We start from the raw sequence: 229,994 nt of genomic DNA on the forward strand, positions 1-229,994 counted from the left end.
TAGAGTTGCTTTGGGTCACGGCGGCTTATGGATTCCCGCTTTCGCGGGAATGACGGGTGAGACGGGTGAGACGGGTGAGACGGGTGAGACGGGTGAGACGGGTGAGACGGGTGAGACGGGTGAGACGGAAATGACGGGTGGGGCAGGGGAAGGAGTGGGGCGGGAATGAGGTAGGAGCGGGGGGCTGGGGGCATAACGGGGCTGAGGGAATGTCATCCTCGACTCCGATCAGGGACGGGGATCCATCGTTCTCGTCGGCGCTGGTGTATACTGCGGCGCTGTTCTCACGCCGCACTGACGACTAAGGCAATCCGCACTCTATGGCGCAGCAGCTCACGGCAACCCTGACCGAAGGCCCCGTCGCCGGCCAATTGCGCTCCATGGCGGTGCCCATGGTTTGGGGCTTGTTGGCGACTATGTCGTTCAACGTGGTGGATACGTTCTACGTTGCCCAGTTGGGCAGTCGGCCCCTGGCGGCGCTCAGTTTTACCTTTCCTGTGGTGATGGTGCTGACCGCCTTGGGTATCGGTCTTGGCGCCGGCACATCATCGGCCGTGGCTCGTGCCATTGGCGAGGGTGACGCACAAAAAGCCCGGCGCCTGGCCACCGATGCCACCAGTCTTACCTTACTGATTTCGGTTGGCGCCTGCCTTTTGGGCTGGCTCACTCTGGAACCCTTATTTCTGGCCCTTGGGGCGACCCCGGACCTTATTCCCCTGATTCGGGAGTATATGGCGCTCTGGTATTTCAGTGCGCCCTGCCTGATGGTGCCCATGGTGAGCTTGGCGGCATTGCGCGCTATGGGCATGAGCCACATCCAGGGTTACCTGATGAGTGCGGCGGCTATCTTCAATGCCATTCTGGATCCCATTCTAATTTTTGGTCTTTTGGGCGCACCGGCCATGGAGTTACGCGGTGCAGCTTTAGCCACCTTGATTACTCGGGGGCTGATGATGTTGGTGGCCCTGTACATTCTTCACTATCGGGTGCATTTGCTGGTGAACCCGCTAGTAGCCTGGAGTCAGATGCGACACTCCTGGCGGATCATTGTGCACGTAGGAGTGCCGGCCATGGCGGCCAACGTGATTGTTCCTTTGGCCAGTGCGGTGATTATTATGATGGTGGCCCGCTATGGGACCGACGCGGTGGCCGGGCTGGGGATCGCCATGCGCATTGAACCGCTGATGTTGATCGTGTTTTACGCCTTATCCGGCGTGATCGGGCCTTTCTTTGGACAGAACTACGGTGCGGGCCAGCACGGTCGTATGGCCGAAGCGCAGCGAGTATTAACGCGTTTTTCCATCGCCTTTGGCCTCTTGGTCGCGGTGTGTCTGTGGATGTTTGGCGGCGCTCTGGCGAGCCTGTTCAGTGACCAGGAAGAAGTCTTAACGGTGGCGGCTTTCTACCTGGCGGTGGTGCCGTTCAGTTACGGCGCCTACGGTGTGGTGATGTCGGTTAGCGCCGCCTTTAACGGGCTGGCGCGACCCTGGCCGGCTATGCTGCTTTCGGCGGCGCGCGTGGTTTTGGTGTTCCTGCCTTTGGCGCTATTAGGCCAGTGGCTCTGGCAACTGGAAGGCATTTTTGTGGCCACCGCCCTGGCCAATATCAGTGTCGGCCTGTGGGCCTGGTTTTGGCTGCGCCGTCATATCGCGCGGGTGTCCCGCGAGGCCTGATTGAGTCGGGACGGGATATGGGCGAGAATAGCGGCCAGATTGAGTCCACTACCCAGCGCGCCATTCTGCGGCGACGCTCTACATCCACACGATAGACCCAGAAGATTGTATTCATGAGCAATAGCATCATCCGTTCGGAAGTTAGCAAGCGGCGGACTTTCGCCATTATTTCTCACCCGGACGCCGGTAAAACCACCATCACTGAAAAGCTGTTGCTGTTCGGGCAAGCCATTCAACAGGCGGGTTCGGTCAAAGGCAAGCGCGGTCCTCACGCCAAGTCTGACTGGATGAGCATGGAGCAGGAGCGAGGCATTTCCGTGACCTCCTCGGTGATGCAGTTTCCTTACAAGGACCGGGTAGTAAACCTTCTGGATACTCCTGGGCATGAAGACTTTTCCGAAGATACCTATCGCACGTTAACCGCCGTCGACTCGGTGCTAATGGTGTTGGACGGCGCCAAGGGTGTGGAGGATCGCACCATCAAACTGATGGACGTGTGCCGTCTGCGAGACACGCCCATTCTGTCGTTCATTAACAAAATGGACCGGGAAGCGCGCGACCCAGTGGAACTGCTGGATGAAATCGAATCGGTACTGAAAATCCAAGCAGTGCCCATCAACTGGCCATTGGGGATGGGGCAAGATTTCAAAGGCGTTTACAACCTCTACACCGATACCGTGCACCTGTACAAAAAAGGGCAGGGCAGTGGTATTCCTGAAGATTTACGCATTCAAGGGCTCGATAGTGACGAAGCGCGGGAGTTGTTGGGTAGCGATGTTGAAAGTGTGCTGGGAGAAATAGACTTCGTACGCGGCGCGACTCCTGAGTTCGATGTGGAAGCCTATTTGGCGGGCCGTATGACGCCGGTGTTTTTTGGCACCGCCTTAGGTAATTTTGGTGTGCGGGAAATGCTTGATGACTTCGTTGAGTGGGCGCCCAAGCCCCTGGGCCGCGAAGCGAAAGAGCGCTTTGTGGCTCCCGATGAAGAAAAATTTTCGGGCTTTGTATTTAAGATTCAAGCCAATATGGATCCACGTCACAGGGACCGGATCGCGTTTATGCGCATCTGCTCCGGCACTTATCACCAAGGCATGAAGGTACACCATACGCGTATTGGGAAAGACGTTAAAATCGCCGATGCAGTAACGTTTATGGCCGGGGATCGCAGCGCTGTGGCGGAAGCGGTGGCGGGCGATATTATCGGCTTACACAACCACGGCACCATTCAGATTGGCGATACCTTTACCGAAGGCGAAGAGCTGAAGTTTACGGGCATTCCTCACTTTGCTCCGGAACTGTTCCGTCGTATACGCCTAAAAGATCCGCTCAAAACCAAGCAGTTGCAAAAAGGCCTTCAGCAGTTGTCCGAAGAAGGCTCCACCCAGGTATTTTTTCCGCTCAACAAGAACGACATTGTGGTGGGCGCTGTGGGTGTTCTGCAGTTTGAAGTGGTGGCCTATCGCCTTAAAGACGAATATAAGGTGGAAGCCATTTATGAGCCGGTTAACGTTGCCACTGCCCGTTGGGTGGAGACGGAAGATCCGAAAGTGCTTGAGCAGTTTAAAAACAAGTGCCAAGACAACCTCGCCCTGGATGGCGGTGGTCACTTGACCTATTTGGCACCGACACGCGTCAACTTGTCTTTGACCGAAGAGCGCTATCCAGACGTGGCGCTACGGGCAACGCGCGAACACTAAACCTTTTGGCCGCGGGGAAGGACTCTGATGCTAGCAACCATTCTTTTATCTGCGCTGGTTTTTGCGCTGCTGCTGGGGGTGTTCGTATGGGTGCGTACGCCCCGCTACCGAATTAATCGGGCTAATGTAATCGCCCTTCTGGAGCTGGTTCTGGACGCGCGCGCCGCCGAGAACGACTGGCGGGTGTTTGTCAGTATCCCCTTGCGCCATGACCCCTATTTGGAGCAAATCCGCCAACGATGCATGGACATTGAAGAGCGCACCTATGTGGGCAAGCGGCGTTCGGGGTTTTTGTTCAGTGACCAGGGCCTGGCTGAGTTGCGAGAGATTCTTGACGAAATACGATCCCACGACCCGTGACTCTTGACTATACTTGAGCAAAGCCCCTACTTGCCGATACCTTGAAGAGCGGCTTTGGTCAGGGGGCGCCCGCTATAAAGGGCATATACGAATTCATTCGGAGGGGGTTGCGGTGGGCTTTGCCGACGACAATAAGGATCTGGTGTGGGATCTAGACGCGTTCAGCCAACGCCGGAAAGCGACGGACTTTGTCATGGGCTTTGAAAACAAGCTCTGTGTGTATTCCGGCGCGGTGGAGCAAATCTACACCAACTACAATATCTTCTTTCCTAAGGAAGAAGAGCGCAAGCTCGTGATTCTCCCTAACCCCTATGCGCCTCATGATACCTTCAACGGCATCCCCCAGGAGGCGGTGAGCGCGACGGGTCTGTACATAGTGCCCGGAAGAGTGGGGGATAAAGATGGACTGCTGCTCAGAATTCCCTTTCGCAGCGGTAACTCCAAATTCCGCACGGTTCCCCTGCAAGTGGGTTTACGAGTGGTTGGTCAGAGCCGCACACCGGATCGGCCATTGTTGCCGGTGTTAATGAAAGGTGATTTGCGGGAATTGAACGCCGATACCCCGTGCTTACATTTGCACACAATTCAGCTGGATCAGTTGGAAAAGCATTCTATGTTGGAGCGAGACAGTCTGCGCAAGGTCATTCAGCACCATTTAGGCAGGCTTTAGCCGCTCAGGGTTGTACTCAGGGAAGGAACAAGCTTAAGGCCGGTCAGGGAGGCGGCCAAGCCGCCTCCCAAAAGGATCAATCCGGCAATATAAAGTTGAAGGGTACTGCGAACTCGTACTGACGCCCACCAATGGCACTGGGTACTTCTGGGAAGGGGGCCGCGGCAGAGACGGCGTCCAGAGCGGCCCGGTTGAGCATCGAGAAGCGGGACTCTTCAAGCACTTCCGTACTGATAATTTGCCCCGCCCGATTGATCACGACAGATACCCGTACTTCACCTTCCTGGTTGCGCTGCATAGCGCGACGTGGATATTCAGTCCGGCTTTGAATTTCGCGCAACAGCGAAGAAAAGTAGACTTGTTGGGCGCGCAGCGACTCCGCCGTTAACATGGGCTCGTCATCTTCCTCTTCTTCCACCACTGGCGCGGGTTCAGGCTGAGGTTGCGGTCTTGGTCTTGGCTGCGGCTCGGGTTCCGGTTCGGGCTCTGGTTCCGAGGCGCGCAAATCCGGGCGCGGGATGTCCAGGGCAACAGCCGGCAAGCCGATACCAATGTCCGGCCTGGGCGCTTCGCGGCTGGGCGTGGGTTCTGAGGCTCGGGCGGTTTGCGCGGGCTGTGCGGGCTCTGGTGGTTGGGTCCAGGCAATCAACTCTTCGCGTCGACTATCAGATGGCTCTATGCTCTCAAAACGCCGACGCAAATCTGAAGATACGTCCCCAGCCTGCAACAGGCTGGCCCGATAGGCGGACGAAAGCGGGACATTACCGATCCAGGTTCTGAGCAAAACATTAAAAAACTCGTCGCTGCCGATGGTGCCGAGGGCAACGTCGTTAATGGCGATGAACACCCCATCCCCCGGCTCCAGACTAAAGGTGATCACATCGTTCTTTTCCAGGCGACCTTTAAACAGATTGGAGAAGGCCACCATATTGTCGGCCTGCTCATTCAGAACGGTGCCACTGTTGTTAATGGCCACACCTTCAATCCACATGCGGCTGAAGCGGCGCGCGGTAATGCCATCATCCGCCGTAATACGCAGTTCCATGCGCTTGCGGCCGTCGGAAGACAATATCTGATTTCGGTCGCTGCTGTAGGATTGGAGGTAGAGGGCGCCAATGAATTGTTCATTGCCCAGCTCGTTATGGACGGCCAAGCCGTTCAATTGAGTTGCCGCCCAGAGGCCACTGGCCCAGAGCGAACACAGGAGGCCGATCAAGGCCACAAAAGCAGTGGATCTACGCATAGTTCTGTTCCCGAAATTATTTTATTGCGCTCGGGCTGAGGGCGCAGCCCAATATTCAGGTTTCAGCCCCAATCACCTGGGTTGCCCCAAAGGTGAACGCCCCGGCGTCTAAAACCTTACTCTCTGCCCTTAATAGTACATCAAAGTCCACATTTTTGGAGAAAAATCGATCTATTTTTGTGCAATTATCATATTTACTGCTGCCCCTTCGCGCCTTTTCGTTAAACCTTTTGCGTTAATTGGGGCCGCGCGGTTGTCAGTGCTGGCGCCGCGACGCTATGATGCTTCCTGCGCACACAGCGAGCTGATCCAGGGGGACGTCCCCGCCCCCTGGAATCAAGAGATCCAATAATAAGGGCTGTTTTTAGCAGTCAGCCGGCCAGGAAGAGCAATGGAAATCAGACCCCTGCAAAAGTTTCCTCGCGATAAGCTGGAGCAATTGTTGCTCACCGTTCCCTTCTACAAATCAATCAAACAACAGGATAATTGGCAGTTTGAAATCTTGCTGCAGCACTCCAGAATCGCCTGTTTTTCTCCTGGTGAAGTGGTTCTGCAGCGTGGTGAGCGTGATCAGTGGTTGTATTTTTTACTCAAAGGCCGGCTGCAGGTGTTCCCCGATGAACTATGTCAGGGTGAACCGGTAAATTTGATTACACCGGGTGAGGTATTCGGTGATCTTGCCATGTTAGTGGGGAGTGAGCGTACCGCAACGCTCATTGCTGACCCCAGTTGTCGAGAGGTCATGGTATTTGCATCGGACTTCCGGGTATTTGGCGATTTGGAAGCCATACAGCCCATCAGCTTGCAGACCAAACTTACCTATTATCGAAACACGGTGCATAACCTTCGCTGGAAATTGGAGGTGTACCGCTCCCAGAATCCGCAGCACAGCTTCGCCAACAAGCATCGGCAGGTGAAACTGTACACGGGCGTCAAAGGTACACTGGAAGAGCTGCGAGCCTTGCACGCGCAAGCCCAGGCTTTGGCGCGCCTGTTGTTGGAGTGGAACGGCGAGTTTGGCAACCGGGTTGCCACCGACGCCACTGCCCAAGCTCCTGACTAGTCCTGCCCGGACGCTTCGAGTCTGCTATGCTTGAAGCGGTTCCTATCACAACTGACCGCTATCGATGAAATTTGAAGAGCTCAAACTCAGTCCTGGTTATCCGCTGCAAATTCAGGTCTCCGACCCTTCGGGGCAGTCCGATCGCTGGCCCTGCCGGTTGATTGGTGCTGTTCCGGGGCGCAGTTTGCTGATATCCGTTCCCCGCTCCGGGGGCCGTCTGGTGCGTTTTCGCCCGGGGCAAAAAATTCTTGCGCGTATGATGGTGGCCAATGGCGTAGGCGCCTTTGCCAGCGTGGTAGAAGCGCAAACGGCTGATCCCTACCCCCTGATTTATTTGAGCCACCCAAAAGATATCAGTTTTAAGGGCGTTCGCGGTGCCACCCGTGTGGGCGTTGAACAGCCAGTAATCGCGACCAATTTAAGTGCGCTGAGTGAGCAGCAAGTCAGCGGTAAGTTGGCCGATATCAGTGTAACGGGTGCGCGCTTGGAACTGGACACGGTTTTGGGGGATATTGGCGATAAAATCCTTTTGCAAACTCGAGTTGAAGTGGCCGGAATCGAGCGCGATTTGACCATTGAAGCTATTCTCCGATCCCGCATAGAGCGCAGCACCCAAGAGAGTACGCAGAACCTGCCGGTGGTTTACGGCATTGAGTTTACTGAAACTGATGAAGAACGCCGCCTATTGCTTTACGCCTACGTCTTTAGTCAGATAGCTCATGACCAGTCCCCGACACCTTAGCGCCGCCCTAGCGCTGTCTCTGGCCGCTGCAAGCAATGCTCAGACGGTGGATCTAGACCAACTGTGGCTTCCACAGAGCTATCTGCGCCATTTACCCAGACTTTATGATGCCGCACAGCTTGTCGACGCTTCGTCCCGCTGCGTAGAGTTTATTACCGGTACGGTGGCGGTGGATCGGAGTAGCCTTGAACACCCGGTGTTTACCTTTACCTGTCGCAATCGCGAACGACAAACCTATAGTTTGTTGGTGGACGGCTTAACTTTAAAGAAAGTCGACAGTACTCGTCCCGAAGGCTTTATCTCCTTCGAGGAGCTGGAAAAAGAGTACCAGCGAGAGCGGGAGCTGGCCTTGGAACGAGAGCGGCAGCGTGAGGAATTAGAGGCGTTGCGGGCACAGAGGCAGCAGGAGAGAGAAGAGCAGCAGCGGCGCGAAGCTTGGCAAAAAGAGGAGCAGGCGCGTGCCGAGCTTCTGTGGGAAACCTGCCAAGCTCAATTGCAAGACCGTGTGGGTAATATGAGCCAACTGGTATGGCTTACCGATACTATGCCGGAGCCAAGCTATGAAACTGAGCCGGAAGTGGGGGAGCAACCACCGTTTGTTTTCGTGATTGATTTCAATGCCCGGGATATCGTTGGGCAAGCGCTGCGCTACCGTGCGCGCTGCATTGTGGCAAGTACCGTCGAGCACCGTCTGGAGATAGGCGCGCGCCGAGAAGCGGATGAAGAGCCACTGAAATGACGAAGTAAAAGCAAGAGGAACGAAAAAGGGCGCCCATGGGGCGCCCTTTTTTGTTACCAGCTCACCCGACTACATGTCGGGGTATGGATCAAGCGGTTTTAGCTTTCGCCCGAGCTTTGCGCGCGCGTTTAGCGGTCGCTTTCTTGGCGGGCCGCTTGGCGGTTGCTTTTTTAGCGGTGCGCTTGGCGCCTGCTTTCTTAGCTACCCGCTTGGCTGGAGCTTTTTTAGCGGTCGCTTTGCGAGTGGTTTTCTTGGCTGAAGGCTTTTTCTTGGTGGTCGCTTTCTTGGCGACGCGCTTGGCCCGAAGTGCAGCCTTCTTCTCAGCGGCTTTTTGCCGTGCGGCAGCCTTTTTGGCGGCTACTTTGGCACGGGCGGCAGCGGCTTTGGCCTTGGCTTTGGCTTTAGCAGCGGCTTTCTTGGCCCGGACCTTGGCTTTGGCGGCAGCTTTCTTAGCGGCGGCCTTGGCTTTGGCGGCTTCTTTGCGAGCAGCCGCTTTTTGCCGCTTGGCGATAGCAGCTTCAGCCTTGGCTACAGACTTCTCATGCTCGGCAGCCATCTTGTTGGCTGCTTTGATTGAGGCCAATTCCTGCTTAGCGCTGGCCAGGTTGGCCTTAACTGCGTCGGAAGCCTTCTTAGCAGCAGCTACGGCTGATTTGGCAGCAGCGGCTTGCTTGGCAGCGGCGGGGGTTTTCTTTTTCTTGGCAGCGGCCAGTTTGGTGCGGGCAGCCTTAAGTTGTGCTGTTGCTTTGGTTGAGTCTTTAGTGGCAGACGTAACCGCTTTTTGAGCGGCCGCTTCCTGCTTGGAGCGAGCCTTAACAAGTTGAGTCTTCAGTTGTGCCAGTTGTTGTTCCAACTGAGCGACATCATCAACCGCTTTTTGTTTGCGTGCAGCCATGGTGAGCATCCTTTATTTTGTTTTTGAAGTATCTTAAAAGAACTAGTAGGTCGAACGGCTACTAAGTTAAAACTTTGTGGCGAAATTTCAAGTTTTTTAACGCTATTTGGGTAAAAAAAATGGTTTTTTTTGCTCTTTTTTTTAAAAACCGAATGAATTCTTAGTTTTTGGGGCAAATCCGAGCCCGCACAGTAAATTTTTATGATTTCGTGAGTGTCTGCATAAAAGCCATTAATGGGTTTAAAAAGGCGCTGAAGTTTAGTGATCACAATGTGTCGCAACCAGGACGATAGCTGTATATAATCCCAGTAAAAGTGGTGCTTTGCACCATGCAGTATTGACTAAAATGAAGGTTTAAATGCGGAAAATTATCCATTGCGATGCGGATTGTTTCTTTGCCGCCATTGAGATGCGCGATGACCCAAGTCTGCGTCACCGGCCGATGGCCGTGGGCGGTTCGGCGGAACGACGCGGGGTAATTTCCACGTGTAATTATGAGGCCCGGCGTTACGGTATTCATTCTGCGATGGCTTCCGCCCACGCACAGCGCCTGTGTCCAGACTTATTGATCGTTCCGCATCGCATGGAAGCCTATCGAGAGGCTTCGCAGGCTTTGCGGCAGATATTCTTCCAATACACCGAGCGGGTAGAGCCCCTGTCCTTGGATGAAGCATTTCTCGATGTGAGCGAAAGTACGCACTGTCAGGGCAGTGCCACGCGCATCGCAGAACACATTCGTGCCCAGGTTAAGGCGAATATTGGCATCAGTGTTTCCGCCGGAGTAGCGGGCAATAAGTTTTTGGCTAAAATTGCCAGCGATTGGCGCAAACCGGATGGTTTGTTTGTGATTCGTCCGGACCAGACGGATGAGTTTGTTCGCCAACTGCCAGTACGATTGATTCCCGGTGTGGGCAAGGCCACGGCCGGGCGACTCGCTCTTTTGGGCGTGGAGTTTTGTAGTGATTTGCAGAAATTCAGTGTTTTTGAACTCAGCGAGCACTTTGGGGTCTTTGGAGAACGTCTGTATAAGCTTTGCCGCGGCCAGGATGAGCGACCGGTAACCATTGGCCGTCGGAGAAAGTCCCTCAGTGTCGAGCACACCTATCCCAGTGACTTGCCCGATTTGCCCAGTTGCCTGAACCAACTACCAGCGCTTTTGCAGGATATGCAGAGACGTCTGCGCCGCTTGCAGGATGATTACCTGGTAGTGAAAGCGTTCGTGAAGTTGAAGTTCGATGATTTCACGCTCACCACCCTGGAGCGGAGCGGCAGTGACTTACGCAGGGACACTTATCAAGAGCTGTGCGCGCAAGCCTATGCCCGTTACAACCGGCCGGTGCGTCTGTTGGGAGTGGGGGTGCGATTTGTGGATTTGCGAGAGGATCAGGCATTCCACCAGCTGGATTTGTTCTCGGAAACCACGGAGCAGCGAGTCGCTGAAACTCCTGGTTCCTATTCGGTAGGAAGACGTTAGGGCGCCAAACTATTGACGCCTGAAGGCCATGTAAGGGCTGATTTGTCCCGCAAGGCTCTTTGCTGGCGACCTGTAGCGTGGCGTAGAAATTGGTGGTCAGGGGGCGGCGAAAACTGATAGTATTCGCGATTAGCTTTATCGCTAGCAAAGCCGGTGGGCCTTCAAGCCCGCTAATAAAGCCCTTTTCAGTTGACAGATAACAAACGGGGAGTAAGCGCGGTGAGACGAAAGAAAGGCCGTAGCCAAGACGAAAGCAATGACATCGACCTGACACCCATGCTCGATGTGGTGTTCATTATGCTGATTTTCTTTATTGTGACGGCATCCTTTGTGCGGGAGATTGGTATTGATACCAATGTGCCCGAAGACACCGATCAGCCGCCACCGACCGATGCGGATCCCAATATCGTTGTGCGTATTACCCGCGATAACCAAATCTGGATGGAAAACCGCCGGGTAGAAGAGCACGCCGTGCGCTCTAATATTGAGCGTATGCGCGCGGAGCTGCCCGAAGCCACGGTAATCGTGCAAACTCATGGCGATGCCCATGCAGGCACCTACGTTGCCGTTGCTGATGCCGCCCGCGAGGCTAGGGCGCCGTCCGTAGTGCTCGTGCCTATGGATGAGCGCGGCGCTGCTCGCTAAGCGTTCATTCAAAAGCCGGATATTAAAAAACCACCGTGGTCACCCCCGGTGGTTTTTTTGTGCCTGCGTTCTGTGGGCCACTTTTCGTGAAAAGCCCGTCCCCCCGCCTATCGTACGTTAATTGAGTGCTCCGTAAGCAGGTCCTCGGGCAAGCGCAGGGTGAGTGTTCAGCAAACGTCGTGGACCCATCCATGGGGACTGCCTCAAAAGGTCCCTCTTTTGAGGCTTGCTGAACACTCACCCTGCGCTTGCCCTCCTAGCCCCGTGCTCTAGCCTTCTTTTTCACCAGTGCTGCAAATTCTCATGCCTGCTCAGGCGTTTACGGCGGGAGGTGGTACTTTTAGGATTGCGCCAATTTAGCCCGTACCGATGCCAACTTCACGCAGATAACAAAGACCTTCATAGCGGAAACTACTTCGGAAACGCTGGGGACCGAAGGTGCAATGCGAATATTGCAGTCCTGAGGATCTTTTCCGTAGGGGAAAGTGGCGCCAGCTGGTGTCAGTTTTACACCCGCTTCCGCCGCCAGCTTTACGGTTTCCCGCGCACAGTTGGGGCGGGTGTCGAAGGACACAAAGTAACCCCCTTCAGGAGCTTCCCAGGCACCCAGGTCTGTGTCCGCAAAAGCTTCCTTCAGTGCACTTAACACCGCTTCAAATCGCGGCTGCAAAAGTTCTGCGTGAGCCTTCATATGGGCGAGTAGGGCGTCGCGATTGGGGAGGAACCGGGCGTGACGAATTTGGTTGACCTTGTCGGGACCTATGGTGCAGGTGCTCAAAAAGGCCTTCAGGCCCTTCAGATTGGCCTGGCTGGCGTTAACAAAGGCCACACCGGCGCCCGCGTGGGTAATTTTTGAGGTGGAAGCAAACTGCAACACGGAATCTTCCGTCCCCAGGCGCTTGCAGGCGCTCATGATGCAGCTCAATGCGGGCGCGTCGTCGGTTAGATCGTGCACGGCGTAGGCATTGTCCCAAAATACGCGGAAATTGGGATTGGCGATTTTGCCCAGCGCCGCAATGCGCTCCACAGTTTCATCGCTGTAGACAACCCCAGTAGGGTTGGAGTACTTGGGCACACACCACATGCCTCTGATAGCCGGGTCTTTTTTGATGAGTGCTTCCACCGCGTCCATGTCTGGACCCTGAGCAGTCATGGGCACCGTAACCATATCGATACCCAGCTGTTCGCACACAGTGTAGTGACGATCGTAACCGGGAACCGGGCAGATAACTTTCACGGCGCCATCGTGCTTCCAGGCGCTGTCCGGGCCGGTCAGTCCAAACTGGTGCGCGGTGAGCATCATTTGAAACATTAAGGTCAGGCTGCTGTTGCCTCCCACCAAAACGTCGGCGGGGTCAACGCCCATGATATCGGCGCCGAGGCGTTTGGCCTCGGGCAGCCCATCCAGCCCACCGTAGTTGCGGCTATCGGTGCCATCCTCGGCGCGGTAGTTACCGTTTAAGATACCGTCCAGTGCATCGGACAGGCTCAATTGTTCCGGTGACGGTTTGCCGCGGGTCAAATCAAGGTTGAGGTTTTGCTCCACGATGGCTTTGTAGTCGGCGGCCAGTTCGCTTTCCCACTGGCGCAGTTGTTCAGGGGTCGCATGATCCAGTTGCAAGGTAGTACCTCAATGGTTGGTGGGCTTATAGGGAAGTGATTATAACTGTTTGCCTGACAATATTTAACCGGGGCGGCGCAGGTCGGCATTGAGGTTGAGAAGAGGAGGAATGCCCTGCGGGTTTCTAGACCCGCAGTAGTGCTCGTTAAGAGTGCTCGCCCGCCAATATCGGGGGGACAGGGCAATCAAGGCTGTCGGCCAATGCTCGGAACAATTCGGCCTCAATGGCAGTGACGCGATCATTGTAGAAAATCGCACGACTCATGGCCTTGAGCAAAGCCGGTTTTTCAAGTGGTTTAAGCCGTTTAAGCCGTTCAATAGCGCGGTCCAACTGCGTCAATTGGATTTGATTGCTCGGAATTAAAGTCAGATCAGCGAAGGGAAGCTCGGCGTTGGCCGCAGCAAACGCGCCCCGTGCTTCATCGGCGTCTCGGGCCCCAGCATGGGCGGTCAACGATAGCACCAATTCGCACTCACGCTGGCAATAGCGGAGCTTAAGTGTATTTCGAGTCGGCGTCTGCGCCTCAAGTTGCTGAAACACAATTCGGGACAGGGCCCATTCCATTAAGCTAATCCGTCCGTCGGCGGCAATCAGGTATTCAACGGTCTTTTTAAACTCCGCATACTGGCCTTTGGACAATTGCTTTAACGCGGGTAGAGCCAGTTCCAGCAAGGGTAAACGCCCCTCGGGGTTTGTGTCTCGAGCGGCCTCAGCGAGCGGCTTTAGATTCTCCCAGTCTCCGTCGGCCGTGACCTCAGCCAAGTGCTGCCATTGGCGTTCGCGCACCGCCTCATCCCGTGAGAGCAGTAAGCCGAATACCAAGGCGCGAGCGGCAAAGGTGTCGTGGGCCGCATCGCGCAGTTGCGTATCCAGGGAGGCGAGCAGTAGCTGGGCGCGCGCCAAGTGCTGCGGCATGGCTTGGCCGATGCTTTCAATACTAGCGTCCACCGCGTTGATGTCGGTGCTGCCGGCCTGAAAATTACTGGCTGGCGCGCTGCTGTCCGGTGAGGCTGTTTTTGCGCTGGGAGCTTGCCCATCCCACTGGGGCGCGATGCGCCGAATACGTTCATCCACGGGTGGGTGGGTGGCCATCATGCGATTAAAAGAACTTCCTACACCCTGACCAAAATACATGTGGCTGAATTCGGCGGCATCAGAGGCTTGCAGTTTTGAACCCACAGAGGAGCCGGCAATTTTTTTCAGGGCGCCGGCTATACCGTCCGGGTTGCGGGTGAACTGCACGGCCGAGGCATCGGCGAGGAACTCTCGTTGCCGGCTCACCGCCGCTTTGATCCAGTTGCCAAAAAATGTACCAATGGAGCCGATAAGTATCAGTAACGCGCCCAGACTGAGAATCGCCATTTGGCTGTTGTCGCGATTGGAACGGCGTGGACCACGGAAGTAGGCGCTGCGTAACATCATATGGCCCAGGAGGCTAATCACCAGTATGCCATTGAGCAAACCGACCAAGCGGATATTCAAACGCATGTCACCGTGCAGTATGTGGCTGAACTCATGGGCAATGACGCCCTGCAGCTCATCGCGGTTGAGTTGTTCGATGGCGCCCCGGGTGATGCCGATAACCGCATCCTGAGGTGTGTGGCCGGCAGCGAAGGCGTTTATGGACTTTTCCTCCAGCAAATACACCGGCGGTACCGGAGTGCCCGAGGCGATGGCCATTTCCTCCACCACATTAAGCAGTTGGCGTTCGTCGGCACCGGCGCTGTTGAGGTTAATCAGCTTGCCCCCCAGGGCTTCGGCGACGGCTCGCCCGCCGCTGCGCAATTGCAGCATTTTGAACAGACCACCCATGCTGACAAAAAGCAACACCAGTGTGGCAATGACCGTTAAGGCCTGCCAGCCCACGACCGAGGTTAGTGCGGCCCAGAGACCCTGATCTTCGTAAGTGACGTAGCCGTTGGTGTTGAGACCAAGCATGACCACGGCGAACACCAAAGTGGTAATGGCGATTAAGGTTAGCGTCGCCAAGCTGAGCAAAAGCACCAGGCGGCGAGTGTTGCGCCTGGCGATGTCCTGGTGCTCGAAAAAGTTCATGATAGCGGTCCGTTAGCTCTCACCAAATTATGAGAAATATTTTTATTAAAAGGAGACTTTGGGCGCTTCCTGGATGGCGGCGCTGTCCGCGAATTCCAACAAAGAAGCGTCTTCACCGTGCCCGACCATGGGGGCTAGCATGACTTGCGGAAAGCTTTGTTTGTAGGTGTTGTATTCCATTACCGAGTCGTTGAACGCTTGTCTGGAAAAGGCGACGCGGTTTTCGGTGCTGGTGAGTTCCTCGGACAGCTGCGCCATGTTTTGTGACGCTTTCAGGTCAGGGTAGGCCTCCATCACCATGTTCAGTCGTCCCAGGGCACCCGTCAAAGAGTTTTCAGCTCCGGAAAGTTGTGCCATGGCGCCTTTGTCTCCGGGTGCGGCTTTGGCCGCGTTCAAACCCGCCAGCGCTTGATTGCGTGCCTGGGTTACCGCTTCCAGGGTTTCGCGCTCGTGCGCCATGTACGATTTGGCCGTTTCGACCAGATTGGGAATCAGGTCATAGCGGCGTTTGAGTTGCACTTCGATTTGCGAAAATGCATTTTGGAAACGGTTTTTCAGTGCTACCAAGCGGTTGTACACGGCAATGGTGAAGAAAAACAGTGCCGCGACAACCGCCACTATGATGATAACTGTGATGTTCATGGTCCATCCTCTCAGTTTATTGTGTTTATACGTTCCGTTTTCCCTGACGTGTCAGGGTTTGTCAGTCTATGTATTCAAATACCCGCACTACTTTACTGGCGCCGCTGGTGTGACGAACAATTTCGGTCACTCGGTCGGCTTCCGCGCGGGAGACCAAGCCCATCAAGTAAACCGCGCTGTCTTCCGTAATCACTCGAATGCGTCGGCCTTCCACATCTCGGCTGGCCAGCAATTTGGTTTTAATTTTTGTGCCCAACCAGGTGTCCTTCGTGCGCGTGAGCATGGGGATGGGAGCTTCCACCTGTAATTCATTGTGCACTTGGCGCACGCTGTGAATATCACTGACGGTTCGCGCCGCCAGCTCACGCATTTCGGTGCTGGGAACCTGGCCAGTTAACAGAACCACGGCGTTGTAGCTGTTGACTTTGATGGGCGCTTCCTTAAGCCGCTCATGCGCCTTGCCAATGTTAACTTTGGCTACGGTTTCGATTTGGTTGTCGTCCAGACGCGCGCCCAAGCTGCGTTTGCCGGGATTGAGTTCAATGGGTTCGCTGGTGGTGGCGCTGACGACTCGGGCACAGCCGTTTAACCCGAAGGCAATGCTGAGCAGGAGCATGATGGGAAGTAAGGCACGGAACATCAGGAGTGGCTCCCAAAAAGTTGTCGATCAATTAAATCACACAGGCAGAACAGCGTCAGCAAATGCACTTCATGAATGCGAATTTTGGATGCCAGGGGAGCGCGCAGTTCGATGTCTTGGTTGTCCAGCAATGCGGCTGCATCGCCTCCGTCACCACCGGTCAGCGCGACTACGCGAATGTCTCGATCGTGTGCGGCGCTGATCGCTTGCAGCAAATTGGCTGAGTTGCCACTGGTGGTAATTAACACCAGAACATCACCGGCTTGTCCAAGTGCTCGAATTTGCTTCGCATAAATGTCGTTATTACTGTAGTCAGAGGCGATGGCGCTCTGGGTTATGTAATCCGCACCTAAGCTGAACGAGGGCAGGCTGGGGCGCTCATGTTCAAACCGATTGAGCAGGCAAGAGGTAAGAATTTGTGCCTGGGCTGCGCACACGCCATTGCCACAGGTCAGTATTTTGCTCTCATTGAGTAAGGCTTCGACCAGCACTTCGCTGGCGTGGGCGATTTGGGGCGCTAGACTCTCCCCGGCCTGCATCTTGGCTTCGATGCTTTCGTGAAAAAGGTTGATGACCCTTTGGTCCATAATGCGTTATCGCTCTTGGTTGGGGTAAATCCACACTAGCCGTCGTGTCGAAGGCACTCGGCAGACATCTTATTCGGTGAGCTTGCCTCAGGCGCCAAACGCGTTTGGTAGCCAGGTAATTCCGTCGGGCTTCAGGCCTCGGTCGAAGGCCACCACATCGAATCGGCACTGGACTTTGTCCGTTAATCGGCGTTGTAGCAAATAGTGTTGTGCCGCCCGGAGCAGTTTGTGCTGTTTGCGGGCATCCACACTTTCAGCCGCGCTGGCAAAACGGGCGTTGCTGCGCAGGCGTACCTCGACGAAGATCAAGGTTTCGCCCTGGCTCATGATTAAGTCAATTTCCCCAGCCTTGCAGCGATAGTTGCGTTCGCGGGGCTGCAAGCCCTGGCGCTGTAGGAAAGTTTCGGCCAGCGCTTCGGCCTGTTGGCCCTGGTTGTTGCTCGATGGCCAGAGGCTCACGGCTATTCCACTTCAATATCGGCAAGTGTGGGTGCCAGGGGCTGCACGGTACCTCGGCTGAACTCAACCCAGACCTGTTCGCGCTCGATACGTCCACCTGGCAACATCTGTAGGGCGCCTGTGGCTCCGTAGAGTCGCGCCTGAGTGACTTGTGCCAGTTGCGGTAGACGCGGGTGGAGGTGGTAGGCGTCCACCCCTAAGGCGTGCATACGGCTGTAAATGGCAGGTGCGCGCACATGCTCGACAATGGCTTGTTTCTCGGGACTGTCCTGGTCGAACAGCCAAGGCATGGTGTTGAAACGTACGCCGTTGAGATCGCCATCGCTGGCACGGTCTTCCTCGCCGGAGTAAATGTGGCTAGTGGAATACACGGGTACTTGCCCGGCGTAGTGGAACGCCAAAGTGGGTTTGATTTGCCGGCCCTGTTCGGGATTGGCAATCAAAAAAATCATGTCCAGGTCCTGACGCCGGCGGGGCTCAAACTCCACTTGGGCACCGAACAAGCGCACCAGCTCTTGCCTTCGGGCTTGGCTTTGGTCAATCAGTAGCGCTTCCTGGATGATGCGCGAATAGCCACTGTTGATAAATTGGCTGATATTTACCACGTGGCCACCCAGGGCCAACCACTCGTCGGTGAACGCTAGAGCGCTGCGTTCACTCCAGTTGCGATCAGGCGTAATCACCAGAGCGTAGCGGTGGCCATCCAGATATGCCCGGCGGGCCACTTGGCGAGCCTCGTCTTCGGCGGCCAGTCCAAACTGGTAAAAGCCTGCGGGACTTTCCAGGCCGGCTAAATACGGGTTGGAGCTCTCTGTGTAGTTGAGTGTGAGTATGGGTACCGGTAACTCTTCCTGCTCGCTCAGCGTTTGCACTTTGTCGCGATCCAGGGGGCCAATAATAAATTCGGCTCCCTCGGCGACGGCTTGTTCGTACAGGGTCAGTATGTCGATGTCGCCGGCGCTGTCGTACTGACGAATTTGCGGGACCCGGCTCTGTTCGCTGAGGGCGTGATAGTACGCGGCCATAAAGCCATCACGCACGGCATCCCCGGCCTGAGCGAGATTGCCCTGTTGTGGCAACAACAATGCGATCTGTGAAGGCGCTTGTTCCACCAGCTGCCGAAGCAGTTGCAGGTCCTGGGGCAAGTTACGGTTGGCCGGGTGTTGGGGCCAGTCACTCTGCCACTCCTCGACCCGTTGCTGCTGGCGTTCCAGGTTGGTCTGATTGTTCTTACTCAGTGCCGCCAAGCTGTACCAGCCACGCAATGTGTAATTGCTCTCTTGCCGCGCGAGACCTTCCAGCTCGTTGCGGGGCAGAGTCATCAGGCTGTGCCAGATGGCCTCCCGGTTGTGCAATTCGTCTTCTTCGGTTGTCAGCAGCGAGCCCAACTGAATCCGCTCATTGATGGCGCTGGGGATTTCTCCGCGCCGTTCGAAGAGCACAGCGCGCATGCCTCGCAATGCCACTTCCTGCTCGGGACTTAAGTCGTACCACTGTTGCTCGAGGCGGGGGTTGGTTAGAATGCTCTCGGCCAACAGGTACGAGCTGTCTTGTAGGGCGACCTGGGCGAGTAATTGCGAATGCTTGATAAACGCGGCATCTTCCAGTTGGCGTGCATCGATGGAAGTGAGCAGGTTTCTGGCCCAGTCGTTTTCCTGCTGCTGAACCAGAAGCTCGGCGGCTCGCAGAAGATAATCATCCCGCTCCGGGCCGCTGCTGGCGCGTGCTGAATCCACCAGTTCCCGAACGCGGGCCTCGATCTGCTCGGCGCTGAGAGTAACGGGATCGTCCGTGAAGGTTGATTGCGTGGGCGTGCTGCCGCAGCTGGCCAGCGCCAGCGCCATAAGTGCTGCAAGCGCACAATAAATTCCCCGGTTCAACATGAATTCTCCTAGGTGCAAACCTTATGTGCCGATTAATGACGAGAGACCACTTATGACTTATAGCAGCGCGACGGGCACGCTCTTCGTGGTGGCCACGCCAATCGGCAATTTGGACGATATGGTACCGCGAGCGATAGAAACTCTACAATCGGTAAACGTCATTGCCGCCGAGGACACTCGCCACAGTGGTCGGCTGCTGGCTCGCTTTGCTATCGAAACCCCTTCACTTGCCTATCATGATCACAGTGATGATCGACGGCTTGAGGATTTGCTCGGGCGCCTGCAAACCGGTGAAAACGTGGCTCTCATCTCCGATGCGGGTACACCCTTGGTGTCCGACCCCGGTTATCGATTGGTTCGTGCAGCGCGCGAACGAGGTTTCACGGTGGTTCCTATCCCCGGCCCCTGTGCTTTGGTGGCGGCGCTCAGCGCTTCGGGCTTGGCATCTGATCGCTTTTCTTTCGAAGGGTTCCTTCCCGCTAAGTCCGGCGCCCGCAGGCATGCGCTGGACGCTTTGGCGCGTGAGCCCCGCACCTTAATTTTTTACGAGGCGCCGCACCGAGTGCTGGAATGCCTGCGTGATATGCAGCAGGTGTTCGGTAGTCAGCGCGAAGCGGTGTTGGCGCGGGAGCTGACGAAAACCTTTGAGACTATTCACAGTGCCCCCTTGGCGGAACTGACCGAGTTTGTGGCGGGCGATTCCAATCAGCAGCGGGGCGAAATTGTTCTGCTGGTACAGGGGGCGCCCAAAAATGCCGGTTCAGAATTGGATTCTGAAGCGGAGCGAATCATGGGTGTACTATTGGAAGAATTACCGCTTAAGCAAGCGGCCAGCTTGGGGGCCAAGCTGACCGGCCTGAAGAAGAACTTCCTTTACCAGTGGGCTCTGGATAAAACTCAGGGCCACTAGGATTTTGCCCCCAGCGTTAAAAACGTAGGGTGCCTTGCAGGGCCACGCTGCGCGGCCGCTCGTAGAACGCGTAGTACGCGGTGCCGGTATTTTGCGTTAGCACCGTGGCGATCGGTAAGCCGTTTGCGTGAGTCACAATCGCTTGGTCGGTGAGGTTCTTGCCAATGAGCGCCAACTCCCAACGATCCCCTTCCCCTTGCAGTGCCACACGGGCGTTGACCTTAACGTAGCTGTCTTGACGCATGCGCGGATCCAGGGTCGGAGCCGTGTAGTAGTCATCGCTGTAGATCAAATCCAAGGTACTGTTTAAACCCATACGGCCCAGGCTGACGTGATGATTCAAGCCCAAGTTGCCTTGCCACTCGGGGGTGAATTCACGCCGTTTGCCGCTGGCGTCACAGCGGGTGACGCCAGGCTGGGCTTGGCCGAAATAACACTGCGCCGTGGGAAAGCGGTCGTATTCAAAATCGAGCCACGCCAAGCCGCCGCTGAGTATTAGGTTATGCGTGAGCAACCATCGGCCATCCACTTCCACGCCCCGTACCGTAGCTTCTGCCGCGTTGGTCACGTTGAAGCTGAAGGCGCCGTCGAATTGGCTGGTTTGTAGATCCGTGAATTCGGATTGGAACAGAGCTACATTCAGCTCCGCGGCGCCGCCGGCCAAACTGAATTTACCGCCCAGTTCGTAGTTAGTGACTTTTTCTTCTTCAAATTGGAATACGCCAGTGATGGGCATGGGCTCCCCGGTTCTGACGTTAAACGCATTGTTGACCGTGGGGTCCGGGTGGGCATTGGAGCGCACGTCAAAACCGCCGGATTTGTAGCCGGTGGTATAGCTGGCATAAACCATATCCGTGGGATTCAAATCGTACTGAACGATCACGGAAGGCGTGAAGCCGCTTTCGTTGCGAGTATCAGTAATGGTGTCGTAGGGCTCAATATTGAACAGGCCAAATAATGTGTTGTGGGGGTCAGAAGGGGAGCCTATGGGTAGCTCTTGCCCGTTGGCTACATGAAACTGACGCCGGCTGGCGGTTTTTTCTTCGTCGGTGTAACGACCGCCAAAGGTGACATTCAATTCATTGGTCACATTCCAGGTGACTTGAGCAAACAGTGCCCAAAGATCACTGTCCTGCTCAAACGCTCGCTGGCTGGAGGTGTTGTTGAGCAGACTCGCACCGGCAATGCCGCCTGCCTCCAAGGCTGGCGGCAGGAAGCTGCCGTCGGGGACGCGGGTGGCGTCGTCGAAGGTCAGGTTGCTGCTCTGGAGGAAGAGTCCACCCAGATAGCTGATGGGTTGGTCCAGAGGCGAGGCCAGGCGCAGTTCCTGGCTCCACTGACTGTAATCCTCGGCCGACGCAATGTTGATCAGGGGCACACCCACAAAATCGCAGTTGCACAGCTCTTCATAGTCGTACTGGGTGTAGCCGCTGATGGATGTCAGCGTGTGATCGCCCAGTAGGGTCTCGATAGTAAGAATGCCGTGGCGGCTGTTGTTCTCGCTGTAGTCCCCCAAAGGGTTGTTGTCCTCGCTGTAGCCCGCCAAAGATTGGCGCCGGAAGTCCTGTTGGGTATCCAAGTGGTAAACGTTTGTACCGCCAGTGAGCTGTGAGGTCAGATTCGCTAAGACGTCGGCATAGGCTACGCCCCCCTCCAGTGTGGTGGGTTCAATGACTTCCAAGTTGCGACCTTCACGATCGAAAGAAGCATCTTCTAGCTTTAGCGATACGTGCCAATCGGGGGATGGATCCCAATTGAAGGTGGCGCGGATCACTCGGTCCTGCTCCTGGGCTTCGTCGCGGCCGAGGGTGGTGTTACGCATGTAGCCGTCCATGGAGCGGTCCAGCATGGCCACACGAGCGCTGAACTGGTCACTCATAGGGCCGGAGACGACCGCTCGAATATCCCGCTCGCCATGGTTGGGCTCGTACAGCCCTGTAATGCTACCCGTGGTTTCGCGAGTGGGTTGAGCGCTGGTGATGCTGACGGCGCCAGCGGTGCTGTTTTTGCCGAACAGAATGCTCTGGGGGCCGCGCAACACCTCCACTCGCTCAACATCCAGAAACGGCGCCCGGGCTTGTTGTGCGCGCCCGAAGTGAACGCCATCCACAAACTGGGCGGTGGATTGTTCAAAACCCTGGTTGACGCCGGAGCTGATGCCGCGGATGGAAATGGTGGTGCCAATGCCGGTTTGGGTTATGTTGAAGCTGGGAATGTAGTCGGCCATGCCCTCCATGTTGGCGATGCCGGTCTCGGCAATTTTTTCGCCGCTCAGGGTATTTACCGAAACCGGCACATCCATCAGGCTTTGCTCCCGTTTTTGGGCGGTGACCAAAATCTCCTCCAGGGCGGGGCCGGTTTGGGCTAGAGCGGTGCTACCGGAAGCCGCCGCAATCATGACTGCCAGGGACTTAATGGTGTTATTTTTCACCGGAGACTCCTTATTATCTTTTCGGGTAAGTACTCAAGTGGTTCGCTCGGGGTGAAGGCGCGAGCGATCGACCGCCTGGGATTAGCCGTCTCATTAAGAAAATAGTAGTTGAGAAAACCCCGAAATGCTGGGATACACACAGCATTTCGGGGATTTTGCCGCCAAAATTTTGTCTTAACCCGGGCTTGCGCTTTCTTGGCCCTGCGGGTAATCTGCTCAGCGGAGTCGGCTCGGCAGTCGCTCTGGTGCGTAGAAAGGCTTCGGCACTTCGAGGCACTGGGGAGGAAAGTCCGGGCTCCATAGGGCAGGGCGCCAGGTAACGCCTGGGGGGCGCGAGCCTACGGAAAGTGCAGCAGAAAGTATACCGCCTAAGTGATTGGCTTCGGTCGATCAACGGTAAGGGTGAAAAGGTGCGGTAAGAGCGCACCGCGCAGCTGGTAACAGTCTGTGGCGATGGTAAACCCCGCTCGGAGCAAGACCAAATAGGAACCCATTGGTGCGGCCCGCATCGGGTTCGGGTAGGTCGCTTGAGGTGTGCGGTGACGCACATCCCAGATGAATGACTGTCCTCGACAGGACCCGGCTTACAGGCCGACTCCATTTTATTCTCCGCTTAGACGCTCTGGTTCTAGTCATCCTCCATTTTTAATGCAAAAAGATTGCTAACTTAATGTAATACATTAAGTTTGTTGCCCATCCCCTTCATTTGCTTCTATTTGCCCTAAAACTCTCTTGCCTGGTTTTCGCATTTCCCTGTTTATCCCTCCAGCTTTCCTGCACGTTCGATGGTATTTCGCCGCAGATACGTCATTGCTTGCTTGACTTTGCTTGCCCCAGATTTATAGTGTGCGCAGTGGTAAAAAGTGGGTAATAGTGGTTTTTTGTGGAAATCCGCCCAACATAAGTGGTGAAAAGTGTTTACAGGCAGTCATTCCATCAATATGGACCCAAAAGGTCGCATGGCGATACCAACCCGCATCCGGGATGCGCTGTTGGCGTCGTGCAATGGCCGTTTGGTGCTGACTGCCCACCCGGAGGAGCGCTGCCTTCTGGTGTATCCCGAACCCCAGTGGCAGGAAATTCTGCCACAACTTCAGGCTCTGCCGGGCATGAGAAAAGCCTCGCGCCGTATTCAGCGCCTGTTGATTGGTTACGCTTGCCCGCTGGAGCTGGACGGCAACGGTCGCATCCTGGTTCCACCGACGCTGCGCAGCTACGCCGGCATGGATAAAAAACTGATGCTGGTCGGGCTGGGCAACAAGCTGGAGTTGTGGAGCGAAGACAGCTGGAGCGCGCTCCTGGATGAGCCCGGCGAGGAAGATTTGCCGGAAGAGCTGCAGTCACTGGTTTTCTAACAGGGCCTGCCCATGAGTGAGTCGCAACATCAAACGGTTCTATTGCAAGAGGCCGTCAACGACCTGATCACGAATCCAGACGGTTTTTATGTCGATGGAACCTTCGGGCGTGGCGGCCACAGCCGCTTGATTCTTGAGCGCCTATCCGCACAAGGGCGACTGTTGGGAATCGACAAGGATGTAGTTGCGGTAGCGGCCGCGCGGGAGCACTTTGGCGGCGATCCGCGCTTTTCGATTTCTCAGGGCTCTTTTGCCGAATTAAAACACTTGGTGGAAGAGCGGGGCATGACCGGCCAGGTCTCCGGAGTGCTGTTGGATTTGGGGGTGTCATCGCCCCAGTTAGATGTCCCCGAGCGGGGCTTCAGCTTTTTACAAGACGGACCTTTGGATATGCGCATGGACCAAACTCGGGGCCAAAGTGCCGCTGAGTGGGTCAACACCGCCAGCGACACAGAGATCGCCAAAGTATTGAAAGAGTACGGTGAAGAGCGCTTTGCCAAGCGCATTGCACGAGCTTTGGTAGAGGAGCGGCAGAGAGAACCCTTTACTCGCACCGCGCGTCTGGCGCAGGTAATTAAGGATGCCAACCCTGCCTGGGAAAAGAATAAGCATCCCGCCACGCGTGCGTTTCAAGCCATTCGCATCCATATCAATAACGAGTTGACGGATTTGGAGTCAGTTCTTGAGCAGGCGTTGGCCGTGTTGGCCCCCGGCGGCCGGATGGTAGTGATCAGTTTTCACTCCCTGGAAGACCGAATAGTGAAGCGTTTTATTCGCCGACAGGAAAAAGGCGAAGCCCTGCCAGCCAACCTGCCGGTACGGGACGATCAGCTTAAGCGCCGTATGCGCAGCATTGGTAAGGCGCAGCGGGCAAGCGAGGCGGAAGTGGCCAGTAATGTCAGAGCCCGGAGCGCCATTATGCGAGTTGCAGAAAAACTATCCCCGACGGTTTCGGGACTCTAGAGGTCAAATGAAAATAGTCGCCAATCGCAAGCAGCGTAACGACATCAACTGGGTTGTGCCGGTGGTCGTGCTGTGGTTGTTGGTTTTGGCGTCTGCCCTGGGGGTTGTGGCTTCCACCCATGAGGTCCGTCAGCGAGTTGATGCACTGGAAACACTCCGCCGTGAAGCGGTCGAGCTGGAAGTGGTCTGGGGGCAGTACTTATTGGAGCAAAGCACTTGGGCCTCCTATGGCCGCATTGAACGACTAGCGGAAGATGAGCTGTCGATGAAAGTGCCCAAGGCTGAGCATATTGTGATGGTGTTGCCATGAGCCGAGCGCAAAAACTGACATTGCCGCGTTGGCGCGTCTACTTAGTGGCGCTGGTGGTGCTCGCCCTGTGTTTGGCTCTACTCTGGCGCGTAACCAGTCTGCAAGTGCTGCCTCATACGGATCGGGGGTTTCAGTTTTTACAAAACCAGGGGCAGGCGCGCACCTTACGCACCGAGCCCATCAGTGCCTACCGCGGTGTCATTACCGATCGCAATGGTGAGCCTCTGGCAGTAAGTACGCCGGTAGAAAGTTTGTGGGCTGATCCCCAGGTGTTGATTCAAGCTCCCCACCGGTGGGCGGAACTGGCCGAAGCATTAGGTTGGGATAAAGCACGTCTGGAATCGCGCCTGGCTCGTTTCGCCAGTCGAGAATTTATGTATCTGCGCCGCCACTTGCCTCCCCATCAGGCAGAACAAGTGTTGGCGCTTAATATTCCCGGGGTTTCCAGCCAAAGGGAATACCGGCGTTTTTACCCCGCCGGCGAAGTGACCGCACATTTGGTGGGGTTTACGGATATTGACGATCGCGGCCAGGAGGGAATGGAGCTGGCCTACGATGCTTGGCTCTCCGGCGAAAGCGGCGCCAAACAAGTACTCAAGGATTTGCGTGGCAACACCGTTAAAGAGTTGCAACTTATTAGAGCCGCGCGGCCGGGTCGTAGTCTGGCGCTGAGCATTGATCTGCGTCTTCAATACTTGGCGCATAGCGAACTGAAAGCCGCGGTACGCAGTCACGGGGCCATAGGTGGCTCTTTGGTGATTATGGATGTGCACACGGGTGAAGTTCTGGCCATGACCAATCAGCCCGCTTACAACCCCAATGACCGCAACCGCGTTAGCGCTACCGGATTGCGAAACCGAGCACTGACCGACTTATTCGAACCGGGTTCTACGGTTAAGCCGCTCGCCGTTATGGCCGCAATGGAAGCGGGAGAATTCCGTTCGGACTCCGTTATCGATACCAGCCCCGGCCATGTGTATGTGGGCGGGCATATGCTTTTGGATCCTGCCAATTACGGCGCCCTGGATCTGCCAATGATTATTGCCAAGTCCAGTCAGGTGGGTATGACCAAACTGGCATTGGCCATGGAGCCCAACATCATACGCAGCATGTACGGGCGTCTGGGTTTGGGCCAGTCCCCCGGCACTGGCTTCCCCGGTGAAGGTGTAGGGCTCTTACCTTCGTACAGCCGCTGGCATCCGATCCAGCAAGCCAACTTTGCCTTCGGTTACGGGTTGAATCTAAGTTCGCTGCAGCTTGCGCAAGCCTATGGTGTGCTGGCCACGCGCGGGCTCAAGCGTCCACCGTCTTTGCTGCGCCTGACGGACGTTCCGGAGCCGGAACGGGTAGTGGATGAAGCGCTGAGTGAGTCGATCGTGGACATGCTGCGTTTGGCTGTTAGCCCGAACGGAACTGGCCATCGGGCGAATCTGCCTTCATACCCCGTGGCCGGAAAAACCGGTACTGTGCGTAAAGTGGGTGCCAACGGCTACATGGACAATAAGCACTTGGCCTCTTTCGCTGGCTTCGCACCGGCGGACAACCCGCGCATCGTGGCGGTGGTCGTTATCGATGAGCCATCGGAAACCTTTTATTTTGGTGGTCAAGTGGCGGCACCGGTGTTCGCCCGGGTGGCGGAGCGGGCGCTTCGCTTGCTTCAGGTTCCGCCTGAAACCGAATCCCTGCAAAATCTGGTCGAGCAACCCCGGAGAGGGAGGCCTTTGTCCTGATGGCGCTGATCACTTCACAATTGACCCTGGGTCAACTCCTGCCTGATCACGATTTGGCCGCAGCCAGCGCCACTGTAGTGACGGGTTTGAGTCTGGACAGCCGAGCGCTCAAAGCTGGTGAAATTTTTGTCGCCCTGAGCGGCGCCCAACACGACGGTCGCGACTTTATAGAGGATGCGGTAGCCAAAGGTGCCTCGGGGGTATTGGTTGAAGCCGGAGAGCGTTGGCAGGATCCGGTGTTCACGCCGGTGCCTATTATCCCGATCGCGCATTTAGGTTCAGAGCTAAGCGCCATCGCCGGCCGTTGTTACGGCGATCCCAGCCATAAAGTGTGGCTTGTGGGTATCACCGGTACCAATGGCAAAACCACCTGCAGCGTACTGTTGGCTCAACTCACGTCTTTGTTGCGTGAGCGTGCTGCTGTAGTGGGTACATTGGGTTATGGCGTCCTGGAAAGTGATGCACCCTTGGGCGCTCGGTTGGATGCGCTGACCAGCACCGGATTGACCACTCCGGATGCCATCGGCGTGCAGCGTATTCTGGCTGACTTGGTGGCGCGCGGCGCTGCGTGCGTGAGTATGGAAGTGTCCTCCCACAGTTTGGTGCAGGGCCGAGTGGCGGCCTTGCAGTTCGACGCCGCGATCTTTACCAATCTCACGCACGATCACCTGGATTACCACGGCGACATGGAAAGCTATGGGCGCGCCAAACAGCGTCTACTGACCATGCCGGGGCTGCGTCACGCGATTGTAAATTTGGATGACCCCTGGGCGGCCGGTTTGTTAACACAGTTGCCTTCGGGAGTGTCCGGGTTGAGTTATTCGGTCGCTAATACCGACGCTGACATCCATCTGGCTGAGCGGGTTGACCAGCGCTCCGGTGTGAGTGCTTTGGTAGTCACACCCTGGGGGCAGGGCGAAGTGCATACCCGATTGCTGGGGCGGTTTAACATGGGCAATTTACTTGCCGCCATAGCCGCCGCTTGCTGCGAGGGGCACTCGTTAGAAGACGTGCTCAACGCCGTGCCACACTTGCAGGCTGCGCCCGGCCGTATGCAGCCGGTGATAGTGGATGACGACCAACAGGACATTCAAGTGATTGTGGACTACGCCCACACGCCTGACGCGTTGAAAAATTCTCTGCAGGCATTGAAGGACCATTTAACCGGCCGCTTGTGGTGTGTGTTTGGCTGTGGTGGCGACCGGGACAAAGCCAAGCGCCCCGCCATGGGTGCTTTGGCTGAGCGTTACAGTGATTTCACTATCGTCACCAATGATAACCCCCGCACAGAAGATCCCGCTCAGATCGCCTCCGATATCGTGCGTGGTATGGACAACCCCAGCAATTGTCTGGTGATCGCCGATCGGGCCCAGGCCATTGACTTGGCGGTTCAACAAGCCCGCGCTGGCGATACTGTCTTGATCGCGGGGAAAGGCCACGAGGACTACCAACTGTTTGCCGATAAAACCCTACCTTTTAGTGATGTCGAGCACGTGGCCCAATCGCTTCAGCGCCGGCTCGACAAACAGCGTGAGGAGGTATCGTCATGATGACTTCTGTTTCGCTTTCTCAGTTGGCTAAGCGTATCCCGGAATCACTCTCTCCGCGCCTGCGTCACGGCGATGCGGAGTTCGAGCACGTAAGCACCGACAGCCGACACATCAGTACCGGTGATTTGTTTATCGCCCTGCGTGGTGATCGCTTCGATGGCCATGACTTTCTGTCACAAGTGGCACAGGCAGGTGCTTGTGCCGTGGTGGTGGAAGAGGAGCGCCCAGATCTAGCGCTACCGCAGTTGATCGTTCACGACACTTTGGCCGCCCTCGGCCATCTGGGTGCTTTGAACCGGGATGCCTTTCCCGGTCCGGTTGTTGCGATTACCGGCAGCAGCGGAAAAACGACGGTGAAGACCATGTTGGCCGCGATTCTCAGCCAGATGGGGGACACCCTCGCCACTCGTGGCAACCTGAATAATCACATCGGAGTGCCTTTAACGCTATTGGAAATAGGGCCTCAACACCGCTACGCCGTGATCGAGATGGGCGCCAGCGCCATGGGCGAAATTGCCTACCTGTGCACTCTGGCCAAGCCTGATGTGACTCTGGTGAATAACGTCATGCAGGCGCATATCGCTGGGTTCGGTTCGCTGGAGAATGTGGCCAAGGCCAAAGGCGAAATCTACAGCGGTCTCGGCCCTAATGGCACAGCGGTGATCAATCTTGATGATGCCTTTGCGCCACGCTGGCGGACTCGGATGGTTGATCGAAAAGTAATAGGGATTTCTCTGTACGAACCTGCAGCGCAGTGTCGCGCCGAAGCCATTGAACAGGGCGCGGAGAACCTGCGCTTCACGCTTATTACACCGCTTGGCCCGGTCGCCATCGAATTGCGCGGCGCTGGAGAGCACACGGTGCGCAACGCCCTCGCGGCTGCCGCTTGTGCCATCGCGGTCGGCGCCTCTTTGCAGCACATTCAAGACGGCTTAAAGGAATTTTCGCCGGTAGCCGGTCGGCAGTCCCAGTCACGAGGGTACGCGGGCGCTTTGATTATTGATGACAGCTACAACGCCAACCCAGGGTCGGTACGCGCCGCCATTGATGTTTTGGCCCACTATGATGACGGGCAAATTTTAGTACTGGGAGATATGGGCGAGCTGGGCGATGAGGCTGAAGAGTTGCACCGGGAGATTGGACGCTACGCAGCCGAAAAAGGCCTGAACGCTTTGTTTGCGCTCGGGCCGCTCAGCGCTCATGCGGCAGAGGCGTTCGGCACAGGTGCTCACCATTACGACACGCACGAAGCATTGGTTACCGCACTGAAGGGCACCGTGGATGCTACCAGTAAAGTACTTATAAAAGGTTCTCGCAGCGCCAAGATGGACTTGGTGGTACGCGGCTTGAGCGAATCCGGAGAAGAAGAATAATGCTATTGTGGCTCGCTGAAATTTTACAGGAATACATTCGCGCCATGGCGGTGTTCCAATACCTTACCCTGCGCGCGCTGTTTGGGGTAATCACTGCCCTGATCATTTCTTTGCTGCTCGGCCCCTGGATGATTCGCAGGCTCAACTACTTGCAAATTGGCCAAGCGGTTCGCAGTGACGGTCCGCAAACACATCTGACCAAATCGGGAACTCCCACCATGGGCGGCACCTTGATTTTGGCGGCAATTTTTATCAGCACACTGTTGTGGACCGACCTTAGCAACCGCTATGTGTGGGTAGTGCTCGTGGTTACCGGTGCATTTGGAGCCGTGGGCTGGGTCGACGATTATCGCAAAGTGGTGCATCGAAACCCGCGTGGTCTGCCGGCACGCTGGAAATATTTGTGGCAGTCCGTGGCCGGATTGGGTGCGGCGGTATTTTTGTATTACACCGCTGCCATACCTGCGGAAACTCAGTTGTTTGTCCCATTCTTTAAAAACATCGCCCTGGATATGGGGCTGTTTTACATCGTATTCAGTTATTTCGTGATCGTGGGTTCGAGCAACGCGGTCAACTTGACCGACGGCTTGGACGGTCTGGCCATCATGCCAACTGTGATGATTGCCGCTGCGCTGGGCATTATTGCTTACCTGTCTGGCCACGTTGAGTTCGCCAACTATCTGCAGATTGCCCACATTCCCGGCGCTGGTGAGCTGGTGGTGTTCTGCGCGACGTTGATGGGCGCAGGGCTGGGCTTTTTGTGGTTCAACACATACCCGGCCCAGGTGTTTATGGGCGATGTTGGCGCGCTGGCGCTCGGCGCTGCCCTAGGCGTGATGGCCGTCATGATTCGCCATGAAATTGTGTTCTTTATTATGGCGGGCATATTCGTCATGGAAACCGTCTCGGTGATCCTGCAGGTAGCCTCTTACAAGTTGACCGGCCGGCGTATTTTCCGCATGGCGCCGCTGCATCATCACTTTGAGTTGAAAGGCTGGCCAGAGCCCCGAGTCATTGTGCGTTTTTGGATTATTACCGTCATGCTCGTGTCATTCGGGCTGGCGACATTGAAACTGCGTTAAGCAAAAGGTAGCTGTTGTGTCTGGACTGATAGCCACAAGCCAAATAACCGCCATCGTCGGCGCCGGTGTGACCGGCCTGTCCGTGGCGCGCTTTTTGGTGCGTCAGGCCCAGCCGTTTGTCATTTTTGACACGCGTGAAGATTTGGCTAATGCGGAACAGATTCGAACAGAGTTTGGTTCAGGTGCACTGGAGCTGGGAGAGCTGAAACTCGAATCTTTGTCGTTGGCTCATGAAGTTGTGGTCAGCCCAGGGGTGCCTTTGAGTTCGCCGGTATTGCTTCAAGCCGCTGAAGCTGGCGTGCCGCTGATAGGCGATATTGAATTGTTTGCTCGCCATGCGAAAGCGCCAGTAGTAGCCATCACGGGTTCCAACGCGAAAAGTACCGTCACTACCTTGGTTGCGGAAATGGCAAAGCGTGATGGTGTAAACGTGGCCGTCGGCGGCAATATCGGTGTCGGCGCCCTGGACTTACTCCATGATAGTGTCGAACTCTATGTGCTGGAGCTGTCCAGCTTTCAGCTCGAAAGCGTTAGTCGTCTTAACGCCAGTGTAGCCTGCATTCTCAACGTCAGTGCCGATCACATGGATCGTTACTCCAGCCTGCAGGCCTACCACGCCGCCAAGCTGCGGATTTACTACGGGGCACAACAAATCGTTGTCAACCGCCGCGATGTACTGACGCAACCACCACTGGGTGTGGGCGTGAAACCCGTCGGCTTTGGCGGTAAAGCTGAATTCAACAGTTTCGGTTTGCTGGAGCGAGACGGCGGTACCTGGTTGGCCTGGCAGTTTGAGCCCCTAATGCCCGCTTCCGCTCTAAAAATTAAAGGCACCCACAATGTGGACAACGCCTTGGCGGCCTTGGCGATTGGCCATGCCGCTGGTTTAAAGCACGAGGCTATGCTGGAGGCGTTGCGCGCGTTTACGGGCCTGCCGCACCGGTGTGAGTGGATTCGGAATCTCGCCGGCGTGGACTATTTCAACGATTCCAAGGGCACCAACGTTGGCGCAACGCTCGCCGCTATCGAGGGGCTGTCGACCGACTATGACAAGCTGGTGTTGATTGCGGGAGGCGAGGGCAAGGGGGCTGATTTCTCACCGTTAAAGCCCGCCTCGCAACGCCATGTACGTGCGGTTGTGCTTATAGGCAAAGACGCCGATCGCTTGGCGCAGGCGTTGGCAAGTGCGGTGCAGATCGTACTTGCCAAGGATATGGCCGATGCGGTGTCCCAGGCGCGGCTATTGGCGCAAAGCGGGGATGCCGTACTGTTGTCACCCGCCTGCGCAAGCTTCGACATGTTCAACGGCTATGAACATCGTGGGCAGGCCTACTGCGCAGCGGTTAAGGAGCTGGTGGCATGACTATGATCCGCTTCCGCGAGCAAACCTTGTTGTCCTTGCCGTCGCGCATAGACCCCACCCTGCTTCTTCTGTGGTTGGCGTTGCTCTCCATTGGCTTGGTGATGATTTCTTCTTCTTCCGTGGCATTCGCTGCGGAACAGTATGGAGATCCCTGGTTTCTGGCCAAGCGGCATGCTGTGTATTTGTTGATGGGATTGGTTTTGGCCTTGGCGGTAATTGTTGTGCCCGTTGAACAGTGGCAGCGTTACAGTGGATGGCTGTTGCTGGTAACGATCTTACTGTTGGTGCTGGTGCTGATTCCGGGGGTTGGCAGAGAAGTGAACGGAGCGCGGCGCTGGATCGATTTAGGCATCATTTCGATACAAGTGTCCGAGGTGGCTAAGTTCAGTGTCGTGGTGTTTTTTGCCAGTTACTTCGCTCGCCGCCACCAGGAGCTCTACACCGGCTGGCGCGGTTTTGCCAAGCCCTGTTTGGTGATCGGGCTGCTCGCCTTTTTGGTGCTATTGGAGCCAGATTTTGGCAGTGCCGTGGTATTAAGTGGCACCGCTTTTGCGATGATGTTTATTGCCGGCGTAAAGTTGCGGCACTTTATGCTGTTGGTGGCGCTGGCTGGCGGGCTCCTGGCTATTGTTGCCATTACCTCTCCCTACCGGTTGCAGCGACTCATTACCTTCCTGGACCCTTGGGCGGATCAATTTAATACCGGCTATCAGCTGACTCAGTCCTTGATTGCGTTCGGGCGCGGAGAATGGTTTGGGCTGGGGCTGGGTAACAGCCTGCAAAAGCTCTTCTATCTGCCCGAGGCGCATACCGATTTTATCTTTTCCATTCTGGCAGAAGAGTTTGGGCTGGTAGGTGTCGTTATCGTGATCGGCTTGTTCGCCGCGATGATTTTCCGCATGTTTGTGGTGGCTCGGGCGTCTTTAGAGGCGGGCTCTGTATTTCCGGCTTTGGCTGTGTTCGGTGTAGCCATCCTGATTACCTTCCAAGTCTTTATTAACGTAGGTGTGGCTGCCGGTCTGCTGCCCACCAAAGGGCTAACTTTGCCGTTTATCAGTTATGGCGGCAGCAGTTTGTTGATTGGTTGTGCCCTGCTGGCATTGGTGCTGCGAGTGGAATCAGAGTTACACGTGAAGGCTGAGCCTCAAGTGCAGAAACGTCCTCGCACAGCCAGAGTTAGGCGAACGGTTATGGCGGAGGCTGCATGATGTCACCTACGTCGTTACACATCATGATTATGGCCGGCGGTACGGGTGGGCACGTATTTCCCGCGCTGGCGGTTGCTCGAGTGTTGCAAGCGCAGGGCGCGCAGGTCTCCTGGTTGGGTAGTCCACGAGGTATAGAAGTGCGCGTAGTCCCCGAGGCCGGGTTCCCGTTGTTTGTTCTGCCTGTGCAAGGAGTGCGCGGGCGCGGAATTCTGGGTTTGCTGAAAGCGCCTGGGTTAATTGCGCTGGCACTGTGGCGCGCCGTGCGGGTAATGCGTGAAACCCGTCCCGATCTTGTTATCGGCTTTGGCGGTTTTGCCAGCGGGCCTGGTGGTGTGGCAGCCCGTTTGTTGCGCAAGCCGTTGGTAATTCACGAGCAGAATGCCGTGGCCGGCACCACCAACCGCTTGTTGGCACGCTTGGCGACACGGGTCCTCACGGCATTTCCAGATGTGCTTAAGAATGCAGAGGTGGTGGGTAACCCTGTGCGGCAGGAGATTGCCAGCCTGCCCGCGCCCACTCAGCGCTTTGAAAACAGATCGGGTCCTTTGCGCTTGCTGGTGTTAGGTGGCAGCTTGGGTGCGCGCTTTATCAACGAACTGCTGCCAGAGGCGCTCGCAAGCCTCGCTGAAGAACAGCGTCCGCAGGTGCGTCATCAAGTGGGCCGTGGTCACGGTGAAAGCACCATGGCGCTGTACAGCCAGAAGGGCGTGCAAGCGGATGTGCATGAGTTTATTGATGATATGGCGGATGCTTACGCGTGGGCCGATTTGGTGATTTGCCGGGCTGGAGCGCTCACCGTCTCTGAGCTAATGAACGTGGGCGTGGCCGCGATTCTTATTCCGTTTCCTCACGCCATTGATGACCACCAGACTCAGAATGCAAGGCATTTGGTGGACGTCGGGGCGGCCCATTCAATCGCTCAGGCGGAACTGACGGTTGAACGGTTGGTGGCGCTGCTGACGGAACAATTTAATACACGAGAAAAATTGCTAAGCATGGCTCAAAAAGGTCGGCAGTTGGCTCAGCCAAATGCTGCTGAACATGTGGTGCAACACTGTCTGGAGTTTGTGCGTGGATAAGACCATCGAATACTACCAAGTGCCTGAGATGCGCCGCATTCGCCGTATTCATTTTATCGGTATTGGCGGTGCGGGTATGAGTGGCATTGCGGAAGTATTACTGAACCAGGGCTATGAAATTTCTGGCTCCGACCTCAAGGAATCCAGCGCGACCCAACGCTTAAGGACCATGGGGGCAACAATATTTATTGGTCACAATGCTGAAAATGTGACAGGTGCGAATGTGGTGGTTAACTCCAGCGCGGTGAACAATCTAAACCCCGAGATGGTCAGCGCTCGTGAGCGACGGATCCCCATCGTAAGACGCGCGGAAATGTTGGGTGAACTGATGCGCTATCGCCACGGCATTGCCGTGGCCGGAACCCACGGCAAAACGACTACCACCAGTTTGATGGCCTCGGTGCTGGCAGCGGCCGGACGCGATCCCACCTTCATCATCGGTGGCCTGGTCAACAGCGCTGGGAGTAATGCTCAGTTGGGGGGTAGCCGTTACCTGTTGGCTGAAGCGGACGAAAGCGATGCATCGTTTCTGCATTTGCAGCCCATGGTGGCCGTGGTTACCAACATCGATGCGGATCACATGGAAACCTATGAAGGTGACTTTTCCCGTTTGAAGAGAACCTTTATCGAGTTTCTGCACAACCTGCCGTTCTACGGTCTTGCCGTTTTGTGCAAGGACGATCCGGTGGTGATGGAAATTATCGAAGATTTAGGTCGCCCGACGGTCACTTACGGACTCTCAGAGGGGTGTGACTACAGAGCAGTGAATGTGCGCAAGAACAAAACCCAAACTCAGTTCGAAGTCCTGCGCCCGGGTAATGCCAAGCCTTTGGCTATTGAATTGAATATTCCCGGAATGCACAACGTGCTCAACGCTACCGCTGTAATTGCGGTAGCGATGGAAGAAGGGATAGCTGATGAGGCTATCCAAAGTGGTTTGAAAAACTTTGCCGGCGTCGGCCGCCGTTTTCAGGTCTATGGCAACTACCCGGTGGGGGACGGAGAAGCCATGCTGGTGGATGATTACGGTCACCACCCTCGAGAAGTCGCGGCGACCATTCAGGCGATTCGCGATGGTTGGCCGGAGCGCCGCCTGGTAATGGTGTATCAGCCACACCGTTACACCCGCACCCGCGACTTGTACGAGGACTTTGTCGATGTGCTGTCGTCGGTGGATGCACTGGTTTTACTGGAAGTGTACAGCGCGGGTGAAGAACCCATTCCCGGCGCTGACGGTCGTCATCTCAGCCGCAGCATTCGAGTCCGCGGCCAAGTGGAGCCGATTTTTGTCGAGGGCATTGAGGCCGTACCTGGGGTAATCAAAGACATCGCCCAGGCCGGCGACATTATTATCACGCAGGGCGCCGGTAACATCGGTGCTTTGGCGATTGAACTTGCCAAGCGCAAGTTACAGTAACTGGAGCAAAACTTTGAGCGAACAGCATTCTACAGCTACCGATTCACTTTCTCAGTCGTTGGGACGGGTTGGCGTGCTCTTTGGTGGCGTCTCCGCCGAGCGGGAGATCTCGCTGCAATCCGGTGCCGCAGTGATGCAGGCATTGAGTGATCTCGGCATCGAGCATGTGGGCATTGATATTGGTGCAACCGCGATTGCGGACATTCAAGCCGCGCAACTGGATCGGGCCTTTGTCGCTTTGCATGGCCCCGGTGGTGAAGACGGTCGTATCCAAGCGGTACTGGAATATCTGCACATCCCCTATACCGGCAGCGATGTACAGTCCTCCGCGCTGGCGATGGACAAGCTGCGCAGCAAGCAATTGTGGAGTGGCGTCGGCTTGCCAACGCCTGAATTCTCGGTGCTGGACAGTCAAAGTGACTTCTCCGCCGTGCTGCAGAGCTTAGGTGGTGAAGCCTTCGTCAAGCCTGCCCACGAAGGCTCCAGTTTGGGAATGGCCCGGGTAGGGAGCGTTGAGGAATTGACTCAAGCTTACGAGGCCGCCGCGAAATTCGATGGCAGCGTACTGGTCGAGCGGCTCGTGACCGGCGCGGAGTACACCGTCGCCATCTTGGGTGACTCAGCACTGCCTCCGATCAAGCTCGAAACGGATCACCGCTTTTACGATTTCGATGCTAAGTACCTTGCGGATGACACACGCTACATCTGTCCGTGTGGGCTTGATGAGAAAAAAGAGCAACAACTAAAAGACTTGGCACTACAGGCATTTTCCAGTCTCGGGTGTCGGGGTTGGGGCCGTGTGGATGTCATGGCTGATCAAGCTGGAGACTTCTATTTGCTGGAAGTGAATACCATCCCCGGCATGACCAGTCACAGCTTAGTGCCCATGGCGGCGCGAGCCGAGGGACTGTCTTTTAGTGCACTGATTCTACGGATTTTGCAGGAGAGTTTACGCCGCTCATGAAGCAGGGTGTAAAGCGCATACCTGGACAACGCGGAGTCTCTCCGCGCGGCGCGACCCAAAAAGCCGGGCCGCGCAAGCTGCCCGAGGGGTTTAAGCGCTGGAGTTTGAGAGCGCTTTGGTGCTCGCTTCTGGTGGCAATGGTGGTACTGGGCTATCGGTTTGGCGCGGAACCCGTGGCACAGGTCTTTGACCGACCTATTGCCAAGGTGCAAGTAGAAGGTGCGTTCCGCTATGCGGATAAAGAAGAACTCGAACAATTGATAGCGGCGGCACTGAACGACAATTTTTTAAAGCTGGACTTGGCCAATGTGCGGGCTGAATTGGAACGGAATCCTTGGGTCGAGCGTGCGGCGGTACAACGGCAGTGGCCGGATACTTTGCGAGTACGCATCTATGAGCAGCATCCCATTGCGCGTTGGGGCAACAAAGGGTTTCTCAACCGAAGAGGGGACATAATTCAAGTCCCGGAACTGGACAAGGTCTCGCACCTGCCCTGGCTGGATGGAGACGATGACGACGCTGTGAAGGTGATGCGTTACTACTTGGAAGTAGGAGAATTGTTGCGGGCACGCGGACTGGCGCTTAGGTCGCTCAAGTGCGACAAGCGTAAATCTTGGGAGATGCGCGTAGGTGATGGAATTAAAGTGACGATCGGGCGCGATGCAATGATGGACAAAGTACAACGATTTCTGACTGTGTACGATCAGACGTTACACGAGCACTGGAAGGAAGTTGCGTCGGTTGATCTTCGCTACCACAGCGGCATCGCCGTGGGTTGGGTGGAAGAGCAGGATTCGAATGAAGGTTGAAAAGGAAGCTAAGCGGGTAAACATGGACACTATATTTAACTTGAGTAGTTCTACAACACGGGGTCTGCGAAATGGCCAATGCTGGTGATAATAAAATGATCGTGGGTCTGGATATAGGCACATCCAAAGTGGTGGCCATAGTCGGTGCTATAACGCCCGAGGGAATCCTCGAAGTGGTGGGTATTGGTTCGCACCGCTCTACTGGGCTGAAAAAAGGCGTAGTGGTCAACATCGAGTCCACCGTGCAGTCGATACAGCGTGCGATTGAAGAAGCTGAGTTGATGGCGGGCTGCCAGATTCATTCGGTATACGCAGGCATTGCCGGTAGCCACATTCGCAGCCTGAACTCCCACGGAATCGTGGCGATAAAAGACCGCGAGGTGTTTGTTCAGGATTTGGATCGGGTCATTGACGCCGCCCAAGCCGTGGCCATCCCCGCGGATCAAAAAATTCTGCATATCTTGCCGCAGGAGTTTTTGATCGACGAACAAGAAGGGGTTAAAGAGCCTTTGGGTATGTCCGGTGTTCGACTGGAAGCCAAAGTGCACTTAGTCACCTGTGCGGTCAACGCTGCGCAAAACATTGAGAAGTGCATCCGCCGCTGTGGCCTGGAAGTGGAAGACATTATTCTTGAGCAGTTGGCCTCCAGTTACGCGGTACTGACCGAAGATGAAAAAGAGCTGGGTGTGTGCGTCGTGGATATAGGTGGTGGCACAACGGATATTGCCATCTTTACCGATGGGGCCATTCGGCACACGGGGGTAATCCCCATCGCGGGCGATCAGGTTACCAACGATATTGCCATGGCTCTGCGAACGCCTACACCCCACGCTGAAGAGATAAAGATCAAATACGCCTGCGCTCTGGCCAAGCTAACCGGCCCGGACGAAACCATTAAGGTTCCCAGTGTGGGTGATCGTCGTCCGCGCGATCTGTCCCGCCAAGCGCTGGCTGAGGTGGTAGAGCCTCGCTATGACGAGCTGTTTACTTTGGTGCAGGCCGAATTGCGCCGCAGCGGGTTTGAAGATCTCGTGGCCGCAGGCATCGTTTTGACCGGCGGCACTTCAAAGATGGAGGGCGTGATCGAGCTGGCTGAAGAGATATTTCATATGCCCGTGCGCTTGGGCGCTCCCCAAAACGTGCGCGGTTTATCAGACATCGTCAACAATCCGATTTATTCCACCGGCGTAGGGCTATTGCTGTACGCCATGAAACAGCAGCAGGAAGGGAGGGTATCCACGCATGTCAAGGAAAACGAAGGCTCCTGGTTCACGCGTCTGAAAAAACTTTTTCAAAACAACTTTTAAATAAATTTTATTTCATTGTAAGAGGGGAAACATCATGTTTGAACTCGTAGACAACATCCCGCAAAACGCCGTTATTAAAGTTATCGGTATCGGTGGTGGTGGCGGCAACGCCGTTAAGCACATGATCGACAGCAAGGTTGAAGGTGTAGAGTTTATCTGCGCCAACACCGATGCGCAGGCGTTGAAAGACGTGGATTCACGCACTGTCCTGCAACTGGGGCACAGCATGACGAAAGGCCTGGGCGCTGGTGCTAATCCGGAAGTTGGCCGCCAGGCGGCAATGGAAGATCGGGAGCGCATTGCGGAAGTGCTGCGTGGTGCCGACATGGTATTCATTGCCGCAGGAATGGGTGGCGGTACCGGTACAGGTGGTGCACCGATTGTCGCCGAAGTCGCACGGGACTTGGGTATCCTTACCGTTGCGGTAGTGACCAAGCCATTCCCCTTTGAAGGCCGTAAGCGCATGGTGGTGGCCGACGCCGGGATTAAGGAATTACAGGAGCGGGTGGATTCTCTGATCACCATTCCCAACGAGAAGCTGCTTTCGGTGCTGGGTAAATCCACCAGCTTATTAGATGCATTCAAAGCGGCCAACAATGTGCTGCTTGGTGCGGTGCAGGGCATTGCGGATCTGATCATCCGTCCGGGTATGATCAACGTCGACTTTGCAGACGTGCGCACCGTTATGTCCGAAATGGGTATGGCGATGATGGGCACCGGTCACGCCACTGGCGAGAACCGCGCCCGTGAAGCTGCCGAGGCGGCCATCCGCAGTCCCTTGTTGGAAGATGTGAACCTGCAAGGCGCGCGCGGCATCCTGGTGAACATTACCGCTGGCATCGATCTGTCCCTGGGGGAATACTCCGAAGTGGGCAACACTATCGAGGAGTTCGCCTCCGGTGATGCGACCGTTGTGGTGGGAACTGTTATCGACCCGGAGATGTCTGACGAGCTGCGAGTAACAGTAGTTGCGACCGGTTTGGGAGTGAGCGCGCGGGAAGAGAAGGCCGCACCCACCAAGGTAGTCGTGGACAACACCCGCCGGAGCAACGGTCAAGTGGATTACAGCGCCTACGATCGTCCTACGGCAATCCGCCAAAAAGCGGCATCTCCCTCCTCCGCTGCAGCAGCAATGCCAGCCACGGATCGGGAGATGGAGTTCCTGGATATTCCGGCATTCTTGCGGCGCCAGGCGGATTAATCTTCCTGGAGTGGAAAGGCAGGTCGCCCGTGAGTTTTGCGGGCGCCGCACTTTCCTAAGGGGAGGAGCGTCACAAAAGAACCAATTTGGTGCAAATAAATGGCACAAAAGTGGTTGTTTTGATCAATTTTTGATAGGATTGGCCGTTTTCTTAACAACAACACCGCCGCGATTGGTCCTCACTTTGCCGTGAGCCCCTCCGCCGCTGAAAAACCAAAGGTAGGCTAAATACAGTAATGATCAGACAGCGCACCCTCAAAAACGCCATCCGGGCCACTGGCGTCGGGCTACACACGGGCCAGAAAGTGTATCTGACCCTTTTGCCTGCGCCGATTGACGCCGGTATCATCTTTCGCCGGGTGGATCTTGATCCTGCCGTGGAAATCGAGGCCAAAGCCGAGAACGTCGGCGATACGACTCTGTCCACCAGCTTGGTTAAAGGGGATGTCAAAGTCTCTACCGTAGAGCATCTTCTATCGGCCATGGCGGGCCTGGGTATCGATAATGCCATTGTCGAGGTCAGCGCTCCAGAAGTGCCCATTATGGACGGCAGTGCCGGTCCCTTTGTGTTTCTGATTCAGTCCGCTGGTATTCAGGAGCAGGCGGCCGCGAAGAAATTTATCCGTATCAAAAAGCCGGTAACCGTGGAAGATGGAGACAAAACCGCCAGCTTTCTGCCATTTGATGGCTTTAAAGTGTCATTCTCCATTGAGTTCGATCACCCGGTGTTCAACGGCCGCACTCTGAGTACCTCAGTGGATTTCTCCAGCACCTCTTTTGTAAAAGAGGTCAGTCGCGCTCGGACCTTCGGTTTCATGCATGAAATCGAATACCTGCGCTCGAAAGGTTTGGCCAAAGGCGGTAGCGTAGATAACGCTATCGTTGTGGATGACTACCGTATTCTCAACGAAGACGGCCTGCGCTACGAAGACGAATTCGTCAAGCATAAGGTACTCGACGCCATTGGTGACCTGTATTTGTTGGGCAATAGCCTGATTGGCGAGTTTAAAGCGCATAAGTCGGGCCACGCCCTGAACAATAAGTCCCTGCGTCAGCTGATCGCTCAGCGCGATGCTTGGGAAGTGGTGACCTTCGACGACGAGAATGCCGCCCCCATTTCTTATATGAAACCGCTCCTGGCGATTTAATTTTCCTGGTTTCTATGCCCCTTTTTAGGGCCGCACTGAGCAGTGCGGCCCTTTTTTCGTTGGCGCATGAGCCCCTATATTGGTAATATTGGCCTTTCTGTGCCATATTTCGGTTGGACGGGACGCCTCGAAAAGCTAAGCATAGGTAAAGTCGAGATGTCATTGAAAACAATAACGTATTGATTTCACTGAAAAAATGACTTTAGCGCCGCATGCTTTAGTGCCAGTTTGAATAACGGCGCCGAAATTAGCTGTATTTAATATAAGAAAAAGCAATAAAATGTAGGTTTGCCCTATGCCTTTCGGCAGCAAAAACAACTAAGATTAATTCATGAAGATCATAATTGTCAGCAAACAGCATGGTCAGACACGGAGCATCACCCTCGGTGGGTGGACTAGAGCTCTATTGTCCGTCTGTTTGCTGGGGATTCCGGTCGCCACAGGCGGGTTATTGGGCTACAACTGGTTGGTAGACCAAAACAGTCAAAACAGTGACGTGTTTACCGCCGAAACCCGCCAAGCTTGGGAAGCCGCCCTGGCCGAGCAACAAGCTCAGGTCAAACAGGTTCGAGAGCAGGCCCAGAGCCAAGTCGCAGCCTTGACCTTGCGTATGGCCGAGCTGCAGGCTCGATTGGTGCGCCTCGACGCTTTGGGCGAACACTTGACCGCCGTAGCCAACCTGGAAGAAGGGGAGTTTGACTTCAGTCAGGCGCCAGCGCTCGGCGGACCAGAAACGGTTCTGTCGGGCGACCCCTACACCCCCCCTGATTTCATCAGCATCATTGATCAACTTTCTCACCAGATTGAAAATCGCGAGCAGCAACTGGCCATGCTTGACGAACTTCTGGTCAAGCGAAAGCTCCAGGAAGACATCTATATCGCTGGTCGGCCCATTAAAAAGGGTTGGATGTCATCGCGCTTTGGTCGGCGCACCGATCCGTTTAGCGGTCGTGTGGCCTACCACAATGGCGTCGACTTTGCGGCCAAAGAGGGCTCCGAAGTTATTGCTGTGGGCGCGGGAGTGGTTACCGCTTCCGCCGACCGTCAAAGCTACGGCTTTTTGGTCGAGATTAACCATGGCGGCGGAATTGTTACCCGCTATGCCCACAACAAGAAAAATCTCGTCAATGTCGGTGACGTGGTCAAAAAAGGCCAAGTTATCGCTTTGGTGGGCTCAACCGGTCGCTCAACCGGCCCCCACGTTCACTTCGAAGTCCACAAAAACGGTCGGGCGGTGGATCCCGCGACATACATTCACCGCGCCAGTCGTTAATTAAATTCCCCTGGCCCGTTTATGCGGGCATCTTCCTGTTCACCCTTTGGCTAGGCCGAAGGGTGTAGTACTCTGTAATCCGCAACTTCTACTAACGGAATAAACCATGATCGGCAAGTTAACCAAAGCAGTGTTCGGTTCTAAAAACGAACGCGAGCTGAAGCGTATGCGCAAGGTCGTCGCCCAGATAAACGCTCTGGAAAGCGAGATGGAAAAGCTCAGCGACGAGCAACTTCGCGCTAAAACTCCTGAATTTCGTCAGCGCCTAAAAGATGGTGTGACGCTGGAACAACTGTTGCCGGAAGCTTTCGCGGCAGTCCGCGAAGCCAGCCGACGCAAGCTGGGACTCCGGCACTTTGATGTGCAGATGATCGGTGGTATGGCCTTGCACGAAGGGCGCATTGCGGAAATGCGCACCGGTGAAGGTAAAACGCTTGTATCCACGCTGCCTTGTTATCTGCATGCCCTGACTGGGGAAGGCGTCCACATCGTCACGGTCAACGATTACTTGGCGAGTCGTGACGCCGCCTGGATGGCGCCCGTGTACGAATGTTTGGGAATGCGGGTCGGGGTAATTCAGTCCATGCAGCCCACAGACGCAAAGCGCGATGCTTATGCGGCCGACATCACCTACGGCACCAACAACGAGTTTGGTTTTGATTACCTGCGGGACAACATGGCGCTCAGTCTTGCCGACAAAGTACAGCGGCCGCTGTACTTTGCGGTAGTGGATGAGGTGGATTCCATTTTGATCGATGAGGCCCGAACTCCACTGGTGATTTCCGGCGCTGTGGAATCCAGTACGGAACTGTACGAGCGTATGCACAAGCTCGTCGCCAAACTGAACCCAGTGACGGAAGAGGACGGCCCAGGTGATTATTCCGTAGACGAAAAATCGCGCCAAGTGGAGATGACCGAAGAGGGGCATCAACACATCGAACAGCTGTTAATGAAGGCCGGGTTGTTACCTGAAAACGAAAGTCTGTACGCAGCGGCAAACCTGAGCTTGCTGCATCACATTAACTCGGCGTTGCGGGCCAAAGCCTTGTTTCATCGCGATGTTGAATACATCGTGCAAGATAACCAAGTGGTGCTGATTGACGAACATACCGGCCGCACCATGGCGGGTCGGCGCTTGTCTGAAGGACTTCACCAGGCGATTGAAGCAAAGGAAGGCTTGCCCATTCAGCGCGAGAGCCAGACCTTGGCTTCAACTACCTTCCAGAACTATTTCCGGCTTTATCCGGTACTGTCGGGTATGACCGGTACCGCGGATACCGAAGCTTTTGAATTTCGTGAAATCTACAAGCTGGATGTGGTGGCGGTTCCCACTAACAAGTCCACTCAGCGTATTGACTTGAATGATCTGGTGTTCATGACCGTGGAAGAGAAGTACGACACGATCATTGAAGACATCAAAAAGTATCAGGAAAAAAATGCTCCTATCCTGGTCGGTACCGCCTCTATTGAAACCTCTGAGGAAATGTCCAAACGTATGAAGGCGGCGGGCCTGAAACACCAAGTGCTCAACGCCAAGTTTCATGAAAAAGAAGCGGAAATTATTGCTCAGGCAGGGCGCCCAGGCGCGGTGACCATCGCAACGAATATGGCCGGTCGGGGTACCGATATTGTACTGGGCGGTAACTGGGAAGCCGAAGTTGCTCAACTGCAAGATCCGACTCCGGAAAAATTCGAAGCCGTTAAGGCGGACTGGCGCAAGCGTCACGAGTTGGTTATCGAAGCGGGTGGTCTACACATTATCGGTACGGAACGACACGAGTCGCGGCGTATCGATAACCAGCTGCGTGGCCGGGCGGGTCGTCAGGGGGACCCGGGTTTAACCCGCTTCTATTTGTCGATGGAAGACAGCTTGATGCGCATTTTCGCCTCAGACCGTATCCGCGGCTTTATGCAGGCCCTGGGGATGGAAAAAGGAGAAGCGATTGAGCATCGCATGGTGAACAATGCCATTGAAAAGGCTCAGCGCAAGGTAGAAGGGCGTAACTTCGATATCCGTAAACAGCTTCTGGAATTCGATGATGTCGCCAACGACCAGCGACAAATCATTTACAATCAACGCAATGATTTGCTGGAGTCTGACTCGATCAGAGACACCGTGACGTCCATTCGTGCCGACGTGGTGGATGGTCTGGTGAGTGAGTTTATTCCACCGCAAAGTCTGGAAGAACAGTGGGATGTAGCTGGCCTGGAAAAACAGCTAGAAACCGATATGGGCCTAAAGTTGCCCCTCTCCAGCTGGTTGGATGAAGACACACACTTGAACGAGGAGCAGCTGCGCGAGCGCATTCTCACGGAAGCTCAAGCCGCCTACGATGCCAAATGTGAGCGCATCGGTGAGATGATGTTTGAAATTGAAAAGCAAGTCATGCTGCAAGTGTTGGATAACGCTTGGAAGGAACAACTGGCCAGTATGGATCATCTCCGCCAGGGTATTAACTTGCGCTCCTATGCCCAGAAAAATCCGAAGCAGGAGTACAAAAAAGAAGCGTTCTTCTTATTCCAGAATATGCTGGAAAAAGTTAAGCGAGAAGTGGTTCAGCTCCTGACTCGAGTAGAGCCAATCACGCGCGAGCAGATGGATGCCATGGAGAAGCGCCGTCGCGAGGAGCGTGAGCGCGAACGGCAAAAAATGCAGTTGAAGCACGAGCAAGTGTCCGCGTTACAAAACCCGGACAGCGCCATGGCTCCAACACCTGAAGCCGGGCCCGGCGCGGCGCCTTTTGTGCGCGAAGGCCGTAAAGTGGGCCGCAATGATCCGTGCCCTTGTGGTTCAGGTAAAAAATACAAGCAGTGTCACGGAAAACTGGACTAAGCGGGTGTCAGCCCGCTTCGTTCCGACTTGAATAACAAGAGGCAGGATCTGAAAAATGGCAGTAGGTGAGTTTCCCTTTCCCGCTATGCCGGCTCTGGCCGGCGTGAAGTTGGCAACCGTGAGTGCGGGTATCAAGCGGGTGGGCCGCAAAGATGTGGTACTGATGGAACTGGCCGAGGGCAGTAGCGCCGCGGGGGTTTTTACTCGCAATGCGTTCTGCGCGGCACCCGTTACCGTATGCAAAGAACACTTGGCGCAAAACGGTATACGTTACCTGCTCACTAACGCAGGCAACGCCAACGCATGCACGGGAGATCAGGGCATGCGTGATGCTATTGCCTGTTGCGTTGCCGTCGGGGAAGAGACCGGTGTCGGTACGGAGACGGTGCTACCGTTTTCTACTGGCGTCATCGGTGAGCCGCTACCCGTGGAAAAAATAAAGGCCGTCATTCCTGAGGCCATCGCGGCGCTCGACGAAAATGGTTGGGAGAGCGCTGCGAAGGGTATTATGACCACTGACACCCGCCCCAAAGGTTTTACCGGCCAGCTGGAGTACGAAGGCAAAACCATTACCGTCAACGGTATTGCCAAAGGCGCCGGTATGATTCGCCCGAATATGGCAACCATGCTCGCTTACATAGCCACTGATGCCAAAGTTGCTCAGCCGGTATTGAAGCAGTTGTGCCGCGAAGCGGCGGACCTGTCGTTTAACCGAATTACCATTGATGGCGATACCTCCACCAACGACTCATGCATCCTAATCGCCAGCGGCCAAGTTGACTTGCCGCCGGTGACCGAGCCTGAAGGCGAACTTTATCAGCAGCTACGGGAGCTCATTATTCAGGCTTTCAAGACGTTGGCCATGAGTGTGGTGAGCGATGGCGAGGGCGCCACCAAGCTCGTTACCCTGAAGGTAAGCGGCGGTAATTCCTCTGATGAATGCCTCAAAGTGGGCTATGCGGTTGCCCACTCCCCCCTAATTAAAACCGCCCTGTTTGCGTCCGATCCCAACTGGGGCCGAATTGTTGCCGCGATTGGCTATGCGGGCATTGAAGACCTGGACGTAGGCCGCGTAATCGTGCATCTCGGAGATACTTTGATAGTGGAGAACGGGGGCCGAGCGGCCAGTTATACCGAAGCTCAAGGCCAGGCGGTGATGCAGCGGGAAGAAATCACCATCGCCATTGATCTCGGTCGCGGTGATTGCTCGGAAACCCTTTGGACCACCGACCTTTCCTATGAGTACGTGCGTATCAATGCCGACTACCGAAGCTAAGGCGGTGGTGCATGTGGCGGTGGGTGTTCTGGAGGACGAGCTTGGGCGGGTGTTAATAGCCCGTCGCCCGGATCACGTGCACCAGGGCGGCCTGTGGGAATTTCCCGGTGGCAAAGTTGATCCGGGTGAAACTCTGGATTTGGCACTACGCCGCGAGCTGTGGGAAGAGCTGGGCATTCAGGTGCAGGCGACTGAGCCCTTGATTCAAATCCGTCATCATTACCCCGATAAGTCGGTGCTGCTAGACGTTCACAAAATCACAAGGTTTGAGGGAGAGCCCCACGGAAACGAGGGGCAACCGGTGCAGTGGGTTAAACCGCACAGGCTTAGGGAGTATCGCTTTCCTGCCGCTAATGTTCCGATTATTTCCGCACTTAACTTGCCCGACCGAATGTTGATAACCGGCGCGGCGGCCACAGCGGATGAGTTTATGCTCAAAGCCGAGCGCGCGCTGGCCAGTGGAATTCGTTTGATTCAATTGCGCTGCCCCGGTGTTTCTGAGACGGAATACGAAGCTTTAGCACGCCCTCTGGCAGCCATGTGTCAGGAGCGTGAGGCCACGCTTATGTGCAATACTCAGGTTGAACATTGGCAACGACTTCGCTTGGGCGGACTGCATCTGAATAGCAGGCAATTGCGTACCTGCACCGCGCGACCCGTTCCAGACTCCGTCCTACTCGGGGCGTCCTGCCACAATCCGCAAGAAATTGAACAAGCCTGTGCTTTGGGCGCAGATTATCTGACGGTTTCTCCCGTCGCGCCGACGGCCACTCACCCGGATGCACCGCCTTTGGGGTGGGATAGGTTTGCCGAATGGGTGGAGCAGGCGCGGGTGCCGGTATACGCGCTGGGAGGAATGACGCCCGCCGAGATTACCCAAGCGCGCCGCTTGGGCGCCCAGGGTATTGCCGGAATTGGTTTTGGGTGGAAAGCGCAGTAAAGGAGTGAGAGAGCGCCCGCTATTGTTCCGGGTCTTCGGTGAAATCGGCGGGAGGGCCTGGAATTTTGTGGTTTTCGCTGGCCCACTCTCCCAGGTCGATCAATTTGCAGCGCTCGCTGCAAAACGGCCGATACGGAAAATCATCGGTCCAGTAAACCACTTTCTGACACGTCGGGCAGCGCAATTCAATGATGGGCTCGTCACTTGGTTTTTTCTCGGTCATTAGCGTGTAGTGTCCGTTGGGCTTGGCGTGGTGTTATAGCATTGGTGCCAGGAGGGTTCAACCGGTACTCACAGGAAGCCTTTTTTATACATTCTGTAGCCACTGCTCGAAATCGCTTTCCTGCCATTGGCTGAGTAGCTGAATTCCGGCTTCCACCACCTGCAGGTAAACATCAATGATATCCGTAGCGACGCTGAACAGTCGGTTGCTGTCGGCGTGAATTTTTTCTCCGGTGAGTACATCAGTCTCCACCATGTTGAGAAGAAACATCAGCTTCAGCTCATAACTTTTCAATTGTCCTAAGGGGCCGAAATGGTTGCCCAGTAGACCGTCCAGGCGTCGCGTTTGGTGGCGCAACTTCTCGTTATTAACGCGTGTGTTCTGGATGACGTAGCGGAGCTTGCCATCGTGATGGCTGTCGCAAAAACCGATGGCCGCCGCATAGCTGGCCAAGGCGCGAATGCGGCCAATTTGCTCAACCACGGACGGGAGCAGGCGCGTGGTGAAATGCAGAAGCTCCAAACGTTGCACGCGGTTGGGTTGTTGGTCAGAGTCCCCTGCTGCGATTGGGGCGTCAACTGACGTGGAAACCGGTTGCTCCAGCCCTCGGGACAGGCCGGTCACCATGGACAGCAGTTGCTCAATCAAATGGCAGTGAAGTTCATAATTATCGATAACACTGTCTTGCTGCCAGTCGTGGCTGATGGTTGCCCAGGCCCCTTGCAGGTTTTCACGCTCCCGGTCGGTTAGCAACTGAGTATCCCTGGCGAACGCCTGCAGAGCCAATAAGCGCCGCTGCAACTGTAACTGCAGGCGATCAAAATCGGCCTTAAAGAGCGTGTTGCCGCCCAGCAAAGCCATGCTCATGCCCCGGTGCCGCTGAGCGGCCTTGATGAGCTGAACCAGTTGTCGGATGAGCTCCAGAGCGTCCCTGCGCTCCCGATACAGCGCACAAAAACGTTCAAATACTCTGGCATCGGTGCTGGAATCTGGTGCAGACGTTGTGTGGTTATGCGCGATCATAGTGCTTCCGAAGTAGAATTTGCTCCAAAGCCTGGACCCTAAGTGACGGGGGCAAAGCTTTCCGGAGGTTGGAGAGGACTCAGCAACACTTGTGCCAGTTGCTCGCTAAGCAGGCAAACTTGGCGCCTCAAAGCCCTGTTTGCGCAGCGGGCGCGAATGGGGCACACTCAAGGATCGCCGCCTTTTTTTGGCGCAGTAATTAACTTCAAGCCACTACTCATCAGGGAAGCCACTATGAAAACGATCAAGTACCTTAGTCTGGGGGTTGGACTTGCGTTTGCATCCGGTCCTTTATTTGCCAACGAATTCCCCAACATTAAACCGGGGCTCTGGGAGCACAAAGTTGAGATGGAAAGTGAAGGTGGAGAGTTGGAGGAGGCCATGGCAGAAGCCAGGCAACAAATGGAACAACAAATGGCCGATATGCCGCCGGCCCAGCGAGAAATGATGGAACAAATGATGGAAGAGCAGGGCATGAGCTTCGATTTAAGTGATCAACGCTTTGAAAGCTGTGTGACAGAAGAGCAAGCTCAAGCCGGTGAATTCGACATTGCCGACGAAGACTGTGATCAGAACATCATCACCCAGAGTGACGAACGCATTGAAATGGAGTTTGCCTGCCCAGACGGTGAACGCGGGCGCGGTGAAATGGTGATGCACAGTGATGAGCACTACACCGGAGACTTCCAGCTGGAAACGGATATGGAGGGTAAGCCAGTGACGCTAAATCTCCGTCAGGAAGGACGCTGGCTACAGGAGGACTGCTGAGGCGTGCGGTGACGTTCGCGGTGCAGACTGCCCCCATGGTTGGCGCGTCCCGCTCTTTTAACCCGGCAACGACGCTTGCCGGGTTAAAAGCTAAGCCAACGCCGTATCCAGAATCATCATCAAGCCAAAGCCTGCCATCAATGAAAATGTGGCGGCGTGCTCGTGGCCGTCCTTGTGAGTTTCGGGAATAATCTCGTTGCTGATAATGAAGATCATGGCGCCCGCCGCGCCGCCAAGAATCCAAGGTAGTATGGGTGTGGCGATGGACACCAGGGTAGCACCAAACAAGCCGCCCACAGGTTCGATAAAACCCGTCCCAGCCGCCACCGCAAATCCGAACAGGCGAGAATAGCCGATGGAATAAAGCGCCACTGCAACGGCCAGCCCCTCGGGAATATTTTGCAGGAAAATACCTACCGCTAATGGAATACCACTAGAAACTTCCCCTCCGGCGAAGCCCACCCCGACGGCCATACCTTCGGGAAAATTATGCAGAGCTATGGCGATCACAAATAACCAAATTCCCCCAATTCGCTTGGAGTCTTTTCCCTCGCGCCCTTTAAAAAAATGCTGGTGGGGCGTGAATGCGTGAATAAGAGCCAACACCGCCGCTCCCAGGAGCATGCCTAGGGAAACCACTGTCGCAGCACCGCCAGCGCCCAAGCCCTGAGCTTCGCCGTGCGCTATGCCGGGCAGCAGCAGTGAGAACACGGACGCCGCCAGCATAACGCCGGCCGCCGAGCTCAAAAGCATGTCCTGTGCGCGCACCGAGAGTGCCTTCACCGTCCAGATGAGTACCGCCCCTACAATGGTGCCCAGACTCGCCAGGAGACTCGCCAAACTTCCGATAAAAATGACGTTGTCCGAATGCTCGATCATAAACCTCCAAAGAATAACCACTCAGCTCAGTCGCGGCTCTATTACTCTAGGCGTTGGGTGTTGCCAAAAATGCATCAGTCGCGCAATATGCAGTCCTGATTGAATCACACTGATGGCCCGTTCGCACATCTTGCCGCGCGCCGTTTTGAAAATGCAAGCGCACACCAGTAAGGATCATACCCATGAGTAAAGACCATCGCCGCCGCTATTCCAGCCAAGTTGTTGACGGCTTAAGCAAAGCACCCGGCCGCGCCATGTTGCGCGCCGTCGGCTTCGACGATGAGGACTTTAAAAAACCGCAGGTGGGTATTGCCTCGACCTGGAGCACCCTCACCCCGTGCAACATGCACATCGATGGCCTGGCGGTGGACGCCGGTCGCGGCGCCGACGAAGCGGGCGGCAAGAGCATGATCTTCAATACCATTACCATCTCTGATGGCATCGCCAATGGTACAGAGGGCATGAAATATTCTCTGGTGTCCCGGGAAGTGATCGCCGACTCCATTGAGACCGTGGCGGGCTGCGAAGGGTTTGACGGCCTGGTGGCCATCGGCGGTTGCGATAAAAATATGCCCGGTTGCATTATGGGGCTGGCGCGCTTGAATCGGCCGTCGGTGTTTGTGTATGGCGGCACCATTCGCCCCGGCGCCAACCACACCGACATTATCTCTGTCTTTGAGGCCGTAGGCGCGCACGCCAAAGGCGATATGTCGCTGATTGAAGTGAAACAGGTTGAAGAGACCGCCATTCCCGGACCAGGCTCGTGCGGCGGCATGTATACCGCCAACACCATGGCCTCGGCCATTGAGGCTATGGGCATGAGTTTGCCCGGCAGCTCCGCGCAGGATGCGATTTCCGACAGCAAATTAGTCGATTGTCGCGCGGCTGGCGCGGCGGTTTTGGAGCTGTTGGAAAAAGACATCAAGCCCAGCGATATCATGACTCGGGAAGCATTCGAAAACGCCATCACCGTGGTGATCGCTTTGGGTGGTTCCACCAACGCTGTTTTGCACTTGCTGGCCATGGCCTACACGATTGACGTGGAGCTGACGTTGGACGACTTCGTGCGCATCGGTAAGCGTGTGCCCGTGGTGGCGGATTTGCGCCCCAGCGGTCAGTACATGATGTCCGAGCTGGTAGCCATCGGCGGCATTCAACCGCTGATGAAGATGCTTTTGGAGGCCGGCTTGCTGCACGGCGACTGTATGACCGTCACCGGCAAGACCCTGGCGGAAAACCTGGCCAGTGTGCAGCCTTACCCCGACGGTCAGGACATCATCCGCGCGCTCAACCAGCCGATCAAAAAAGACAGCCACCTGCGGATTCTGTACGGCAATCTGGCGCCCACGGGCGCAGTAGCAAAAATTACTGGCAAAGAGGGTACCCACTTCACCGGGCGTGCCCGAGTGTTCCACTCGGAAGAAGAGACACTGGACAACATCCTCGACGGCACTGTGCAAGCCGGCGACGTGCTCGTGATCCGCTACGAGGGGCCAAAGGGCGGGCCGGGTATGCGCGAGATGCTCAGCCCCACATCGGCCATTATCGGCAAGGGCTTGGGCAGTTCCGTGGCGTTGATAACCGATGGCCGCTTCTCCGGCGGCAGCCATGGCTTCGTGGTGGGCCACGTTACGCCTGAAGCGGCTGAGGGTGGCCCCATTGCGCTGGTTGAAGATGGCGATACCATCATTATTGACGCCGAAGCCAATCAAATCACACTGGACATCAGTGATGAGGAAATGCAGCAGCGTAAATCCCGCTGGCAGCCGCCTGAGCCTCGGTACACGCGTGGCGTCCTGGCCAAGTTTGCGCGCACCGTGTGTTCAGCATCAGAGGGCGCTGTTACCGATAAGGGCTAGTAAAAGGGCTAGCAGCAGGCGTCGGAGCCGGTCAGCTTTGCTGCACCGGCTCCCGACGACGGGTTTTTTGCTGACTGGCCACGATGGCGTCAACCACTTGGCTTAGCACTTGGTTTGGTCCGGCAAAATACGCGGGCAGGGCGCTGATGTCTTCCGGGCTCTGGACGTAGTGAGAGCCGTCCAGTTCATCCCCGCAATTTTCCAGAATGGCTTGTGCCAGTTGAGGCGTCGTTTCCAGGTGGCACTGAAAGCCAAACACCCGATCATCGAGGCAGAACGCTTGATTTTGACAGGCTTCGCTGCTGAGCAATAGTTGAGCACCCGGCGGCAGTTCAAAGCTGTCCCCGTGCCAATGAAAGGCGTCAAACTGATCAGGCAGGATCGACGTAAGTATTGAGTTGTCCGCCGCGGGCTGTCGCCGTACGGGAAACCAGCCAATTTCCTTATAGCCCATGGGCTCCACTTTGGCACCCAGGGCTCTGGCGATAAGCTGCGCCCCAAGACAGATACCGATAACGACTTTACCCGCATCGATAGCGCCGTGAATGAGAGCTTTTTCGGCTTTCAGCCAGGGATAGGAGGTCTCGTCGTCCACATTCATGGGGCCGCCCATAATCACCAACCAGTCGAAACTGTCCAGCTCGGGGGCGCTTTCGCCTTTATACCAACGGGTAGCTTCTGTGCTCCACCCTCTGCGATGAAAGTCATCCAACATACTTCCCAAGCCCTCGAAGGGCACATGTTGCAGATAGCGAACTCGAGTCGTCACAGTGTTCTCCTATAGGTGGACGGGGGCTCCGTGCTTGATTGGTGATGGGCCATAATAGTACCCCAGGCGGCCGCCCTGACCCAGCCCCGGATTGGGAGATGTTCGCCCGTTTCGTGTATAATCCGCCCACATTTTGTTCAACAGGTAATCATTTTGATTGGCAAACTCCTTAATAGACTAACGGGAAACAACGCTGCCGGGAGCGATTCCGACGCCCCGTCCCAAGGGCGGAGCCAGAAAGAAAAGACTGCAACGCGGCCTCGCAACGCCTCAAACGGCGCCAAGAGCGAGCCGGAAATCGGCGCTCAACCAGACAAGTCTCCGCGCTCGCGCACCCGTTCACGCGGTGGTCGCAACCGCAGGCGCAACAGCGGCGCCAAACAAGCCCCCTGGGATATTTCCCAATTCCCCGTGCCGGAAGTCCCCGGCAAAACGCGCTTTCATGACATGGGGCTGGAAACCAGCTTAATGCACGCCATTGCCGACCTGAAGTTCGAGTACTGCTCGCCCATTCAGGCGCAATCTCTACCCTTGGCCCTGCAGGGGCGCGACGTTGTGGGCAAGGCACAGACGGGTACCGGTAAAACTGCCGCGTTTCTCACCGCCATCATTGATGACTTGCTAAAAAACCCCATTCCGGAACAGCGCTATGCGGGCGAAGCTCGGGCGCTGATCATTGCTCCCACGCGCGAGTTGGTTATGCAAATCGCCGAGGATGCCAAGCTGCTGTGCAAATACACGGATCTGAAAATCCACACACTTGTGGGCGGTATGGATTACAGCAAGCAACAACATCGCTTGCACGACACCTTGGTCGACATTCTGGTAGCCACCCCCGGCCGCTTGCTGGATTTCTGCCGCAAGCAGGATGTGTATCTGGATCAGTTGGAAATACTCGTCATTGACGAAGCCGATCGAATGTTGGATATGGGGTTTATTCCGCAGGTGCGGCAAATCGTTCGGCAAACGCCGAAGCGGGAAGATCGACAAACACTGTTTTTCTCCGCCACGTTTACCGACGAAGTGCAACGGTTGGTGGAGCAGTGGACTCACGAACCCACGACCATTGAAATCGAACCGGAGAGCGTGGCGACGGATACCGTAACCCAGCGGGTGTACTTGGTTTCCACTGAAGAAAAGTACACGCTTTTATACAATCTGATTCGCCATGAGGATGTCGAGAGCTTGATTGTCTTCGCCAATCGACGCGACCAGTGTCGGGATTTGCAAGATAAGCTGGAGCGGCACGACGTGAAGGCCGGATTGTTGTCCGGCGAAATCCCTCAGAACAAACGCGTAGCCACGCTTGAAGCTTTCAAGAACGGTACGTTAAAAGTACTGGTAGCCACCGACGTGGCCGGCAGGGGTATACATATCAGCGGTATCAGCCACGTAGTGAATTTCACCCTGCCTGAAGAGCCCGAAGACTATGTGCACCGTATCGGAAGAACTGGCCGGGCCGGTAAATTGGGAACCTCGGTCAGTTTCGCCTGCGAAGACGACGCCTTCCTGCTGGAGCCCATTGGTAAGTTGCTGGGAGAGCCCATCAAGTGCACACAACCCCCTGAGGAACTGCTCGCGGAAACGCCGCCCCTTAAGCCGTCATCCCGACAGCGTTCCAGTGGTCCCCGCTCTGGAGGCTCGCGTTCAAGTGGGTCGCGCTCGGGTGGCGGTGCCAGGAGAAGTCCTCGCCGACCATCCTGAGGGAAGCTGTTAAATTCCCGCGCTTGTGAGTCCAGCAACTTGTCGTTGTGTGGTTCACGGCTTGTATTTTTGACACCGTGGTTGCTACTATCAGTTAGCTTCGCGGGTCAGTCTCGGATGACTTTGTCTTTAGCTAAACTATTAGGCTACCCCCGTAGCCTTTTCACCCAACGCGACAGAGGATGTGTTTGTGTTTGGACGAACTCACACCGTGCCTTCCACCGGCAAATTTAGCCGCCTATTACGCCGCGCCTTCAGAGGCTCGAATCATTCCCCTCACTTTACCAGCTCACAGGATTATTGGGAGCAGCGCTACGCTTTAGGTGGCCACTCAGGCGCTGGTTCCTATCGAAAGTTTGCGGAGTTCAAAGCCGAGGTGCTTAATCGCTTTGTTTCGAAACAAGCCATTGAAAGTGTTATCGAGTTTGGGTGTGGTGATGGCAATCAGCTCTTGCTGGCCGAGTATCCACGCTATTTGGGCATAGACGTCAGCCCAACCGCGGTTGATTTGTGCCGCGAGCTGTTTCGTTCCGATGACACAAAAGAGTTTTTACCCTTGAGCGACTATGCTCAGGAAAGTGCGGATCTAACGTTGTCATTAGACGTGATCTACCACTTGGTCGAGGATGAGGTGTTTACCGAGTATATGCGGACTCTGTTCGCCGCCGCGCAGCGCTATGTCATTATTTACGCCAGCAACTTTGACGACCCGGAGCGGCAGGTTGGCCCGCATGTGCGTCACCGAAAATTCACCCGTTGGGTGGAGTCAGAGCTGCCGCAGTGGCAACTCCAAGAACACATCCCGAACAAATACCCCTACCGTGGAAACTACAAAAAAGGCTCCTTTGCAGACTTTTACGTCTACGAAAAAGCCTGATGTGTGAGCGGCTAAGGCGCCGGGCGTGGTTCGCTCGGCGAGTTGATATCTTCGATGTCGGGTGCGCGCGGATCCAATTCAGCCAAACCTAAGGTGGCCTCTGGAGTAATGGTAATAAATTGTTCCTGATCGGCGACCGCCACCGTGGGCTTCGCACGGCCAACCGTTAAAAAAGCGATTAACCCGCCCAGGACCACCGCGTTGCTGACAAACAACCCGCGCGGTCCCAGTACATCCATAAACGCAGCACTAAGCAGTGGCCCAACACAGCTACCCACGCCGTAGCTTAAGAGTAAGGCGGTGCTGGCAGCGGTGATTTGGTGGCTTTCCATCAAATCATTGGTGATGGCAACAGCGATGGGGTAAAGGGTCGCGCTAATGCCAATAAAAACACCGACCGAAAAAACCAACAGCGGCATACTGAAGCCTCCAACCAGTGCGGCGGACAAACTAGCGACACCAGCCACACAAGACATGGCGAGCATGATGCGATTGCGATCAAAGTGATCGCACAGCCGGCCCACGGGCCAGGCCAGTAACATGGCGGCAATAATGGCGGCGACCATAAAGTTGGAAATTTCCCCCACGTCCAACCCTATCTGGTTCCCGAATACCGGACCCATGGTGTAGAAGGAAGTAATCAGTATCCCCCCCACCAGAGCACCCAGGGCCCCGGCAGGGGAGACTCTGTACAGTCGCCGCAAGGACATTCGCTCACTGGGCTCAATGGTGGGGGACTCCCGCTTGGTCATAGAGAGCGGCACCACCGCCAGTACCACCAGTATGGCGGCCAGAGAGAACGGTATAAACCCGGCGGGGTCGGCAACTCGAATTAACACTTGTCCACCTGCCGTGGACAGGAAAAAAATCACTTGGTACACCGCGAATAAGCTGGCTCGGTTCTGGTTGTTGGCTTTGCTGCTGAACCAGCTTTCCACCACGATCATCAGGCCGGCCATCACGAAACCCGCCAGTGCTCTAAGCAGAGCCCACAAGGAGATTTCCACTGCCAGCGGATGTACCAAAATCACTGCCGCCAGGACGGCGGCAAACACCGCGAAGGCCCGAATATGACCGACCTTGTTGATAATCCGGTTGGCGTACAAGGAGCCAGCAACAAAGCCGAATGAATAGAACACCAAAATCCAGCCGATCACCCCGGAGCTGAACTCATCAATGCTCAGGCGGAGGCCGAGCACACTGGTCAAAAAGGCATTGCCGCTGACCAGCAAAATTATGCTGACAATAAGTGAAGACATGCCCAGGGCGGTTCTACCCATGAATACTCCTTTCGGCGAGCTTACAGGCTGTTGATAATGATAGATCGCACAAAGATTTGCGATCAAAACTTGGGCGCTGAGCTGACGCGGCCCGCCACGCATAATCGGCAACATACCAAGGTCAAACGGTTTTTCAAAGGCTAGTTGCTTTGGCTTTCAGCAGCCCATTGGTTATGACGATCTGCTATTGAAGGATACGCGAAAACCCCACCGAAATTAAGGTACTCTTACAGACAGAGCTGATTGGGCCGGGCGAGCAGGCCCGAGCTGCTGACCTCACGGGATCGGGCAGGATGATCCGCCATGGCGACTGGAGGAAAGCAAAATGCGTTTATTCGAAAACATCGTGTGTGTTGTAACCCCAGGGCATGAAGAGAGTGCGCCAACGTTGGCGCGTGCCATTACTCTGGCGCAAGAACACCGGGCCAAACTGTCCGTCGTGGATGTGATCCCCAGGGTGATGATCGGAGGCTGGACGCCTGATAGCGGCCCCTCTATGGGTGAAGCACTGCTGGAAGTGACCGACGAGCGACGACGGGCATTGCGAGAATTTGTGGAGCCCTACCAAGAGCAGCTAACCTTTCAATCAGAGGTTCTGGCCGGTACCAGCTTTTTGGAAATTATCCGCGCGGTGATGCGCAATGGTTATGACCTGGTCATTAAGCCGGCGGAAAATCCCGGCATCCTGGAACGCGTATTTGGTAGCGACGATATGCACTTATTGCGTAAATGTCCCTGCCCTGTGTGGCTGACTCATCCTGGAGAAAAGGCCAATTACAGCCGTGTGCTGGCTGCCGTCGACTTTGATCCTGAGAATCCCGACCCTGTCGAGGATCAGCTCAACGGAGCGATATTACGGCTCGCGGCACTGCAAGCCTCGGCGGATGAAGCGGAGTTGCACATTGTGCATGCCTGGAGCGCTCCGGGTGAAATTAACCTGCGTCTGTGGAGTGAAGAGCCGGAACAACCCTCGGTGGTGGAGAACATCGCCGCCACCCATGAGTCGGGGTTGCAAGAGCTCGGAGAACAGGTAAAAACATTTTTAGGTCGGGACGACAGTCAAGCGCTTTCCCCCAAACTTCATCTGGTGCGTGGACGGGCCGATAAGGAAATTCCGGCTATGGCTCGCCAGCAGGCGGCGGATTTGGTGGTAATGGGCACTGTTGCCCGCACAGGTATCGCGGGTTTGTTGATTGGCAATACCGCCGAAGCCATCATTAACCAGTTGCAGTGTTCGCTGCTGGCGGTAAAGCCCGAGGGGTTTGAAACCCCTGTGGGGTTCGGCTGAGAGATGCACTGCGTCAGTACTGGGGGGGAAGTATGAAAGACCCTATGGGAATGATCGCGGAATTATTTAATCACAAGGTGGCGGGCATTTGCCGCACGGATGTGGATGCTGATCATGCTCTGGAGTCATTACGAAAAGGTACCAGCTTGAGTTACGATCAGGTGTTCGTCGTACGGCCTGGCGAGCGCCATCCCGATGCGGACTTGGCGCCCGACTGGTCTCTGATGATACGTTATCAACTCTGGCTGGGCGGAATCGGAGCTCTGCTCGGGCTCGCGGTGTATTTGCTATTTCTGCTGATGGGCGCTGAGTTTGCGTTTCAGCGCTGGTTAGTGAGCATAAGTTTGTTCGTGATTGGAGGGGCGCTCTCGGGGGTTTTGTTGAGCGCGCTGGCGATGCTACGCCCGGACCATGCTCAATATCTGGTGGCCTCCCAAGCGGCGCTGCAAGAAGGCAAGACAGTGGTAGCCGCTCACACGTTAAGTGCCAGCCAGCTCCAGCAAGCGCGACACGTACTGGAGCGGCTAAAAGTTCGGACCATCAGCACTCTGTAATTACAGAACGTTAGTCCTGTTGCTCTTCGGCGGAAATTACCCCGCAGGCAGCGCGTGGGCCGGCATCACCAGCCGGGTTGCTACGCATATCGTCGGTTCCGGAATGGATGACAATAGACGTGCCGCCGCCTTGAAATACCGAAGTCTCTCCGGAAAAGCTGGCTTGAGAAAAGCGTACAGTTCCGCTGAAGCTACCATCGGAGTCAAACTCATAGTTGTACGCATCGCTGTCGCCAACATGAGGGCCATCATCTTCCCCGTGTCCAACATGCAAAGGATTAAAGTGACCGCCTGCAGCGCCTGCTGGAACGGGATCACCACCTTCTTGCGTGGGTGCTATCGCACAGCTTGGGTTTTCATGGATATGAATAGCCCTGGGGCCTGGCGGGATGACATCATTAGAGTCAATATCAAATACAGCCACCAAACCCATCGGAACGTCTTCCATAAGTGTGACTGTGCCGAGGGTTTGTGTCAGATCCTTGGCGTTGCGGATATCCACCACTATCGTCCTAGGTTCCATGTCCTCAGCGTCATTTTCAGCGCAACCCAGGATACTCAGTGCCAGAGTGGCTACACCAACTTGGCAGGCCAAGCGTCGTATCATTGTCATAATTCTCTCCCTTGTCTTAGTATTTACCCGTAGTAAACGCAGCCTAAGAGCTGTCGTCAAGGCCTTTGACGGGTTTTCTATCGTTATAGCGTTGAATGCGTTCGGCATTGAGTTCTGCACCAACCAGAAATATAAATGCGCCGATGAACAACCATATCATGGTTGCCACCACTGCGCCCAATGCACCGTATTCCTGCTCAAATTCACCAAAATTTGAGGCATAAAAGGAAAACGCTGTGGAGGCAATGACAAACAGAAAGGCCGACACAATTGCACCTGGTAGTAGTTCCTTCCAACTCTCACGATTTCGATCCGGTGCCACACTGTAGACGATTAAATACATGCCAACCAGTAAACCTAAATACAGCGTCCAACTTAACAAGGTTGCCAGAAGCTCCACTTGCCGCGTTAAAAACACGCTCACGAACAGCGGCATGGCCACCACTACGGTGATGGCGACAATGAATGCGACGGTAGAGAAGAGCGTAAGCCCTAGGGTCACCAAGTGGAACTTGATAAAACCGCGCCTCTCCTTGGTGTCATAGGCGATGTTCAAGGCTTTGGCTACAGCTTTCATGGCTTTGTTGGCGCTCCATAGCGAGACGAGTATCCCTATGGCGACGCCAAAGGTCAGGGAGCCGCCTCCTGTTTCCGCCAGCGTGGTTAGCCGTTCCGATACAATGCCCATGACTTCCTCTGGCATAAAATTTTCCATGGCGGTGACATGGTTTTCCACCGTTTGTGGGTCGGATATCAAGCCGTAGATTGAAATAACGCTGGCCAGCGCGGGGAAAATTGACAGAAAGATGTAAAAAGCGACGCCTGCCGCCACCAGTGACAGGCTGTCGTCTTTAATGCGATGTTTCACTCCGATCAGTTGACGCTTCAACTCCGTTAGGAACATGTCAGACTCCTTTTAACCGACGGGATGCGGGTAGCCGTGCACGCAGCTATTTTCTAGTAGCCTTCCATAATTGCCCCACGCTGGCCAGCCTGCTGCAGATAAAAACGCTTAAACGTGCAACGGCTTTCGTCTATTCGTCTTCGTTGGTTTTGCCCTGTTTCTGGAGTGCATCGGGAAACTATTTATTAACGGTAGGCTCAGGTGCCAGGGGTTCGGCGTTGTCACCATCCCAAGGCTGGCCATCCAGGGGGCGAGCGCGGGCCAATTCGGCTTCATCTAAGCCGGAGCCGGCTCCGATTTCATCGGCGCTAGCCTCGGCTAACCTTTGATCGGCGGCGCTATCCTCGCCGTCTGGTTCCCTGGGTGAACGGCTGCCATCCTCGCTGATCAGTGTTTCGGGGGAGAGATCGTCTTGGGTGGTTTGATCCGCGGGTATGGCTCCTCCGGTCAGGCCTGCTTCGCGAGCCTGCGTTGGTGGCTGGTCGCGTTCAAGTTTGTTTTTGGGCAACGTTTCGCCAATGCCCTCTGTCGGCTCGTCATCGTCGTCGAAAAAAAGCTCATCGAACTCGGCGGGGTACTCATCATCCGTTTCGTCAATCGGATCGTCGGGGTACTCTTCATATTCACGGTGCGTCATTGGTGGACCTCCTAATACACACTACCCATTTATTTATGCAGTACCCATTTGGTTCCGCATAATCCTGGTGTTGAAGCTGTCTCTATCAATTGTTGACACCGGAGCGATGGAAAATTCCAAAGGGGTATGTAGCTAGAAGCCAAATGAATGCGCGCAGGAGTGGGTGTTCAGTGGGCGCGCAGCTTCAGCTGTCGAAAGATGTGCACTGAGACGCCCCATACAAAGCCAATCACGGCGCCGTACAAATGCGCGTCTACGGCCACAGGCACTGGCAGTAGTGGATGCTCAGGGTCGAAGCTCGCGCCTTGCTCTTGAATCAGTTTAGCGGAGAGGACTACCAAAACAGCGGCAGCGATCCAGGGTGCATCTTTAAAAGACAACAAAACGCCTGCGACTAACAGGCCGTGTAGGGCGCCGGAGAGCCCGGCGTAGTAGTGCAGCTCTGGGCTGAGCCAATAGAGTCCGGCACCTACGCCCAAGAGGCAGGTCAAGGTCAGTAGCGAGTAGTGGCTGAGGGGCAGGTGCCGCAGCAGAATGTAGCCGCAGAGCACAAACGCAAAAGCGTTCATGGCTAAATGGTAAACACCATAGTGCACCCAGTGGCCGGTGAGCAGACGCCACCATTGGCCCTCGGTAATGAGGGTGCGGTTAAATTCCAGCGCGGGTACGCTCCAGAATGGCATCAGGCCCAAAACGAGCATAAGCGCCGCCAGAACGAATGTCGTTGTCAGGCTGGCGCTTAGGCGGCGTTGGCTCATGGGCTTTACTTGGCGCCCGCGTTTTCCAGGGTTTGAATGTAATCGCCCGCGATGCGGTGATCTTTTATGGTTTGCAGGAAGGTCTTTCCGTCGGGTCCGGGGGCGTTGAGGTCATAGCCCGCGTCCAGAAAAAATTGTACGAAGGTGTTGAAGTTTTCCTCGCGCATGCCACGGTAAGCTTTTTCCAGTACGTGGAAGTCCTGGCTAACTCCTTCGGGCGCGGGATAGGTCAGAAAGCTTTTGATGCGTTCGTCGTCAAAGGTTTCGCCGATGACTTTTTCTTTATCTTTACGTTGGCTCATGTTGCATTCTCAATAAATTGGTTTTAGACGCAGCGATGTAGCTAGTTCAGGAAAGGGTACCCTGCGTTGTGAGACACGCTGTATATAACGGCCCCTACGCGCTCCCGGCGCTTCGGGGCACTCCTCGCTTCCCTGCGAGTCGTCCATGTACGCTCCGCGTCGGCTTCCTGCCTCCGAGGGTCTCAAAACGCTGGAGACTCTTTCCTCTACTGTGTTGCCTGAAAGGACGTCACCATTTGGTATCGCAAAGTTGAAGGCAGTCCGCAGGGCTGTGCACATGGATGTTACCTGTACGCTTCCCATCGCGCTTTGCCTCCGGTGGTCTCAAAACCCTGCCTATCCTTTCCTTCGGTTTTTTTAACCTTCCAGTTTCTTTTTCAAAATATCATTCACTGCCTGAGGGTTTGCCTGCCCCTTGCTGGCCTTCATGATCTGGCCGACGAAGAAGCCCAACATTTTAGGCCGCTTCGCCTCGTCGGCACTTCGGTAGTTGTCCACCTGTTTGGTGTTGTTGGCGATAACCTCGTCCACCAGTTTTTCCAGGGCGCCGGTGTCCGATACCTGTTTGAGGCCGCGGGCTTCAATGATGGTGTCGGCGTCACCCTCGCCAAGGGTCATAGCTTCGAAGACTTGTTTGGCAATTTTGCTGGACAGGGTGCCGTCGGTCAGTCGCGTGATCAGCCCGGCCAACTGAATCGGCGTGACCTTGGATTGCGTGATGCTTAGCTCTTCTTTGTTCAGGTAAGCGGACAAGTCAGCCATAATCCAGTTGGCTGCCAATTTCGCTTCACCGCAAGCTTTCACGGTGGCTTCAAAGTAGTCAGCCACGGCACGTTCCGCGGTCAGTTGCGTGGCGTCGTATTCGGTCAAGCCATAGTCAGCCACGAAACGTTCACGGCGCGCTTCCGGAAGCTCGGGCATTTGTTGACGCACTTCGTTGATGTACTGATCGTCGAGGATGACCGGCAGCAGGTCCGGGCAGGGGAAGTACCGATAGTCATCCGAGTCTTCCTTGGTGCGCATGGAACGGGCCACTTTGGTTTCGCCGTTGTAGAGACGAGTCTCCTGGACAATTTTGCCACCGTCTTCCAATACGTCGATCTGCCGTTCCACTTCCAGCGCAATGGCTTCTTCCATAAAACGGAAGGAGTTGAGGTTTTTGGTTTCGGTACGCGTACCCAACGTTTCCTGGCCTTTGGGGCGAACGGAGATGTTGACGTCAAAGCGCATGGAGCCCTGAGACATATCGCCGTCACAGATTTCCAAAGAGGTGGCGATGTTGTGCAGTTTCTTGGCGAAGGCTACCGCTTCTTCGGCGCTGCGCATGTCCGGTTCGGTGACCACTTCTATCAGCGGGGTGCCGGCGCGGTTCAGGTCGATGCCGCTCATGCCGTGGTAGTCTTCGTGCAGGGATTTACCTGCATCTTCTTCCAAGTGCGCGTGGTGAATGCGGACTCGCTTGGTTCGGCCTTCAGAGAGTTCCAAGTCCACATAACCCGGGCCAACAATCGGCTCGGCCAACTGGGTGGTTTGATAGCCTTTGGGAAGATCCGGGTAGAAATAGTTCTTGCGCTCGAACACGGAGCGTTTGCCGATTTCCGCATGCACGGCCAAACCGAACATCACCGCGTAGCGAAACGCGGCTTCGTTGGCCACAGGCAGCGTGCCCGGCATGGCCAGGTCAATGGCGCACGCTTGGGTGTTGGGCGCTGCGCCGTAGGCGGTGCTGGCGCCGGAGAATATTTTGGTTTTGGTGGCCAGTTGTACGTGTACTTCCAGCCCGATTACTGTTTCCCATTCCATCTTTGTCATAAACCTTGAGTAGTGGTTTCAGTGGCCCGGTTCGGGGCTTACTGGCAACGCGTCATTCAATACCTGGCGCGGAGCGCGTGTGGAAATCCGTTGTCTGCTGGAACTGGTGGGCAATGTTCAACAGCCGCCCTTCAGCAAAGTAATTGCCAATCAACTGCAAACCAACGGGTTTGTTTTCCACCAGGCCGCAGGGAATCGACAGCCCGGGCAAGCCCGCCAAGTTGGTGGCGATGGTGTAAATATCTTCCAGGTACATGGCCACCGGGTCTTTGGTTTTGGCACCGAAGGCAAACGCCGGTGAAGGCGAGGTGGGACCCATAATCACATCCACTTGAGTAAAGGCGTCCACAAAGTCTTGTTTAATGAGTCGGCGCACTTTCTGGGCTTTGCTGTAATAGGCATCGTAGTAACCGGCGGAGAGTGCATAGGCGCCCACCAAAATGCGGCGTTTCACTTCATCCCCGAACGCTTCGCTGCGCGAGCGCTGGTACAGGTCCATAAGGTCTTTGGGGGTTTCGCACCGGTAGCCGTAGCGCACACCGTCGAAGCGAGACAGGTTGGCGGAACACTCGGCCGGGGCGATGACGTAATAGGCCGGTACCGCTAAATGGGAGTGGGGCAGGCTGATCTCTTGCACGCTGGCACCCAGGCCCTCGTACACTTTGATCGCCGCTTCCACGGCTGCGCCTGTCTCCGGGTGCAAGCCCTCGCTGAAGTATTCTTTCGGTACACCGATCTTCAAACCCTTCAGAGGCTGATTCAAATTCGCGGTGTAATCTTCCAGCGGCTGGTCAACACAAGTGGAATCCAGTGTATCGAAGCTGGCCATGGCATTGAGCATCAGTGCCGAGTCTTCGGCGGTGCGGGTCAGTGTACCGGCCTGATCCAGACTGGATGCAAAGGCGATCATGCCCCAGCGGGACACGCGTCCGTAGGTGGGCTTCAGACCGGTCAATCCACACAGTGCCGCGGGCTGGCGAATGGAGCCGCCCGTGTCACTGGCAGTAGCACCAGCGGCCAGTTGCGCGGCCACAGCGGCGGCGGAACCACCGGAGGATCCGCCGGGGACACAGTCGATGGCCCAGGGGTTTTTTACCGGCCCGTAGTAGCTGGTTTCATTGGAGGAGCCCATGGCGAACTCGTCCATATTGGTTTTGCCCAGCATGACTGCCCCAGCCGCTTGCAGGTTTTCCACAATGGTAGCGCTGTAAGGGGGCACGAAGTTGTCGAGCATTTTCGAGCCGCAGCTGGTGCGAACGCCATCGGTGCAAAACAAGTCTTTGTGGGCGATGGGTATGCCGCACAAGGTAGGCGCGTCGCCCTGGGCCAGTCGGCGGTCGGCTTCCTCGGCCTGCTGCAATGCCTGTTGTTCAGTTATCGTGATGAAACTGTTGTAGGTGGCATCCAGGCGCTGGATTCGCTCCAGGTAATGTTGAGTCAGTTCGACGCTGGAAAAATCTCGGCGTTTCAACCCTAGTGCGAGTTGGGCCATGGTCTGGTCATGCATGGGAAAAAGTGTCCTTAGATAGGGGCGGGCATGCGGGCCCAGAAATCACAATTGAGGTTATTCTTCGATGACCCTGGGAACCAGGTAAAGGCCATCTTCAACGGCGGGCGCAATGGCCTGAAACGCCTCGCGCCGATTCTGTTCGGTGACTTGATCGGCACGCAGCCGTTGCACCGCATCCAGAGGGTGCGCCATGGGCTCGACGTCGCGGGTGTCGGCGGCTTGCAATTGATCCACCAAATTGAGTACTTCGGTGATGCGACTGGCCACTTCGCCAGATTGTTGCTCGGAAACGGCAATGCGCGCCAATTGGGCCAGTTTGGCGATATCGGAAGGTTCTACAGTGGCCATCAGCGAGGGCTCCAAATTCAAATCGGGGATACTGCTCGGCTTGGGGCCGATGTATGTGGGTTAAACCGCTAAAGTTACCACATTTGTGCCTTGCCCTAAATCCCCGCCGTTGATAGAGTGCCCTCATCTATATGGCGCCTCCCTCCTGGTGGCTGGATAATCCCCGATTTTTCCCAATTTTCAGCTCAGGAAGAGAAATACGTTGCAATATTGAGCGAATTTACTGGGCGATCTCCGGTCCAAGCGTGCACCTCGGGGTCCGCCGAGCGGACTCTGAGAAGGATCAGTCAGCGCTAAAGGAATTTTGCCGCTATACTTTTTATTTATTTAGTGGCTTATTGGGTTGTTTCCAGGCGGCTTGGCGCTGCCAAGCTACATCGATTATCTCTTTTGCAGCACCTATGGCAATTCGGTACGCCTCGCTGTGATCACATTAGAACAATACAGGGCTTCGTCACCACATGTTAAAACACCTCCGTGGAGCTTTTTCCAACGACCTTTCCATCGATTTAGGTACCGCAAACACACTGATTTACGTTCGGGGCCGGGGCATTGTCCTAAATGAACCCTCGGTGGTGGCCATTCGCCATCATCAAGGCCACAAGATTGTGGAGGCGGTAGGCACTGAGGCCAAGCGCATGCTGGGTCGTACTCCGGGCAACATCACGGCGATTCGTCCTTTGAAGGACGGTGTTATTGCCGATTTCCAGGTCACCGAAAAAATGCTTCAGCATTTCATTAAGAAAGTGCATGAAGCCAGTTGGTTTCAGCCCAGTCCACGTGTGCTGATCAGCGTACCCTGTCTTTCTACCGAAGTTGAAAAGCGCGCCATTCGCGAGTCGGCCATGGGCGCCGGCGCACGTGAGGTGCGTTTGATTGAAGAGCCTATGGCCGCGGCCATTGGTGCGGGCTTGAAGGTTTCTGAAGCCAGTGGTTCCATGGTGGTGGATATCGGTGGTGGTACCACTGAGATCGCCGTCATCTCTCTTAATGGGGTAGTCTATTCGGATTCCGTACGCATTGGTGGTGACCGCTTTGACGAGGCAATCGTAAATTATGTGCGCCGTCATTACGGCAGCATTATCGGTGATGCCACCGCCGAACGGATTAAGCAGGAAGTGGGTTGCGCTTACGCGGGCAGCGAAGTGAGAGAGATCGATGTACGTGGTCGCAATTTGGCTGAAGGTGTGCCGCGCAGTTTTACCCTCAACAGCGATGAAATTTTAGAAGCCCTACAAGAGCCACTGGCGGGTATCGTCCAGGCGGTTAAGAGTGCTCTGGAGCAGTCTCCGCCGGAATTGGCGTCGGACATTGCCGAGAGCGGTGTAGTGCTGACGGGCGGTGGCGCCTTGCTGCGCGACATTGATCGACTGCTGTCCAACGAAACCGGCCTGCCGTTTATTGTTGCGGAGGATCCGCTCACGTGCGTCGCCCGAGGCGGTGGCCTGGCCATGGAGATGATGGATAAGCGCAACATCGACTTGTTGTCCTCCTAAAAGCCGTGCAATAACGCTGAGCGTGGGAGCTTGCCATTAAAACGCTGTTCACCAAGGGTCCCGCCGTCGCCTCCCGTGCTCTGATATTTAGCTTGGCGGCGGTTGCCCTCATTCTCGTTAGCATTTACACAGATTGGCTGGCGCCAGTGCGCGCCCAGCTGGGCACTGTGGCGACCCCCTTTTACTGGGTGACCAACATACCGCAACGCTTGGAGGATTGGGGGCAGGACACTTTCAGATCCCGAGCCAATTTGCAGGCGGAAAACGAAGCACTGAGAACCGAGCTGCTGATTCATCAACGCCGGCTGCAACAAATGGCCGCCCTGGCGGCGGAGAATGTGCGTCTGCGGCGATTGCTCAACTCCAGCGATATGCTCCAGGACAAAGTCCTGATTTCCGAGCTTATCGGTATTTCCCCCGACCCGTTAACCCACACCGTTATGATCGACCGTGGCCGCCGTGATGGCGTCTACCGCGGGCAGGCGGTGTTGGATGCGTTTGGCTTGATGGGGCAAGTGGTGGAGGTTCACAGCAACAGCAGCCGGGTATTGCTGATTACCGATAGCAGCCACGCCCTGCCGGTGCAGGTAAACCGCAACGGTGTGCGCGCCATTGCCGAAGGTACCGGTAACCTCAATCAATTGCGCTTGCGCCATGTCTCCAACACCACAGATATTCGGGCCGGTGACGTGTTAGTCAGCTCTGGCCTGGGAGGCCGCTATCCGGTGGGCTACCCAGTAGCGCAGGTGGAAGAGGTGGTGCGCGACCCAGGGCAGTCCTTTGCCACCGTTATTGCCTCGCCCAAAGCTCGTCTGGATCGCAGTCGGCACGTTCTGCTCGTATTCGGAAACGAAGACGGAGACAACTGAGGTGTTCGGCAGCGCGGATCGATGGGTCGTCATTGGCGCTGTCTTGGTGGCGCTGCTGCTGGCGGTATACCCCCTGCCACTGGATTGGCGCTGGGGCCGCCCCGCCTTCCTTCTTTTATTGGTAATCTACTGGAGCTTGATCGTGCCCGGCCGCACCAGCCTTACGCTGGTTTGGTGCCTGGGGCTGGTCCAGGATTTGATTACCGGCACACCTCTGGGACAGCATGCGCTGGGTATGGTAATTGTGACCTATATCTGCCTGCAATCCTATCAACGAGTCTGCAATTACGGCTTATGGCAACAAGCCTGTTGGGTGTTTGTTCTGGTGGGTATTAGTCAACTGACCGCCAACTGGGTGTACACTATGTCCGGTGGGAACGCGCCGGGGTTGTACTTTCTCCTCCCCGCGTTCACCAGTGCGTTATTGTGGCCGTTTTGTTACCGGCTGCTGGAGCACCTACGTCACCGTTTCGCCGTAAGCTAGACGGCGCGAACGGCCAGCGCCGTACTTGAACCAACAGACAGTTTTTAGCCATGTCCGATATGTACCTCGCCTCCCAGTCTCCCCGACGCCGCGAACTGCTCAGGCAAATCGGGGTGCGCTTCACTCCCCTTTCAGTCTCGGTGGAAGAACGCCCCGAGCCTGGTGAAAGCCCTTCTGACTATGTACAGCGCTTGGCTCTTGAAAAGGCGCGCGCCGGCTACGAACGGCTGCAGCGCGACGGATTAGCCAAACTTCCGGTATTGGGCGCCGACACCATAGGGGTCTTTGAGGGCCAGATTCTGGAAAAGCCGCTGGATCCAGAGCATGCGGCGACCATCCTGCGCCGACTGTCCGGGCGCCAGCATCAGGTTCTGTCCGCTGTTGCCATGCGCGACGGAGTGTCCGAACAGGTTCGTCTGTCCGTCAGTGAGGTGAGCTTTCGGCCCCTGACCGATACCGAGATTCGCAGTTACTGGCACAGTGGTGAACCCGCCGACAAAGCGGGTGGTTATGCCATTCAGGGCTTGGGCGCGGTGTTCGTGCGCGAGTTGCGAGGTAGCTACACAGGCGTTGTGGGCTTGCCGTTGGAAGTGACGCTGGATCTGCTGCGGGACTTTCAAGTGCCCTGGTGGCAGACGGGAGCCGGGAGTGAGTGAAGAAATCCTGGTAAACGTCTCCCCGGTCGAAACCCGTGTGGCGGTTGTGGAAAACGGCATAGTGCAGGAGCTGCACATTGAGCGTACCCACAACAAGGGCTACGTGGGCAATATCTACAAGGGTAAAGTGGTCCGTGTCCTGCCGGGCATGCAAGCGGCTTTTGTGGAGATCGGCCTGGCGCGCACCGCCTTTATTCACGCGGCGGATATCGCCGACATGCCCCTGGAGGTCGAAGGGCGCCGCGCTGAGTTGCCGGACATTCGTACCCTTCTCCGAGAGGGGCAAAGCCTTCTCGTACAAGTCAGCAAAGACCCGATCGGCAGTAAAGGGGCTCGTCTGACCGCAAACCTGAGTTTGTCTTCACGTTATTTGGTCTTTCTGCCTCACAGCGCTCACATCGGTGTGTCCATACGGATCGAAGACGAAGAAGAACGAGAGCGGTTGCGCACTTTGGTGGCGACGCTGGTGGCGGAACAGGGCGTCTCGGGCGGCTTTATTTTGCGTACTGTGGCGGAAGGTGTGGACGCCGAAGCGCTGGCCTCGGATATCGCCTTTCTGCAAAAGCTCTGGTCCGACTTCAAGGGCGCCAGCGCCGGGGCCGCAGTGCCGTCAGTCATCCATACGGACATGCCACTGTCTTTGCGCGCCCTGCGTGATTTGGCGCGCGCCTCTTTGGAAAAAATACGCGTGGATTCCCGTCAGAGCTGGCAGCAGATGCGCAGCTTTGCGGAAAGTTACTACCCGCAACTGACCGACTTGATCGAATGCTATCAAGGCGAGCGCCCGCTACTGGACCTGTACGGGGTTGAGGATGAAATCAGCCGGGCACTGGATACCCGCGTGCCCCTGAAATCGAACGGTTATCTCATTATTGAGCAGACCGAGGCGATGACCACCGTAGATGTGAATACCGGAGCTTTTGTTGGGCGGCGCAACCTGGAAGAGACTATCTTTAAAACTAACATGGAGGCGGCGACGGCGATTGTTCGCCAACTGCGTTTGCGCAACCTGGGCGGGATCATCATTCTGGACTTCATCGATATGGAAGATCCAGAGCATGAGCGCCAGGTGCTTCGGACATTAGAAAAGGCACTGGAAAAAGATCACGCCAAAACCAGTATTACCGGCGTCTCTGAGTTGGGCCTGGTAGAGATGACGCGCAAGCGTACGCGCGAATCACTTGGGCAAATGTTGTGTGAACCTTGCCCGTTGTGCAGCGGCAGCGGGCAGATCAAATCCCCGCAAACTGTGTGTTATGAAATTTTTCGGGAAATCCTCCGAGAGGCGCGAGCCTACGAGAATACCAAGTTCCTGGTGTTGGCTTCGCAAGTGGTGGTGGATCGTCTACTGGACGAAGATGCCGCCTATGTGGCGGATCTGGAAGCTTTTATTGGCCGCACGGTCGAGTTCCAGGTCGAGAGTTTGTTTACCCAGGAGCAATACGACGTTGTCTTGGTGTAGTGTGTTTAACCCTGTCCTTAAAGGTCTCTTCACCGCATGGTAAAAGCTCTTCGCTACCTGGTGAAAAAATTCTACATCCTGTGTGCTGTTGTGCTGATAGGGGCGGCGGTAGTGGTTCAGGCTGGGCGCAGTTTGGCGCCCCTGGCGGAGCGCTACCCCGATCAAGTCGCGGAATATCTGTCGGAACAGCTTAATCTGGAAGTCAGTCTGGGGGCTATTCACGCCCATTGGGAGGGCCTGAAACCGCGCCTTTCCCTACGGGATATCCGCATTCGGGATCTGGATGGTTACCGCCTTCTGGTGGCCGAAGGTGCTGAGCTTGAGCTCGACCTGTTGAGCAGTGCCCTACGGCTCAAGCCCGTTTGGGGGGAAATAGAACTGCACTCAGCCCACCTATTGCTCACCCAAAGCGAATCTGGCACTTGGGGTGTACCCGGGCCAGCGACTCAGCAGCAAGGGGCCCAGCTGGACGACGTTTGGAGCTTGGTACAACTGGGAACCCGCGTTGAATTTCATGATACCCGGCTGCGTCTGGCGTTTGCCAACGGCGAGCGGTTGGACTTTATCGCACCCCACATACTGCTGGAAAATCACGAAGACTTTCACCGCTTGTCGGCGCAGGTTGACATCGCTGAGCGCGCCGGCGCTTTGAAACTGGTTATCGAAGGCCAGGGTAACCCTTCAGATTCGCGCCGCTTCCACACCCAGGGTCATCTGGAGTTAAGCCAGATTCCTCTGCGGGAGTCCGTGGTAGCTCTGGAAGAAGCCTTCTTGGGTGAAAGTGAACGGGGCGAATGGGTACGGGACGGGCGAGCCAACGCGCGGCTGTGGTTTGACAGTTTACCCAGGGGCGAAGGTTACAGTCTTCGTGGGCACGCCACCCTGGAAGACTTGACGCTACCCATACAGGGGCGTGATCTGCGTACCGTATCCACGAAAGTGTCCGGGCAGTGGATGCGCGACGGCCGCTGGCAAATGGCGCTGCAGGAGCTGAGTGCGCTGTGGGGCGAGCAAAAGCTTCCAGCGGTGAATATGGGGGCCAGCCTGGACGGACCAAAAGCGCCAGTGCAGATCATGATGGACCGCCTGGAGCTGGGCTATTGGGCCGACTTGGTGGATCAATTTGGCCTGCTGGGGGATGGCTTGTTGCAAGAAGTACTGCAAACTCTCAAGCCGCGCGGGCACTTGCACCACGTGCAACTGACGCTACCCCGGGAGGAACCGCAACGCTGGGAACTGGCCGCTGAACTGAATCAGGTGAGTGTAGATCCCTGGCAAAACGTCCCGGGCTTTACCAATGTTTCGGGCTACCTGGCGGCCAATCAGTCCGGTGGCACCCTGGATCTAGACAGTCGCAACGGCTTCGGCATGTTTTATGAGGGCACGTACGACGCGCCCATGGGCTACCAGCGAGCCCGGGGGCAGGTGGCTTGGCATCTACGGCCGGAAGACAACAGGATTTACGTCAATAGCGGCCCCCTGACGCTGGCGGGTGAGCGGGAATCCGCTCGCGGCAGCTTCTGGCTGGCCATGCCCTGGCAAGCCGGTACCGATGACATCGACCTTTATATTCAGGTGGCTACAGAACAAATGGCGGCGCCCCTGTACGCCAAATATCTGCCCGCCGTATTGCCCCCGGTTTTGACCGATTGGTTACACAGCAGCCTGGCACGCGCCAATCCGGGGCGTGTCACCGCTGGCGATTTTGTGTTTCGCGGCACCCTCAGCGAGCCCAGCGAGATGGCGCGGAGCCACCAACTGTATTTGGCGTTCGAGCGAGCCCGGCTTAAGTACGATTCAGAGTGGCCAGCGCTAACAGGAGGGGAAGGGCAGCTTTGGTTGGATGACAGCCACTTGAACGTGCAACTGACACAAGCCCAGGTGTATAACAGCCGAGTTCATGATGTTGAGATCGGCCTTGCACCCAATGCGGAGGGCGAAGGCCTTTTATTAATTATTGATGGCCAAGTCGACGGTATCGCCAGCGACGGTTTGAGGCTGCTGCGCGAATCCGCCTTGCAGCGCCAAGTGGGCCGAGCAATGGACGGCTGGTACATGCATGGCGATTTGCAGGCGGAATTGTCGCTGGCAATTCCACTGCAGGCAGATCAGCCCGGAGCTCGACAGGTAGTCACTGTAGATCTAGATGTCCCCCGCTGGGCTATGGATCATTATGACCTGGAAATGCGTAACCTGAAGGGTCGTATTCGCTACACCGACCGGGACGGGCTGAGCGCCGACGCCTTGCAAACCACTTTGTTTGGCGAACCTTTGAGTATATCCATTGCCAGCCAACGCTCACGGGATGAAGACCTGCCTCAAACCTTGCTCTCCTTCGCTGGTGCGGTGCACAGTGACCGATTGCTGGAATGGTCTCAACAACCCGCGGCGGCCTTCCTGCGCGGCAACATCAACTATCGAGCGCAAGTGGAACTCACTCACCGCCCAGAAACCGATGAGGGCGATCGCCGCAAGGTAGCCCTGGCCATTACCAGCGATCTCGAAGGTGTTGCGGTCGATTTGCCAGCCCCGTATGGCAAAGGCCCCGCTACAGCGCGGCCAACGCATTTGAACATGGTGTTCGGTACCGAGACGTCGCTGATCGATCTTCACTATGGCGATTTGTTGCAAGCTCTGGTGCAGCTCGACACCGAAGGTTTTCAGTTACGGGCCGCCAATTTGGCGCTGGGTGAGCCAGCTCAGTTGCCCACCGACTCAAGGTTGCACCTGAGCGGAAGTCTGGATCGCTTTGACTGGCCTCGTTGGCAGAGCGTTTGGGATCGCTACAACGCCCATGCGGAAAAACTTGGACATGACCCTGAACAGCAAACCCAGCGTGCCCAAGAGCTACTCGCCGACGACTTGCAGCTCAGTGCCCAAATGCGTTTGGGCCAACATCAACTGGGCGGCGTCTTGCTGGAAGATATAGACCTGGGCGTGTCCTCTGAAGCTGACGGGTGGTCATTGAACTTCGCGAATGACACCTTGCAGGGGAATTTGCAGTGGTTCAACGATCAACGCCCCTTGCAGATCGAACTGGATTATTTGCGCCTGGCTCCGTCCTTGCTCACCGACTTACCCACCGACAGTGACGACGTGTTTGATCCTCGCCAGCTGCCGGCTGCGGAAGTGATGATTGATCAATTCACCGTTGAGGGAGAGGATTACGGTCACTGGTCTTTCCATCTGGTGCCCGGAGAAGAGGGGATACGGTTTGATCAAATTATTGGGGAAGTGCGCGGCTTGCATCTCAGTGGTCTCAACGGAGAGCAGGGGGCAGTGTTGGATTGGTACTTCCGGGATGACGGTTCGCAAGATTCACACTTCGCCGGATTTTTTCACACCCAAAACATGGGTGAAGTGATGCGGCGATGGGGGCAGCCGGACCTGATTGAAAGCCAGCGCGCCAGCTACCGGGCAAATTTGAGTTGGGCCGCGCCGCCCTGGGGAGTGAGCGCGGAAAAACTGGTGGGCGATGTGGTTCTGGAGCTGGACGAAGGCCGCTTTGTTCGCAACCCGGCCGGTGGCAGCGACGGTATCCTGCGCCTGTTCGCCGTCTTGAATTTTGATGCTTTGGCGCGCCGTCTGCGCTTGGACTTTTCCGATCTTTATCAGAGCGGACTGGCTTACGACAGCATTCGCGGGCGAGCGTTTTTTAATGAAGGGCAAGTGGAGTTTCGGGAACCGCTGTTAGTGCGCAGTCCGTCCAGCCGTATGCAGCTGGTGGGCCGAGTCGATTTACTGGAGGAAACTCTGGACGCACGCCTCGTTGCGACCTTGCCCGTAGCCGGTAACCTGACCTTTTTAACGGCACTGGTGGGCGGGCTGCCAGCGGCCGCCGGCGTGTTTATTGTCAGCAAGCTGTTTGAGCGTCAAATGGATCAAGCCACCAGCATTCGTTATCGCATCTCCGGCGACTGGGACGAGCCGAGGGTAAAGTTCGATCGGCTGTTTGAAGGGGATATGACCCTGAGCTCGGCTAAAGAAAAATAATAAATTTTGGACAAAAAAAACCCCCTTGCGGGGGCGAAAAAAGACTGACTTTCGTAAACTCAACCGTTCACTGAACGGAATTCTCTAATTGCCTGGTTGAACTCATCGGCAAAGGCTTTGAGTGCACTTTCCTGGCGGCGCAGCTCGGCGTTGCTCAGCCGTGCACAGTTCAGGTATGCCTCTTTGGCTTGCACATACTCGCGCACCAAGTTATTCGATTTGACCATCTGCGCCGTCACGGCCGTCGAAGGATCGGGTATTTCTGGTTTGTTTTGCGGGGCTTCACAAGCCCAGGCAGAAGCAGAAAATGCAGCGCTAAATGCAGCGACCATCAACAGTTTCTTCATAATTACTCTTTCTCGTCATCGGGCGCCTATGCAAGGCAACCCCGGGGTCGTTAACAATCTCTTCCGCTCTCTGTCCGACTCCTTCTGATGACAGTGAACTCCCTCCAGCTCCAGGGAAGAACGGAAGTGATTCTGCCATTTCTGGCTGTGGCGCGAAATACATTATACGGACCGATTTGTCATTAAATGGCGCTAAAATCGTCCATATGGTTATCAATATCACGAAACGCCCCCAAAAATGTTAGGTTTGTTGACGCTTTGAAAATGGGGCGAAAGGGAAGGGTTGTAACGTCAAATTTTTGAACGCCAGTAAACGCACAAGGCCCGCGTAATAATGACGCGGGCCTTGTGGAGGGGTGCTTCCTCCAACTGATGAAATAGAGCCTTAATCGGACAGATTAATACCCAACTTTTTGAGCACCTCAAGGCCGGGGAAGCCATCGGCTACCATGTCCTGACTGTGCTGAAAGCTTCGCAGAGCGCGTCGAGTGGCGGGCCCTAAAATCCCGTCGACGGTGCCGCTGTCAAAGCCTTTGCCATTAAGCGTTTCCTGCAAAGCGACGACTTGATCCCGGCTTAACCGTGGGGCATCCGCCGGTGGACTTTGAACCAAAGGGCCGGCGCCAGCGATACGATCGGCCAAAAGGCCCACGGAAAGCGCGTAGAACTCAGATTGGTTCCAACCCATAATCACTCTGAAATTGGAGTACACCAAAAATGCCGGCCCCTCATGCCCGGCAGGTATCAAGAGCGAAGCCTGCAAGTCTGCAGCGGGCAGTGGCGCCCCGTCGGCCCGGCGCACGCCCAGCTTGGCCCACTCAGACAGCGGCTTGCGAGTGTCCAGACCGGCTTCCATAAAGGGGAAATTGTTCGGCAGTTTTACTTCCCGACCCCAGCGGGTGTTTTCATCCCAACCCAAGTGTTGGAGAAAATTGGCGGCCGATGCCATGGCATCGGGCAGGCTGTTCCACAAATCCCGGCGGCCGCTCTCATCGTAGTCCACCGCATAGCGCAGAAACACCGACGGCATAAACTGTACGTGCCCCATGGCACCCGCCCAGGAACCTTCCATTCGCTCAGCCGTGATCGCGCCTTCGTCGATAATACGCAAGGCGGAGATCAATTCGCGCGTGAAATAGGTGCTGCGGCGTGGATCACAAGCCAGCGTGGCGAGCGAATCCAATACGGACATGCGGCCAAAGAAACTACCGAAATTGGTTTCCAAGCCCCAAAAGGCCACCAGATAAGGCGCGGGCACACCGTACTGTTTAGAAACGCGCTCCAGTAGGGCACCGTGTTCTTTGAGTAGAGCGCGGCCCTGATTGACTCGCTGCTCATTGACCCGACGACCAAAATAATCCGCAAAGGTTGTGGTGAATTCCGGTTGCCGACGGTCAAGTTCGATCACTCGCTCGGAAAATTTCACGTTAGCCAGGCTTTGCTCGAGGGTGTTGCTTGAAATACCTTCGGTACGCGCCAGGGCGTCGATATTGGCAATACACTGTGCAAATTCTTCGGCGGGCATAGCCTGGGCACTGGGAAATACTGCACTCAGGGACAAACCGAGACCCGCGAGCAGGCTTTTTCTGATGGTCATAATAACTCCGAATGGGGTAGCGCTGGCGCAAAAAGTTGTAGCTTGGAGCGCGAGAGGCTCTAGCAGTTCCCTCCCATCTAAGGGCCTTTGAGCAGGATACCAGTTCCGGCGCCCCGGAAACTACTGGGACGCGTGGACGCAATTCTGTTTTCGGTGTCGTGGTACAGAACTGGCGTATGACACAGTTCTCATTTTAAACCCATACCCCGAGTTGGCGGCGAAAAGTACCCCCAGTGCTCGTGCCGTTGCAGTGGATGCCACCGGGGGGCTCTGGCAAAATGGGCGTTCGAGGCGTCGCGCGCCAGAAGGATGTTTACAATAAAACGAAAGAAGGAGTACCCATGAAGTCTCAGTGGACCATCGGCCTCGTGGCCGCAGTAGCCGTATTGGTGACCGCGACCGTAATCGCCCGTTATTGGCCCGAGGTTCCTGAGCGGACCGAACGGGAAGCCGGCCCGGTAAGCTTTCTCGGGCAAATTCCCGCCGACAGCCCTTTTGTGATTGTGGGTAGAAACACTTCCGAAGGTGTGCCAGAAGATTGGAATCCAGGGCAGTACAATATCGGTTCGCATGAGCTAGAGCCGTTATTGGATCAGATGCGTAATACCGAACATCCGTCCTTACCTTTATTGCTGTGGTTATTGGAAGACTTCTTGGCGGCGGGTGAGGAACGTGGTTATCACGGCATGTTAGAGCATTATGGATTCAACCCCGAGGCTGCCTTTGCACTCTACTGGCACGGCGCCATGCCGGTGTTCCGGCTGGAGCTGAATGACGGCGCCGCCCTGAACGCGGTTTTGGATCGCGCCGAGGCGGAGGCGGATTTCCAGTATCCACAAACCACGGTAGGCGATGTGTCTGTGCGGACTTGGCCGTTGTTGAGTGAAAATACTCACCCGAATGTTCCGGCTCTGCAACTGGGCATAGTGGTCGAGCCGCAGCAACTGACGCTTTCCTTGCTTACCGATCGAGACGCCGACGCCAATCGTTTGCAGCGCTTCGCTCGCCAGTCCATCTCCGAGTCTCTCGCCGATACCGACTTCCAAGAAAACTGGGGGGCAGAGTTTGGGCGCAGCGATCTGTTACTGGGATTTGTGGATTACTATCGTCTGGCGCAAGCGCTGCTGTTGCCCGAGCAAAATCGTACCGGGCGGGAATTGCTGACGCTGTTTCCGGACTACGAAGGAAAACTGAAGGAAAAATTTTCACCCGCTTGCCGGCAAGAATACGTGCAGTTAACCCAAGGAGCGCCGCGTCAGGTATTTGGAAACACCGATTATGCGTTCAGCGAACAACAGATTCGCATGGGCTTGCGTTCGGTTTTACGCATTGAAAATACCGAAGTGCGCGATCAACTCCAGCGCCTGCCCGGCTTTTTGCCGGAGTACAGTCGGCATGTGGACGATAAGCTGTTCACCGCAGCGATGGGTATTACCATGGACGAGCTGGTGCCAACCTTGAGCGCCCTCTGGCGCCAGCTTGTCAACGCGCCGTATGAGTGTGATTCCTTGCAAGCCATGCAGCGGCAACTGAATCGGGCCAACCCCATGATGATGGGCATGTTTACCGCCATGGCCAGTGGGCTCCAGGGTGTTGGCCTGGCGGTTTACGATGTACACGCCGATCCGGACAGCGAAGCCGGGCTTGATGGTGATGCGCTGCTCTCCTTCAGCGCCAAAGATCCCGAAAGCTTAGTTTCTTTATTGACCTCCTACGCCCCCGGTTTGACTGGCCAACGGGTGCCGACGGACGGTACGCCCGTTGCGTTCACGCCGCCGTTTACGAGCGAACAGCTCTACATCGCCATCAAGAGCCAGCACATCGTAATCTACCGCGGTGAACGGGCCACTGAAGCCGCCAACGCCATGGACGGAGAGGCACTGGCAAAACACGGTCTCACAGCTTTCGGTCTTAACCTTGAGCGTGCCGGCGATGTTTTACTCAGTTCACCGGAAACCATGGCCGCTGTTTTCCCGGAAAATTGCGAGCAGAGCTATCTGGGCTTATTGCAAATGAGCGGCTCACTCTCGGACTGGCACTACAGCGAAACAATGAACGAGCTGGGGTGGGACGCGCACTTTAAAATGGGTGTATCTCTCGCCGCCATTGAAGCCGACCAACTGCCCGGCGACTACCAAGTGTCGGCACTCCATGATAATGACTGTAGCTGGGAGGTGCTCGGCTCCGATAGCAAACAAGAAGACGGTAGCGGAAAGTTTACCTTTTCCGACGAGCAAGAGGGCTGTAACCTGTTTGAAACAGAGTATGATTGGCAGTTGCAAGGTAGCCAAGTGGTGCAGGTAACGCGGGCGCTACGCGAGAGAGAAACCTGTAGCGACGACTGGAAAGAACCTGATGCCGATGGATTTGCCTGCAGTATTCTACGCATGGACGATACGGGTTTTTACTGCCTATGGCAGGAAGAAACCGATATGGCGATTTATCGTTACCAGCGGCAGTAGGGGTAACGTGAAACGAAAAAAGAGGTGCACTGCACCTCTTTTCTTAGGTTTAAACTTTATTTAAAAGCGATATCGGTTAGATAATCGCCTTTGCTGGTACCCGCTGCATAGCGGCGAGTCGCTTATTCCGAAAGAAGCTGGCCATCGGAGTGCTTCTTCTCATTAATCGGAGCGGCGGTATCTCCAGCTTCCAGTGGCCTGCCACGATTTCTAGCGTTGGCCTCGCTAACGACAACGCCTTTACTACTGTTTTCGGCGACCCCGTTCTTGCTGGCGATGTTAATTTTGCTTATGGTAGGGGTCTTTTCGTCATCCGCGTTATTTTCCTCATCGGCGTTCGCCGATATCGTTACTGAAGCGAGAAAAACTAAAACGAAAAGTTTCATTGCTATGGCTTTCATAAAACCTCCTCGACATTATTGAAATAAACGTTTATTCGACCTGTCCAATCAAGGAGCGCAGGTCATTAATACTCATGGCGCCCATCCTAAAAATGGCCTTTCCGTTTGATGCATTGTATATAACGGTTGTTGGAGTTCCTTGAATCCCCAGTGAACGGCCCTCTCGTATATCTCTCTCGATTCTCGACGATATCTTCTGTGAATATAGGCATGAGTCGTATGTCGGCTTGTCTACGTTCAGGGACGAAAGAAGATCAGAAACAACGGACTCGTTTAGTGGTGCTTCATCCAAGTAGATCTTGTCGAAAAAGGCGAAAAAGCCCTTACTGTCTTTCTGTTCTGCAATGCACTCAGGTACTTTGGCCCATTGTGCAGAAGGGGACTGATCATTCAGCGGAAAGTGACGTAAACTCCAGCTCACAGAGCCTTCGCTTTCATCAATAGCTCTCTTTGCAACACTGTAGAACTGTCTGCAAAATGAGCACTGTACATCGAAATACGAAATTAGCTTTATGGGGGATTCGCTATTTCCATAAACGCGATCTGTTTGATCGGGTTCTCTCACCTTTTCAATCAGCTCTGCCCCTTCAAGAAAGGTCGGCGGCTGATTAATGGGCGCAGCCGCCGTTTTTACACTAACCGGCTCTGCGCTCCCGTTAGCGCCACTAGAGGTGTTTAGTCGCTCACCCGTATACACTATCGCGAGCCCAATAATCACGGCATGGATTATCGCTCCCCAAAAAAAGCGCCAACTTTCCATATAATCTCCGATAATTGTTAGTAAATTGTATTGCTACAGGGTAAAGGATTTCACTTTTCGAAAATTCCGCATTAGCGCGATAAGTAGCATAAACAAATAGACACTTCCCCCTGCAATGCCGCCACCGGATGAACTGCTTTCGCTACCTCCACCACTAGATGAGCCGCCGCTGCTTCCACCACTAGACGAGCCGCCGCTGCCTCCTGTGCAGGCCGAGCTCGACGAACAATAGCCATCGCAGGCATACGAGTTCGAGCTTTCGCAACAAAGGTTGCTGTTGTTCATGGACTCATAAGGTGCTGCTGACGGACAACTCGAGCAGAACTTACCGGCGGTACAACCATCGCCACTACCACTGCCGCCGCCAGTACTGCCACCACCAGTACTGCCACCGCCACCACCAGTGTTACAGCTGCTGCTGGAAGAGCAGAATCTATTGCCCGAGCTGTCTTCACAGGCGTACGAATTTGAAGACTCGCAACAAAGGGTGCTGTTGTTCATAGATTGATAGGGGGTAGACGACGGGCAACTTGAGCAAAAGCTACCAGCGGAACAGCCATCACTGGCACCGCCTCCGCCACCGCCAGTGCTGCAGGTGCTGCTGGATGAGCAGAATCTGTTGCCATTGCTGTCTTGGCAGGCATAGGAGTTCGATGACTCGCAGCACAAGCTGCTGTTGTTCACGGACTGATAGGGCGTGGATGAGGGGCAGCTCGAGCAGTAGCTTCCAGCCGAGCAGCTGCCGCCGCCACCGCCGCCACCGCCAGTGCTGCAAGTACTGCTGGATGAGCAGAATCTGTTGCCACTGCTGTCTTGGCAGGCATAGGAGTTCGATGACTCGCAGCACAAGCTGCTGTTGTTCACGGACTGATAGGGTGTCGACGAGGGGCAGCTCGAGCAGTAGCTTCCAGCCGAGCAGCTGCCGCCACCACCACCGCCGCCGCCAGTGCTGCAAGTGCTGCTGGATGAGCAGAATCTGTTGCCACTACTGTCCTGACACGCATAGGAGTTCGATGACTCGCAGCACAAGCTGCTGTTGTTCACGGACTGATAGGGTGTGGACGAGGGGCAGCTCGAGCAGTAGCTTCCAGCCGAGCAGCTCCCGCCGCCGCCACCACCGCCGCCGCCGCCAGTGCTGCAAGTGCTGCTGGATGAGCAGAATCTGTTGCCACTGCTGTCCTGACACGCATAGGAGTTCGATGACTCGCAGCACAAGCTGCTATTGTTCATGGACTGATAGGGTGTCGACGAGGGGCAGCTCGAGCAGTAGCTTCCAGCCGAGCAACTGCCGCCACCACCGCCCCCGCCAGTACTGCAGGTACTGCTGCTTGAGCAGAATCGATTGCCGCTACTGTCCTGACAGGCATAGGAGTTCGCTGACTGGCAACATAATCCACTGTTGTTCATTGATTGATAGGGTGTGGAAGACGGACAGCTCGAGCAGTAGCTCCCGCTAGTACAAGAAGCATTGGCCATGTTGGAAAGCAACGCGGCAAGGGCGATGGCAATGTAGACAAGCCACAGCCTTGGATCAGACAAAGTACGTTTATTATTGGGCATGGCACAAGGCTCCTTCAATCTAGACAAACCCGTCGCTGTTATATGAAAAGGGGCTCCACTAGTGCTCTCAGATGGTCGGAACTAGGTGGGAAGCCGGACTTGCCCTCATGCAGGGGGGGAGCCTTGCAGAAGGGCGGGTACAGGGAACCATTCGGACTTTAGCTCACAATCCTTGCGGATAAATCACCCAAATGGGGTATTTTTATGCCAAGCGGTGAAAATAGTTGGTGGGAAATGGGCCAAAATTCTCCTTTTGCGCTCCGGTGGAACGCCTTTGGCCCGTAAACGCTGTGTTACTTTGGGGAGGATGGCCCTAGAAGCTCGGGTGTATCACCGTGTATTCAGTGGAAAACGGGGGGAGTGGGGGCGCTGAGGCGATGGAGGGGGAGGCACTGACCCGCAGCGGAGTCACTACCCTATGACGGGTGCGATGCGCCTCTTTCTTGGCGAGCGATTTCAATCTCGTCAGACCCTACCCAATTACTAAGGCAATTTGTGAGGCTAACACGCGCCGAAAAACTGGAAGCTATTCCGGCCGTTCTCCTTAATAGAGTACATGGCCATATCGGAATTTCGCAGTAAGGTGTCGGCGTCCATGCCGTTCTCCGGATAAATACTGATGCCGACGCTCAAGGTCAGGTGAAATTCGTGTCCGTCAATTATGTGCGGTCCAGCGAACTTGGCTAGCAGCTTTTCAGCAATTTGAGCGGTATCCTCCCGTTCTTCGATTTCGGTCAATAGAATCACAAACTCGTCACCACCATGTCGGCATACGGTGTCTGTGAGTCGAACGCAGGAGACAATCTTTTCCGCCACATCCTGCAGTAGATGGTCGCCGACGGTATGACCGAAGGCGTCATTAATTCCTTTAAAGTAATCGAGGTCGACGAACAGCAATGCGACTTGTTTGCGGTGTCGTTTGGCCATGCCAATAGCGTGGGTTAGCCGCTCCATCAATAGCTGTCGGTTGGGTAAACCCGTGAGCGCATCATGCTGTGCAAGATGACGCATTTTCTTAACTTCAGAACCTGACTGATGGGCATCGTGAAACACAATGACCGCCCCCTCTATTTGCCCGAGGCGGTTGAGGATGGGCGCGGCTGAATCTTCAATCGCCAGGTCAGTTCCGTCGCGGCGAATTAGTACGCTGCCCAGGGCTAGCTCCACCGTTCGTCCTTCCCGGATGGCCTCTTGTGCAGGGTTAATTGCTCGCTGGCGAGTCGCGCCATCGACAATCAAAAAAATGTCCTCAATCGCACGCCCGAGCGCTTCATCCTTGTGCCAGCCTGTCATTTGTTGAGCCACCTTGTTCAGATAGATGACATCGCCTTTTGGATTGACGACCAATACCGCGTCGCCAATGGCATCCAAGGTGATTTGCGCCATGTCTTCAAAGGTACAATTGCTGGAAAGGTGGCGCGCGCCCTTATGTGCGCAGGGCGTACCGCCGGACTGTTTGCTTGGCCGCACCTTCCTGACCGCGCGCGTGGCGGGCGAACCCAGAAAGGGTAGGTTTTTTTGGGGTGTGTTCCGCAACGTAGGCATATCGGCCAGAGTAATCGGAAATTATTTTGGGGTCTGTACGCGAACGAACTTAGGCCTTAGTAGGCGAAACACTAGTCGTTCAAAACGTCACGCTCTGGTCTAGTGGGAATCCGTTGGCGTAGGCGTTCGTTCAGGGTGAACCTGACACTTTGGCTTAAGCAGACGATCGGTTTCTCTTTTTACCACGGAATAGCATTCACAACTCAGTTGTTCCAGCTTAGGACGATTGGTCACTTCGATATGGCCACGCCGGTACTCGATTACGCCGAGCTTCTGTAAGCGTCCCGCTGCCTCGGTCACGCCTTCGCGACGCACGCCAAGCATATTGGCGATTAACTCTTGGGTCATAATCAGATGATTCGTAGGCAGGCGATCCAGGGAAAGCAAAAGCCAGCGGCACAACTGTTGGTCAATGGAGTGGTGGCGATTACACACGGCGGTTTGTGCCATTTGGGTAATCAGTGCCTGAGTGTAACGCAGCACTAACGACATCAGATCGCCGTGGCGGTCGAATTCATCGACGAGCCGTTGTCCGGCCAGTCGGTAACCACTGCCAGCACTTTGCACCACGGCTCGGCTAGACGTGCTTTCACCGCCCATAAACAACGAAATACCCACCAACCCCTCGTGACCCACCACAGAAATTTCTGCCGAGGCGCCGCTCTCCATCACGTAGAGCAACGATACGATGGAATCAGTGGGGAAATACACATGGCGCATTTTGTCGCCGGGCTCGTAGAGCACCTTGCCAAGGGGCAAATGAATTTCTTCAAGATAGGGAAAAATGCGTTGCTTCACTTCAGGCGACAAGGCGGAGAGGATTTGATTTTGATTCATCGTTGTAACGACAGGGGCTCCCTTGCGTCTCCATATTGGCTTTGTGCGAATCTGAGTAAATCATCCGCGTGGGCACGTACGATGTCATACAATGCGTGTTTTAGCCAACGTTTTATTAGTCACGTAGGGGGCAATGGGCTATCAGTTTCCCGGGCGCGTCACAAATACATCCGTATACTCTGTTAATGCGTCCCAGCCATCCTTGTAGACTCGTTCTCGGTCATCCTTGAGAAAACGGCCCGGGAAACTGATAGCCCATCGCTTTCAGGCCCTAACGTTTTTAATCCTATCGTTTCAGTTCGCTATGTTCTGTACGTTATCGAACATTGAAGAAAAATAAATGATCAGAGTGTGCGTTTAGCGGCGAAATGCGCCGGGAAGATGGAGCGCTACTGTTTAGTCAGCCTGCCCATTACTACATACGAATTACATTACTCATCACTGAAAAAACTGTTTTCCAGAGCGCAATAGGGCGCCGTCGTTTATGTCAGCCTTAAAGCGCTAGTGGAACTGGAATCGATACGTTCTCGTTAGGGTTTCGCATCTTTACGCAGGGCTTGTTCCAGCTCTTTGGTCGCGGTGATATCCAAAAGAGTGATTACCACTCCGTCGATAACATCGTCCAATCGGCGATAGGGCATGATCCGTACTGTAAACCACCGGTTGTCGGTGGTGGTGATTTGCTTCTCGGAAAACGCCAGTGTGCTTAGGGTGTTGAGGGCGTCGTCATTCAGTTCCGGATATTGCAAGCTGGTGGTGAGGTCGGACAGAGGGCGGCCAACATCGCTTTCACGGATGCTGATGATCTTTGACGCACGATCGGTAAAGCGACGCAGGTTCAAATCCTGATCGAGAAACAAAATGGCGATATCGATGCTGTTGAGTAAATTCTTCATATCGCTCTGAGCCAGAGCAAGATCATCCAGTTTCGTCTGCATCTCCGAGTTGATGGTTTGCAGCTCCTCGTTCATGGACTGCATCTCTTCCTTTGAGGTGGTCAGCTCTTCGTTGGTTGACTGCAGTTCCTCATTGGTCGATTGCAGTTCTTCGTTGGCGGACTGCAACTCCTCCCGGGACGCGCGGTTTTCTTCTCGCAGCGTCTGGATTTCATCCTGGCATTGTTGGAGCTCGGCGGCATGGGCTTGTTGTGTGAGTGTCTTCGGTTCGTCGTTGTGCTCCCTGGCGTGAGCCGGGGCGATGTCGCGGAACACGATCATTTTCATGCCGCGTAGGGTGGTGGGTTCGCGCAGCGCCTGTACGGTGATATCGACGTTCTGAATCCCCCCGCCAGGCAGTTGCACTTGGAGACCTTGTAAGTGCAGAGGTTCTCCCTGATTCCCAGCTTGGCGCAGGGCGCTGGCAATGGGGGTACGCAGCCCCTCCCGCACCATGGCATGAAAATTCCAGTTGGCTTTGCCGGCGGCGGGTTCCAGATACTTACCCGTGCGGCCGCTGATATAAACCACATCCCCCTCATCATTGACTACCACCGCCGCGGGGGCGTAGACCTGCAATAGCACCTGGTTGGCTGCCGATTGTAGATTATCATTTGATTGGGAACTTGAGTTGCTGGGGGACACGGGATGCTCCTTGGCTATCCTGGAAAGAGGTGGAATCGATTTAACCGGCAGCCGGGTTTCGCCGCTCTTGGCATTATCCTGGCGCGCGTACAGTCGCAGTTTGGATTGCAGGGTTGTAAACAGCGGCGTGTGCCGCCCGACCGTTTCAGAACTCCCCAGTAACAGCACACCTTTGTCGCGCAGGCTGTAGTGAAACAGGGGAATCAGTTTGCGTTGCAGACTTTGATCGAAATAGATCAGTAGGTTGCGGCAGGATATCAGGTCAAGGCGGGTAAAGGGCGGATCAAGCACCACATTGTGCTGGGCGAACAACACCAAATCACGGATTTCAGTATTGATCTGGTATCCGTCATTGTGAGCGCTAAAAAAGCGCTCCAGACGTTCAGCCGACACAGCGGCGCTGATGTCGGCGGGGTAATAGCCGCGACGCGCGGTGGCAATCGCGTCCGGGCTCAGATCGGACGCGAAGATCTGCAGGCTAACCTCATGTTTGTGGGGCAGGTTGTCCAGCGCCTCTTTAAAGATCATGGCCAGGGAGTAGGCTTCTTCGCCAGTAGAGCAACCGACCACCCAGGCGCGTAGGTGGGGTTCCTCACGTCGTCTCGCCAGCAGGTCCGGCAGGGTCTTTTCCGCTAGGTGCTGCCACACCGGAGCGTCACGGAAAAAGCTGGTCACCCCGATAAGCACTTCCTTGAACAGCAGGTCAATCTCCTGGGGGTTGTGCTCCAAATAATCCGCGTACAGGTCCAAGGTGGCGATTTCGTGGATCGCCATGCGCCGCTCCATGCGCCGGTGCAGGGTGCTGGGCTTGTAGTGGGAAAAGTCTTGGCGGGTTCGCTGTTGCAATAGGCGGAGAATGCGCTGTAAGGGCTCTGACTCCTGCCCGGGCTCCACATGAGGTGGTTCCGCCGATTTCCCGCTAGGGGCCTCCCGCTCCGGTGCCTGCTTGAGGCTGGCCAGAATGCGGGCGGGCAAATCTTCGACCGGAGCGATGATGTCGGCACAGTCTGCGGAGATGGCGCTTTGGGGCATGGCATCGAACTGCGCCGTGTCTGGCTGTTGCACCGCCGTGAGGCCGCCTACCGCCTTGATCGCCTGTAAGCCCAGAGTACCGTCAGCGCCCATGCCGGACAGTACAACCCCGATTGCTCGCTCTCCTAGGGCGGTGGCCAAGGAAGAAAACAGCACATTGATTGGTAGTCGCATGCCCCTGGGCTCCATGGGCTTTGCGAGCTTCAGCAAGCCGTCGACTACGCTGAGTTCCGTATTCGGCGGTATTACATACACGGCATCAGGCTCGATGGGCATGCCTTGGGTCGCTTCCCGCACCCGCATTGGGGTTATGCGTTGAAGCAATTCCGTGAGTAACGTCTTGTGGGTGGGATCGAGATGCTGCACAACCACATAGGCCATGTGGCTGTTCGGCGGTATCTGGGCGAGGAATTGCTCCAGCGGTGCTAGGCCACCGGCGGATGCACCAATGCCCAAGATGCGTAAGGTCGCCACAGTTTTTCTTGGCGCATTGGCAGGGGTCAAAGCAGCCATAGCAGGGGACGGCTAACAGGGGTTCTCGGCATTGGCGTACTCGCAGCAAGCCAACAGAATATGCTCGTGCCCTGCAGGAAGTGACGCCATAAACTGTATGTGTCGCGAGCCCCCACTTATCTCGGCTAGGCAGCTTTTCTTAGCGCCGGACTGTGCGACATCCTGAAGTAGAGCAAGCACCCGCGCTCGGCTTTCGGTGGCTAGGAATGTACCGAGCGAGTGACCCTCAATATCCTTAGGTCCAACGCCAAAGAGCTCAGTAGCGGCCAGATTGCTCTGAATGACGTTGCCCTCTAAGTCAACGAGACAATAGCCAAAGGGTGCTGCATCGTACAGCGTCCGGTAAAGGTCCAGATCCTCCACAAGCGCCTGTTCATTGGCGGCGATCTCTTCGTTCTGCAGATCAAGTTCTACTTGGTGAACCTGCAGTTCATGGAGCAACTTGAGGGCATCGTCCGCTCTGTTGGGATCACTGGAGAGGCCGTGGAGTAAGCGCAGGGTGTCAACGTTTATTGACCAGTAACCTGTTGCCGGCGCTGTGCCAGCGAGCAACAGCGCTTCAGCCTTGTCTCGCAGCTTGATGTAGACACTGGATTCATCGATGGTAGCGGGCATACAGCCTCCTCGGGATATGGCCCTCATAGTAGCTTATCGTCGCCGGCATTAGTATCAGGAAGATTGCAAGTGGACACCCGGAGGCGAACACTCCCTTACTGGTCGGACCCTTGGGTAGTGTTGGCAAAATGGCAGCGCTCACCGTCTTTGATAAAAATACGATTTCGCGCCGATAGGGAAGAGGACTTCTCGCGAATGATTACCTTATTTAAAGCAGGGGGGCAAGTTAAGCGGTAAACAAGACGACTACTGCAAGTAGCTCTTGTGCTCGTCATCCAGACTCGTGGTGCTGCGTATCTGTTGGAGTGCCGCGACAGGAATGACAGGGAGCTTTTCCCTGTCATTCCAAGGTAAGAGAGAAATTTGGGCCTTTATTGACGAATCATCATCCATTGTTGGTTTTCACCACCGGTCGGGTGCCACTGAGTGATGTTCGCTTGGTTTTCCGAACTCCAGCCCGACACATCCAACACATGGCCACTTAGATCCGACTGAACTTCAACGTAATTGCCCACCGGATTCAGGCTCCACCTTTGCCCTGCGCCGCCCCAGTAATCCCACTGAGCAATATTGGCGCCGGCTGAAGTGCTGGCCTCCCATACGTCCATGCTTTTTAGACTTCCGGCATTAATCAAACTGTAGTTACCCGTACCCTGATCGATCACGTACCAGTTTTGGTGCAAACCACCAAAGTAATCGTACTGCACAATATTGGCCCCATTATCGGTAGACGCGTAAGCCACTTCTAAGGCTTTGCCGCTGTGGCGCGAGGTAAAGCTATACATGCCCTCGGTCACGCCGCCACACTGCACAATGGTGTCGAAATTGTGAGTCATGGACGGCCAGCCGTTTAGGTAGGTCATCATCTGAATGTCCAGCTTGGCTGTGCCGTTATCACTCAAGTCGTAGTAATGAGTGGAGACGTAATTGCAGCCATCTTGTTTGAGTACACCAATATGGCCCGGTCCTTTGCGGTGTCCGTCCTCGTTCGGCAGTAAATTACGCTCGCCGGTATAAGGGCCGAAGACACTTTGTGAGCGCGCCACCTGCACCCGGTACGTACTGTCTGCCCCTTGGCAGCAGGTCCCGCGGGTAAAAAACAGGTAGTAGTAATCGCCGTTGCGTGTAATGTAAGGCGCTTCGATGGAATCGTGGCCACCACCGTAAATGTGAGTCACAGGGCCGGCCAATTTGCCTGTTGCCTGGTCCACCTCTGCGACACCCAAGCCGCCAAACCAGGACCCGTAGGACATATACACACGCCCATCATGATCGCGGAACACCGCCGGATCGATCGCATTGATCTCGTTCACCCCACCGTAGGACTGAACCACCATCCCCAAATCCTCCCAGGTGGGGTTTTTCAGCGATGGTGTGCGCACCACACCAATGGCCGACTCGGACGTTCCAAAGGTGGAAACGGAGTAATACAGGTAATAATAGTTTCCGATCTGAATCACATCGGGCGCCCAGAACTCACCCTCAAAACCTGGAACCGCATCGTTAATCCAGTTGGGCCATGAGTCTCCGAACACGGTATTGGGGTTCTCCCAGTGGGTCAGGTTGGTCGAGGTGGAATACCAAAGACCCTCACCGGTCGTGAAATGAAAATAGGTATCGTCTTCGCGTATCAGAGTCGAGGGATCGTGGGAATTGGTGATCCCGGTCAACTCGATGGCCGATGCAGTGAGGCCGGACATCGCAAGAGAAAAGAAACACAGCAGTTTGAGAAACCAAGATCGGTTCAGTAGGAGGGGTTGCATAAGTCACCTTTCGTCGTTCATTTCAGTTATTTAAATACTATTATCATATAAAATGACAATGCCGATGCTATCACCCAAAGTCCACCAAAACCATGGACTGGTAAGAAGGATCCCTCATAAGAGGCTGTTCTAGTTATGCAGGTCGGGTAGGGCGGGGGATGGGCGAACAAGCTCTTGCCTCTTTAGGCTAGGCCTTACGATTGGGCACCTCTCTTTCGCCCAAAATATGTTCTACAATGTAGAAACGGCGCGTCGCCACTAGGGACCGCTGGCGAATCTAGCTAGAGGCTTGTAAAGCCCCAATAACAATAGAGCGATACTCTGAGTGAAGTCACTCCTACCCATTCTGATGTGCACCCTACTGCCCCTGAGTGTTCTGGGAACGTCAGGCGCTAGTGCGCAGGCCCAAAGCGCCAGCCAGCCGACGGTAGAGGTCTACAGATACCGGAATGATCGCGGTGTGGTGTCGTTTTCCGACCGAGCCCCGCGGGGCACCCGCTATGAAGTGCTGCGTTACAACTGCTTTGCCTGCGACCTGCAATCCCAGGTGGATTGGCACGAAACCCCGCTGTTTGTGCGTCGGTTTCGGGACATTATTGACCAGGCCGCGTACCAGCATGGGGTCGACCCCGCCTTGGTGCGCGCCGTGATTCACGCGGAATCCGCGTTTCGGCCCAAAGCACTGTCGCCCAAGGGCGCGCAGGGCCTAATGCAGCTAATGCCCGCCACGGCTCAAGACTTGGGTGTTACCGACGCCTTTCTACCCGAGCAGAACATCGACGGTGGCGTGCGCTATCTCGCCGGACTGCTGGCGCAACACCATGGCGATGTTCGCCTGGCAACTGCCGCTTACAATGCCGGCCCCGGCGCCGTCCGCCGCCACCGCGGCGTGCCACCGTTTGAAGAAACCCGCACGTACATCAAGCGTGTCGAAATACTCCACCAGCGGTATCAGGAGGCTTTGAGAGTCGCCAATACCGATGAGATGGCGGCTTCGGCGGTTGCCGGCACTCAATAAAATTCAGCACTGGTTTGATGGGAAGTTTTACTCTTTTACTACCGTAAGCTTCATAATTCCGCCACCGTAGAGGCCGAGATAGATGACGGTAGCATCGTTCTCAGTCGTGGCGAGAATGCTTCGGACTCCACCACGCAGTGTGGTACTCGAGTGTTGGTGCTTTGTCCAAGTCGCACCGCCATCGGTGGATACCTCAAAGATCAGGGGTTGGGGCGCGTCCTCTTGTTTGGTCCAGCCGCCGGTATAGATCGTTTGAGGATCATGCGGATCTAAGGCCAAGCCAAAGTAAAAACGATAGTCCACATCACCGATCAAGGTGCTCCAGTCCTCACCGTTGTTCTCGGTTTTGACGATGCCGCCTTCGCCGCTGACATAAACGCCCGCCTCGTTTTCGGGGTCGAAGACAATTCCGTACACGACGCTCGGGCTGGGCATCAGATCTCTGAAGCTTTGCGCTTCCTGGGTGTCCAGGGAGTAGCGCTCCAGTACCAATTGTTCCATGCCATTTTGTCCGCCGTACCAGATGTCATTGGTGGCGGGGTTGTGTTTGACGACACTTTTGGGTTGCCCAAATCCATCCCAAAAGCCGTTCAATAGTTCCCAGTTACGGCCTTCATCCAATGACACCGCCAGTGCTTCCACGCCTGTGGCATAAAGCGCGTTGTTGGTTTCGTCGTAGTAGAGGCCGTATAGGGTTTCGGGATCTTCGGCGCCAAAGTTGTGCTCGATACTGTGCCAGGTTTCCCCGCCGTCGGTACTCTCAATCAGTTGATCACTGAATATTCCCTCGTCGTCAGTCTCGCGTACCGAGGCAATAAGGTGGTCGACGCTAAGAATGGCGATAGCGAGCACCTTCTTGTCCATCAGACCAGTCGCCGACCAATGGCTGGTTGGAGTTTTTATGTAGAGCCCCTGATCTGTGGCGGCAAACAGTTGGTCGTTGTGTTGATAAAGATGGGTGACCACATGGCCGCTTAGGCCATTGAAAGTGTATTCAATTCGATCACCTTCGAGCTTCGGCATTTTGTCGCCCGAGCACCCAAGCAGCAAACCGACAAAAAGTACGCAGGAAAGGTTTTTGGCAGCGGAAATAAAAAGACGTGTTTGCATGAGTTATTCCCCGTGGAGGTTTGGCTGAGTTTACACAGCCTAAAAGGGGAAAGTCGTAATAAATTGTAACGGGCTGGCTGCTGGGCTCGGTTAGTCTTGATTCAATCCCAGTTCCTTTTGTTTCTTCTTGGTAAGCCCCAGGGAAACGAGGCGATGCGACTCCTGAAGATAGTATTTGAGCTCGTCATCCCGACTGGGTGGCGCGTCGTATTGTTGTATCCACTTCATGCCGCGGGAGGCCAAATAGGGGGCTGGTCTGTATCCGGGTTCTTCCTGCAAGATCTCGTAGTGTAGCTCGGACACTTTGAAAGTGAACGCCGGTTTGCCGGCCTTGGACCAGCCACCAACGGCGAACACCTTTTCGCCCACTTTCCATACGTGGGCACCGCCCCACTGGATGACATGGGACGTGGCGGGTAGGGCGCCACAAAACGCGTTGTACTCATCGTAGGTCATAGTGTGCCTATGTTACCCCTGATTTTCGCTTAAGGGCTAGAAACTAAAGACTGTTTTCTGGCTTTTGAGGGTGGCGGATAGATGCTAAGATCCCAGGCCTTGGCAGCGCCGGCATAGCGCCTGGACGCAAGTATACTAACGATAATGATAAGGAACAGTTATGCTCGATAAGGCGATAACAGACAGCTGGATTTTCTTCAAACGCCACTTTGTTATGTTGGCCGTCCTGATGGTGCCCGTACTGGTGCCCATGCAAATGGTGCTGGCTTTGTATGTGTCGCCCGATGTAGAGCAGGGGGTCAGCCTCGGTAATACCTTCTTAATGACTCTGATCGGGTTTGTATTTTACTCGCTCTATATGCCGGCAGTGATTTTTTATATGGCCTCCGTAGTGACCGGCGAAAGACGCAGCATCGCCGAGTTGTATCAGCTGGCGCTCAGGTGGTGGATCCCGTTCTTTGTACTGCTGATGTTGGTCATGCTGTCAGCCGCTGCGGGCTTTTTAGCGCTTATTGTTCCCGGCATTATTATTGCGCTCAAACTGGTGTTTGCTGAGTTTGACATGCTGCTAAACGGCTCCAAACCCGTAGCGGCGATGAAAGCCAGCTGGCGTTTGACCAAAACGTGCAAGGGTACCTTGTTCGGTGGTTACGTGATTATTACCCTCTGTATTTATGTGCCCTTTGCGATAGTGAGTTTTATCTTGGGTTTGTACCAGGTAACCCACTGGGGCGTAGAGGCCTTCCTTTCAATGCTGGCCAGTGTGTGTAACGTTTTCTACACCATATTTGCCTTTCGGGTGTATGACATGGTGATCACTGACGAGCGTGACACGCAAGCGCAAGAACCTGAGCCGAGCCCGGTGGGCTAACATTTGAAATCGTTTTTCCACTCCCGCCCGTTGTGGGCGCTGTTTTTGTGTGTCGGCTTGCTCAGCAGCATTGTCGGCTTACGCCTGTATTTTGCCCACTCCGGCAGCCTGTCCCTGAATGTCGATCTGTCCCGTGAGCAAGCTGTACAAATTGCCCGAGAATTTCAGGAGCGGCGCTTTCCGGATCTGGTGGTCGAACGTGAAGCGGTGCGCTTTGTTACCGACCAAGGCCTGCAGATCTATGTTGAGTTGGAAGGTGGCGGCGTGGCCGCCTATCAGGATTTAATTGGTAACCCCGATGCCACTAGCCACTTCTGGCAAGTGCGCCTGTTTGCTGAATCCCGCCAGAAGGAGCTGATCGTCGCGCTCAGCCCGGACGGCAAGCCAATTTCGTTTTACCGGGCTACACCGGAGCAGGACCCAGGTGCAGCCCTGGAGCCACCGGCGGCTCGGGACATCGCAGAGCAGGGCGCTCGAGCCTTGTTGAAGGAGCAATTCGAGCATTACGAGCTTTTGGAGAGCACACAGGTTCGTCGGGACAGTGGCCGGGTGGATCACTATTTCACGTATCAGCATCGGGACCTCACCGCCGAGGAGGCGCGCTTTCGCCTGAGCCTTAGCGTGGCTGGTGATGAGCTGATTAACGTCAGCAGTTTCAAGTTTATACCCGAAGGTTTCTGGCAACGCTATCGGGAAAGCCGCGGCGTCAACGATCAAATAAAGCAAGTGTCCGACCTGGCGACGCTTGGACTGCTGGGCCTGCTTTTACTGGGCGGCGCTATCTGGCTGTTTATGCGCAGGGAGCTTCGCTGGCGCCCGGCACTGCTCTGTGCCGGGGTCATCGCTACGGGCCTGGCGGCGGCACAACTGAGTAACTTGCCCTCGGCCTGGATGCATTACAGCACCACCTCGTCGGCTCGGGACTTTCTGTTGCAGCAATTTGGGCACACGAGTTTAGGGCTGGTGCGCAATCTGCTGTTCTTTGCGGTGATTTTTACCATTGCCGAAGGTTTAACCCGACTGGCCAAACCTCGGGACCCCCATCTGTGGCAAAAACCCGGACTGGAACTCATGGGCAGCGGCACAGGAGCGGGGCTCGTTCTTGGCGCCTACGTGTTGACGGGATTGTTTCTCGCCTATGCGTCGCTGTTTTTTATCCTCTCCCGCGATGTTCTGGGCTGGTGGGTCCCGGCCAATGTTCAGTTCGACCCCAACATTCTAGCCAATTGGCGCCCAGCACTATCGCCGATTTTTTCCGCGCTTCAGGCAGCGGCCTGGGAGGAAGCACTGTTCCGCGCGGTCCCGCTGTCCGTGGCGATCATCGTTGGGAGGCGCTGGGGCTACTTACGCACCTTGGTCATCGTCACGCTGATCGCTCAGGCAGTCATTTTCGCCGGCGCCCACGCCAACTATTTGAATCTGCCCGGCTACAGTCGGTTGGTCGAGTTGATATTGCCCGCGCTGGTTTTCGGTCTGTTGTTTCTGCGCTTTGGTCTGCTGATCTGCATACTAATCCACTTTCTGTACAACCTGGCATTGATGAGTAATCCCATCTTCGTCACGCCGGGTTTGGATCTTTGGTTGGACAAGGGACTGGTTATTGCCGCCGCCCTGGCGCCACTGCTGTTGGTCATTGTTGCTCGGGTGCGCAACGGCCGTTTTATTGAGCTGCCTGAACGGCTGCGTAACGGCGAACCCACACACGGCGAGCCGAAGGCTCCGAGCCGCCCCTTGCCGGTATTGCCTGCCAAGCCCGCGCTGAACCCGGGTCGCTGGCACTGGCTATTGGCCGTTGCCGCTCTGGGAATTCTCCTGGCCATTAAGCTGAGTCCGCCGCCGATTGACTGGCCAGCTTTTACTATTGACCGAACAGAAGCGCTGGAAAAGGCGGAAGACTATCTGGCTGAGCGGGGAGTCAGTCTCGACGATCAGTGGCGACGGACGCTGGTGGCTCGAACGTCCGGCCTGAATCAGTCGCGCTTTGTCTGGGAGCGGGAGGGTCCCGAGGGAGTGCACCGGCTGCTTGAACAAAACCATCTGGATACGCCTTACTGGGTGATCAAATGGCGACGTTTTGAGGGGCCGGTCGAGGAACGCTCTGAACGCTGGGAGGCTTACCTGTATCCGGACGGACAATTGCACGAGCTGGTACACCACTTACCCGAAAGTCGGGCCGGCCCGACATTGGACCGGGAGCAGGCTCTGGAGCTGGCCGGACAACGGCTCGCGGAGTTGGGGTGGCCTTCACCCGACGAGATGGAGCTGCGCTCCGTACGCGAAAGTCAGAAACCGGAGCGCACCGACTGGCATATTATTTTTAACCGTCCCTCGGTGTACCAACGGGATCAAAGCCAAGCCATCGTGCGCCTGGCCATCCGGGGTGATGAGGTAACCAGCTACGTACGGTCCCTGGATATACCCGAGAATTGGCAGCGCGAACGCAGCGAACGTCAATCCCAGCGGTCCACCTGGGCGCTGGGGAGCCAGGTTATTCTGGTGGGCGTGTTGTTGCTCGCGATCGCCACTCTGCTGACGCGAGGTCCGAGAAACGGCTTTCGTGGCCGAGCTGCGGTGCCCTGGATGATATTAATAGCCGGCAGCTTACTGTTCGTTAACGGGACGTCCATCTCCCAGGTGCTGAATGGTTTGGACCCCACCAAAGGTTGGCACAGCCAGTTGGTCATTATCAGCGCCAGCTGGCTCGCTGAGGCTCTGCTGATGGCCGTGGTGGCGCTGATCGCCGTCCAGGTGCTATATGCAGAAAGCCCGGCCCAAGATAGCCATTGGCGCAAGGATATGGGATTGGGTACAACCCTGGGGCTACTGATCGTCACTTTGGGCGCGCTGCTGCCTTTCTTGCTGGTGAATGCTTTCGCGCCCAGCTACTTTCCGCACATAGGCACCCACTGGCCCGTCCTAAGAGCCGTAAGCGGAGCTCTGTTAGAGTTCCGCCAAGCTTTGTTCTTTTTGGTTATTGCCGTGGGCCTGACTCGTTTTGTTTATGACGGACGCCCTTGGCGCGGGTGGCTAATCATCGCCCTAAGCGTTGCGTGGCTCGGCTTTAACATGGCATCGGCAAGCACTTGGCAGGCCGGGTTGAGTAGCAATCTAGGCCCCGTGGTGGTGCTCTTTGTGAGTATACAATTGATGGCACGCGGCCAGTTGGGTGTGGCGCTTGCCCTTCAAGGCGTAGCCATCGCCGGCAACCAGCTGTCAATGATTGGCGCCAATCACTCTCTGGGTTGGTTTCAGGGACTATCGGCTGCCGCCGTCTGTCTGGTGGTTACGGCCTTACTGGTACGTCACTGGCACCGTCATTGTTCTCTCGCCCATTCACCGGCCTCAAGTTCAAGTTTCCGATCCAACCTAGTTAATAGGGGGACAAACTTACTAGCGAAAAATCCTATCCGGGGAAGCGCCTAGATAGGTTAAAAACAACGAGTGGTGTTCAGTAGGAATGCCTTGGCCTCGTGCGTGGCCGAGGTTGCTCGGCTGGAGGCCATTAGTAGTGCGACGCTTATAAAGCGTTGACATCCCCAGTATATGCTGTATGGTGGGTCGCGTTAGGAAATTCTGATTTATATTGTAAAAACCGTTTCGATCCCCTGCCAGTAGTTAGCAACTCCGTAGCACGTAATCGTCCTGTCTTTTTTAAGTAATAGAATCTTTCCGGCAACATCGGTCCAATTGGGCCATCAACATTATATTTTTATAGGTATGATTATGTCAGCAGTTACTGGTACAGTTAAGTGGTTCAACGAAGCTAAAGGTTTTGGTTTTATTGAGCAAGAGTCTGGTGCAGATGTTTTTGCTCACTTCAGCGCTATTACCGGTTCAGGCTTCAAAACCCTGACCGAAGGCCAAAGTGTTAGCTTCAGTGTCACTCAAGGCCAGAAAGGCCTTCAGGCAGAGAACATTCAAGCTATCTAATATAGCTTGAGCTCGGTGCTTTAGCGCTGAAGTTCTTAAAAAGGCGGCTCCTTTGCGGGAGCCGCCTTTTTTTATTTCAAACATGAGATTTCTCAACCAATTTGGTAGTTGTTTTTCCCCCTGGCTTTAACCTCATACATTAATCTATCCGCGGTTTTCTTAAGCATGTCTTCAGTGTCGCCATGTTTTGGGTAGTACGCACAACCAATACTTGCCTCAAGTTTTAGATTCATTCCATCTAGCGTAAACGGAGCGCTAATTTGTGAAAGTATTCTTGCACATATCTCTTCAATAAAAGAGACGCTTTCAACTTCAGACAAAATGACCAGAAACTCGTCACCGCCTATCCGGCAGGCCGTGTCGTAATCCCGAATTACCTTTTGGATTCTTAAGGCCGCTTCAACAAGCATAACGTCTCCAGCCTCGTGTCCATAGGTGTCGTTGATGGCCTTAAAGCCATCCAGGTCCAGGAACAGAACGGCAGCAATATGCTCCTTTCTTTTGGCCATATTAAGCGCGATTTTGAGCCGTTGGTTGGCAAGCCGCAAACTCGGCAGGCCCGTTAATGGATCATGATTGGCCAGATGCTCAATTTCTTTGTTCTTTTCTTCCAGCTCTTTGGTTCTTTCTCTTACTTGAGCGGCCAGTTTCTGTTCTGATCTTCGAATTCGTCTGACCCGATAGAGAAAGATCAATTGAAGGGCGCCCAAGATAAGTACGATAAGGGAAAACCTAAACAAATTCGTCTCATACCAAGGAGGAAGCACAACGATTTGTAACTCGGCTTCGTCTTGGCTCCAAATGCCGTTGCCATTCGATGCTTTAACACGGAATACATAGCTTCCCGCGTCCAAGTTTGTGTAGGTAGCGCTACGCTGGGACCCTACCTCGTTCCAATCTCCATCAAAACCTTCTAGCTTGTAAGCGTATTGGCTCAGCTGTGGGGTACGGTAGTTCAGCAATGCAAAGGACAAAGAAAATACGGCCTGATCAGGCGTTAATTTGATTTTATCCGTATGTGTGATGGTTTTTTGGAGTGGCGAGTTCTCACCGCCTATTGGCACGGCCCGATTAAACAACTGAAAATCGGTAAACACCACCGGATGGGCGGATTCGTCTATAAACAGGTGTTCTGGGTTGAACACTGTCAAGCCAGTGGTGCTGCCAAATATCAATTCGCCAGTGCTCGTTTTCAAGTAAGCTGGACGGTTAAATAGGTTGCCGGGCAAGCCATGTTCGGCGGTGTAATGGCGAAAAGTTTCAGTGTCTGGGTTAAAGCGGGATAGGCCGTTCTCAGTGCTCAGCCACAAATACCCCTGCTCATCTTCCAAAATGCCTTTCACAGTGTCATTGGGCAGCCCCTCTTGAGCTTGGTAAACCGTAAATTTCTCGGTCCTTCTGTCGAACTTATTTATGCCGCCACGCGTGCCTATCCAAAGGTTGCCCTTGCTGTCTTCGACGATGCTCCATACCTCGTTACCGCTTAGGCTAGTCGGGTCTCCTTTAATGTGCTTAAAACGGGTGAAGCTGCCATCGGCTCTGTTCATTAAATTTAAGCCGTCTGACGTTCCCACCCAAAAATTACCTAAGCTGTCCTCATGAAGCGCCAAAACAATATTGGAAGTAATGCTCGTTGCGTCGTCCTGATCCGGAAGATATTGTGTGGTCAGCTCGGTCTCTGGATCATAACGAACTAAGCCGCCCCCCTCAGACCCCATCCAAATGTTTTGTTGGTTATCCTCATAGATCACCCATACGATACTCAGGTGATTGCCTCCGGTACCCAGCTCAAGGGCGGTAAACCCCCCGGTTTTTTCGTCAAACCGGCTTGCGCCTCCGCCCCAGGTTCCTACCCAAAGTTGGTTGTCTGTAAGAATAGATACATCTAAAACGGCGGGCGCCGGTACACTGTTAGGCTGTTTCGGGTCGTGCTTATATCGAGTGATTGCGCCCGTTTTTGGATTCAGGTGGTTAAGTCCATCTTCTGTGCCTATCCAAAAGTTGCCTTGAGCGTCTTCGGCAATACTTAATATACCGCTGTTGCTGAGGCTGTTCTCATTCCGTAGCTCGTGTCGGTAATTACGAAACGCCGATGCGTAGGGGTCGGTCTTGGAAATTCCTGTGGGGAAATGGGTAAACCACCAATCGCCGCTTTGGTCTTTAAAGATAGCTTGGACTTTGTCGGCAAGTAGGCTGGTGGGGTCATGAGGACGATGGTCAAAGCGTTCAAAACGCCCTGTAGCCGGATCAAATAAATTCAGGCCACCACCGTCGCTAGCCACCCACAAGCGGCCGTCATCGGATTCAGAGAGAGCTTGAATATAGGCGAGCCCAGGGCCATGGCTGTTTTGTGGCTCGTAGCCATAGCGAATAAACGTACCCGTCTTCTTATCGAGCTGATTTAACCCGCCACCGAGAGTGCCTACCCAAATCCGATGTTGACGGTCTTCAATTAGACTCCTAACGGTGTTGCTGCCTAGGCTCCCGGCATCATCGGGGTTGTGGGGGTAGTGAGTAAAGTTAGTCGTGTTTGGGTCGAGCTTGGTGAGGCCGGCATCAGAAGTCCCTATCCATAGGCTGCCTTCGTGATCCGTGTAGACCACGCGTAGGTTGTTGCTTGCCAAACTGGCGGGATTATTGGCGTCGTGCTGATACCGGATAAAGGTCTCGGTTTTTGGGTCAAACAAATTTAATCCCCCACCAAGCGTGGCGATCCACAGCCCGCCCTCTTTATCTTCCGCTAATGAGGTGACGGCATTATGGCTCAGGCTGTGAGGGTTGTTCGGGTCGTGCTGATATCGCGTAAAGGTATCACTTACCGGATCATACAGATTCAACCCCCCTCGCGTTGCCACCCACAACCGGCCTTGCGAGTCGACCAGTAAATCCCTCACATAGTTGTTGCTCACGCTCTTCGGGTTATTCGCGTCGTTGCGGTAGATCTTGGTGGTTTTGCCATCGAAGCGTGCCAAACCGGATAAGCCGCCAATCCACATAAAGCCCCGCGAATCCTGAGTGATCGCATTGGGGTTGCCAATCGAATTCAGCTCAGAGCTATCAAAGGTCTTGAAGCGAAGTGATTGCAGGTTCGGCTCCATGCCAGAACTGGCGAAACCGACCGCGGGAAGGGTGACTATAAGGAAGAGGGCAAATAGAACGCTGCCCAAATGTATTGGCCCGAAATTCATGGCTTTTTCCGTATTTTCGGCTGATGGCGCTTATGAGCCAATAATAGGCTGTGGAATTATGTGCCTATCATAGATTGTGTGCTCTTAGAACTCTAGTGCAGCGTGAAGCTAAGCCGGTGTATGGGGCTTGGAAGTGGAAATTTGGGGTGTCGATAAAATTTACAGAGTGCGAGGCGCCAACTCTTTCTCGAGTAGTCATGTGGTCAATCGACTACGCCACTACGTCCTCTATGCCGTTAGAGTGACCGAAAATGCAACGATCGCCGAGGCCAGCCACATCAGCCCGGAGGCCGCCACGCACCACCAAAGTAAGCATGACGCATATCCGCTTGCGCTTGGGCCATATTATTTCGCGTAGCTCCTCTAAATTACGTGCGTTGTAATACGTTTAAACCGAAGATACGATACTATGCTAGCTCGTTAAAGCAGCATCCATAAAGCAAACGCAGGAGACAACATTGAGCAAGCCAAAGCTCGAGTACGTAGGAATTAGTCGCAGCCCCGTTATCGTTATTGATGACTATGTTTCTGACACTCAGCCATTAATACAGCACGCGATGGACCAAGCCGCTTTTAGCCGTGACGAGAAAAGTTTCTACCCGGGTATGCGCTCGGAGCTACCTAGGGATTACGTCGTGGATTGTTTAAAGCCGATGATTCCGCACCTTTATTCCATTTACAATATTCCTAAGGATCTTAAGGCAAGGCCCGTGGACTTGCGTTACTCGCTAATAACCCAGGCCCCTCACGAACTACAAGCTATTCAGACGTTGCCGCACTTCGATACGCCTAGCCGCTATACCATTGCAATATTGCATTATTTGAATGATCAGCCGCACGGCGGTACCGGTTTCTTTCGCCACAAAGCGACCGGCTATGAATATATTAACGAGCAAAGGCAAGCGGCTTATTTTAGCCATGTGCAAAAAATAGTAGATGATTTTACGCCTGAAGCCGCGGCCTATTGCCCAGCGCAAAGCGAGCATTTTGAGTGTTATCACGAAATAGAGTTTCGCCATAACCGAATCGCGGCCTACCCTGGGAGCCTGTTGCATACCGCTATGGTTAATCCAAAAACGGATGTAGACGCTAACCCCCAAACAGGCCGATTGACGGCTAATATGCTGATTGAATTTGTATAAGCAAAGTCTCGGTATTCTTCGGGACACCACAGCGGCAAGAGCGTGCGCCGGCTACTTCGGCCATCTCCCATTTCACCAATCTTCGTTATACAGAATCATAAAGCTTCCCCCGCTAAGGGCGCTGCCGTAATTCACCATAATACCGGCGCCGAGGTTGTCCAGCCAGGACGGACCATCGATATCAAACAACCAGCTGACCCCCATTTGGTAATAATGGTCGGTTTCGAGCGTTAGGGTCACGTCACCGCCAACATCGACGCGGCGGGCAAGCAGCCTCAGCTTGTTTGAGGTGCCCAGTACCTCGGGCAACTCCCAGTAGGCGGTGACGCCTTTTGCCCAGCTCCAGGTTTCGGGCGAAACATCGTCCAGCCCCTGGTCGCTACTGACGGTGTCGCCAGCGTAGTAGCTCAGCGTGCTTTGATACTCCCAGGGCACTCCCCGGACTTCGCTGCTGTAGGTGGCCCGGGTTTGGACATCAGCCATCAGTGCGGTGGCGGCGGTGTCGAACAGCAGGTCTTCGACGCCTTCGCCGGCGTCCGGCGATAAGGTTAGGTCGGCCGTGTAATCGTTCTGATAACGCAGAAGATGCAAGCCGGCGCCGGCATCCAGCTCCCATTGCTGGGTGAGTTCATACAAAACCCCCACACCCACACGGCCGCCGTAGACTCGGCCTTTGCTTTCCTCCCTGGCCCCGTTTTCCGGCTCATCCGGACTGCCGCGAAAGATGTCCTGTGTGGTCTCAAGGTAACTAAGCCGACCGTTGATGTAGGGGGTCAGCCGGTTTTCGTCAGGACCGAGGGTCCACTTCCAGGGAAAGGTAAAGGTAGTGACGCTGTCACGCCGGCCGACGGATTCTTCCGTGCCGAACTGGTCATTGCCCATGGGAATGAAAGAGTCGGGATCAAACGACAGAATGCCCACCGTCAACACTTCGGCATCGGTCAATACCACCGAGGTAGCAAAGGCCGATTCAGCCTGGCGTTCAGCGAAGGCCGCGTTCGCCTCATCCGCCGTTTGAGCGCTGCCAGCCGCATACCAGAGGCTGAACACCAGCGCGATTAGCCCCCGAGCCCAGTGGCCCCTGGTGCCAGCCGAGCGGTCGATAGGTTTCATGAGCGCGTAAAACATGCAAATTAGCGTGACCAAGCCGACCACTTCCAGACTCATGATCCAATCTCCTTTGGAGTGAGTGCCATTGGGCGAAGGTGTGCTAAAGCGTGATGACTTGGTTCAGTCTAAGAGGTGGCCGGGTAAAAGCACAAGCCTGAATCCTTGGCCTGGGCCAGCCTTTTCCAAGGTGTCACGCTACCGCTGCTAAGACTGTGTACAAATGTGACTTCCTATAACTCCTCTTGTACAATTTTGATCAATTCGGAAGCGTTGGTGCGTCCGCGCACAAGCTCTTCAGTAATAGACCAACCAATGACAAGGAAAACTAATGAAGATCAAGTCACTGGCAGTACTTACCGCGCTTTCGCTATGCTCAGCGCTTGCCACGGCGGCACCGTATCAAACCGAAATCAATGGCGCATACATCAATTTTGATGACAGTGACGATTTCAATCTTCGTGCGGCATACTACTTTTCGCCTGTTGAGAGCAGTGGTTCCCCCTTGGCGGAGGAGGCCTTTTTAGGTCGGGCGAGTGGTGTTTACTTGGATTACGACAGGTTAGAGAGCGATTTCGAGCCAAGAGATAGAGTGAATGTCGGCTTAGAGTATTACATCCCTAATTCAATATTCTATGTTGGGGCTAACGTGGTCCACATCACTGAATTGGATGATGGCTTTGACAGCGACGGAAGTGATACCGATTGGGGGTTAACGTTTGGCATTGCTCCTATCGAAGGTCTACTGGTCACCACAAGCTATCGCGTCGCTCCGAAGTTGCATACACCTCGTCTTACTCAGTTTATCCAATACTTTACTACCATTGCTGAAGAGGACCGCAGTGGTTACGACTTCAATTTGAGCGCTAAATATGTGGCCCAACTGGAAGGTGAAACCGCCATCAAACTTACCGTTACCTATGCTGACGAGAGATGGGGCGACATGGTATCGATAGGAGCGGATTACTTTTTTGATTCAACCTTCAGTGTCGGCATCTGGAGAGAGGACATTGGGGAGTCTACTCTTGCAGGTTATGGTATTCGCACCGAGAAGTTCTTTACACCTCGATTCAGTGTTCAGGCCAGCTACGCCGACTTTGACGATCTAGATTTATCCATTTTGAGTGTCGGCGCTGGTGTGCGCTTTTAGTGGCAAACCGCCGAAATCCCAAACCTCTTGTACGAGGTGCTGGGAGTTATCATGAATGAAGTGAATGCGGCTTCGCCGCATCGAATTGCGATTAGGCGGGACAACTAAAATACGTCATTCTTTAGAAGGTCGACTTCCGTGCCATAGTACCCGTAATGCTCACAGAAGGCGCATCAATACTCATGTCTCCTGGTCTCGGCATCTCACCATCTGTGCAAACGCAAATTCTTCCTCAATACCCATTTGAAACTTTAGCTCATTCAGAGCGACCTCGCTGTACTTGATTCCCACCGGCCCTGAATAAGCCCCACGCTGGACGGAATCCCCTCAGGCGAGTATTATGTGCGGCTTCCAATCCCCAGTTTGGAAGCCAGTCCGCACCCGTAGCTCAGCTGGATAGAGTAGGTGGCTTCGAACCACTTGGTCGGGAGTTCGAATCTCTCCGGGTGCGCCACATACAAAAAAGCCTCGCTCGTAGAGCGGGGTTTTTTTGTATGTGGGGCGCCCGTATAACTTGGTTCGAACTCCTCAGTTCGACACTGACTACAAGGATGCAGGAGGTACGCTTACAGGACGTAAGCGGTAGAGCCGAGTCGGGAACGGAGGCCGAGAGCAACGCAGGAGCGTCGGGCTGGCGTACCAGTTGCCGAGGACAGCCGTTTTGGACAGCCGAAGGCTGGGGCGCAGCCCCTAGGGACAGGATGTCCCGAGTCAATCTCTCCGGGTGCGCCACATACGCCCAGCTTGCTATGACTTTGCTGTCATAGCTGCGAGAGCAGAATGCCTTAGCTGAGGCCCGAAAAATTCCATCCATAGCGTAGTAATCGGAAACGTTAGCTTCTCGGGTCATTTGTCGGTCTCGGTCTTTTATTCCCTCAAACTATTTGACTGACTTCGCTCTCGCGCAACGATCACCCCGGAGAACAATAATTCCAGGGCCGCCCCCACAAAAGCGCTGATATAAAAGGAGGCATTCAGCATTATGCACAGCATACCGGCGAGCGCGAGAAGCGCACCCAACAGCCAGTAAACACGAAGTCCGTAGAGAGTGGCGAACATTAGATATCGGCCTCCGATAATCAGCAACATTATGGGGTAGAACCAGTCCCCGCGTACCTGAGCTACAACAAAGGCGATGAAAAGCCCAATAAACAGTAGAAATGTGCTTTCCATTGCCAGTGCCGCCAGGGGATTATCGGAGCTGTGCTTTCCGGGACGGCCCAGCGCTTTAGATAGCAACATGGCCAGGGGATGTATTGCCATGCCCGCAAGAAAAAGGGTGATTATTCCGGCCGTTAGAGAGAACGAGAATGCGGCGATGGCTGAGGCCAGCCACATCAGTCCGGAGGCAAAAACTCCTGGGCCCCCGCTAAAGTAGCCATAACGCATATCCACTTGTGCTTGGTTTAACATCATCTTCCTTTCCCTTTTTAGCCACGGATGCTGTAACACATCCAAACAGAGCTTCGTTACTGAATTTAATATTATTAGAACCCTTTAATGCGGTTTGGTTGCTGCCGGCATTGGCTAGGGCGATCCGTTCAGTCGCGCTGAAGCACCGCGGAAGCTGAAGCCCTCCAGTTCTTTCGGGGGCGGCCAATAATGGCGAGTGCAAGTAAAAGCAGTAAACTTGATCCAAAAAATCCACCGCCTGAGCTACCAGAGCTCTCGTCAGAGGGAATCAACGGGGGGCCGCCCTCTACAGGAGCAGCGACAGATTCATCGTACTCCTCCATTGTGTGCCGTTCGTCATCCTCAATATTGACCGTGGCTGTATTGCTGCTGGCTATGCCAGCGCCTGTGCTTGCATAAAGCCTTACTTGAAATTCGATTCTTCCGTAGTACCAAGGGTCATCAATTAATTCAATCTCAACTTCGATGCCCGCCTCGCCATCTGGGATCACGTAACTCTGGTTTACGGGAACGTAGTCCAGATATGGTTCTGCGGGCGGGTTGCCTCCCACCCACTCCCCATCCTCTAAATGACTGACAAAACCGTATTGGGTCGCGAGTTTAAATTCAACGTCGCCGCTCAAGTCTTCCCCGGAGCGCTGGATGTAAATGCTTGCTGCGCCGCTGTCTTCCTCAGCGTAGTATTCGTCTTGTGAGAAACTCAACGTGTTGTTGAATGCGGGCGAGAAAGGGTTCACGCCGGCTTCGATATCCGCCATGTTTGCGGTGCCGTTGCCGTTGTAATCTTGAGCATCGTCGGAGCTATCGCAGGGCTCGGGACGCTGAAATTCCGTTACATCAAAATCGTCGTCGAAGACTTCGCCTGGAACAAATAAATGGGCTTCCAGTAAGTATCGCTTCTGCCAGCACAGAATTGAATCGTTGCCTTCCAGTCTGTATTGCAGTGCGATGCCTCGCCGTTCTAGGCTTTCCAGCAAAGATTCTATATTGTGGAGCTGGTTGTCGCGCAGATCGAACTTAATGTTGGTGCGCTGATCAAGCTGTTCTTCCAAGGGTGAAAAGTCGGGAAGCTGAGCAATCTGATTGCCGACCAGTTGCATTTTGCTGATCGAAGGAAGGTGCACCAGCGATGAAATATCGGTGATGTAGTTGTGATTCAAATTTAAGACTTCAAGGTCTTGCAATGGAGGGAAGTCGGACAGGTCACTCAACAAATTGTTGCTGAGATCCACCCGCTGCAGGTTGGGCAAAAGCTCAAGCCCCGCCAGTGAGGTAAGACCTTTATTGCGACAATCCAGATCGTAAATAATAGCCGCATACTTAGACTTACCGTCGCGTACACACTGCGCCAGAGCCATGTGGCCGTGCGCCTCCAATGTATCGGCCGCGAGCGTGAGGTCAGGACTGGATACGTAGGTCTCAGCGACTTCAAAGCGCACCGCATTGAGCGCATAAACGGCGTCCGCGCCATTCTTGTACTCCTTGGGCACACCCAGAGGAGTGCCATCATCGCTCTCCCCGAGAGACTGCGAGTAACGACCGAGCGAGCGCGTGTAGTAGGACATGATGGTGCCCGCACCATCAGCGTGTAAATGCCCGAGTGCAAACGGAAAGCTCGCGCCAACTTCGCCTTGTCGGCGCGAGTGCGTCAACCCCAAAGCGTGGCCAAGTTCGTGGGCGAATAGGGTGTCTGGCTCTCCCGCCTGTCTTAGCGCAACGGCGATGTAACGAGTGTGTTCACAGCCTGTAACAGAACCGTTCCAACCGCATAAGTATGAGCCGCCGCCGCCGGTCTCGCTCAGATAAGCGACCACGGCGGCGCGGTGCTCATGGCGTAGATTGTGAATATCGCCAAACCACGGAGGTTGAGCCTTGCTGATTCTGGACAAAAGCGTAGAGTTACTCTCGCCCTCAGGGTGGTCAATTTCCACAGTGTGAACAAAGTTCACCCTTATAAACACGCCGCTGGCTTCCAAATAGTGATTGGTTACCGCTTTGATTTGCGCTATGCGCGTGTTTATATTGCCCCCGTAGTTGTCCGCCGCCGTTTTCGAGTAGGCGATCAGAACATTCAATTCCACAACCTCTTCATCGTAAATGGCAGGGCTCAGGTCAGCCTTGGCAACACCTCTGCCCGGTTCAGCCTTGGCAGCAACTCTGCGTGCTTGATTCCGGGGTTGGGCGACAATCAACGTTTCCGCTTCAGCGCCGTGTTCCAATTTGGGGCTGCGCATTGCGCCGAGCTTACCGTCCGCCTCCAGCTTATAAGTCGTATTCGCGTATTCAATATGAGCGAAGATTTGAGACTCATCAAAACTCAGAATCAGCGCACCCGCTTTGGCCGAACCTGTCAGGTCGGCCCTAAGGGTAACGCTTCCATTCGGATTCACACTCCGTTCGCGCAAAAGCGCCTCGACCCTATCGTGACCGGGTAATGACAAGGGGACAGCCTTTCCGACTTGCCAGTTGTGCAGCTGCTCACGGTCGAAGGTCAGTAACTGTGCGGAATCGATCGGCTGATTAGAAACGCTGGGCTCAAGAGTCCACAAACCGCCAGCATGGGCGGGCGCAACGATGGCAAAGAGGATAAGAAAGGCAAAAATGAAATGGCGCAGCACTTGAATCTCCTTATTGATTATTGTGCATATAGGAGTGCGCTCAGTGGGTGCATCCTTCAGCTATCCAATGGTAGCGGAATTCGGAAACCGACTCCAGGACACCCGAACGTTACTCTTTGTTGCCATGAGCTGTTGTCGGAGGCCTGTCTGGGTTCGTGGGTGGGTTGCTGCTGGGTTATTGGTTACTCAAAGAGAGGCACGTGTGGATGAATATATGGGATCGAAAAACTTTGCTTGATATAGTGCGTAAAAAAATCTGTCCCCTTTTTCCTCAACGCTCTACAGTTCATCAAGAAACTAGAAGTTTTGCAATCTGCGTGACTTTTTCTCGGATCGGTTTTGGGCATTGTTCGATGAACGTAGCCCTCCGGGCCCTGAAGTCCAGCGAACGCATTTGATGAACCAAAATGCTGCCGTGTGTCTTGCCTTCCTGGGGTAACTCCACCTCCAGGGCAACACCACGAACGGTGCTGGTAATCGGCGCCACAATGGCAAACTCGGTATGATCATTGAACTGCTGGCGGGACAAGACGAACGCCGGCCGACGTTTCATGATTTCCTTGCCGGCGCTCGGATCAAAGTCAATCTCAATGATGTCTCCTTGCTCCGGAGTGTACATTAAACCTCCTTACCAGCAGCCGGCATGTCCATCCACTGCCGGTCTTCATCATTGAGCTGTAACTTATCTTTGGGACTTCCCGCCAACAGGGATTCGAGCGTTAACTCCTGCTTGGGCCTAAGGCAAATGGTGTGATCTTCCACGGACAGGTCCAGCACCGAACCGACCTTGATCCCTGCCAGCTCTGTGACCACTTTGGGGAGGCTTACTATCGTGGCCCCCCCTGACTTACGTACGATGACCTCTGTCATAACGCTACCTCCAGCAATGGTTAGGCATTGACCGTATAAGTTATACCTCAGTATAACATTGCCGACAAGTTATACAAGAATATAACTGAGCTGTAACCAGGGGCATCATAGCGGTGCCAGCCATTTGCCTAGCTCGCCGGCGCTGAGCGGCTTCGACAGCCAGAACCCCTGCGCTATATCGCAGCCTTTGTCCTTCAGCATTTCCAACTGCAGCTTGTTCTCCACACCTTCCGCCACTACGTCCATGCCAAGGCCGTGAGAGAGGGTAATGACTGCATCGACGATATGCTCGGTCTGCGGACTGTCTCCCAGTACCGTAACAAAACTACGGTCCAGCTTGAGAGACTGTGCGGGGAGTTGCTGCAGGTAGCTCAGCGAGGAATAGCCCGTACCAAAATCATCGATTGTCAGGCTTACGCCCATATCCCGCAGCTGTTGGAGGACGTCCAAAGTCTTCTTCATGTCACCGATAAGCGCCGTTTCAGTCACTTCCAGCTCCAGCCAGGCCGGATCTACTTCATACCTTTCAAGAGCATCGGCAAAATGAGCCAGCAGATCGGTCTGGCGGATTTGCACCGGCGACAGGTTGACTGCCACTACAGGTGGTTGCAACCCGGCCTGACGCCAGGCTTGTAGCTGGCGACAGGTCTCAGCGAAGACCCAATGACCAATATCGGCGATCAGGCCACTGCGCTCGGCCTCTGGAATAAATTGGTCCGGTCCCAGCAGGCCCTTCTGTGGGTGCTGCCAGCGGATGAGTGCCTCGGCGCCACAGAGTCGATTGCTGCTCAGTTCCACTTTGGGTTGATATTCAAGCAAGAACTCATTCGACATGACGGCACGCCGCAAGTCACGCACCAACTCCCTGGCCGCCAAGTACTTCTCGTACATTTCCGAGATGTAGAAGGCATAGTTACCCCCTGCAGCTACATGTTGTCGTGCCAAATCGGCATTACGCATCAGCATATTGTATGTGGTGGCATTGGGGGGATAGAGGGTGATCCCAATCCGTGTTTGAATGGATAGCTGACGATCCCCCACACTGATCGGTTCAGCAAGCGCGTTGATAAAACTGCGGGCCAACGACTCGGCGGCCTTCTTGCTGGTGATCGCTGGTTGCAGTACAGCGAACTGATCGGAATGCAACCGGGCCAGTTGACAGCCAGTCGGCAGCCGTTGCCGCAAGCGCTGAGCAACGCATTGAATGACCGCATCGCCAATCTCAATGCCCCACACCCGATTCACTCCTTTAAAGTCAACAATGTCGAGCAAGTGCAGTGCCAGCATTCCTTTATGCTCCATCGTCGCACGCTGCTCAGCTTCCAGCAATTCCTGGAAGTAGTAGCGATTGGGCAGCTTGGTCAGAGGATCATGACGACCCAGGAAGCGGATTCTCTCGGCATTGGAACGCTCGGCGGCAATCTTTCCCACCAGCCGGCGTGCCAGAGTCATGCTAATCCCGGTGACACTCCCAAGCAACAACAGTAAAACAGTACCCAGGCCGATATAGTTAACGGTCGCGCGCTGCATTTTCTCCCCAGCAGTATCATGCAGTGAGTCCACCCACAGGTTCAGAGATTCATCAATTTCGGCGATATAGGCGCTGGCCAACCTGAACCAGGCCAGGGCCGCCTGGGAATCAGGCTCGGCGACTTGCTGTCGCTGCACAATGCGTGCGCGGAACACTTCCATTTCGGGAGCATAGGGGCTGGTGGAGATGATGTTATAAATTTGGCGATCCATACTTTGGGGAGCGGCTTCTGCCATTTGATCGAGTTGTTCCCGCTGCGCTTCCAGGTTTTTAATGAACAGCTGATAGTGAGTTTGGCTCAGGCCCTTGGTCCCTAATAAAATCGCACCCAAGCCACGCTCCAGGGACGCGTCCTCAACAAAAGCCTGCAGTCGCTGGAAGTTGACCATTTGCACCGCAAGATCCGCCACTTCAACGTCCAGGGCAACAACGTACAACGTATCCAGGAGCTGGTCGATGATGCGTGTGTAGGATGCGACTTTAGCCAGAGGTTCAATGTGCTCGCGGTCAACACGCTCTCTGATGTCGGGCAGCTCCGCCAAGGCTGCTTGTGCACGTGATTGCACCGCCATCACACCGCGCCTGTCGGCGTGTTGATTGAGCAGACGGGCCAGCTCACGCACTTGCTCATCGGTGGCGTCGCGCTGCGCCGACAGTTGACGGGAAAAGGCTGTCACACCACTCACGACAGCTGCACTCATACCGCGCTCATCCTGAAGGTCGCTGATCACAGCACTGACGCTGACAGCAACTTCGATCAGTTGCTCCACCCGCTGCGCCTGCTGCACATCGCGCCACAACTGCAGAGCCAACAATGATGCCAGCAGTAGGCAAGCTACCAAAGGTAGAGCGATGGCAATCGTCGTGCGCCGGGCAATCTCCCGCATAGTCACTCCTTGATCAGGCAAGTTGGACGAGGCGCTAAGGGCTATATCTGCCGCCAAGCCAACAGGGTATAACGCAACTCAAGCACCCCTTAGCCGGAGAGTCAATAACGGTATCGCGTTACTGAATTACCACTGTCTACGGTTGTCGCTGCAATTGCGGTCAGAATTGCCAAACTGGAATAACGAGGCTGAAGCACCCGTCGCACCAAACCAAAAAATCTTAACTGCGCCCTCGCTCTGGCCACTGCGGCGCGCACTTGTGCCGGGGCGGTGCGAACGCATAATTATTGTCCTAGTTCATCAGCAGTATAGGGCTGATTTCGTGTGGCCGTTTGCTCTCGAACCTTACTGACCTCTTTAGCGCTAATAGCACCTGAAGCGTTTCCCCAGTTATTGCGAATATAAGTCGCAATAGCGGCACTATCGTAATCACTAAAACTACTATTATCCGCCAAACCGGGCATGACCAAGGGAAACTCATGCTCAACGCCATTTATTTTGATGGGACCACGTAAACCATGCAGGATCACCTTAATCAGTACGTCTGGCTCGCCGGTAACCCTATCACTGTTGGCTAGTGGTGGCGCCATACCATCCATGCCTCGCCCTTGCTGACCATGACAACCCGCACACACTGCGCGACCTTCATACAGTGACTTTCCATGAAGATACTGGTGTTGCTCCTGTGTCACGAGGTAGTTAAAGTTACTTTCGACAATCTCCTGATTTCCGACCAAGGCCAATAAATCATTGAGTTTCTCGCTGGCACTACTACCTAAATGGTCCTGCAACTCCTGCTCCCTACCACTAATGCCGCTAACAACAGCCTCATTAATCAGTGGTTTATCACCATATTCACGCAAAACCGCTTCCAACAGTTCCATTTTGTCGTCAATCATCAAATCACCAGCATTTAATGCCACTTGCAAAGCAACTTCATAGTCGCTTGTCGCGAGTCGCATTAAGATCGATGCAAACGTCTTCTGTTCGTTTTCAGGCAAACGTGTAAGCAGCTCAATTGCCGATATTTGCACCTTAGTATGGGGTGAACTTAAACCGGCTTTAATGCTTTTCGAATTAACAGCATTGAGGCCCTCTAACGTCCACAACGCGTTTATCTGAACGCGAGAGTCTTTGCTTGAGTTCACAAGGTCAGTAATTTCATCCGCAACACTTTTATCATTACGCTGTACGATCAAGCGTCTAGCGGTATCCCTATGCCAACCATTAGCATGACCCAAATACGGCACTAGCTGTGAACTGGTTTTCGTTAATAATTGGGGTTTTTCAGCGAGCTCATTGTCAGCCCAACGTAAACGGTAAATTCTTCCCATATTGTTGTTATGCTTGTGTAGATCTCGGGCTTCAGATTGTTCCCGTAAATAGGTGGTTAGGAACTCTTTGTGCTGGATGACTCCATGATACATATCCAATATGTAAAGTGAGCCATCGGGTGCGGTATACAAATTAACCGGGCGAAAACGCTCATCGGTGGACGCCAATATCTCGCGTTGTGCATATAGCTCCTCGCCACTAAACTCTCCCTGACCTTCTATAATGCGTCTGGCTGAAATCAAGTTAGCAGCCGGTTCAGGGGTAAAGGCCACACCATAAAATTCGTCCGGAAACTGATCTCCACGATAAATGGCACTGCCACTGGAGGCGGTAAAGCTCACTAACTTACCTCTATCGGGCCCCTCTGACACCAAGATTTCTGGCAAATAACCGCGATTAACCCCAGGATTCATCCGAACAGGATAAACTCTGTTAGAGCCAATACTATGAGCTTTGATTTCCTGTACTAAGTCAGGGTTTCTGTTCAGTGAGTTGGGGCGCAAGAATTCGCCCTGGATAGGTACGCTATTCCAGTTGTGAAAAAGTCTCCCGTAATCATCCATGGTAAGGCCCCACTGCCCGCGAGACTCGGTCTTGGAAAGGGCCATCTTCCAATACTGATTGCGATATATTTCTTCAGATCCTTGGGGTAACTCACCGTCTAAAGGCAGTATCTTATAACGACGGTCGCTTTTGGCGTTGTAATACCAATTGTCCAGGGCGTAGAGCATTCCGTTGGGCTTATGCTCCACACTCCCGCCCCTGGCATAGTCTGGATCGATCACCTCCCGAATACCCAGTCTATCCCCAGCCTTAACTTCGGCGAAATACAGTTGGGTTTGGTCGGAGTACAAAATCCCACCCTTTACGAGCGCTATGGTACGCGGAAGAATAATGTCATCCAGAAATACCGTGCGTTGGTCCATCACGCCGTCACCGTTGGTATCTTCCAAAATGGCAATGCTCCCTATGGGGACTTCCTCATTATTGCCATCCAAATCGGGCATAAAAGTGGTCATCTCTGCCACCCACATACGACCATTGCCATCAAAGCTCATGGCCACTGGATTAAAAACATTGGGCTCGGCGGCCACGTTTTCCAATACAAATCCCGGCTGTATTTTCATGGATTGCATGGCCTGAGGCACCATCAGAACCGGCGCCGGTGGAATATCTTCGGCGGCGATGGGCGGCGTCATATCATGACCCTCACGATCACCCAGGTTCCTCGTTTCGGATGGCGTAGTTTCGGAGGCATCGGAGCTCAGTTGGCCATCATCATTTATCGACGAATATGAACAGCCTAAAATAGATACACCGAATAAGGTATTAATCAGTAGTAGTCGCGCCTTAACCACGGGCTTCTCCTCAAGAACAATGTCTTTATAATTATTGGTCTGATGCGCATTCGGAACCTCAGCGCAGCGATTCGCTAGGAAGCAGCGTATTTAGCCCTCGAATGTCTTCGTCTGCGATAACTCTTATTTTGTTGGGAACATATAGCGAAGAGAATACAAGGGTACTAATGTGCCTATCTTAGTGCGTGTATTCTCGGGGCGCCAGTGCTGGGTGAGTCCGAAACGAGGGAGTTCGGGAATGGAGCTCGGGATACCCAAAAACTTGGCCGGATGAGGGAAGAGGGCGCGAGGATTACTTCGGCTAGCCCTAATCATCGGCCCCGGGATTCAATCAGTTGATCAGGTCGGACCCTGCAATAGAGTCTCTAGAAAATAGATCTGTCCCCTTTACCTCTTGTCCCCTTTACTTCCGTCCCCTTTACCTCCGCGCCCAGGTCCCAGTGCGAGAGTGTAACGTGTGCTGCGTCCGCCGCCCGGCAGCTGGCGCAAGCAGCCTTTCTCCATCAGGTCGGTCAGGTCGCGAGTGGCTGTGGCTTTGCTCACTCGCGCCATGGATTTGTATTTGGCGGCATTAATGCCCTGTTCGAAAGCTTCTCCTGCCGTGTCCAAGAGCCGGTTCAGTACTTTGATCTGTCGCTCGTTGAGCAAGGTGGTGGCGTGTTGCTGCCAAAAGCGGGTCTTGGTCATAACCCCTGCCACTCGGGTTGGTGCCTGTTGTATTGCATCCTCGAGTACCGTCAGAAACCACGCCAACCACTCAGTAATCTCCAAGGTGCCTTTCTGTGTTTCCTCCAAGTGTTCGTAATAGGCTTGGCGCTGGGCCATGATGGCTGCGCTCAGGGAATAGAACCGGACCGATTGTCGTTCCGCCTGAGCGAGCGCACGGTCGGTCACGGCGCGTGCGACTCGGCCGTTGCCGTCATCAAATGGGTGAAGGGTAATGAGCCACAAGTGGGCCAGGCCCGCGCGCAGCAATGGATCCAACTCGGCTGGTGGGTGGGTGAACCAGTCTAGAAAGGTGCTCAGTTCCACCTCTAATTGCGATCGGGGCGGTGCCTCAAAGTGCACCCGTGGACGATCAATTCGCCCTGAGACAACTTGCATGGGTTGTTCACCCCGCAAATCGCCAATGCGGATATTGGACAGCAGACCTGGCCCATCGGGGAACAGCAATGCTTGCCACTGGCACAGGCGTTCAAGGGATAGCGGCTGGTCGGGCCGGTGAGTGGCTTCCAGCAACAGCGATACCAGGGATTCGGTTTTAGCGGTAGGTTTTGACGCCAACCCTCCCTGGGGAAGCCCGAGGTGCTTTGCCACCGAAGAGCGTACAGACCCCGCATCCAGGTGTTCGCCTTCAATCTCGCTGGTGCGGATGGCATTCTGAATCAGCGCATCCATTTCCAGCTCGGTTTGCTCAGGCACGGACTCTGCCCCTCCGAGGAGGCGCCCTTGCAGCAGACGTATGGCATTTAGTTGGGCGTTCAGGGCGGCGTGATTCCACCGGAATCGTGGCCAATCAGGTTGTTCCCAGATGTACATGAGCCGAATACTCCGCCTTATCGGATCAAATAATGAGCCGATTATGGCAGCTATTCGGCTCAAGGGCCAGTTGCAAACCTCAACCGGATGTCTCGAAGATCGAAGATGATAATCGATAGCCCGGTAGCTCCTTTTGGTACACTGGGCGGCCAACTGGCACGGAGTACCCCATGAAGCATCTACATATCGACATCGTTTCCGACGTCGCCTGCCCTTGGTGCGCCATTGGCTACGCCCGGCTGGATCAGGCGAAACGGTCTCTGGCAGGGGAGATTGAATTTACTGAACACTGGCGCGCCTTCGAGCTGAACCCGGACGACCAGGCCGAGCCCGAGCCCATTCTGCCGGCGCTGGCGCGCAAGTACGGCCGCTCGGGGTCGGAAATTCAGGCCTCCCAGGCGGACATGATGGCCATCGCCAAGTCCCTGGGAATCAACTTTGACAAAATGCAGGAGCGCTATACCTGCAATACCTTCGATGCCCACCGGTTGCTCAAGTGGGCCGCCACTCAAGATAAAGCCACTTTTTTGCAAAAAGCGCTCTTTGAAGCCTATTTCGGGCGAGCGGAAGATGTGTCCAAGACGGGTGTGTTGCTCGGTTGCGCCGAAGCCGCGGGGCTGGATTCAGCCGAGGCGCAGCGTATTCTGGAAAGCGACGACTTTGGCCAGGCCGTTATCGACGAAGAGCACGCTTACCAGCGCGCGGGTGTAACGGCTGTACCGGGTTTTATCGTCAACGAGAAGTATTTGATTTCCGGCGCTCAGGACACTGACACTTTGGTGGAGGCTTTTCGGAATATTGCTCGGGAGCAGGATGAGTAGCCAGGGCCAAAAAAAGCCCCACCAGCTTTCGCTGGCGGGGCTCCGAGTGACACCAATCCGCGGTTACTTTTCGGCGGCTTTCTTCTCTTTTTCTTTGGCGATCACGGTCTCGGCCACGTTGGCCGGGCAGCCAGCGTAGTGCGAGAACTCCATGGAGAACTGACCGCGGCCAGAGGTCATGGTGCGCAGGGTGCTGATGTAACCGAACATTTCTGAAAGCGGGACATCGGCTTTAATGCGAACGCCGGTAGCGCCTGGCTCCTGACCGGAGATCATGCCGCGACGACGGTTCAGGTCACCAATAACATCACCCACGTGATCTTCCGGGCTGAAGACGTCAACCTTCATGATTGGCTCGAGCAACTGCGGGCCGGCCTTGGGCATGGACTGCCGGAAGGCGCCTTTGGCGGCGATTTCGAATGCGATCGCCGAAGAGTCAACGGCGTGGAAAGCACCGTCTGTCAGCTCGACAACCACGTCCAACACCGGGAAGCCGGCCAGAGGGCCAGTGCCCATCATGGACTTGAAGCCTTTCTCGATGGCGGGGAAGAATTCCTTCGGAACGTTACCGCCCACAACAGATGAGCTGAAGGTGAAACCAGTGTTCGGCTCGCCCGGCTTGATGGTGTAGTCGATCTTACCGTACTGACCGGAACCACCCGATTGCTTCTTATGGGTGTAGCTGTCCTGGATCTCTTTGGTGATAGTCTCGCGGTAGGCCACCTGCGGCTGGCCGACGGTGAGCTCAACGCCATAGGTACGCTTGAGAATGTCCACCTTGATGTCCAGGTGCAGCTCGCCCATGCCCTTGAGGATGGTCTCACCCGAGTCGATATCGGTCTCAACGCGGAAGGTGGGGTCTTCGGCGACCATCTTGCCGATGGCGATACCCATCTTCTCGGTGGCGCCCTTGTCTTTCGGGAACACCGAGATGGAGATTACCGGCTCCGGGAACACCATGGCTTCCAGGGTGCAGGGGTGCTTGGGATCGCACAGGGTATGACCGGTCTGCACGTTTTTCATACCCACGATGGCGATAATGTCGCCCGCGGTGGCGAAAGACAGCTCATTACGCTCGTTGGCCTGCATCTCAACCATCCGGCCCACACGCTCGGTTTTGCCGGTGAAGGAGTTGAGGATGGTGTCGCCTTTGTTCAGTTTACCCGAGTAGATGCGCACGAAGGTCAGGGCGCCGAAACGGTCGTCCATAATTTTAAACGCCAGGGCGCGGAAAGGCTCATCCTCAGACACGATAGCGTGCTTGCCGGTCGGGTTACCTTCTTCGTCGGTCAGCGGCTGCGGGTTCACTTCGTGCGGCGCGGGCAGGTACTCGACAACGGCGTCCAGCAGCAGCTGCATACCTTTGTTTTTGAAGGCCGAACCACAGTAGGTGGGGAAGAAAGCCAGCTCCAGGGTACCCTTGCGGATGCAGCGCTTAATGTCGTCGTCGCTGACTTCTTCGCCTTCCATGTAGGCCATCATCAGGTCGTCGTCCATCTCGACGGCGTTTTCCACCAACTGGTCGCGGTACATCTCGACGTCGTCAACCATATCGGCCGGTACATCGGTGACGGTGTAGTTTTCCGGCTGGCCGCTTTCATCCCATACGTAGGCTTTGCGGGTCAGCAAGTCCACCACGCCCGAGAAGCTGTCTTCGCGGCCGATAGGCAGGGTCATGATCAGCGGCTTGGCGCCCAAAACCTTTTTCACCTGATCGGTGACGCGCAGGAAGTCCGCCCCGACGCGGTCCAGCTTGTTGACGAAGATCAGTCGCGACACCTTGGAGTCGTTCGCATAACGCCAGTTGGTCTCGGACTGGGGCTCCACGCCGCCAGAGCCGCAGAATACACCGATACCGCCGTCGAGTACCTTCAACGAACGGTACACCTCCACGGTGAAGTCAACGTGCCCAGGGGTGTCGATGACGTTAAAACGGGTGCCCTTCCAGAAGCAGCTGACGGCTGCCGACTGGATGGTGATGCCGCGCTCGGCTTCCTGGTCCATGAAGTCGGTGGTGGATTCACCCTCGTGCACTTCGCCGAGCTTGTGAATTCTACCGGTCAGCTTAAGGATACGCTCCGTGGTAGTGGTTTTGCCGGCGTCTACGTGGGCGAAGATGCCGATGTTGCGGTAAAGGGATAGATCAGTCATAGCGCTCTCTAAAGCTGGGTTGAACACGGGGGGGTGAAAAGGCAGCGAATATACTAGAAATTGGGGCATTTTGCTCGTAAAAAATGACGAATTTTCGATCAGCGGCTTAGTTTTGCCTCCTCAGATAGGCCAATCCTGGCTAAGTTCAGCAGGGATGGGGTCAAACACCCTCGTCTCAGACGAAACAGTCTATTCCATCCAGCGCCATGTGAATCAGCAGCCCCAGGCCAATCAGCCTGGTTTTAGGCCAGACAGCCAAACCGGCATAGGCCGCTATGGCGGGCCAGCTATGGAGCGGATGATAGCCGATACTGCAACGGTCAGGATCGTAGATGGGGTCGGCCAGCAAGTGATCGAGATCGACCACCATAGTCGCCACCATGATCAGCCAGGCTTTTAGCCATCTATCTTTAAAGAACACTCGGGCGACGATCGCCGGAACCGCGAAATGAAGGAAAATGTGAAAAACCGACATGAATGACATGGTTGGGATGGGTCTGTCTCGGGTTAGTAAATTAAAATATGGGTGTCCAGTATTACCTTGGAGCCTACCGGAGAGCGATTGGTGTACGCCAAGGACCGACGCCAGGTAAGATTCTTTGTAGCGCGCTAAAGACCGTCATCTTGGCCTCATCCTATAAAAAAAGTAAATCTGTCCCTTTTCCCTTTCTTAACGATGGTCCAGTGCTGGTGGTAGGGGGTAAATGATCAGCCGAGTGTTGTCTGCTATAGCGTCGCTGGGTAGGTGTGGAAAACAAATTTTTCCCCTTTAATCCAAAGGCTGGAACTAACAACTAGTCACTAGCAACGTCACCGCAGCTGACTATCTTTGCTACCTCTTCGGTTGATCCCGCCACCAGTTATATTCTGCTCATCATCTCGCTCTGACTGACAGGTAACACATAAACGGACTCCTGGCACCGCCTTCTGCCGTGCGACAGGTATCGCTGCCCCACATTCTTCACAATGTGTGAGGCTGTTACCGCTGTGTAAGCGACTGCGAGCTTCTTGTACTGCGTCATCGATGCTTGCGTCGATCTGATCTTGAACGGCGCCATCACGGGTCCAGCCACCGGCCATTTTGTCCTCCTGAGTCTCGAACGACTGAACTCATTAGAGGTTTGCCAAAGTACAAAGTTTCTCTATTGCTTTCGCGCGCAACTAGGAACCACACCACCGCCAACAACTTCGGCTTTGTTGACTTTTTTGGGACACCCCGCGCAACTAGGGTGACTTTTTTGGGATACCCAAACTTTACTTGTTTAGTTTATTCCTCCAAACTTTGGGCGTCCTCGATATTTCGATAATACCTCCGTCCGGCCACGCCCTCTGGCGCTCCCCACGTATTCGTCGATCCACTCGGCGAATGACGAGATCCTGACGAAGTATTCCTGCACGCCGTACAGGCCCTCTGGGCCGTCCATGGTGTCCTGGCCCGAGCCGACGCCCGCAATGCGCCATCCACTGTCTGTGTGGATCAACGCCGGACCGCCGCTGTCACCAGGACCGCTGATACCTTCCAGCGTGAGCACATTCGGATTCCCGGGGGCATCGAAACGCCACGACAGATTCCCGTCCTCCGCCCGGTCGACGCGGTTCTCCGCGACGCGGAACAGGCCGTCCTCGGTGCCAAGTCCGGTATCGCCATTACCGGTGCCGCCCCAGCCGGGCATCACGACCACTTGACCGACTTCATCCGTGCCGCGATACAGCGGCATTGGCGCGACGTGAGTCACTGGCTCGGCAAGACGAAGCAGCGCGATGTCGGGCGCGCGGTCAGTGCCGTTACCCGGATGGCGGAGCACCGCGTCGATACGAGCAGGCCGACCGGCAATGGTCACAGCGAAGCCCGGACCTTCCGGCGCGCTCGCACTGAGCCGCAACTTTTCGTTGACGCAGTGCGCCGCCGTGATCGCAAATCTTGGTCCGATCAGAGTCGCCATGCAGTCCTTATGCCCGGCCTTGGTGAGGTAGAGGTTGAACACGCTGGGGTAGTCACTCTCGCGCGCCAGATACGCCGCGTCGGGGATGTCATGGCGTATGACGATGGCCGAGGCTACGGGAGCGATGCTCGCAAGCAGGAAGGCGGCAGCGGCAATAGGGGAAAGAAAAAAACAACGGCGGAGGTTCATAAGGGTACCTTTCAGAATTTCAGGTCCGCCAGAAGTTCACCGTGCACTTGGTGTCTGCGGAGCATGGACGGTTAATTATCTAAACATACTCAAAATCGGACCCGACTATAGAAGCAGTTCATCTGGATAGAGAAGCCTGCCCCAATACGATCAGAAACACCAGGCTCAAAACTATCGCCGGACTCATGATCAAAGCCAAAGCTCCCCGAGATAGATTCCGCCGAGCCGGAAGAGCGAGGACCGCTACTAACACCCAGACAGGTAACGCGCCCATCAGCGTTAGCCAAGCACCCAATAGAGGTTCACCCTCTCCGTTCTGCTCGCCAGAAGACCAATATTTCCAAAAGTAGCTGCCTGCGAAAACGAGGAGAAAAAAACCAAGTAGAGAAACAGCTGCAGCTATGTGGAGCATGATTAGCCGAATGGTGGGCATTCTATTGATCTCCAATGAAACCGCCATAGCCCCGCTGGGCTAGGTGGGGAAAATAAATCCGTCCCCATTTAGTCATAGTCCCCATTTAGTCTCGACTCTGGATATACGACAACGAACATCGCACAACAAGGGGCCATAATCCAATCACTAGCCAGCCAACTAAAGGGTGCGCGAGCGACTCTTCGCTCGCTATCTTGGTTGTTGAGAATAGAGTCAACCAGATTAGAAAAGGGTACGCGCCGGCGAGTACAGACACCAAGAGTAGCGAAGTTCGCCCTAGTTGAATTCTAAGCCTAAAGAAGTAGGCGAAAATTGCAAACAAGACGCTACCAATTAGCGCTAGCAGCATCGCGCCGATAATTTCAATTTCGAAAGCTGCGATCGGTACATCTCGAAACTTCGAATCGAAATCTTTGAATACGAAGACGGTTAGTGCTCCTAAGCCGACTCCTGCAGTCAATGCGGACGCGAAAAACAAGACTGAAAACAGTATTATCATCGATAGACCCATAAGCCTGGTCGCGAGGCTCTTATGCTTTGCTAATTTTCGCCGCTTTGCGGCATCAAATTGAGTCACTTGTTGAGAGCAGGGGCCTGCCGTGACAGATACAGAACGCCCGCTGAGATTGAAAGTATGGATAGGGGGTATACCCAAAGCATAGCGCTCTGCCAAACAGTAAAAGCGCCCTGGGCGCCAAGCACGTCCCCATCCGGGCCGTACACATATTCCATGGACTGTGGAGCAACGAACTCGGCCATAATTTTTATAACAAGCATGGCTACGGATGGCACTCCTATAAGCGCTGCACTAAGGGGGTTTCCAGAGCGATACAGCCTTGCGGAAGCATAGGCGAATATGGCAAACGCCAAGATTGGAAGGTACTGATTCAAATAAAATGTCGTCATGTTCATTTCCTTGGCCTCATCTAATGCAAAAAATAATCTATTTTTTAGGGGAAAAGTCTTCACGCAATAAACTATAGGTCAATCCAGCGTATACCCATTGATCGTTCTCGTCGGTTTCTACGGAAAAAGCCCTCGAGACCTAAGTACACCCTCTGCCTTTAACCGAAACAGCTCATCTGGATAGACGCCTGCCTTGCAAGCAACAAACTCTGAGCTACGTTCCCAGATTTCCTTGGGGTACACTCGGTCTACGTATTCTTCTGTGTACTGGTGGACCGATCTTGTTACCGGTGGAGAGAACTCAATAGTGAACAGTTTGGCAGGCTGGCCTTCCCATTCTGCCGGTGTCGGATCTCCACAGTACGCCCAGTCGCCTTCAGCCGTTTTATTCAACGGGTACCACTGATACTTCTCGTGGGCCCATTTTCCTTCAAGCTTGGTTAAAAATATTAGGCTGTATCTTCTAAAAAGAACGGCCGGCTCACCATAATGATCATAAAGTGTGAATGATATTTGATCATCGTTGTAGTTTCCCCAAATAGGCTTAAGGACTCTGTATGTCAGCTCGAATCGGTGGTTGTAAACAATGGCACCTTCATTTTTCGGGTTCTCAGTTTGCTCTACAGAGATCGGATTCTCGACAAAAACAAAAAAGCTGTCCTCAGAAGCTAAGCGAGAAGTTCTGTTTCTCATCTCTACTTGCTGGCGCTCGAAGGATCTTTCTCGCGAGCGGTCTTCAAAGGCAACTAGGGCTAGAGTCATGCCAAGCAAACTAAAAACACCTATCAAGTAAAAGAGAGCACTTCGTCGATTAAATATCAACCAAATGCCGGCGGCTATCAAAAGCATGACAAAGCCAAGGATAACTAATTCAATACGCATGTGCCGATTCCGTTGAGTTTAGGATAACCTATGAGGAATAATAAATCTGTCCACTTTAATAAAAGCTCTCCGAGATAGATTCCGCGAGCCGGAAGAGGGCCGCCACTAACTTCCAGACGAACACTCGCCTTCTTCACGCACTTCCATCTGTATTTCAAGCTTCATTAACCACTCCTTTGATAACTCAGTTGACCAATCCGCCCATTCTTGATTTTGATAAAGATAAACCAGGCGTGACATAGCATGTAAATTCCCACTTTCTGCAGCCTTTAAGTAAGCGGAGTGAGCTAAGTCATACAGGCTCTGTTCTGAGAGAACATCGCCATATCGAAGGCAGGCATGGTCGTTGTTGTTGCCGCACTCTTGTTTCATGAAGTGCGTGTAGCGATTTCTGAATGATTCTATCTCGTCGGAAGAGATACCTTTCAAAGAATGTTTTTCAATGTGTTTGATATCAAACATCGCTGAATGATACAGCGAGTATCTTACGGCTTCAGCTTCGTTGTTCTCAAGGCGTTGGATGTTCAGCATCTTGGACTTAAAGTCGTTGAGGCGACTTCTGTCTATGTCAGTAAGATAGAAGTCAGTAAAATAGGTAATGCTCTCGTCAACCACTTTGTAAGCGTATCCTAGATACAGAGATGACATGGCCAGAATGATGATCAAAGCGGTTTTTATACGTTCAATTGTAGATTTCATTGCTTTTCCAATGACAAGATTATTTAAAATATCGCTAATTCAATTCGCTTCTGCATTGGTGTTCTAGCGAAACACGCATATCTTCTCATTCGCAATCAGATTTCAAAGTTAATAGGGTAGGGTGAAATGTCCTGGCGGGGATGGCGTAGACTCTTGACCCCAATGGCATTAGAATCCGAGTCCCATAGCAGCGGCTTCCCGGTATAGGGATTTTTCAAATCGTGCTCTGCGAGATGCTGAGCAACGTCTTCCGGAGAAACGCCGGCTTGGCGCAGGTGTAATGTTGCCAACAGTACGCGCCGAAAACCTTCAAGATCTGCTACGCGGGTTCCGTATTGAGTGAAATCTACGGCATAAACATTACTTAGCCAATGCCCTGTTGCGTTGTACCAGCTCCACTTTCGGGCCGGGTTCATGGATTTCTGGTGCGTCGCGAGTCGGTCAGGCAGATCGGTGAAAGGAGCTTTCATAACATTGGCTGCAGCTAAAAGTCGCTCTGCTTGCATGTTTTCAGTGGCCTGCACTTTATGGAAGGGCATTAGGATATGGGGAAAGAAACCGTCTCCCGGGTCCTGCATCAACTCGTGTATTGCAGCGCGTGAAAATTGGTATTCTCCTGTGAACACCTCCAGTAACGACCGCTCTTTTTCGCTTATTGGGCTTTCCCAAACCAATGGTAGGGGTACACCGAACTCGCGAGAGAGGCTATTGGTCCACTGAATATTCTGCTGGAGCGCGGTAGCTGCAATTAATTTGGTGACAATGTATTCAGCTTCCGTGAGTACGAAGCGCCAAAACCGGGCGTCGTCATTCAAAGCGCTCTGTGCTTCTGCTGTCCGGCCTTCGCGTGCAGCCAGCCATGCGTCGAACAGTCCCAACCTGCTTAGATGGATCCAACTAGTGTAATTTGGGAAAGGCGCTGCCAAATCACTCAATTGATGCTCCCGCCAATGTTTGAGTTCGTCGAGCGAACGATAGAGATGCAATCGGTTGCGCTCTGCAACAAGTAAATCTGACAAAAGCTGTACGTTTTGCTCCAACTCTTTTATGCAGCACGCGTTGGGTCGATTACAGCTGCTAAGCAGTTTTTGCAGTGGTTCAGGGAGTGAGCGAGAGTATAGGTCGGGCTCTGGAAGAGAGGATCGGGCAGTTCGGGGGAGCTCGGCCCATTGAGCCCAGGCTGCCCCGAGCTCGTAGGGCGACTTCTCCTGTCCGGCTACGAGACCGATAAGGTGCAGGTAGGCGTTGTCCTCATCGGCGACCGGGGTGCGCTTGTTGAGGTGTTGCTCAAAAAACTGAACCGCAGGCGACGGCGGCTCATCGTGCCGGTTGATTATCAACAGCGTAAGATATAAAAGTACCGCTGCGAGAGCGAGCGCTAGCGAGAGAAACCCAGTTATTTGAAGTGCGCGCAGCATTCGAGATCCTTCATTGATTGATTTCCCTTATTTGGGTTAACTGGCGCCGGCTTTGTCAGCAATCGAATTTACCTGTTGTTTGGGCTATGGCTGTTGGGAATAAACAGGAGATTAATAACGAAGCCAGCCAGGCCACCAAACAAAAAAACTAACCATCCTATTGTCAAAAGCGCAAATAAAATCTGACCTGAAAGGCTGGCTATGAAGCCACCAGCACCACTATAAAGGAAAGCATGGATAGCCGTCGCTAGGACAAGCACCAAAATCGCTAGCAAGCCTCCGCGGAAAAATCCAAGTGGTGGCAGTGTGCGCGAAATCCGCTTCTCTACCCAAAGCGCTGTGAGGACGAACGCTAACAATCCTGAACAGGCAACAATTATGGACATGGCGGTTCTATTGGGGTCGCTCCATGCAGGTACCGCAAAGAACCAGGAGGCGCCCGTTGCTCCAAGCACGGCTGCGCCAGTGGCTATCAGTCCAGAGTTAATAGTAGTAGTTCGCATATCGATTCTGTAGCCCAAACTCTCCCTCATGTAGTGGCCAAGCAATATTGGCCAAATTTATAGCTATCTACGTAGCGCGGCTCTGCCACACTCGTCACCAAGCCCTTACGTGCGAGCGCGGATTTTTTTGACCGTAGTAACCGATAAGATAGTCCGACATCGAGTCCTTTACATCCGTAAAACTTCTGCAGCCGAAGCCGGACAATCTAAACCTATAAAATGCGGACAAAGTAGGTTGGTGTTGGCAAAATTAAGGGCACAGTTTCTGTTCCATCTGTACTGACTCCATCTCTACCCCGTTCTTAGTCCGGTACATGCTTCGGCCGATTTCTGTGAATCCATGCCTTTCATAAAAGCTTACGGCGTTGAGAGATGAGTCAAGCTTCAGAGCTGGTATGCCCGATGACTCCGCTCTCGCAACTAGAAATTCAAGCATACTTTGGCCTATACTCTTGCCGGAGTGCTCGGGAGATACAAACAGCGATACAAGCTTGTGGCTCCCTAGGTTAACGCTGCCAAAACAGACGACCTTACCTTCAAGGGTGAATACGTACTGCTCATCTCCGCTTTCCTTACTTTTGAGGAAGCGGTCCGGCCATGGCTCACCGGCCCAGCTTGCTATGACTTGGCAAGCGTAGCTGCGAGAACAGAACGCCTTCGCTGAGACCCGAAAAACGTTATCCATAGCGTCGTAATCGGACGCGTTAGCCTCTCGGATCATTTATGCTCTCCGTCTCTCATTCGCTCTTTCTTTTCACACAAGAGGAACAGCAAATCTTTCCTCCTCTTGTTTGGCGACAAGTGCGTTACTCCAGCTTGAAGATATAATGCTTTTTCGGTGCTCCATCGATCGGAATCCATACTTCACGCACGCTATGAAGTCTAAATATGAACTCAGCTTCATCAAGTATTCTTTGACCGGGATCACGAAAAAAATCCATTCCGCACACCGCGCGTGCATGGTCATAAGCGACCTCAGGGATTGGAACGATGAGATTCGGCAAACGATAGTGCTCATAACGTACATCTTCCACATGAAACTCTTGCTCGAGGGGATTGAAAAGCATTGGGTCGACACGAACAAGTGGAGGATCTAGTGGTGGCTGAAGTGTACAACCAGCTAGCATGAGAACGGCGCACAATGCGTATATGGGACGTCTGTAAGCCGGCGAGGAATGAGAGAAGGGTAGACCGCCCCAGCCACGAAGTAATCGCCCACATGTCACCTCACTTGGTGCGGAAAAAACAAGCTGATTGTCACCAGAAGAGTCAGCCAGCATCACGTCCTCCAACAAGGCAATAATATTGGTTGCTACGAAGGATTACCTTCCTCATAAACTCAACGTCCCTTGCGTTTAAGGTACGACTCTTTTGCCTCTTTCCTTCGTCGCTCTTCATCAGCTTCGCTGGGTGATCGGCCTCTAGGCAGCTGGTTTTCACCGTCGAATGGTTTCCCTGGATCCCGTTTTAGGGCCTGTATCCAGCCTCGCTCGTAGAGGTTTCGCCCTTCAGAGCCGGGTGGGTATGGGTTCGCGTAGTGGCCTTTGTTCTTCCTATAGCTACGAAAGCCCTCTTTATATGCTGGGTGTTCGTGCGCCCTCGTCATTCCCCATCCCTTTCTCTAGCAATAACAGAAGGATAGTTTCGCTTTTATAACACGTGGCAGAATTCACGTCACTTCTAGCTTATAGACAAAAGCTATAAGGCTGCGACAAAAGTGGAAAATTCCCCTCGACGAAGGTATAGATAAGGTTGCTCGGTTATTCGGAACAATCGGGCCCAATCCGTACTCCACCCAATGTGTAACAAAGTAAAGGAACGCGAGGGCCCCCTGGCCCAGCGGCAATGGCTGAGCCGGGGGTTGTACGGCCTATGGAAGGCCGGCGAGGGGCTAAGACTCTGGTGTTTTGAGCACCTTATCCGCCAGAGCCTGGAACAGGTCGAAGCCGTCGGAGAGCAGCAGGTAGGCCGCTTCGGACACTACGGGCAGGGCATTGTCATCGAGATCCTGCAAGCTGCAGGAGGCGGTGAGGTTCAGCAGCTTCTGGGCGGCGCTCAGCCGGTAGATGGCGGTATCCACCATATCGAGCTTATTGGCGGCCCGGTCAAAGAACCGGGCTGTCAGCGCTTGTGGGCTGTGACAGTCAGCAACAAAAAAACTGCCTCCAATTTTTATGGCGACCTACTACCATAGTCGCGGTAATACGATTATTATCGCGCATAGCGCTTTCCGATAATAATAGAACGAGCAAATAACATGTTCTTTGTTCCATATGGACTGGACATTCCCCCGCCAGAAACCCCGCATGTAAACATTGCGTTAGTCGTGATGTGTTGCCTTTTCTTTGTCCTGATGTCTGGGTTCGTGGGTGGGTTGTTGCTTGGTTATTGGTTGCTCAAGGAGGGGCACGTGTGGATGAATATATGGGATCGAAAAACTTTTCTTGATATAGTGCGTAAAAAATAAATTTGTCCCCTTTTCCGCCCATGGTGCTCGCCCACCTGTAGGTCGCATGCGTCTCAGACGAAACAGTCTATTCCATCCAGCGCATGTGAATCAGCAGCCCCAGGCCAATCAGCCTGGTTTTAGGCCAGACAGCCAAGCCGGCATAGGCCGCTATGGCGGGCCAGCGATGGAGCGGATGATAGCCAATACTGCAACGGTCAGGGTCGTAGATGGGGTCGGCCAGTAAGTGATCGAGATCGACCACCATAGTCGCCACCATGATCAGCCAGGCTTTTAGCCATTTATCTTTAAAGAACGCTCGGGCGACAATTGCCGGAACCGCGAAATGAAGGAAGATGTGAAAAACCGACATGAATGACATGGTTGGGATGGGTCTTTCTCGGGTTAGTGGGCGGGTGAAAGCGGACGGAGGGACTAAATTATATTCCCTCCGTCCTCTTTTATTGCAGCCACTATCTGCTCGGGTTAAGCATCATGCTTACCTGATATTGACAACGTGCATAGCGCTTGCCTGAACCTCTCCAGCTTTCACTATCTTACAGATCAGTTCGTGACGCCCACGGTATGCCGTGTGCTCCCAATGCATTAGATCGTTGGATGTCGCTTGGTGACCCATGTCGTTAGCCGCTTCAGCCTCGTCCCCGGAATTGATGGCTTCCCACATCACGGTATAGGGCGGAGAAATATTCGTTTGGGCTCTAAATCTAAGATGAACGCGCTTGGGAAGAAACCGACCGCTACGGACATTTTCACTCTTAATAAAACCACCTTTTGATCCGGCAATGCCCATGGTGATCTGGAGGTCATAAGGAGAGTGGTTTGCTTGGCTCTTGGATGCATTGGCGCTCGCTTGCGGCGTCCAGAATGTGTGCTGAAACATGTAATGCCAAGCCTTGTTCGCCTTCTCATCGTTGCAGTTGTCATCAAATAGTACAGCCAGCTTGGATAGTACTGATCCAAGGCGTCGCCTCAGGTTTTTCACCTGCTTTGAAAACTTAGGCTTATCGGTAAGCTCTTGCGAGCCGTCCACGGGGTTGTAGACTGTGCAGTCCAGTTTTAGTCGGGACTCGATAGCCTGTAGCGTGCCATAGAGCGCAATGTCATCTCGATCATTGTTGGGCCGATAGCATTCAGCCACGAGTGTAGAGATGATGAATCCGCCGGGTAAGTTCCAGCCTTCCCGACCCTTGGTGAAGGCTTTTATCCATCGGACAATGCGTCGCATCTGCTTAGTAGCAACCTCTGGGGTCACAAAGAGCCCTTTTGACGGGCTTTGCGTAGAGACTTCCCCAAGAAACCATTCGGTCACTGTCTTGGGGTCCCTCGGCGTCCAGTCGGCGCCGGCATGTTCAATGGTCTCTTGGCCGAGCCAGTTCTCACGCCGACGATAGACAGCGATATCAACATGATAGCCTACTGAATACCAGATGGTGACCGCGTTGGTTCTGGCCTCGGGGTCCTGAGAAAAGCCGTTCGCCTTCCGCTTGATGGCTTCCGCCACCCGCTTTCGGGCCTCCAGCGGGGAGGCCGGAAGGTCGTCCTCCTCAAATATGACGGCGATATCAATATCGTAGTCGTTATTGGTGGACTTGTTCGCGGTATGCATCGCAATACTCCCTTGCAGCAAATTCTTGGCGAACGTCGGTCGGCCCATGTCCTGTAGCCCATCAGTCAGCCGCTTTAGGTTTGTATCGCGGAGGGATCGTAAACGGTCGAACTCGTCCTTTAGCCGAACATGATTCTCGTAGAAGGTGTTCAGCTCACTATGCATATTGTACTGAGGCATTGTCGGCTCCTTGTGGCACATGAGAGGAGAAGGTAGCTGACAGGGCCTCGGGGCTATTTAACGTCAACGACCAGGCGTAGCGGGGGCGGCTCTTTGCTGAGAAGTTATAAACCGTGATCTCCGGGTCGATTCTCTCGCTGATGCACTGTCCCAGCGCGAAGCAGAGCGATACTGGTCCGGCATAAAACAGGTGGATGCGCTGGCGGTTTGGAAACCGGTTTTTCGTCTCTTCCAGGGCGCGTCGGAACTCGGTGCAGATCTTCTCTACTTGGCTCATGTTAGCGATCACTTCCCTTTGAGGGTGGTGAGCGTTGATTTCGACTGTGGCCAGAATGTCCGGTAGGTCTAGTTCATCAATCTCGGTTTGATGGACGGGGTAGCTAATACCAATGGCGATAACAATGTCCCCGGTGGCATCTGATGGCGTAATCTGGTCTAGCGTAGAATCGACATCCAGAGACTCTTTTCCCGCTGTCAGGCGGTTCCAGCGACGGCTCTGATTGCCGAGTTCATAGAGGTCTACACTGAACTTGTTGTCTGAAAGCAAATAGCCGAGGTAAAAGGCAAGGGGAACATGGGGTAGCCCGTAGTAAGCGATTGATGAGCCGGACGCGGAGCCCAGTAGCCCCCCGAGTTCTTGGGGGACCTTGTCCAGCCGTCGGATGACTGAGCGATGGTCGTCTAGGAGGCCATTGGCGTACGAGTCGCTGTGGTCGACGTCGATTTCCCGGTAGGTTTCGAGCTGTTGTAGCAGGGGCATGTCCTTTCTGAGGTCCTCTTTCGGGAAGGCTCCCAGAGAGTTGTGGCGAATGCCAATAACTTCTTTATGCTTTTGTTTAGGGATCCAGAAATGATTAATGACAATTAAAATAAACCCTAGGGAAATCATCACCCAGCCTGCAGCAGGTGTTGATTCAGGAGCCGCCAGCTTTTCTAAATTGTTTACCTCCAAATAGAGGTTGATCAAATATATGATAAGTGGCGGGGATATTATGGCGATTCCCGCAAGAACAAGGAGGTAGCCCGCACGGCCGGTGATTCGGCGTGAGAAGAACTTTATCAATAGAACGAGTGCGTTATTTAGCTTTTTCAATGCATTTCCTCATGTCCAAGTACTTTTTGTGGTGTATAGTCATCAAAATGATTATGTCAATAGATCATATTGACGAATGTTGGTTCAATCGGGTATTCTCTTTCTACCTTATTCTCATAACGAAGAAGATATATCCGTGGAAGACATAGCCCAGACACAGAAAGAGCGTTTGGCCCACATCGATTTCAGGCTCTATTTTCTGGGGTCGGTGGGGCGAAATGATTTGGTCAAGCGGTTTGGTATCAAGGAAGCCGCTGCTACCAGAGACTTGGCTCAATACCGGGAATTGAAGCCTGGCAATATCGAGTACGACACGAAGGCCAAGCTGTATAAGGTGACGGCGGACTTCCAACCGCTATTTGGCTATCAGCCGGAGCGGGTGCTGGCGGCGCTGTCGAAAGGTGTGGGTGACGATACCGTGTCTGCCCAGAAGCCGTTTATACCCTGTGAGACACCTTCTCAGCTTAGTAACCCAGACTTGGATGTCCTCTCCGTACTGACCCGAGCGATCTATAACAAACAAGTCGCTCAAATCGAGTATCGTTCAGTATCGAGCGGCTTCACTACTCGAGAGGTTGTCCCTTTCTACTTGGTTGATAACGGGCTGCGCTGGCATATCCGAGCCTATGATCGCAGGCGTAATCGCTTTACCGACTTTGTGCTGACCCGGGTTACTCGGCCTAAGCTACTCCCGGATAGCCCAGTCGAAGACCACGAGCTGTCATCGGAGGACATTCAATGGAATCGGATTGTGGAGCTGGAAATCGTCGCGCACCCGCAACTGGACCATAAAGAGACGATAGAAGCGGACTATGGGATGGAAAATGGGGTGCTGCCGCTAAAGATCCGAGCAGCGGTAGCCGGCTACTTGCTTCGGCGATGGAATGTGGACTGCACCTCCAAAGGAGCGCTTAGAGGAGCAGAATACCATTTGTGGCTAAAAAATAGGCAGGCATTGTACGGTGTTGATAACTTGAAAATCGCTCCTGGCATAGAGCAAGACCCCGTGCAGTAGATCAAAAATTTCTCCTATTTAAGTGTATTTACTCCCGGAAATCCCTTTTGTCTACCTCTTCAATATGAAATTTCATTGAGAAAATTCGCTTGTGAAGGGTGTGGTTCCTAGATTTTTTTTATTCCTACTGAATATAACAGTGGTTGTCGGCAGCCAGTTGAAGCAGGGTGGGTACAGAAACTATTTAAATATTGGCACTAAGAAAAGGTATAGGGTGGAAAGAATCTCGCTCGAATGTTCTAATTGACGACGCCCATGGCCGTGCCCTTGACATTTTCTTTATGCTGTATATAAGTACAGTATTTGGGGTTGAGGGTTTGTATTAATCGTTTGGGAGTATGTGCTGACGATACTAATGCGGTGGCTCTCAAAAATATGCGATTTTTTAATCTAAAAGGAAAATAATGATGAAAGCAGTTGAGTTATATGCCGGTGCGGGAGGCCTTGCCATGGGCGTTTCCCTTGCTGGCTTTGAGTCCCAGGCGGTAGTCGAGTGGGATCGATGGGCTTGTGACACTATCCGCGAAAATCAGCGCCGAGGCTATCCAGCGGTCCAAGATTGGCCTTTGTGGGGCGGTGATGTTCGCGAATTCGACTGGGGCTCTATTTCGGAAGGTATCGATTTGGTGGCCGGCGGACCGCCTTGCCAGCCGTTCTCGATGGGTGGGCGGCACAAGTCCTTCGGCGACAAGCGCGACATGTTTCCCGCCACTGTGGAGGTTATTCGGCGCCTTCGGCCCAAGTCTTTTATTATCGAAAACGTCAAAGGCCTGACCCGAGCCAGTTTCGCCAGCTATTACCAGTACATCCTGCTGCAACTAGAGTTTCCCGAAGTCATACGTCGGGACGGGGAAACATGGCTTCGACACCTCAAGCGGTTGCAAGAAGAAAAGACATCCGGCGCGGCCCATTTCAGCGGCCTGACTTACAACGTGTTGCCCAGCTTGGTGAATGCCGCGGATTACGGCGTGCCGCAAAAGCGGGAGCGTGTGTTCATCGTAGGGTTTCGCTCGGATCTGGGTGTGGAATGGTCCTTCCCTCGACAAACCCACAGTTTTGATGCTCTGTTGCGTTCGCAGTGGATCACGGGAAACTACTGGGATTTGCATAAAATAGCCAAGAAAAACAGACCCGCCATGCCCGCACGCATGGAAGGTCGTATCCGGCGGCTGGATGCGGAGCTGATTCCCCTGGAGGAGAAGCCATGGCGAACCGTCCGCGACGCGCTTAAGGATGTGCCGGATCCTCGTCGCAAGCAAAAACATACCTTTCTGAACCACAGATTCCAGGACGGAGCCCGAATCTATCCAGGGCATACGGGTAGTCCTTTGGATTTACCCGCTAAGACGCTAAAAGCGGGGGGGCACGGAGTTCCGGGAGGAGAAAACATGATGGTCCGGGAGGACGGTAGCGTTCGATATTTTACTGTAAGGGAATCGGCTCGCTTGCAAACATTCCCCGATGGATATGTCTTCCACGGATCATGGAGCGAAACTATGAGGCAACTGGGTAACGCTGTGCCGGTTGCGCTTGGCCGACAAGTCGCCGCCTCGGTGGCCGAACAACTGGCGGAAACAGAGATAAAAGCGCTTGTGAACCAGCGTTTGCGAATCAGGAACCGAGCATGACGGATAGTAAAGTTGTCCCGTTCAATCCGCTCGACAAGCGGCACCTGGGGGAAAGCGTAGGGCAGGCCATGCTCCGCCAACGGATAACGCCGTTGGCGGATCTTAAAAGCTTCAAAGGTGCTGGTTTATACGCGATATACTACAAGGGCGAGTTTCCAGCTTATCAGTTGATAGCGGAGCGAAATCGGAATGGGGCGTTTTCCGCGCCGATCTATGTCGGTAAAGCGGTGCCCAAAGGCGCCAGAAAAGGCGGGAGTCTGGAAACGTCGCCCGGCACAGTGCTGTACGGCCGGCTCATGCAGCATAAAAAGAGCATTGAGGAAGCGGAGAACCTGAATATAGAGGATTTCCACTGCCGCTTTCTTATTGTCGATGATATTTGGATACCGCTAGGAGAGTCACTCTTAATCGCAAAATTCCATCCGCTATGGAACAAACTTATAGATGGTTTCGGAAACCATAATCCGGGCAAAGGAAGGCACGAAGGTCAGCGGCCTCGCTGGGATACCCTGCATCCGGGCCGGACATGGGCGGAGCGGTGTCAGCCCCGGATGGAAACCGCGTCACAGATCACTCGCGAGGTGGTTGATTATTTGCGGAACAATCCTCCCCCCGAAGATGATTCCATGATTACTTCTTAGAAGTAATGAAAATGGCTCTGGGGCTACGATGGGTGGCTGCAGTGAGGCTCCTTCCGTTCCCTGCAGCTAAATAAATCTGTCCCTTTTTTCCGAACCTAATGGGTGTCCCCTTTTGCCTGAGTACGTTGCAATGGGTTGTTAGAATGGAATTTCATCGTATTTCATAAGTAACTCCTTCCTTAACTTATCGGAGAGTTTTAGGAATTGCTTGTAACTAAAAGCAAGCTTATCCCGCTCTTTCTTCTCCGCTTCGCTCAGATCACCTTCTATATCGGCTACTACAGTATTTGACGGGTTGTGAACAACTATATCTGTAACCCTGTTGTCACTTGATGTCGCACCTTCGATATAAACAAATTCTTCAAATTGTGTTAAAAAATCCCACCATGTTTCTGGGGGGGTTTTAGCTAGCTCGTCAACAAGGTTACTATTAACGAAATAGGAGGAGCCTGTGGCTTGACATATAGAGGAGAAAAATTTGCTAGCCTCACCTTCAGTGTCAATGGTAAGTATCGAGGCATTTGCGCCCACCTCGTCAACTTGACGATAGATGTTCTTAACTAGCTCTTCGATTTTCTTTGAGGCTATAGATAAGTTAGTTATAGATTCGTTGGTTGTTCTTAATTGATTCGAAACGCTTCTTTGCGTTAAAAAGTCAAAAAACATTCCCGCCCATTGCTTTCTTAGCTTTTCATGTATGTCTCGGGCCAACTGAAAATCAAAAAGTCCATTATTAACTTTGGACGCACGAACCGAATCAATAAAGCTAAATATATTCTTTGCATATTTTTGATTTTCGATAGACGGGTACTCAATTTCAACAGCGAAATCTTTTTCTTTATTTTTTTGAAAAACAAAATGATCGGATAAAACCCCTTTTTTTACGAACGTAAATACGGGTATGCCAAGCTCCTTGGCAGCCAAGTATTCTGCATTGGTTATAGACTTTCTAGGGTCTACCTTGTAGCCCCCACCAAATCGTCCGCCAATGATCAATATAAGTATTTGGCAGTTTGAAACTTCATTTATACAACTTTCATGTGTGTGCAGGTCGGGGTGGTAAAAAACGTCTCCGTTTTCGCTCGTCACAACGTCAAAGCCAAAACCATTACAGAATGATACCAGGCTATCTCTTACTTCCGTCAGGTCAAAACAAGTCGAGCTTAGAAATACTTTGGGTGAGGCCAATGAAGACTCCTTCTAAAATTATTGATGGGTGGTGAGAATTCAACATTAAAATTTACATTTATTTAGTCTGGTTGCAAAGCTCCTGTCCGGTGGGGCACGTGTTATGCTACATTCCCATCCCGTTGAACTGTTTGGCCAAAAAAGTTGCGTAGTTGTCAGTCATCCCGATGATAAAATCAACAACTCGTCTTTTAGCTTCCTTAATGTATTCATTCAGCTGATCTTCTTTCATTCAAAATCTCACCAAATGCTATTGAGTAGCGTAACGCTGCATTTAGCGTCTCGTCCGCTGCAATGCTTTGTTAAATTCACCCTGCCAGAATGCTACGTATGGTTCTGTTCCATTTTTTATCGTGAACAATCCGCTGGTGCTCTATTTCACCATTGATAATTTGATTTTTTGTTGGTTTTGATAGCTGTTCCCAGTTGTCACCAAAAATGTAAGTTGCGTTATCCAAATGTATGCTTTCTAGAACATATAGACCCATCGAAGCAAAGCCATAAATAAAGTAGCCGCTAAAGCCTGCTCGGCCTGTCGCAAGGAAATCTGGATTATACCTAGTAATAGCTTGCATCCGAGCCTCAACGACACCTTTCTCTGAGTCCTTTATCTTCTTAGTGACTTCTCCAACTAGAGATTTCGCTTTTTCCCAAGGATATTCTCCCGGAGGCAGGATATCCCAGTGCAACTGTTTGACCTTTGTGCTGATAATATTGCCATTTTTAGAGTCTAAAACTTCAAAACTGCCAAAGCACTCAAGCATCAAATTAGAAAGATGAATATTCCTAGATTCATTTGATTCATTCAATTCCATGCTGTCAGTAGCGATATATTTATCACCGCCCACATCTATTACATGAAGAGTTTCTTCAAGTGCGGGCTGGTATTCACGAGGATACATATCTATATCCCTTGTCTGAATACCTGAATGTTCTTGTCCATGCCAGTCTTTCCATGTTCGATGATAAGATCTGGGTTGCGGCTCTAATGGTAAATCCTTCCGTATGATTTCTTTTCCACGAGCATTTAGGGCAGTGACCTTTCCGACCACCTCTGGGATAAGGTAATCACCTGTTAATGGCTCTTTATCAAACCCAATGACCGAAAGTAGATCTTCCATATCATTCGAAAGTTTATGGGCTAGCTTTACTTCTTCACAGCCCTGAGATGCTGCCAGTAACCTAGTTACTGATCTAATTGATTTTCCCTTGACTTGCATAGGCCCTTCTAGAATTTAACAATATTGTTAGAAGGAAAGATTCCGTATTTAAACCCGGAAAACTTCCGCCTTTCATGATTGACGGCTGTTATGCCATGCACCAGATCCCGCGTCACCCCTGGGTAAAATGCGGAAGATTTCCTCGTGTTGGTTATTATATGGAAATAGGCCGTGCGGGCAGGTGAGCTGGCCAGCGCAGCTCAAAAAAGCTGTCACTACTCACCAGCTTTAGCATCTGTATACCGCGCACCCAACCCCCTAAATTTCAGAATCAGTTTGTTCAAGCCTTTGGCCTGTAAGCACAGATACAAACCGATCAAGATCTCCAGAATCGTGATGCCGCCCTGTATCAGGTAAGTAATTGTCGAATCCCTGGAGTACAGGTTGGCTAACCCTTCACTTTGTACCTTTACAAGCATACTGGCGTTGTAGAAGAGGTCGGGTATCGCCCAGGATAGGATATAAACACCAATGATCGTGAACGCCGCTATTCTCAAGTCGTCGATACTGCCGTTAAAAACCGGCTCATCGTCCTTGCTCTTAGGTAGCAACCAACGTGAAACGGTGACGGGGAATTTGATCAAAATAAAGCAGATAACAGAGAAGGCTAGGCCAACAGTTCCGTAGATAACCAAGATGTATGTGAGGTTTTCTTCTGGGGAGGAGAGCGTCCATCGATAAATCGATGAATAGGAGTCTGAAAGGTACTGAATCAGCCGGAGAATAAAGACTATTCCAACAATCCTTATTCCGATGGCCAAAATATCTATGCTTTTCATGGAGGTCTGAGTCCTTAGAAAAGTTCGCCTTAGCAAGTCACAAAACAGTTGCTCTGGCGAAGCGCGTCCTAGCTTGGGGAGTACTGCGAGCGGTTGCTCACTCGGGAAGGGGCGCTACTTCCGTGGGTTTGTGGGCGTCTGGCCATCCCTGGCCAGGAGCTTTAGAGGTTTAAACGGTGGGAGAGCGGGGAATCAATCCCAGCTCAAAGCCCCACCCGTTTGATACTCAATCACACGCGTCTCAAAAAAGTTCTTCTCCTTACGCAAATCCATGATCTCGCTCATCCAGGGGAAGGGGTTCTGGGCGCCGGGGTATTGCTCTTTCAGGCCAAGCTGCGCGAGGCGGCGGTTGGCGATGAAGTGCAGGTACTCTTCCATCATGGCGGCGTTCATGCCCAGTACGCCGCGGGGCATGGAGTCGCGGGCGTATTGGATTTCCAGTTCAGTGCCCTCCAGGATCATCTGGGTCACTTCCTTCTGGAAGCTTTCGGTCCACAGGTGTGGGTTTTCCAGTTTGATCTGGTTGATCACGTCGATGCCGAAGTTCAGGTGCATGGATTCGTCACGCAGGATGTACTGGAACTGCTCGGCGACGCCGGTCATTTTGTTGCGACGGCCCATGGACAGGATCTGGCTGAAACCGCAGTAGAAGAAGATGCCTTCAGTCACCGCGTAGAAGGCCACCAGGTTGCGCAGCAACTCTTGGTCGGTTTCCGGGGTGCCGGTGGTGAAGGTGGGGTCGCCCAGGGTTTGGGTGTGCTTCAGGCTCCAGGCGGCCTTGTTGGCTACGGAGGGCAACTCGCGGTACATGTTGAAGACTTCGCCTTCGTCCATGCCCAGGGATTCGATGCAGTACTGGTAGGCGTGGGTGTGAATGGCTTCTTCAAACGCCTGCCGCAGGATGTACTGGCGGCACTCCGGGTTGGTGATCAGCCGGTAAATGGCCAGGGCCAGGTTGTTGGCTACCAGGGAGTCGGCGGTGGAGAAGTAGCCCAGGCTGCGCATGACCAGGCGGCGCTCGTCATCGGTGAGGCCTTCTTTGCTTTTCCACAAAGCGATGTCGGCGGTCATGTTTACTTCTTGGGGCATCCAGTGGTTGGCACAGCCGTCCAGGTATTTCTGCCAGGCCCAATCGTATTTAAACGGCACCAACTGGTTGAGGTCGGCGCGGCAGTTGATCATGCGCTTGTCGTCCACCTCAATACGGGCCGCTCCCATTTCCAGCTCTTCCAGGCCGGGGGCGGGGTCCAGGTTTTCCAGCGCCGCGCGCGCCGCTGCCAGAGCGGCGTTATCGGTCGCGGTTGCTTTGGGCTGCTCAGGTGCGGAGGCAACAGCCAGCTCTGGCTGAGGCTCCGGCTGGGGTGCGGGTTGCGCTTCCTGGGCTGGCTTGGCGGCTTTGGTGTTATTGTCTTCAGCTGCGTGGAAATCATCCCAACTCAACATAAAACTTCATCCTGTTTGTTTATCTGTGTTCAAAAAAAAGTGTTAATCGCGTGTGTTACTGGCAAGCTTCGCAATCCGGCTCGTCGATGGAGCAGGCCTTGGGCACCGGTGCTGGTGCCGAAGCGCTCGCGCCCACGGGGCCAGTGCTGCCGCCGGAGGACACAGCGTTGTGCGTGCCTTGGGTCACGGTGGATTTCTCCGTGGAGCTGGCGGCCAGTGCGCGCAGGTAGTAAGTGGTTTTCAAACCACGGTACCAAGCCATGCGGTAGGTGATGTCCAGCTTTTTGCCGTTGGCGCCGTTGATGTAGAGGTTCAGGCTCTGAGCCTGATCGATCCACTTCTGGCGGCGGCTGGCGGCGTCCACAATCCACTTGGGTTCCACTTCAAACGCGGTGGCGTACTGGGCTTTCAGGTCGTCCGGGATGCGGTCGATCTTCTGCACGGAACCTTCGTAGTATTTCAGGTCGTTAACCATGACGTTGTCCCACAAGTCGCGCGCTTTCAGGTCGCGCACCAGGTAGGGGTTCACCACGGTGAATTCGCCGGACAGGTTCGATTTCACGTACAGGTTTTGATACGTGGGCTCGATGGATTGGGCCACGCCGGTAATGTTGGCGATGGTGGCGGTGGGTGCAATGGCCATCACGTTGGAGTTGCGCATGCCCTGGGTTTTCACCAGATCGCGCAAGCTGTCCCAATCCAGAGTGGTGCTGCGGTCCACTTCGATGTACTTCTCGCCGCGCTCGCGCACCAGGTTTTCGATGGAGTCGATGGGCAGTACGCCTTTGCTCCACAGGGAGCCTTCAAAGCTGGCGTAACGGCCACGCTCGGCGGCCAGTTCGCTGGAGGCTTTGATGGCGTAGTAGCTGATGGCTTCCATGGAAGTATCGGCAAACTGCACGGCGTTGTCGGAACCGTAAGGGATGCGCTGCTTGTACAGTGCGTCCTGGAAGCCCATCAAGCCGAGGCCGATGGGGCGGTGGCGCATGTTGGAGGTGCGCGCCGCGGCTACCGAGTAGTAGTTAATGTCAATCACGTTATCCAGCATGCGGATGGCGGTCTTGACGGTCTTGGCCAGTTTGTCCTGGTTGAGTACACCGTCTTCCACGTGCTGTGCCAGGTTTACGGAACCCAGGTTACACACGGCGATTTCTTCGCCGGGTTTGGTGTTCAGGGTAATCTCGGTACACAGGTTGGAGGAGTGCACCACACCGGCGTGCTGCTGCGGGCTACGCAGGTTGCAGGCATCTTTAAAGGTAATCCAGGGGTGGCCGGTTTCAAACAGCATGCCCAGCATTTTCCGCCACAGGTCCAGGGCGCGGACGGTTTTGAACAGGCGCATTTTGCCTTCGGCGACCAGGCGCTCGTATTCCTCATAGCGTCTTTCGAACGCGAGGCCGTAGAGGTCGTGCAAGTCCGGCACGTCGTTGGGAGAGAACAGGGTCCACTCTTTGTCTTCGAAGACCCGCTTCATAAACAGGTCCGGTACCCAGTTGGCGGTGTTCATGTCGTGGGTGCGGCGGCGATCGTCACCGGTGTTTTTACGCAGCTCGACAAACTCTTCGATGTCCAGGTGCCAGGTTTCCAGGTAGGCACACACGGCGCCTTTGCGCTTGCCGCCCTGGTTGACGGCCACGGCGGTGTCGTTGGCTACCTTCAAAAAGGGCACAACGCCTTGCGAGCGACCGTTGGTGCCTTTGATGTAAGCACCCAGTGAGCGCACGGGCGTCCAGTCGTTACCCAGGCCACCGGCAAATTTGCTCAGCATGGCGTTGTCCTGCATGGCACCGTAGATGCCGTGCAGGTCGTCGGGCACGCTGGTCAGGTAGCAGGAGGACAACTGCGGGCGCAGGGTGCCGGCGTTGAACAGGGTGGGCGTGGAGCTCATGTAGTCGAACGAGCTCAGCAGCTTGTAGAACTCAATGGCGCGCGCTTCGCGGTTGTCTTCTTCCACGGCCAGGCCCATGGCCACGCGCATAAAGAAAATTTGCGGCAGTTCAATGCGCACGTCGTCGCTGTGAATAAAGTAGCGGTCGTATAGGGTTTGCAGACCCAGGTAGCCGAATTGCAGGTCGCGCTCGGCGATCAGGGCTTTACCCATTTTTTCCAGGTCGAAGCTCAGCAGCTCCGGAGACAGCAGTTCCAGCTCAACGCCTTTTTGGATATAGGCGGGCAGGGCCTGGGCGTAGTAGGTTTCCATCTCGGCCTGGGTGGCGGTTTCAGCCACACCCAAAAAGCTCAGCGCCTCGGCGCGGATTTTGTCCAGCAGCAGGCGCGCGGTGGCGTAGGAGTAGTTGGGCTCTTTTTCCACCAGGGTGCGGGCGGTAATGACCAGGGAGGTGTTGACGTCCTTCAGGTTTACGCCGCTATAGAGGTTGCGCATAGCTTCATCAAGGATGGCTTTTTCGCTCACGCCGACCAGCCCGGCACAGGCTTCGCTGACGATGGTGCGCAGGCGGCCGATATCCAGAGGCGCTTTGCTGCCGTCGTCCAGGGTGACTTCCAGGGCGGGGTAATCCGGGTCCTGGCTCGGCTCATGGGAGCGTTTCTCGGCGCGCTGGCGGGCGTGCTCTTCGCGGTAGAGTACGTAATCCCGGGCGATTTTGTGTTCGCCGGAACGCATCAGTACCAGTTCAACCTGATCCTGGATCTCTTCAATATGAATGGTGCCACCGGAGGGCATGCGGCGCTTGAAGGTGGAGGTAATCTGAGCGGTTAGATTTTCCACCGTCTCGTGTACCCGACCGGACGCGGCCGCGTTGCCGCCTTCGACGGCCAAAAAGGCCTTGGTCATGGCGATGGACACTTTGCTGGGGTCGTAGGTGACCACTGTGCCGTTGCGCTTGATGACTCGCAATTGGCCCGGTGCCGTAGCGGACAGTTTGGCTGAACTGGAACCGGAAGCGTTATCCGGTTGAGCGGTGGGAGCAGGGTTGGTCTGGGTTTCTGTGTGCATGGACGTCTCCGCGTGGCTTTCCGTTGCAATTGGGCCTCGGTTAGGCCGTTGTTATCAGGCATATACCCGGCCACCGTCCGTAAGGATGGTTTGTTTGGGTATGAACTTGGGTAAAAAACACATCTGTACAGCTATTTGGCCGACGTTCGGCGCGTGTGGGGCTGTGAACCCCGAATTTTTATGCTGGTTCGCAGTGCCGAATGGCATCGGCGGGCACGCCCAGAGCATTAGTGCCTTTTGGGTTGAAAACCCTATATATAGGGGTGCTGTGCGAGTGGGCTACAAGATAATGCGGTTTGACGTTGAATGCAAGGGCGTAAGAGTGGGGTTTGGCTGTGGATAAAGTGTGGGTAAAGAGGCAGGTCAGTGGTTGTATACGTTATAGCGCCCGCGTGGCGCGGGGTGACTCTGAATCGACCCTCCGTCGCCGAAAACCAGCGGGATTAGACTTTTTAATTCTACCCCAAGGCCGTTAATAGTCCTTAAATTTGTAAACTGCACGCGTGCCGTTTCTTGCTCGCCGAGTTGCGTGTCGAAACCCCTGCCAGCCTTGAGGGCGGGGCTGGTGTATGGCCCCTCTGACTGGGTAGAATGCCCACCTATCTATGGCCCCGCGCATAGGCGCTCAGCCCACCCAACGGAAAATACCCAAAGGAAGGTTTCATGGTCGGTGTTAATGAAATTGTTCTGACTTTTAGCTGCCGGGACGCTCACGGCATTGTCGCTGCCGTGGCCGGCTTGTTTGCGGAGAAGGGATTTAATATCAAGGAGTCCTCACAATTTGAGGACGTGAACGAGCGCCGCTTTTTTATGCGCACGGAGTTTCAGTGCCCCCCCGGCTACCAGTTGGAAGAGATCAAGGCTCTGTTCGAGCCCGTGGGCGCCCGCTATGAGATGGATTGGCAAATCTTTGATGTGGACACCCGGCCCCGGGTTCTTATTGCCGTCTCCCAGTGGGGGCATTGCCTGAGCAGCCTGTTGAACAACTGGAAGAATGGCACTCTGCCTATCGATATTGTCGGCGTGGTGTCCAACCACGAGGTGATGCGCGACTTGACCGAGTGGTACCAGGTGCCTTTTCACTACTTGCCCGTGACCCGCGAGACCAAGCCGGAGCAGGAGGCGCAGATTTGGGGCCTGGTGCAGGAACAGCGCGCTGACTGCTTGGTACTGGCCCGCTATATGCAAATTCTCTCGGACGACTTGTGCCGTAAGCTAAGCGGCCGGGCTATTAATATTCACCATTCCTTCCTGCCCGGTTTCAAAGGCGCCAGACCTTATCATCAAGCCTTCGAGCGCGGGGTAAAACTGATCGGCGCCACGGCTCACTATGTGACCGCCGATTTGGATGAGGGCCCGATCATCGAACAATCGGTGGAGCGGGTGTCCCACGTTCATGTGCCTGAGGAGATGGCCGAAATCGGGCGAGACATCGAAGCGGTGGTACTGAACCGGGCGGTGCGCTGGCATGCGGAGCACCGGGTGGTGATGAATGGCACCAAGACGGTGGTGTTCTCGCGTTAATCGCTGCCGCCTGGGCTTTCCGAATCCTCGGTCTCCAGAGACCGGCTCAGGCTGGTTTTTATCTCGCCCCATACCGCAATAATAAAGGCCGTTAATGGCACAGCGAGCAGCATACCAATGATGCCCCCGAAGGTGATGCCCCAGAAAAACAGCGAGATCACCACCAGCGCCGGGTGCAGCCCCGAGTGATGGGCCATAATCTTGGGGGTGAGAAAGCCGCTTTCGATCGTTTGGACGGTGACAAACACCACTAAGGCCAGCGCCACCAGTTGCCAACTGCCCTCCGGTTGCAAATAAGCCGTGGGCAGGACAATCAATAAACCGATAACCGTGCCCAGGTAGGGAATGATATTCAGCAGCCCCAAAATGGGGCCGATCAGCAAAGCCGCTTTAATACCGATGATACTGAAACCAATGGCGTACAGGGCGCCCATGATGAGCGCTATCACCAGTTGCCCGCGAAAAAAGGCGGTAACGTAACCCAGAAACACTTGAATAAAATACAGGAGTTTCTTTTCAGTGGTTTCGGAAAATATCGACAAAACCTCTTCCGCCTGGGCTTTGAGGCCATCCCCCGAGAGCAGCGCAAAGAACAGCCATAAAGGAATAAAGGCCGCACCCACCAGCAACCCGATATAACTCATAAAGGTTTCGCCGGGCGCTTCAAACTCCGGCATTAAATCTTCCAGCACGCCATCGTCCATTTGTTCCGACAGCATGGTTACCAATCCGGGGAAGTAGAGTTCGAGCCGGGTGTACCAACTGGCGATAATATCGGGCGCCCGCTCCACCAAATCTCGCCCCTGCTGAATCACGATCGGCAAAGTGCCAAACAGTAGCGCGGAAAAAAGAATAAAAAATCCGGCCAGCAAAGTGATAGCCGCTGCGAGACGGGAGAAGTGCAAACGCCTTTGCAGGAAGACCATCACCGGGTTGAGAATCAGCGCTAATATGCCCGCAATCGCTAATGGAAAAATCAAGTTGTAAAAAAACGCGAAGGTCCGGCCGATTACCCAAATAATAGTGGCGACCAATGCAGCTAGAAGAACGCTAAAGAACACTACTGTCGTGAAACGTATCAGCCGTCGCTGCACTGGCGTAAAAAAAGAGTTTTGCTCTTGAAGGTCCACAATTCCAACCTTGGATTGAGTCTGTCATTGATGCCCAGGCTAGGGCCGTTGCCTTTAAAACTACTGTTTTTTTCAGCGTTGTTCTACCCCTTTTAACTGCAAAGCCTTCCCGGCAAAGCCTTAGGCGCCGCTTGGGGGGAGTGGTGCGCCACTTTCGATCTTGAGCATCAGTTGAAGCATCTCAGGCTCGGGTTTGACAGTCTCTGCTGAGCCGTTGCACCATGAATTGAACACGACAAACGCTCGGAGGCAAGTGTGTGGAATTTAGTATTCTGCGGTGACCTGGTAACTGGCTTTCAGCGTCAGGAAGTGGTCGAGAACTTGGCGAGTTTGCTGAGAGAAAGCCGCGAGACGGTGGCGGAGGAACTGTTTACTGGCACTGCCGTGACTTTCCGGCAAGTGGACTCAGAACAGGAGGCCCAGCAGTGGCGTACTGATTTTGCCCGTGCCGGAGCGTTACTCATGGTGTTGCCCGATGAGTCAGAGCCGGGGGGAGGGGCTTATGCCGGCGCAGACCCAGCCAATACCGATATCGAGGAACCGACCCCAAGGTCCGTCACCGCACGGCTCAGCGGCATCCGACGCCGCAATTACGCCTTTATGGTTATGGGGGCGGTTGCTTTGGTGCTGGTGGTCATCATTGTGGTAGTGCTTTCTTTGGGGCGCTTGTTTTAGTAACTGTTCATTGGGGAAGGGGGCGCGTTATTCCCGCGCAAGTGCGCTGCTGTTCCGAAAGATTTGTTTCTTCGTAAGCGAGTTCACGGGCCGCGCAGTCCGGCGTTAAGGTATTTTTCCCCCAATTCCCATTCTCGCGCCTTTCGTCATTCCCGCGGAAGCGGGAATCCATGCTGGCGTGGCGAAAAACTTCTCAAAAGCTGGATCCCCGCATTCGCGCACTGCTGTTCGGGATAATCTTGGGTAGATGGTGGAGAGCCACGTTTTGTGCGGCTTCGCACTACACTCGAAAATTAGCTGCTAGCGAGCACCTCGTAAGAGGAGTAACAGGCACTTGGGTTTGAGAAAAGAGTGCCATAGTCCGAGGCTAGTAGGGGCGTGCAGGGTGAGTGTTCAGCAAGCCTCAAAAGAGGGACCTTTTGAGGCAGTCCCCATGGATGGGTTCACGACGTTTGCTGAACACTCACCCTGCGCGGCCCGAGGGCTAGCTTACGAAGTTCTAATTCGATTATCTATTCCGGGCAGCAGTACGCGAAAGCGGGAATCCATAAGGGTGTAGGCTCAAATCACTTGTATTTCAGCTCCAAATCGGTAAAGGTAAGCCGCCTTGCTAGCGCGGAAAAAATCTATGGCCACACTGCTATTCAAACTCAACAATGTCCCCGAAGACGAAGCGCAGGAGGTGCGGGAGTTATTGGCGGAACACGAGTTCGCCACCTACGAAACTCACGCCGGGTTTTGGGGGCTGGGCGTGTCAGCGATTTGGTTGAGCGACAAATCCCAATTGCCGGAGGCGAAGGCGGTCCTAGGCGCTTATCAAAAAGAGCGCACCGCCCGTCAGCGTCAGCTCTTTCATGAGCAGGAAGCGCAGGGAGAAGTACCGACGGTCAAAGACAAGCTGTTCTCCCACCCCATTCGGTTCATCTTTATGGTATTGGCCATCATAGTGGTGGCGTCGTTTACGCTCTTGCCGTTTTTGGCGCTGATGGCGTGATGCCGCTAGGAAGTGAATGACATGAGCATGATGACGCAAATGACTGGGCTGCACGAGCAACGGCTCGATCACGTGGCTTCGGTACTGAAAGCGACCGGTGCGCGGCGTGTTCTGGATCTTGGTTGCGGCAGCGGGTCTTTGCTATACCGCTTGCTGGCAGACTCTCAGTTTGAAGAGGTGGTGGGCTTGGAGCAGTCTGGGGCTTCTTTGGCTCAAGCGCGGAGCATGCTGGCGGAGTATTTGAATGAATCAGCGCCACGTTTGAAGCTACTGTGCGGTTCCTATACCGATAAGAACGCGCACTTGATAGGTTTTGAGACGGCGGCCATGGTGGAAACCATCGAGCATGTGGAGCCGGCGAAATTATCCAAGGTGGAGTTGGCGGTGTTTGGCTACTTTCAGCCCAAGACGCTCTACATGACTACGCCGAACAGCGAGTACAACCCCCTGTTCGACCTTCCGTCCGGAGTGTTTCGCGAGCCGGATCATAAGTTTGAGTGGACTCGCGTCAAGTTTCAACAGTGGGCCAGAGGTGTGGCTCAGCGGCAGGGCTACACGGTGACGTTTTCCGGCATCGGTGACTACCACCCGGATTTTGGTCAGCCCACTCAGACGGCGTTGTTTAAGCGCAAAGAATAGCAGGCTATTGAAAAACTATCTCGGTTCTGGCTTCCTGCTTCGCCCTACCTCCTGCATCCATGCAGTCGTGCGTGGCAGCTGACTGGCATCGCCCGCCTCGAAAACGTTTATCAACAGCCTGTTAGCGCCCTTTATTTCCTAACGATAAAATCCCCCATCACTAACACATCCAGCCCGTTGGAAAAGAAACAGCGAATCGCCTGCAGCGGCGATTCCACCACGGGCTCCCCCATGATGTTAAAGCTGGTATTCAAAACCACGGGAATGCCCGATAGCTTGCCAAACTCTTCAATCAGGCGATGGTAGCGAGGGTTGGTGTCAGCGCGCACGGTTTGCAGCCGCGCTGAGCCATCCACATGGGTGATGGCCGGCAGCTTGGACTTGTATTCATCGCGCACGGCACAGACTTTGAGCATAAACGGCGCCTCTACATCGATGTCAAAGTAGCGTCTGCGCTCCTCGGCGATGGCCGAGGGTGCGAAGGGTCGATAGGCCTCACGGTGTTTCACTTCCGCATTAATTTTGTCTTTCATATCTTGCCGGGTGGGGTCCGCCAAAATACTGCGGTTGCCCAAGGCCCGCGGCCCGATCTCCATGCGCCCTTGAAACCAGCCAACGATTTTACCTTCGTGCAGAATGTCGGCGGTATCCCGGCATACATCGGTTGAGCGGGTGTAGTTCAGTTTGCATTTTTTGAGCACGGCTTCCAGGGCGTCGTTATCGTACTCATTGCCCACAAAAGGATTGCTGTGGTGAAAACGGTGTTTTTCACCCAGGATATGGTTGTAGGCAAAATAAGCCGCGCCGATGGAGGTGCCGTTGTCTCCGGCGGCGGGCATGACGTAGATGTCTTTGAAGCGGGTTTCGCGCAGTATGCGCCCGTTCATTACGCTGTTCAGGCCCACGCCGCCGGCGATCACCAAATAGTCCGCGCTCGATTTCTGTTCCAGGATGCGACACATTTTTAGTGCGCAGTTTTCCAGTACCCGTTGTGTCGCGGCGGCAACATCTTCGTGATGTTTTTCAATGGGTCCGCCTGTGCGCGGCTTGCCAAATGTATCGATGTACCGCTGGCCCAACCGGTTGTGACCGGCGTTTTGAAACTCGAAGTAGCTCAGGTCGATGTTCACTTTGCCCTGGTCGTCAACACTGACCAGCTTTGACATCTGTTCCTCAAACACACTCGGATCACCAAAAGGCGCCAAGCCCATGGTCTTGCCTTCGTCATAGTTGGGCCTGAAGCCACAAAACTGTGTCGCCGCCTCGTAGAAGGAGCCGAGTGAATTGGGAAACAGGGATTCGCTGAAACACGTTAGCTCGTCTCCTTTCATCTCGCCCAGATAGCTGGTGGACCATTCCCCGGAGCCATCCAGGGAGAGTAGGGCGGCGTGTTCGTAAGGGGACACGTAAAAGCTTCCCACCACGTGCGCCAGGTGGTGGTCAATCATATGTAATTTGGGTTTACGCGCCGGCCAGGTTTTGTTGAACCATTGGTGCAGTTGCTTTTGTTTGGCGCGGGCCCGAAACAGTTCGTGTTTTACGAAAGGCAGGCATTTGGTGCCCAGCTTGGCGCCATAGAGGATTTTTTTACCCGCGTCTTTGGTGGGGTTGATGGAAACCGCTACGTGGTCCACTTGCTCAGGGCTGATACCGGTTACTTCAAAACACTTGGCAATGGCCCGGGAGGGAAAGCTCCAAGTGTGTTTGTCGCGGGAAAAGCGCTCCTCCTCCAGTGCCACCAATAGCTCGCCATCTTTTACCAGGCAAGCGGAGGTATCGTGAAAGAAGTGGTTAATTCCCAATATGATCATGCAGCCAATCCTCTGTGCGCTGAGTGGTCCGTCGGTGGCGTCCAAGTGTGGCGCCGCTGTACCCATGGTAAGGCAGCGAAACACACGATTAAAGCCTTTTACGATATTGGGTGACAGGGAACGGTGGAACGATGCCTAGGCGGGGAAGTGCGCGCCTACATGTTGATCCAGCTGTTATGGGCCCGGAGTTTGAATTTTTGCCCTTTAAAAATCATCACTACGCCGTCGTCAAGAATGTCGTCCACCTGCAAATCTTGGCTGAGCTGGGCGCCTGCACGTAACTCGCGGCCGTTTAAAACGACGGTACTGGCTGCGCTGTCCCGGTACTGATGGTCGTTGTAGTGAATGCTCGGTATTGACTGCTGCAGGGTTCGGGGCAGCTCGTGAACCTGCGGAACTCGGGCGGCCAGGATTTCCTCGGCACGCGCTGACAGCGCTGGGCGTTCCGCCGGTTGTGCCGGTTCTGCTGGAGTGGGAGATTGAGTGGTCCGAGCCTGAGCGGGCTGCCTAGCCGCAGGTGGATCTGGTTGTACATAAAGATTACGTACGGAGGCACTGACACCACCAGCAGGTTCGTTGGTTCTCTGGTACAGGGCAACCACTTCTGCCTGTAGCGCGTTTTCGGCCGGCATGGTTACGGATTTGCTCGGTGGCTCGACCGGCAAAGCCTGGGGCTGCATCGGCTCAATGGCTTGCTCTGTGATTACCGGCTTACTGATTGGTGCGGACTCCGAAGGAGTTGGCGGAGCGCTAACGGATTGCGTATTTAAGGATAATCGAGTGGACAGGGTGACACTCAAAAAAACCGTTAGAACAATAGCCGCGATGCCCAAGGCGATCCACAGGCCGGTGCGGTTACCCGCGGGCTCCACGTAGGGTGCGGCTTGCGGTGGACTGTGGATATCCAGCCCGTTGCTGTCTTGTTGGCGCTCCTGATCGGCGCGCCTGAGGGCATCGAGAATAAATGACATAGTCTAGCCTTCCACCCTCGCCACGTGGTCGGCTTGTTCGGAGCCTGGTTCGCTCAACGGCTTTTCCAGGCCCAGTGCTTGATTGAGTCGTTGCAAGGTCATGGCGCCCACAATGCCGTCGTCGTCCAAACGTTGTTGACGTTGAAAAATTTCCACTCGTTGTTTTAGTCGAGCGTTGTACGTGCTGCGGGTCAAAGGTTCGCTTTGGTTGTCCAGCTGCGCAAACTGCTCCGCCAGCCAGCGCACGCTGTCACCGCTTTGCCCCGGGGCAATGCTCTGCCCGTAACCGGGCGGACGATACCAAAGGTATTGCACGTCTCCGGTCCATAAAGTCGCCAGCTCGGACCAGGGGATTTTACGGCTCTCTCCCTCGGTAAACAGCAGCGCGTGCTCTTCGTCCAGTCCGGTTAGGGTGGTGTAGGCACGCCGGCGCTCGGGGGTGATCAGGGTCATGACCACTGGCCGGTCTAACGTTCGAAGATCGTCCCAGGTTTGCAGCTTGCGCTGTTCGCATTGAAGCCCGGCCGATTGTGCCGCGTCGCAAGCGCCTTGTCCTATGCTGTGAGGGCGCCCCAGATGTTGGGCCAGAGCCGCTTGAGCGCTGGGCAGATCGTGAGTCCACAGCGGAGCTTGGGGCTCGTCCGGTTCGGTTGGGATCGCGTCGAGTAATGAGTTGGTGAGGTTGAGTTCTGGTTTTGGGGTGGGCTCAGTTTGTAGATTAAATGCACCCACAGCGGCCAGCGCTTCCGCGGTCATCTGCGGCTCCTGAGGTGCCTCCAGCAAAGCCGTGACTCTCTGTAGCGCGTCTCTGGGATCCTCTACCAGCACAAAGGCTGCGGTTGCGGATAAAGCAATGGCCACGCCGGCAACGGTTGCTGCCAGGGGGAAACGCCTGGGGGGCTGAGGCAGCAGATCCTGGTTGGCCGGCCGGCTGCCGCGTACCTCGCGTTCCGCCTGGGCAAATATCGCTTTGTTCAGCCGGCGGGTGTTGCGCGCATAAGCCCCCAATAACATGCGCTCGCAGATCACGTTGATCAGGCGGGGCACGCCGCCACTGAATTGATACACCTTGTGCGCAATGGCTGCTGGCACCAGCACGCGATCAGACTCCAGCCCGGCAACGGTGAGGCGATGATGGATGTAAGCGCGGGTTTCTTGCAGAGACAGCGGACGCAGATGAAAGCGCGCGGTAATGCGTTGGGATAGCTGACGCAGGGAAGGCTGAGCCAGTATGTCCACCAGTTCAGGCTGACCCACCAGGATAATATTGAGCAGCTTCGTGGTGTCGGTTTCCAGGTTGGTCAGTAGACGAATCTGTTCCAGCGCCTCGGTGGACAGCAACTGCGCCTCGTCAATGAGCAAAACCGTGTTGCGCCCCTGGGCGTGATTGTGCAGCAGGAAGCTGTGGAGGCTGTCAGTGAGGGTTTTGACCGTTTGCTGATCTGCGGGGTAGGGCGCGCGCAGTTCGTCGCAGATGCTGGATAAGAGTTCCGGTAGCGACGCCATGGGGTTGAGAATCATGGCCACGTCGGTTTGTTCGGGCAGCTGTTCAAGCAGGCAGCGCACCAGTGTGGTTTTGCCTGTGCCCACCTCGCCGGTCAGCTGGACGAAGCCACCGCTGCGAATTCCGTAGAGCAGGTGCGCGAGCGCCTCCCGGTGCTGCTCGCTCATAAATAGGTAGCGGGGATTTACAGCAATAGAAAAGGCTTGCTCTTCCAAACCGAAAAAATGGTGGTACATAGATTCGCCACGATTTTGGGAATTGAGGATGCGGGCCGGACCCGGCGGGCCCGAAGAATAGCCAGGCAGTAGCTTATAGCAAGACAGATTGAACCGGCAATGCCCGATTGGTTCCCCTCGTACGCTTGTCATTCCCGCGAACTTCGCTCGTCATTCCCGCGAACTACGCTCGTCATTCCCGCGCACGCGGGAATCCAGACTCGTGCGGGTTCAGGAAACATCAAAAGCTGGATCCCCGCGTGCGTGGGGATGACGCAGAAAATGAGCTTCGCAACGCGAAGGAAAATCGCTGGATCCCCCGCGTGCGCGGGGATGACGAGACTGGTGGAGTCCCGCAGGCAGGCGGTATGTCGGGAAATTCGTTATCCCCACAAAAGCGCAACATGCTACCGAGCTTTTTTCTCGTCATTCCCGCGAACGCGAGAATCCAGGCCTTAACGACAAGGCTTAAAGCCAGCCCTTTTGCCGGGCAATACGGGCGGCGTCCACCCGGTTGGCGGCATTGAGCTTGGCAATGGCCTCGGAGAGATAGTTGCGCACCGTGCCTTCGGTCAGGCAGAGGTTCTGGGCGATAGCGGCGGTGGACTTGCCTTCGCTGGCCATGCGCAGAGCCCGGCGTTCCTTGTCATTGAGCGGATCACTTTCGCCCAGCGCCGTCAGGGCCAGTTCACCATCTATGACCCGCTTGCCGGACATGATTTTATAGATAGCCCCGATCAGCTCCTCGGAAGGCGCTTCTTTGAGTAGAAACCCCGCCACGCCCAGGTCAATGGCACGACGAATGTAGCCGGCGCGTCCGAAGGTGGTGATCACGATGGTTTTGATCTCGGAGTTCCGGGCCTGTAACCACTGGGCCAGATCGAGGCCGGTGCGGCCGGGCATTTCGATATCGGTCAGAAACACGTCGAACTGCTGCGTGCGCAGCAGCTCCATCGCTTCGTCTCCATCGGCCGCCTGAATGATCTCGAAGCCGGGTTCCATGCCCAGCAGAGCGGCCAGGGCACCACGCACCATGGACTGATCTTCGGCCAACAAAATCCTCATTGCGGTTGCACTCGGGTCAGCGGTATGGCGATGGTAAATGAGCTTTGGGCGCCAGTGTCTATGTGCAAATCGCCGTTAAACACCGCCAACCGTTCACATATGCCGCGCAGACCGTTGCCCATTTTGATGCGCGCGTTGGTGCCGTTATCCCGAATACTGATACGCAGTTGCTCCTCTTCGCGCGCAAATGCCAGTTGGCAGTGGCTGCCACGGCTGTGTCGAAGGATGTTGGTGGTTAGTTCGGTCAGAGCCAAAATAAGCGTGGTTTCCGCCTTGGAGTTCAGCGCTGGCATCTCGCCTTCCAGGGTGACGGCGAAATTATTTTCGCGCAGTCGCTCGCACAGGGCCATGACCTCACCACTCAGGCCGCGGTGCTTGTAGCCGGAGACGGTTTCGCGCACCAGGTGCAGGCTTTCCCGGGCGATTTGATTGAGTTCGGAGAGGTGCCCCTTACCTTCGTCGATTTTATTCTGAGTGAGCAGCTTTTCAGCCAGCTCCGCCTTTAGGGCAATACTGGACAGGCTGTGGCCGAGGATGTCGTGCAGATCCCGGGCGATGCGTTCACGCTCGGCAATTTTGGCCATCTGCTGCAATTCCTCCTGGCTGCGCTCCTCTTGCAAGTGCATCTGCAGGCGTGTTCTTTCAGCGATGCCAATCAGGCTCATGGCCACCACGGCGAAGCTTCCGGTTAGGGTCAGGAAGGGAAAGGTATAATTGTGGTACAGACCCAGGGTCACACATAAAACCACCAACCCGGCTAATAGCGGTACCAAAACTCTGGGCGGATAGCACAACGCTAGGAGCAGGGCGCTGTACGAGAACATGGTATCCACACTCGGAGTGAACGTACTGGCGGCGATAGCGATGATCACGATGCCGGCGATGGGCCAGGGCGTAGGCTGCATGTCCCGCCACGAGCACCAGCGGCGGCACACCAGCAGGTAGCAAATCACAAAGCCCGCGTACGAAATTACGAACAGCCCAATTTGGATCGGGCTGTAGTCGATAAAAAACAGGGGCATGAAGTAGTAGAGACTGAATATCAGCCAGAACCAGGGCTTAATGGTGGTGCGAGATGCTTCTGACATGAGATCAGGTGCCGGTGGTTAAGGTCTGGCAACTTGCCTGGGCCAGCAGCCATTGGCCAGCGGCGCCGGTTTCACGGTGCATGGTTTGCGCCAAACCCTGCCAGATGTAGGCTCGATTCGATGTGCCGCACACGTTGCTGCACAGGCGCTCAAACTGAATACCCGCTTCGTTGAGCATTAAGTCCGCCATGGCCTGGCCGCCGCCGGCCTCCTCTGAGCTGTAACGGGCCGCCATGGCGGACACCATCAACAGGCTGGGGTTGCTGGCCTCCTGGTGATAACCCAACGTCAGAGCCATTTCCAGGGCGCGCCAATGGGGTTCAGGTTCGTCACTGTGTACCATGCGGCGCAAATGAATGGCGGCCATCAATGCTTGGGCGTCTGCGATTTGCTCCGGCTGAGGTTGCATGGCCTTGAGCACTGCCTCGGAGCGGCTCAGAGCGGTGTGCATAAGATCGTGTTGGTTGTGCGCCTCGGCGGCGAGGGCCAGCCGATAATCGATATAGGCCACTTCCAGTTCACCGCTTGCGGTGGCGCGTAAGGATGCCAGAGAGTCCAGGTCCAGTTGTTCAGCGGCACTGTTAATTTGCTGGTGGTGAGCATTCAGTAAATTCGCTTCACGGTGGTTGGGGTAGTGGTAGGCCGTCAGGGCGCCACATAACACCAGAATCAGGGCAGGCACAAATAGTTTCATGGCAGAATCCTTGTCCAAACAAGGCCTTGGAGAAAACACACAGTTTGCCGCATTTCTGATCCGGGGCGTTAGGGGCAGAGATCATTAATCAATCATGACATTTGTCATTCGAAACACTACTCGTGCTGCCAGCGTTTCAGTAGAAATGATCGGTCGGTTAATCGCCAGATGCGCGTGGCGGGTGATTGTCTGCTTCAGGATTCTCGTCTTTTCCCGGGGCTATTTCAAGCTCGTCTGGCCGGGCATCCCGGCGGCGGGTGCAGCACAGCAGGAACAGGATCAGCCCGGCCCCCATGGCCAGAGGAATGCTGCCCCAGCGCATAAACGGGGTCATTCCGTGAGCGGCGTAGACTTCACCGCTCAGCGTCTCGGCCACAAATTGCCGACTGCGTGCCGTGACCTGTCCGTGAGGGTCGACGATGGCGCTGATGCCGTTGTTGGTGCTGCGCACTAGATAGCGGCCAGTTTCCAGCGCTCGCATGCGCGCCATCTGCATGTGTTGCAGTGGACCTAAGGTATCGGCGAACCAGGCGTCATTACTGACGGTGAGTAGTACCTGAGCGTCGCGAGCGCCCTCGGCCACTAAGTCCGGGTAGACCACTTCGTAACACACCGAGGGCGAAATCATCAGTTCCCCCACTTGAATGCCCCTTTGATGGGCCGGCCCCTGGTCAATGATGGAGGTGGGCATGTCGAAAAAGTGGATCAGCCCGCGCAGCCAGTCTTCCAGAGGCACATATTCACCGAAGGGCACTAGGCGGCGTTTGTGGTAAAGGCCCAGTGCGCCGCCGAAGCCTACCAAGCTGTTGTAGTAGCGCTGCTGGTGGGGATCGTCGTAAATAATGCCGCTGATCAGGGCGGTATTGGTGTTTCCCGCCCGGTGATGGATTTCGTCCAAAAACGGCAGCGTGCGGTGGTAGGTCTGGGGGATGGACGCCTCTGGCCAGATCAACCAATCGTATTGCCACAAGTCCTCACTCATGGCCAGCAGGCGCTCTAACGTCGGCTGGATAAACTCCGGCCGCCACTTGAGCTCCTGGGGAATGTTGGGTTGCACCATGCCGACGCTGATGGGGGTGTCGCTGATCTCGGTCCAGGCGGTCTGCTTGAGTGCCAAGCCGGCGGGCCAGAGCGCCAGAATCAGTACGGTCATTCCCCAATGATGCGCGCGTGGGCGAATGTTCGCCTGCCACAGGGCCAGCCAGTGGGCGATCAATCCAGCGCTGAGAATCATAATCAAGCTTACGCCCATAACGCCGAGCACGGGTGCCCAGCCGGCCAGCCAAGTTTCCATGTGGCCATAACCCAAATACAACCAGGGAAAGCCGGTGAGAAACCAGGAGCGCAGCCATTCGCCCAGCAACCAGAGCAGCGGAAAGGACACCACCAAGGCCAAAGGCCGGTGGCTGAACCAGCGCCCGTAAGCGAAAAACGGCAAACTGAAAATAAACGCCACAAAGATGACAAACAAACCGGTGAGCAGTGCGGCTAGGGGAACGGGCGCATTGCCATGGATATGGATACTGACGTATATCCAAGAGGCGCCCACGCCGTAGAGCCCCAACCCGAAACAGAAGGCACGCAGCATGGCGCCCCTGCCACTTTGCCGATCCAGGAGCAGCGCCAGCACCACTAGCCCTATCATGGCCACAGGCCAGAGGTCGAAGGGCGCAAATGCCAGCGGTATCAACGCACCGGCAATGATCGCCAACAAACAGGCGACTGCGGTAGAGGGGCGCGGAACAGCGGTCAGGCTGAAGCTCATTGGAGTGGATTACTCAAGCAGGGTTAGACGCACTAAGTGAATCTGTCGGTTATCGGCGTAGAGCACTCGAAACTGGAACTGGTCAATGACGGCCACTTCGTTGCGCTTGGGCAAGTGACCAAATTCCTGCATGAGGATTCCGCCAATGGTGTCGAAATCTTCATCGCTCAAGCCGGCTTTAAAGTAGTCATTAAAATCGTCGATGGGCGTGAGCGCTTTGATAATGTAATCCGTGTCGCTGACACGTTTGATGAATTCGTCGCTGACTTCTTCGTCGGTTTCGTCTTCGATTTCGCCGACGATTTCTTCCAGAATATCTTCAATGGTGAGCAGGCCGGAAATGCCGCCGTACTCATCAATCACCAGCGCCATGTGATAGCGCTTCTCGCGGAATTCGCGCAACAGCACATTAACCCGCTTGCTCTCGGGCACAATATTGGCCGGTCGCAGAATGGATTCCAGGGAGAAATCGGTGTTGCCTTCGAGCATCATGCGCAGCAGATCTTTGGCCAGCAGTATGCCTTTGATGTCGTCAAAGCTATCGCCAATAACAGGGAAGCGGGAGTGGCCGGATTCGATGATCTTGGGCAAAAACTCCTGAGGCGTTTCATCGATACGGATAGCGACGATTTGCGAGCGTGGGATCATCAGCTCCCGCGCCTGTTGGGAGGAAACGTCCAACGCGCCTTCAATAATGGTTAAGGCTTCCTGATCCAGCAGCCGGTTGTTGGCCGCCTCCTTGATCATTTCCAACAGCTCTTCCCGGGAGCGGGGTTCGCCGTTGAAGGCCTGTAGCAAACGTTGCAGCCACGATTTATCGCTGCGGTCGGGTTTTTCGCTGCGATCGTTTCTATCGATGCTGCGTACCGACGGGCTGCTACTCGAAGGGTCGTCCGACATGGGGTTGGTGATTCCTATTCTAAGGTTCAATGGCGTTACGATTCATTGGTACCCAGCTCGGTGTAGGGAGCTGGGTAGTGTAACTGAGTGATTATTTGAGTTTCCAGTGCTTCCATGACATCAGCGTCAGCGTCGGAGATATGGTCATAACCTAGCAAATGCAAGCAACCGTGCACAACCATGTGGGCCCAGTGGGCCTCCAGGCTTTTGTGCTGTTCGTCAGCCTCGCGGGCGACGACAGGCGCGCAAATCACCAGATCGCCCAATAAGGGCAGCTCCAATTCCGGAGGCAAATCAGCGGGAAATGAGAGAACGTTGGTTGGCTTGTCCCGCTGCCGGTATCGGGCATTCAGGGTCTGACTTTCGGCTTCGTCGACCACCCGAATGCTGACCTGGGCGTGCGTCATTTCGGCTGGCCCGCCAGCGGCCAGCGCCGCTTGGCACCAGCGCTCCAGATCAGCGGCTGTGGGTAGTGGCTGACATTCACTGGCCACGTCTATATCGATGTCCGTTTTCATGCTTCAGTCAGCTGAACCGGCCTCATCGAAGTCATCATAGGCCTCTACGATGCGTTGTACCAATGGGTGGCGTACCACGTCTTTGGAATCGAAATGGGTGAAGCTAATGCCGCTCACTTTGGACAGCACGTCGATGGCATGACGCAAACCAGACTGCTGGCCTCTGGGCAAATCGATTTGGCTGGGGTCACCGGTAATGACAGCGGTGGAGCCAAAACCGATACGTGTCAGAAACATTTTCATCTGCTCACGGGTGGTGTTTTGGCTCTCATCCAGAATCACGAAGGCGTTGCTCAAGGTGCGTCCACGCATGTAGGCGAGCGGGGCGACCTCAATGACGTTGCGCTCCATGAGTTTGCCCACGGTTTCGAAACCGAGCATTTCAAACAGGGCGTCGTACAGAGGGCGCAGATAGGGATCGACTTTCTGTGCCAGATCACCGGGCAAAAAGCCCAGTTTTTCCCCGGCTTCTACGGCCGGGCGCACCAACAATATCCGCTCGACTTCGTCCTTTAGTAACGCTTCCACGGCACAGGCTACGGCTAAATAGGTTTTGCCGGTGCCCGCGGGACCAGTGCCGAAATTGATGTCGTGAGTCTGCACGGCGCGCACGTAGCGCTGTTGGTTCAATCCGCGGGGTTTGATGGTGCACTTTTTGGTGCGAATCAGGGTAATGCCCTTATCGCCCCCGGTGCTTGCACCTTCGGTTTCCGTTGGCTCGGTCAGAGCCGCCAGGCCGGAGGATTGCAGGGCCAGGTGAATTTCGTCTGGGGTCAGTTCGCTGTTGTCGGTTTCCCGGTACAGGCTGCGCAGCAACTCCGCCGCCGTTTCAGTGGTTTGGGCATTGCCGGTCAGGGCGAAGTGGTTACCGCGATTGCGAATCTCAATGTTGAGGCGCTCTTCAATCTGTCGCAGGTGGCTGCCGAATTGGCCGCACAGACTGGCAAGACGGCGGTTGTCATCGGGTTCCAGCGTCAGTTGCTGGGTGATGGTATCGGGGCTGGTCACTACGTGGCTAGTCAAAGAAATTATGGACCCTTAATAGCGAAAGTTACTGAAAGCCTACCCCATTCGTATGACGGGGAAAAGGCTATTGTTCGGCTGTTTGTTTCTTAACCACTAAATTTTCCAAATTAGTGGTTATAACGCTTTTTGAAAAAACGGGAGCGCTGCGGCGGCAACGCCGGGTGTTTTCAACCGCCGGACCAGTCCTGATCTAGCTCAGAGCCTAGCAAGGTGCCGCGCAGGGAGTTGGGTAGAGCCTCTTCAATGAGGATGTCCGCAAACTTCCCGATCAGATCCGGGTTGTCGGCGCGAAAATTCACCACCCGGTTGTTTTCCGTACGGCCAGCCAATTGCCCTGGATCCTTCTTGGAGTATCCGTTCACCAGCACGCGCTCGGTGTTACCCACCATGCGCCGGCTAATGGCCATGGCCTGCTGGGTAATGCGATCCTGCAGAATTTTAAGGCGCTGTTTTTTCACTTCCATGGGGGTGTCGTCGGGCAACTCTGCGGCCGGGGTGCCGGGGCGCGCACTATATATAAAGCTGAAGGACGTATCGAAGCCCACATCATGAATCAGCTTCATCGTGGCTTCAAAGTCCGCCTCGGTCTCCCCGGGGAAGCCAATAATAAAGTCGGACGAAAAGCTGATGTCCGGACGAATCTGTTTTAAACGGCGCAGCTTAGACTTGTATTCCAAAGCGGTGTGGCCGCGTTTCATGGCCATTAGAATACGATCCGAGCCACTTTGCACCGGTAAATGTATGTGGCTCACCAGCTCGGGAATGTCCGCGTATACATCAATTAGCGCATCGCTGAACTCTACGGGATGCGAGGTGGTGTAGCGGATTCGGTCAATACCCTCAATGGCAGCCACGTAAGTAATAAGTTCCGCTAAATCCGCCGTGGTGCCGTCTTCGGTAGCGCCTTGGTAGGCGTTAACGTTCTGGCCCAACAAGTTGACCTCGCGCACGCCTTGAGCGGCCAGGTGAGCCACCTCCGCCAGCACATCCGCCACCGGGCGGCTAACCTCTTCGCCGCGGGTGTAAGGTACGACGCAGAAGGTGCAGTACTTGGAGCAACCTTCCATCACCGAGACAAAGGCCGACACACCATCGGCGTCTGGCTGGGGCAGGCGGTCAAACTTTTCAATTTCAGGGAAGCTGATGTCTACCACCACGGCACCATTGTCCCGGGGCGTTTCCATCATTTCCGGCAGCCGGTGCAGGGTTTGAGGCCCGAAGATCAAGTCCACAAACGGCGCGCGCTCGGCGATGGCGGCGCCTTCCTGACTGGCCACGCAACCGCCCACGCCAATCACCAAACCGGGTTTGGTCTGTTTAAATTGCTTCCAGCGCCCCAGCTCGTGAAACAGCTTCTCTTGGGCTTTTTCCCGAATCGAACAGGTGTTAATGAGGATGACGTCCGCCTCCTCGGGGTTTTCCGTGGCCACCATCTGGTGGGACTCGCCCAGCAGATCACGCATACGCGCCGAGTCGTACTCATTCATCTGACAGCCGTGGGTCTTGATATAGAGCTTCTTCGCCGGGGCGTCGGGGGCTGTGGATTCGGTGGACATGGATAACACCTGGTTAAAAAATGTGCAATAATGGGGGTGCGCATTATAGCGAGCTTCGCCGCAAAATCCCATGGGCAGGCTGAAATCCGTACTCTGGGTTGTTCGACCGGTTTTGTGCTATTCTCGCGCGCCTTACGGCCCCGCCAACGGCACCACAATCCCGTTTCGGGCGGTCATACAGGTCGGCTAGCGGCCAAGTAGTGAGCAGCCAAGTCAGTTAACAGAGAGTTCTATGGCTTACAAACCCGTTTACAAAGTGATTTTCGTCAATCAAGGACAGGTCTACGAGGTCTTCGCCTGCGCTATTTATCAAAGTGAGATGTATGGCTTTATCGAGGTGGAGGAATTCGTCTTCGGTGAGCGCAGTCAGTTGCTGGTGGACCCGGCGGAAGAGAAGCTAAAATCCGAATTCGCTGGCGTCAAACGCTCGTATATCCCGATGCACTCCATTGTGCGTATCGACGAGGTGGAAAAAGAAGGTGCCGCCACCATCAGTGATTTCCAGGGTAGCGATAAAGTGGCGCAGTTTCCGTACGGAAACTTCATGCCCAAACCAGGCCCCAGCGACTCCTGATTAAGCCGAGCCCTGTCAGCGCTCGGTTATAAAGTGGATGATCCGACCAATAAGCATGCGCAGGTGGGCCATCATGGCCCAGATAAACCCCGCCCCACCCACCAACAGGGCGGCCAGTACCGCCAGTTCCTGAGCCAGGGAAGGGCTGAGCATCTGGCTCGCCATGTACAGCATGACCATGCCCAGAAAGAACAGTGACAGCCCCAATCGGAACTGCTGAAAGCCTTTGTCCAGGGAGCCGGTGTAGTGATGTTTGAGGGCTTGTTTCCAATTCATGGTGATGGCTTCGGGGCGGATTTTTAAAGTCGCCTCTGTAGGCAAAAACTCCTGGGTAAGTTTCTTGTCTTGTAGTATAAGCCTAATTTTCCCGCCCGGAGCTTACCCATTGCAAATAGCCACGCCTTACAGCCGCGGTCCCACCGATGGCGATACCTTTGACCAAATTGCCCAGTCTTTGGAACAAGTGGGTTACGCGGTCCTGTCTGGGGTATTGCCGGCGTCTTTGACGGACAGTTTGTTTGCGGACCTCAAGGCTCTGGAACAGGCGGAATTCAAGCCGGCAGGGGTTGGACGGCAGGATGACTTTCAGGTTAACCGCTTTGTGCGACTCGACAAGATTTGCTGGTTGCGGGGCGAGTCACAGGCCAGTGCTGAGTTTCTGGCCTGGACGGAAAAGCTCCGTGAGGGTTTGAACCGCCGTCTTTTTCTGGGTCTGTTTGATTACGAGTGCCATTACGCCAGCTATCCGGTCGGCGCTTTTTACAAAAAGCACTTGGATGCCTTCAAAGGCCAGTCCAATCGGGTGCTGTCCACGGTGTTTTACCTAAATCCCAGCTGGCAACCCGCCGATGGTGGCGAGCTGGTCCTGTACCCGGAATCGGGCAGTGAACCGCTGGAGGTGATTTTGCCGGAATATGGCAAGCTGGTAATTTTCCTCAGCGAAGAATTCCCCCACGAAGTCCTACCCGCGCACCGGCCCCGCCACAGCATTGCTGGGTGGTTCCGCATTAACACCAGTTCCGCAGTACGGGTTGATCCTCCCAGTTACTAACGAAGCTAAGGCGCCCCCTCAGCGCACAGTTGTCCGAAACAAACAGTTTGAACAAGTGCTTACGTAAGTAAGCCTTCGGGCCGTGCAGGGTGAGTGTTCAGCAAACGTCGTAAACCCTTCCCTGGGGACTGCCTCAAAAGGTCCCTCTTTTGAGGCTTGCTGAACACTCACCCTGCACGTCCCACGGTACTCCTCGCTGCGGTGTTCTTTTTCCCCTGAGCTTACCGAGAGTGATGGCGACGGAGGCAATTACCATTCATTGCGTTTGTAGGTGACGCGCATGACCACTGAAGTGTCGAATAGCTTTACGTTCTTTGCCCAAACACTCCCTCTTCTACCCACAAAGTGTGAACCACGTCACACAAGCTGTTGAGTCATAAGCCTTTTTATTAGTTGGCTCCGAAATTGCTCTAAGTAAGATTAACGGGTCACCCCCTTCTTTAAATTCGGGAAACGATATGGAAACATCTGCACTAAACCGGATTGCCTTGAGAGTCGTCTTTGCTCTCTCCCTGCTGGCGGCGCCAGTGGTACACGCGAGCCTACTCACATTCGACGACCTGGAATTTTCTGGCACCAGCAGTGCTGGCCTGCCCGCTAGCCAAAATTATGGTGGCTTTGCGTGGGACTCCAAATGGAGCGTGGGCAATACCAACAAGAGTGGGTTTACCGCCGCGGCGCAGTCTGGCACCCAATTTCTGTTCAATGAAGGCGCGACCCGGCATCTGACGGTCGGGCGGGATACGCCGTTTGATTTTCTGGGAGCTTGGTTCGTCCCCCCAAGCGCCTCTCAGATGCCCACCAGTTTTGTTCGGGTCACGGCCTACGATGCACACAATACACTTTTGGGGACTTCCCGCTACATCAACATAACCGGTGGTGCTTGGATTGATGGCTCGTCCTTTGGCAATACGTTTGTGGGCATCAGCCGACTGGTAATTGACCCCTTTGGTGGCGTGTTCGCCATGGATAACTTCAGCTATAGACTGCCGGAGACAGTGGTGACCGTTAACGAAGCAGGCTCCTTCGTACTACTGCTGATCGGGTTTTTCTGCTTGTGGTTAGTTCGTCGGCGTGGCCGCACTGACTGATTCGGACGCGTGAACGCATAGGAGGCGAGCGCGCGCGGGTGATACACTGCCCTTATGACCGATACCAAAAACCCCCAAGGCGAACCACTGGGCCAACTGACATTTGATAACCGTCTGTTAGCCCACTTGCCCGCCGACCCGAATCCTGAAAATTATCCTCACCAAGTGGAAAGGGCGGCGTACTCCCGCGTTCACCCCAAACACGCCCCAGCGCCAAAACTGGTTGCCTACGCCAAGGAAGTGGCCGAGCTTCTGGACCTAACCCCCGATGAGTGTCGCTCCGAAACGTTCACCCAGGTGTTCACCGGCAACCAACTCTTGCCTGGCATGGATCCCCACGCCACTTGCTATGGCGGACATCAGTTTGGCCATTGGGCTGGGCAGTTGGGGGATGGCCGGGCCATTAACTTGGGCGACGTTAAAAATAAGTGCGGCGAACATTGGACGCTGCAGCTAAAAGGTGCCGGCCCTACGCCGTACTCCCGAACGGCGGACGGCCTGGCGGTGCTGCGCTCCTCGGTGCGGGAATTTCTGTGCAGTGAGGCGATGCATCACCTGGGTGTACCCACCACGCGCGCGCTCAGTCTTACCCTTACCGGTGAGCAAGTGCAGCGGGACATGTTCTACGACGGCAACCCCCAGTGGGAGCCCGGCGCTGTAGTCTGCCGGGTAGCGCCATCCTTTACCCGTTTTGGTCATTTTGAAATCTTCACCGCTCGGGGTGATACCGAGTTATTGCGCCAAATGGTCGACTTTACGGTGCGCAATGACTTTCCCGAACTGGGCGAGCCGGGGCGCGACACCTACATTGCCATGCTGGAAGAGGTGTGTCGGCGTACGGCGCGCATGATCGCCCACTGGATGCGCGTGGGCTTTGTGCATGGGGTTATGAATACCGACAACATGTCCATACTCGGTTTAACGATTGATTACGGCCCCTACGGTTGGTTGGAAGGTTACGATCCTGATTGGACCCCCAACACCACCGATGCTCAGGGCCGGCGGTACCGGTTTGGCAATCAGCCCCAGGTGGCACTGTGGAATCTGGCTCAGCTGGCCAACGCGCTTTATCCTCTGGTGGATGAAGTTGAGCCCTTGAAGGCGGCCTTGGACGTGTACCGGACCGAATATCAGAGTTGCTCCCAACGCGATGCGGCCGCCAAGTTGGGGCTGCCCGAGTTCAGGCCGGATACCGATGCGGATTTAATTTCCGATTTGCAGCAAGTGCTGCAATTGACCGAAACCGACATGACCATTTTTTATCGCAGCTTGGCCGATTTTGATGCGCGTTTGGAGGATACTGAGGACGACCGTTCCGACCTGGAGCTCATCGATCCAGTCCGGCCCGCTTACTACCAAGAGCCTACGCAAGGCCAACAACAACGCATCGCTCAGTGGTTGCGTCGTTATCGTGAGCGTCTGATACAAGAAAAAGTACTTACCGGCTTGGACCAAGAGAGTCGGCAGGAGCGCATGAACCGGGTTAACCCCAAGTACGTTCTACGCAACTACATGGCACAACAGGCCATAGATGCCGCCGAGCAGGGGGACTTCACGGAAGTGCACCGTTTGCTGGAATTGTTGCGCCACCCCTACGATGAACAGCCAGAGCACCACGCCTACTTTGCCCGTCGCCCCGAGTGGGCACGGCAGCGGGCGGGTTGCTCTATGCTCTCGTGCAGTTCCTGATTCAGCGTTTAAGAGCTCAGCGCTTTAGCGCGCGGTAGCGGAGTAAGCGCGCCATACCCCAAGCGGATAAACCCCATAGCAGCGCGAACACTGCCACCAGCAGAAGGGTGATAAACCCGAACAGATCCGGTGCTTTCATCATGGTGGTCATGAGCGAGTCCTGATAGTAAAAAAACCAGGGGTTGTCGTCCGGGAAGGCGTAATCGTGCAAGCCATAAAACACCCGCAAGGGGCCGATGGCCAGCACCAGTATGGCGATAGCGGCAATGGCCATGGCGAAGCCCGAGAGCAATTTTCGTGTCGGCGGAAGTCGCAGCCGACGATGATAGGCGTAGATCAGAGTTCCCAGCAGTATTAACCCGCCCGCAATGCCCACTCGATAAAAGTCCCGCACCAAATTGGCAACATCCTGCAGGTGCACCACTTCTGGTTCACGCATCATGGGGGTTTGCTCGCCGCTGGGCAGGGTGTAGCTAATCTCGGCCAGCCCCTCGCCGCCGCGTTGAATGGCGCGGGTGATCTCGGCAAACAGGCGCTTGTGCTCGTCGCTGCTGGTGAGTTCAAAGTGATCTTTGTAGTGGTTCTGGGGCGCGTAGGTTTGGATATGACCGTGAATGTCCAACACTTGGTAGCCCACGGGGTAGCCAAAGTTAACCTGCGCCAATAGATGCCAGGCCAGTAAACTCATGGCGAGCAGGTGCCCGATCAGCAGAAGGGGCCAGAGCAGATAGCGATCAAACAGGCGCGACATAATCGTTCTCAGGTACTGGGGTGGACACCCGTATGGTACCAGCTGTCAGGCTTCACCGCTTTTCGTATGGGGGTAAGAAAATAGCACCAGCGCCAGAGCCACAAGTAGCCCGAGCCCAGCGCCGCCGAACAAGCCGGTGACGCTCAAGCCACGGTCAATAAGCACGCCGAACAATATCGGCGACACCGCCGTGGAAATGATCATCAGTGAGCTCATGAGTGAGCGTATGGAACCGAGCTTGGCGGTGCCATAGACTTCCGCCCACAGCGCGCCCAACACCGGACTGCTTAAACCAATGTTCATGCCCAAGAGCATCATAAAGGGCAGCGCCGACCAGGCGCCCTCTAACAACACCAGGCAGGCGAGGGCGGTAATCAAAGGGGCCAGAGTGAACGGCAGCAAACGCCGGGCGCTGAAGTAATCCACCAGCACACCGGACGTTAGTGAGCTGACCCAATGGGTGATACCCAGCGCGATAAAGCATGTGGCCAGCCAGGAAGCGCTCCAAGTTTTTTCTTCCAGAATAAAACCCTGGTGAATAAAGATTCCGGTGACCATAAACGGGCCGGACAACACCGTGGGCAGCGCCAACCAAAACCGGTAATCCGTCAGCATCTGTTTACGCCCGGCGCTTTGCCGCATCACCTCCGCGGAAGCCAAAACGGGTGGAATGTTGGTATCCACCGTGGAGCGGCGCAGCAGCCAGTAAATGAGAGGGAGATAAAGCACTACCACGCTCAACCCCACCACCAGCCAGCTGCCGCGCCAGCCCAACCAGGCGATCAACGCCACTGCCAGGGTTGGCAACAGCACTTCACCCAGGGGGACGCCACTGGCAGAGATGCTCAATGCCTTGCCCCGATTGCTGTCGAAGTAGCGCGCCATGGTGGTCTGTGCCGAGTGGGGTAACAGCCCCTGCCCGCACAAACGCACCAGGAAGAAACCCACAAACAGCAATAGTGGATTGACGGCGGCAGCCATAGCGACACAGGCCGCCGTTAAGCCCAGCGCCGCACAGGTGACAAACCGGCGCAGTGGCCAGCGGTCAATCATGCCGCCGAAGGTCATAATCAACAGGCCGCTGGCCAGCGTCGCCAGAGCATAGATTGCCCCGTAGCGCCCGGCGGACAAATCCAGCGAGGCTTGTATGGACGCGCCATACCAGCTGATAAAAAACGACTGGCCAAAGTTGCCCCAAAAAATGCTGGCGAAACCAAAGGCCAGCAAGGCCCAGGAGCTTTTTAGAAAACGCAGATAGTTGTGCAAGTGCAGACCTTTATACAGCGGTGCATCTGGAGGAACATTGTTCCGTGATGGTGTATCAACTCAGTGAGCTAACCCGGTAATCTAATGGACCGTCCGTGATCCATTTAATCAGTGCGCAGGGTTGGTTTTTTCTGTCCGGTTAACGGCCAGATACCAGTAACCGTTCCAGGGTGCCCCGGTAGATTCGGGTCAGCCGATTCAGATCTTCGGCATTTACGCACTCATCCACTTTGTGGATGGTGGCGTTGATGGGGCCCAGTTCAACCACTTGAGCTCCGGTGGGCGCGATAAACCGACCATCGGAGGTGCCGCCGGCCGTGGACAGGATGGGGGCTTTGCCGGTTTCCGCTGTCACCGCCTGGACGATGGCTTCCACCAGCTCACCCTCGGCGGTCAAAAACGGCTGCCCGCTCAAATGCCAATCCACGTGATAGTCGAGGCCATGTCGGTTTAGGATTTTCTCAGTCCGCTCGCGCAATTCCTGCTCGGTCACCTCCGTGGAAAAACGGAAATTGCACAGCACCTGCACCTCCCCGGGGATCACATTGGTGGCTCCAGTGCCGCCGTTGATATTGGACACCTGGAACGTGGTGGCGGGGAAAAATCGGTTGCCATCGTCCCACTTCTCCGTGGTCAGTTCCGCCAGGGCCGGCGCCAGTTGGTGAATGGGGTTAACGGCCAGGTGTGGGTAAGCCACATGCCCCTGAACGCCTTTCACGGTTAATACGGCGCCCAGCGAGCCGCGTCGGCCGTTTTTAATTACATCGCCCAGCCATTCAGTGCTCGACGGTTCGCCCACCAGGCACCAGTCGATTTTTTTGTTTTGCGCTTCCAGCCACTCCACGACTTTGACCGTACCGTTGGCGGCCGGGCCCTCTTCGTCACTGGTAATCAAAAAGCCAATGCGGCCGTTGTGATCGGGATGCTGCGCGACAAACTCTTCGCAGGCCACCACCATAGATGCCAGCGAGCCTTTCATATCGGCAGCGCCGCGCCCCAGCAGCATGCCGTGTGCATCAATGACAGGTTCAAAGGGTGGTTGCTGCCAATTGCTTTCAGGGCCAGTGGGCACTACGTCCGTATGGCCGGCAAAAGCCAACAAAGGTCCTGAAGTGCCGCGTTCGGCCCAGAAATTATCCACCTCGCCAAACCGCAGCGGTTCGACGCGAAAGCCGATCGCCTCCAAGCGCTCAATCATAAGTGCTTGGCAGCCGGCGTCCTCCGGGGTAACGGAGCGACGGGAGATAAGGTCTACGGCGAGTTCCAGGGTTGGGCTAAGGGGCATGAGGAGCCTTTCTGTTGCGGATTCGGGTTAGGGACAATGGGCGGCAATTCTAACAGCTTTGGGGGAAGCGCCCAAAGTGGCGTCTTGACCGAGCGTGGGTGCCGGGGTAGTTTGGAGCGGCACTGACGTGCGAGGCCACCAACCATATCTGTGTCATCGCTGGCTTCCCAGCGCCGCTTTCGGAAACAAAGAGGAATGACTTCATGCACCGCTTGCTCTGCATTTTTACCCTGGTTTTTGTGACGGCCTGCGCCGGTCCCCAAACGCGGATGGACGAGGAGGGTACTTACAGCTTCCTGGGTGAGCCTTTTTCGGTGGCGGCTCCGCAAGCATGCATTGGCGATATGTCCATTCGAGATTCCCGGGCTTCAGTTCGGTTTACCTCTCGCCGTGGCGGCTGGAAAGCCGCAGGGGATTACTCAGTATCCATCTACGGTTTACCCGAAAATGTGAGAGACGAGGCGTCTTTCCACAGTGCCGTGCGCAATGTCTATTTCCAAAGTGTCGAGTCCGCGGGCAATCGGGTTATATCCGGTGACGATACGCAGGTTAACGACAGACCCGCTTTTCAAGGCATTTCCACGGATGACAGCGAAGCGGTTGTGGTGTCGACGAACATTTTGTTTCCCAATCACATAGTGATGGTTCAATTGCTATATCCCTGGGATCCCGAAAACCAAGCCGAGCCTGAGGTGCCGTGGGCGTGTTATCAGGAGTTTATTCAGTCCATTCGCTATCAGTAGACGTGAGCTGAACATTAATGGGTTCACTCGGCATCGAGCACTGGACGCAGGGCCCACAGGGCTGGACAATAATCGATCAATTAGCCTCGGCACGATCAGGCCTGGGGCGACAGCTTATTCTGGAGGTGAACCATGACCATTAAGACCGTTGTTTTGAGTGCAGGGATGGTGTTGGTGTTGTCGGCGTGCGGCCTGTTTGGCCGTGAGGAGGTTCCAACCATGTCCAACGCACTGCTGGAAACCACCGGCCAAAACGGCCGCGCTTGTGTGCGTTCAACAGACATACGTGGCTACGGGGTGCTCAAGCATGACGTGATGTCCATAGACGGACGGAGAAATTACTATCTGGCAACCATGTTGCCCGGATGCCAGGCAATGGGAACCACGCCCAGAGCAGGCTTTGAATCCGACTTCGGTGAGGTCTGCGGCGGCGGTCGTGGCACCGTGCATATTGGCGGTGAGGAATGCACCATTCGCCATTTATTCCGCTTCGACAACCGCCAAGAGGCCTTTGCCGCTCACGAGCAGGCTGTGGAGCTACGCCGAGAGGCGCGAGAGCGGGGTGAGTAATTGTGCTAGAAACTCGCGAGGGCGGGGCGCGTTAATTTGTGCGTCCCGTTCCAGTGTGACATAGAGACCGCAGTACGCCCGCTTGTAAACAAAGTGTCCGTCTCAGTGTCTTTAAGCCATTCCGCTAGTTTTTTTTATTGCGTAAAGAAGAGCCGCTCATTTTTGATGGTCGCCGATGGGCTCAAGATTGTAACCCAGACCTTCACATTTAAACTTTTTCCGAAAGTAAAATTTTTTTCCAATAAAATAGATAAAGTAACCCGCTACTCTGGCTCCCGCAGAAGCGGTTGCTCGCCTGGAGCTAAAATTATTGGAATAAATGGCTGTAATGATTCCTTCTCTTCCTTGCTTTTTATAGAAATCTAGAGCGTAATTTTTGATCCAAGGCTGAAGCCCTTTGCCGCGATGTTTGGGGAAAGTGAAATTATCGTAAGTGTAAGCGTAGTTTTTGCTGAAAGTGGTGACGAGCCCAAATGAACAAACCGATGGTTGCTCCGCGAACCACGCGTAAGAGCATAGTTCGTCATTTATGAAGGCACCGATACAAACATCGTTGTTTTGCAACGATTTGTTGATGCTTTTAAGAGTCATATGAGTATTGTATTGAGCAACATAGTTTTCCAGCTCTTGACGCTCAATAGGCCTGAGGGTCAGCCCTTCCGGTTGTTTTCCCGTGGCGGTGTTTTCTCTGTGGACATAGATGTACAGCAATCCGAATCTGCTGAATTTTCCAATAGAACTAATGATGAGGTCATGCAGGGCAGCAATTAAACCAAAGCGTTTATATATTTTCTTATAATTGCCGATCTTCACTAATTCATCTCTTCCATAATTAATTTTCACATCTCTTCATTAGTGCGTGGAAACTACCGCCAAAGCATGGTGTGGTCAAGGTCTGAAGGATGGGGAGGTCGCTCAATAGGGAAAGTAATTGTGGTGAAACATATCCCAGTTTGGTGTGTGTTCCGGGTAACTTATTGATTTTATAGTGTTTTATCCCCCAAATAAGGCGGTTGCGGTAGTTATTCCCTCTGGATAAAACACCGTCCAAAGATGCATTAAGACGAGGTGCAAGCTGCCAGCGCCCACTATCGCCGAGAGGGAACTCAACGGTGGGCTCTTAAGCGCACTATGTTGCCTCTCGGTACTGAGGAGGTCTACGTAAGTTAAAATGCGAGTCCTTTCGCCTCGTTCTTGAGAACCATGGTATCGGCCAACCGTTCGACTAGCCACTGTGCCCGAAAGTCGCGCCGTTGATTTGATTGTTGGGGCTGGACACATAACGGTTTAGAGCTTGCGTCCCAGTTTGCGCTCTGCCAGTCGTCGCTCCCATCCAGGGCGCATAAAGCTCACAACTTCGAAAGCGATAAGCCCTTGAATAATCAGACCGATTCCCAGACCGCCAAAGATAATATAGACAACTGGCTCGTCATAGAGAACAACGAAAAACACCCCCGCCAATACTACGTAGGTAATCAGGCATTCAATAAACTCCTTCATACGCTTGGCGTACATAAGCGCCCGTTGTTCGTCCATCTTCAATTCGGTGTCATCTTGCATTGGCTCATCCTCCGGTTGTAGTAGAGATAGATCTACCTCAAACACAGACGCAAGCGCTTTGCATGTCTCCATACTCGGCCGATGGCCTTGTTCAATACGTTGAATGGTCCGAGTGGTCACGCCGGCCATTTCTCCCAGCTGACTTTGAGACCAGCCCTTCTTCAAACGTAATTTCCTTACAATCATGGTTCCACCCTTGCTGTTCGAGGTGAGCTCAGTGTTGCCGAATCGAAGCCAGTGTAAAACGAAACAAACACGAAATATAGACGAAATCGTTACGACAGTTCAGTGAAATCAAGGGGTTAGAGGTAGTCGGGGGGGTGGAAAAAGTACTTTGTTGGGGGGCAAAAAAGCACCAACGGTCTTAGGGTGTGGGAGAGAGGCGCGTGGTTGTGCTGGCGCCTCGGTTTGCTTGGAAATCCAAATTCAGGAGTAAGTGGGCGAAGGATTACGCTTTTTGAAAACCCGAAGCCAGAATACGCCTTCTAAAAGTATCCCAATGACTACCAATACGGCAAATCCGAAGGAGTGGCCTGCCGATGCGACGGCAATAGCCGCCACCAAAATTGCAATAGTTATTAAGTGTTTCATTGTCTGCTTCCTGAAAGCTTGTTTGGTCAAAGTGGCCGGATCGCCCCAGACCGACAATTAATCGCAGCCGTCGAAACTACCGCTAAAGTCTGGCTTGGTCAAGGCTCGGGGGAGCGCAGGGCCATTCCGTACCATTTCACGCCGTTGTGGCTACTCGACTCACTTAGGAATGCCATAAATCCAATGCAACCCTTGAATCGCGGTCGTGGGAAATGCCGTCTCGTGCCCTTGAGGTTCGCGCTTCACGATGGGTGCGGCTTACTCCTCTGTCCCCAAAATCCAATGATCATTTAGCTCAGGCCCGCCACCACGATTTTCGCTGCCCGCGACAATATGCAGTTCGTCCTCAAACAGCGTGGCCTGGGTGCCGTGGCGCCCAACCGGTAAGGGCGGCAGGCTGACCCATTGGTTAGTTTCAGGGTTGTAAGCCTCCACTTCGTGGTGGGACTCCACTTGGCTGCCACTCTCGCCGCCCAGGACCACCAACAACCCGTTAAAGGTTAGCGTTGCCGTCCCGGCGCGCTGAGTGGGCAAGGGCGCTTCCAGTGTGTGCCAGCGCTGATCGGCAATGTCGTACACATCAACGGGGCCAACGGTGAGCGACATGACTTCGCCCGTGTCGTGAGATGACGTGCGCCCCGCAGCCGCGTAAATCTGCCCATCAATCACCGCCGCGTGAAAATGGTCTCGCGCATGGGGGGCATCGGGCAGTTGCGTCCAGCTTTCGGTTTCTGGGTCAAATACATCCAACCAAGGGACATAACCGCTCATATGGCCTCGCGTGTTTCCACCCACCAGATAGATCAGCCCTTCATGCACCACAACGCCACTGGCGCCGCGTCGACGATCGGCGGGAATCTCAGGCCCCGTTGACCAGGAGTCAGTAGCAGGATCGTAGATCAAAATATTGGCCAGCGAAGGCTCTTCCGGAAAACCGCCGGTCATGGCGCCGAGCACGTAGAGTTTCTCGTCGTAGGCAATGGCTTGCATATGATGAATTTCAAACGGCGGCTTGGCACCCTGGCTCCAGCTGCCGGTGGCCGGATCAAAAATGTCCAGGGGCCGTTCACCCCGGCCGCCGAGCAAATACAAACGTTCACCCACTGCTACAAACCCGTTCTCGTGGCGCGCGCTGGGCGACGTGCTCGCCTTGTGCTCCTGCCATTGCAATTGATCGGAGCTGGTGGCCTCTGGGTGAGTGGTGTTTTGCGGACTGCAGGCCGCGACCACACCGAGCGCAACACCCATTGCGGCAGATGACAAAAGTTTTGCGGCTTTGCGTTGGGTTTCGGCTGATGGCTTTTTCAATGGCATTATTTGTTACTCCTGATGCTTGTTTTACCCCAGACGGATTTTGGAGTTCTTTCTCTGATCATGCAATCATCTAGAGTCAGGTTTCACTATACAGGGTGTCTATGCACTCTGGGTAACCCGGAAGTTTAGCGTCGTATAAGGCGCTCGTCGCGTGATTGCTTTCTCTCCTGAGGATGCTCGATTTACGAGTTGTCACGGCTTGGCGTCAGAGGAAGTAATGAGGCTACGTTTTTGACACCTTTCCGCACTGCTTGCATCTGATTCCATTCTTCACAGGAAACAGAGGGAAGTTTATGCCGAGAAAGACCAGAAATGCCCACCGGCGTCCGATTTGATGAAACTCGGTATCCGTGCTTCCGCAGTGAGGGCAGGTCTCTGAATCAAGGCCGATTTCGTCGATGAGATCGGCTTCTCGGTCCTCAGATAATACTTGAAGTGCTTTCTCAGCATAAGATTGGGGCACCTGCAGCCGTACTCCCCCCATAGCATTAGAATAGAGCCATTGCATATTAATCGTATGTTCGTCTGCAATGAACGCAGGTATCCCTTCTGAGTCCAATCGCGATTTAGCAATATGGGCCTCATACGGAAAGCTGTAGGTTGAAATCGTGACTAGCATATGACCTTAGTAAACGTAATTGAATCGTGAGTGGCTTTATGTAAATTCCAATTACTCACGAGAAAAATCGTCTGTATCGAACAAGCCAAGAGCACAAACAATAGAGTAAAGGTGGACGAATTCTTTATAGGCATTAGCGCAAAGCGCCTCGGCACGAGCTTGCGAGCGTCTGGCACACGAAGGGTGCGAATTGTCGCGTATTATTACGCATTTTCGCACCTCATTAGAGCTATGCCACCTACCTCAGTGGTAAACCCGTGTTTTTTATAGAATGGTATCAACTCTGGTAACCCGTAAAGCTCAAAATGCGTTACGCTGCGAAGCTTCTTGTGAGACTTTACCAAGCTGATCAGCCTTTCACCTATGCCGTGACCTCTATGACTTTCTTCTACAATAACGTCGAAGATTATTGCCTTGAAGGTGAAGTCTGTTAGTACTCGCGTAAATCCAATGACATTTCCGTCCGAAGCAAGGACGCCGATGCATATCTGAGATCCAGAAATGCAATTTCTCGTTTGTTCAACGGTGCGCCCTTTCGTCCACCACTCGCGTTGATAAAGTGCGTGGACCTGTAAAACATGCTTCTCGGCGAAATCCTCGATTACTTCCATGCTTGTTTCTCAATGGCGTAACATTCGAATCAAAGCCACTCAGGGCCGTTTCGCCCGTGACCGTTATCTCTTTATTGCATTGCATCGAAGCTACCGGGAAACCCTGGCGTGGTCAAGATTTCCGAAGACATAGGGTTTTTGCCTGGATGGGTAAAACAGTGGTCCTGCCTGATGATCAAGGTAAGCGGCATGTTCTTGAGCGTCTCGCAGAGACCATGGTCGTAGTAACCGTTGTCGCAGAGATGTTCGTTGCTTTGGGGTGGTCGGGTGGGAAGAGGGCAGTCGGTATTGATTCACCCGGCAAGTCAATTGCCGGGTGAATTCTCGCTTGAGGTTTACCGCTGATAGGGTGATCAGTTGTTGATATGCAAAGCTTCGTTCAGCTGCACAGCGGTTTTGTTGGTGACACACTCCACGCGGCCGGTGGTGGAGTGGCGGCGGAACAAGAGCCCGGATTGGCCGGCCAGTTCGCGGGCTTTTACGGTTTTCACCTCTTTGCCAGCCTCATCCAATACCGCTACTTTGGTTCCGGCAGTAATGTATAGGCCAGATTCAATGGTGCAGCGGTCACCCAGGGGAATGCCGGTGCCGGCGTTGGCCCCCAGCAGGCACTCTTTGCCCAGGGAAATCACAATGCTGCCACCACCGGACAAGGTGCCCATGGTGGAGCTGCCGCCGCCCAAGTCAGAGCCGGAACCCACAAACACTCCGGCGGATATGCGCCCTTCGATCATGCCTGGGCCTTCGGTGCCCGCATTAAAGTTCACAAAGCCTTCGTGCATGATGGTGGTGCCTTCGCCCAGGTAAGCACCCAGTCGGACCCGTGCGGTGTGGGCAATGCGCACACCCGTGGGCACTACGTAGTTGGTCATTTTGGGGAATTTGTCCACGCAGGAAACTTCCAGCGGTGCGCCGCTCAAGCGTGCTTGAAGTTGACGTTCCGGCAACTCCGCCAGATCCACGGCGCCTTGATTGGTCCAGGCCACGTTGGGCAGGACGCCGAAGGTGCCGGTCAAATCAGTGCCGTGGGGTTTGACCAAGCGATGGGAAATCAGGTGTAGCTTCAGGTAGGCTTCCGGCACCGAGCTCGGAGCACTGTCCTGATCCAACAGTGTGGCTACCAGGGGCTGTTCGCTGCGCGCGAAGGCTCGGGCGATAGCGGCTTGCTCGGTATCGCCTGCGGTTTCCAGAGCTTCAGCCAGCGGTTGCATATGTTCACTGGTCAGAGCGATGGCTTGGTTGCCGCCTTGGTAATTAAGCACATTGGCGATGGCGCCAGCGGTCGCTTCGCTGGGGTTGAGTAGCGGCTGTGGGTAAAACACTTCCAGCCATTCGCCGTTTCGATTTTGACTGCCGACGCCGAGGCCGACACTGTACAGTTTGGTCATGCTGCGTTTCCTGTCAGTAATTATCGATTGAAGAGGGTTGCGTAAGTCGCGGGGCTAAAGCCCAGATGTCGTTCGCTACCGGTATCCAGGAGCGGACGTTTGATCAGCGTGGGTTGAGCCAAAATCGCTGCGCGCGCCGTTTCTGTATCGGCACCTGAGCTGAGTTGCTCGCGGGTGGCCGGGTCAAGTGATTTCCAGCTGGTGCTGCGCTTGTTGACCAACGCCGGACCCAGTTCGGCTAGCCAGGCGCGCACCTGGGTCGCGTCTAGGCCGTCGGCTCGGAAATCATGAAAGCGGTGTTCGATGCCGTGCTCGGATAGCCAGCGGCGGGCTTTTTTGACGGTATCGCAGTTGGCAATGCCGTAGAGAGTCACTGTCCCCATGCAAAAGGTGTCCGCGTCAGTTTATAAAAGCAGGGGATTGTACCAAAGAAGCGGATGTGGCGCAGGGCGACACGCGCCCCTATTTTTGCAAAGCTTTGCCCACTAAGGCTTTCATAGCCTCGGACAGCGGCAGGGCGAGGGCGGCGGTGTGCCCCTCTGGGGACATTTTGCGCCAGGTTTTGCGAATGATGTCGATCAACTTGTCTTCGTCGTGTTTTTTTGCGAAGTCTTCCAGGTAATAGCGTAAAAATACCAGGCAGATCACATCCTCGAGCGTCTGGACCTCTGGATCTCGCTTGAGGTTGCGCTTGCTCAGCAGCGTCTGAACGCGCTCAATCTCTTCCGGGGTGTACCCGAATCGATCCATGATTGTTCCAGCCACTTCACCATGGTAAACCCCAAGCCGAGTGCGCCATTTTTTGTAGCCGGCTCGGTCCATAGGAAAGTCAGCGCGGGGGATGTCCCAGCGGCGAATGTGTTGGGCGCGGGCGGCTAACTGCAGAGTCTCCGAGGCGTCCGGGCAAAAATCCTGCAAACACTCACTCATGCGCACGCCGTACAAGTATTCTTTGGCCACGGCAATGCCATTCACGAAATCGGTATTGGGGTCTTCCTGGTTGGTGGTGTCAAAGGCGGCCAGGGTATTCAGCAGCTGTGGTGATGTGGGCATCAGTTGTTGGCCTCGGAGAGTTCCTGTAAACGGGGAAAGTCCGCAATGCGTACTTCTTTCTTATCGAGCTGAATAATGCCTTGTGCGTGGAAGCGACTCAAGACTCGGCTAACCGTTTCAATGGTCAGGCCCAAAAAATTACCCATGTCGGTGCGTGACATAGGGAGCCGAAACGCGTTAGCGGCCAAGTGTCTAGCCTCGTGTCGGCGCGAGAGGCTTAGTAAAAACGCGGCGATGCGCTGCTCCGCGCTGCTTTTGCTAAGCAAAGAGATCAGTTGTTGGTCATGGGTGATTTCCCGGCTGAGCAATTGAAAGATGTTGCGTTGTAGGGAAGGGATTTGAGCACTTAACTCTTCAATGCGCGCAAAGGGAATCTCGCAAATGGATGAGGTTTCAAGTGTCATCACCGAGCAGGTGTATCGGTTTTCGGCAATGCCGTCCAAACCCACCAATTCACCGGGCAAATAAAAGCCGGTGATTTGTTCCTGGCCGCGCTCGGTTAGCGTGGTTGCTTTGACGGTGCCAGAGCGCACAGCATAAATGGAGCGGAAAGGATCATTGGCCCGATAGAGGTACTGATTTTTTTGCAGTGGCCGGCTGCGCTGGATGACTCGGTCCAAACGATCAATATCATCCAAATGCATGCGCAGCGGTAAGCAAAGGCCACTCAGCCGACAGGTGCCACAAGACGTGTTGTTGTCGATCTGGCAATCCGCTGAGGAGGCGCTAGTCCGTATCATGAGTTGTTTCCGCTTTAAAAAACCTAAAGGTGATTGTTGCAGCTTTGCTGGTTTAGGTAAAGATGTGCCAGTTGAGATAAGTGCCCCATACTTATAGCAATGACGTTCGATTATAAGCGTGGTAGCCAAGTGTGAACAGTGGTTCTAACGGCGTCGTCTGGTCCCCTTTACTTGGCAACAAAGCCGGGTATATAGTGGTTTTGCTGAGCGAGACACAGCATTATTTATGGTTACATCGAGTCCTAGTGAGTACACGGATCTGTACGCCCAAGTACGTCTGTCGTTAGAACTTCGTATTGTTCTTCATAAGTAAGTAAGGTCGATTCGCCAGCAAGAAGCCACATCGGCGTTTTCCATGTTTACCGGCGAAGAGCTAGGGAGTTAATATGTCCAGAAGTACGGGTGTTGTTAAATGGTTCAACGAGTCTAAAGGTTTTGGCTTTATCGAAGCGGAAGGTGGTCAAGACGTATTTGTCCACTACAGCGCGATCTCTGGATCAGGCTTTAAAACTTTGGCCGAAGGCCAGCAAGTTGAATTTGATGTGAAAGCGGGTCAGAAAGGTCCGCAAGCAGAAAACGTTGTGACATCCTGAGCAATAGCTCAGAATAGCCATAGCATTTCTAAAAAGCCGCGTTCTTGGAGCGCGGCTTTTTTGTGCGTTGCTTATCCTTCTCTGTTCGCCTCCTGAAGTTGATTCAGCCGAATCAAAAATAACGTCGGCCAGTTTTTTCCTGTCACCCACATAGCCTGGTGCTCTTCATCCCACGCGATACCATTGAGCACGCTTTCTCGGTGTGCCGGCGCCGTTTGCTCGGCAAGGTCGGTTAAGTCCACATAACCAACCACGTGCCCCGTTTCTAAATCGATTTGTACCAATCGGTTGTCGTGCCAAATGTTGGACCAGACGAAACCATCAATGTATTCCAGTTCATTCAGTTTTCTGACGGGGGTTCCCTTTTTGTGCACCTCCAATGTTCGCAGTAAGGAAAAATCCTCGCGGTCATGAAAAAACAGCCGGTGGGAGCCGTCACTGCGAATCAACACGTCGCCATTATCTGTGAGCCCCCAACCCTCTCCCGTGTACTTGTGGCTTGTTAACTCCTCAAAGCTATCCCGGTCGAGTACGAATAGGGTGTTTTCCCGCCAAGTGAGCAGATAGAGCTTTCCTTCCATTTCCGTTAGCCCCTCGGCAAAGTACCTTCGGGGCAGGGACTTATGGTTTACAAAACCCTCCGCTGGTCCGGAGCGCGGGTAACTCACCAAGCGTGAGCGGCCATAGCCGCCACTGCTTTCATAAAACAGGCCATCATGTAGCAATAACCCCTGAGTAAAGAGTCGGGTGGAGTGGTCGCGCTCTTCAAGCACTGTATAGGTGTATTCGGTAGGCGCGTCGATCGAGGCCTGGCACGCAGAGATTATTCCAGCGAGGCATAAGAGGAATGTGCCAGCAAGTGGTAAACTTGGGCGAGATGACGCAGTGGCCACGGAAGTCACTCCTGGGGTATGGAATAGTGGGCGTTATCTTAGTTTACTGAGGCGACAGAATGAAGCGTTGGCGTTCCTTTATTACCTTGACTCTATTTGGCGGCGTGATGGTTGCGCTGCCTATTACCATTTTTATCCTCTTGGTGCAGTGGCTCCTGGGGACCGCCGCTGGGTTGGTGGAGCCTCTGAGTGGGTGGCTGGTGAGCTGGATCCGCTTCGGCTGGGTGGCTGATCTGTTGGGGATGCTGTTCGTATTACTGTTGTTCTTTCTGATCGGACTCGGGGTAAAAACCAGTGTTGGCCGCTGGTTGCATGGTTACATTGACGAGTGGTTGGCGCGCTTTGCGCCTGGTTACCGAACCATTCGTGAGGTGGTGGCGCATTTTCTGGGCAGCGAAAAAAATTCCTCGTTACTCAAGGGCCAGGTGTGTCGTGCTTATATTATGGGGCGCGCGCACCCGGTCTCGGTTACCGCTATTGTTACATCACGCCATCATAATGGCGACTGCACGGTATATGTGCCCACCGCGCCCGTGCCAAGCTCGGGGTTCGTGTACCACTTAAGTGCCGATTGCGTGGAGCTACTGCCGCATATCAGTGTTGAAACGGCGTTGCGTACGGTCATTTCTTGCGGCAGTGGTTCGCACGTTATTAGCGAGCCTACTCCCTTGGAATCAGCCGAGACCCTGGACGCTGGGCCCAAGCGCGATTGACCCACCGACGTCAGGCTTGGCTTTTTTGTTCTTCCCGTTGTTGAACATAGGACAAAGCCGCTTGTACGGCATCGGTTACTTTTTGTTCCGTTTCGGCCACTTCTTGTGGCGACATAAAGAATGTCATGTCCACATTGTGGCGAATGTACTTGGGTGGCAATCGATTCAGGGCGACGCAGGCGGTATCCGCTAAAAAATCCCGATCGCCCTGCCTGGCACGGTCGCTTTGGTTCACAATTTCTTCCAGCACCAAGCGCTCATAATAATTATGGATGGGATCGACGTCGGCGTCGGCTCTTTTGGGGTGGCCTGGGTTGGGCAGCATGGTGACACCTCACAGTTTATTAGGATCCAGACACAGTATAGGCTACACCCGGGAGCGAATTAGATCCCGAATCAAAAACCGCGCCGGGTGGAGTGCTCGGGCCAAGTCCCGGCTCATTGGCCTGGATTCCCCGCAAATAAGTGCCGCCAGCAGCTGCGCGCACAGGGGCGTATAGGCCAGCCCGCGCGAGCCGTGGCCCAGGTTCACATATAGGCCCGGCCAGTAAGCCCCCGGAATTGGTATATCCGCGTGGGCGTCTTTGCGCAAGGGCGCATAGTCTTCGAGAAACTGTTCACGGCGGGGCACAGGCCCAACCACCGGCAGGTAATCCCGGGTGGCGCAGCGAAAGGCGACCCGGCCATCGAGGGAGTGACTATCGGCGTGGGGCCACAAACCGCTTAGCTCAGAGCCAAAATAACTCAACTTATTCAAGTTGGTGTGGTGATCTTGCTCCGTCAGTGCAGGATTGCTATCACCCAGATTAAAACTGGCTCCGGCGCAGTGGACCCCGTTTTGCGCGGGCGCCAGATAACCCTCTGCGCACAAGGCGGCACGGAGTTGGTGGCTGCGTTCCGTCGCAGGCAGATAAGTCACTTGTCCGCGAATGGACTTGAGCGGTAGGTCGCGGGTTTGTGCAAAGCGCCGGGCATCGAAGGCATTGGCGATGACCACTAAGTCTGAGTGAAGTGTTGAGCCGTCCGCGAGTGAAACTTGCCAGTCCTCATCGTACGCAAGTTCGGTCACCTCCGTGACCGAGCGCACCTGAATTTTTGGATGGTCAATCAAGCGCGCGCACACCTGAGGAGGAGCCAGCCACCCGGCCTGGGGAAAATAGAGGCCGCCATAAGGCAGGGCGATACCCGCAATTTCACTGGCTTGGTCTTGGTTCACAAAAGACAGGAAACCCTCGTGCTGGCTTAAGCGTTCGCGGAGTTGTTCTTGCAGCGCCTGTTCCGATGCGTTGTACGCGAGCTGCAACACGCCACACGCTTCTCCGTACGCGGGGCCAGCTTGCCAGAACGGCTGATAGTGACGTTGCGCATACATCAAACTGGCGAGGTTGAACTCGCCCAGTGGTGATGCTTGGTGGGACAGCTTGGCGTAAAGCACGCCTTGGGGGTTGCCCGAGCCTTCGGCAGCCAGGTGTGATTGCCGCTCCAGTAGTGTCACTTCGTAGTTTCTGTCCGCCAGCGCTCGGGCCGTGTGGCAGCCGGCTAACCCGCCACCAATGACTATGGCCTTTTTCGAAGCATCGACGGACTTTGGGGGCAAATCCCAGGGTGGGGTGTTTTTGTTCCATCTCGTGGTCGGCGAGTGGGTTGAGGAAACGGTGTTGGCTCGAGCCGCGCGGATCATTTCGCGCTTGCGCCCAAAGCCCGGCACTTTGGTGATGGAAAACCCCGCCTGAGCCAGGCCCTGCTTAACGACACTGGCGGCACTGAAGGTGGCTGCGGTAGTGCCGGAGCCGCTGAGCTCACCAATGACCGTGAACAACTCGGGGCGCCACATATCCGGGTTCTTAGAGGGTGCGAAACCATCCAGAAACCACGCGTCCATGGTGATGCCCGCCGCGCGGAAAAGTGGGTGGTCACTAGCCAGCAGCTGCGCCAACCCTTGGGCGGCTTCGTCAACGATCAGCGTGAGCCGAATCTTTCCGCCGGCAAATTCCAGGCGATGGAAACCGCCCTGGGGTGGCGGAAAAGCCTCCAGCAAGGGATTGGCAAAAGGGGCCAGCTCCGGCCAAAGTGACAGGGCACGGGCCAAGTCGTGCTTTTGTAACGGGAATTTCTCGACACTGACAAAGTCCAGTTGCGCTCCGGCTGGTGCGCACTGCTGCCAGAGCTGCCAAGTGGCGAGAAAATTCAGCCCCGAGCCGAAACCCGTTTCGCCAATGCAGAAGTGGTCTTCATCCTTCAGCTGCGCGAAGCGCTCGGGTAGTTGGTTGTGGTGTAAAAACACATGGCGCGTTTCGGCCAAGCCATCCTGACGGGAAAAGTAGACGTCTCCGAAGACGGTAGAAAGCGGTTGACCGTCCTCGTCCCAGGAGATTTCGGCCGGCTTCGGGGCGCCGTCGTCGCTCACAAGCCAAATTCTCGTTCAATCTGAGCGCACCACTGGCGGATCCGCTCGTCGGTCAGTTGGAACTCGTTTTCCTCGTCCAGAGGTAGGCCCACAAAGTGGGTTTCGTCCGGGGTGAGTGCCTTGGAGGCTTCGAACTCATAGCCATCCCGAGGCCAGTAGCCACAAGGACGAGCACCGCGAGCAAGGATTTTGCTGTGCAGGTAACCGAGCGCGTCCTGAAACCATTCCGGGTAACCCACCTGATCACCCAAGCCGTACAGGGCCACGGTCTTTCCGCTCAGTTCCAGCTCGTCCAGATCTCCCCAGATTTCTTCCCAGTCCTCTTGTAATTCGCCGTAGTCCCAGGTGGGGATGCCGAAAATCAGATGCGGATAGAATTGCGCGGTGATGATGGGAGTGTCGGCCACGTTGAATATGTCCACGCGGTCCTCCCCCAGGACGCCGCGAATTTTTTCGCCAGCCATTTCTGTGTAGCAGGTGGAGCTGCCGTAAAAAAGTCCTATGGGCGCCCGACTCATAGAGACTCCAGCCAGGCTTGGGCCCACTCGCGGGCTTCTTCTTCCGGGTCCAGGCCGCTGCTGGCATCCAGAATTAATGGTGGATCTTGCCGGATGGCGCCCAAATCGGCGAAAGCCTCGTCCAGCCGTTGGCCGGCCTCTCCAAAGGTGCTGTAGCTGCTGTCGCCCAGGTTAATTAGGCCATAGCGCCGGCCGGCAATGGGGGGGTATTCCGTATTGAGCTGAATATATAGAGGCAAGACATTGGCGGGCAGGTCGCCGGCACCGGTGTTGGAGGTGCAGATCAGCAGCACTTCGTCCGGGTCCCGGAGCAGGTCTTCAGTCTTAGGGGCCGCATTGATACTCACCTGGTGGCGATTGTCGCGGGCTACTTGAGCCACGAACTCAGCCACTTTACTGGCGGTACCGCCGACGCTGCCCACCAGAATCTGAATCTTACTCATGCCTACCTCATGGTTAAAAAGCCCGCATGATACCAGCGCTGTCGCGTTCGATCATCAGCGCCCACTGCCGGCGAAATCCAACTGCCGCCAGGCTTCGTACACCACCACTGACACAGCGTTGGACAGATTCATGCTACGACTGCCCGGGCGCATAGGAATGCGCAAGAGCTGCTCGGGCGGCAGAGCGTCACGGATAGAAGCCGGTAGGCCACGGCTTTCGGGGCCAAACACCAGGTAATCGCCTTCGATAAACTGCGCCTGAGAGGGACTTTTTGTGCCTTTGGTGGTCAGAGCGAACAGGCGCTCTGGGCGGCAGTCGTTGACGAAGGCCTCCCAACTTGCGTGAAGCTTCATATCTTGCCACTCGCCATAGTCGAGGCCGGCGCGCCTGAGGCGCTTATCGTCCAGGACAAAACCGAGCGGCTCAATCAGGTGGATTTGACAGCCGGTATTGGCCGCCAGGCGGATGATATTTCCGGTATTGGGTGGGATTTCGGGTTCGAATAAGACGATATGAAACATTGCCGGGTGCCGTTAGTGTGTACTATCTTTAATAAGAAGGTGGTCTGGAGCTTCCGAGGTTATAATGTCAGCTTATTAACAGGCTGGCCATAGCCGAAACAAAGTGGCATAGTGGCGCTTATAGCAACTCATTGTCTGGATGTTTTTGTTTTTGGAAAACCCACATAATTAATGACAATAAGCGTTAGGGTCCTCGGTTGAGTTTATTTCGCGCAAGCTCTAAGCAAAGAGAAGTGGTTGGCGTTCAATTCAGCGCTGACGGGATTGCCTTTGCCCACGTATTTCCTAATGGCCCGGTTCCCCAGGTCCGCCATTGCGAATTCATCCCCCTTTCCGATCAGGCCAGCCCTGAAGAAGCCCTGCAGGCGCGTGTGGATCGCCTTGGTTTACGCGGGCGCACCTGCAACTTGGTGTTGGGCCGTGAGGATTACACGTTACTGCTGGTGGAGGCACCGGCGGTGCCGGCCAATGAGCTGCGCCAGGCCCTAAGCTGGAAAGTGCGGGATCTGATTGACTTCCCCGTGGCGGAAGCCGTAGTGGACGCCTTCCTGTTACCCGAAGATAAATCCCGGGGCAGTAAGCGCATGGCCTATGTGGCTGTAGCCCGGCGCGCCACCATCACCCGTTTGGTGAATCAAGCCAATGAAAGCGATTTGAAACTCGCCAGTATTGATATTCCCGAATTGGCCCTGCGAAATTTAGTGGTGAATTGCTGCGAGACAGACCGCGGTGCGGCACTGGTGAAGTTGGTGCCCGGTGGTGGCAGCCTTCAAATTGTGCGCGGTGACGACTTGTTTCTAGCCCGTCAGTTTGCGCTGCCCTATGAGGGTGGCCTGCTGGAAGATCTGCCCGCCGATGCACTGGTGCTGGAATTGCAGCGCTCCCTGGATTATTTCGAGCGGCAAATGCGTCAGCCCCCACCGGCTCAAGTGTATCTGGCCGGAGAAAACGTCAGCGCAGACAAGCTCACCGACGAAATTCAATCGGCCCTACCGGCCGATCTAACGCTCTTGTCTCTGGCGCCGGGCTTGGACATCGACGCCCAGATCCCCGCACACAGCTTATCCCTTTGCCTGGATGCCCTGGGTGCAGGGTTGCGCACTGAAAAGCGCGAGGAAGGCTGAGTATGCAGCAGATAAACCTGTACCTTCCCGAATTTCGCCCCAATCGGAAACCGGTGCGCGCCGTACATATGGGCTGGGCACTCTTGGCCGCGGCCGTACTATTAGTCCTGATTTCTCTTTGGAGCAGCTACCGCACTGGCGGACTCGCCAATCAAGTCGCTCAGGAAGAGCAAAAACTGAATGAATTACAAGGCCAGGTCGCCACGCTTCAACAACAGCAGCCGCGCCTGAGAGGCCCAGGCCTGGAAACCGAGGTGGAGCGCTTACAGCAAGAAATTCGCCGCCGGGAGCGGATTAAGGCCTTGATTGCCCAGCAAAACATGGGCAATGCCGAAGGCTTTTCCGGGCAGTTGCAAGGGCTGGCTCGCCAGTCCATGGAAGATCTTGCTTTGGAATGGTTTTCACTGCAGCAGGGCGGTGGCTATGTGGAGCTGGGCGGCCGGGTGCGCACTGCCGATCTCGTGCCCCTCTACTTGCAGCGGCTACGCCAGGAAGACAGTTTCGCCGGGGCCCGCTTTGGGGTGCTGGATATGGGCCGCGATGAATCTACGGCGCCCGGTTTGGAGTTCAACCTCACCCGTGCCAAAGGGGAGGGCAGCCGACGATGAGCCCGAAGCTGAACGAACTAATTGAAAAAATTGACGCTTACTCCCTGCGTGAGCGGGTGCTGTTGCTGTTGTGCGCGTTGGCGGTTCTGGTGGGTATCTGGCAACTGGCCATTGAAATGCCCCAGGAGCGGAAACGGGCCCAATTGACGGCCGAACTGGAGCGAATCAGTACCGCACAGTCTGCCCAAGCGACACAAATCGCGGCTTTGAGCAGTGCTCTGGGTCAAACGGTAAATGGCGAAGTGTTTGCTGAGCGCGAAGCCCTACGGGCCCGGCTGCTGACACTGGATGACGAGCTGGCGGCTCTGTCCCAAGGGTTGGTCAGTGCCGACCAACTGCCACGCATTTTGCAGGACGTGTTGGTGTCCACCACGCGCTTGACGCTGCAGCGGGTACAAACACATCCGGTGCAAGAGTTACCTCTGTTGGGCGGCGGCGAAGAAGGCCGCTCCACCGGCGTGTACAAACACAGCGTCACGCTGCGTGTGACCGGGAGTTACTTCGAAGTATTGGGTTTTCTCCAATCACTCGAAGAGTTGCCTTGGCGTTTTTATTGGGACCGTCTCGACTACAAAGTCCAGGGTTATCCGCGCGGGGAAATTGATATCCGCGTTTATACCCTGAGTGCTGAGGAGGGGTTGCTGGGTGTGTAAAGTCATAGCCCTTTTATTGTTGGCGCTCGCAGTGCCGCTTTCGGCCAGCGCCGAGAGCCTTCAGGATCCAACTCGCCCGTTGGGCTACCGGACGGCGTCCAGTGCAAGTGTGGAGCTGGAACTGAACTCTATTTTGATTGGCGGAACACGCAAGCTGGCGGTGATTAACGGTCAGCAGCTGCGGGAAAACGAAGTAATTCAAGGCTCGGGCGGTGTTCGCCTACGAGCTATTGAGCCCCAAGCGGTAGTTCTGCAGCAGGGAACAAGAACCTGGCGTGTGCGTATGGCCGGTAACGGCGTCAGACGCACAGCGCCCACAGAGAATTGAGGTTGACCGATATGACGGAAAACTGGACCCTGTCCCCGGCCAAAGCCGCGCGCATGGCAATTATCGCACTGGCTACGCTCAGTGCCGGTTGCGCCCTGCAGCAGGATAGAACCCTCGCGGCGGAAACCGCCATGGACGAGATCGCACAAGAGCAGGCACAGCGCGATAGAGCTCGGGTCCCAGACGCAGTCAGCCGTGCGCTCACTGAGGACAGACCGACGCGCACGAGCGAAGCCGAGGCTGAGCGTTTCGACGTATCGGTACGCAACGTTCCGGCGCGAACCTTTTTCCTTGGGCTGGTGGAAGGTACGGCGACTAACGTCGTTGTCCACCCGGATGTGAGCGGCAACATCTCCCTGGATCTGAAAGACGTCACCGTTGAAGACGTACTCCGAGTAACGCGCGATATCTACGGTTACGAGTATCAGCGCACGGGCAACATCTACACCGTCTATGCCAACGAATTGCGTACCCAAGTGTTCCATGTTGATTACTTGGACGTGCAACGGGTGGGTGTGTCGGATACTCACGTCTCCATAGGTCGCAGCGAAACGTCCGGTGGCGCCCGTGGGCGCACTGGCACGGGTGGTACGGGTGGCGGCGGTGGCAGCTTAAGCGACACCGCCAACCTATTGGGTATGCTTGAGGACGGTGCGGGCGGCCGTTCCAGCTCTCAATTGACTCCGGGCTCGCGCGTCCAAACCCTGAACCGCACCGATTTCTGGCGCTCTTTGCAGGAGACTGTCGGAGCCATAATCGGCGGCGAAACCGGCGACCGTATGGTCATGGTTACACCTCAAGCCGGCATGTTGGTGGTCAAGGCACTGCCCCATGAGTTAAGTGCCGTGCGTGAATTTCTTGAACGCTCCGAGTTAAGCGTAAAACGCCAAGTGATACTGGAAGCGAAAATTCTTGAAGTGCGTTTGAGCGAAGGCTTTGAAGCAGGGGTTAATTGGGATGCTATTAGCGGCCAGTTGGCGCACGAGTACAACCGCGGTCGTTTTGACACTAACGAAAGGCAGCGGAACATCCAAAACGGCAGCGTTTCGGCCTTGACTTCAAACAACGTTCTGCAGGCCAGCGAAAACCTATTCAGTTCTGTTCTCCAAGTAGGCGATATCAGCCAGCTGTTGTCTCTGTTGGAAACTCAAGGCAATGTGCAGGTGCTGTCCAGCCCACGGGTATCCACGGTCAACAACCAAAAAGCGCTGATCCGTGTGGGTACCGATGAATACTTTATTACCGGTATTTCCAGCCAAACCACGGCCAGTGTTGCCTCGGTTACGAGCACACCGAATATTGAACTCTCATCTTTCTTCAGCGGTATTGCTCTGGATGTTACGCCGCAAATTTCCGAAAACGGCGATGTGATTTTGCACATTCACCCAGTGGTGAGTGAGGTGACCGACCAACTCAAAGTGTTCACCATTGGCAACGAACAGTTTTCGTTACCTCTTGCTCAAAGAGGCGTGCGTGAATCGGACAGCATCGTGCGTGCCGCCAGCGGCCAAGTGGTGGTGCTGGGCGGTTTGATGACCGAAAGCAACCGCGATGTGGCGGGCAAGCGCCCCTTCCTGGGGGATATCCCTCTGCTCAACACTCTGTTTAGAACCCGGCATCAAGCCCGGGAGAAAACCGAGTTAGTGATTCTTCTCCGTCCCACGGTAATCGACGAAGGTACCTGGGACCAAGCCCTAGAAGGCAGCCGTGAACGCATGCGGCGCATGGGCGACAGTTATCGTCAGCAATGGGACGACTAAGGCGGGTTTAGGCCTTATGTACCAGCAACATTTCGGGTTGCGTGAACTGCCGTTTTCCCTGACGCCGGACACGCAATTCTTTTTCGACAATCAGAGCCATCGCGAGGTGCTGAACACGCTCCTGTTGGCTCTGCGCCATAGCGAAGGGTTTATTAAAATCGTCGGGGAAGTGGGCACGGGTAAAACCCTGCTGTCCCGCAAACTGCTGGCGAGCCTTGGGCCTGAATTTGTTACGGCCTACATTCCCAATCCCTATTTAACACCGGACGAACTGAAGTGGTTTTTGGCGGAGGAAATCGGGGTCACTTACTCCCGGGACACACCCTCCTACGAACTTCTGACCGATATCTACCGGCAACTGGTGGCCATGGCCAAGCGCAAGCGGCGCGTGGTGCTGATTGTGGATGAAGCCCAGGCCATGCCCCGGGAAACCATTGAAGCGCTAAGGCTGCTGACTAATCTGGAAACCGAAAAGAGTAAGTTGCTGCAAGTGATATTGCTGGGCCAGCCAGAGCTGGATGATTTGCTTAATCGCCCGGATTTGCGCCAGCTCAAGCAGCGCATCGTGTTCGCCGAGTACCTGGACACGGTTCGTCGGAGTAGTTTGCCGGCCTATATTCAGTTTCGTTTGAGTTCGGCGGGCTATCAGGGTCCACCGCTGTTTACCCGCAGTGCGCTCAATCTTTTGTACCGAGCTTCGGGCGGGGTGCCTAGGCTGATTAACATCATTGCCCATAAGGCCATGTTGGCCACTTATGGACTGGGGCGTGAACGAGTAGGGCGTCGGCAAGTGGCCCGTGCCGCCTTGGATACGGCAGAGAGCCGCTCTTTGGGTCGCTGGCTGGCCCGCTACGATTATTGGCTTTGGGGTTTTACCGGCGCGGTGACAGCGCTTGCACTGATGGGTTTAATCGCTTGGTCAGGCGTGGGTCAGGGAATGGGCTTGAAAATAGCGTCGGGAGTTGGGCTATGAGCCTGGTGAACGACATGCTCCGGGACTTGGATCGGCGGGGCGTTAAAGTGGCACGCTCTGACAGCCAAGGCCCGGAGCCCGAACGCGCAGTAGTGGACGGCCGACACTCCTCCCCCAAACCCTGGCTCGCCGCCGTGGCAGCTTTTGTATTTGTCGGTGTGGGATTGTTGGGGTGGAATGTGCTTAGCGGCTCAAGTTCTCCACAGGCCCCGAACGTGCCAGAGGTCTCAGATGTGCAAGAGAGAGTCATCGAGACTCCGCGTGAGCCCAATGGTCCGGCAGAAGTGCTGGCTGCCCTGGACATCCCAGGTCCAGAGCCTGAGCCCGAGTTGGAGGCCGTAGAGGAACCGATCGAAGAAGTGCTCGAGCTGACGGCTTTGCAAAACGCCAAAATTGGCCGGTTGTTGGCGGAAGCCGAGTTAGCTTTAGGGCGAGATCGGCTGACTTCGCCCATAGAAGACAATGCATTTAGCCGCTATCGGGAAATATTGAGCTTGTCTCCCGAGCACCCAGAGGCCCTGGCCGGCATTGAGCGTATAACGCGCCGCTATTTGGATTTAACCGAAGGCCACCTGGAGCGAAATGATTTAGAGCGCGCTGAGGTGATGTTGCGCCGAGCCCGAACGGTTCAGCAAAACCATCCGGGCATCGTTCAGTTGGCGGAGCAGTTGGCAGCGGCGAGTGAGGCTAGGCCAGAAGAGTCTCAGCCCGCTCCCACAAGCCGTCAGGCGGCGGTCAACACGACGGCGAACACGACCGGGGAGAACGCGCCCGAGCAACATTTGGAAGTGACTCGCACGGCCGCTCGCCAGGACGAGCGCATCGCGCGGGAAGCCCGAGAGCTGTTGCAGCAGGGTCGCCATCACAGCGCCCGACTGCGACTGGAAAAATGGCTGGAGCAACACCCGGACTCCGTCCACAGTGCAACCGAGTTGGCGGGCATCTATATTGATCAAGGGAACATCGAAGCCGCTCAGGCTCTGCTGGATGAAGCAGAGTTTCTGAGTACCGGCGAACGCACTCGGCTGCGGGCGCGGTTGGCACTGGTGCAAGGGCAGCCAGAAGAGGCCATAGCCTTGCTGGAAGCGGATCTGCCCGAAGCAGACGATAACGAGCCGTACCGCTCACTGTTGGCGGGTTTGTACTACCGGGCTGATCGCCACGCGGAGGCGGCCAGTGCCTACCGTCGATTGCTCGACAACTTCGGCGCCAAGCCTGGCTACTGGCTCGGCTTGGCCCTGGCGCTGGATGCTCAGCAGCAACACGCCAGTGCCGTGGAAAGTTACCGGCGCGCTTTGACCAGCGGCCACTATGACACCCGGGAAAATCGGGAAGTGCGAGATTACATTGAGCAGCGCATCACGACGCTGACCAGGTAGGGGATCGAGATTTATGACGGCGGCTAAGCGTATACGTATCGGTGATTTGCTGGTCAGCAACCAAATGATCACCGACGATCAATTACAGCACGCTCTGCGGGAGCAAAAGCTGACTGGGCGTAAGCTGGGTAACACCCTGGTGGACTTGGGCTACGTGGAAGAAAATGCCCTGCTCAATCTCTTGTCCGATCAGCTCAAAATTCCGTTTGTGGAGTTGCAGCAATACCGTTTTGATCGGGATTTGATACAGCGCATGCCGGAAACCACTGCACGCCGCTACCGGGTTATATTATTGCGCGATGACCCGGACGGCCTTTTGTTGGGTATGGCCGACCCCACCGACATTTTTTGTCTGGACGAACTTCAGCGGCAACTGAAAAAGAACATCAAACCCGCCGTAGTGCGCGAGTCAGAATTGCTAGACATTCTCGACATCGCCTACAGCCGCGCCAGCGAAATCGCCTCCCTGGCGGAAGAGCTGGACGAAGAGCTGGAAAGCAACGCGGTGGATCTCACCGAGTTTGTCACCGACGCCACCGACAGCGATGCGCCGGTGGTCAAACTGCTGCAGAAAATTTTTGAAGAAGCCATCAACGCCAAAGCGTCGGATATTCACATCGAGCCGGATGAAACCGTTCTTCGCATCCGCAACCGCATTGACGGCGTGTTGCTGGAACAGGTGATGAATGAAAAACGTATCGCTCCGGCTCTGGTGGTGCGCTTGAAGCTGATGGCTGGTTTGGACATTTCCGAAAAACGCATGCCTCAGGATGGCCGCTTTAACCTGCGCGTTAAGGGCCGCAATATTGATGTGCGTATGTCCACCATGCCGGTGCAATTCGGTGAGTCGGTGGTGATGCGTTTGCTGGATCACACTGACGGTGTTTTGGCGTTGGGCAAAGTGGGCATGCCCAAAGAACAGGTCGAACGTTTTCGTCGCGCCATTACCCGACCCCACGGACTGGTGTTGGTTACCGGCCCCACCGGTAGTGGTAAAACCACCACCTTGTACGGCGCCTTGTCGGAGCTGAACAAGCCCGAGAAAAAAATCATTACCGTGGAAGATCCGGTGGAATACCGGCTGCCGCGCATCAGTCAGGTGCAGTTGCACGAACGCATCGGCCTTACCTTCGGCAGCGTACTGCGCGCTACTTTGCGGCAAGACCCGGATATTCTTCTGGTGGGTGAGATTCGGGATGCCGAATCTGCAGAGATCGCCTTGCGCGCCGCCATGACCGGTCACTTGGTCCTGTCCACCTTGCACACTAACGATGCCATGACTTCTGCCCTGCGTCTGATTGATATGGGGGTGGATCCATACCTGGTAGCCAGTTCATTAAAAGCCATAGTGGCGCAGCGGTTGTTGCGCCGTATTTGCTCCAGTTGTGTACAGCCTCACGAGCCGGACGCCAACGAGCGCCAGCTATTGGCAGCGCTGGCACGAGATCGCGACTTGACCGGCGTGCAATTCAAACGCGGCGCTGGCTGCCCCCACTGCCACAATACTGGTTACCGGGGCCGCATCGGCGTGTTTGAAATGCTGGACGTGAATCAAGCCATGGCCGAAGCCTTGCGGGACAACGACATCAACGGTTTTACCCGCGCCGCGCAAAAAAGCCCACATTTCCGCCCATTGAGCCACGCCGCTCTAGACTATGCGATTGAGGGTACGTCGACTCTGGAAGAAGTTATGAAAGTGTCGGCGCAGGTGGAAGACGAAGTGCTTGCAATCGATGCTTAATGCCCGACGTATTATGAGAAATTAGAGAAACCCAATGGCTGTTTATCAATTTCGCGGACGCAACGCTCAAGGACAACTGGTCAACGGCCAGTTGGAGGCGGCCAATACTGACGCTGCTGCCGGACTCTTATTCGGCCGCGGCGTCATTCCGTTAAGCATCGATGAGTACCGCGACAAGCCAAGCCTTAACCAACGCTGGGAGCGTTGGAGCAACAGCGGCAAAGTCGAGCCCGTCGATCTGATTATGTTTTGCCGGCAGATGTACACCATCACCCGGGCTGGCATTCCGCTGGTTAAGGGCATTCGCGGATTGGCGGCGACTTTGCGTCACCTCACCTTTAAAGAAACGCTTGAGGATGTGGCGGATCGATTGGAAGCGGGGCAGGAGTTGTCCGCCGCCATGCGCCATCATCCCAAGGTATTTAACAACCTGTTTGTAAGCATCGTGAACGTGGGCGAAAACAGCGGCCAGCTGGAAGCCGCGTTTTTACAGCTAAGCGAATATATGGAGCGGGACCAGAATACCATCAAGAGCATTAAGTCCGCGCTGCGCTACCCCAGCTTTGTGATGGCTGCTCTGGCCATCGCCATTGCGGTGATCAACATCTGGGTGATCCCGGCTTTCGGCAATATGTTTGCCCAGTTTGGGGCTGACCTGCCGTTGCCCACCCGTATTTTGGTGGGCGTTTCGGATTTCTTTGTAACCTTCTGGCCCTACATACTGGTACTGGTGGTGGGTCTTGCGTTTGCCACGCGGCAGTATGTTCGCTCTGAAAAGGGCAGCCGCGTCTGGGGCCGGAAGAAACTTCGCTTGCCCGTGGTTGGCGATATTATTGAGCGCGCCTCCATGGCCCGCTACGCCCGTTCCTTCGGCTTAATGCTGCGCTCGGGCCTGCCCCTGAACACAGCCCTAAATCTTTGCGCAAAAGCTATCGACAACCCCTACTTGGGGGACAAGATCCACGCCATTAAGGCCGGCATCGAACGCGGTGAAGGGCTGTTTCAAACACATCTGGCCAGCGGCATGTTTACGCCTCTGGTTCTGCAGATGATTGCCGTGGGCGAGGAGAGCGGTCAGGTGGACCGCCTGATGACCGAAATGGCCGAGTTCTACGAGCGCGAAGTGGACTACGACGTCAAGAAGCTCAGCGACCGTATCGAGCCTATTATGGTGGTGATTATGGCGGGTTTTGTCTTGGTCCTGGCGCTGGGTATCTTCTTGCCCATGTGGGACATGTACAACATTCAGCGGAGTTGACGGTGACGTCTCGTCAGGCGCGTGTGTTCGAATGGCTACTGGTGGCGTCCATTATCGGCGTTGTAATGACCGTGGGGGCGGGCTTTTACGGCCGCATGGCCGAGGATGTACGACGCCTCAGTTTTGAGCTGGCTGCGGAGCATTTTAAGACCGGCGTCTCAGCGGTGCGAGCTTATACCTATATTCACCGGGGTTCTGAGGAACTTGAGCGTGGAATAGAGCTCTACAGCGACCTGCCCGGCCTGCCGGGGCACATAACGCCAGATTCAGAGCCGGTGCGGGTGTTTTTGAATCGCTATGGCTGGCCCGCTGCCACTGAGCGCCAGATGGTCAACCGGCCCAGCGCTGAGGCCTGTTTACAGCTCTGGTACGCCTTTTTGCATCAGCCCCCGAGCGCGGCGGTGCAAGAGGCTAGTAACGAGGCGGAATACCGCGTCTCTTTGACCCGCGATGGCCAGTGCCGCTATCAGCGCCGGGGCGAGCGCTGGCAAGGGGCGTACTTCGATTATTCGCCGGTGACGGGCGCTGTAAGCGTCGTGTTGCCGGAGGAGTAAAAACTGCCAGGTTGGCATTGGAATTCAAACGGAATTGAACTATATTAGGTGTGATCATGCGTCAAGTCGTCGAAATTTTGACTTGTGGGCGAGCTAAGCTTCAGAGTGAGGCGCTAACTGACAGAGTCTGGTCACGGGTTTGATCCAAAATAACTAAGCAACGACCAATGGAGTTTCCATTATGAAAAAACAACAATCCGGTTTTACCCTGATCGAGCTGATCGCCGTAATCGTGATTTTGGGCATTATTGCCGCCACCGCCGTGCCGCGTTTTGTGGATTTGTCTGCAGCTGCCACTGAAGCGTCAACTCGCGGTGTAGCTGGCGCTCTGGGTAGTGCTTCGGCTTTGAACCACGCGAACAATATTGCTAATAGTGCAGGACTGACTATCACTCAAGATGTTGTAGCGGTTGGTAGCTGTGCGGATGTAGAGAACTTGCTGGAGTCTCCCTTGGCGGCTGACTACGCCATCACTGGTGCTGGTACCATCGCCGACCGCGCTTCTGCTGAATGTGAAGTTACTCGGGGTACCTACTCGGCAACCTTTACAGCTTTTGGTGCCACCGCGGCAACCGCGCCTACAACGCCCTAACCATTTACATCGGCTAGGCGAACGGAGCTGAGATGAAAGGATTTACTCTTATCGAGTTGATCGCCGTGATCGTGCTTTTGGGCATCCTCGCCGCGGCCGCCGTGCCGCGGTTTGTGGACTTGTCTCAAGCCGCCCGAGAGTCTTCGGCTAGAAGTGTCGCGGGGACACTGGGCAGTGCCAGCGCCCTGAACTACGCCAACGCGCTGTTGGTGGTTCAGGATTACGCTGGTATCGACGGTCCCCGTCCGGTCACCAATTGCCAGGATGCCGGCATTCTTCTGGATGGTGGCATACCCAGCGGTTACAGCATTGAAGCGCAAGCCGTTGGGCACTTGGCCAGCGTCACCTGCGTTCTGACTGATCAGTCCGATAACAATATAACGGCCGAGTTTGTGGTCCACGGTGTTGATCCTACCGAGATGTGATGGCCCACAGCTGACTCCAGTAAGGCAGCAAGCCCATGGCCACAATAAACAACCGCGGTTTTAGTCTTATCGAATTAATGGCCGTGATCCTGGTGATCGCGGTTATTAGCGTTGTGGCCTATCCCCGATTTACCGACACCAATGTGGCCAGCGTCCAGACTGGGCGCGATCAAGCCCTATCGGTAATCACCTACGCCCAGCAGATTGCTATGGCTCGAGCTTCCGCAACCAATCCCATCGAAGTTATTGTGAGCGCGAACAGCATTGATGTGCGCGAAAGTGGCGCTTCCTTGCGGCCCTATGCAGACGCCTATCCGGAATCTTTGCCCACGGGTGTCAGCGCCACGCCAGCTACTTTTCAGTTCGATAAATTAGGTCGCACCACACCCAGTTCCATAACGTTCAGTCGCGGTGGCGTTACAGCCACCATTCAGGTGGAGGCCAGCGGTTATGCGCATTACTAGCCAGTCTCGCCGAGATAGGGGCTTTTCCCTGATTGAACTGGTGGTGTTTATGGTGGTGATCAGCATTGCCTTGGGTGCACTGCTGAGCGTGTACCAGAGCTCTATCACTCGCAGTGTGGACCCCATTGTTCGGGTGCGCTTGTTGGAGTTGGCGCAATCGCAACTGGATGTGATTCTGGGTTACCCCTACGACGCCGCCACGCCGCCCGGCGGTGTGCCCGCTTGTGGCAGTTTGACTCCAACGGGTGCGCCCACCTCTGACCCATGTGTGGGCGGTGGCGTGAGCGACTTTGACGGTGTGTGCGATAGTCCACCGGGTTACGGTTGTCAGGTCAGCGTGGAAGAGGATGTGGGAGCCAGCCTGGGGTTACAGGACGATGCCGCCAAACGGATCAGCGTTACCACGAGTGCACCTAATGGTGAAAGCCTGACCCTATCCGCCTACAGGACCAATTTCTGATGCGCGGCCGCCAATCAGCCAAAGGTTTTACCTTGGTGGAAGTGATTACCGTGGTGGTGATCCTGGCAATAGTCTCGGTGATTGGCACCACGTTTATTGTGAGCTCTACCGAGAGCTACATGCAAACCCGCTCGCGGGCCAAATTAGTGAATACGGCTCGCCCAGCCATCGAGAGGATGACCCGACAATTGCGCGGGGCCCTGCCGCACAGCGTGCGCGTTACGAATGGCGGGCAGTGTGTGCAATTTCTGCCCGTCGCGGGCGCTGGTACCTACCTGAATGCCGTGCCCGACCAAAGCAATAACGCCCCGAACCATAGCTCCATTGCGACCTCCGCTCATGACCAAGAGTTTGGGGATGCGGCTTTCCTGAGCATTGGCGCTATGGGCAGCGATGAATTGTACGGCGGTGGCGGAGTATCCCTGGCGGAAGTTACTGGGCGGACTGCGACTTCTGTCAGTTTCGCCAGCCGCCGCTGGGAGCGCAATTCTCTCAGCCGACGTTTTTACTTGTTGGACCAACCTCAAGCGTTCTGCCTGTTCAACAATCAATTGCGCTTTTATCCGGACCAGGACATTACCGCGTCCGCCGTCGATACGGGCAGCACGTATCAGTTGCTGGCCCGCAATGCCGATGCCAGCGGTACCCCCTTCGCACTTTCTGCGGGTAGTGAAAACCGCAGCATCAATGTCTTGATCAGCTTGGGATTTATCGAAGGCGGTGAACGCGTGGAATTCAATCAAGAGGTACTGATTCGCAATGTGCCTTAATCGAAAACCCTTAGCGGCAATAGCGCAAGGCAAACCGCCTCGTCGGCAGGGCGGCTTCTTGATGCCCGTGGCTATTTTTATCGTTGTGGCCATGGGCTTGTTTGCGCTGATGCTGTGGCGCACCACCATCCAAACCAATGTGTCCGCGGTGCAGGAATTGATCAGCGCCCAAGCGTTTTACGCGGCAGAAAGCGGCGCCCAGGCGGGTATGAGCCGCTTGTTCTATCCGGATGCCAGCACCAAGTCAGCGATCGACAACCAGTGTTCGGGTATGGGCAGTATGACTTTGGATTTTTCGGGCATTGATGGCTTGAATCTCTGTCAGGCCAGCATTACTTGCGCCTGTGTGGATGAAAACAATAATGCCTGTTCGGCCAGCTCGGACTACAGTTTTTACACTTTGACCAGCGTTGGATCTTGCGGCAGTGGCGATATCCGAGCGGAGCGCAGTGTGCGGGTGTCGGCCTTTATGGAGCGGGAGTAACGGCTATGACGCATTTCCGCCTCTTTAGCGCGAATCGATTCCTCCTTACGGCGTTTGTATTTCTTTGCACCCTATTTGCTGCAAATGCGGCTATTGCCTGTACGGCGGTTGACGATGGCGGAAGCTGGAATGCTCCCAGCACGTGGACCGGCTGTCCGGGAGGAATTCCGACCGCCACCAGCAATGTGGTGATTAATCGCACAGGGGGTAACCCAGGCCAGCAAACTGTGGTCACAATACCTGCGGGGTTCAATGCGCAAGCCGGTAGCCTTAGGTTGGGGAATGCGGGTACGCAGGGTAATCAACGCAGCAATTTTTTGATACTTTCAGCAGCTAGCTCAACATTGACTGTCGGTGGCAACGTAGCAGTGTATAAGCCGACTGGCGGCGATGGACCGAACCAACTGGTCATCAACGACGGCACCGCTACTGTGGGCAGCCTTTCTCTGCTAAAACCGACCACTGACCCGACGCTTCCCGCAGAAGTCATCATTACCAGCGGTTCTTTGACGATCAACGGATCTCTAACCGCTGATGGCGACGCAGCTACAGCCGTGATCAACATGTCGGGTGGGGCGGGAAGCTTAAGGCTGAATGGTGCTTTTACCACCAGCGCCATGACCTTGAACCCGGGTACATCCAGCACCTTTATTTACGGCGGCACCGGGACTCAAACGGCGCTGCTGGGTGTTAGTCAAATTAATTATCACCATTTGGTATTCGCCGGAAGCGGTACGAAAACTCAAACCACATCGGCCACGCCGACGATTACGGGAACCACTACGGTCAATAGCGGAGTCACGTTTAACAATTCACAAGCGGTCAACTATCAGGGCAACTTCATCAATAATGGCACCACCAATGCCAATGCTATCCACAATTATCAGGGCAACTTCATCAATAACGGCACCGCCAACGCCAATGCCACGCAAAATTACCAAGGCAACTTTGTTAACAACGGTACTTACAATGCTTCGGCGGGCGGTGGCCAAAACTACCGTGCCAACTTCACTAATAATGGAGCATTTAGCGCGGGCGCTGCGGAACATCGTTTTAATGGCAGTGGCCCTCAACAGCTTTCGGGTGCGACGACGTTTGGTCGACTGACGTTGAATAACAGCACTGGTTTGACTCTGAACAGCAACGTTTTGGTAGGCGACCAGCTTGGTCTGACGCAGGGCCCCATAATTACTGGCTCAAATGTGTTGCGAGTGCAGCAGACTGGAGGTTGGTCGGGAGTATCTCGTGGCAGCGGTTGGGTGGCAGGCAATCTGGGGTTGTGGTTTCCCACAGGCTGGCAAGAGCGCACCTTTGACATTGGTGCTCCGGATGCGTACCGCCCATTAACCGTAACTATCCCCAACGTCACCTCGGCAGGTTTCCTGATAGCTCGCACTTCTCAAACTCCCGGCGATCATCCGCAGATTGCTTCCTCCGGCCTGGACTCTAATCGATCTGTGAACCGGTGGTGGAGCCTTACGGATGAGGGCGTAGCGGCTGATGGAATGAGCATTACGTTTAACTACTTGGCGAGTGATATTGATTCCGGTGCCAACCCCCAAAATTTTTCCGTTGAGCGTTTTAGTGGCGGCAACTGGATTCCGGCTACTGTTGGCTCACGCGCTGGAACCAGCACCGAAGCAACCAACGTCAGCGGTTTTGGCCAATTTGCAATAGCCGAACCCGCCGTACCGTCTGGAACTCAATGCGCTGTGGGTGAAACCCTCGCTAGTGGTTTGGTGGGGGAGTACTACAACTGGACCGGGTCATCTCCACCACCACCACCTTCGGGTACTCCCGATGGAACGCGTATCGATGGGCCGATTGATTTTAATTGGGGCGCGGGCAGTCCTGGCGTGGTTGGTATTGGGGCCGATCAGTTCTCGGTCCGCTGGCAGGGTTTTGTTCGGGTGGAGCAAAGCGGCAATTACCAATTTCAAACGGTTTCGGACGACGGTGTTCGCCTGTGGGTAAATAACCAACTTCTGATCGAGCGCTGGAATGATCATTCGGCGGCGACCGACACCAGCGGTAATGTTTTTTTAACAGCCGGTGAGCTTTATCCGATTCGCCTTGAGTATTACGAAAATACTGGCCAAGCGGTGATTCGATTACGCAGCGCCCCTGCGGGCAGCAGCTTTGCTCCGATTCCCGCTGGACCAACTCCCACGCCGGGTACCGGCCTATACCATTGCGTGCCCGACGTCACTCCAGAAATGGTCGCCTACTATCGGTTTGACGAGCCAAGTTGGGATGGCAGCGCGAATCAAGTTGAAGACAGCAGTGGCAATGGTCGCGACGGCACAGCAGTTGGAGGTGCCACCACAGCAGGAGCTTCCCCAGCGATACCCGGCAATCCGGGAACCTGCCGATACGGTAGCTTCGATGGGGATAGCGACTACGTAGAGGTGCCGGGGTTATCGGATTATTTAAATGGAACTGCGAGTCTGGCGTTCTGGATGCGGACGAATCAGGTGGGCAGTGATGTTGGCTGGCAGGCGCCCGGAGTGACAGGCGTTGAACAGAGTGCTGGCACTGACGATATTTTCTGGGGCTGGCTGGATGCTTCAGGCCGTATCGGTTTGTCGGTGGGCAATGATTTCGACAACTGGAAATCTACCTCCAGTGTAAATACAGGTAGCTGGCAGCATGTTGTTCTCACCCGGGATCACATGGCGGGAACCTTTAAAATTTACGTCAATGGTGTACTGGAAAATAGCGGCAGTATCGGCACCGGTATCATTGGAACCGCATTCTCAAGTATTGGCCGGATAGAGGATACGGGCGCTTCCGCCGGTAACTTTTTTGAAGGCGATTTGGATGAAGTGCGTGTCTACGACTTTGTGCTGCAGGACGAGCAAGTTAGCGCCATTATGGATGAGACGCACCCCTGCGAGATGTTTGTGGAGAGTTACTCCGTAGTACATTCTGGTGGCGGTATTACCTGTGAAGCTGAACCCATAACAATCACCGCGCGAGATATCGACGGCAATGCCATTGAGCCGCCGGCAGGAACGACAATCAGTTTGAGTACCGATCCGGCCACGGGCGTATGGCCTGAAGGCAACAGCTATACCTTCTCCGGTATTGAAACCTTCGTCACTTTGCCGCTGCAACAGACTACCGCTCAGACATTAATAATTGAGGCAACCGACGGCGTCGCGTCGGGTACATCCTTGCCCTTGCCGTTTGCGGAAGCCGGTTTGCGTTTTTACGGCAACAGCTCGTTGGACCCCATAGCCCATCAGGTGGCGGCAGTTACGGATAACGCCCCCATTCTGCGTGCTGTACAAACGAATACCGATACAGGTGCTTGTGAAGGTCGAGTGCAGGGCAGCCAAACGGTCAACTTAGGGTACGAATGTCGCAATCCAGATAACTGCGTAACAGGGCAGACTCTCAGTATTGGTGGCACTGCAGTTCAAGCGAATGATAATGATGGCTCGGCAATCACCTACGCGCCTGTCACGCTGAATTTCGATGCCAGTGGATCTGCGTCTATTCCCGTTCATTACACGGACGTGGGACAGGTACGGTTGCACGGTCAGTTGTCACTACCGGTGGATGGCAATAATCCGGCCGTCGAATTAACCGGCGCTAGCAACGAATTCGTGGTGAGACCACACACGCTGTTTCTCGACGCCATTAATAATGATGCAGGTGCCGTCAACCCCGGTACTACCAGCGGTGGTGACGGTTTTACGGCAGCCGGCACTCCCTTCACGGCGCGAGTAGAAGTGCACAACGCGGATGGTCAGGTAACGCCCAACTTTGGTCGCGAGGCAACGCCCGAGGCCGTGGCGCTTAACCACACGCTGAGTTATCCAGCGGGTGGCAGTGCCGCTACCCTTGGAGGAAATAATAGCTCGAACGTTACCGATGGCGTGGTGGACTTCAGCAGTTTGGTGTGGGGTGAAGTCGGCAGCATTGAGCTGCAACCGTCTTTGGTAAGTGGCAGTTACTTAGGTGCGGGAGACCTCCCTGTAGCACCGAACACGTCGCTGGTTGGTCGATTCTACCCAGCCCGATATGAGCTGATCAGTCACTCAGTGGTCGATGCCTGCAGCGGATTCAGCTATATGAATCAGGGCGGAGTTGAGGTGACTTATTTGCTGCAAGCTCAAAGTGCTGGGGGAGGGATTACCGAAAATTACGATAATACGGCTTTGAGCTATCAGGGCACTGCGACGCCAGTTTATGTGGCGGAGAGTAATAACAGCGGAGATGGCAGTTCGTGGACTGCACGACTTAATGTGGGTAAAGACGCCGATGGTACTGATCTACCCGTTGAGTGGAATGCAGGCGTTTTGGCATTTACCGATCTGAATGGTGAAATTGCGCGAACATCGGTGCCTGACGGCCCCTACGAGGCCTTGCAGCTGGCGTTGACTCTGAGCGACCTTCTGGACGAGCGGCCGTTGAGCGCATTGAATATGAACCCTGGAAGTCCGGGCAGTGAATGTGCGGATGATGATTCCTGCACAGCAGCCAGGCTTGGCGCGCCGCTTACGGTGCGGTTTGGGCGGTTGGTCATGGAAAGTGCTTACGGCCCTGAAACAGCAAGTTTACCTGCCGCCGTAATGACTCAGTACTGGGATGGTGCTCGTTTCGTTCGTGCCCAAGATGATAATTGCACACAGATAATGCGCGAACATATTCAATATCCCGGGGGTGATTTGACAGATGATGCCAACCGAACTGTCACTGTTGGTGGAGGTACTAGCACGGGCGAGTATGCAAACTTGGATACAGCCGGGATCCGTTTCTTTGCCGGTACAGCAGGACAGACTTTTAGCGCTCCAGGGGTGGGTAATGCAGGCAGCTTCGAAGTCAGCATAAACCTTGGCGCTTATCCTTGGTTGCGCTTTGACTGGAACCAGGACGGCAACCACAATCAATTGGCGTTACCGCCCGCCAACATCGGCTTTGGCTCTTATCGCGGGCATGACAGGGTTATATACTGGCGAGAAGTGCTGGAATAGGATGATTCATTTATGTGGACGCTGGGACGCCAACGCAAACGCTTGCAGCCCGAGCACAGCCACAAACCTGAGGCCATTGCGGCCCGCTTGAAAGCGGGGCCGGGGCACAATTACCTACGCGATTTTATCTACGGCGCCATCGATGGCGCCATTACCACTTTTGCTATCGTTTCCGGCGTGGCTGGCGCGGGTTTGTCCAGCGGCGTGGTGATCATTATGGGCCTAGCGAATTTGTTGGCGGATGGTTTCAGCATGGGTGTCAGTAATTATCTGGGCACTCGCGCCGAGGATCAGCTGCGTGACAAGGTGCGCGCTCAGGAGGATCAGCACATTAGGCTCTACCCAGAGGGTGAGCGGGAAGAGGTGAGGCAAATTTTTGCGCTTAAAGGTTTCGAGGGCGATCAGCTGGAGCAAGTCGTGGACGTGATTACCGCCGACCGACAGCGCTGGATCGATACCATGGTGCAGGACGAATACGGTTTGAGCTTGAAAGGCGGGCGGCCGCTGGTGGCCGGAAGTGTGACCTTTGGGGCGTTTCTTTTAGCGGGCGCTTTGCCGCTGGTGGCGTTTTTGGTTAATTGGGGTTGGCCCGGCGTTATCGCTCAGCCTTTCTTGATGAGTGCCTGCTTAACCCTCGTTGCGTTCTTTGCCATTGGTGCGGCGAAAAGTCGCTATGTTAGGCAATCCTGGTATCGCGGAGGATTGGAAACGGTGGCAATTGGTGGCGTGGCGGCCCTGTTGGCTTACGGCGTGGGCGCAAGTTTGTCGGGGTTGGTATAGTTAGCTCGACCCAACTTGCTACGATCGAAAATTTATTGCAGACCGTCACCCACACCGCAAGTCGAAGAATAGTTTTTGTTGTGATTGGTTCTCCATCTAGGTGGGCACGGGTTTCGAGGCTAGGGCAGCTGGGGAGTCTATTCCGGAAACGCGGTGAACACTTCCGTGTGGCTCCTGCGCGTCATCCATGACGCGAAGGTTCCGGAATAGACTCCCCACCAGCCCTCGGTGCCATTCGAGACGATTGTGCCGCGCCGATCTGGGGCTGGATCTTCGGTTAAGTGCTAGCTTCGTTAGTGGGCGTAGTCGACGAAACTGGCGGTCGGGCTAGTCCTTAAACTTGTTGCGCCGGCGCCTCAAGGCGAATATCCAGCGCCAGTTCATCGGCAATGGTATCCAACTGGTTGTGCAACTCGTCCATATTCACCGCTTCTGGTACTTCAATAATGCCTGTGGCTTCAAATAAAGGCTCCCCGGACCAGGGCATGCTGGAGTAGTCGGTTTCCAGTTCGTCCATGTTAATATGGCGGGCGGCGAACGCCCGGGCAATCTCATGGACAATGCCTGTTCGGTCCGGGCCGATAACACTGAAGTTGAATATCTGACTGGCCGGTTTATCGATGCTTCGGGTGGCTTCCACGACGATTTTCAGCCCGCGCCCAGACAGCGCGTTCAACGCTTGAGTCAGCGGCTCCTGTTGCTCGGGTGCTACCGCTACCTGCAAAATACCGGCGAACTTTCCGGCTAGATGCGCCATGCGGCTTTCCAGCCAGTTTCCACCATGCTCACTGATGGTCTGCGCCAGAGTTTCCACCAGGCCGGGCTTGTCGTCGGAGATAATGGTCAGTACCAGATAGTTATTCACGGAGAGATCCTTTAAGTAAATAGTGTCGCCGAAGCGCGTTCGCTACCCACAAGAGTAGCCTTGATGAACTCTGTGAACAAGCCACGCCGGTTGAACACGACGGTTATCTGAGCCATTCAATGAATTCGCCGCTGTGCCAGCGGCCACGCTAGGATTACATGTGATCATTCCACACCAACAATTGTCCCCCGACGCCCTGCGCGGTTTGATGGAAGAATTTATTACCCGCGAGGGGACTGACTATGGCCATTCAGAAGTATCCTTGGATGCAAAGGTCGAACAGGTTCAGCGCCAGTTGGAGCGGGGTGATGTGGTCATTGTCTTTGATCTGGCCACAGAGAGTGTCAGTCTGTTGACGCGTCGGGATGCTGAGCAATTGGCGAATCAGTGATTACTTGGAGCGGAGAACACCCGGAGTTTGGCACCCACAACCGCGGAGAGTCCGACCGTCGTCATCTCCGCGAACGCGGGGATCCAGCCTTAGATCGTGCCAAGCCGCTTATGGATTCCCGCTTTCGCGGGAATGACGGGAGCGGATTGGGAATGATGAACGTGATGCGGGATTGACCGAGGAAATTGAAATGATGGGTGGTATTGAGTGGCGGGCAATCTTTTTTGATTATTCAAGTATATGAAGCATTTCCTATGTAATACACCAGTGGCGCCCCGCGCCCGGTTATTGCTGGCTCACGGCGCCGGCGCGGCCATGGACACCCCATTTATGAATCGCATGGCGGAAGGATTGTGCGAGGCGGGCATAGAGGTGTGGCGGTTCGAGTTTCCTTATATGGCCTCACGTCGCACGGGTGGTAGCAAACGCCCGCCGGATCGCCAACCCGTGCTGCTGGCTGCTTGGCACGACCGGATTCAAGAGGCGCGCGCTAATTGGAACGGCCCACTTTTTATCGGTGGCAAATCCATGGGCGGGCGCATGGCCAGCTTGGTGGCCGATGACGAAAATGTCGATGGGCTGGTGTGTCTTGGTTACCCCTTTCATCCGCCAAAAAAACCTGAAAAACTGCGCACCGATCATCTTCATAGCCTGCGCACTCCATGCCTTATCGTACAAGGCAGTCGTGATCCTCTGGGCAACCGGGAGGAGGTGGCTCACTACGAGTTGGCGCCGACAATTCAGCTGCATTGGTTAGAAGATGGCGACCACGATTTTAAGCCTAGGGTTAAGTCGGGCTACACCCATGAACAACACTTGAGCGCGGCCAATCTGGCCGTCTCCGAGTTCATTAATAATACAGCGAGTGTTCTGTGAATCATTTATTTCTTCATTGTCGGCCCGGTTTTGAAAAGGAATGCGCGGCTGAAATCACTCAGCGCGCAGGCGAGCGGGGCCAATACGGTTACATCAAAACCAAAGACGGCAGTGCCTTTGTATTGTTTGTAACTCAGGATCAAGACGGTGCCCTGGCGCTGATCAAACATCTACCGTTTCAAGAATTGGTGTTCACTCGCCAGTGGTTCGCCGCCGCGCCGATAGTGACGCACCTGCCGCCAGAGGATCGAGTATCGCCTTTGTTGGCCGTAGCGGAAACCTTTCCCGCCACTCGAGAGTTGGTGGTCGAAACGCCCGACAGCAATGAGGGCAAGGAGCTTTCCGCTCTAGGGCGTAAGTTTACCGGCCCGTTCAGTCGTGCCCTGCGACAAGCCGGGCAACTGCAGGCGGAGGCCCCCTGGTTTCTGCATTTGTTGTTCTTGTCTGGTCAGCGTGCCTATATCGGGATCAGCCCTTCCGGCAACCGTGCCCCCTGGCCTATGGGCATTCCTCGCCTGCGTCAGCCCAAAGGTGCTCCCAGCCGGGCGACACTCAAATTGGAGGAAGCCTGGCACCACTTTATTCCCGCGCAGGAGTGGGATTTTCGCCTCGCCAACGGTATGCACGCGGTGGACTTGGGTGCGGCACCGGGCGGCTGGACCTGGCAACTGGTGCGCCGTGGAATGTTTGTAGATGCCGTGGACAATGGGCCAATGGCCAAAGAGTTGATGGACTCTGGGTTGGTGACGCATCAGCGGGTGGATGGCTTTCTCTACCGGCCCGAGAAACCGGTGCACTGGCTGGTCTGTGACATTGCCGATAAACCGGCGCGAGTCGCCAGCCTGATCAGTCATTGGGCGCTGGAAGGCTATTGCCGAGAAGCGGTGTTCAATCTGAAGTTGCCCATGAAACAGCGCTATGGCGAAGTCATCAAGTTGGCCGAGCGTATGACCGACCAGTTTGCTCAGGCCGGCCTGGACGTGGAGCTGGCGTTTAAACAGCTGTACCACGACCGGGAGGAGGTGACCGGCCACTTGCGGGTTTATTGATCAGCTGGACAGCAAGGTAATTTTTTCGAAATCCGCTAGCGTCGGGTTGAGTTGATTCATAACCTCGTGCCGTTCATCGCTGTAGTACCAACGCTTCCAATCGTGCAACGACCGCCATTTAGACATCAAGTAGTGATGGTTGGGGCGCTGCAAGTCGCGCAGGGTCTCTCCGGTGATGAAACCTTCAGCTCGGTAGGCCGACTGAAGTGCTCGACGTGAGGCGAGTTCGTAAGTAGTTTCCATACCGTCCGCGATATGGCGTTCAACTAACACATAAATCATTGATGATCCCAAGGGATTGCTTCGTTTTTATAATTTTAACGCTGCCCAGGGGGAAAGCAAGCGCGGGCATCCGATATAACGCTTGCGGAAGCCAATTCGGCGGTGGACGGGTCGTCAAGTTGTGAAAATTGACTTGATGCCCGCCACCCAATGAAGACCCGCCTAGTGAAAAGCGCTCGGGCGGTTATCGGTGCAACGCAGCAACCAGTCGGCGAGGGAGACCCAATCTTCCAGCAGGCGGTGCACCAGTTTCAGCTGCTCAGGATCTTCGTGATCCTCCAGGGCTCTATTGCCCAGATCCGTCAAAGCGGCGAGCACCTGGCCCACGGTTTCGGCTTCCAGGCTGGATATGAGCGCCGCATTGAGCGGAGGCTGGGTTACCCGGATTCCAGTGCGGCGCCCCGGAGGCGCTTCTTTAATATTCGCCAGTGCGTTGTGCACGACCTCCGCCAGAGATGGGTTATGATGGCGCAGCAAATCTGAAGTGAGGGCCAGTGCGGCGGCACTGAGTGCGGTATTGGAGTAATCGTATTTCGCTTGCGGCATTAATTGGTTACTTCTTCTAAGAGTGACAAGATTTTTTTATGGAGACCGCGTCGAGCCACCAATGGGCCCGTGCGTCCTTATCATTTGCAAGTCTAGCAGGCGATTTCCGGATGCACCGACAATTCATAGAATAAGTGAGACTATGAGCATTACTGCTAATAAACTTTTGGATGCCTCCGGCCTTCTGTGCCCAGAGCCGGTGATGCTATTGCATCGTGCGGTGCGCGAAGCAGAGGTGGGGGAGGTCATTAAAATGTTGGCTACAGACCCTTCAACGACGCGGGATGTGCCCAAATTCTGCCACTTTCTCGGGCACGAACTGCTGGAACAGTCCGAGGAAGAAAGCACCTACTGCTATTACATCCGCAAGACGGTTTGAGCGTTTTTAAACTGAGTGTGTGCAGAAGCTTGAAAGGAGAGCGCCACCCATTGGGTGGCGCTTAAATCATTTTGAGATCAGTTTCCATCCACTAACAAAGAAATTGCAGCCAGCGCTTCCGGGTCTTCGGCTTTGATTTTGTTGGCAATCTGATGTTGAAAAAAGTAGCGAAAGGTTTCGCTGCCTTGCGCTGGATAGAGGCACTCGTCGCCAGGCAAAACCGGCGTACTGTTGACCTTGCTGATGTCCGTCAGCATGCCGTAAATACTGCCGTCGTGAAGCAGGCGCCAGCTGACCACTTCCACCAGTGACAGTTTGTTGGTCTCTTCGGTCGCCAATACGGCATGGGTGCCGATGGTGTCCGGTAGCTCCTGTACCACGTCGTCGTCGTTTTCGCACTGCAGCTCGTAATACTCGGCGGCCGTTTCCAGTTCGATGACTTTGTGCACGGGGGCTTCAAAGAATACTTCGTCGATGCCCGCGTCGTAGTAACCTTCCCACTGGCCGTTAAGTGGGTCGCAGATGTCCGGGCAGGCAACAATATCGTTGAGCCAGGGCACAAGCCCAACCACTTCGCCATCGGCTCTAAGGCCCCAGCAGAGTACTTTTAGGCTAAACAGTTTGTCGGAGTTGGTGTCGTTGGAGTACAGCATCTCCAGGCCATCCAGCTCGGGGGCGAGACGTATGAAGCGCTGGTCATGCAGTTCGGACAGAGTCTTTCCCGAGAAGAGATCGACCACATTGTCCGTGTTGTGGCTTGGGCGTGAGGTATTCATAATACACCTCCTAACTGAGGCTGAGGCTAGCGTTGGCAGCCCGAAGACATGATGGCCAAAGAAGACCATCACTAGTTAAAGTATAGGTTATAGTGACAAAGCACAATAGCTTGGGACATAAAAACTTGCCGGGATTCCCGGGGGCGAAAAGCGCTGACGGGAGAGGAAAGAGGTTTTGCAAGAAGTTGTCTACAGCAGGCCACACGATAGCGGCCAGTTGATCGAATTGTTCAATCAGACCTTCAGCGCTAGCCACGCTACCTGCCTGGTAGGCGGTGGCCTGGAACCCGTTTACGAGCCCGCGTTTCGCGCCGGCGATTTAAGCCGCATCGTCTTTACTCAGGATTACTTCGCCAGCGCCCTGCATGAGGTCGCCCATTGGTGTGTGGCAGGAGCGCAGCGGCGCCAATTGCCCGATTATGGTTATTGGTACGCGCCCGATGGCCGGAGCGCCGACCAACAGGCGGAATTTGAGCGCGTCGAGGTCAAGCCCCAGGCTTTGGAGTGGCTGTTTTCCGCCGCCGCGGGCTGGCAGTTTCGGGTGAGCAGTGACAACCTCAGTTTGGGCTTGGGGCCCAGTGAAGCTTTTCAGCGCGCCATTCATCGCCAAGTTCTGGCCTTCTGCCAGCAGGGTGTGAGCCCGCGGCCCCGCGCCTTTCTTGAGGCGTTGCTGAGCTATTATCAAGGCGGTGTGACGGTGGAGTCCTGGCTAAAGCCGGCGCGTTTTTCTGGCGGGCCGCAGCGATGACCTCAGCGACGCCGGCTTGTCTGATTGACGCCTCGATCTATATCTTCCGCTATTACTTTTCCATGCCCGATAACTGGTTCAGTGAGGAAGAGGGTTACGGGACCGGCGCCGTTTACGGCTACAGCCTGTTCCTGTTACGTCTGCTGGAAGAGCATCGGCCCAGCCACGTGGCGGCTTGTTATGACGAAAGCCTGGGCCAGTGCTTCCGGAACCAGCTCTATCCCGGTTATAAGGCCAGCCGAGCTCTGCCGGATGAGGCTCTGGCCTTCCAGTTGCACGCCTGCCGCCGTTTTGGGGAGTTGCTGGGCATTGCCAGCTTTGCCAGCGAAACCCACGAGGCGGACGATCTGATCGGTACCTTGGCCCGGGTACTCAGGCGCAGCCCGCGCCCCGTGGCCATTCTGACCCGAGATAAAGACCTGGGCCAACTTCTGCGCCGACCCCAGGATTACCTCTGGGACCATGCAGCCGACCTGCAACTGTACGCCCCTGATCTGTACGCCAAAATGGGGGTTCAACCCGCCCAGCTGGTGGATTATCTGGCCCTGGTGGGTGACAGCATCGACGATATCCCCGGCGTGCCGGGCATCGGCGCCAAATCCGCTCAGGCTCTGCTAGCCGAGTACGGGGATCTGGATGAACTGTTCCGCAACCTGGACACCCTGGCCAAGCTGCCGCTACGGGGTGCCCGCGGATTGGCGGCAAAGCTGGAAGCGCACCGGGAGCAAATTGAGATATCCCGACAGTTGGCGCTTATCGTGGAAGATCTGCCCTTGGCCATTAAAATCGCCGATCTGCGCCGTGGCGCCGTGAATTGGGCCGGGATGACGGAATTTGCCCGTGAGATGGGCTTTGGGGACCGTTTTCTAACCCGTGCACGCAAGGCCCTCGAGCCCGTCCAAACCGTTTCTTAAACTCACCTCACGCACTAATTTACAGGATCACTATGCGCATCATTGCCGACGAAAATATTCCCTTGGTGGAGGAGTTTTTTGCCCATTTGGGAGAGATCATCCGTTTACCGGGGCGGGGCATGCGCCCCGAGGACTTAAAAGGCGCCGACGCTCTGTTGGTACGCTCGGTCACTCAAGTGGACGAGTCGTTACTCAGGGACAGCCAGGTCAAGTTTGTGGGCACCTGCACCATCGGCGTGGATCACCTGGATCAAAAGTACCTGGATCAGGCGGGCATTGGCTGGGCCAGCGCCCCCGGTTGTAACGCCAATTCAGTGGTGGAATATGTGTACGCCGCACTGGCGCATCTGGACGTGGATTGGTCCGGTCGCCGGGTAGGTATCATTGGTTGCGGCAACGTGGGCGGTTTTTTACACCGACGCTTGCGAGCCCAGGGGGTGGAATGCCGCTGCTACGACCCCTTTTTGACGTTGGAAGATAATCCAGACCTGACCGATCTGGATGCCGTGCTGGACTGCGACATTGTGTGCCTGCACACGCCACTGACCACCGATGGACCGCACCCGAGCCGGCACTTGCTGAGCGATGCGGAGCTGGCGCGTTTGCGCCCCGGGACGGTACTGCTCAACGCGGGTCGTGGACCGGTGATCGACAATGCCGCTTTGTTGCGGCGCTTGGAGGCGGCTGTCGATCTGCAAGTGGTGTTGGATGTGTGGGAGCCGGAGCCGGATATTTCCCGTGAGTTGCTGGCCAAGGTGTCCTTGGGTACGCCGCATATCGCGGGCTACAGTTACGACGGCAAAATTACCGGCACGGCGATGATTTATAACGCTTTGTGCCAACAGTTGGGTATTGAGCCCGAGCGCAACCTTGAACAGCTTTTGCCCCCGGTGGCGCAGAATCGCTTGAGGGTTTCCGCCAAAGACGGCTGGCTCGCCCAGCGGGCGTTGATTCCACAGATTTACGCGATTGCGGAGGATGATCGGCGTTTACGCGAGTTGGCGCAGCGAGCTGAGCAGGGGCAAGAAGATTTTGCGAAGGGTTTTGACCGGCTCCGTAAGCAGTATCCAATTCGACGGGAGTTCGGAAATTATCAGCTTGAGTTTGAGTCTGGCGCTGAGGCAAGTGCTGAGCGATTGGCCGCGCTGGGGTTTAAGGTTTAGTTAGATATTGATGAGCTTCGATTGCGCTCAGGCTCTCCATTGACAATGGTCACGGGGTTAGAGTGAGGGCGACTGGGGAGTCTATTCCAGAAACGCAGTGAACACATCCGTGTGGCTCCTGCGCGTCATCCCTGACGCGAAGGTTCTGGAATAGACTCCCCAGTCGCCCTCGGTGCCAGTCGATACAGAGAAGTCGCATTGATTTGGGTTACTTGGAGAGGCCGCTTTTCTCGGGAACATTGGCGGGTTGAGCTACTGACCTAGATGCAGCCACGGAGCCCGGGAGTAGGGTGAGAGGTTATGGAGCCTTCGCGTCATGGATGACGCGCAGGAGCTACAGGGAAGTATTTACCGCGTCTCCAGAACCTCTCACCCTACTTCCGGGCGTACTATCTGGAGTCTCCGTAAATAAAGGCTTACAGAGCGGGCCTACAGGTTACACGTGATGACGAGCTTGACGCAGAAGCTCCAACATAACCTGCTCTATGGCGGAGGAAGAGCCGTGCTGGAGTACCTGGCGCAGCAGATGGGCGCCATTGGTTTGAGTGGCGACTTCCGGGCCGGGTAGGTCGCCGTTGTCCTGGTCCTGACCCGGAGGCGTCATGCCTGGGATCTCGGCAATGGGTAGGCGGCTGGCGAGCAGGGTAAATCCGCGTTGAGTCAGCGTGGCCTGATCCAAAGCCTCCTGGCGAACCAGCGATTCGTAGCGGATGTAACCGGACTTCTCCAGCCAGAGCATAGTGGCAAAACAGGCTTGATGGCGGGGACTGTGCAGGCCGAACTCATCCGGCGTATCCGGGCCAGCGATATCTTCCACAAACAGCATGATTGGGCGCGGAAACTGATTAAACAGCTGAATCAGAGTACGCGCCGCGTCTTTGTAAAAATCCGCAATGTGGATATCGGCCATGATGCTTAGTCAGATCCTTATTGCGTATACCGTTCCAGGAATTCGCCCAAGCGGCCGATGGCCTTGGTGAGCTCATCTTCCCGGGGCAAAAACACAATGCGCAGGTGATCCCGCTCCGGCCAGTTGAACGCCGTGCCCTGCACCAGAAGAACCTTCTCCCGGATTAGAAAATCCAACACCAACTGTTGATCATCTTTGATTTTGTAGTGATTCAGATCCAGTTTGGGAAACAAATAGATGGCGCCCTTGGGTTTGACGCAGCTCATGCCTGGAATCGCATCGATGGCCTTCATGGCTGCATCGCGCTGATCCCGGAGGCGGCCGCCGGGAATAATCAATTCGTTGATGCTCTGATAACCGCCAAGCGCCGTCTGCACCGCGTACATACCCGGGACATTGGCGCAAAGCCGCATGGAGGCGAGCATTTCCAGCCCTTCCAGGTAATTCTTTGCCCGGTGTTTGGCGCCACTGATGATCATCCAGCCAGAGCGAAAACCGGCCAGTCGATAGGATTTGGATAGCCCGTTAAAACTGACGCACAGCAGGTCTTCCGCCAAGCGCGCTAGGGGGATGAACTCGGCGTCGTCGTACAGAATTTTGCTGTAGATTTCGTCCGCGAACAAAATCAGGTTCTTGTCCCGCGCCAGGGAGACGATCTGCTCCAGCACCTCTTTGCTGTACACCGACCCGGTGGGATTATTGGGATTGATGATCACAATACCGCGGGTTTTGTCGGTAACCTTGCTGGCCATGTCAGCGATATCGGGAAACCAGTCCGACTGCTCATCACACCGGTAATGCACAGCCTTGCCGCCAGCGAGGTTCACCGCTGCGGTCCACAGAGGGTAGTCGGGTGAGGGCACCAGCACTTCGTCGCCGTTGTTCAGCAACGCCTGCATAGCCATTACGATCAGTTCGCTGACACCGTTGCCCAGGAAAATATCGTCGATCTCGACGCCGGGAATATCTAGCCGCTGACACTCGTGCATGATGGCTTTGCGCGCGGGGAAAAGCCCCCGGGAGGCAGTGTAGCCTTCGGCGTTGGGCAGGTTGTAAATGACGTCCTGGATAATTTCATCGGGTGCCGAGAATCCAAACGGCGCGGGGTTACCAATATTCAATTTCAGAATTCGGTAGCCCTCTTCCTCCATCCGGTACGCGTGTTCCAAAACTGGCCCGCGGATGTCGTAGCAAACCCCTTCCAGCTTAGCGGATTTATTAATGTTGCTCATTTGCAGTAAGATGTCCTGATCGAAAGCGTGATAATTCACAGATCATCGGGTTTATCTTGGCCGTGTGTCAAGGGAAACCCTAACGGTGGCAGCCATGAAAGAACCAAAGAAATTAACCGAGGCGGATTGGCGCGAAAGGCTGAGTCCAGAAGAGTACCGCATTTGCCGGGAAAAAGGCACCGAGCCTCCGTTTTCCGGGGCCTACTGGGATGTTTTCAAGGAGGGTATTTACCGCTGCCGCTGTTGTGGCGAGCCCCTGTTTGATTCAGGGAGCAAGTTTGACGCCGGTTGTGGTTGGCCGAGCTTCTACGCGCCAGTGGAGGGTGGGAAAATCCAGGAGGAGTTTGATTCCAGTCACGGCATGCGTCGCACCGAGGTGTTGTGTCGCCAGTGTGGTGCCCATCTGGGGCATGTGTTTCCCGACGGGCCGGCGCCTACTGGCCTGCGTTATTGCATCAATTCCGCCTCCGTCACTCTGGACGAAACCTAGCGACAATGAGGCGGCGCTTCAGTCGTAGATCTGCTTCTTCTTCCAACTTTCATCCGTCTCCCCAAACTGTTCCCACTCTTTGTTCTCCGTGGGTTTTACCTCGTCTTCCGCTGTAGCGGGTTCTCGGGCCAGCTGGGCTTCCAGTTGGGCGATGACCTCACCGAGCTGAAGAATCTGCTGTTGGTGAGTGTGGCCGGCGTTTTCACGGACCAGTAGTTTGCGCGCCAGATTGTAGTAATGCATGGCCAACCTAGGCTTACCGATTTCCCGAGCCTGGCGGGCGTTAAGCGTATAGGCGTCCACGGACATTTGCAGGACCAAGCGTTTGATCTGGCTGCTGTACACCTGCGCCTGGGCCTTGCTAACGTTTCCGCGCTCAGCCTGCTGGACAATGTAGTGGTGTAAATCCTGCAGCTGCCGGCGGATATCCGCCACTTGTTCAGCGCTGTCCAGCCGCGCCGTGCCTGAAGTTTCCTGCTGGCGCACAGTTTCCAGTTCTCTGGAATAGAGGGAGACTTCCTCTTTGTGCGATCGATCACGAGGCTCAAGGTGGCTGAGTTGATCCGCAGCGTCAATAAGCGCCTGATACAGGACTTGGCTGAGCTCTTTGGTCAAAAAGCCTGATGGGAAGCTAACCAGCATGCGTTTGAAGCTACGCTGCCGGTGCTTGAGGGCTGCAATGAGACGCTGACGCCGCTTGCGACGCTTTTCCAGAGCCTGGTAGATAAAGGCATAGCCGATCAGGACTATCAGCAAGCCCACAATGACGAAAGCAATAGAAAGTGAAGACATAGGCCGCCAGTCGGGTGGATTAGGGTTGGCGTCGTCGCCTGAGGATCAGTATAGCACCAAAAAAGCGCTTGTCTTTTTAGTAGGCGACATAGGTCTTTGGGGTAAGTCCCTGTTTAATCAGTGATAAAAAGTCAGTAAAAGTGTTGACAGACTCCAGCCCGCTACTTAGAATGCGCCCCACTTCTGACGTCGATGACGCAGGAGGTTTCTGGGTCCCCTTCGTCTAGTGGCCTAGGACACTGCCCTTTCACGGCAGTAACAGGGGTTCGACTCCCCTAGGGGACGCCAACGCGGGAATAGCTCAGTTGGTAGAGCACAACCTTGCCAAGGTTGGGGTCGCGAGTTCGAGTCTCGTTTCCCGCTCCAATTCGACAAGAAAAGCTGGCCATTGGCCGGCTTTTTTTGTGCCCGAAATTTGGGTGGCAGTCGTCCGCGACGGAAAACGAGACTAAGTCTCGTTGCACTCGGGCCATCCATGGCCCTCGCCCCTACGGGGCAGCCTGCGGCTGTGCCAATCGGCTTTCCATGCCGATTGGTCCCGCTCCAATACTTAAAAAGCCGGCTTCGTGTCGGCTTTTTTTTGCCTGGAATTTGAGTAGTTTCGATCCACCACGGAAAACGAGACGTCTCGTTGCACTCGGGCCATGACCGCCAGGGATGGCGGGAATGCCGATAATGCAGGAGCAGTTATCGGTCCGTGGCCCTCGCCCCTTCGGGGCAGCCTGCGGCTGTGCCAATCGGCTTTCCATCGGCTCTGGCATCCTGCTTCGCCCTACCTCCTGCATCCCTGCAGTCGTGCCGATTGGTCCCGCTCCAATACTTAAAAAGCCGGCTTCGTGTCGGCTTTTTTTTGCCTGGGGTTTTGGTGGCCGTCGTCAAGCTCGCTCTCGCGACTTTGCTATACTGGCTGGGAATACGAGGAGTCAGTCTATGTTGCTTGATGAAATTCAGCGTCAAAAGCCGGCTATTGCTGCCTTGGCTCACCAGTACGGTGCCAAGCATGTGCGTGTATTTGGATCCGTAGCCCGGCGAGAAGAGCGGGCTGATAGCGATGTAGATTTTCTTGTTGAGTTACCCCGGGGCTACGATATGTTTGCCCAACGAGTACCGCTGACAGAGCGGCTTTCTGAGCTGCTTGGCCGTAAAGTAGATCTCGTGCCCGAGCACGAGCTCAACCAATACATACGAGACGCTGTTACAAGAGAAGCGGTCGAATTATGAGCAAGGATTGGCGACCTTACGCCCACCATATCCTGGATACAATCGCCAAGGTGCGGCGTATCCAGGCTCGGGGTAGCATTGTTGAGGACGATATCTTGTATGACGCCGTCCTGCGCAATCTCCAAACACTGTCCGAAGCTACCCAATCCATTCCAGAAGACCTGAAGCTCCAATACAGCCATATCCCCTGGCGGGAAATCAGTGGCTTTCGCAACATCCTTGTCCACAACTACCTGGGTGACATAGACCCACACACCGTGAGTTCCGTCATTGAAAAGCACTTAGAGCCACTGCGTGTGAGCGTGGAAGCTATGCTTGAATAAGTGCATCGGCTGCGGGTAAGAGGTTCTGGAGCTGGACGACGCGCAGGAGCTACAGGGAGGTATTCACCGCGCCTCCAGAAGCTCCACCCACTTCCGGGCGGGCCGTCTGGAGCTTCCTCTTCATAACGACTTCTGTAGCATTCATGCCTTCCAGCATCCATCCGCTACGCTCTCTGCGCGCATCTGCTAGAATGGCCGGCTTGCGTGGGGCACCTCAGTGCAAACCGAACAGTTTGGCGCGCTCGCTCTCGTAGGAGAAAGCTTCGCCTTTGGCGGCGGCCTCATGGCGGCGTTCGTCCAATGTTTGAAAACGGGCAATTTCTTCGTCGGGCATGTAGTGCAGGCAATCGCCGCCAAAAAACCACAGCAGGTCCCGGTGTAAGAGCGGCATCAAGTGGGGATACGCGGCCACGACTCGGCTTAACACTTCCTGGCCTTCGAACAAAAAATTGTCGCTCTCAGAGCTCCGGGACAGAGTTTCTAAGCGTTCGAGAAATTCCCGGTGCTCCGCCTCGCACTCATCCAGGACAAAGGGTGGTTGCTGTTGGACTTGGCGAACGAAATCCCTTAGCAGGCGCTGATGATACTCCTGATAATGAGTATCATCGGACGTTTTAGCACTGGCAGACATGGTCACCTCAGATTTTGGCTCGCCCCCACTGGGACGAAGATAAAGAATAGGAATATTATGACAGCTGCACTTTCAATTAGAAATCTTACCAAGACCTACGGGGACAAATTCGAGGCGCTGAAGGGCATTTCCCTGGAAGTACAGCCTGGGGATTTTTTCGCGCTGTTAGGCCCCAACGGTGCTGGGAAGTCCACCACCATCGGCATTATCTGCTCCTTGGTGCGCAAAACTGGCGGTGTGGTGGAGGTGTTCGGCATCAATACGGACACGCATTTCTCCGAAGCCAAAATGAACATCGGCGTGGTGCCACAGGAGTTTAACTTCAGCATGTTTGAGAAAGTGCTGGATATTGTGACTCAGCAGGGCGGTTACTACGGACTGCCAGTGCGGGTCGCGCGGGAGCGTGCCGAAAAGTATTTGCGCAAACTCGGTTTATGGGAAAAGCGCAGTACGCCTGCGCGTATGCTGTCCGGTGGTATGAAGCGGCGTTTGATGATCGCGCGAGCCCTGGTGCACGAGCCAAAATTGCTGATCCTGGACGAGCCAACCGCTGGCGTGGACATTGAACTGCGCCGCTCCATGTGGGACTTTCTCCAAGAAATTAACGCCGCCGGTACCACCATCATACTGACCACCCACTATTTGGAAGAGGCAGAAAGCCTGTGTCGCAACGTGGCCATTATCGATCAGGGCGATATCATCAAAAACACCAGCATTCGTGAGCTTTTGAAAGAGCTGAACAAAGAGGTGTTTATTTTTGACTGCAGTGGCGACTTAACCGCAACCCCTTCGGTGGCCGGCTACCATACCCGACTATTGGATGAGCGCAGCTTCGAGGTAGAAATTGAAAAAGGGCAGTCACTGAACCGCTTGTTCGAGGCTTTGACCGCCCAGGGTTTGGATATTGTTAGTATGCGCAATAAAGCCAACCGTCTGGAGGAGTTGTTCATGGCCATGGTGGCGGACAACCAGAAGCGCGGGGATAAAGGAGTCGCACAATGAATTACCAACAGCAGTGGGTAGCGCTTAGCACGTTGGTGCGCAAAGAAATTCGGCGCTTCACCCGTATCTGGGTGCAGACCCTTCTGCCGCCAGCCATCACCATGGCATTGTACTTTGTGATTTTTGGAAAACTGATCGGCGAGCGCATCGGCGAGATGGGTGGCTTTGACTACATCCAGTTTGTCGTACCGGGGCTTATCATGATGGCGGTGCTGACCAACTCTTACTCCAATGTCACCTCATCATTCTTTAGTGCGAAATTCCAGCGCAGCGTGGAAGAGTTGTTGGTATCCCCAACGCCAAACTACATTATTCTGTTGGGCTATTGTCTGGGCGGCATGGCCCGAGGGCTGGCTGTGGGTGTCATAGTAACGGTCCTGTCCTTGTTCTTTACTCAGCTGCCCATACACAGCTGGCTGATTGTGGTGAGCATTGTCACATTGACGGCCATGTTGTTTGCACTGGCCGGTTTTATCAATGCGGTTTACGCCAACACCTTTGATGATATTTCCATTGTCCCGACCTTTGTGTTGACGCCTTTGACCTATCTGGGTGGGGTATTCTTTTCCATTGATTTGTTGTCCGAGTTTTGGCAAAGCGTAGCGCGCCTAAACCCGATCCTGTATATGGTGAACACCTTCCGCTATGGCCTTTTAGGTGTGTCAGACGTGAATGTGACTGGGGCCATCATCGGTTTGGTTGTCTGTGTCCTGGTATTATTTTTTGTTGCCCTGCATCTGCTGAAAAACGGCAAGCGCCTGCGGGCTTAGGAGCTGGAATGTCGACATCCAAACACAACCCCCTAGGTCGCGCGACAGAGTATGTGTCCGTCTATAGCCCTGAGCTGCTGTATCCCATCAACCGTAGTGAATCTCGGGAGACGCTTGGGCTCGGTGGTGGCGACATGCCATTTTTTGGTGTGGATATCTGGACGGGGTATGAGGTGTCCTGGCTGGATGATAGCGGCAAGCCTCAGGTGGCGCTGGCGGAGTTTCGTGTTCCCTGCGACAGTGAGTTCATCGTCGAATCCAAATCCTTCAAACTCTATCTCAACTCATTTAATCAGACCCGCTTCGCGAAGTCAGAGCAGGTTAGTGAGCGGATGGTGGAGGATTTGTCCCGTGCGGCCGGGGCTACCGTAGCGGTGACCTTGCAGCCCTTGGCACAGCTGAACGCCACCGTGCTTGGGCAGCCAGGCGGGGAGTGTCTAGATGCCTTGCCCCTGACCGTTGAGCATTACCATCCGGAGCCGGGATTACTTGCTGTGGACAATAACCGGGAAGTAAAAGAAACCCTGTACAGCGATTTGCTCAAAACCAATTGCCCGGTGACTGGGCAGCCCGATTGGGCCAGCGTGCAGATTCATTACCAGGGCCGGGCCATCAACCGTACCGGCTTGCTGGCTTATATCATTTCGTTTCGCGAGCACCAGGACTTTCACGAGCACTGCGTAGAGCGGATGTTTGTGGATTTGATGGCGCGCTGCCAGCCGCAGCATTTGAGCGTTTTCGCGCGCTATACGCGTCGTGGGGGCTTGGATATCAATCCGTTTCGCAGTACCGATCCGCATGCGACGCCGGAGCCTGTGCGCCTGGTGAGGCAGTAGGGGAGTGCTCTACGTAATCACTTTGTCCTTGAGCTTTTCCGCAGCGGTTTCTAGTGCGCGGATAACTTTGCCTTTCTCGTAGTTGCGCACCTTTTCCAAGTCCAGGTACATGGTGAAACCCTCGGCCCGGTCTTCGAAGTAGCTTTGGTTCTTGCCCAGATCTTTGCGGAAGTCCACCACCTGATACACCTTGACTGGGTGGCTAAAGCCTTTCACGGCAATTTCACCCTTGTCCCGACACATGATCGCGTCTTTTACCAGGGACCACGTCTCGTGGGAAATCAGAATTTCATCGGGTTCGGCAGCCGATTCCAAGCGGCTGGCCAGGTTCACGTGAGTCCCCAACACGGTGTAGTCCAGGTGGCTCGAGGTGCCGAAGGTGCCCACGGTACAGTAGCCGGTATTCAGTCCCATACGGATCTGCAGGGGTTTTTTAATGCCCTGGTTGTACCATTCCTGTTGCAGAGATTTCATTTTCTTCTTCATGGCGATGGCCATGGACAGCGCATTCATGCAATCGACTTTTACGCCCTTGCTGTTGCTGTCCCCGTACATGACCATGATGCCGTCACCCATAAACTTATCGATGGTGCCGCCGAAATGGGTAATAATTTTGGACATCTCGGTCAGGTAGTGGTTGAGCAGCTCTGTGAGTGCTTCCGCCTCCATCTCTTCCGAGAGCTGGCTAAAGTTTTTTATGTCGGAAAAGAACACGGTAATTTTTTTGCGTTCAGCCAGAAGCATGTGGTCCTTGCCCTGGTTGATGGCTCGCCACACCGGGGGTGGCAAGTAGCGCGATAATTTGTAGGCGCGGATCTTGTGCCACTTTTGTTCGCTTTCCAGCTGTTTTTGGCTCAGTGTGAGCTTATGAATGCGCTGGTGCATATACAGAGCATAGGCGAGGAAGTAAGTGATAATACCAATCAGACTGGCGGCGCTGATTTCGATGCTGCTGCTGAACACCCACTGGGGCTGGTGCACAGTAAAACTGAGTAAAACCCCGCATACGAATGCCGCATTGTCCTCCGCCCATCGACGCACCCCACCACTGAGCAGGGCATTAAACTGGATCATGGTGAGAAACAAAGCCAGTGGCAGCAAGCTGAAGTCGGTAAGACTAAGGACCATGCCGATCAGGGCGGCATCCGCGTAAGAGAGCCAGCGCGTGGCCTTTTTCAGGCGCTCCGCGGGAAGCTTATGCGTAAAGTGGTAAGTAAAGTAGGTGTACAACAAAAGAAAGATAATGGTCCCCAAGTACAAGGGGTCCATCTCTGACCAGTCTACATAGGAGGCCAGGGTGCCAGCAGCGGCAAAGCAAATCAGAGCGCGAAAATAGTACTGCTGCAGGGGTGATTCCGCTTGGGGCGCAATGGTAGGAGGTCTGTTTGTCATTGTTGTCAGAAACCTTATCGTTATATCACCAGAAGGCGCCTGCGGTTCCAGTGACGAAACTGAGGTCTATTAGACGTTTTTTTGCTTGGAATGTCTACTTTGCTGCCGGAGCGAGGGTAGTCCTTGGACTTGCGCCCCCATTTCCCTGCGGGGCACAATGGCGCCCTTACTTAATGCGCTATTTACAGGATAGACCATGGACGCCATTGCTGCCTTGCATCGCCGAGTTTCGGTAGCCAAAGTCACCGAACCCGCGCCTGACCTAACTCAGCGCGAGGCCATCTTCAGGGCCGCGACCCGTGCCGCTGACCACAAACACCTGCAACCGTGGCGCTTTCTGGTGATTGAAGGCGATGGGTTGAGAAAGCTGGGGGATTTGTTCGTTGCCGCCGCTCTGAGCGACGACCCGGAGATGCCCGAAAAAGCGGTGGAGTCCCTGCGCAAAAAACCGCTGCGAGCGCCGATGATTGTGGTCGCCATTGCCACGTGCCAAGAGCACCCCAAGGTGCCCGAGTGGGAACAGGTGGTAGCCACAGGAGCGGCTGTGCAGAACATGCTAGTGGCCGCCTATGCATTGGGTGTCGGGGCCTTCTGGCGCACGGGGGCCATGGCGAGCCATCCAAAGGTCATACAGGGCCTGGGCTTAACGCCCTCAGAGCAGATCGTCGGCTACCTGTATCTCGGTACTCCAGTGAAATCCCCACCCACACCAAAAGAGGTTGATGTGGACAAGTTTTTTACGGCTTGGCCTCCCAACTGACGTTGCGTTTGCCCCTCCACTTGTGTACATTAGCGGCCCTTCGCGTCCGGGCTCCAGGCTGATTGCGAAGCAGTAACAACAAGTTTACGGTGAGGTGGCCGAGTGGCTGAAGGCGCACGCCTGGAAAGTGTGTAACGGGCAACCGTTCGAGGGTTCGAATCCCTCCCTCACCGCCATACAAAAACCGCCCCCTAGTGGGGCGGTTTTTTTATGGCGGTGAGGGAAGGGTGAGACCCCTCGCCGGGTTCGACCGATCGTCTGGAGCGATCGGTACCGCCGAAGGCGCCCCGAAGGGGCAGGGCACATGGAAGTGCCCTGGTACATCCCTCCCTCACCGCCATACAAAAACCGCACCCTAGTGGGCGGTTTTTTTATGCTCGTATGATTGGGCTCTCCATTTAAGTCGGGCACGAGTTTCGAGTCTTGGCGGCTGGGGAGTCTGTTCCGGAAACGCGGTAAACACATCCGTGTGGCTCCCGCGCGCCTTCCATGGCGCGAGGGTTCCGGAATAGACTCCCCAGCCGCCCTCGGTGCCATTCGAGGCTGTTTCGCTACTCCGAGCAGGGTTGGACGAGGAGTGCGCTCTCATTCGAGTGGAAGGTGAATTTAAACCACTGAACTTGATGTCAGCACGGAGCCTGGGAGTGGGGTAAGGGGTTTTGGAACCTTCGCGCCAAGGACGGCGCGCAGGAGCCACACGGATGTGTTTACTGCGTTTCCAGAACCCCTTACCCCGCTGCCAGGCGGGCTACCATAGAGCGCCCCACTAGAACGAAAAAACTAGATGCCACTTTCGAAGTCTCGCTGACAGCACTGATTAGTGCACAAATAACTTTTTCAATTCAACCACTTGACGCGCGGAAGCAGGATCACTAGTATACGCGCCTCGTCACAACGCACTCGTAGCTCAGCTGGATAGAGTACTCGGCTACGAACCGAGCGGTCGGAGGTTCGAATCCTCCCGAGTGCGCCATATACAAACCCTGCCTCGAAAGAGGCAGGGTTTTTTTATATGCATTCGGGCGGGTGAGAATCTCTGCAGGTTCGACAGCTCGCCGGGAGCGAGCTGGACCGCAGCAGGCGCCCGCAGGGTGGCGCACAAGGATGTGCGCCAGTCCATCCTCCCGAGTGCGCCATACCTCAAAAGCCAAAAGCCCGCCACATTTGGCGGGCTTTTTCGTTCTGGCTTCCCTGTCCCCCTAAACCAGGCCCTTTCCTTACCCTTTCTTACTCAAGGAGGGGTTACCTTTGAAGGGCTACTCGATTACCCTGTGAGGTTTACGTATAATCCCGCGTCTAATTATATGATGAATAGGTAACGGCAGTGGTTCGCGAGTTATTACAGAAATTGCTGGAGGAGCGTCTGAGCGACAGTGGCCGCGCCTTTTGGGATAAGGCGCGGGCCGAACTGGGCGAGGGTGCCTCAGGGCAGGCGTTTGCCAAGCTACTTGCCCTGGCCAGCCGCCATGCCAGACGTCAGCCCATAGAGCTGACAGCTTCGGAACTGGCTGCTGCTGAAGGCGCTCTGCCCGGATGGAGCCCCCGTGCCTGGAATCGATTGGAGCTATTAAGGGTAAATCTAATTCTAGCCAGGCCGGACCTGGAAGAAGATCGGTTTGCCGAGGATTTCGAATCCCTGTTTCGTTTCGCCGATGAGGGCGAGACCTGTGCCCTGTACCGCAGCCTGCCACTTCTTCCTAAAGGGGAGCGCTTTGTTTGGCGTGCCGCCGAGGCCTGCCGCACCAATATGCTGACCGTGTTCGAGGCCGTTGCCCTTGACTCCCCCTTTCCTGTGAATCATTTTGACGACACGGCCTGGCATCAGCTGGTCATTAAGGCACTCTTTCTGGATTTACCCCTCTACCGTATTGCGGGGTTGGATTCCCGAATGACGCCGGAATTGACGCGCATGGCGTTGGACTGGGCCGCCGAGCGCGCCAGCGCTGGCCGACCTTTTCACATGGGGTTATGGTTATGTTTGGGGCCTCACGAGGACCAGCGGATCGAAGATCTGATCGTCAGTCACTGGCCATCGGCTGAACCTTCAGAGCGTTGGGCCATGGGGCTGGCGCTGGCCCGTGCGGAACGGACGGATTGTTTGCTAGAACAGCTGCGCCGTGAAGAAGACCACGCCGTGCGCGAGCAACTACAGCGCGCCCTTGACGGCGCATATGATCAAGAACAGTTTGCCCCATTGTTCTCCGACGGGCACAACTAAGCCAATACACCGGGCCGACTACCCCGAGTTTTCGTAAAAGAGACCGATTATGAAGTATTTTGACCCCCACATTCATATGAGCAGCCGCACCACGGACGACTATCAGGCCATGGCCGAAGCCGGCATACGGGCCGTGGTTGAACCCGCCTTTTGGATGGGGCAGCCACGCACCAACGTGGGCAGCTTTATCGATTATTTTGCCAGTCTGGTGGGGTGGGAGCGTTTTCGCGCTTCACAGTTTGGTATTGCCCACTACTGCGCCATTGGCATTAATTCCAAAGAGGCCAACAACGAAGGCTTGGCTCGGGAGGCGATGGAAATATTGCCGGAGTTCGCGCTAAAAGAAGGCGTGGTCGCCATTGGTGAAATCGGCTATGACGAAATGACACAGGCGGAAGAGCGTATCTACCAAGCCCAATTGCAGTTTGCCGTAGATCACGACATGGTGGTCATGGTGCACTCGCCCCACCGGGACAAGAAAAACGGCGTTCTTCGTTCTATCGATGTGGCGCGGGAAATCGGCGTGCCCATGCACAAGCTGGTCATCGACCACAACAACGAAGAGACCGTGGAAGATGTGCTTAGCTCCGGCGCCTGGGCGGCTTTCACCATTTACCCAAACACCAAAATGGGCTCCGAGCGCATGGTTGAAGTGGTGCGCCGCTACGGACCGGAGCGCATCATCGTGGACAGCTCTGCGGACTGGGGTGTGAGTGACCCTCTGTCTGTGCCCAAAACTGCTTATTTAATGCAGAAAGGGGGTATTGATCCCAAGGCCATCGAGCTCACGACGTGGGGCAACGCCCTGGAGGCCTATGCTCAATCCGGGCAAATTGACCGCGACGAATTAGCCAAGGACCCGGTGATTGACCAGCGTCAATCCTACAACGACAGCTCTATCCTGCGTGGCCAGAAGCCGCGTGTCGACAAGCCGGTCCCCAACTGATTCGAGAGCTTCAGCAGTCTATGCGGCAAATCAACCAAGCGTTTACCATGACGCACGACTTTCCGGTGTGCTTCGATCGGGGCACACTGGACACTGACAATTCCCTACTGGTCGATATCGTGACCCGCGCTGGTGCGGGTCCGCACCGGGTGTTACCGGTAATTGACGATGAAGTTCTGAAAGGCAATCCGGATTTAATAGAGCGGTTGCGCGAGTATGCGCGACATCACGCCGAGCGATTGACCTTGATTGAACCGCCGCTGATGGTGCGCGGTGGCGAGATCAGCAAATCCGATCCCGTAGAAGTGGATGAGTTTTATCAACGCACCCAAACCGACAAAATCGACCGGCACAGTTTCGCTCTAGTGATCGGCGGCGGTGCGGTGATCGATGCTATTGGTTATGCAGCGGCGACCGCTCACCGAGGTATTCGATTGATTCGCATGCCCACCACGGTGCTGGCGCAAAACGATGCCGGCATCGGTGTGAAGAACGCCATCAATTACCGTGGCCGCAAAAACTACCTGGGCACTTTCGCCACGCCTTTTGCGGTAATCAACGATTTTGACTTGCTCAACAGTTTGCCTGCCCGCGAATGTGTTGCCGGCATGGCCGAAGCGGTCAAAGTAGCCTTGATTCGCGACGGTGAGTTTTTTCATTGGTTGCATGATACTCGAGAACGTTTGGCAAAATTTGAGCCAGACGCCATGGAGTACATGATCACCCGTTGCGCCGAACTGCACTTGGAGCACATTCGCACCAGCGGTGATCCCTTTGAGCAGGGCAGTGCGCGGCCACTGGATTTTGGCCACTGGTGCGCACACCGTTTGGAAGAACTGTCCGGCTCCGAATTGCGTCACGGTGAGGCCGTCGCCATCGGTATCGCATTGGACTCCCTCTATTCTCACGCTCGGGGTACGATTGATTCGGATACCTTAGGCCGCATTCGCACCACCTTGGAAGGTGTGGGGTTTAATCTGACTCACCCGGCTCTGGAGGCGCTCGACATTGAAACAGCGCTGGAAGGTTTTCGTGAGCATCTGGGTGGTCGGCTATGCATTACTTTGTTACTTTCCGCAGGTAAGGCTGAAGAGGTGGACCACATTGATCTGGCCACCATGCAAGACTGTCGTCGCCGCCTGTTGGAGGATGAATGGCCGCTCTGACCTATTGCAGTAACATCCACCCGGGTGAATCCTGGGCGGATGTGATGCACAATCTGGAAAGTCACGCCCTGGATGTAAAGTCCCTGGTGACTCAGTCCGGCGCAAAACAAAGCCCTTTTCCTTTGGGGTTGCGGCTGTCCCACCAGGCCGTCAGCGAAATGGATCAAGCGGCCATTGATACCTTTCGTGCCTGGTGTGAAAAACACGATTGTTATTTGCTGACCATTAACGGTTTTCCGTATGGCGCCTTTCACGGCCAAAAAGTGAAAGAGCGTGTTTATCTGCCCGACTGGCGCCAGCCGGAGCGGGTAGCCTACACCAAACGCCTGGGCGATCTGGCCACTTTGATGCAGCCGGATGCGCACACCATTTCCATTTCCACGGTGCCCGTGGCTTTCAAACAAGGTTTTGTTTCTGGCGACTGGGACGGGGTGTTCGCGAATATTCGCGAGGTGCTTGCTCATTTTGTCGAGTTGAAAGCGCGTTCCGGCATTAAAATTATGCTGGCCATCGAGCCGGAGCCGGCGTGCGTGCTGGAAACCACGTCGGAAGTGATTGAATTTTTCCAACGTTTGCGTCCGCACCTGAGTGTTCAGGAAAATGAGCATCTGGGTCTGTGTTTCGATTGCTGTCATCAGGCGGTGGAGTTTGAAGACCCTGTAGAATGCTTGCAGCGGTTGGAGCAGGCGCAGATACCCATTGCCAAGGTGCAGGTATCCAGTGCATTGCGTGCTGTCACTGAAGGCGAAATTCGTCGCCTGTTGAAGTTTGATGAACCGGTGTATTTGCATCAAGCGGTGGCTCGCCAACCGGATGGTCAGTTAAAACATTATCCGGATTTACCTGAGTTTACGTTGGCTTTGGATACGGGTGCACAGGTTGATGAGTGCCGCGTTCACTTTCATGTGCCAATTTTTTTGGAGCACTTGGGTGACTGCGGCACCACCCAGGATTTTTTGCGTGAGTTTTTGCCCAGGTTAGGGCCGGAGATTCCGCTGGAAGTGGAAACCTACAGTTTCGGTGTCTTGCCTGAACACTTGCGCACTGACTCGGTGGGCAAAAGTATTGCTCGTGAGTTGGATTGGGTGGCTGAAGGTCTACATAAGGACTTTCATTCAGTTTAACGTAAGTATCCACGTCCATTGGCGCGGGGTCCTGAGTGACTACTGTCTGTTACGATTTGTGGGTGAACGCCCGAGGTTTTGGTGCCACTAAGATAGTCGGCCAGCGAAGTCGGTAGCGCCTTTGACAAACGCGGTGAATACCTCCCTGTAGCTCCCGCGCGTCATCCATGACGCGAGGGTTGCCAAAGGCGCTACCGACTTCCCTGTCCTCAATACGGAATTCAATCCTGGCGCTCTGTTTAGGCAAGTTCGAAGTGACGTTGCCAAGGGAGGTTGGGGTAGTGATTCCGAGACCGTACACCGCATGGATGCGGTGTCCGAGCCTCCAGGGATGGATTTACGGCGTGTTTCGGAAGCGCTACCCCAACCTCCGTCGATGGCACTCTAGATGATAGGGGTGACCAGTTCCCTTAACGGCCGAGCCGAGTCGCTAAATACACGCTGTCCACGCGGAGAATATATGCACAGAACAGTCGTTATTAATGTTGTGGGCCTAACCCGGGCTTTGCTGGGTGCCCATACCCCAAACCTGAACAAACTGGCTGATCACAGTGCCGATATTGAGCCGGTCATTCCCGCCCTGACCAGTTCGGCGCAAGCCACTTACCTCACAGGCAAACCACCTAAAGTGCACGGTATTGTGGGTAACGGCTGGTACTTTCGGGAAATGAATGAAGTTTGGCTGTGGCGCCAGAGCAACCGATTGATTCAGTCACCCAAAGTGTGGGATCTGGCTAAAGAGCGGGATCCGGAGTTTACTTGCAGTAACACGTTTTGGTGGCACGCTATGGCCACTACTGCCGATATCACCTTGACGCCGCGCCCGCTGTATCTGGCGGACGGGCGCAAGCTGCCTGATTGTTACACCTATCCATTGGAGCTGCGCGAAGAGTTGACTCAAAAGCTCGGGCAGTTTCCGTTATTTAATTTTTGGGGGCCTGCCACCAGCATCAAATCCAGTCAGTGGATTGCCGATGCAGCCAAATATGTGGAAGAAAAGCATCGGCCCAGTTTGCAGTTGGTCTATCTGCCTCACTTGGACTACGGCTTACAGAAGTATGGCCCCGAGGGCGATGTAGGTCAGGATCTGGAAGAAATTGATGCGGTGGTGGGCGATCTACTGAATTATTTTCAGGGACAAGGCTGCCGGGTTATGGTGTTGTCCGAATACGGCATCCAAAAGGTCACGCGAGCAGTACACCCGAATCGGTTGCTGCGAGAGGCAGGCATGCTATCTCTAAAAGTGGATCTGGGCAGAGAGTATTTAGATTTTGACACCTGCCGCGCTTTTTCCGTATCGGATCACCAGATTGCGCACATCTACATCCACAATCCCGACGACATTGCCGCCGTCCGAGCTGTCTTCGATCAGGTGCCGGGCATCGCCGAAGTGTTGGATAAAACCGAGCAGGCGAGTTTGGGCTTGGATCACGAACGCAGCGGCGAGCTGGTATTGCTGGCCGAGCCGGACAGTTGGTTCACCTACTACTACTGGCAGGATAAGAGGCGTGCGCCGGATTATGCCCATCAAGTGGAAATTCATAAGAAGCCCGGCTACGATCCCTGCGAATTGTTTTTGGACCCGGAGCTGACCTTTCCGAAACTGAAAGTGGCTCAACGTCTGGCGCAGAAAAAACTCGGCTTCCGTTATGTATTGGATGTGATTGCCGTAGAGCCGGACCTGGTAAAGGGCTCCCATGGTGTGAGCGATGGTTCGCCGCACAGCATCCCCATTCTCATGAGTACAGAGCCTCAGCTGCTACCCCAGGCTAAAGGTCGAGTCCCTGCGACGGATGTCTGCGACTTGATGTTGAAACATCTTTTCGAGTAGAACCACAAAAACTAACGTTGGGCATGGATGCTGGACGTGAATCGGTCAGCGACGTTTCTTGGCCGATCATCTGTTTTTGACGAAGCAAGCGCTCAGTCCCCCTCACAAACAAAAACAACGCTTAAAGAGTCCATCATGCCCAAGGTAAAAACATTACTCACTCTTTGTCGTGTCAGTAATTTGCCCACTGTCTGGATGAATGTGGTTTCGGCAGCCTTGATCAGTGCCGCCCTCACTGAGCAAACATTCAGTGTAAGCGCCGTGGTCATTGTCATGCTGGCCCTTTCATGTTTTTACGCGGGCGGCATGAGCCTTAACGACGTGTTTGATCGGCATTGGGACGCCCAGCGCCAGCCCTATAGGCCCATTCCCTCCGGTAGAATTACCGTTCGACTGGCGACAACCTTAACCCTGGGGTTGTTTGCTTCCGGATTTGTATTTTTGTCGCTGGCGCCCAGTCATCTTGGTGCTCTGGCCGGTCTGGGTTTGCTGGTCGTAATTGTGCTCTATGATGGATTGCACAAACGCCACTGGAGCACAGTGTTCTTGATGTCGTTGACTCGCTTGGGTGTTTACCTGGTGGCTGCGACCGCTTTAGTGGGCGAAGTACCCGGGCTAGTATGGATTATCGGTGTGTTGCAGATGATCTATACCTTGGCAGTAACAGTCGTTGCACGCTGGGAAAACAGCCGCCCAACCGACCTGAACTTTCCGCTGATTCCCTGGATGATAGCGGGTATGGCGTTGCTCGATGGGTTGTTCCTGGCCCTGGTAGTCCATCCGGTGTGGTTATTGGTGGGACTGGTTGTGATGGGAATGACTCGGTTAAGTCAGCGTTACGTGCGGGGAGATTAGCAGGTTGTTGGGCAACGACGGTTGTCCAACAACCTGCTGATGCGCCAATGGTCGGCGCTGTATCGGTGGGCTAGGGCGCTACACACTCCATGCAGCGCGCATAAATACCGCGAGGGTCATTCATTTGTTGAAGCACCTTAATGGGCTCCAGCGCTGGTGACAAATGTTGTTCCAGTTCCGAGCCTAACCAGCGAGTGGACAGGCTTTGGGGGACCATGGCTGATGCTCGGGGTTGCAGTTGCCGCAGCAATGCTTCCAGAGGTGTTAGGCGACGGGTAATTAAGGTTACCTCGTAATCATCCAGATCTAGGCGCTGCGCGGCCGCATCGATTACTTCGTCCAAGTTGCCCAAGTGGTCCACTAGGCCCAGTTCCCGTGCCATATCAGCACTCCATACGCGGCCTTGAGCTATCAAATCCACCTCCATGGGTTCCATGCCGCGGGCTTCAGAAACCAGAGCTACAAAGCGTGCGTATATGTGGTCGACGCTTTGTTGAATCAGAGTTTCCGCCTGAGGGCTGAGCGGGCGATCCACGCGCATGGCACCCGCCAAATCGGTGGTGCCCAAGCCGTCGGTGGTGATTCCCAGCTTTTTCAGGCTGTCTTCAAAGGTAGGCACGGCACCAAATACGCCAATAGAGCCGGTTAATGTGGTGGGCGTGGCCCAGATTTCGTCGCCCCCGGCCGCGATCCAATAACCTCCAGAGGCAGCGACACTGCCCATAGAAATCAGTACCGGCGTTCCCTCCGCGCGCAGAGCCTCCAGCTCGGCGCGAATCACTTCTGAGGCAAAGGCGCTGCCACCACCACTGTCAATACGCACCACCAGGGCTCGGATGTTAGGGTCCGCGCGCACTTGCTGGATTTGTTCAACAAAAGTTTCACTGCCAATGCTTCCGTCCGGCTGTTGACCATCCATAATGGCGCCACGCGCCACAATCAGGCCGATCTTATTGGCTGACGTTTCGGCGCGCCGATGCAGGTCATTCAGATACGCATCGTATCCGATACCGTTGTAACCTTCGCCAATCGTGCTCGGCCCGAATTGTTTAATCAACGCCGCCTGTATTTCTTGGCGAGTCAGTACGCTGTCCACCAAACCCGACTGTAAAGCCAACTGCGCGCTGTCTCCGTTTACCTCATGCAATTGCTCATGCATATGGTTGATAAAATCGTTGATGGCCCCGCTGGGCAGTCCTCGCAGCGTTTCAATCCGGCTGGTATACACGCTCCAGAGTTGGTTGAGCCATTGGGAAATGTGCTGGCGGGATTCATCCGACATGCTGTCCCGTGTGAAGGGTTCGATAAAATCCTTGTACTTGCCGGCGCGGAAGACATGCACGTTGACGCCTAGCTTTTCCAGCGTTTCCCGAAAATAGTGTCGGTAGTTTTCATAGCCTGTGAGTAACACCATTCCCATGTGGTGCAGATAGATGTGATCCGCGTAACTGGCTAGATAGTATTGCTCCTGAGTCAGCATCTCCCCGGTGGCCACTATGGGTTTTCCGGATGCTTTGAAGCGTGTCAGAGCGGCGCCCACCTCTTCGAGCTTACTGATACCTCCGCCGACCAAGTCTTGCAAATCCAACACAAGGCCGGTCACTCTGGGATCGCGCGCCGCACCGTCAATAGTGCGAATAAGATCCCGCACCAAGGTTTCGTCTTGCTCTACCTCGGCGCCCCGAAGGATTAAGTCCATGGGGTCAATCGGAGTCTTCTCGTCCACCAGAACGCCG

At 54.9% G+C, this 229,994-nt stretch carries 209 protein-coding genes, 5 tRNA genes and 1 other RNA gene (1 of these 215 running past the window's edge); 110 read left to right on the forward strand and 105 right to left on the reverse strand.

What is annotated here, in order from left to right; translation table 11 throughout:
* Nucleotides 1-320 precede the first annotated feature (320 nt).
* From RBH33_RS00005 to RBH33_RS00020, 4 genes are all read left to right on the forward strand, one after another.
* Nucleotides 321-1,673: an MATE family efflux transporter gene (locus tag RBH33_RS00005; protein ID WP_306730063.1), complete on the forward strand. Its 1,353-nt coding sequence runs from the start codon at nt 321-323 to the stop codon at nt 1,671-1,673.
* Between the two features lie 113 nt (nt 1,674-1,786).
* A complete protein-coding gene (locus RBH33_RS00010; RefSeq protein WP_306730064.1) occupies nt 1,787-3,370 on the forward strand; it encodes a peptide chain release factor 3 in 1,584 nt (527 codons plus the stop codon).
* A gap of 27 nt (nt 3,371-3,397) precedes the next feature.
* A complete protein-coding gene (locus RBH33_RS00015) occupies nt 3,398-3,730 on the forward strand; it encodes a hypothetical protein (RefSeq protein WP_306730065.1) in 333 nt (110 codons plus the stop codon).
* Between the two features lie 13 nt (nt 3,731-3,743).
* Complete coding sequence (locus RBH33_RS00020) at nt 3,744-4,400, forward strand: hypothetical protein (RefSeq protein WP_373568202.1); 657 nt, start codon at nt 3,744-3,746, stop codon at nt 4,398-4,400.
* Nucleotides 4,401-4,476: 76 nt separating this feature from the next.
* On the opposite strand, the gene RBH33_RS00025 is transcribed toward RBH33_RS00020, so the two are convergent.
* Nucleotides 4,477-5,643 (reverse strand): TonB family protein, encoded by a 1,167-nt coding sequence (locus RBH33_RS00025; RefSeq protein WP_306730066.1) that lies wholly within the window; start codon nt 5,641-5,643, stop codon nt 4,477-4,479.
* A 391-nt stretch (nt 5,644-6,034) separates the two neighbouring features.
* Here RBH33_RS00025 and RBH33_RS00030 point away from each other — a divergent pair, with 391 nt between their 5' ends.
* The 3 genes from RBH33_RS00030 (at nt 6,035) to RBH33_RS00040 (ending at nt 8,187) form a co-directional block, all read left to right on the forward strand.
* Nucleotides 6,035-6,706, forward strand: coding sequence for a cyclic nucleotide-binding domain-containing protein (locus tag RBH33_RS00030; protein WP_306730067.1), 672 nt, complete (start codon nt 6,035-6,037; stop codon nt 6,704-6,706).
* A 64-nt stretch (nt 6,707-6,770) separates the two neighbouring features.
* Nucleotides 6,771-7,448, forward strand: a complete 678-nt coding sequence (locus RBH33_RS00035; RefSeq protein ID WP_306730068.1) for a flagellar brake protein — start codon at nt 6,771-6,773, stop codon at nt 7,446-7,448.
* Nucleotides 7,426-8,187, forward strand: a complete 762-nt coding sequence (locus RBH33_RS00040) for a hypothetical protein (protein ID WP_306730069.1) — start codon at nt 7,426-7,428, stop codon at nt 8,185-8,187. The genes RBH33_RS00035 and RBH33_RS00040 overlap by 23 nt, the downstream gene beginning before the upstream one ends.
* 88 nt (nt 8,188-8,275) lie before the next feature.
* Here RBH33_RS00040 and RBH33_RS00045 read toward each other — a convergent pair whose 3' ends face one another.
* Nucleotides 8,276-9,082: a hypothetical protein gene (locus RBH33_RS00045; RefSeq protein ID WP_306730070.1), complete on the reverse strand. Its 807-nt coding sequence runs from the start codon at nt 9,080-9,082 to the stop codon at nt 8,276-8,278.
* A 358-nt stretch (nt 9,083-9,440) separates the two neighbouring features.
* Between RBH33_RS00045 and dinB the strand changes: the two genes are divergently transcribed.
* The gene (dinB, locus tag RBH33_RS00050) at nt 9,441-10,556 is read left to right on the forward strand and encodes a DNA polymerase IV (protein WP_306730071.1); all 1,116 of its coding nucleotides are present in this window, start codon (nt 9,441-9,443) and stop codon (nt 10,554-10,556) included.
* A gap of 219 nt (nt 10,557-10,775) precedes the next feature.
* Complete coding sequence (locus RBH33_RS00055) at nt 10,776-11,201, forward strand: ExbD/TolR family protein (protein WP_306730072.1); 426 nt, start codon at nt 10,776-10,778, stop codon at nt 11,199-11,201.
* A 340-nt stretch (nt 11,202-11,541) separates the two neighbouring features.
* On the opposite strand, the gene RBH33_RS00060 is transcribed toward RBH33_RS00055, so the two are convergent.
* The 7 genes from RBH33_RS00060 to RBH33_RS00090 form a co-directional block, all read right to left on the reverse strand.
* A complete protein-coding gene (locus tag RBH33_RS00060; protein ID WP_306730073.1) occupies nt 11,542-12,822 on the reverse strand; it encodes an aspartate aminotransferase type Ic in 1,281 nt (426 codons plus the stop codon).
* 145 nt (nt 12,823-12,967) lie between these two features.
* Nucleotides 12,968-14,878: a M48 family metallopeptidase gene (locus RBH33_RS00065; RefSeq protein ID WP_306730074.1), complete on the reverse strand. Its 1,911-nt coding sequence runs from the start codon at nt 14,876-14,878 to the stop codon at nt 12,968-12,970.
* A 45-nt stretch (nt 14,879-14,923) separates the two neighbouring features.
* Complete coding sequence (locus RBH33_RS00070; RefSeq protein ID WP_306730075.1) at nt 14,924-15,520, reverse strand: LemA family protein; 597 nt, start codon at nt 15,518-15,520, stop codon at nt 14,924-14,926.
* 61 nt (nt 15,521-15,581) lie between these two features.
* Nucleotides 15,582-16,160 carry a BON domain-containing protein gene (locus RBH33_RS00075; protein WP_306730076.1) on the reverse strand — a complete coding sequence of 193 codons (579 nt, stop codon included), beginning with the start codon at nt 16,158-16,160 and terminating at the stop codon, nt 15,582-15,584.
* Nucleotides 16,160-16,747 (reverse strand): SIS domain-containing protein, encoded by a 588-nt coding sequence (locus tag RBH33_RS00080; RefSeq protein ID WP_306730077.1) that lies wholly within the window; start codon nt 16,745-16,747, stop codon nt 16,160-16,162. The genes RBH33_RS00075 and RBH33_RS00080 overlap by 1 nt, the downstream gene beginning before the upstream one ends.
* An 87-nt stretch (nt 16,748-16,834) precedes the next feature.
* On the reverse strand, nt 16,835-17,206 hold the full coding sequence (locus RBH33_RS00085) for a YraN family protein (RefSeq protein ID WP_306730078.1): 372 nt from the start codon (nt 17,204-17,206) through the stop codon (nt 16,835-16,837).
* 2 nt (nt 17,207-17,208) lie between these two features.
* Nucleotides 17,209-19,089 carry a penicillin-binding protein activator gene (locus RBH33_RS00090; RefSeq protein ID WP_306730079.1) on the reverse strand — a complete coding sequence of 627 codons (1,881 nt, stop codon included), beginning with the start codon at nt 19,087-19,089 and terminating at the stop codon, nt 17,209-17,211.
* 52 nt (nt 19,090-19,141) lie between these two features.
* On the opposite strand from RBH33_RS00090, the gene rsmI reads away from it, so the two are divergent.
* A complete protein-coding gene (gene rsmI / locus RBH33_RS00095; RefSeq protein WP_306730080.1) occupies nt 19,142-19,999 on the forward strand; it encodes a 16S rRNA (cytidine(1402)-2'-O)-methyltransferase in 858 nt (285 codons plus the stop codon).
* A 16-nt stretch (nt 20,000-20,015) separates the two neighbouring features.
* On the opposite strand, the gene RBH33_RS00100 is transcribed toward rsmI, so the two are convergent.
* Complete coding sequence (locus RBH33_RS00100) at nt 20,016-22,430, reverse strand: TonB-dependent receptor (protein WP_306730081.1); 2,415 nt, start codon at nt 22,428-22,430, stop codon at nt 20,016-20,018.
* Nucleotides 22,431-22,651: 221 nt separating this feature from the next.
* On the opposite strand from RBH33_RS00100, the gene rnpB reads away from it, so the two are divergent.
* The 21 genes from rnpB (at nt 22,652) to RBH33_RS00205 (ending at nt 47,611) form a co-directional block, all read left to right on the forward strand.
* An RNA gene (rnpB, locus tag RBH33_RS00105) (RNase P RNA component class A) lies at nt 22,652-23,033 on the forward strand.
* Nucleotides 23,034-23,344: 311 nt separating this feature from the next.
* Nucleotides 23,345-23,785, forward strand: coding sequence for a division/cell wall cluster transcriptional repressor MraZ (gene mraZ, locus RBH33_RS00110; protein WP_306730082.1), 441 nt, complete (start codon nt 23,345-23,347; stop codon nt 23,783-23,785).
* 12 nt (nt 23,786-23,797) lie between these two features.
* Entirely contained in the window at nt 23,798-24,748 is a 951-nt protein-coding gene (gene rsmH / locus RBH33_RS00115; protein WP_306730083.1) for a 16S rRNA (cytosine(1402)-N(4))-methyltransferase RsmH, read from the forward strand.
* Between the two features lie 7 nt (nt 24,749-24,755).
* Nucleotides 24,756-25,058, forward strand: coding sequence for a cell division protein FtsL (gene ftsL, locus RBH33_RS00120; RefSeq protein WP_306730084.1), 303 nt, complete (start codon nt 24,756-24,758; stop codon nt 25,056-25,058).
* Nucleotides 25,055-26,788 carry a peptidoglycan D,D-transpeptidase FtsI family protein gene (locus tag RBH33_RS00125; protein ID WP_306730085.1) on the forward strand — a complete coding sequence of 578 codons (1,734 nt, stop codon included), beginning with the start codon at nt 25,055-25,057 and terminating at the stop codon, nt 26,786-26,788. The genes ftsL and RBH33_RS00125 overlap by 4 nt, the downstream gene beginning before the upstream one ends.
* A complete protein-coding gene (locus RBH33_RS00130) occupies nt 26,788-28,338 on the forward strand; it encodes a UDP-N-acetylmuramoyl-L-alanyl-D-glutamate--2,6-diaminopimelate ligase (protein WP_306730086.1) in 1,551 nt (516 codons plus the stop codon). The genes RBH33_RS00125 and RBH33_RS00130 overlap by 1 nt, the downstream gene beginning before the upstream one ends.
* A complete protein-coding gene (locus RBH33_RS00135) occupies nt 28,335-29,711 on the forward strand; it encodes a UDP-N-acetylmuramoyl-tripeptide--D-alanyl-D-alanine ligase (RefSeq protein ID WP_306730087.1) in 1,377 nt (458 codons plus the stop codon). Before RBH33_RS00130 ends, RBH33_RS00135 begins: the two co-directional genes overlap by 4 nt.
* Complete coding sequence (mraY, locus tag RBH33_RS00140) at nt 29,711-30,793, forward strand: phospho-N-acetylmuramoyl-pentapeptide-transferase (RefSeq protein ID WP_306730088.1); 1,083 nt, start codon at nt 29,711-29,713, stop codon at nt 30,791-30,793. Before RBH33_RS00135 ends, mraY begins: the two co-directional genes overlap by 1 nt.
* Nucleotides 30,794-30,809: 16 nt before the next feature.
* Nucleotides 30,810-32,156: a UDP-N-acetylmuramoyl-L-alanine--D-glutamate ligase gene (gene murD, locus RBH33_RS00145; protein WP_306730089.1), complete on the forward strand. Its 1,347-nt coding sequence runs from the start codon at nt 30,810-30,812 to the stop codon at nt 32,154-32,156.
* Nucleotides 32,157-32,158: 2 nt separating this feature from the next.
* Nucleotides 32,159-33,364 carry a putative lipid II flippase FtsW gene (gene ftsW, locus RBH33_RS00150; RefSeq protein ID WP_373568215.1) on the forward strand — a complete coding sequence of 402 codons (1,206 nt, stop codon included), beginning with the start codon at nt 32,159-32,161 and terminating at the stop codon, nt 33,362-33,364.
* Nucleotides 33,361-34,443 carry an undecaprenyldiphospho-muramoylpentapeptide beta-N-acetylglucosaminyltransferase gene (gene murG, locus RBH33_RS00155; protein ID WP_306730091.1) on the forward strand — a complete coding sequence of 361 codons (1,083 nt, stop codon included), beginning with the start codon at nt 33,361-33,363 and terminating at the stop codon, nt 34,441-34,443. Before ftsW ends, murG begins: the two co-directional genes overlap by 4 nt.
* Nucleotides 34,406-35,860, forward strand: coding sequence for a UDP-N-acetylmuramate--L-alanine ligase (gene murC / locus RBH33_RS00160; RefSeq protein ID WP_306730705.1), 1,455 nt, complete (start codon nt 34,406-34,408; stop codon nt 35,858-35,860). Before murG ends, murC begins: the two co-directional genes overlap by 38 nt.
* A gap of 13 nt (nt 35,861-35,873) precedes the next feature.
* The gene (locus RBH33_RS00165) at nt 35,874-36,824 is read left to right on the forward strand and encodes a D-alanine--D-alanine ligase (RefSeq protein WP_306730092.1); all 951 of its coding nucleotides are present in this window, start codon (nt 35,874-35,876) and stop codon (nt 36,822-36,824) included.
* Nucleotides 36,821-37,633 (forward strand): cell division protein FtsQ/DivIB, encoded by an 813-nt coding sequence (locus RBH33_RS00170; protein WP_306730093.1) that lies wholly within the window; start codon nt 36,821-36,823, stop codon nt 37,631-37,633. The genes RBH33_RS00165 and RBH33_RS00170 overlap by 4 nt, the downstream gene beginning before the upstream one ends.
* Nucleotides 37,634-37,704: 71 nt before the next feature.
* A complete protein-coding gene (gene ftsA, locus RBH33_RS00175; RefSeq protein WP_306730094.1) occupies nt 37,705-38,940 on the forward strand; it encodes a cell division protein FtsA in 1,236 nt (411 codons plus the stop codon).
* A 34-nt stretch (nt 38,941-38,974) separates the two neighbouring features.
* Entirely contained in the window at nt 38,975-40,141 is a 1,167-nt protein-coding gene (gene ftsZ, locus RBH33_RS00180) for a cell division protein FtsZ (protein ID WP_306730095.1), read from the forward strand.
* A 236-nt stretch (nt 40,142-40,377) separates the two neighbouring features.
* A complete protein-coding gene (gene lpxC / locus RBH33_RS00185; protein ID WP_306730096.1) occupies nt 40,378-41,289 on the forward strand; it encodes a UDP-3-O-acyl-N-acetylglucosamine deacetylase in 912 nt (303 codons plus the stop codon).
* A 331-nt stretch (nt 41,290-41,620) separates the two neighbouring features.
* The gene (locus RBH33_RS00190) at nt 41,621-42,562 is read left to right on the forward strand and encodes a peptidoglycan DD-metalloendopeptidase family protein (protein ID WP_306730097.1); all 942 of its coding nucleotides are present in this window, start codon (nt 41,621-41,623) and stop codon (nt 42,560-42,562) included.
* Nucleotides 42,563-42,668: 106 nt separating this feature from the next.
* Nucleotides 42,669-45,395 carry a preprotein translocase subunit SecA gene (gene secA / locus RBH33_RS00195; RefSeq protein ID WP_306730098.1) on the forward strand — a complete coding sequence of 909 codons (2,727 nt, stop codon included), beginning with the start codon at nt 42,669-42,671 and terminating at the stop codon, nt 45,393-45,395.
* Between the two features lie 55 nt (nt 45,396-45,450).
* Entirely contained in the window at nt 45,451-46,671 is a 1,221-nt protein-coding gene (argJ, locus tag RBH33_RS00200) for a bifunctional glutamate N-acetyltransferase/amino-acid acetyltransferase ArgJ (RefSeq protein ID WP_306730099.1), read from the forward strand.
* A complete protein-coding gene (locus RBH33_RS00205) occupies nt 46,652-47,611 on the forward strand; it encodes a Nudix family hydrolase (RefSeq protein ID WP_306730100.1) in 960 nt (319 codons plus the stop codon). Before argJ ends, RBH33_RS00205 begins: the two co-directional genes overlap by 20 nt.
* A 19-nt stretch (nt 47,612-47,630) precedes the next feature.
* Here RBH33_RS00205 and yacG read toward each other — a convergent pair whose 3' ends face one another.
* Nucleotides 47,631-47,834 carry a DNA gyrase inhibitor YacG gene (gene yacG, locus RBH33_RS00210; protein ID WP_306730101.1) on the reverse strand — a complete coding sequence of 68 codons (204 nt, stop codon included), beginning with the start codon at nt 47,832-47,834 and terminating at the stop codon, nt 47,631-47,633.
* A gap of 84 nt (nt 47,835-47,918) precedes the next feature.
* Nucleotides 47,919-48,857, reverse strand: coding sequence for a hypothetical protein (locus tag RBH33_RS00215; RefSeq protein ID WP_306730102.1), 939 nt, complete (start codon nt 48,855-48,857; stop codon nt 47,919-47,921).
* 234 nt (nt 48,858-49,091) lie between these two features.
* On the opposite strand from RBH33_RS00215, the gene RBH33_RS00220 reads away from it, so the two are divergent.
* Nucleotides 49,092-49,625 (forward strand): DUF3617 domain-containing protein, encoded by a 534-nt coding sequence (locus RBH33_RS00220; RefSeq protein ID WP_306730103.1) that lies wholly within the window; start codon nt 49,092-49,094, stop codon nt 49,623-49,625.
* A gap of 90 nt (nt 49,626-49,715) precedes the next feature.
* Here RBH33_RS00220 and RBH33_RS00225 read toward each other — a convergent pair whose 3' ends face one another.
* The gene (locus RBH33_RS00225) at nt 49,716-50,504 is read right to left on the reverse strand and encodes a ZIP family metal transporter (protein WP_306730104.1); all 789 of its coding nucleotides are present in this window, start codon (nt 50,502-50,504) and stop codon (nt 49,716-49,718) included.
* 182 nt (nt 50,505-50,686) lie between these two features.
* Between RBH33_RS00225 and ilvD the strand changes: the two genes are divergently transcribed.
* Nucleotides 50,687-52,363, forward strand: a complete 1,677-nt coding sequence (ilvD, locus tag RBH33_RS00230; protein WP_306730105.1) for a dihydroxy-acid dehydratase — start codon at nt 50,687-50,689, stop codon at nt 52,361-52,363.
* A 31-nt stretch (nt 52,364-52,394) separates the two neighbouring features.
* Here the strand turns inward: ilvD and RBH33_RS00235 are convergent, their stop codons facing one another.
* Entirely contained in the window at nt 52,395-53,132 is a 738-nt protein-coding gene (locus tag RBH33_RS00235) for a type 1 glutamine amidotransferase (RefSeq protein WP_306730106.1), read from the reverse strand.
* A gap of 153 nt (nt 53,133-53,285) precedes the next feature.
* Here RBH33_RS00235 and rhlB point away from each other — a divergent pair, with 153 nt between their 5' ends.
* Entirely contained in the window at nt 53,286-54,836 is a 1,551-nt protein-coding gene (gene rhlB, locus RBH33_RS00240) for an ATP-dependent RNA helicase RhlB (protein ID WP_373568203.1), read from the forward strand.
* A 190-nt stretch (nt 54,837-55,026) separates the two neighbouring features.
* Entirely contained in the window at nt 55,027-55,713 is a 687-nt protein-coding gene (locus tag RBH33_RS00245) for a class I SAM-dependent methyltransferase (RefSeq protein WP_306730107.1), read from the forward strand.
* A gap of 11 nt (nt 55,714-55,724) precedes the next feature.
* On the opposite strand, the gene RBH33_RS00250 is transcribed toward RBH33_RS00245, so the two are convergent.
* Nucleotides 55,725-56,993 carry an MFS transporter gene (locus RBH33_RS00250; protein WP_306730108.1) on the reverse strand — a complete coding sequence of 423 codons (1,269 nt, stop codon included), beginning with the start codon at nt 56,991-56,993 and terminating at the stop codon, nt 55,725-55,727.
* A gap of 325 nt (nt 56,994-57,318) precedes the next feature.
* On the opposite strand from RBH33_RS00250, the gene RBH33_RS00255 reads away from it, so the two are divergent.
* Nucleotides 57,319-58,281 carry a universal stress protein gene (locus RBH33_RS00255; protein WP_306730109.1) on the forward strand — a complete coding sequence of 321 codons (963 nt, stop codon included), beginning with the start codon at nt 57,319-57,321 and terminating at the stop codon, nt 58,279-58,281.
* Nucleotides 58,282-58,313: 32 nt separating this feature from the next.
* Nucleotides 58,314-58,835 (forward strand): hypothetical protein, encoded by a 522-nt coding sequence (locus RBH33_RS00260; protein WP_306730110.1) that lies wholly within the window; start codon nt 58,314-58,316, stop codon nt 58,833-58,835.
* Between the two features lie 10 nt (nt 58,836-58,845).
* Here the strand turns inward: RBH33_RS00260 and RBH33_RS00265 are convergent, their stop codons facing one another.
* The 8 genes from RBH33_RS00265 to gatC all read right to left on the reverse strand — a co-directional run bounded on the left by RBH33_RS00265 (nt 58,846) and on the right by gatC (nt 65,719).
* On the reverse strand, nt 58,846-59,448 hold the full coding sequence (locus RBH33_RS00265) for a superoxide dismutase family protein (RefSeq protein WP_306730111.1): 603 nt from the start codon (nt 59,446-59,448) through the stop codon (nt 58,846-58,848).
* A 43-nt stretch (nt 59,449-59,491) separates the two neighbouring features.
* The gene (locus tag RBH33_RS00270; RefSeq protein WP_306730112.1) at nt 59,492-60,352 is read right to left on the reverse strand and encodes a YihY/virulence factor BrkB family protein; all 861 of its coding nucleotides are present in this window, start codon (nt 60,350-60,352) and stop codon (nt 59,492-59,494) included.
* A gap of 178 nt (nt 60,353-60,530) precedes the next feature.
* Nucleotides 60,531-60,989: a hypothetical protein gene (locus RBH33_RS00275; protein WP_306730113.1), complete on the reverse strand. Its 459-nt coding sequence runs from the start codon at nt 60,987-60,989 to the stop codon at nt 60,531-60,533.
* A 167-nt stretch (nt 60,990-61,156) separates the two neighbouring features.
* Nucleotides 61,157-61,747 (reverse strand): rhombosortase, encoded by a 591-nt coding sequence (rrtA, locus tag RBH33_RS00280; RefSeq protein ID WP_306730114.1) that lies wholly within the window; start codon nt 61,745-61,747, stop codon nt 61,157-61,159.
* Nucleotides 61,748-61,752: 5 nt separating this feature from the next.
* Nucleotides 61,753-62,049, reverse strand: coding sequence for a PA4642 family protein (locus RBH33_RS00285; protein ID WP_306730115.1), 297 nt, complete (start codon nt 62,047-62,049; stop codon nt 61,753-61,755).
* A gap of 357 nt (nt 62,050-62,406) precedes the next feature.
* The gene (gene gatB / locus RBH33_RS00290) at nt 62,407-63,852 is read right to left on the reverse strand and encodes an Asp-tRNA(Asn)/Glu-tRNA(Gln) amidotransferase subunit GatB (protein WP_306730116.1); all 1,446 of its coding nucleotides are present in this window, start codon (nt 63,850-63,852) and stop codon (nt 62,407-62,409) included.
* 61 nt (nt 63,853-63,913) lie between these two features.
* A complete protein-coding gene (gene gatA / locus RBH33_RS00295) occupies nt 63,914-65,368 on the reverse strand; it encodes an Asp-tRNA(Asn)/Glu-tRNA(Gln) amidotransferase subunit GatA (RefSeq protein ID WP_306730117.1) in 1,455 nt (484 codons plus the stop codon).
* A 57-nt stretch (nt 65,369-65,425) separates the two neighbouring features.
* On the reverse strand, nt 65,426-65,719 hold the full coding sequence (gatC, locus tag RBH33_RS00300; RefSeq protein ID WP_306730118.1) for an Asp-tRNA(Asn)/Glu-tRNA(Gln) amidotransferase subunit GatC: 294 nt from the start codon (nt 65,717-65,719) through the stop codon (nt 65,426-65,428).
* A gap of 461 nt (nt 65,720-66,180) precedes the next feature.
* Between gatC and RBH33_RS00305 the strand changes: the two genes are divergently transcribed.
* The 6 genes from RBH33_RS00305 to RBH33_RS00330 are packed head-to-tail and all read left to right on the forward strand — an operon-like array spanning nt 66,181 to nt 74,679.
* Entirely contained in the window at nt 66,181-67,215 is a 1,035-nt protein-coding gene (locus RBH33_RS00305) for a rod shape-determining protein (protein ID WP_306730119.1), read from the forward strand.
* 44 nt (nt 67,216-67,259) lie between these two features.
* On the forward strand, nt 67,260-68,084 hold the full coding sequence (gene mreC, locus RBH33_RS00310; protein WP_306730707.1) for a rod shape-determining protein MreC: 825 nt from the start codon (nt 67,260-67,262) through the stop codon (nt 68,082-68,084).
* 1 nt (nt 68,085) lies between these two features.
* Entirely contained in the window at nt 68,086-68,568 is a 483-nt protein-coding gene (gene mreD / locus RBH33_RS00315; protein WP_306730120.1) for a rod shape-determining protein MreD, read from the forward strand.
* Nucleotides 68,569-68,618: 50 nt separating this feature from the next.
* Entirely contained in the window at nt 68,619-69,224 is a 606-nt protein-coding gene (locus tag RBH33_RS00320; RefSeq protein WP_306730121.1) for a Maf family protein, read from the forward strand.
* Entirely contained in the window at nt 69,217-70,686 is a 1,470-nt protein-coding gene (rng, locus tag RBH33_RS00325) for a ribonuclease G (protein ID WP_306730122.1), read from the forward strand. The genes RBH33_RS00320 and rng overlap by 8 nt, the downstream gene beginning before the upstream one ends.
* Before the next feature lie 36 nt (nt 70,687-70,722).
* Entirely contained in the window at nt 70,723-74,679 is a 3,957-nt protein-coding gene (locus tag RBH33_RS00330; RefSeq protein WP_306730123.1) for a YhdP family protein, read from the forward strand.
* 59 nt (nt 74,680-74,738) lie between these two features.
* On the opposite strand, the gene RBH33_RS00335 is transcribed toward RBH33_RS00330, so the two are convergent.
* Together RBH33_RS00335 and RBH33_RS00340 are read right to left on the reverse strand one after the other, a co-directional pair.
* The gene (locus RBH33_RS00335; protein ID WP_306730124.1) at nt 74,739-75,026 is read right to left on the reverse strand and encodes a hypothetical protein; all 288 of its coding nucleotides are present in this window, start codon (nt 75,024-75,026) and stop codon (nt 74,739-74,741) included.
* A gap of 385 nt (nt 75,027-75,411) precedes the next feature.
* Entirely contained in the window at nt 75,412-76,623 is a 1,212-nt protein-coding gene (locus tag RBH33_RS00340; protein ID WP_306730125.1) for a lytic murein transglycosylase, read from the reverse strand.
* A gap of 341 nt (nt 76,624-76,964) precedes the next feature.
* On the opposite strand from RBH33_RS00340, the gene RBH33_RS00345 reads away from it, so the two are divergent.
* Nucleotides 76,965-79,085: a hypothetical protein gene (locus RBH33_RS00345; RefSeq protein WP_306730126.1), complete on the forward strand. Its 2,121-nt coding sequence runs from the start codon at nt 76,965-76,967 to the stop codon at nt 79,083-79,085.
* Between the two features lie 122 nt (nt 79,086-79,207).
* Here the strand turns inward: RBH33_RS00345 and RBH33_RS00350 are convergent, their stop codons facing one another.
* From RBH33_RS00350 to RBH33_RS00380, 7 genes are all read right to left on the reverse strand, one after another.
* Nucleotides 79,208-79,486 (reverse strand): hypothetical protein, encoded by a 279-nt coding sequence (locus RBH33_RS00350; protein ID WP_306730127.1) that lies wholly within the window; start codon nt 79,484-79,486, stop codon nt 79,208-79,210.
* Nucleotides 79,487-79,517: 31 nt separating this feature from the next.
* Nucleotides 79,518-80,246, reverse strand: coding sequence for a DsbA family protein (locus tag RBH33_RS00355; protein ID WP_306730128.1), 729 nt, complete (start codon nt 80,244-80,246; stop codon nt 79,518-79,520).
* Nucleotides 80,247-82,307: 2,061 nt separating this feature from the next.
* Nucleotides 82,308-83,276 (reverse strand): diguanylate cyclase domain-containing protein, encoded by a 969-nt coding sequence (locus RBH33_RS00360; RefSeq protein WP_306730129.1) that lies wholly within the window; start codon nt 83,274-83,276, stop codon nt 82,308-82,310.
* 174 nt (nt 83,277-83,450) lie between these two features.
* On the reverse strand, nt 83,451-84,188 hold the full coding sequence (locus tag RBH33_RS00365; RefSeq protein ID WP_306730130.1) for a Crp/Fnr family transcriptional regulator: 738 nt from the start codon (nt 84,186-84,188) through the stop codon (nt 83,451-83,453).
* Nucleotides 84,189-84,718: 530 nt separating this feature from the next.
* Nucleotides 84,719-87,274 carry a chemotaxis protein CheB gene (locus RBH33_RS00370; RefSeq protein ID WP_306730131.1) on the reverse strand — a complete coding sequence of 852 codons (2,556 nt, stop codon included), beginning with the start codon at nt 87,272-87,274 and terminating at the stop codon, nt 84,719-84,721.
* A gap of 51 nt (nt 87,275-87,325) precedes the next feature.
* Nucleotides 87,326-87,928 carry a PAS domain-containing protein gene (locus RBH33_RS00375; protein ID WP_306730132.1) on the reverse strand — a complete coding sequence of 201 codons (603 nt, stop codon included), beginning with the start codon at nt 87,926-87,928 and terminating at the stop codon, nt 87,326-87,328.
* Nucleotides 87,929-88,299: 371 nt separating this feature from the next.
* Nucleotides 88,300-89,691, reverse strand: a complete 1,392-nt coding sequence (locus tag RBH33_RS00380; RefSeq protein ID WP_306730133.1) for a family 43 glycosylhydrolase — start codon at nt 89,689-89,691, stop codon at nt 88,300-88,302.
* 325 nt (nt 89,692-90,016) lie between these two features.
* Here RBH33_RS00380 and RBH33_RS00385 point away from each other — a divergent pair, with 325 nt between their 5' ends.
* Nucleotides 90,017-90,709 carry a lytic transglycosylase domain-containing protein gene (locus RBH33_RS00385; protein WP_306730134.1) on the forward strand — a complete coding sequence of 231 codons (693 nt, stop codon included), beginning with the start codon at nt 90,017-90,019 and terminating at the stop codon, nt 90,707-90,709.
* A gap of 27 nt (nt 90,710-90,736) precedes the next feature.
* Here RBH33_RS00385 and RBH33_RS00390 read toward each other — a convergent pair whose 3' ends face one another.
* The gene (locus RBH33_RS00390) at nt 90,737-91,819 is read right to left on the reverse strand and encodes a sialidase family protein (protein ID WP_306730135.1); all 1,083 of its coding nucleotides are present in this window, start codon (nt 91,817-91,819) and stop codon (nt 90,737-90,739) included.
* A gap of 90 nt (nt 91,820-91,909) precedes the next feature.
* Nucleotides 91,910-92,275 (reverse strand): MmcQ/YjbR family DNA-binding protein, encoded by a 366-nt coding sequence (locus RBH33_RS00395; protein ID WP_306730136.1) that lies wholly within the window; start codon nt 92,273-92,275, stop codon nt 91,910-91,912.
* 160 nt (nt 92,276-92,435) lie between these two features.
* Here RBH33_RS00395 and RBH33_RS00400 point away from each other — a divergent pair, with 160 nt between their 5' ends.
* The 3 genes from RBH33_RS00400 to RBH33_RS00410 all read left to right on the forward strand — a co-directional run bounded on the left by RBH33_RS00400 (nt 92,436) and on the right by RBH33_RS00410 (nt 97,076).
* Nucleotides 92,436-93,146, forward strand: coding sequence for a YciC family protein (locus RBH33_RS00400; protein WP_306730137.1), 711 nt, complete (start codon nt 92,436-92,438; stop codon nt 93,144-93,146).
* Between the two features lie 3 nt (nt 93,147-93,149).
* Nucleotides 93,150-96,569, forward strand: coding sequence for a CPBP family glutamic-type intramembrane protease (locus RBH33_RS00405; RefSeq protein WP_306730138.1), 3,420 nt, complete (start codon nt 93,150-93,152; stop codon nt 96,567-96,569).
* A gap of 300 nt (nt 96,570-96,869) precedes the next feature.
* Nucleotides 96,870-97,076, forward strand: coding sequence for a cold-shock protein (locus RBH33_RS00410; RefSeq protein WP_306730139.1), 207 nt, complete (start codon nt 96,870-96,872; stop codon nt 97,074-97,076).
* 92 nt (nt 97,077-97,168) lie between these two features.
* Here RBH33_RS00410 and RBH33_RS00415 read toward each other — a convergent pair whose 3' ends face one another.
* A complete protein-coding gene (locus tag RBH33_RS00415) occupies nt 97,169-100,264 on the reverse strand; it encodes a two-component regulator propeller domain-containing protein (protein WP_306730140.1) in 3,096 nt (1,031 codons plus the stop codon).
* 458 nt (nt 100,265-100,722) lie between these two features.
* Between RBH33_RS00415 and RBH33_RS00420 the strand changes: the two genes are divergently transcribed.
* Nucleotides 100,723-101,406, forward strand: a complete 684-nt coding sequence (locus tag RBH33_RS00420) for a DUF6445 family protein (RefSeq protein ID WP_306730141.1) — start codon at nt 100,723-100,725, stop codon at nt 101,404-101,406.
* Nucleotides 101,407-101,478: 72 nt separating this feature from the next.
* Here the strand turns inward: RBH33_RS00420 and RBH33_RS00425 are convergent, their stop codons facing one another.
* Entirely contained in the window at nt 101,479-102,573 is a 1,095-nt protein-coding gene (locus RBH33_RS00425; protein ID WP_306730142.1) for a Solitary outer membrane autotransporter beta-barrel domain, read from the reverse strand.
* Between the two features lie 271 nt (nt 102,574-102,844).
* Here RBH33_RS00425 and RBH33_RS00430 point away from each other — a divergent pair, with 271 nt between their 5' ends.
* Both RBH33_RS00430 and RBH33_RS00435 read left to right on the forward strand, forming a co-directional pair.
* Nucleotides 102,845-103,663 (forward strand): putative porin, encoded by an 819-nt coding sequence (locus tag RBH33_RS00430; protein WP_306730143.1) that lies wholly within the window; start codon nt 102,845-102,847, stop codon nt 103,661-103,663.
* 377 nt (nt 103,664-104,040) lie between these two features.
* Nucleotides 104,041-104,117 (forward strand) — tRNA-Arg (locus tag RBH33_RS00435).
* 413 nt (nt 104,118-104,530) lie between these two features.
* Here the strand turns inward: RBH33_RS00435 and RBH33_RS00440 are convergent.
* From RBH33_RS00440 to RBH33_RS00470, 7 genes are all read right to left on the reverse strand, one after another.
* Nucleotides 104,531-105,079, reverse strand: a complete 549-nt coding sequence (locus tag RBH33_RS00440) for a DUF7010 family protein (protein WP_306730144.1) — start codon at nt 105,077-105,079, stop codon at nt 104,531-104,533.
* A 125-nt stretch (nt 105,080-105,204) separates the two neighbouring features.
* Complete coding sequence (locus RBH33_RS00445; RefSeq protein ID WP_306730145.1) at nt 105,205-107,694, reverse strand: M12 family metallo-peptidase; 2,490 nt, start codon at nt 107,692-107,694, stop codon at nt 105,205-105,207.
* A 289-nt stretch (nt 107,695-107,983) separates the two neighbouring features.
* Nucleotides 107,984-108,313, reverse strand: coding sequence for a type II toxin-antitoxin system PemK/MazF family toxin (locus RBH33_RS00450; RefSeq protein ID WP_306730146.1), 330 nt, complete (start codon nt 108,311-108,313; stop codon nt 107,984-107,986).
* Entirely contained in the window at nt 108,313-108,564 is a 252-nt protein-coding gene (locus RBH33_RS00455) for an AbrB/MazE/SpoVT family DNA-binding domain-containing protein (protein WP_306730147.1), read from the reverse strand. Before RBH33_RS00455 ends, RBH33_RS00450 begins: the two co-directional genes overlap by 1 nt.
* A 105-nt stretch (nt 108,565-108,669) precedes the next feature.
* A complete protein-coding gene (locus RBH33_RS00460; RefSeq protein ID WP_306730148.1) occupies nt 108,670-110,982 on the reverse strand; it encodes a putative bifunctional diguanylate cyclase/phosphodiesterase in 2,313 nt (770 codons plus the stop codon).
* 284 nt (nt 110,983-111,266) lie between these two features.
* A complete protein-coding gene (locus RBH33_RS00465) occupies nt 111,267-113,675 on the reverse strand; it encodes a PVC-type heme-binding CxxCH protein (protein WP_306730149.1) in 2,409 nt (802 codons plus the stop codon).
* 387 nt (nt 113,676-114,062) lie between these two features.
* Nucleotides 114,063-115,214, reverse strand: coding sequence for a Fic family protein (locus RBH33_RS00470; protein WP_306730150.1), 1,152 nt, complete (start codon nt 115,212-115,214; stop codon nt 114,063-114,065).
* 170 nt (nt 115,215-115,384) lie between these two features.
* Between RBH33_RS00470 and RBH33_RS00475 the strand changes: the two genes are divergently transcribed.
* Complete coding sequence (locus RBH33_RS00475; RefSeq protein WP_306730151.1) at nt 115,385-116,035, forward strand: DsbA family oxidoreductase; 651 nt, start codon at nt 115,385-115,387, stop codon at nt 116,033-116,035.
* 63 nt (nt 116,036-116,098) lie between these two features.
* On the opposite strand, the gene fusA is transcribed toward RBH33_RS00475, so the two are convergent.
* The 11 genes from fusA to RBH33_RS00525 form a co-directional block, all read right to left on the reverse strand.
* Nucleotides 116,099-118,186: an elongation factor G gene (gene fusA, locus RBH33_RS00480; protein WP_306730152.1), complete on the reverse strand. Its 2,088-nt coding sequence runs from the start codon at nt 118,184-118,186 to the stop codon at nt 116,099-116,101.
* A 175-nt stretch (nt 118,187-118,361) separates the two neighbouring features.
* On the reverse strand, nt 118,362-118,670 hold the full coding sequence (locus RBH33_RS00485; RefSeq protein ID WP_306730153.1) for a DUF6122 family protein: 309 nt from the start codon (nt 118,668-118,670) through the stop codon (nt 118,362-118,364).
* A 326-nt stretch (nt 118,671-118,996) separates the two neighbouring features.
* Nucleotides 118,997-119,266 carry a DksA/TraR family C4-type zinc finger protein gene (locus RBH33_RS00490; RefSeq protein WP_306730154.1) on the reverse strand — a complete coding sequence of 90 codons (270 nt, stop codon included), beginning with the start codon at nt 119,264-119,266 and terminating at the stop codon, nt 118,997-118,999.
* Between the two features lie 182 nt (nt 119,267-119,448).
* Nucleotides 119,449-120,318, reverse strand: a complete 870-nt coding sequence (locus tag RBH33_RS00495) for a S1 family peptidase (protein WP_306730155.1) — start codon at nt 120,316-120,318, stop codon at nt 119,449-119,451.
* Nucleotides 120,319-121,324: 1,006 nt separating this feature from the next.
* Nucleotides 121,325-121,528, reverse strand: a complete 204-nt coding sequence (locus RBH33_RS00500) for a hypothetical protein (RefSeq protein ID WP_306730156.1) — start codon at nt 121,526-121,528, stop codon at nt 121,325-121,327.
* A 246-nt stretch (nt 121,529-121,774) separates the two neighbouring features.
* Complete coding sequence (locus tag RBH33_RS00505; RefSeq protein ID WP_306730157.1) at nt 121,775-122,539, reverse strand: hypothetical protein; 765 nt, start codon at nt 122,537-122,539, stop codon at nt 121,775-121,777.
* Nucleotides 122,540-122,644: 105 nt separating this feature from the next.
* Nucleotides 122,645-123,238, reverse strand: coding sequence for a hypothetical protein (locus tag RBH33_RS00510; RefSeq protein ID WP_306730158.1), 594 nt, complete (start codon nt 123,236-123,238; stop codon nt 122,645-122,647).
* Nucleotides 123,239-123,333: 95 nt separating this feature from the next.
* The gene (locus tag RBH33_RS00515) at nt 123,334-124,257 is read right to left on the reverse strand and encodes a hypothetical protein (RefSeq protein ID WP_306730159.1); all 924 of its coding nucleotides are present in this window, start codon (nt 124,255-124,257) and stop codon (nt 123,334-123,336) included.
* 467 nt (nt 124,258-124,724) lie between these two features.
* A complete protein-coding gene (locus RBH33_RS00520; protein ID WP_306730160.1) occupies nt 124,725-125,042 on the reverse strand; it encodes a hypothetical protein in 318 nt (105 codons plus the stop codon).
* A 367-nt stretch (nt 125,043-125,409) separates the two neighbouring features.
* Nucleotides 125,410-125,880: a GNAT family N-acetyltransferase gene (locus RBH33_RS17705; protein WP_373568204.1), complete on the reverse strand. Its 471-nt coding sequence runs from the start codon at nt 125,878-125,880 to the stop codon at nt 125,410-125,412.
* An 85-nt stretch (nt 125,881-125,965) separates the two neighbouring features.
* Nucleotides 125,966-126,193 (reverse strand): hypothetical protein, encoded by a 228-nt coding sequence (locus tag RBH33_RS00525; protein ID WP_306730161.1) that lies wholly within the window; start codon nt 126,191-126,193, stop codon nt 125,966-125,968.
* Between the two features lie 764 nt (nt 126,194-126,957).
* Between RBH33_RS00525 and RBH33_RS00530 the strand changes: the two genes are divergently transcribed.
* Entirely contained in the window at nt 126,958-127,353 is a 396-nt protein-coding gene (locus RBH33_RS00530) for a hypothetical protein (RefSeq protein WP_306730162.1), read from the forward strand.
* A 340-nt stretch (nt 127,354-127,693) separates the two neighbouring features.
* Here RBH33_RS00530 and RBH33_RS00535 read toward each other — a convergent pair whose 3' ends face one another.
* The 3 genes from RBH33_RS00535 to RBH33_RS00545 form a co-directional block, all read right to left on the reverse strand.
* Complete coding sequence (locus RBH33_RS00535) at nt 127,694-127,987, reverse strand: DUF6122 family protein (protein WP_306730163.1); 294 nt, start codon at nt 127,985-127,987, stop codon at nt 127,694-127,696.
* A gap of 117 nt (nt 127,988-128,104) precedes the next feature.
* The gene (locus RBH33_RS00540; RefSeq protein WP_306730164.1) at nt 128,105-129,412 is read right to left on the reverse strand and encodes a nucleotidyltransferase; all 1,308 of its coding nucleotides are present in this window, start codon (nt 129,410-129,412) and stop codon (nt 128,105-128,107) included.
* Nucleotides 129,390-130,505 carry an SAVED domain-containing protein gene (locus RBH33_RS00545; protein ID WP_306730165.1) on the reverse strand — a complete coding sequence of 372 codons (1,116 nt, stop codon included), beginning with the start codon at nt 130,503-130,505 and terminating at the stop codon, nt 129,390-129,392. Before RBH33_RS00545 ends, RBH33_RS00540 begins: the two co-directional genes overlap by 23 nt.
* A gap of 76 nt (nt 130,506-130,581) precedes the next feature.
* Here RBH33_RS00545 and RBH33_RS00550 point away from each other — a divergent pair, with 76 nt between their 5' ends.
* The 3 genes from RBH33_RS00550 to RBH33_RS00560 all read left to right on the forward strand — a co-directional run bounded on the left by RBH33_RS00550 (nt 130,582) and on the right by RBH33_RS00560 (nt 133,789).
* Complete coding sequence (locus tag RBH33_RS00550; RefSeq protein ID WP_306730166.1) at nt 130,582-131,520, forward strand: BrxR family transcriptional regulator; 939 nt, start codon at nt 130,582-130,584, stop codon at nt 131,518-131,520.
* 407 nt (nt 131,521-131,927) lie between these two features.
* Nucleotides 131,928-133,148, forward strand: coding sequence for a DNA cytosine methyltransferase (locus tag RBH33_RS00555; RefSeq protein ID WP_306730167.1), 1,221 nt, complete (start codon nt 131,928-131,930; stop codon nt 133,146-133,148).
* Nucleotides 133,145-133,789 carry an Eco29kI family restriction endonuclease gene (locus tag RBH33_RS00560; protein ID WP_306730168.1) on the forward strand — a complete coding sequence of 215 codons (645 nt, stop codon included), beginning with the start codon at nt 133,145-133,147 and terminating at the stop codon, nt 133,787-133,789. Before RBH33_RS00555 ends, RBH33_RS00560 begins: the two co-directional genes overlap by 4 nt.
* A gap of 138 nt (nt 133,790-133,927) precedes the next feature.
* Here the strand turns inward: RBH33_RS00560 and RBH33_RS00565 are convergent, their stop codons facing one another.
* The 6 genes from RBH33_RS00565 to RBH33_RS00590 form a co-directional block, all read right to left on the reverse strand.
* Nucleotides 133,928-134,977 carry a DUF4062 domain-containing protein gene (locus RBH33_RS00565; protein ID WP_306730169.1) on the reverse strand — a complete coding sequence of 350 codons (1,050 nt, stop codon included), beginning with the start codon at nt 134,975-134,977 and terminating at the stop codon, nt 133,928-133,930.
* A 106-nt stretch (nt 134,978-135,083) separates the two neighbouring features.
* Complete coding sequence (locus RBH33_RS00570) at nt 135,084-135,209, reverse strand: hypothetical protein (protein WP_306730170.1); 126 nt, start codon at nt 135,207-135,209, stop codon at nt 135,084-135,086.
* Between the two features lie 76 nt (nt 135,210-135,285).
* Nucleotides 135,286-136,197: a hypothetical protein gene (locus RBH33_RS00575; protein ID WP_306730171.1), complete on the reverse strand. Its 912-nt coding sequence runs from the start codon at nt 136,195-136,197 to the stop codon at nt 135,286-135,288.
* A gap of 215 nt (nt 136,198-136,412) precedes the next feature.
* Nucleotides 136,413-136,976 (reverse strand): hypothetical protein, encoded by a 564-nt coding sequence (locus tag RBH33_RS00580; RefSeq protein ID WP_306730172.1) that lies wholly within the window; start codon nt 136,974-136,976, stop codon nt 136,413-136,415.
* A 192-nt stretch (nt 136,977-137,168) separates the two neighbouring features.
* Nucleotides 137,169-138,419 (reverse strand): ribonucleotide-diphosphate reductase subunit beta, encoded by a 1,251-nt coding sequence (locus RBH33_RS00585; RefSeq protein ID WP_306730173.1) that lies wholly within the window; start codon nt 138,417-138,419, stop codon nt 137,169-137,171.
* Between the two features lie 55 nt (nt 138,420-138,474).
* Complete coding sequence (locus RBH33_RS00590; RefSeq protein WP_306730174.1) at nt 138,475-141,375, reverse strand: ribonucleoside-diphosphate reductase subunit alpha; 2,901 nt, start codon at nt 141,373-141,375, stop codon at nt 138,475-138,477.
* A 663-nt stretch (nt 141,376-142,038) separates the two neighbouring features.
* Here RBH33_RS00590 and purU point away from each other — a divergent pair.
* Nucleotides 142,039-142,899: a formyltetrahydrofolate deformylase gene (gene purU / locus RBH33_RS00595; RefSeq protein ID WP_306730175.1), complete on the forward strand. Its 861-nt coding sequence runs from the start codon at nt 142,039-142,041 to the stop codon at nt 142,897-142,899.
* Here the strand turns inward: purU and RBH33_RS00600 are convergent.
* The gene (locus RBH33_RS00600; protein WP_306730176.1) at nt 142,896-144,029 is read right to left on the reverse strand and encodes an AI-2E family transporter; all 1,134 of its coding nucleotides are present in this window, start codon (nt 144,027-144,029) and stop codon (nt 142,896-142,898) included. The genes purU and RBH33_RS00600 overlap by 4 nt on opposite strands.
* A gap of 255 nt (nt 144,030-144,284) precedes the next feature.
* Here RBH33_RS00600 and RBH33_RS00605 point away from each other — a divergent pair, with 255 nt between their 5' ends.
* The 3 genes from RBH33_RS00605 to RBH33_RS00615 all read left to right on the forward strand — a co-directional run bounded on the left by RBH33_RS00605 (nt 144,285) and on the right by RBH33_RS00615 (nt 146,337).
* Nucleotides 144,285-144,704, forward strand: a complete 420-nt coding sequence (locus tag RBH33_RS00605; RefSeq protein WP_306730177.1) for a hypothetical protein — start codon at nt 144,285-144,287, stop codon at nt 144,702-144,704.
* A 628-nt stretch (nt 144,705-145,332) separates the two neighbouring features.
* Entirely contained in the window at nt 145,333-145,698 is a 366-nt protein-coding gene (locus RBH33_RS00610) for a DUF6164 family protein (RefSeq protein ID WP_306730178.1), read from the forward strand.
* A 21-nt stretch (nt 145,699-145,719) separates the two neighbouring features.
* Nucleotides 145,720-146,337: a methyltransferase gene (locus RBH33_RS00615; protein ID WP_306730179.1), complete on the forward strand. Its 618-nt coding sequence runs from the start codon at nt 145,720-145,722 to the stop codon at nt 146,335-146,337.
* A gap of 131 nt (nt 146,338-146,468) precedes the next feature.
* On the opposite strand, the gene RBH33_RS00620 is transcribed toward RBH33_RS00615, so the two are convergent.
* The 11 genes from RBH33_RS00620 to miaB all read right to left on the reverse strand — a co-directional run bounded on the left by RBH33_RS00620 (nt 146,469) and on the right by miaB (nt 159,450).
* Nucleotides 146,469-148,148 (reverse strand): carbamoyltransferase family protein, encoded by a 1,680-nt coding sequence (locus tag RBH33_RS00620; RefSeq protein WP_306730180.1) that lies wholly within the window; start codon nt 148,146-148,148, stop codon nt 146,469-146,471.
* Between the two features lie 155 nt (nt 148,149-148,303).
* Nucleotides 148,304-149,119 carry a general secretion pathway protein GspB gene (locus tag RBH33_RS00625; protein WP_306730181.1) on the reverse strand — a complete coding sequence of 272 codons (816 nt, stop codon included), beginning with the start codon at nt 149,117-149,119 and terminating at the stop codon, nt 148,304-148,306.
* A 3-nt stretch (nt 149,120-149,122) separates the two neighbouring features.
* Nucleotides 149,123-150,859: an ExeA family protein gene (locus tag RBH33_RS00630; protein WP_306730182.1), complete on the reverse strand. Its 1,737-nt coding sequence runs from the start codon at nt 150,857-150,859 to the stop codon at nt 149,123-149,125.
* A 447-nt stretch (nt 150,860-151,306) separates the two neighbouring features.
* A complete protein-coding gene (locus RBH33_RS00635) occupies nt 151,307-151,903 on the reverse strand; it encodes a response regulator transcription factor (RefSeq protein ID WP_306730183.1) in 597 nt (198 codons plus the stop codon).
* Nucleotides 151,900-152,991, reverse strand: a complete 1,092-nt coding sequence (locus RBH33_RS00640; RefSeq protein WP_306730184.1) for a sensor histidine kinase — start codon at nt 152,989-152,991, stop codon at nt 151,900-151,902. Before RBH33_RS00640 ends, RBH33_RS00635 begins: the two co-directional genes overlap by 4 nt.
* A 4-nt stretch (nt 152,992-152,995) precedes the next feature.
* On the reverse strand, nt 152,996-153,685 hold the full coding sequence (locus RBH33_RS00645; protein WP_306730185.1) for a hypothetical protein: 690 nt from the start codon (nt 153,683-153,685) through the stop codon (nt 152,996-152,998).
* A gap of 157 nt (nt 153,686-153,842) precedes the next feature.
* Nucleotides 153,843-155,450 carry an apolipoprotein N-acyltransferase gene (gene lnt, locus RBH33_RS00650; protein WP_306730186.1) on the reverse strand — a complete coding sequence of 536 codons (1,608 nt, stop codon included), beginning with the start codon at nt 155,448-155,450 and terminating at the stop codon, nt 153,843-153,845.
* A gap of 9 nt (nt 155,451-155,459) precedes the next feature.
* Entirely contained in the window at nt 155,460-156,350 is an 891-nt protein-coding gene (locus RBH33_RS00655) for an HlyC/CorC family transporter (protein WP_306730187.1), read from the reverse strand.
* A gap of 35 nt (nt 156,351-156,385) precedes the next feature.
* Nucleotides 156,386-156,868 (reverse strand): rRNA maturation RNase YbeY, encoded by a 483-nt coding sequence (ybeY, locus tag RBH33_RS00660; protein WP_306730188.1) that lies wholly within the window; start codon nt 156,866-156,868, stop codon nt 156,386-156,388.
* Between the two features lie 3 nt (nt 156,869-156,871).
* Nucleotides 156,872-157,891, reverse strand: a complete 1,020-nt coding sequence (locus RBH33_RS00665) for a PhoH family protein (RefSeq protein ID WP_306730189.1) — start codon at nt 157,889-157,891, stop codon at nt 156,872-156,874.
* Between the two features lie 170 nt (nt 157,892-158,061).
* Entirely contained in the window at nt 158,062-159,450 is a 1,389-nt protein-coding gene (gene miaB / locus RBH33_RS00670) for a tRNA (N6-isopentenyl adenosine(37)-C2)-methylthiotransferase MiaB (protein ID WP_306730190.1), read from the reverse strand.
* Nucleotides 159,451-159,682: 232 nt separating this feature from the next.
* On the opposite strand from miaB, the gene RBH33_RS00675 reads away from it, so the two are divergent.
* Nucleotides 159,683-160,024, forward strand: a complete 342-nt coding sequence (locus RBH33_RS00675) for a DUF1820 family protein (protein WP_306730191.1) — start codon at nt 159,683-159,685, stop codon at nt 160,022-160,024.
* A gap of 15 nt (nt 160,025-160,039) precedes the next feature.
* Here RBH33_RS00675 and RBH33_RS00680 read toward each other — a convergent pair whose 3' ends face one another.
* Complete coding sequence (locus RBH33_RS00680) at nt 160,040-160,300, reverse strand: hypothetical protein (protein WP_306730192.1); 261 nt, start codon at nt 160,298-160,300, stop codon at nt 160,040-160,042.
* A 109-nt stretch (nt 160,301-160,409) separates the two neighbouring features.
* On the opposite strand from RBH33_RS00680, the gene RBH33_RS00685 reads away from it, so the two are divergent.
* The 3 genes from RBH33_RS00685 (at nt 160,410) to RBH33_RS00695 (ending at nt 163,855) form a co-directional block, all read left to right on the forward strand.
* Nucleotides 160,410-161,075, forward strand: coding sequence for a 2OG-Fe(II) oxygenase (locus RBH33_RS00685; protein WP_306730193.1), 666 nt, complete (start codon nt 160,410-160,412; stop codon nt 161,073-161,075).
* Between the two features lie 458 nt (nt 161,076-161,533).
* On the forward strand, nt 161,534-162,166 hold the full coding sequence (locus RBH33_RS00690) for a hypothetical protein (RefSeq protein ID WP_306730194.1): 633 nt from the start codon (nt 161,534-161,536) through the stop codon (nt 162,164-162,166).
* Between the two features lie 54 nt (nt 162,167-162,220).
* The gene (locus RBH33_RS00695; RefSeq protein ID WP_306730195.1) at nt 162,221-163,855 is read left to right on the forward strand and encodes a protein adenylyltransferase SelO; all 1,635 of its coding nucleotides are present in this window, start codon (nt 162,221-162,223) and stop codon (nt 163,853-163,855) included.
* 16 nt (nt 163,856-163,871) lie between these two features.
* Here the strand turns inward: RBH33_RS00695 and RBH33_RS00700 are convergent, their stop codons facing one another.
* The 3 genes from RBH33_RS00700 to dapE all read right to left on the reverse strand — a co-directional run bounded on the left by RBH33_RS00700 (nt 163,872) and on the right by dapE (nt 167,157).
* Nucleotides 163,872-164,606, reverse strand: coding sequence for a lipoprotein intramolecular transacylase Lit (locus RBH33_RS00700; RefSeq protein ID WP_306730196.1), 735 nt, complete (start codon nt 164,604-164,606; stop codon nt 163,872-163,874).
* Nucleotides 164,607-164,651: 45 nt separating this feature from the next.
* The gene (locus RBH33_RS00705; protein ID WP_306730197.1) at nt 164,652-165,872 is read right to left on the reverse strand and encodes an MFS transporter; all 1,221 of its coding nucleotides are present in this window, start codon (nt 165,870-165,872) and stop codon (nt 164,652-164,654) included.
* A gap of 139 nt (nt 165,873-166,011) precedes the next feature.
* Nucleotides 166,012-167,157, reverse strand: coding sequence for a succinyl-diaminopimelate desuccinylase (gene dapE, locus RBH33_RS00710; protein ID WP_306730198.1), 1,146 nt, complete (start codon nt 167,155-167,157; stop codon nt 166,012-166,014).
* Between the two features lie 203 nt (nt 167,158-167,360).
* Here dapE and RBH33_RS00715 point away from each other — a divergent pair, with 203 nt between their 5' ends.
* Both RBH33_RS00715 and RBH33_RS00720 read left to right on the forward strand, forming a co-directional pair.
* Nucleotides 167,361-167,900 (forward strand): hypothetical protein, encoded by a 540-nt coding sequence (locus RBH33_RS00715; RefSeq protein ID WP_306730199.1) that lies wholly within the window; start codon nt 167,361-167,363, stop codon nt 167,898-167,900.
* A gap of 132 nt (nt 167,901-168,032) precedes the next feature.
* A complete protein-coding gene (locus RBH33_RS00720; RefSeq protein ID WP_306730200.1) occupies nt 168,033-168,470 on the forward strand; it encodes a DUF6491 family protein in 438 nt (145 codons plus the stop codon).
* A 156-nt stretch (nt 168,471-168,626) separates the two neighbouring features.
* Here RBH33_RS00720 and RBH33_RS00725 read toward each other — a convergent pair whose 3' ends face one another.
* The 10 genes from RBH33_RS00725 to fnr form a co-directional block, all read right to left on the reverse strand.
* Nucleotides 168,627-169,313, reverse strand: coding sequence for a hypothetical protein (locus RBH33_RS00725; RefSeq protein WP_306730201.1), 687 nt, complete (start codon nt 169,311-169,313; stop codon nt 168,627-168,629).
* A 444-nt stretch (nt 169,314-169,757) separates the two neighbouring features.
* Nucleotides 169,758-170,216 carry a helix-turn-helix domain-containing protein gene (locus RBH33_RS00730; protein WP_306730202.1) on the reverse strand — a complete coding sequence of 153 codons (459 nt, stop codon included), beginning with the start codon at nt 170,214-170,216 and terminating at the stop codon, nt 169,758-169,760.
* Between the two features lie 240 nt (nt 170,217-170,456).
* Complete coding sequence (locus RBH33_RS00735; protein WP_306730203.1) at nt 170,457-170,621, reverse strand: hypothetical protein; 165 nt, start codon at nt 170,619-170,621, stop codon at nt 170,457-170,459.
* Nucleotides 170,622-170,879: 258 nt separating this feature from the next.
* A complete protein-coding gene (locus RBH33_RS00740) occupies nt 170,880-171,935 on the reverse strand; it encodes a Kelch repeat-containing protein (protein WP_306730204.1) in 1,056 nt (351 codons plus the stop codon).
* Nucleotides 171,936-172,158: 223 nt separating this feature from the next.
* Nucleotides 172,159-172,554 (reverse strand): putative signal transducing protein, encoded by a 396-nt coding sequence (locus RBH33_RS00745; protein ID WP_306730205.1) that lies wholly within the window; start codon nt 172,552-172,554, stop codon nt 172,159-172,161.
* 203 nt (nt 172,555-172,757) lie between these two features.
* Nucleotides 172,758-173,165 (reverse strand): GNAT family N-acetyltransferase, encoded by a 408-nt coding sequence (locus tag RBH33_RS00750; protein WP_306730206.1) that lies wholly within the window; start codon nt 173,163-173,165, stop codon nt 172,758-172,760.
* Nucleotides 173,166-173,518: 353 nt separating this feature from the next.
* On the reverse strand, nt 173,519-174,553 hold the full coding sequence (dapD, locus tag RBH33_RS00755) for a 2,3,4,5-tetrahydropyridine-2,6-dicarboxylate N-succinyltransferase (protein WP_306730207.1): 1,035 nt from the start codon (nt 174,551-174,553) through the stop codon (nt 173,519-173,521).
* A 20-nt stretch (nt 174,554-174,573) separates the two neighbouring features.
* Complete coding sequence (locus RBH33_RS00760; protein WP_306730208.1) at nt 174,574-174,936, reverse strand: ArsC family reductase; 363 nt, start codon at nt 174,934-174,936, stop codon at nt 174,574-174,576.
* Between the two features lie 79 nt (nt 174,937-175,015).
* The gene (locus RBH33_RS00765) at nt 175,016-175,606 is read right to left on the reverse strand and encodes a DUF4202 domain-containing protein (protein ID WP_306730209.1); all 591 of its coding nucleotides are present in this window, start codon (nt 175,604-175,606) and stop codon (nt 175,016-175,018) included.
* Nucleotides 175,606-176,346 carry a fumarate/nitrate reduction transcriptional regulator Fnr gene (gene fnr, locus RBH33_RS00770; RefSeq protein WP_306730210.1) on the reverse strand — a complete coding sequence of 247 codons (741 nt, stop codon included), beginning with the start codon at nt 176,344-176,346 and terminating at the stop codon, nt 175,606-175,608. The genes RBH33_RS00765 and fnr overlap by 1 nt, the downstream gene beginning before the upstream one ends.
* Nucleotides 176,347-176,732: 386 nt before the next feature.
* Between fnr and RBH33_RS00775 the strand changes: the two genes are divergently transcribed.
* Nucleotides 176,733-176,939 (forward strand): cold-shock protein, encoded by a 207-nt coding sequence (locus RBH33_RS00775; RefSeq protein WP_306730211.1) that lies wholly within the window; start codon nt 176,733-176,735, stop codon nt 176,937-176,939.
* 71 nt (nt 176,940-177,010) lie between these two features.
* Here RBH33_RS00775 and RBH33_RS00780 read toward each other — a convergent pair whose 3' ends face one another.
* A complete protein-coding gene (locus tag RBH33_RS00780) occupies nt 177,011-177,832 on the reverse strand; it encodes a glutaminyl-peptide cyclotransferase (protein ID WP_306730212.1) in 822 nt (273 codons plus the stop codon).
* 59 nt (nt 177,833-177,891) lie between these two features.
* On the opposite strand from RBH33_RS00780, the gene RBH33_RS00785 reads away from it, so the two are divergent.
* Nucleotides 177,892-178,545 (forward strand): DUF502 domain-containing protein, encoded by a 654-nt coding sequence (locus RBH33_RS00785; protein ID WP_306730213.1) that lies wholly within the window; start codon nt 177,892-177,894, stop codon nt 178,543-178,545.
* Between the two features lie 10 nt (nt 178,546-178,555).
* Here the strand turns inward: RBH33_RS00785 and RBH33_RS00790 are convergent, their stop codons facing one another.
* From RBH33_RS00790 to trmL, 5 genes are read right to left on the reverse strand one after another with little or no spacing between them, the layout of a single operon-like run.
* Nucleotides 178,556-178,870, reverse strand: a complete 315-nt coding sequence (locus RBH33_RS00790) for a late competence development ComFB family protein (RefSeq protein ID WP_306730214.1) — start codon at nt 178,868-178,870, stop codon at nt 178,556-178,558.
* 42 nt (nt 178,871-178,912) lie between these two features.
* Nucleotides 178,913-180,952, reverse strand: a complete 2,040-nt coding sequence (gene mnmC, locus RBH33_RS00795; protein ID WP_306730215.1) for a bifunctional tRNA (5-methylaminomethyl-2-thiouridine)(34)-methyltransferase MnmC2/FAD-dependent 5-carboxymethylaminomethyl-2-thiouridine(34) oxidoreductase MnmC1 — start codon at nt 180,950-180,952, stop codon at nt 178,913-178,915.
* Nucleotides 180,949-181,470: a flavodoxin FldB gene (gene fldB / locus RBH33_RS00800; protein ID WP_306730216.1), complete on the reverse strand. Its 522-nt coding sequence runs from the start codon at nt 181,468-181,470 to the stop codon at nt 180,949-180,951. The genes mnmC and fldB overlap by 4 nt, the downstream gene beginning before the upstream one ends.
* The gene (locus RBH33_RS00805) at nt 181,467-181,913 is read right to left on the reverse strand and encodes a flavodoxin domain-containing protein (protein ID WP_306730217.1); all 447 of its coding nucleotides are present in this window, start codon (nt 181,911-181,913) and stop codon (nt 181,467-181,469) included. Before RBH33_RS00805 ends, fldB begins: the two co-directional genes overlap by 4 nt.
* A gap of 54 nt (nt 181,914-181,967) precedes the next feature.
* Complete coding sequence (trmL, locus tag RBH33_RS00810; RefSeq protein WP_306730219.1) at nt 181,968-182,435, reverse strand: tRNA (uridine(34)/cytosine(34)/5-carboxymethylaminomethyluridine(34)-2'-O)-methyltransferase TrmL; 468 nt, start codon at nt 182,433-182,435, stop codon at nt 181,968-181,970.
* A gap of 197 nt (nt 182,436-182,632) precedes the next feature.
* Between trmL and RBH33_RS00815 the strand changes: the two genes are divergently transcribed.
* From RBH33_RS00815 to RBH33_RS00900, 18 genes are all read left to right on the forward strand, one after another.
* Nucleotides 182,633-183,559, forward strand: coding sequence for a type IV pilus biogenesis protein PilM (locus tag RBH33_RS00815; protein ID WP_306730220.1), 927 nt, complete (start codon nt 182,633-182,635; stop codon nt 183,557-183,559).
* A gap of 2 nt (nt 183,560-183,561) precedes the next feature.
* Nucleotides 183,562-184,167: an MSHA biogenesis protein MshI gene (locus RBH33_RS00820; RefSeq protein ID WP_306730221.1), complete on the forward strand. Its 606-nt coding sequence runs from the start codon at nt 183,562-183,564 to the stop codon at nt 184,165-184,167.
* Nucleotides 184,164-184,820 (forward strand): MSHA biogenesis protein MshJ, encoded by a 657-nt coding sequence (locus RBH33_RS00825; protein ID WP_306730222.1) that lies wholly within the window; start codon nt 184,164-184,166, stop codon nt 184,818-184,820. The genes RBH33_RS00820 and RBH33_RS00825 overlap by 4 nt, the downstream gene beginning before the upstream one ends.
* Entirely contained in the window at nt 184,813-185,148 is a 336-nt protein-coding gene (locus RBH33_RS00830) for a hypothetical protein (RefSeq protein ID WP_306730223.1), read from the forward strand. The genes RBH33_RS00825 and RBH33_RS00830 overlap by 8 nt, the downstream gene beginning before the upstream one ends.
* A gap of 11 nt (nt 185,149-185,159) precedes the next feature.
* Nucleotides 185,160-186,908, forward strand: coding sequence for a pilus (MSHA type) biogenesis protein MshL (gene mshL / locus RBH33_RS00835; RefSeq protein WP_306730224.1), 1,749 nt, complete (start codon nt 185,160-185,162; stop codon nt 186,906-186,908).
* Nucleotides 186,909-186,924: 16 nt separating this feature from the next.
* Nucleotides 186,925-187,881, forward strand: a complete 957-nt coding sequence (locus tag RBH33_RS00840) for an ExeA family protein (RefSeq protein WP_306730225.1) — start codon at nt 186,925-186,927, stop codon at nt 187,879-187,881.
* Nucleotides 187,878-189,260, forward strand: coding sequence for a tetratricopeptide repeat protein (locus RBH33_RS00845; protein ID WP_306730226.1), 1,383 nt, complete (start codon nt 187,878-187,880; stop codon nt 189,258-189,260). Before RBH33_RS00840 ends, RBH33_RS00845 begins: the two co-directional genes overlap by 4 nt.
* A gap of 13 nt (nt 189,261-189,273) precedes the next feature.
* Complete coding sequence (locus RBH33_RS00850; RefSeq protein ID WP_306730227.1) at nt 189,274-191,001, forward strand: GspE/PulE family protein; 1,728 nt, start codon at nt 189,274-189,276, stop codon at nt 190,999-191,001.
* A 34-nt stretch (nt 191,002-191,035) separates the two neighbouring features.
* A complete protein-coding gene (locus RBH33_RS00855; RefSeq protein ID WP_306730228.1) occupies nt 191,036-192,259 on the forward strand; it encodes a type II secretion system F family protein in 1,224 nt (407 codons plus the stop codon).
* A 2-nt stretch (nt 192,260-192,261) separates the two neighbouring features.
* Complete coding sequence (locus RBH33_RS00860; RefSeq protein ID WP_306730229.1) at nt 192,262-192,813, forward strand: hypothetical protein; 552 nt, start codon at nt 192,262-192,264, stop codon at nt 192,811-192,813.
* 181 nt (nt 192,814-192,994) lie between these two features.
* Entirely contained in the window at nt 192,995-193,405 is a 411-nt protein-coding gene (locus tag RBH33_RS00865; RefSeq protein WP_306730230.1) for a type II secretion system protein, read from the forward strand.
* 32 nt (nt 193,406-193,437) lie between these two features.
* Nucleotides 193,438-193,830, forward strand: coding sequence for a type II secretion system protein (locus tag RBH33_RS00870; RefSeq protein WP_306730231.1), 393 nt, complete (start codon nt 193,438-193,440; stop codon nt 193,828-193,830).
* Nucleotides 193,831-193,865: 35 nt separating this feature from the next.
* Nucleotides 193,866-194,294, forward strand: a complete 429-nt coding sequence (locus tag RBH33_RS00875) for a prepilin-type N-terminal cleavage/methylation domain-containing protein (protein WP_306730232.1) — start codon at nt 193,866-193,868, stop codon at nt 194,292-194,294.
* Nucleotides 194,281-194,754 carry a type IV pilus modification PilV family protein gene (locus tag RBH33_RS00880; RefSeq protein WP_306730233.1) on the forward strand — a complete coding sequence of 158 codons (474 nt, stop codon included), beginning with the start codon at nt 194,281-194,283 and terminating at the stop codon, nt 194,752-194,754. Before RBH33_RS00875 ends, RBH33_RS00880 begins: the two co-directional genes overlap by 14 nt.
* Nucleotides 194,754-195,524 carry a PulJ/GspJ family protein gene (locus RBH33_RS00885; RefSeq protein WP_306730234.1) on the forward strand — a complete coding sequence of 257 codons (771 nt, stop codon included), beginning with the start codon at nt 194,754-194,756 and terminating at the stop codon, nt 195,522-195,524. Before RBH33_RS00880 ends, RBH33_RS00885 begins: the two co-directional genes overlap by 1 nt.
* Nucleotides 195,514-196,008 carry an MSHA biogenesis protein MshP gene (locus tag RBH33_RS00890; RefSeq protein WP_306730235.1) on the forward strand — a complete coding sequence of 165 codons (495 nt, stop codon included), beginning with the start codon at nt 195,514-195,516 and terminating at the stop codon, nt 196,006-196,008. Before RBH33_RS00885 ends, RBH33_RS00890 begins: the two co-directional genes overlap by 11 nt.
* A gap of 368 nt (nt 196,009-196,376) precedes the next feature.
* Nucleotides 196,377-200,990, forward strand: a complete 4,614-nt coding sequence (locus RBH33_RS00895) for a DUF6701 domain-containing protein (protein WP_306730236.1) — start codon at nt 196,377-196,379, stop codon at nt 200,988-200,990.
* Between the two features lie 12 nt (nt 200,991-201,002).
* Complete coding sequence (locus RBH33_RS00900) at nt 201,003-201,770, forward strand: VIT1/CCC1 transporter family protein (protein WP_306730237.1); 768 nt, start codon at nt 201,003-201,005, stop codon at nt 201,768-201,770.
* Between the two features lie 334 nt (nt 201,771-202,104).
* On the opposite strand, the gene RBH33_RS00905 is transcribed toward RBH33_RS00900, so the two are convergent.
* On the reverse strand, nt 202,105-202,635 hold the full coding sequence (locus RBH33_RS00905) for a glycine cleavage system transcriptional repressor (protein ID WP_306730238.1): 531 nt from the start codon (nt 202,633-202,635) through the stop codon (nt 202,105-202,107).
* Nucleotides 202,636-202,795: 160 nt separating this feature from the next.
* Here RBH33_RS00905 and RBH33_RS00910 point away from each other — a divergent pair, with 160 nt between their 5' ends.
* The 3 genes from RBH33_RS00910 to rlmM all read left to right on the forward strand — a co-directional run bounded on the left by RBH33_RS00910 (nt 202,796) and on the right by rlmM (nt 204,951).
* Entirely contained in the window at nt 202,796-203,026 is a 231-nt protein-coding gene (locus tag RBH33_RS00910) for a YheU family protein (RefSeq protein WP_306730239.1), read from the forward strand.
* A 240-nt stretch (nt 203,027-203,266) separates the two neighbouring features.
* Nucleotides 203,267-203,902: an alpha/beta family hydrolase gene (locus RBH33_RS00915; RefSeq protein ID WP_306730240.1), complete on the forward strand. Its 636-nt coding sequence runs from the start codon at nt 203,267-203,269 to the stop codon at nt 203,900-203,902.
* Nucleotides 203,899-204,951 (forward strand): 23S rRNA (cytidine(2498)-2'-O)-methyltransferase RlmM, encoded by a 1,053-nt coding sequence (gene rlmM, locus RBH33_RS00920; protein ID WP_306730241.1) that lies wholly within the window; start codon nt 203,899-203,901, stop codon nt 204,949-204,951. The genes RBH33_RS00915 and rlmM overlap by 4 nt, the downstream gene beginning before the upstream one ends.
* Here rlmM and RBH33_RS00925 read toward each other — a convergent pair whose 3' ends face one another.
* Both RBH33_RS00925 and RBH33_RS00930 read right to left on the reverse strand, forming a co-directional pair.
* A complete protein-coding gene (locus RBH33_RS00925; RefSeq protein WP_306730242.1) occupies nt 204,952-205,233 on the reverse strand; it encodes an antibiotic biosynthesis monooxygenase family protein in 282 nt (93 codons plus the stop codon).
* Nucleotides 205,234-205,395: 162 nt separating this feature from the next.
* On the reverse strand, nt 205,396-205,779 hold the full coding sequence (locus RBH33_RS00930; protein ID WP_306730243.1) for a hypothetical protein: 384 nt from the start codon (nt 205,777-205,779) through the stop codon (nt 205,396-205,398).
* Between the two features lie 142 nt (nt 205,780-205,921).
* Between RBH33_RS00930 and tusA the strand changes: the two genes are divergently transcribed.
* Nucleotides 205,922-206,158: a sulfurtransferase TusA gene (gene tusA, locus RBH33_RS00935; protein ID WP_306730244.1), complete on the forward strand. Its 237-nt coding sequence runs from the start codon at nt 205,922-205,924 to the stop codon at nt 206,156-206,158.
* Nucleotides 206,159-206,235: 77 nt separating this feature from the next.
* Here tusA and RBH33_RS00940 read toward each other — a convergent pair whose 3' ends face one another.
* On the reverse strand, nt 206,236-206,934 hold the full coding sequence (locus RBH33_RS00940) for a hypothetical protein (protein ID WP_306730245.1): 699 nt from the start codon (nt 206,932-206,934) through the stop codon (nt 206,236-206,238).
* Between the two features lie 175 nt (nt 206,935-207,109).
* Here RBH33_RS00940 and RBH33_RS00945 point away from each other — a divergent pair, with 175 nt between their 5' ends.
* From RBH33_RS00945 to RBH33_RS00955, 3 genes are read left to right on the forward strand one after another with little or no spacing between them, the layout of a single operon-like run.
* The gene (locus RBH33_RS00945) at nt 207,110-207,682 is read left to right on the forward strand and encodes an elongation factor P hydroxylase (RefSeq protein ID WP_306730246.1); all 573 of its coding nucleotides are present in this window, start codon (nt 207,110-207,112) and stop codon (nt 207,680-207,682) included.
* Nucleotides 207,679-208,596, forward strand: coding sequence for a 5'-3' exonuclease (locus RBH33_RS00950; RefSeq protein WP_306730247.1), 918 nt, complete (start codon nt 207,679-207,681; stop codon nt 208,594-208,596). The genes RBH33_RS00945 and RBH33_RS00950 overlap by 4 nt, the downstream gene beginning before the upstream one ends.
* Before the next feature lie 32 nt (nt 208,597-208,628).
* Nucleotides 208,629-209,759, forward strand: a complete 1,131-nt coding sequence (locus tag RBH33_RS00955; RefSeq protein ID WP_306730248.1) for a 4-phosphoerythronate dehydrogenase — start codon at nt 208,629-208,631, stop codon at nt 209,757-209,759.
* Nucleotides 209,760-210,195: 436 nt separating this feature from the next.
* On the opposite strand, the gene RBH33_RS00960 is transcribed toward RBH33_RS00955, so the two are convergent.
* Both RBH33_RS00960 and RBH33_RS00965 read right to left on the reverse strand, forming a co-directional pair.
* The gene (locus RBH33_RS00960) at nt 210,196-210,669 is read right to left on the reverse strand and encodes a hypothetical protein (protein ID WP_306730249.1); all 474 of its coding nucleotides are present in this window, start codon (nt 210,667-210,669) and stop codon (nt 210,196-210,198) included.
* A gap of 17 nt (nt 210,670-210,686) precedes the next feature.
* On the reverse strand, nt 210,687-211,901 hold the full coding sequence (locus RBH33_RS00965) for a pyridoxal phosphate-dependent aminotransferase (RefSeq protein ID WP_306730250.1): 1,215 nt from the start codon (nt 211,899-211,901) through the stop codon (nt 210,687-210,689).
* 94 nt (nt 211,902-211,995) lie between these two features.
* On the opposite strand from RBH33_RS00965, the gene msrB reads away from it, so the two are divergent.
* Nucleotides 211,996-212,391, forward strand: a complete 396-nt coding sequence (gene msrB / locus RBH33_RS00970; RefSeq protein WP_306730251.1) for a peptide-methionine (R)-S-oxide reductase MsrB — start codon at nt 211,996-211,998, stop codon at nt 212,389-212,391.
* Nucleotides 212,392-212,409: 18 nt separating this feature from the next.
* Here the strand turns inward: msrB and RBH33_RS00975 are convergent, their stop codons facing one another.
* The gene (locus tag RBH33_RS00975) at nt 212,410-213,183 is read right to left on the reverse strand and encodes a hypothetical protein (RefSeq protein WP_306730252.1); all 774 of its coding nucleotides are present in this window, start codon (nt 213,181-213,183) and stop codon (nt 212,410-212,412) included.
* A 212-nt stretch (nt 213,184-213,395) separates the two neighbouring features.
* On the opposite strand from RBH33_RS00975, the gene RBH33_RS00980 reads away from it, so the two are divergent.
* From RBH33_RS00980 to RBH33_RS00995, 4 genes are all read left to right on the forward strand, one after another.
* Nucleotides 213,396-213,471 (forward strand) — tRNA-Glu (locus RBH33_RS00980).
* A gap of 2 nt (nt 213,472-213,473) precedes the next feature.
* Nucleotides 213,474-213,549: transfer RNA gene (locus RBH33_RS00985), tRNA-Gly, on the forward strand.
* A gap of 564 nt (nt 213,550-214,113) precedes the next feature.
* Nucleotides 214,114-214,404 carry a nucleotidyltransferase family protein gene (locus RBH33_RS00990; protein WP_306730253.1) on the forward strand — a complete coding sequence of 97 codons (291 nt, stop codon included), beginning with the start codon at nt 214,114-214,116 and terminating at the stop codon, nt 214,402-214,404.
* Nucleotides 214,401-214,727: a HepT-like ribonuclease domain-containing protein gene (locus RBH33_RS00995; RefSeq protein ID WP_306730254.1), complete on the forward strand. Its 327-nt coding sequence runs from the start codon at nt 214,401-214,403 to the stop codon at nt 214,725-214,727. Before RBH33_RS00990 ends, RBH33_RS00995 begins: the two co-directional genes overlap by 4 nt.
* Before the next feature lie 214 nt (nt 214,728-214,941).
* Here RBH33_RS00995 and RBH33_RS01000 read toward each other — a convergent pair whose 3' ends face one another.
* Nucleotides 214,942-215,358: a PA2817 family protein gene (locus RBH33_RS01000; RefSeq protein WP_306730255.1), complete on the reverse strand. Its 417-nt coding sequence runs from the start codon at nt 215,356-215,358 to the stop codon at nt 214,942-214,944.
* Between the two features lie 57 nt (nt 215,359-215,415).
* On the opposite strand from RBH33_RS01000, the gene RBH33_RS01005 reads away from it, so the two are divergent.
* Genes RBH33_RS01005 through queF form a run of 3 tightly spaced genes read left to right on the forward strand, consistent with a single transcriptional unit; the run spans nt 215,416 to nt 217,966 of the window.
* On the forward strand, nt 215,416-216,360 hold the full coding sequence (locus RBH33_RS01005; protein ID WP_306730256.1) for an ABC transporter ATP-binding protein: 945 nt from the start codon (nt 215,416-215,418) through the stop codon (nt 216,358-216,360).
* Complete coding sequence (locus tag RBH33_RS01010; protein ID WP_306730257.1) at nt 216,357-217,130, forward strand: ABC transporter permease; 774 nt, start codon at nt 216,357-216,359, stop codon at nt 217,128-217,130. Before RBH33_RS01005 ends, RBH33_RS01010 begins: the two co-directional genes overlap by 4 nt.
* An 8-nt stretch (nt 217,131-217,138) precedes the next feature.
* Entirely contained in the window at nt 217,139-217,966 is an 828-nt protein-coding gene (queF, locus tag RBH33_RS01015) for an NADPH-dependent 7-cyano-7-deazaguanine reductase QueF (RefSeq protein ID WP_306730258.1), read from the forward strand.
* A gap of 9 nt (nt 217,967-217,975) precedes the next feature.
* Here the strand turns inward: queF and RBH33_RS01020 are convergent, their stop codons facing one another.
* Nucleotides 217,976-219,358, reverse strand: a complete 1,383-nt coding sequence (locus tag RBH33_RS01020) for an adenylate/guanylate cyclase domain-containing protein (protein WP_306730259.1) — start codon at nt 219,356-219,358, stop codon at nt 217,976-217,978.
* A gap of 196 nt (nt 219,359-219,554) precedes the next feature.
* Here RBH33_RS01020 and RBH33_RS01025 point away from each other — a divergent pair, with 196 nt between their 5' ends.
* The 9 genes from RBH33_RS01025 to RBH33_RS01065 all read left to right on the forward strand — a co-directional run bounded on the left by RBH33_RS01025 (nt 219,555) and on the right by RBH33_RS01065 (nt 228,258).
* Nucleotides 219,555-220,118, forward strand: a complete 564-nt coding sequence (locus tag RBH33_RS01025; protein ID WP_306730260.1) for a nitroreductase family protein — start codon at nt 219,555-219,557, stop codon at nt 220,116-220,118.
* A gap of 88 nt (nt 220,119-220,206) precedes the next feature.
* Nucleotides 220,207-220,294, forward strand: a tRNA-Ser gene (locus RBH33_RS01030).
* A gap of 720 nt (nt 220,295-221,014) precedes the next feature.
* Nucleotides 221,015-221,091: transfer RNA gene (locus RBH33_RS01035), tRNA-Arg, on the forward strand.
* A 351-nt stretch (nt 221,092-221,442) separates the two neighbouring features.
* Entirely contained in the window at nt 221,443-222,336 is an 894-nt protein-coding gene (locus RBH33_RS01040; RefSeq protein WP_306730261.1) for an EboA domain-containing protein, read from the forward strand.
* A 49-nt stretch (nt 222,337-222,385) separates the two neighbouring features.
* Entirely contained in the window at nt 222,386-223,282 is an 897-nt protein-coding gene (locus RBH33_RS01045) for a TatD family hydrolase (RefSeq protein WP_306730262.1), read from the forward strand.
* A gap of 20 nt (nt 223,283-223,302) precedes the next feature.
* The gene (locus RBH33_RS01050; RefSeq protein WP_306730263.1) at nt 223,303-224,448 is read left to right on the forward strand and encodes a 3-dehydroquinate synthase; all 1,146 of its coding nucleotides are present in this window, start codon (nt 223,303-223,305) and stop codon (nt 224,446-224,448) included.
* Entirely contained in the window at nt 224,436-225,572 is a 1,137-nt protein-coding gene (eboE, locus tag RBH33_RS01055) for a metabolite traffic protein EboE (RefSeq protein WP_306730264.1), read from the forward strand. The genes RBH33_RS01050 and eboE overlap by 13 nt, the downstream gene beginning before the upstream one ends.
* A gap of 460 nt (nt 225,573-226,032) precedes the next feature.
* A complete protein-coding gene (locus tag RBH33_RS01060) occupies nt 226,033-227,403 on the forward strand; it encodes an alkaline phosphatase family protein (RefSeq protein WP_306730265.1) in 1,371 nt (456 codons plus the stop codon).
* 135 nt (nt 227,404-227,538) lie between these two features.
* Nucleotides 227,539-228,258: a UbiA family prenyltransferase gene (locus RBH33_RS01065; protein ID WP_306730266.1), complete on the forward strand. Its 720-nt coding sequence runs from the start codon at nt 227,539-227,541 to the stop codon at nt 228,256-228,258.
* 70 nt (nt 228,259-228,328) lie between these two features.
* Here RBH33_RS01065 and sppA read toward each other — a convergent pair whose 3' ends face one another.
* Nucleotides 228,329-229,994 carry the 3' portion of a signal peptide peptidase SppA gene (gene sppA, locus RBH33_RS01070; RefSeq protein WP_306730267.1) on the reverse strand. 197 nt of this gene lie beyond the right edge of the window, so the window shows 1,666 of its 1,863 coding nt (coding positions 198-1,863); the start codon falls outside the window, past its right edge — the gene reads right to left on this strand; it ends in the stop codon at nt 228,329-228,331.

The organism is Marinimicrobium hydrolyticum (assembly GCF_030848505.1).
GTDB lineage: Bacteria > Pseudomonadota > Gammaproteobacteria > Pseudomonadales > Cellvibrionaceae > JAVDDU01.

What these genes read in the sequence shown, in the direction of transcription:
- RBH33_RS00005 (WP_306730063.1), top strand. Translation starts at nt 321, where the DNA reads ATGGCGCAGCAGCTCACGGCAACCCTGACCGAAGGCCCCGTCGCCGGC.
- RBH33_RS00010 (WP_306730064.1), top strand. Translation starts at nt 1,787, where the DNA reads ATGAGCAATAGCATCATCCGTTCGGAAGTTAGCAAGCGGCGGACTTTC.
- RBH33_RS00015 (WP_306730065.1), top strand. Translation starts at nt 3,398, where the DNA reads ATGCTAGCAACCATTCTTTTATCTGCGCTGGTTTTTGCGCTGCTGCTG.
- RBH33_RS00025 (WP_306730066.1), bottom strand. Translation starts at nt 5,643, where the DNA reads ATGCGTAGATCCACTGCTTTTGTGGCCTTGATCGGCCTCCTGTGTTCG.
- RBH33_RS00030 (WP_306730067.1), top strand. Translation starts at nt 6,035, where the DNA reads ATGGAAATCAGACCCCTGCAAAAGTTTCCTCGCGATAAGCTGGAGCAA.
- RBH33_RS00035 (WP_306730068.1), top strand. Translation starts at nt 6,771, where the DNA reads ATGAAATTTGAAGAGCTCAAACTCAGTCCTGGTTATCCGCTGCAAATT.
- RBH33_RS00040 (WP_306730069.1), top strand. Translation starts at nt 7,426, where the DNA reads ATGACCAGTCCCCGACACCTTAGCGCCGCCCTAGCGCTGTCTCTGGCC.
- RBH33_RS00045 (WP_306730070.1), bottom strand. Translation starts at nt 9,082, where the DNA reads ATGGCTGCACGCAAACAAAAAGCGGTTGATGATGTCGCTCAGTTGGAA.
- dinB (WP_306730071.1), top strand. Translation starts at nt 9,441, where the DNA reads ATGCGGAAAATTATCCATTGCGATGCGGATTGTTTCTTTGCCGCCATT.
- RBH33_RS00065 (WP_306730074.1), bottom strand. Translation starts at nt 14,878, where the DNA reads ATGAACTTTTTCGAGCACCAGGACATCGCCAGGCGCAACACTCGCCGC.
- RBH33_RS00070 (WP_306730075.1), bottom strand. Translation starts at nt 15,520, where the DNA reads ATGAACATCACAGTTATCATCATAGTGGCGGTTGTCGCGGCACTGTTT.
- RBH33_RS00075 (WP_306730076.1), bottom strand. Translation starts at nt 16,160, where the DNA reads ATGTTCCGTGCCTTACTTCCCATCATGCTCCTGCTCAGCATTGCCTTC.
- RBH33_RS00080 (WP_306730077.1), bottom strand. Translation starts at nt 16,747, where the DNA reads ATGGACCAAAGGGTCATCAACCTTTTTCACGAAAGCATCGAAGCCAAG.
- RBH33_RS00090 (WP_306730079.1), bottom strand. Translation starts at nt 19,089, where the DNA reads ATGTTGAACCGGGGAATTTATTGTGCGCTTGCAGCACTTATGGCGCTG.
- rsmI (WP_306730080.1), top strand. Translation starts at nt 19,142, where the DNA reads ATGACTTATAGCAGCGCGACGGGCACGCTCTTCGTGGTGGCCACGCCA.
- rsmH (WP_306730083.1), top strand. Translation starts at nt 23,798, where the DNA reads ATGAGTGAGTCGCAACATCAAACGGTTCTATTGCAAGAGGCCGTCAAC.
- ftsL (WP_306730084.1), top strand. Translation starts at nt 24,756, where the DNA reads ATGAAAATAGTCGCCAATCGCAAGCAGCGTAACGACATCAACTGGGTT.
- RBH33_RS00125 (WP_306730085.1), top strand. Translation starts at nt 25,055, where the DNA reads ATGAGCCGAGCGCAAAAACTGACATTGCCGCGTTGGCGCGTCTACTTA.
- RBH33_RS00130 (WP_306730086.1), top strand. Translation starts at nt 26,788, where the DNA reads ATGGCGCTGATCACTTCACAATTGACCCTGGGTCAACTCCTGCCTGAT.
- RBH33_RS00135 (WP_306730087.1), top strand. Translation starts at nt 28,335, where the DNA reads ATGATGACTTCTGTTTCGCTTTCTCAGTTGGCTAAGCGTATCCCGGAA.
- mraY (WP_306730088.1), top strand. Translation starts at nt 29,711, where the DNA reads ATGCTATTGTGGCTCGCTGAAATTTTACAGGAATACATTCGCGCCATG.
- ftsW (WP_373568215.1), top strand. Translation starts at nt 32,159, where the DNA reads ATGATCCGCTTCCGCGAGCAAACCTTGTTGTCCTTGCCGTCGCGCATA.
- murG (WP_306730091.1), top strand. Translation starts at nt 33,361, where the DNA reads ATGATGTCACCTACGTCGTTACACATCATGATTATGGCCGGCGGTACG.
- murC (WP_306730705.1), top strand. Translation starts at nt 34,406, where the DNA reads ATGTGGTGCAACACTGTCTGGAGTTTGTGCGTGGATAAGACCATCGAA.
- RBH33_RS00170 (WP_306730093.1), top strand. Translation starts at nt 36,821, where the DNA reads ATGAAGCAGGGTGTAAAGCGCATACCTGGACAACGCGGAGTCTCTCCG.
- ftsA (WP_306730094.1), top strand. Translation starts at nt 37,705, where the DNA reads ATGGCCAATGCTGGTGATAATAAAATGATCGTGGGTCTGGATATAGGC.
- ftsZ (WP_306730095.1), top strand. Translation starts at nt 38,975, where the DNA reads ATGTTTGAACTCGTAGACAACATCCCGCAAAACGCCGTTATTAAAGTT.
- lpxC (WP_306730096.1), top strand. Translation starts at nt 40,378, where the DNA reads ATGATCAGACAGCGCACCCTCAAAAACGCCATCCGGGCCACTGGCGTC.
- RBH33_RS00190 (WP_306730097.1), top strand. Translation starts at nt 41,621, where the DNA reads ATGAAGATCATAATTGTCAGCAAACAGCATGGTCAGACACGGAGCATC.
- secA (WP_306730098.1), top strand. Translation starts at nt 42,669, where the DNA reads ATGATCGGCAAGTTAACCAAAGCAGTGTTCGGTTCTAAAAACGAACGC.
- argJ (WP_306730099.1), top strand. Translation starts at nt 45,451, where the DNA reads ATGGCAGTAGGTGAGTTTCCCTTTCCCGCTATGCCGGCTCTGGCCGGC.
- RBH33_RS00205 (WP_306730100.1), top strand. Translation starts at nt 46,652, where the DNA reads ATGCCGACTACCGAAGCTAAGGCGGTGGTGCATGTGGCGGTGGGTGTT.
- yacG (WP_306730101.1), bottom strand. Translation starts at nt 47,834, where the DNA reads ATGACCGAGAAAAAACCAAGTGACGAGCCCATCATTGAATTGCGCTGC.
- RBH33_RS00215 (WP_306730102.1), bottom strand. Translation starts at nt 48,857, where the DNA reads ATGATCGCGCATAACCACACAACGTCTGCACCAGATTCCAGCACCGAT.
- RBH33_RS00220 (WP_306730103.1), top strand. Translation starts at nt 49,092, where the DNA reads ATGAAAACGATCAAGTACCTTAGTCTGGGGGTTGGACTTGCGTTTGCA.
- RBH33_RS00225 (WP_306730104.1), bottom strand. Translation starts at nt 50,504, where the DNA reads ATGATCGAGCATTCGGACAACGTCATTTTTATCGGAAGTTTGGCGAGT.
- ilvD (WP_306730105.1), top strand. Translation starts at nt 50,687, where the DNA reads ATGAGTAAAGACCATCGCCGCCGCTATTCCAGCCAAGTTGTTGACGGC.
- RBH33_RS00250 (WP_306730108.1), bottom strand. Translation starts at nt 56,993, where the DNA reads ATGGGTAGAACCGCCCTGGGCATGTCTTCACTTATTGTCAGCATAATT.
- RBH33_RS00255 (WP_306730109.1), top strand. Translation starts at nt 57,319, where the DNA reads ATGCGTTTATTCGAAAACATCGTGTGTGTTGTAACCCCAGGGCATGAA.
- RBH33_RS00260 (WP_306730110.1), top strand. Translation starts at nt 58,314, where the DNA reads ATGAAAGACCCTATGGGAATGATCGCGGAATTATTTAATCACAAGGTG.
- RBH33_RS00265 (WP_306730111.1), bottom strand. Translation starts at nt 59,448, where the DNA reads ATGACAATGATACGACGCTTGGCCTGCCAAGTTGGTGTAGCCACTCTG.
- RBH33_RS00270 (WP_306730112.1), bottom strand. Translation starts at nt 60,352, where the DNA reads ATGTTCCTAACGGAGTTGAAGCGTCAACTGATCGGAGTGAAACATCGC.
- RBH33_RS00275 (WP_306730113.1), bottom strand. Translation starts at nt 60,989, where the DNA reads ATGACGCACCGTGAATATGAAGAGTACCCCGACGATCCGATTGACGAA.
- rrtA (WP_306730114.1), bottom strand. Translation starts at nt 61,747, where the DNA reads ATGAGCCAACGCCGCCTAAGCGCCAGCCTGACAACGACATTCGTTCTG.
- RBH33_RS00285 (WP_306730115.1), bottom strand. Translation starts at nt 62,049, where the DNA reads ATGAGCCAACGTAAAGATAAAGAAAAAGTCATCGGCGAAACCTTTGAC.
- gatB (WP_306730116.1), bottom strand. Translation starts at nt 63,852, where the DNA reads ATGGAATGGGAAACAGTAATCGGGCTGGAAGTACACGTACAACTGGCC.
- gatA (WP_306730117.1), bottom strand. Translation starts at nt 65,368, where the DNA reads ATGCATGACCAGACCATGGCCCAACTCGCACTAGGGTTGAAACGCCGA.
- gatC (WP_306730118.1), bottom strand. Translation starts at nt 65,719, where the DNA reads ATGGCCACTGTAGAACCTTCCGATATCGCCAAACTGGCCCAATTGGCG.
- RBH33_RS00305 (WP_306730119.1), top strand. Translation starts at nt 66,181, where the DNA reads ATGTTAAAACACCTCCGTGGAGCTTTTTCCAACGACCTTTCCATCGAT.
- RBH33_RS00320 (WP_306730121.1), top strand. Translation starts at nt 68,619, where the DNA reads ATGTCCGATATGTACCTCGCCTCCCAGTCTCCCCGACGCCGCGAACTG.
- RBH33_RS00330 (WP_306730123.1), top strand. Translation starts at nt 70,723, where the DNA reads ATGGTAAAAGCTCTTCGCTACCTGGTGAAAAAATTCTACATCCTGTGT.
- RBH33_RS00335 (WP_306730124.1), bottom strand. Translation starts at nt 75,026, where the DNA reads ATGAAGAAACTGTTGATGGTCGCTGCATTTAGCGCTGCATTTTCTGCT.
- RBH33_RS00340 (WP_306730125.1), bottom strand. Translation starts at nt 76,623, where the DNA reads ATGACCATCAGAAAAAGCCTGCTCGCGGGTCTCGGTTTGTCCCTGAGT.
- RBH33_RS00345 (WP_306730126.1), top strand. Translation starts at nt 76,965, where the DNA reads ATGAAGTCTCAGTGGACCATCGGCCTCGTGGCCGCAGTAGCCGTATTG.
- RBH33_RS00350 (WP_306730127.1), bottom strand. Translation starts at nt 79,486, where the DNA reads ATGAAAGCCATAGCAATGAAACTTTTCGTTTTAGTTTTTCTCGCTTCA.
- RBH33_RS00355 (WP_306730128.1), bottom strand. Translation starts at nt 80,246, where the DNA reads ATGGAAAGTTGGCGCTTTTTTTGGGGAGCGATAATCCATGCCGTGATT.
- RBH33_RS00365 (WP_306730130.1), bottom strand. Translation starts at nt 84,188, where the DNA reads ATGAATCAAAATCAAATCCTCTCCGCCTTGTCGCCTGAAGTGAAGCAA.
- RBH33_RS00375 (WP_306730132.1), bottom strand. Translation starts at nt 87,928, where the DNA reads ATGCCCGCTACCATCGATGAATCCAGTGTCTACATCAAGCTGCGAGAC.
- RBH33_RS00380 (WP_306730133.1), bottom strand. Translation starts at nt 89,691, where the DNA reads ATGCAACCCCTCCTACTGAACCGATCTTGGTTTCTCAAACTGCTGTGT.
- RBH33_RS00390 (WP_306730135.1), bottom strand. Translation starts at nt 91,819, where the DNA reads ATGCAAACACGTCTTTTTATTTCCGCTGCCAAAAACCTTTCCTGCGTA.
- RBH33_RS00395 (WP_306730136.1), bottom strand. Translation starts at nt 92,275, where the DNA reads ATGACCTACGATGAGTACAACGCGTTTTGTGGCGCCCTACCCGCCACG.
- RBH33_RS00400 (WP_306730137.1), top strand. Translation starts at nt 92,436, where the DNA reads ATGCTCGATAAGGCGATAACAGACAGCTGGATTTTCTTCAAACGCCAC.
- RBH33_RS00410 (WP_306730139.1), top strand. Translation starts at nt 96,870, where the DNA reads ATGTCAGCAGTTACTGGTACAGTTAAGTGGTTCAACGAAGCTAAAGGT.
- RBH33_RS00415 (WP_306730140.1), bottom strand. Translation starts at nt 100,264, where the DNA reads ATGAATTTCGGGCCAATACATTTGGGCAGCGTTCTATTTGCCCTCTTC.
- RBH33_RS00425 (WP_306730142.1), bottom strand. Translation starts at nt 102,573, where the DNA reads ATGAGTCTGGAAGTGGTCGGCTTGGTCACGCTAATTTGCATGTTTTAC.
- RBH33_RS00430 (WP_306730143.1), top strand. Translation starts at nt 102,845, where the DNA reads ATGAAGATCAAGTCACTGGCAGTACTTACCGCGCTTTCGCTATGCTCA.
- RBH33_RS00440 (WP_306730144.1), bottom strand. Translation starts at nt 105,079, where the DNA reads ATGATGTTAAACCAAGCACAAGTGGATATGCGTTATGGCTACTTTAGC.
- RBH33_RS00450 (WP_306730146.1), bottom strand. Translation starts at nt 108,313, where the DNA reads ATGTACACTCCGGAGCAAGGAGACATCATTGAGATTGACTTTGATCCG.
- RBH33_RS00455 (WP_306730147.1), bottom strand. Translation starts at nt 108,564, where the DNA reads ATGACAGAGGTCATCGTACGTAAGTCAGGGGGGGCCACGATAGTAAGC.
- RBH33_RS00460 (WP_306730148.1), bottom strand. Translation starts at nt 110,982, where the DNA reads ATGCGGGAGATTGCCCGGCGCACGACGATTGCCATCGCTCTACCTTTG.
- RBH33_RS00470 (WP_306730150.1), bottom strand. Translation starts at nt 115,214, where the DNA reads ATGTACATCTGGGAACAACCTGATTGGCCACGATTCCGGTGGAATCAC.
- RBH33_RS00475 (WP_306730151.1), top strand. Translation starts at nt 115,385, where the DNA reads ATGAAGCATCTACATATCGACATCGTTTCCGACGTCGCCTGCCCTTGG.
- fusA (WP_306730152.1), bottom strand. Translation starts at nt 118,186, where the DNA reads ATGACTGATCTATCCCTTTACCGCAACATCGGCATCTTCGCCCACGTA.
- RBH33_RS00485 (WP_306730153.1), bottom strand. Translation starts at nt 118,670, where the DNA reads ATGTCATTCATGTCGGTTTTTCACATTTTCCTTCATTTCGCGGTTCCG.
- RBH33_RS00490 (WP_306730154.1), bottom strand. Translation starts at nt 119,266, where the DNA reads ATGGCCGGTGGCTGGACCCGTGATGGCGCCGTTCAAGATCAGATCGAC.
- RBH33_RS00495 (WP_306730155.1), bottom strand. Translation starts at nt 120,318, where the DNA reads ATGAACCTCCGCCGTTGTTTTTTTCTTTCCCCTATTGCCGCTGCCGCC.
- RBH33_RS00500 (WP_306730156.1), bottom strand. Translation starts at nt 121,528, where the DNA reads ATGCTTGTTATAAAAATTATGGCCGAGTTCGTTGCTCCACAGTCCATG.
- RBH33_RS00505 (WP_306730157.1), bottom strand. Translation starts at nt 122,539, where the DNA reads ATGCGTATTGAATTAGTTATCCTTGGCTTTGTCATGCTTTTGATAGCC.
- RBH33_RS00510 (WP_306730158.1), bottom strand. Translation starts at nt 123,238, where the DNA reads ATGAAATCTACAATTGAACGTATAAAAACCGCTTTGATCATCATTCTG.
- RBH33_RS00520 (WP_306730160.1), bottom strand. Translation starts at nt 125,042, where the DNA reads ATGTCCATAATTGTTGCCTGTTCAGGATTGTTAGCGTTCGTCCTCACA.
- RBH33_RS17705 (WP_373568204.1), bottom strand. Translation starts at nt 125,880, where the DNA reads ATGATCCGAGAGGCTAACGCGTCCGATTACGACGCTATGGATAACGTT.
- RBH33_RS00530 (WP_306730162.1), top strand. Translation starts at nt 126,958, where the DNA reads ATGTGTAACAAAGTAAAGGAACGCGAGGGCCCCCTGGCCCAGCGGCAA.
- RBH33_RS00535 (WP_306730163.1), bottom strand. Translation starts at nt 127,987, where the DNA reads ATGTCATTCATGTCGGTTTTTCACATCTTCCTTCATTTCGCGGTTCCG.
- RBH33_RS00540 (WP_306730164.1), bottom strand. Translation starts at nt 129,412, where the DNA reads ATGCCTCAGTACAATATGCATAGTGAGCTGAACACCTTCTACGAGAAT.
- RBH33_RS00550 (WP_306730166.1), top strand. Translation starts at nt 130,582, where the DNA reads ATGTTGGTTCAATCGGGTATTCTCTTTCTACCTTATTCTCATAACGAA.
- RBH33_RS00555 (WP_306730167.1), top strand. Translation starts at nt 131,928, where the DNA reads ATGAAAGCAGTTGAGTTATATGCCGGTGCGGGAGGCCTTGCCATGGGC.
- RBH33_RS00560 (WP_306730168.1), top strand. Translation starts at nt 133,145, where the DNA reads ATGACGGATAGTAAAGTTGTCCCGTTCAATCCGCTCGACAAGCGGCAC.
- RBH33_RS00570 (WP_306730170.1), bottom strand. Translation starts at nt 135,209, where the DNA reads ATGAAAGAAGATCAGCTGAATGAATACATTAAGGAAGCTAAAAGACGA.
- RBH33_RS00575 (WP_306730171.1), bottom strand. Translation starts at nt 136,197, where the DNA reads ATGCAAGTCAAGGGAAAATCAATTAGATCAGTAACTAGGTTACTGGCA.
- RBH33_RS00580 (WP_306730172.1), bottom strand. Translation starts at nt 136,976, where the DNA reads ATGAAAAGCATAGATATTTTGGCCATCGGAATAAGGATTGTTGGAATA.
- RBH33_RS00585 (WP_306730173.1), bottom strand. Translation starts at nt 138,419, where the DNA reads ATGTTGAGTTGGGATGATTTCCACGCAGCTGAAGACAATAACACCAAA.
- RBH33_RS00590 (WP_306730174.1), bottom strand. Translation starts at nt 141,375, where the DNA reads ATGCACACAGAAACCCAGACCAACCCTGCTCCCACCGCTCAACCGGAT.
- purU (WP_306730175.1), top strand. Translation starts at nt 142,039, where the DNA reads ATGGTCGGTGTTAATGAAATTGTTCTGACTTTTAGCTGCCGGGACGCT.
- RBH33_RS00610 (WP_306730178.1), top strand. Translation starts at nt 145,333, where the DNA reads ATGGCCACACTGCTATTCAAACTCAACAATGTCCCCGAAGACGAAGCG.
- RBH33_RS00615 (WP_306730179.1), top strand. Translation starts at nt 145,720, where the DNA reads ATGAGCATGATGACGCAAATGACTGGGCTGCACGAGCAACGGCTCGAT.
- RBH33_RS00620 (WP_306730180.1), bottom strand. Translation starts at nt 148,148, where the DNA reads ATGATCATATTGGGAATTAACCACTTCTTTCACGATACCTCCGCTTGC.
- RBH33_RS00625 (WP_306730181.1), bottom strand. Translation starts at nt 149,119, where the DNA reads ATGTCATTTATTCTCGATGCCCTCAGGCGCGCCGATCAGGAGCGCCAA.
- RBH33_RS00630 (WP_306730182.1), bottom strand. Translation starts at nt 150,859, where the DNA reads ATGTACCACCATTTTTTCGGTTTGGAAGAGCAAGCCTTTTCTATTGCT.
- RBH33_RS00635 (WP_306730183.1), bottom strand. Translation starts at nt 151,903, where the DNA reads ATGAGGATTTTGTTGGCCGAAGATCAGTCCATGGTGCGTGGTGCCCTG.
- RBH33_RS00640 (WP_306730184.1), bottom strand. Translation starts at nt 152,991, where the DNA reads ATGTCAGAAGCATCTCGCACCACCATTAAGCCCTGGTTCTGGCTGATA.
- RBH33_RS00645 (WP_306730185.1), bottom strand. Translation starts at nt 153,685, where the DNA reads ATGAAACTATTTGTGCCTGCCCTGATTCTGGTGTTATGTGGCGCCCTG.
- lnt (WP_306730186.1), bottom strand. Translation starts at nt 155,450, where the DNA reads ATGAGCTTCAGCCTGACCGCTGTTCCGCGCCCCTCTACCGCAGTCGCC.
- RBH33_RS00655 (WP_306730187.1), bottom strand. Translation starts at nt 156,350, where the DNA reads ATGTCGGACGACCCTTCGAGTAGCAGCCCGTCGGTACGCAGCATCGAT.
- ybeY (WP_306730188.1), bottom strand. Translation starts at nt 156,868, where the DNA reads ATGAAAACGGACATCGATATAGACGTGGCCAGTGAATGTCAGCCACTA.
- miaB (WP_306730190.1), bottom strand. Translation starts at nt 159,450, where the DNA reads ATGTCCACCGAATCCACAGCCCCCGACGCCCCGGCGAAGAAGCTCTAT.
- RBH33_RS00675 (WP_306730191.1), top strand. Translation starts at nt 159,683, where the DNA reads ATGGCTTACAAACCCGTTTACAAAGTGATTTTCGTCAATCAAGGACAG.
- RBH33_RS00680 (WP_306730192.1), bottom strand. Translation starts at nt 160,300, where the DNA reads ATGAATTGGAAACAAGCCCTCAAACATCACTACACCGGCTCCCTGGAC.
- RBH33_RS00690 (WP_306730194.1), top strand. Translation starts at nt 161,534, where the DNA reads ATGGAAACATCTGCACTAAACCGGATTGCCTTGAGAGTCGTCTTTGCT.
- RBH33_RS00695 (WP_306730195.1), top strand. Translation starts at nt 162,221, where the DNA reads ATGACCGATACCAAAAACCCCCAAGGCGAACCACTGGGCCAACTGACA.
- RBH33_RS00700 (WP_306730196.1), bottom strand. Translation starts at nt 164,606, where the DNA reads ATGTCGCGCCTGTTTGATCGCTATCTGCTCTGGCCCCTTCTGCTGATC.
- dapE (WP_306730198.1), bottom strand. Translation starts at nt 167,157, where the DNA reads ATGCCCCTTAGCCCAACCCTGGAACTCGCCGTAGACCTTATCTCCCGT.
- RBH33_RS00715 (WP_306730199.1), top strand. Translation starts at nt 167,361, where the DNA reads ATGCACCGCTTGCTCTGCATTTTTACCCTGGTTTTTGTGACGGCCTGC.
- RBH33_RS00720 (WP_306730200.1), top strand. Translation starts at nt 168,033, where the DNA reads ATGACCATTAAGACCGTTGTTTTGAGTGCAGGGATGGTGTTGGTGTTG.
- RBH33_RS00730 (WP_306730202.1), bottom strand. Translation starts at nt 170,216, where the DNA reads ATGATTGTAAGGAAATTACGTTTGAAGAAGGGCTGGTCTCAAAGTCAG.
- RBH33_RS00735 (WP_306730203.1), bottom strand. Translation starts at nt 170,621, where the DNA reads ATGAAACACTTAATAACTATTGCAATTTTGGTGGCGGCTATTGCCGTC.
- RBH33_RS00740 (WP_306730204.1), bottom strand. Translation starts at nt 171,935, where the DNA reads ATGCCATTGAAAAAGCCATCAGCCGAAACCCAACGCAAAGCCGCAAAA.
- RBH33_RS00745 (WP_306730205.1), bottom strand. Translation starts at nt 172,554, where the DNA reads ATGCTAGTCACGATTTCAACCTACAGCTTTCCGTATGAGGCCCATATT.
- RBH33_RS00750 (WP_306730206.1), bottom strand. Translation starts at nt 173,165, where the DNA reads ATGGAAGTAATCGAGGATTTCGCCGAGAAGCATGTTTTACAGGTCCAC.
- dapD (WP_306730207.1), bottom strand. Translation starts at nt 174,553, where the DNA reads ATGACCAAACTGTACAGTGTCGGCCTCGGCGTCGGCAGTCAAAATCGA.
- RBH33_RS00760 (WP_306730208.1), bottom strand. Translation starts at nt 174,936, where the DNA reads ATGGGGACAGTGACTCTCTACGGCATTGCCAACTGCGATACCGTCAAA.
- RBH33_RS00765 (WP_306730209.1), bottom strand. Translation starts at nt 175,606, where the DNA reads ATGCCCACATCACCACAGCTGCTGAATACCCTGGCCGCCTTTGACACC.
- fnr (WP_306730210.1), bottom strand. Translation starts at nt 176,346, where the DNA reads ATGATACGGACTAGCGCCTCCTCAGCGGATTGCCAGATCGACAACAAC.
- RBH33_RS00775 (WP_306730211.1), top strand. Translation starts at nt 176,733, where the DNA reads ATGTCCAGAAGTACGGGTGTTGTTAAATGGTTCAACGAGTCTAAAGGT.
- RBH33_RS00785 (WP_306730213.1), top strand. Translation starts at nt 177,892, where the DNA reads ATGAAGCGTTGGCGTTCCTTTATTACCTTGACTCTATTTGGCGGCGTG.
- RBH33_RS00790 (WP_306730214.1), bottom strand. Translation starts at nt 178,870, where the DNA reads ATGCTGCCCAACCCAGGCCACCCCAAAAGAGCCGACGCCGACGTCGAT.
- fldB (WP_306730216.1), bottom strand. Translation starts at nt 181,470, where the DNA reads ATGAGTCGGGCGCCCATAGGACTTTTTTACGGCAGCTCCACCTGCTAC.
- RBH33_RS00805 (WP_306730217.1), bottom strand. Translation starts at nt 181,913, where the DNA reads ATGAGTAAGATTCAGATTCTGGTGGGCAGCGTCGGCGGTACCGCCAGT.
- trmL (WP_306730219.1), bottom strand. Translation starts at nt 182,435, where the DNA reads ATGTTTCATATCGTCTTATTCGAACCCGAAATCCCACCCAATACCGGA.
- RBH33_RS00820 (WP_306730221.1), top strand. Translation starts at nt 183,562, where the DNA reads ATGCAGCAGATAAACCTGTACCTTCCCGAATTTCGCCCCAATCGGAAA.
- RBH33_RS00825 (WP_306730222.1), top strand. Translation starts at nt 184,164, where the DNA reads ATGAGCCCGAAGCTGAACGAACTAATTGAAAAAATTGACGCTTACTCC.
- mshL (WP_306730224.1), top strand. Translation starts at nt 185,160, where the DNA reads ATGACGGAAAACTGGACCCTGTCCCCGGCCAAAGCCGCGCGCATGGCA.
- RBH33_RS00840 (WP_306730225.1), top strand. Translation starts at nt 186,925, where the DNA reads ATGTACCAGCAACATTTCGGGTTGCGTGAACTGCCGTTTTCCCTGACG.
- RBH33_RS00845 (WP_306730226.1), top strand. Translation starts at nt 187,878, where the DNA reads ATGAGCCTGGTGAACGACATGCTCCGGGACTTGGATCGGCGGGGCGTT.
- RBH33_RS00850 (WP_306730227.1), top strand. Translation starts at nt 189,274, where the DNA reads ATGACGGCGGCTAAGCGTATACGTATCGGTGATTTGCTGGTCAGCAAC.
- RBH33_RS00855 (WP_306730228.1), top strand. Translation starts at nt 191,036, where the DNA reads ATGGCTGTTTATCAATTTCGCGGACGCAACGCTCAAGGACAACTGGTC.
- RBH33_RS00865 (WP_306730230.1), top strand. Translation starts at nt 192,995, where the DNA reads ATGAAAAAACAACAATCCGGTTTTACCCTGATCGAGCTGATCGCCGTA.
- RBH33_RS00870 (WP_306730231.1), top strand. Translation starts at nt 193,438, where the DNA reads ATGAAAGGATTTACTCTTATCGAGTTGATCGCCGTGATCGTGCTTTTG.
- RBH33_RS00875 (WP_306730232.1), top strand. Translation starts at nt 193,866, where the DNA reads ATGGCCACAATAAACAACCGCGGTTTTAGTCTTATCGAATTAATGGCC.
- RBH33_RS00880 (WP_306730233.1), top strand. Translation starts at nt 194,281, where the DNA reads ATGCGCATTACTAGCCAGTCTCGCCGAGATAGGGGCTTTTCCCTGATT.
- RBH33_RS00885 (WP_306730234.1), top strand. Translation starts at nt 194,754, where the DNA reads ATGCGCGGCCGCCAATCAGCCAAAGGTTTTACCTTGGTGGAAGTGATT.
- RBH33_RS00890 (WP_306730235.1), top strand. Translation starts at nt 195,514, where the DNA reads ATGTGCCTTAATCGAAAACCCTTAGCGGCAATAGCGCAAGGCAAACCG.
- RBH33_RS00900 (WP_306730237.1), top strand. Translation starts at nt 201,003, where the DNA reads ATGTGGACGCTGGGACGCCAACGCAAACGCTTGCAGCCCGAGCACAGC.
- RBH33_RS00915 (WP_306730240.1), top strand. Translation starts at nt 203,267, where the DNA reads ATGAAGCATTTCCTATGTAATACACCAGTGGCGCCCCGCGCCCGGTTA.
- RBH33_RS00925 (WP_306730242.1), bottom strand. Translation starts at nt 205,233, where the DNA reads ATGATTTATGTGTTAGTTGAACGCCATATCGCGGACGGTATGGAAACT.
- RBH33_RS00930 (WP_306730243.1), bottom strand. Translation starts at nt 205,779, where the DNA reads ATGCCGCAAGCGAAATACGATTACTCCAATACCGCACTCAGTGCCGCC.
- tusA (WP_306730244.1), top strand. Translation starts at nt 205,922, where the DNA reads ATGAGCATTACTGCTAATAAACTTTTGGATGCCTCCGGCCTTCTGTGC.
- RBH33_RS00940 (WP_306730245.1), bottom strand. Translation starts at nt 206,934, where the DNA reads ATGAATACCTCACGCCCAAGCCACAACACGGACAATGTGGTCGATCTC.
- RBH33_RS00950 (WP_306730247.1), top strand. Translation starts at nt 207,679, where the DNA reads ATGACCTCAGCGACGCCGGCTTGTCTGATTGACGCCTCGATCTATATC.
- RBH33_RS00955 (WP_306730248.1), top strand. Translation starts at nt 208,629, where the DNA reads ATGCGCATCATTGCCGACGAAAATATTCCCTTGGTGGAGGAGTTTTTT.
- RBH33_RS00960 (WP_306730249.1), bottom strand. Translation starts at nt 210,669, where the DNA reads ATGGCCGATATCCACATTGCGGATTTTTACAAAGACGCGGCGCGTACT.
- RBH33_RS00965 (WP_306730250.1), bottom strand. Translation starts at nt 211,901, where the DNA reads ATGAGCAACATTAATAAATCCGCTAAGCTGGAAGGGGTTTGCTACGAC.
- msrB (WP_306730251.1), top strand. Translation starts at nt 211,996, where the DNA reads ATGAAAGAACCAAAGAAATTAACCGAGGCGGATTGGCGCGAAAGGCTG.
- RBH33_RS00975 (WP_306730252.1), bottom strand. Translation starts at nt 213,183, where the DNA reads ATGTCTTCACTTTCTATTGCTTTCGTCATTGTGGGCTTGCTGATAGTC.
- RBH33_RS00990 (WP_306730253.1), top strand. Translation starts at nt 214,114, where the DNA reads ATGTTGCTTGATGAAATTCAGCGTCAAAAGCCGGCTATTGCTGCCTTG.
- RBH33_RS00995 (WP_306730254.1), top strand. Translation starts at nt 214,401, where the DNA reads ATGAGCAAGGATTGGCGACCTTACGCCCACCATATCCTGGATACAATC.
- RBH33_RS01000 (WP_306730255.1), bottom strand. Translation starts at nt 215,358, where the DNA reads ATGTCTGCCAGTGCTAAAACGTCCGATGATACTCATTATCAGGAGTAT.
- RBH33_RS01005 (WP_306730256.1), top strand. Translation starts at nt 215,416, where the DNA reads ATGACAGCTGCACTTTCAATTAGAAATCTTACCAAGACCTACGGGGAC.
- RBH33_RS01010 (WP_306730257.1), top strand. Translation starts at nt 216,357, where the DNA reads ATGAATTACCAACAGCAGTGGGTAGCGCTTAGCACGTTGGTGCGCAAA.
- queF (WP_306730258.1), top strand. Translation starts at nt 217,139, where the DNA reads ATGTCGACATCCAAACACAACCCCCTAGGTCGCGCGACAGAGTATGTG.
- RBH33_RS01020 (WP_306730259.1), bottom strand. Translation starts at nt 219,358, where the DNA reads ATGACAAACAGACCTCCTACCATTGCGCCCCAAGCGGAATCACCCCTG.
- RBH33_RS01025 (WP_306730260.1), top strand. Translation starts at nt 219,555, where the DNA reads ATGGACGCCATTGCTGCCTTGCATCGCCGAGTTTCGGTAGCCAAAGTC.
- RBH33_RS01045 (WP_306730262.1), top strand. Translation starts at nt 222,386, where the DNA reads ATGAAGTATTTTGACCCCCACATTCATATGAGCAGCCGCACCACGGAC.
- RBH33_RS01050 (WP_306730263.1), top strand. Translation starts at nt 223,303, where the DNA reads ATGCGGCAAATCAACCAAGCGTTTACCATGACGCACGACTTTCCGGTG.
- eboE (WP_306730264.1), top strand. Translation starts at nt 224,436, where the DNA reads ATGGCCGCTCTGACCTATTGCAGTAACATCCACCCGGGTGAATCCTGG.
- RBH33_RS01060 (WP_306730265.1), top strand. Translation starts at nt 226,033, where the DNA reads ATGCACAGAACAGTCGTTATTAATGTTGTGGGCCTAACCCGGGCTTTG.
- RBH33_RS01065 (WP_306730266.1), top strand. Translation starts at nt 227,539, where the DNA reads ATGCCCAAGGTAAAAACATTACTCACTCTTTGTCGTGTCAGTAATTTG.